Consider the following 224891-nt stretch of genomic DNA (forward strand, 5'->3'; position numbering starts at 1 on the left):
GGAGGATCGCCTGTCCCGCTCGTGCTCGGCAGTCGAGAGGAGTGCCCGTGAACGGCATCATCGTTGCGGTGGTCGGTGCGCTGTTGTGCTTCTACGGCATCCGGTCGGTCCACCTGGGGATCCTGGCGATCGGCTTCGGGATCGGCTGGCTGATCGCCGATCTGTTCAACGCCTCGTTCTGGTGGTTGCTGCTGATCGGCCTGATCGGTGCGCTCTCGTCGTGGGTGGTGACCTCGCTGATCTTCCGGTTCGCCTCTTATTTCATCGGTGGTCTCACCGGCGCGATGATCGGCACCAAACTGGCGATGGTGCTCCAGCCCGGCGACAAGAACTGGGCGCTGAGCATGATCGTGGCGCTCGCGGTGTGTGTGGCCGGCGCGTTTCTCGCGGAGAAGTTCCGGGCCCGGGCCCTGCTGTGGCTCACCTCGATCGGCGGTGCCGGCATGGTGCTCAGCGGTGTCGCGCGGCTGAGCGATTCACTGGAGTTCCTGCGCAGCCCGGAAACGGGCTGGCAGCAGATCACCTCGACGCTGGCCTGGGTCGCGCTGTCGGTGCTCGGCTGGATCACCCAGCGCCACCTGTTCGCCGAGAAACTCGGGATTCAGCATCTCGCAGTCGACCGGGATGAGACGGATCAGGGTCAGCGCGACGGCGGTTCGGCCACGAGTTGAGCGGCTCGCGGATCCTGCCTGCCGAGACCTCGAGGTCCGGCAATCGGCAACCCGGCCGCGTTCAGCGGTGTTCGGCGAGTGCGGTGCGTTCCGGATAGACCCCGTGACCGACCTGCAGGTAGGACAGCCGGTCGGCCGCCCGGGTGCTGAACCGCCGGACGAAGTCGTAGACGCGGGCGTCCTTGCCGATGACGACCCGGCCCTTGCCCTTCATGGTCGTATCGACGATCCGGCGGGCGACCTTCTCCGGCTTCCCGGAGAAAGCCTTGGCGACTTTCTCGGGCGCGCCCAGCTGCTGAGAGACCTTGCGCACCAGGTCGGTCCAGACAGAACCCGGGAGCACCGTGGTCACCGTGACGTTCGAGCGGCCGCGCAGGTCCTGCGCAAGTCCGTAGCTGTACAGCGCGAGGGCGGCTTTCGACGCGCCGTACACGGCCGAGCCCGGCACCGGAACGATCGCCGACAGGCTCGAGGTGTTCAGGACGACCCCCGCGGGACGTTCCAGCAGATGCGGGAGGAACGCCCGCGTCATCCACACCGCGCCGAAGAAATTCACCTGCATCAGGGTCTCGATGCGGGTGTCACCGAGGTCTGCGATGGTCCGGAGCTCCTGGGCGATGCCCGCGATATTGAACAGGCCGTCCACCCGGCCATGGGTGGCGAGCACGGTGGCGGGGAACGCGGCCACGGCGTCGCGGTCGGCGATATCGAGGGGATGGGTGGTGAATCGGGTCCGGTCCGAGACCAGCGCGGCGGTGCCGGCCAGCGCCTGTTCGTCGAGATCGGCGCCGGCGACGATCGCGCCGCGATCGATCAACTCCAGCGTCACGCAGCGCCCGATTCCGTTTCCGGCTCCGGTGACGACGAAGACATTTCCCGCGACCTGCATACCGATCTCCTGTTCGAACTGCCGTACCGGGCGCTCAACGTATCAGGTGCTGTATCGGGCACTTGTCGTCGCGAGTGGGCCGTCGCGCGGATCGGGCAGCCGGACGACCGGAGGTTTCGGCGGCGCGGGCGAGACCGGCGGTCTTTCCGGCCAGGTGGTCCAGTGAGTGGACCATTTAGCTGTTCAGCTGGGGTGCAGGGGTGTGCACTGGTAGCACCCAACGATGAGGAGAACGGAGGTCGTGGTGGCAACCACTGTCGACAGCACCAGCGCGTCCGGTGTCGACGAGTCCATCGTCGCCCGTGCCGCGCAGCGGCTGATCACCGCCGCGGAGACCCGCATAACCTGTGCGCCCCTGCGCGAGGGGTTGATCGGCCCCGACGATGTCGCCACCGCGTATCGGATCCAGGAGCGGTTCAATGCGGCCCGGGTCAGCCCGGAGGTCACGGTGGTCGGTCGTAAGATCGGCGCCACCTCGCAGGCCGTCCAGCAGCAGCTGGGCGTGGACCAGCCTGATTTCGGGGTGCTCTTCTCCGATATGGCCTATGCCGACGGCGATGTGATCCCGATCGACCGGCTGCTGCAGCCCAAGGCCGAGGCCGAGGTCGCGTTCCTCCTGGGTGCCGACCTCGACGAGGGTCCGCTCGATATCGCCCAGTGCCGGGCGGCCGTGGCCGAGGCGATGGCCGCGCTGGAAATCGTGGACAGCCGGATCACCGACTGGAACATCTCCTTCGCCGATACCGTCGCCGACAATGCCTCGAGCGGGCTGTATGTCCTCGGCAGCGAGCGCCGCACCCTCGACGATTTCGAGCCCATCGACGTCACCATGAGCATGAGCATCGACGGGGAAGAAGTCTCCACCGGTAACGGCGCCGCCTGCCTCGGCGACCCGCTCAACGCCCTGTCCTGGCTCGCGCAGCAGGCCCGCACCTTCGGGGAACCGCTGCGCGCCGGCCAGGTGATCCTCTCCGGCGCGCTCGGTCCGATGCGGCCGCTGCACCCCGGTGCCACCGTCACTGCCGCCATCTCCGGCCTCGGGACGGTTTCGGCTTCCTTCACCACCGCTTCGGAGGTCTCCCAATGAGTGACAACAACACCCGCACCAAGGTCGCGATCATCGGGTCGGGCAATATCGGCACCGATCTGATGATCAAGGTCATGCGGCATTCCCGGTTCCTGGAAATGGGCGCGATGGTCGGTATCGACCCCGAATCCGACGGTCTGGCCCGCGCCGCGCGTCTGAAGGTCCCGACCACCCACGAGGGGGTGGAGGGTCTGATCGCGCTGCCGAATTTCGACGAGATCGAGATCGTCTTCGATGCCACCTCGGCGAAGGCGCACGAGCAGAACCATGCCCGGCTGGCCCCGCTGGGTAAACGCCTGATCGACCTGACTCCCGCGGCGATCGGCCCGTTCGTGGTGCCGCCGGTGAACCTCGAGGAGCACCTCGAGGCGCAGAACGTGAACATGGTGACCTGCGGCGGTCAGGCAACGATCCCGATCGTCGCCGCGGTCTCGCGGGTCGTGCCGGTGCCCTACGCCGAGATCGTCGCGTCCATCGCCTCGAAATCCGCCGGCCCCGGTACCCGCGCCAATATCGACGAATTCACCGAGACCACCGCGCATGCCATCGAATCCGTCGGTGGTGCGGAACGCGGTAAAGCGGTGATCATCCTGAATCCGGCCGAACCGCCGCTGATCATGCGCGATACGGTCTTCTGCCTGGTGAACGCGCCGGACGAGGATTCGCACGATCAGATCAAGGCCTCGGTCGTGAAAATGGTCGACGATGTGGCGGCCTACGTGCCGGGCTACCGGCTCAAGCAGGAAGTACAGATCGACCCGATCCCGCAGGACCAGCCGGTGCACACCCTGCTCGCCAAGGACAACGCCCTGTTCCCGACGCACCGCGTATCGGTGTTCCTCGAGGTCGAGGGCGCGGCCCACTACCTGCCCGCCTACGCCGGCAACCTCGACATCATGACCTCGGCCGGACTGCAGGTCGCCGAGCGGATCGCGCAGAACAGTCAGCAGCCCGCATGAGCGAGTCAGGCCCGGAGGCGGTAGCGAAGCGTAACCACGCAGGGCCCTCGATCATGCCAATAGACAAGGAGAACGGACGATGAGCTCGACGGAATCGGTGACCTCGGTTTTCGTCCAGGATGTGACCCTGCGCGACGGTATGCACGCCATCCGGCACCGCATCACCCCGGAGAACGTGGGCAAGGTCGTGGCCGCGCTCGACGCCGCCGGTGTCGATGCCATCGAGGTCGCGCACGGTGACGGGATCGCCGGCGGTTCGCTGAACTACGGGCCGGGGTCGCACAGCGACTGGACCTGGCTCGAGGCCGCCGCCGCGAATATCAAGAACGCCCGGCTGACCAGCCTCCTGCTGCCCGGTGTCGGCACCGCCGAGGATCTGCGGCGCGCCTGGGGTCTGGGTGTGCGGTCGGTGCGCGTTGCCACGCATTGCACCGAAGCAGATGTCGCCGCCCAGCACATCGCGACCGCCCGCGAGATCGGGATGGACGTCTCGGGCTTCCTGATGATGAGCCATATGGCCGAACCTGCCCAGCTCGCCCAGCAGGCGAAACTCATGGAGAGCTACGGCGCGCACTGTGTGTACGTCACCGACTCCGGTGGCCGCCTCACCATGAACGGTGTCCGCGACCGGATCCTGGCCTACCGCGACGTCCTCGACCCGAAGACCGAACTCGGTATCCACGCGCACGAGAATCTGTCGCTGTCCGTGGCGAACTCGGTGGTGGCGGTCGAGAACGGCGTCACCCGGGTCGATGCCTCTCTCGCCGGACACGGTGCGGGCGCGGGCAATACGCCGATCGAGGCTTTCGTGGCGGTCGCCGATGTGCTCGGCTGGAAGCACGGCTGCGATGTGTTCGCCCTCCAGGACGCCGCCGACGATCTGGTCCGGCCGCTCCAGGATCGGCCGGTCCGGGTGGACCGCGAAACTCTCACCCTCGGCTATGCCGGCGTCTACTCCAGCTTCCTGCGGCACGCGGAAGCGGCGAGCGAACGCTACGGGATCGATGTCCGCACGCTGCTCATGGAGGCGGGCCGCCGCCGGCTGGTGGGTGGTCAGGAGGACATGATCGTCGATATCGCGCTCACCATGGTGGCCGAACGCGAAGCCGAACAGCAGCCGGCCTGACGGGTTACTCGCAGAGGCGCTCCCGCAGCGAGTGGTATCGACCATTCGCTCCGGGAGCGTTGTGCGTTTCAGAGCCCTCATGCGCAGTGGGGCGATGGTGCCCGGAGCCGGGTCGTGGTCGGCACCGCTCGTAGGTGCGCAACATCTGTCTCGCCCGCGCGCGTCCGATCGTATGAAGGCCGACGGCAGGGGTTGATCTACCGGTCGCGGTGCCGGGGTGTGCCGTGGGCGATCTCGTGGACGGCCGGGCGCAGGAGTTCGATGATGCGGTCGGGAGAGGCGTCGCGCACGGCATCCAGACCTAGCAGGTGGCGGCTGATCACGACCCCGATGGTGACTGCACCGATCAAGCCCGCGCGCAGGTCCGCGTCATCCGGGGTCAGGTGCTGGGCCGCCTGCTGTTGGCGTTCGGTCATCGCCGCGCGCACGGTGTCGGCGGTTTCGGTCTGCGTGAGCATGGTGCGGATCGCGGCCAGGGTGGCGGTATCGGGAGTGCCGAGTTTGGCGGCCAGAGCTTCGAGGAGTTGTTCGGCCGCCTGATCCGGGGTCCCGCTGATCGGCGCGTCGGGTTCGGGGACCGAGACCCGTGCGAACAGTTCTTCTTTCGAGCCGAAATATCGCATGACCAGGCTCGGATCGGTCTCTGCCGCGGCGGCGACGGCGCGGATCGTGGTGCGGTCGTAGCCGGATTCGGCGAACAGGAGGGTGGCGGCGCGCAGTATCCGCTCTTGGGTGCGGCGGCGCTGTTCGGCTCGGGTCGGCTGTTGATCGGGCACCTGGCCAGCCTAGGACCGGCCGGTTCGGGTGGTTCCGGTCGCCGTGGGAAATTCGGACAACGAGTGTTGACCGAAACTGGTGAACCTGCTAGTTTCAGACTACGAGCGTTGACCGAAATGAGGTGCTCTGATGTGGCAAACGGTCGTTCTGGCTTTTCTCGCGGGGGTGATGGGCGTGAACGCCTTCCCGCATTTCGCGAAAGGGATGATGGGGGAGGAGTTCCCGAACGTCCTCGGCAATGCGCCGGTGCGTAATGCACTCGCCGGGGCGTTCGGCCTGATCATGGCCGTACTTCTCGGTTATTGGGCCGACCTTCCGGCGCACTGGTGGCCCGGATTCGCGGCTCTCTGCACCGGCGGGATGATCATGACCGTTTTTCACGGTCTGCGTGGTGCTTTCCGGTGGAACGAGTCGCTGGGGAGAGCAAACCCGGTGCCGGCCCCGGTCCGATGAGCGCGACCCTCGGGTACCGGGTGGCGCCCCATTGATCATGGTGTGCCCGGACCCGGAAATACGTTGTCAAAGAAGCCCGGTGTACCCATCAGGGTTCTGTCAGGAAGCGGAACCACCCGCGGCCAGGCGAAATAGCTTGCTGTGTGGGTATTTTCGACTTGGATTTCTCCGGGGCGGATGCCGGAAGTCTTATCGGCGGAGCGGTGGCCGGAGGTTTCCTCGGCCCGCCGGGAGCCTTTCTCGGGGCCATGGCAGGTTCGTTCCTCGGCGCAACTCTGGTCGACGACAAGAATATGGGCGACGCGGTGGAGGAGGCCCTCGTCGCCGGTATCGGCGGTGTGGGCGGGGCCTGGGGAGCGAATCTGGCGGGAAAGCTCGTCAAAGAGGGTGTGGAGAAGGGGCTGGCCAAGGCCGCGGACACCGGGATCGCCGGGGCGGTCAAGCGGCATGTGGACCACAAAGCGGGGTTGGTCCTGGTGCACGGTCCCAAACGCGAGGGTGGGGTGCTCGCGGCATTGGGTGGCGGTTTCGGCGCCTATGCGGTCTCGCCGCAGTCCCCGCAGATCGTCTCGATCGAGACCAGCGATATCGGCAACGGCGGATGTCCCGCGGCGATGTCGAACCTGCAGATGCCGGCCGACCTCACCGGGGCCGGTGCGGTCGGCGAGATGTATCTGAGCCTGCCCGGCTATCTCTGCTCGGTATGGAAGAGTTTCGGGACCGGCGAGCGGACCCCGCCCCCCACACCGGAACTGCCGGAGAACGTCAGTGACACGGAGACGTCCGGTGTGCCCGACTACAGCAAGAAAGCGCAGCGTCTCAACACCGTCATGGCCGGTTTCGCCGAGCTCGACGCCGCAGCGCTCACGGTGATCGCGAACGGCGCCGATCGGGTCTCCGACGAGGGACATCTGGCGGTCGATTCGCTCATCGAGACCGTCAATACGCGGGCAGGCGCCGCCCCGCCTCCCGGAACGTCGGTGCCGGCGCATGCCCTCGACGTGCTGAACGACGCCTTCGGGCGGGGCCGGGAAATCCTGAGCCAGGCGGTTGCCGCGAACAACCGGACCGCCGGTGATGTCCAGAGTCTCACCGACCGGCTCAACGCCCTGCAGGAGCGGTTCGACGAACATATGGCGCAGCATCCGCCCGCGATCACCGTGCCATCGCATCCCGGAATCCCGGGCGCGACACCGCAGTATCCAGGGGACGCGGCCCCGCCGGTTCCCGGGACCCCGGGCGAGGCGCCGCAGTATCCCGAAAACAACCCGGGGGCGCCGCACTACCCGACCGCGCCACCCGGCACCCCCGAGGGGACACCCGGGGCGCGGGTTCCGGGTCCGGCCACGGAAAACGACCGGCCGGGAATCATGCCGGAGCAATCCGGCCGGCCCACCACGCGCGGTACGGCGGGTCCCGGATCACCCGGGTCGTCCACGACACCGTGGACACCACGTGCCGGGACCTGGCACAGCGAGGAGGGTGTCGTCGATCCGCAGCAGTCGGGCAACGCCGCGGAATCGGTGGTACCCGCGCCGGTTTCGCCCGGAGCGTCGGTGGTGCCGTCCGCCTATTCCACCTCGGTGGCCGGGCCGGGGACCGCACCGTCGACGGCGGCCACGGCCGGTGCCATCCCGGCCACCACGGTGCCGGGCCGCACGCCGTGGACAGATACCGGCGCCCATCCCGCACGTGCCGTTCCCGCCGCGAGCTACGTTTCCGCGCCGGTGAGCACCCGCGGCCGAACCGACGCGGCACCCCGGATATCCGAGCCCACGGGCGAGGCGCAAGCCGGCGACGGCAATTCCGAAGTCCTGCCGGCCTACATCGCCTCGCGGGCCTGACGGCCGGCACCGGGCGCGGTGGCCGATACCGGCAGCATCCGGTGCGCGGTCAGCGGGGGCCGATGAACAGTGTCTGGGTGCTGCGGCCCAGCGGGCCCTTCTCGTCGAAGAGCGCGGATTCGGCCATGCCGATACCGTGCGGCTGGGGGTGGGTGACCGCGTCGAGGCAGACCCATTCACCGGCCGGTTGCCGGTGCAGGGTGACCGTCAGGTCGGTGTTGATGAACAGGTAGCTGTTCCAATCCAGGACGGAACTGACACCGTTACCGGAATCGGCGGCGGCGAGTGTGCGTTCCAGCGGGCTCGGGGTGGTGCCCGCGACGATCGGGTACTTCAGCCGGATCCAGCACACCGCCGGGCCGGGTTCGGCGAAAGTGCCTGCGGCGAAACGGTATTCGATTCCGGTGTGGAAGCCGGCGGGCTGGGTGGAGGGGAACGGTTCCGGTTCCGGTGCCCGTTCGGGGCCGGGTCGCGAGCCGGTCGGAAGGAACTGTGCCGGCAGGTCCAGGTCCTGTTCCGCGAGTTTGAACCGCCAGGCGTTCGCGCGCATCACCGGACCGCGGTCGCTGGACAGCGTGGCCTCGATCAGTTCGACGCTACGACCGGGTCGCACCAGCCGGGCCTCCGCGGTGAGCGGGGCCAGCGGGACCGGGCCGAGGATCTCGACCGCGACGCGGCCCACCTGGAAGCCGGGCCGGGGTTCACACCGCTCGATCACATGCCCGAGCAGCGCGGACGGCGGGCCGGCGTGCTGGGCGTCGGGCGACCACGGACCGCGAGTCAGTTCGGTGGAGACGAACCGCTGCGGGTCCGCGGGGTCGGGGAGGTAGAAGGCCTCGTGCACGTCATTGTCCGTTCGTCGCTCGGCGGTCGCCGCTGGTCGTACCGTGTCCCGACGTTACCGACCGTCTCTCGTGGTGGTGCGACCGATGCTCTGGTGCGAGGGGGTGGGACATGGGCCGGCTCAGTGTTCTGAGAGCTTCCCGGTGGGGTCGGCTGATCCTGCGGTGGCGGAGCCGGGTGGTGAGTCGGCCGGTCCGCGGTTGTAGCGGACCGAACGATCACCCCGGCACGCGACCACCTGACCGGCCGCGGCCTGAAATGCGCGCCGGCCGGTTCGCAACCTGGGATGGCTCGGTGACGAGCCGGTGTGGTGAAACGGGCACGGCAGCGGCGGCGACCCCCGAGCTGGTTCAGGCGCTGTACCCGGTGGGAGTTCGGGGCGCTACGGGCTCGATCCGAAGCGCCGGGAGTCGCGCGTGAACTGGGGTACATGCTTGCATACAAGCTTGTATCTATCAGCTAGAGTAGCTGCGTGCCGACCATTTCCAGCCCCTCCGAGCCCCCGGTGAGCGCAGCCGATCGGGCCTACCAGCTCACCAAAGAGCTCGTGCTCTCCGGCGAACTCCCCGGCGGCCACCTTTTCAGTGAGACCGAGATCGCCGGTCGGCTCGGGCTGAGCCGGACCCCGGTGCGCGAGGCATTCGTCCGGTTGCAGGCCGAAGAACTGCTCACGCTGGTACCGAAGCGCGGTGCGATCGTGGCACCGGTCCCGCCGGGTGAGGCCGAAGATGTGCTGGACGCCCGGGAAGCGGTGGAGAGCGCCGCGGTACGCCGGTTGCTGCGCACCCCGGAGCGGATACCGGCGGCTGTCGAGCAGCTGCGGGCCGCGCTCGAGGTGCAGCGCGAGCGGGCCGCGGAGGCGGATCTGCATGCGTTCGCGGAGGCCGACGAACGGTTCCATCGCACCCTGGTCGAGGCCGGGGGCAATACCTTGCTGATCCGTTTCTACACCGGGCTGGCCGATCGGCAGCGCCGGATGAACGTGGCCGCGCTGGGCCCCGTGCCCGACCACATCCCGGTTGTCCTGCGCGAGCACGGCGAGCTTATCGAGATCATCGAATCCGGGAATGCCACCGCGTTCACCACCGCCCTGCGCGCGCACCTGGACGGGACGCACCGGCGATGACGAACCGTTCCTGGCAGGCGGCTCTCGCCGCGATCTTCGTCTCGGCGTGGGGCGGTAACCAGTTCACCCCGCTGCTGGTGATGTACCGCGACGCGGGTTATTCGGCGCTGACCGTGAACGCGCTGCTCGGTGCCTACGTGCTCGGTCTCGTCCCCGGCCTGCTGATGACGGGTGGGCTGTCCGAGCGGTTCGGCCGGCGTCCGGTCGCGATCAGCGGGGTGCTGGCCTCCCTGACCGCGAGCCTGCTGCTGGCGGCCGGGGTGTCCGGGGTGGGCTGGATCGCCGCGGGCCGGCTGATCACCGGGTTCGGGGTCGCGGTGGCCATGGCGGTGGGCACGACCTGGGTCACCGAATTATGTGACCGCGCCGGTGCCGCCCCCGGCACCGGAGCCCGCCGTGCCGCGCTCTGGCTCACCGCGGGTTTCGCGCTGGGCGCGGCCGTGGCCGGTGGCCTCGCGCAGTGGGGGCCGGCGCCCATGGTCACGCCGTATCTCGTGCACGCACTGCTCGCGCTCGCGGTGCTGCCGTTCGTGTTCCGGGTGCCGGAAACCGGAGTGCCGGGTATGCCCGCCCGCGGGCAGTTCGCCGGTTTACGCCACCCGCGTTTCCGCCGGGTGATCCTGCCGATGGCACCCTGGATCTTCGGATCGGCGGGGGTGGCCTACGCGATCATGCCGCAGCTCGTCGGCGACCGGGTCGGGCAATGGAGTCTGCTGTATTCGACGACGCTGACAGTCGGCACTCTGGTCGCCGGCACCCTCGTGCAACCGCTGGCGAAACGGCTCGACCGGACGACCAGTGCCCGCGCGGTGATCGTCTCGATGACGCTGATGCCGCTGGGTCTGCTGATCAGCACGGTCGCCGCGATCGTCCGCTCACCCGCGCTCGCGCTGGCCGCGGCGCTCGCGCTGGGCTGCGCGTACGGGATCGCGCTGGTCTCCGGCCTGCTGGAATTGCAACGGCTGGCGGCACCGCACGAACTCGCCGCCCTCACCGGCGCCTATTACGCGCTCGCCTACGTCGGGTTCCTGCTACCCTCTCTGCTCAGCCTCCTCAGCTCGGCAGCGGACTACCCCGTCCTGCTCGGCGCGCTGGTGCTGGTGGCGCTGTCGGGTACCGCGGTCATCCTGCGGTATTCCCGGGCACACCTGCCTGCGGACGAGGTCGCGGAGCAGGAATTGGCCGGCGCGCGATGACCGGCGACACCGCGACCCGCGTTCGACGGGTGCGGTGGGCAAACCACGGACGTCCGATTGCCACCCGGCCGTGCCTATGCGAGCCGACGCCGAAGCAGCGTCTCCTCGAGCGGCCGGAGACTGTCGCCACCGTGGCGTCCGGCCCCGCCGAATTCAGCTCGGCCGTCACGCAGCCCACCCGCGGAGCAGGCCCAGTACAGCGGTAAGGGGCCGATCGCACGGACCGGTGGGTTGCTCACACCGGCGGGGTTCCGGCGATCTGGCGGACCGAGAACCGGTAATCGGCCTGACGCAGGAGTTCGTCCGGATCGTCGGTGGGCGGGTAGATCCACAGTTCGTTGACCTTGCGCTTACGGTCCTTCGCGACCGCCCCGGTCGCGACTACCCGGCGATCCCACCCGTTGGTGAACACCGCGCCGTGGGAGCCCAGATCGAGGCAGGTGACGTACGGGCTCGTGGTGAACGGCACCGCGGGAAGCCCCAGCAGATCGGCGGCGGCATTGTGGCCCGCGAATTTGCCCAGTTGCAGGGCGTGCTGGCAGCACTGCATCACCTGGTGGCCCGGTTCGGCCGCCGCTGCGGCGGTATCACCGGCCGCGTAGACCTGCGGCACTCCGGTAACCGCCAGGTTCTCGTCCACGTCCAACCGGCCCAGCCGGTCGCGGGTGCCGGGGATCCCGGCGGTGAGTCCATTGGCACGCACCCCCGCCGTCCAGATCGCGGTCCGAGTGGCGAGGTGCGTGCCGTCGGACAACGTGACCCGATCCGGTTCCACCGACGCCACGCTCACCCCGAGCCGGTATTCCACACCCAGGGCTGCCAGGGCGTCGGAGATCTCCGAGCGTGGCCCGGGTCCGAGTTCCGGCCCGATGGTGTCTGCCCGTTCCACCAAGACCACCCGGGTCTTGTCGCCGGGTGCGCGGGCCGCGGCGAGCGCGCCGAGCCGGTCGGCCAGTTCGGTGGCGATCTCCAGGCCGGTGAATCCCGCGCCGATGACGACGGCGGTGAACCGGCCGTCCCCGGATGGAAGTTCCGGGAGCCGGTTCAGGTGGGCGTCCAAGTCTGTGGCCGTGGGCATTGTGTCCACGTCGAACAGCAGCTCGGCGCCGGGCAGTTCCGGCCGGACCAGTTCGCTTCCGGTGGCGAGAATCAAACGGTCGTAGCCGATTTCGGCGATCCGGCCCGTTTCGTCGACTGTGGTCACGGACCGTCCGGAGGTATCGATTCCGGTCGCCGCGGCCGCGATCCGGCGCACACCGACGGGTCCGAGGATCCGGTCCAGCGAGACCCGCATCCGTTCCGGTTCGGCCTGGTACAGCCGTGGGCGGATCACCAGATCGTCGCCGGGGGAGATCAGGGTGACCGGCAGCTCACGACCTGCCGCACGGCCCAGGCGAACCGCACCGGCCGCGCTCCACACTCCGGCGAAACCGCCGCCCACCACCACTATTCCGGACACACTCGTCTCCTTGCCGGTGTGAAGGTTTCGAACAGTTCCCGGGCGATCGCGCAATCGTGTGGATGATCGGGTATCCGTCCTCGGTTGCCGAGACCCGGGCAGAGCTCCCGAGGGTTTCGCATCAGCCGGCCTTCGTGGCGTTCGCGAGCTCGCGCCGAGTGCGTTCCGCGGAGCTCGCCGGTGCCGCGGCGGCCAGATCGGCGATGGTCTGCGCCGCCAGTTCGCGCCGCCAGGCCAGCTCCGCGCGGCGCATGGCCATCGCGATACCGCACGGGTGAGCGAAATCCGTGGTCGCGGTACGACCGCTGTGCCCGCGCTGCCGGATCTCGGTACAGCGGAACGGATCGGTGCCGCCTTCGATCGCGGTCACGACATCGAGCAGCGTGATCTGCTCCGGTGGCCGCGCCAAGCCGAACCCGCCTCGCACGCCGGGGGTCGAGGTGAGGATCCCGGCGCGGATGAGGGCCTGCAGGCGCTTCTTCAGGTACTCCACGGGGAGGTCGAACCATGCGGCCAGCCGTGCGATCGAGACCGGCCAGTGCTCCTCGGTCCAGGCCAGGGTTACGCAGCAGTGCAGGCTCCACTCGACGCCTTCACCCATTTTCATAACGGGGATATTAGATGTCCCTATTTGCGGAAGCAAGTGCCGATGGCAACGCCGCTGGCCAGGGGAGTCCCCGGCTGCTGCGGCGAGTCGCGGTCCGGGAGTGATTACGGCGAAGCCCCGACACTCGTGGAAGGGTGCCGGGGCTGTCGGATTTCACGGTCCGGTGTTCGGGCCGGCCGCCCGGCCCGGCGGACTGTGCCGCGCGGGCGGTGGTAGGTGCCGTTCGTCAGCGCGACGCGGGTTTGCCCAGATCGGTCAGCGGCACGCGGTAGGCTTCGCGGGCCGTGAACGCCGACAGCGCGCACACCACGCAGCACACGGCGACCAGGCAGGCCACCGGCAGCCAGTTGGTGCGGCTGTCCCCGACCAGGGTCCAGGCGATGGTGGGCGCGAACCCGGCCGCTGCGAAGCCGAGCTCTGGCGGCACGGTCCGCTCACCCTCGCGGTCGATGCCACCCCCGGCGCGGTGTGGACCGCGCCCGGCATACCCGCCGACCTGCCCGTCCTCACCCGCCGTCACGTGACACCCGAGCATCCGCGGCCCCGGTATCCGCTCGGGCCAGCTCCGGGATCAATCGCGCCAGTGCGGGGTTCTCATTGCCCTGTCGCCAGACGAGGTCCAATTCGACTCGCGCCCCCACCTCGGCGAGCGGTCGGTACACCACCTGATCGAAGCGCATCCCCGCCGCCGATTCGGGCACCAGTGCGACGCCCCAGCCCAGGTTGACCAGCGCCAGGATGCTGTGCACCTGGGTCATGTACTGCGTGACCACCGGAACCACGGACGCGGCGTGTAGCACGGTCGTGACGAGTTCGTGGAAGTACCGTGCCTCCACCGGCGCGTGCATCACCATGTCGGCGCCGTGCAGTGCGGTGACCGGTAACTCCCCGGTGGTCTCGGCCAGCGGATGAGCGGCGGGTATCGCCGCGATCAACCCTTCCTGGACGAAGGTGCGGGTGAGCAGGTCCGGGCGGGTCACCGGCGGGCGGACCATCCCCAGGTCCAGCGCCCCCTCCGACAGCGCCTCCACCTGGTCCATCGTCACCATCTCGCGTAATTCGACATCGACATCCGGTAGTGCCGCGCGCGCCGCCGCCAGTACGCGGGGTAATCCCGAGTGCACGCTGGCTCCGGTGAAGCCGAGACGCAGGACGCCGCCGGTACCGGCCGAGACCCGTCGGACCGCGAGCGTGGCCCGCTCCGCCTGCTGCAGCAGGCGGCGGGCGTCGAGCAGGAACGCGCGCCCGGCCCGGGTCAGCTTCACCGTGCGGTTGGAGCGGTCGAACAGTTCGGCGCCCACCGCCTTCTCCAGGAGCTGGATCTGCCGGCTCAGCGGCGGCTGGGTCATCCGGAGCCGTTCGGCGGCGCGGCCGAAGTGCAATTCCTCTGCCACGGCGACGAAATGGGTGAGCTGGACAAACGTGAACATCCGATACCGATCTTGTATTGATGGATATGTAATCAGTGTTGGACGTGAATCATAAGTGGTTCCTAGGCTGAGGTCAGCAGGTCCCCCCGATCAGGAGCGCACAGCCATGACCACTGCCTCTCCGCAGGAAATCGCCAGGAAGCTGGGCTCCGGCCTGCTGTCCTTCCCGGTCACCCACCTGCGTGCCGACGGCTCGTTCGACGAAGCCGCCTACCGGGACAACCTCGCCTGGCTCGGCGGCCACGGCGCCGCCGGCCTGTTCGCCGCCGGCGGGACCGGCGAGTTCTTCTCGCTCACCCCGGCCGAGGTGGAACAGGTCGTCACCGCCGCGGTACAGGAGGCGCCGGAGGGGCTGCCGGTGATCGCGCCCGCCGGGTACGGCACCGCGACCGCGGTCGAGATGGCCCGGGCCGCCGAGCGCGCCGGTGCCCACGGCATCCTCCTGTTGCCGCCCTACCTGACCGAGGCGAGTCAGGAAGGTCTGGTCGAGCATGTGCGGCAGGTCTGCGCGGCCACCGACCTGGGCGTGATCATCTACTCGCGCGCGAATGCCGCCTACACGGAATCGGCGGTGGCCGAACTCGCCGAGAGCTGCCCGAACCTGATCGGCTTCAAGGACGGTATCGGCAATATCGAGCAGATGACCCGGATCTACGCGGGCCTCGGGGACCGCCTCATCTATGTCGGCGGGCTGCCGACCGCGGAGATGTTCGCCCTGCCGTATCTCGCGCTGGGCGTCACCACCTACTCCTCGGCGATCTTCAACTTCGTTCCCGAATTCGCCCTCGACTTCTACAACGCTCTGCGTCGCGGCGACACCGTGTTGGTCCTGAATGCGCTGAACGAGTTCGTGATCCCGTACTGCGATCTGCGCAACCGAAAACCCGGGTATGCGGTGAGCATCGTCAAAGCGGGTATGAAGGTGGTGGGCCGCCCGGCGGGCCCGGTGCGCAGCCCGCTGACCGACCTCGACGAATCCGAACTGGCCGAACTGGCCGACCTCGTGAAAAAGGTGAGCTGAATGACCACCGCCGAACTCCTCACCGGCGCCAACCTCGTCGGGACGGCCGAGATACCCGGAGCCACAAGCGCTTTCCGGGCGGTGAACCCCGTGACCGGTACCGCGCTGGAACCGGAATACCGGGCAGCCGACGCCGCCACCGTCGCCCGCGCGGCGGCCGCCGCCTGGTCGGCGTTCGCCGGATACCGGGCCACCGATTTCACCCGGCGCGCGGCCTTCCTGGACAGCATCGCCGGTGAAATCGAGAACCTGGGGGAGGACCTGGCACAGCGGGCCGTCGCCGAATCCGGATTGCCGGAGGCACGGATTCGCGGTGAGATCGCCCGCACCACCGGCCAGTTGCGGCTCTTCGCCGACGTCGTCCGGGAAGGCAGCTGGACCGGCGCCCGGCTGGACCGGCCCGATCCGGCCCGCGCTCCGCTGCCCAAACCCGATCTGCGCCAACGCCGCATCCCGCTTGGTCCGGTGGCCGTCTTCGCGGCGAGCAACTTCCCGCTCGCGTTCTCGGTGGCCGGTGGCGATACCGCGTCGGCATTGGCGGCCGGGGCCCCGGTGGTGGTCAAGGCGCATCCGTCGCATCCCGGTACCTCCGAACTGGTGGCCCGGGCGGTGCTCGCGGCGGTTCGCGAACACGGCCTGCCCGAGGGGACTTTCGCGCTGGTCCACGGCGGTGTCGAGACCGGCCTCGCGCTCGTTCGGGATCCGCATATCCGCGCGGTCGGCTTCACCGGATCCCGGCAGGCCGGGCTGGCGCTGACGGCGGCCGCCGCGGCGCGCCCGGTGCCGATCCCCGTGTTCGCCGAAATGTCCAGTGTCAACCCGGTATTCGTCCTCCCCGGCGCTCTGGCCGAACACGGGGCCCGGCTCGGCGCCGAATTCGTGGCCTCGCTGACCACCGGTGTCGGGCAGTTGTGCACCAGTCCCGGCTTGGTCTTCCTGGCCGACGGACCGGGAGCCGACGAGTTCGTGGCCGCGGCCACCGCGGCGGTCGGTGCGGCGTCCGGCGCACCGATGCTCAACGCCGGTATCGCCGCATCCTTCGCCGCCGGGGTCGAGCGGCTGACCGGTACCGACGGAGTCGAACTCGCCGCGACCGGGACGGCCGGCGCCGCGAGTTGCTCCGGCAATCCGAACCTGTTCGTCACCACCGCCGCGCGATTCCGCGCCGACCGGGAGCTGCAGGACGAAGTATTCGGCCCGAGTTCGATCATCGTGCGCGCCGCCGACACCGCCGAACTGCTCGCGCTGGCCGGCGAGCTGGAGGGCCAGCTCACCGCCACGGTGCATACCACCGCCGCCGACCGGGAAACGGCCCGGCCGCTGCTCGGCACATTGGAACTGATCGCGGGCCGCGTGTTGTTCGACGGCTGGCCGACGGGTGTGGAAGTCGGGCACGCGGTCGTCCACGGTGGACCGTTCCCGGCCACCAGCGCACCCGCGACCACGTCCGTGGGGTCCCGTGCGATCGAACGTTTCCTGCGCCCGGTGAGTTATCAGAACGTGCCCGAGGAGCTGCTCGCCGACGAGATCCGCGCGGAGAACCCGCTCGGAATCTGGCGCCGGGTGGACGGGGCGGTCACCCGGGATTGATCTTCCGGTGGACCGGTCCGCGGCAGGATCCGCCGCGGCAGTACGGTCGCGCCGGAGCGTAGCGCGGCCGGAATCTGCAGAGCCCTGCTCCCAAATCTTCGGAGCAGGGCTTTTGCGCGCCGAGGGCACGGTTCCGCCGTCCCGGACACGGGCAGGCGTGACCGGTTCCCGTCGACGCTGTCCGACGGACCGGAACCCGCGGGCGGATCGAGTCTTGTGTACTTCGGTGCGGGCAAAGTAGAACGTGTTATAGTTTTCCAGGTTTGCGAGCCTCGGTGGACGGTTCCCGGGCCGCGGTGTCCCGCGGGGTACACCGGCGACCCGGGGCCACACCGGAGCACCGGTCAACTTCGCTGGGCCGCTCGCGCGAGCGGGCCCGAAAGGCAGACGAATGAACACTGAACCGCACGTGGACGACACCGGCCTACTGCACCGCGAGCCCCTCTCGGTGGATCTGCTGGGTAAAGCTCTCGAGCGTTATGCCGACCGCACCGCGGTCCATATCGACGACGCCACCCTCACCTACCGCGACGTGCGGGATCAGATCAGCCGGTTCGCGCAGGCGCTGGCCGCCGCCGGGCTGGGCGTCGGGTCGCCGGTGGCGGTCCTGTCGGCGAACCGGCCGGAGGTCCTGTTCGCCCAGGGCGCCAACAATGTGAACGGTTCCCGGGCCATGGCCCTGCATCCGATGGGTTCCCTCGACGACCACGCGTATGTGCTCGAGGATGCCGGCGTGGAAACGCTCATCTTCGACCCGACCGGATTCGACGAGCGCGCCGCGCAACTGCGCGACAAGGTCCCCGGACTGCGGAACTTGTTCTCGTTCGGCCCCTCGGAAGCGGGGACCGACCTCATCGAGCTGGCCGCCGGTCTCACCCCCGGCCCGCTGGTTGCGCCCGACGTAGACCCCAACGCCACGATGAGCCTGGCCTACACCGGCGGCACCACCGGGAAGCCCAAGGGTGTCGAGATGAGCTTCCGGGGCAGCGCCACCATGCTGCGTATCCAGATGACCGAATGGGAGTGGCCGGACGAGGTCCGCTTCCTGGTGTGCACCCCGCTCAGCCACGCCGGCGCCGCCTTCTGGAACCCGACCGCCCAGCAGGGCGGTTCCATTGTGGTGCTGCCGTACTTCCATCCGACCAAGGTCCTCGAGGCGATCGAGAAGTACAAGATCACCGCGACGATGCTGGTTCCCACCATGTTGTACGCGCTGCTCGACAGCCCCGACCTGGACAAGTACGACCTCTCCAGCCTGAAGACGGTCTTCTACGGCGCCTCCGCGATCTCACCGACCCGGCTGGCCGAGGCGATCGAGAAATTCGGCCCGATCTTCTTCCAGTTCTACGGCCAGGCCGAGAGCCCGATGACCATCTCGGTGCTGCGCCGCGGCGACCACGACCTGAACAAACCGGAACGCCTCGCCAGCTGCGGCCGCCCGGTCCCGTGGCTGAGCGTTGCCCTGCTCGACGAGAAGGGCAACGAGGTACCTCAGGGCGAACCGGGGGAGGTGTGCGTCCGGGGCCCGCTGGTCATGAACGGCTACTTGAACAAACCCGAACAGACCGCCGAGGCAACGGAATTCGGCTGGCTGCACACCGGCGATATCGCCCGCCAGGACGAGGAGGGCTTCCTCTACATCGTCGACCGCAAGAAGGACATGATCGTCTCCGGCGGTTTCAACGTGTACCCGCGCGAGGTCGAAGATGTGCTGTCGGCCCACCCGGCGGTCAGCGCGGCGGCGGTGATCGGTGTGCCGGACGAGAAATGGGGCGAAGCCGTCAAGGCGGTCGTCGTGCTGCGCGAGGGCCGGACGGTATCGGTCGAGGAGTTGCAGACGCTGGTCAAGGACCGCAAGGGAGCCGTCTACACCCCGAAGACCGTCGATTTCGCCGACAGCATCCCGGTCAGCCCGCTCGGCAAGCCGGACAAGAAAGCGCTGCGCGCGCAGTACTGGGGCGAAGGCCGCCAGGTGAACTAGGCGCCGGTGCGACGACCGGGCAGCAAGTACTGCCTGCCCGGTCGTGGGCCGGGCCCGTTCGTCGTTATCACACTGATGCCGGCGGAGCTGTGGACTCGGCCGGGGTGCCGGTTGATAAACTCGGTGCCGCCGTTGAGGATCACCGACAACCATCGCAGCACAGGCACGCTGGACACAGTTCCACGAAATCAGCTCGCGAGCGGGCCACCCGGGTCCGCACGATGGAATCAGTTGGGATGTGATCAACGATGATTACTCTCCACTCCGAGACGAATTCCCCCGCCGGGCACCGGGCCGGACGCGCCGCAGCCGCCGTCACGGGCCTCGGAGCCGTCGCCACCGCCCTCGTTCTCGCGGCCCCCGGCGCCGGTGCGTCACCGCTGAGCGTCGGCGCCGACGCGGGGCGGAGCATGGGCCTCAGCACGCCCTTCGGCACCACCTGCTCCTACGAGGTGCGGGCCGCCGTCGACAACACCACGGAGCCGGTGACCTTCCGCGACAACAACGCGGTGGTCGGGTTCAATCCGCCGACCGTGACGCCCAACGGCAACACCGCCACGACAACGTGGACGCCTCCGAACCCGGGGACACATTTCATCAGCGCCGAGCAGGGCGGCCTGCTGGTGACCTCGGCGCCCATCGAGGTCCGCACCGGAATCAACGCGGGCACCGGTTGCGCGGTGCCCTGACAACTGACCCGCGAAGTCGGCTGCCCCAGGCAACACCCGGATTCGCGGAAACCGAACTCAGCGGCTTCAGGCGGCGGGGACGCGGCGAATCGGCCAGTCCTCGCCGCCACAGCTTTCCTCTCCGGACCTACTGCGTGCCGCCCGCTGAAGAGTTCGGCGGTACATTCACCGCTCGTAGATATCTCGGCGATGCCCGGCAGACACGACCAGGATGATCAGTTTGCCGTCGTCGACTTCGTAAACGAGCCGGTAGTTGCCCACTCGTAGCCGGAATCCGCTCCGGCCGGTGAGAGCCTTGACGTCCACACCATCGCGGCGATAGGGGTCATCGCCCAGCAGGGTCAGGGCGACGAGCAGGCGTAACGCGTCTTCCTGGGGGATCGACCGGAGGGCGCGCCGCGCGGCAGGGGTCCAGGTGAACTCGTATTTCACGCGACGGCGTCAGTGTCGGAAGCGAGCACCTCGTCCATCATCTGGCCGAGAGTGATGCGCTCGGGCTCACCGCCTTCGGCCAGTGCTTCGTCGGCCATCCGCCCGAGCTGCTCGTCTTCCCATTCCTCGAGTTTGGCAAGCATGAACAGTGGAATAACGGCGGCGGCCGGTTCGCCGCCGCGCGTGATCACGGTGACGTGGCCGTCGCTGCTCGCGGCGCTCACCACGGAAGGCAGTTGTGCGCGAGCTTCGCGGATGCTCAGCTGGTCGTCCATATCGTCGAGTGTACACGCGGCCGTGTACCAAGCTTGTCGATCGGCGCCGATAGGTGGGTAACTCAGCGGTCGGGTGGGCCGGTGAGGATCGCGGTGACCGTGTCGACGAGTTCGGTGAGCAGCTCGCCGGGGGCGAGCCGGGTTCCGCTGAGTGCGAGCATGCCCTGCAGGCCTTCCGGGTCGCCGAGGGTTTGGAAGGTGAGGTTCATGGCCTGGGTGAGGCGGAAGCGGATGGTGCGCGGGGCGGTGTCCGGTGCGACCCGCTGAAGTAGGTCGTTGAAGCGGCGGGCTTGCGGGGCGAAACCTTCGGTGAGCCGAGTGAGGGCCGGGTGATTGCTACTCATGATGCCGGCGACGAGGCGGATCCACGGTGTGCCGCCGGCGGCCGCCAGTTCGCCGACCGGGCGGACGAAGGCGTCGGCGAGGGCGCGGGCATCCGGTGTCCCGGAGTTCTCCACAGCGTCGAGCAATTCGGCGCGCCGGGCGTGCAGTTGTTCGCTACGCCGGCTGATCAACGCTTCGACCAGGGCGTCCTTGGAGCCGAAATGGTAGTGGACGGACGCGACATTCGCGCCGGCCTCCGCCATCACCGAGCGCAGCGAGACCGCGTCGATCCCGCGTTCGGCGAACAGTCGTTCCGCGGCGCGGATCAGCCGCTGATCGGTGGGTAGATCCGGATCGAGTGCGCCGGCGGGGTCCACCGGGCCCGGGTCCGCGTCGCCTCCGAGTTCCGCACGCGGGGGTGCGGCGGGCCGGTGTGTACCCCGGCCCGTCCGCACCCGGCTTCGCGTCATGATCGAAAACTCTAGGAGACCGCGCCGGGCGCGCCGTAGAGGGTCACCACACAGGCCCCGCCGAGTCCCAGGTTGTGTGCCAGGCCGAGCCGGGCGCCTTCCACCTGACGGTCACCCGCCGCGCCCCGCACCTGAGTAACGAGTTCGGTGCATTGCGCCAAACCGGTGGCGCCCAGCGGATGCCCCTTGGAGATGAGACCACCCGACGGGTTCACGACCCACCGGCCGCCGTATGTGGTGGCACCCGATTCGACCAGCGCCCCGGATTCGCCTTCACCGCACATTCCCAGCGCCTCGTAGGTGAGCAGTTCGTTGATCGAGAAGCAGTCGTGCAGTTCGAGAACGTCGATATCGTCGATTCCCACCCCGGCGGTGTCGAGTACTCGCTGCCCGGCGGTCCGGGCCATGGGCGCGCCCACCACGTCGATCATGGAACCCGATTCGAACGAAGCGCCGGTATCGGTCACCAATTCCTGGGCGAGGATCGGCACCGCCCGATCGAGCCCGTGTTCCCGGACATACCGTTCGCTCACCAGCACAGCCGCGCCGGCGCCGTCGGACATGGGGGAGCACTGGGACCGGGTGAGCGGGTCGGAGACCAGTTTGTCGCCGAGTACCTGGTCGAGGGAGTAGGCGTCCTGGAACTGGGCCTTGGGGTTGCGGGTGGAGTGCTCGTGGTTCTTCACCGCGACCTGGGCGAGTTGTTCCCGCGTCGTCCCGTAGCGCTTCATATGTTCGGTGGCGGCGGCACTGAAGAACTGGGCGGTCATCGGGGCACTGCTGAAACCGGCGGCGGCTTTGAGCGCGTTCATATGCCAGTCGACCGTGGTGACCTTCGGGACGCTGCCGTCACCGGCCATCGCCTGTTTGGTCATCTGCTCGAACCCGACCGCGAGCACGATATCGGCGAATCCGGCCTGCACCCATTCGCGGGCCAGTACCAGTGCCGACGATCCGGTGGCGCAGTTGTTGTTGACATTCACCATCGGGATCCCGGTGAGCCCGACCTCGTAGAGCGCCCGCTGGCCCGCCGTGGACGGCTGGAAAACGTAACCGATGGCGGCCCGCTGCACCTGGTCGTAGCCGATACCGGCATCGGTAAGTGCCTGGCCGACAGCCTCGGCGACCATTTCCGGATAGGTCCAGTCGCGGGACTGGATCTTCTCGAACTTCGTCATCCCGACACCGGCGACGTATACCCGCTCGGTCATGATCTCTCCTCGTTTCGGTGCGGGCCTGCGGTCCGCGATAGTGTCGCTGCCCGGTCAGCGCATACTCGCCGCCCGGGGCCGGGTGAACCTGTGGCTGCCCGGATGTGCGGGGCAGGTGGCCGCGACCGGGCACAGTGCAGCCGCCCGACCAGGGGACGGAAAGCGCCTGTGCGGTCATGACACTGCCCCGCGGATCAGGATTCCGGTGGTTCGGAACCGACCACCCACAGTGCGTGGAACTGGGCGGCCCCGCCCATCGCATGTCCCACGGCCAACCGTGCGTCCGGTACCTGATGCTCGCCCGCGGTGCCGCGCACTTGCATGGCCGCTTCCGCGAACCGCAGCAAACCGGTTGCGCCGGTGGGGTTTCCGGAGAGCACGCCGCCGGAGGGGTTGATCGGCAGGGACCCGCCGAACGCGGTGCGCCCGGAATCGACCACCTTCCAGCCGGCACCGGCCTCGGCCAGGCCCACGTTCTCCAGCCAGATCGGTTCGAACCAGCTGTAGGGGATGTAGAGCTCGGCGGTGTCGATTTCGCGCGCCGGGTCGGTGATTCCCGCCTGCCGGTAAGCGTCGGCGGCGCATTGCCGGCCGGCTTCGGGATTCACCTCGTCGCGACCGGCGAAATGACCGGTCTCGGTGCGCCAGGACATGCCGTGGATCCACGCGGGTGGGCGGCCGGTGTGGTGAGCGTCGTCCGCGCCGGTGATCACCACCGCACACGAACCGTCCGAGGACGGGCACGATTCCAGGAACCGGATCGGATCCCACAGCATCCGCGATTCGCGCACCTGCTCGACCGTGATGTCCGGCAGCTGGATATGCGCGTACGGGTTGCGGGTTGCGTTCAACCGATGATTCACCGCGATCTGCCAGCCGATATGTTCCGGCGCTTCGGAGCGCCGGATGTACTCCCGGATCACCGGCGCGAAATGCGCGCCCGCACCCGCGCCGAGTTGCGCGCTGAACGGCAGCCCGCGTGAGAGTGCCCAGGTGAAATCGCCTTCGGACTCTTTCGAATACGCGACCACCAGCACCCGCCGCGCCAAGCCCGCCTGCACCAGATGCGCACCGTAGATCGCCGCGTGCCCGCCGACGCTGCCGCCGGTGAACACCCGCGTCACCGGGAGGCCGCGCGCCCCCATGGCATCGGCCAGATACAACTCCGGGTTCATCACCCCGTCGAACAGATCGGGCGTTTTCGACAGTACGATCGCATCGATATCGCCGAATTCCAGTTCGGCGTCGGCCATCGCCTCGTCGACGGCTTCGCGCACCATCGCGCCGATGGTGACCTTGCGCTTCTTGGCCTGTTTGCTCTGTCCGATTCCGACAACCGCGAGTTTCACCGGTCTCCCTCCATAAGGCAGATCATGTTCTGCTGGAGCGCGGGCCCGCTGGTGGCGTGTGCCAGGGTGCGGTCCGCGCGACCGGTCAGGATGTGCCGGGCCGCTTCGCCGATGCGGATCAGGCCGGTCGCCGTGGTGGGTCGGGCGACGAGTGGCCCACCGCCGGGATTGATTGTGGCGCCGGATAATTCGAGGGCGCCGGCCAGCAGGGGTTCCTGATAGCTGTATTCGGTGTGCAGTTCGGCGATCTCGACCTCGCGGGCGGTGAATCCGGCCTGCTGTGCAGCCTTGGCCGCGGCGATACCGACAGTATCGACGCCGGTGAGGTTGCGGGTGCCCGGATAGTGCGAGTCCATTCGATGGTCGGCACCGCGCACCCAGGCCGGGCGCTCGGCCAGCCGGCGTGCGGTATCACCGGCCGCGAGCACCAGCACGGCCGCGGCATCGCCGATCGGCCCGCGATCGTGTTCCCGCAGCGGCGACGCCAGATAGGGTGCCGCCAGCAGTTCGTCCACCGTGACCTCGCCGGACACCTGCGCCGCCGGATTGCCCACCGCCGCCGCACGAGCCCGGACGACCACTTCGGCCATCTGCTTCTCGTCCAGTGCCCCGGCCGCGACCAGTGCCTGCGCCTGCAGCGCGGCGAGCGCGTCCTGATGCGGCCGCAGCGGCGCCAGGAAGTAGGGGTCGAGCTGGGTGGATGCCACCTGGTCCAGATCGGTCGCGAGCGACCCGCGCCCGACACCGTAGACGACGGCGATCTCACCCTCGCCGAGCTGCAGCCAGGACCACGCCTCGTAGGCGGCCCACGCCGCGTCCATCTCGACATGTGATTCCGAGATCGGCGGCCACGCGCCCACCGCGTCGAGGGATTCGATATAGGCGAAGGTGCGGCCCTCGTGGAAATCGTGGCTGCCGGACGCCCAGAAATCGACCTCGGTCCGGTCGATTCCGGCCGCGGCCAGCGCTTCCCGCATCACCGGCAGCAGAATCTCCGCCATATCGTCGCGACGGTCGGCGGCCGTGCCCGGTGACTGTGCGAATGCCACCACCCCGATATCACGCATCGGAACCTCCCGCGATCGGCCGGTAATAGCGAATGCTGTTCATGGATGTGTCCAGGTCCTCGTCGGCGCACCACACCGGTTCCACTCGCATACCGATATGGACCTCGCTCGGTTCGACCTCACGGATCAGGTGCATGAGCGTGGTGTCCGCGCCGTCCACCTGGATATACGCGACCAGGTACGGCGGTTCGATCGTCTGGCCGGGGAACGGGAAGTTCACCACGCAGAAGGTTTTCACCACTCCCGCGCCGCCCAGTTCGAACGGTTCGGACAGTTCGACGAGGCAGCGGGAGCAGAACTCCGGCGCGGGCAGATACACCCGTTCGCAGGTTCCGCAGCGGCGGGCCAGCAGGCTGCGGTGGGCCAGCCCGCGCAAGAAGGCCGAGCGGCCGGTGCCGGCGACGAAGGTGTAGTCCACCTTGTGCGGGCTGGTGAACGATTCCACCGGGGCGGGCAGGGTACTCATGACGCCTCCACCGGCTCGAAGCAGACGATATCGCGGATACTGCCGACCCGTTCCGTGCGCCAGCGGGGCTTCACTCGCAGGCCGGCGGTGAGCCGGGTGGGGTCGCCGCCGGTGTCCACGGCATGGAACAGGGCGCCCACGGTGCCGTCGATCGTGATCAGCGCCCAGGCGAAATGATCGGCCTCGATATCGTCGCCCGGCCGGGTGGGCACCCAGGTCCAGTGGGTGAGGGTGCCGGTGGGATCCAGCCGGACCAGCTCACCCGTGGGGGCCGAGTTGGCCGGGTCGAACTCGAGAGCCGGGCAGAGCACCGCCCCGGATTCGGTCCGCACCCCGTACAGTTCGCCGTCGCGCAGACCGCCCAGGAACGTGCCGATCTTCTCGCCGACCGTCCGGTTGTACGGGAATTCGATGGTGTAGGGCGCGGTGAGACTCGCGTCCGGGGGCTCGGCTGTCATCGCTCTCCTGCCGCTCGGGTACACGGCCGGATACCGGACCGCGCCTCGATCGTGACCCGCCCGGCGGGCCGCTGTCAATCACTTGATTGAATCGTTTGATAGTTCGGGCTCGTGTCTCGGCCGGGTTTCGGTGGCACGCATGGGTGAACCCCGGTGCGTGGCTTGCGGCGATGACGTAAGCTCCGAATTAAAGTAGAACCTGTTCCAATTCCTCTCGGTGAGGAGAGATCACCATGGCCATCGTTGAACAGCTGGAGCCGACAACCGACGGACGCCGCCGGCTCGAGCTGCGCAGCCCCGCGACCCGTGAACGCGTCGGCGAGATCGAGGTGAGCACGGCCGACGATGTCGCCGCGGCGCTGGCCACGGCCCGCGCCGCGCAGCCCGGCTGGGCCGCCCGGCCGGTCAAGGAACGCGCCGAGATCATCCGCAACGCGGTCTCGGTGCTGCTCGCCCGGCGCGACGAAATCGTCGAAACGGTCATGCAGGAGACCGGTAAACCGCGGGTCGAGGCATTGGCCATCGAAATGGTGCCGGCCTGCGATTTCCTGAACTATTGGAGCGGGCGGGCCCCGAAGGACCTGGCCGACGAGAACCGCCGCCTGCACGGCTACATGCTGCCGCTGAAGAAGCTGGTCATCAACTATCAGCCGCTCGGCGTCGTCGGCGTCATCACCCCGTGGAACGGCCCGTTCATCCTCTCCCTGAACCCCATCGCGCAGGCGCTGCTGGCCGGTAACTCGGTGGTCCTCAAACCGTCCGAGGTCACCCCGCACTCCGGGGAATGGGCAGTCAAGGTGCTGCACGAGGCCGGGGTCCCCAAGGATGTGCTGCAGGTCGTCCACGGTGACGGGGAGACCGGCGCCGCGCTGGTCAACGGCGATATCGACAAGATCTCGTTCACCGGCAGTGTCGGCACCGGCAAGAAGATCGCCGCGGCCTGCGCGACCCGGCTCATCCCGTGCACCCTGGAACTCGGCGGCAAGGACGCGATGATCGTCTGCGCCGACGCCGACCTGGATCGCGCCTCGCTCGGCGCGGTGTACCTGTCGATGTTCAACACCGGGCAGGTCTGCGTCGGTGTCGAACGGATCTACGTCGTGGAGAGCATCGCCGACAAGTTCATCGAGGAGGTCCGCAAACGGGCCGCCGAGGTCACCTACGGATCCTCCGGCAAGGACGTCGGCCCGCTGTTCTGGGACCGCCAGCTCGAGATCGTGGAGAAGCACGTCGAAGACGCCAGGTCCAAGGGCGCCACCATCCTGCTCGGCGGTGAATCCGATACCGCCGAGGGCGTGTTCTTCAAGCCCACGGTGGTCGTGGACGTCACCCACGATATGGACATCATGCAGCAGGAAACCTTCGGCCCGATCGTCGCCATCATGCGCGTGCGGGACGAAGAGGAAGCCGTGCGGATGGCCAACGACTGCCAGTACGGGCTCAGCGGCAGCGTGTTCACCAAGGACAAGGCCAAGGTCGTCCGGCTCGCCAAACAGCTGAAGACCGGGTCGGTGGTGCAGAACGACGCCTCGGTGATCTACGGCGTCGCCGAAGCGCCGTTCGGTGGCCGCAAGGACAGCGGGATGGGTCAGGTGAACGGGCGCGAGGCGCTGCGCGGCTTCGCCCACCCGCAGCCCGTGCTGCTGGACCGGTGGGGTCTGAAGAAGGAGAGCATCTGGTACCCCTACAGCGAGGCCACCGCCGCCACGCTGGAGAAATCCATCGCCACCCTGTTCGGAAACAAGTTCGTCCGCCGCCTGGTGCGCTGAGGTCCGGTCCGGCCGCGGGACGTTCCAGCGGCCGGAAATCAGGCGCTGTGCAGGCAACGCGGCCGGCCGGATAACCGGCCGGCCGCGTTGTTGTGCCGCTGGTGCGGAAAGAACCGAATGTCAGGCGGCCGGGTGGTCGACCGGTTCGTCGCTGTCCGCCGGGGTGGAGCCGCCGGCGCGTCCCGCGCGGTACCGTTTGACCACCTCCCACACGATCGGCAGCACCGAGACGGCCACGATCAGCAGGAAGATCAGGTCGACGTTATCGCGCACGATCTCGATCTGACCCAGCAGATAACCCAGCATCGTCACCCCGGCGCCCCACAGCACACCGCCGAGCACGTTGTAGGTGAGGAACACCGAATACTTCATCTTCGCCGCACCCGCGACCACCGGCGCAAAGGTGCGCACGATGGGCACGAACCGGGCCAGCACGATGGTGATCGGTCCGTGCTTCTCGAAGAACGCGTGCGATTCGTCGATATAGGACTTCTTGAAGATCTTCGCGTCGTTGCTCTTGAACAGTGCCGTCCCGCCCCGGGAGCCGATCAGATACCCGACCTGGTCGCCGGCGATGGCCGCGATCGGGATCAACACCAGGAGCACCCCGATCGGTGCGAACGGTTCGATTTCGGTGGATTTGGACGCGGCGATGAGTCCCGCTGTGAACAGCAGTGAATCTCCGGGCAGCAGCGGAAACAGCAGGCCCGATTCGATGAACACCACGAGGAGCAGACCCAGTAGCACCCAGGTGCCGAACGAGTTGAGCAGATTCACCGGGTCGAGGAAACCCGGCATCAGGGCAAGTTCGGTGGTGACCGCTGCGGCGGCTGAGTAACTCACCCAGCCGAAGATACCGCAGCAGAATACGCCGCCCGTTTCCGGATTGCCCGTTTCGGGCGTTTGTAGCGGATCGGTAGCCGATCAGTCCTCGTGCGCACGCTGCCGCAGTGTGGCCTCGATCTCCGCGACCCGTTCCGCCGGAATACCCCACGGGCTCGCCAGCCCGAGGCGGGAATCCAGGTCCCACAGCACGCACTCCTCGCCGGGCCGGGCGACCAGCGACCATGCGACGACGGTCCGGCCGAGCTGGCCCGCCATATCGCTGTGACCCGAACCGGCCGGTTCGGCACCTTCCGGGTGGTGGTGCAGGAACCGGCCGTAGGCACTGTCGCAGAAGTCGGCGTACCGCCGGGTGCACAGGATGAAACCGTGCCACGCCTCGTCGACTGCCCGCGACGGCATCCCGATCACCTGGCCGTCGGCCAAGGCGGGACCGCAGCAGCGCAACCACTGGCGGAGACCGGTGGCGACGAGTTCGCGTGGTTCCCAGGGGCAGGTCTTGTAGATCGCGTCGGGCAGCTCGAGGTCGCGGACCGTGCGTTCCACGGCGGCGGGGTCGATCCCGCGGTGACGCCGGGACGGGGCGAAGGTGAACACAGTGCCATTATCCGGATGTTTTTCGCGGCCTTTGCGATTCGGCCGATTCCTCCTGCGCACAGGGTGCGGAGGCTCGGCTGCGAGCCCGCACCGACAGCGCCGTGTCGATGTTCGGAAGTCCTTGGGCGCCGGATCGATTCACCGGTACCGTGGAGTGATGGATGTGGGAGGAATTCTCGTTCTGTTGTTCTTCGGTCTGCTCTGCGTGGGCGCCATCGTGGGGATCGTCCTCGCGATCGCCAAAGCGGGTTCCGGCGGAAACAGGCGGGCGCGGGGCGGTTACTACTCGGGCGGCGCCAGCGGTTCCGGCAATTGGAGTTCCGGTGACGGCGGTTCGAGCGGCGGCAGCGGTTGCGGAGGCGGCAGCAGCTGTGGCGGGGGCGGCGGCGGTGGCGGCGGGGGTGGTTGCGGCGGCGGTGGCGGCGGTGGTGGCGGCGGCTGACCGGCCCGCCATGCCATCGGTTGCCGCGACCGGTTCTCGGCCCGGAAAGTGGATGTAACCTCAGGTTGCGTGTAACATTCGGGTCGATTCGGCCGGGATGCGTTGAGAGTTCTTGCGGGCGGGGTCGGGCGGATGCAGTTCCGGTGCTTCCGATTTCGCGGAGCTGGGAAGGCTATCGGCCGCACCTTTTATATCAATTTGATATAAGATGAAACCTCACTTTTTCACAGTCTCTACTGTGAGAAGTGAGATGTGTGCCAAATTCTCCCGCTGACGCCTGCGTTCTGCGGAGAATATAGATTCACATATGAATCTCGTTCCGGATGAACATAATTGGCGGACGCGCCGTAGGCCGATCTCGGGTGCAACGGCACCCTGCCCTGGTTACTGTGCGTGCCGTGGTTACCGCATTGGTAGTACTCGCAATCCTGATTCTCGTTGCCTCCGTCGTCCATCTCGCCAGCCGGCCGCCGGAGGACGTCGTATCGCGCAGAACACGGGCGCGGGTCGGATCGGAAAGCTACTCCGACTGATTCGTCCCACTCGCGGGCGACAGCACCACCACCGCAATCGGACGCCGGGTCTTCTTCTGATATTCGCTGTACCGGCCCCGATTCACCCCGTCCACCAACTCCCAGCGGCGCGTGTATTCCGGATCTCCGGGCAGGGTAGCCCGGGCAACGACCGGAATCGCGCGCCGCCCCACTTGGATCTCGCACTCCGGCCGCGCCTTCAGGTTCGCCAGCCACCCCGGCGGCCGCGGCGACCCGCCGTTCGACGCGGTCACCAGAAAATCCGCCCCATCCTTCGCATAGGTCAGCGCGGAGGTCCGCGGCAGCCCGGTCTTCCGCCCCACGGTCCGCAGCAGCAGGGTCGGATTCCCGAACAGCAACCGGTGCCCCACGAACCCGCCACTCTTCTCGTAAACCCATTGATGCACGTGCAGTGCCCGCACGAACAACCCGGCCACAAACCCCTCCTCCACTCGGCAACGCCCCCACCCTAACGACCGGGCCCCACCACAGCACTCCGCCGCGAACCACACCCCGCCTGATTGGCCCCCCGCCCAGCCGACCGGGTACCATCCCACTCCTGCGGCCCCTGGTCGCAACGAGGGGCGGTAGCTCAGTCGGTTAGAGCCGTGGACTCATAATCCATTGGTCGTGGGTTCGAGCCCCACCCGCCCCACAAACACTCTCTCACCTGCGGATATGTGAATCTTTCGAGAGGTTTCGATCTAGAACAGCGCTTCTAGACGAATAGATTATGGAGTAGGCTCGCAGCTGTGGGCGCCATCGATCTGGACGATATCCGCGAACTCGTCGAGGACTTTGCTACCGAACTCCGTCGGAAGAACCGAAGGCCGAAGACCCTTGAGGTGTACCGCCTCCATGTCGGGTACTTCGCCGAATACCTCCTGGAAGAAGCCTTGCCCACGAACGCTCCCGACATCACCCGGGAGCACATCGGCGGCTACATCGAAAACCTTCTTCAGCGCACCAATCGCCGGACAGGCGAACCGCTGTCACCTCAATACGCCCGCAGCCAGTACCGGAGCTTGCAGCAGTTCTTCAAGTACCTTGCTGCGGAGGAGGTCATCACTGCGGATCCGTTCGACAAGATGTCTCTTCCCGATGCGCCGGACAAACTGATCCCTGTTCCGTCGGTCGAGTCATTGCGGACCCTATTAGAGGAGTGTGCCGGCACTGATTTCGAATCAAGGCGAGACAACGCGATCATCAGGCTCTTCGCCGACACCGGGTGTCGCTGCGGCGAAGTCGCCGGTCTGAACGTCGACGATCTCGATTTCGAGGAGGACACGGCACTGGTCATCGGCAAAGGTGGCAGGCCGCGGTCGTCACCCTTTGGCGATAAGACCCGAATCGCCTTGCGCCGGTATCTTCGCGCTCGCGCGCAGCACACCTTCGGATCGAAGAGCGACAGGCTTTGGCTCGGCAGACAGGGCCCGATGACTGATCATGGAGTTCGCCAGATGCTGGAGCGGCGCGCCAAGGCGGCTGGCATCGAGCACATACACCCACACATGCTGCGGCATTGGTTCGCGCACAATTGGCTTGCGAATGGCGGCCAGGAGCAGGATCTCATGATGCTCGCGGGCTGGCGCTCGCGCCAGATGCTCGATCGCTACGGCAAGTCGGTCGCTACCGAGCGCGCGAAGTCGGCGCATCGCCGCGCGCGACTCGGCGACAAGCTGTAGGCCCCGGCGGCGCCTCGGCTGTGGGACGTTCGGGTCTCTCGATAGGCTCGCAGAAGGCAAAATGAAATTCATGACCGAATTCGTGCTCACACAAGAACGCCGCGCCGAGCTGGGCTCACTCCTAGATGACGAATCGAAGTTTCAGGCCGACTACCCGAAGGTCGCCGACTATCTGACTATGGCCCCTGGGCTCAGCGGGACCGGCGATGAGGGCGTGGACCGAGCCTTCGATGTGCGGTTGTTGCACTTCATGACCGGAGGGGAGAGCGCGAACCCGTACTGGGACATTGTCGGCCCGCTTGTCAACGTCGGGCCTCCAGAACGTGGAGGTCGGCGAGAAGTGAACGGTGGGCAGTCGAATGGTTCCGCCCGGCTGGCCTATGCGCAGATGCTTCTGCAAGAAGCGTATGCGTACGCCATTCCCTCTCCGGCGACCGTGTCGTGGATTGCCACAGCCTGTGATGGAACAGGAGTGATCGAGCTCGGCGCCGGCCGAGGGTACTGGGCCCAGCTTCTTAGCGACAGCGGCCTGGACGTACTCGCCTTCGACTCAGAGCCGCCAGGGGCGGCTCAGAACGTCTCGTTTCCTGACGCTTCTGGAGTTCGCGACACTTGGCATGCTGTGGATGGTCTTGACGATTTCGACCGTGTGGCGGAAGCCGGCGAGCTATCGCGCCGAACGCTGTTCCTTTGCTGGCCTCCCGGATGGGGCGATGCAATGTCGCACGAAGCGCTGGCCAGATATGCGGCGGCCGGCGGCCGGCGGGTGATCTATGTCGGCGAGCCGAAGGGTGGAAAAACGGGGTCCGATGAGTACTTCGACATGCTCGATCGAGAGTGGCGTCTCGAAGACCGTGACCAGTCGTTCGTCAGTTGGTGGAACCTGAACGATCGGGCCGAACTTTGGGTACCGCGCACGTAGGTCCGTTGCGAGATCTCGTTACCTGAGGCTCGACGACGAGAGATCGATCGACCGGTACATTGCGTATACGCAGGTTGTGGGTCGCGGGCAACTGGTACTGGAAGGGATGGGTTCACCATGGCTGAGCCAAGGTACGTGCAGATCGCGAACAAGTATGCAAGGGAGATTCGCCGAGGCGCGCTACCGCCGAACACCCGGCTGCCAAGTTATGCGGATATAGCCCGGGAGAACAATGTGTCCGAGATCGTAATCCGAAAGGCTGTAGGCCAGCTGAGCCGCTGGGGTCTCGTGAAGACAGTCGAGCGCCGCGGGACCTATGTTGTCCCGCAAGCCACGCTGACTCGGTTGGCACCCGAACGTCAAATGGAAAGCCCTGAAACCACCTACGGCAACGAAACGGAGGACGCGGTCACCGTTGATCGCGAGATCGAGCGCCTCGATGCTACCGCCGAACTTGCCAACGCTTTTGACATCGAGGTAGGCGACGAGCTTGTCCATGTGATCACGCGTGCTGCCGAGGCCGGTAATCCAGTGTCGGTCTCGGACACCTATCACCTGCCGGATCAGGAAACGCCGGACGCAGCGGTCCTTGAGGAAGTGCTGGCCGAACGTGTTCCTTCGGAACGCCATGCCGATTGGCTCGGTCTCGGGGAAGGCGATCCTGCCACCACGGTCCGCCAACGGTTCCTCGGTGTGGATGACCGTGTGCTCATGATCTCCGACGTGTCGTATCCACCTGGCCGGTATCAGGCGTTCTCCTTCCGCATGTCGCTCAACCCAGAGGATCCATAACCGCCTTTGACGCCGATCCGTAGGTCTGCGTCTGGTCCCTGAGGGCCTGGTCAGCATCGCTGACCAGGCCCTTTGTTTTGCCCGAGCTCCTGCGTATACGCAAACCTTGTGCGTATACGCAACTGCGTATACGCTGCGTGTGTATACACAAGCACGATGCGCTGAAGGAGCTGCATTCATGAACACAGAGCAAGGTTCAGCACCCAGTCAAACGCTGATAAGCCTGCGCGATGCCGCGCAACTTGCTGGGGGAGTGCACCCGACGACAGTTCGTCGGTGGGTCGACTCCGGCTTGCTCGACGGCTACCAGGTTGGACCGAGGCTGATCAAGGTTGATCGCGTACAGGTCCTGGCACTTGTCCGCCCGCTCGGCGAGGGCGGCGCGGCATGAGTACTCCAACGGAACGGGCGCTGCGCGCTCGTATCGCCGCACACGAATCGTGGGCTAGGACCCCCGACCGCGCTGCCCGCACCGCAAAGGCCAGAACCGCGATGGCGAGCAAGTTCGACCAGCTTGTTGACCCCGATGGGCTCTTGAGTCCGGAGGAGCGCGCATACAGGGCCGATCAGGCACGGAAAGCGCACTACACGCGGTTGGCGCTCAAATCCGCCCAGTCTCGCCGGCGCCGCCAAGGCAAGAGCCGGAAAGGTGGTGACTGCTGATGCGTGCCCGGACGTTCGGTATCGCGATTGCGGCGGTTTCGGTCGGCTTTTTGGTGTTGACGGCGCCGGAGGTTGTGGGGTTCACGGTGATGCTGCTGGGCGCTATCGCGTTCTGGCGGATGCGCCCTCGGAAGGGGGTGCGGCGATGAGCGTCGAGCAGGAGCGAGAGCCGTTCAACGATCCGGCGGAGTTGCTGGACGAGTTGGACACGCTCATCTCGGAGCAGCAGTCATTGCGGCTGCGCGCGGCGGCATTGTCGGCGCGGTATCGGGAGTTGGAGCAGTTCGGCGACCGGTTTGATAAGCCGGGTGATCTGTTCCCCGAGGAGTTCGGCCGGATCAACGTCGAGTACGCGGTCAAGTACCTGGATAGCGCGGTCAAAGACGCTGAGGGACTGCTGAAGTACTCGCTTCGTCCGGCTCGCGGTCTTGCTGAGAAGGTGCGCGTGTACCCGCAGCTCGACCAGCCCGAGATTGATCGGGGGCGGTCGCGGTGAGCGGGTACGGGTATGGCCGTGCGCAGGACGGCCCGTCGCATTTCGAGCGTGTGCGTGGTCATCAGGCGTTTCACAGCATGGCCGGGCCGGAGTTCATGGGTACGGGTGCGGTGTTCGCGCCGATCCGGGCCTTGCCGGTGACGGGTCAGCTGATGGCGTGGGCGGTGCTGATCCTGATCGGGATCGGTGGGTGCTCGATTGCGTGGGTCGACCAGCAGTCCTATGTGCCCTCGCCGAACATCTGCCGGGCACACGAGACGGCCCGTACGGATTGCGTGCAGCCCGATCGGCCGGCGCCGTCGGTGGGGGTGGGGCAGTGACCATGTCCGAGCAGCAGCTGCGGGACGGGATTCCGGTGTTCGCGTGGCGGTGTGCGCCGTCGCATCTGCGGACCCGTCGCCAGCTGGCGGCCGAGGGTCTACGGCCGAATGGGCAGGACATCGCGGCTCGGTTGGAGCGTCCGCGTCGTCGGGGTGAGCCGTTGACGGCCTACCTCTACGACGTCCGTCTTGCTGCGGCGAAGCGGGAAGCGTCCCCGGCTCAGCTTGAAGCGCTGGCGCGGGCGACGCGGGAGCGGCAGATGCGGGCAGCGGAGCGCCGCGGCATCGACCGGGCCGTGCTGGAGGCCGAGGTCGATCCGGGTCCGGCCTGGGCGAGTACGGGCAATGCGTTCGCGGGTTTGTCGGCGAATGCGTTCGCGGCAGGTCAGGAGCGTAAGGGGCTGAGCCGGTGAGCCGCCGCCAGCCGAAGCCGAATCCGGTCCGTGAGCAGTCCCAGGCTCATGGGCAGTGGATGGTGCCGGTCAGCGAGTTGCCGCATTTGGCTAAGGCCGCGGCACGGCGCGGTGAGTCGGATCGGAAGGTGCTGGTTGACCTTCCGGCGCCGCAGCAGGTCCGGACCCCGGGTGGGTCGGTGGGGCAGTGGCTGGGGTCGGGCAAGGCGTTGCCGCCGGTTCCGCCGCAGTACCTGACCGAGGCCGATATCGCCGCCACCGAGCCGGCCAAGCAGAAATCCCAGTCCAGCAATGCGTTCGCGGGTCTGTCGACCAACGCGTTCGCGGCTGGGTGTGAGCAGAAAGGAATGAGTCGATGACAGGTCACCGTTTGGGCCCGCTCGATATGACGGTCTTGACGATCCTGGCCGAGCAGTACGGCGCTCCGTCGGATCGGGTAGCCCGCATGTTGGGCACGTCGATGAAGAACGTGTACCACAAAACGGCCAAGTGGCGTGCGGCGCATATGGTGTCGAACCTGCGTATCCGGCCCGTGCCGGGTCCGATGTGGGTGTTTCCCACCCGGTCTGCGACCGAGGCGCTGTTGCCGTTCTACGCCAAGTACTGGACTCCGACCCCGAAGATGGCCGCGCACGTGTGCACGGTGCTGGATGTGCGGTTGGCGCTGGTCGGGCTGGATCTGGATCGGTGGGTTTCGGAGCGGGAGTTGCGGGCTCAGTTGGGTCCGACGAAGCCCGGTGTTTCCCGTCCGCATGTCCACGATGGCCGGTTTCTCGATAGTGAGGGTCGGTGGTGGGCGGTGGAGGTCGAGATGACTGCGAAGAACCAGGCGGCTGCTCGGGTGGCGGTGGCGAAAGCGATCGCGGAAGCAGGGTCCGCGGAGTGCGCGGGTGTGCTCTACATCTGCGCTGATCCGGTGATCGTGAGCAAGTCCGGCACCGAGACCGATCGGCGTAGCGAGGAGATCCGCAATGTGGTCTGGTCTGCGGTGGAGCAGGTGCTGACGGGTGCGGAGAACGAGCCGAAAGTGCGGATTCTGGGTCTGTCGGAAGTGCTGCCCGAGCAGAAGACCGATACCGCCGGGGCCGTTGTTCGGCCCGGTCTGACTGTGATCGAGGGCGGAGCCTCTGATCACTCCGGCCAGGCCGCCACCGGAAAGGCGGTGTCGTGGTGAGCATCGAGTATTTCGCGCAGGCCCCGGAGCCGGAGTGCACACCGATCATCACTCCCGATGATTGCGGCCCGTTTGTCACCTCGATGCCGGGCGTGCCGGTCGATCCTGCGGAGAAGTCCCAGCCGCAGGGCGATCCGATGCCCGAGATCGGTCCGTCGTTGCCCGGGATCGATCCGGACGGCGAGTGGTTCTCGTGGTTGAACCTGCCGGATTGGACCTGGGACGGCGTCGTCGACGGCACCGTGATCACCGCGACCGGCCTGGTGTTCGTGCTGGTATTGACGCTGTTGCTGCTGGTTCCCGGCATCCAGTTGGCGTGGACACCGGCCAAGGCCCGGAACTGGACGCTGGCGTCGCTGGTGGCGTTGCCGGGTGGGGCGATCGTGTTCGCCGGGCTGGACCCGATGGCCCCGATCGAGCAGTTCGGCGACGGCGCGGCGGAACTGCTGGCCGGTTCGCCGGTGCACGGGCTGTTGTTGATGGCGGTGCTGTTGGTGCCGGCGTCGTGGATCGCGGCGACCGCGGCGATCACGAACCGGCGGGTGAAGGCCGCCACGAACGGGTTCCAGTCCCCGGCCCGCACCGAGCGGGTGTTGTGGGCGCAGGCGCAGCGGGAGCAGCGGGCCGCGGCCCGGCTGTCGCGCTACCGGCTGCCGTTCACGACCGGCGGTTTGGACCCGCACCCGGTGTTCGGCCGACTGGCACGGGAGGAGACCCAGGCCCCGCCCACGAGCCGGTTCAAGGCGCTGACCGCGCGAACCGAAACCCGCCTGATTGTGCCGTGGATCAACATGCGCGAGCACATGGTCACGGTTGCGTCGTCGGGTAAGGGCAAGACCACGTTGATGTTCCGGGCGATCCTGTCCTGGTATGTGACGGCGTGGCTGCGGCATCGGCAGTGGTGGCGGCGCGATCGTCCGGGTCGGCCGTTGGCGATGGTGATCGACTGCAACGGCGGCCCGGAGTCGATCAAGGCGGCGCATGAGCTGGAGCGTTGGATGCTCAAGCTCGGTGTTCCTCAGCAGCGGATCGGGATCTTCCCGTACAACTGCCAGTTCGATTTGTGGCGGATGAACCGCGACGATATGCGCTCGGTGCTCTCGGCGATGGTCTCCGGCGGCGCCGCGCCGACGACCTCGACGGAGAAGTATTTCCACGAGGGCCGGGAGAACCTGATTCACCTGGTGGTGGATGCGCCGGCGAAGGTGGTCAACCGGGAACCGGTAGGGGAGAACCCGCCTCGGTCGTGGATGGAGTTCCTGTCGCGGTTCGACCCGCAGGTTCTGGCGAAGTTGTGGGGCGGGGTGTTCGATCCGGGCCGGGGTGGCTGGACCGGTGTGGTCGGTGCGGATCAGAAGATCGCGGCCACCATGCAGGGCGAGCAGCCGGTGCTGCCGTCCACGCTGGCGGAGTTCTCGAACCTGTATCGGCTGTTGGGTGATGCGTTCGACGGGGACAAGCAGCTCACCGACTACGACTGCTTGTATGTCGTGCTCGACGGTGTGACCGCACCGGACCGGGCCCGCAGCCAGTTCGGTGCGCTGGGGTGCCTGTTCGAGCAGCTGGCCGACAAGGACCACGGCCGCGAATCCCTGCTCGCTGTCGACGAGTTCTCGGCGGTGTCCGATGGCAAGACGCGGGCGGACAAGTGGGTGATGCGGCTGCGTAAGGCCAAGATCGGCACCTGGTGGTTCGCCCAGGACTGGAACGGTCTGGGCTTCGACGACGAGCAGCGCGAATCGCTGGTCGGCGCCGGCTCGGGTGGCGCGGTGATCGGTGGGCACCAGTTCAGCGAACGCATCGCCCAGGCGTTCGGGACGAAGAAGGGTTTCGACCTGTCCCGCAAACTGGTCGGCGGCTCCGTCGCGGGTGATGAGGGCAATATCCAGGCCCACGACAAGCACCTGATCGACCCGAACCGCATCCGGCGCATGGGCAAGGGCGAGATCGTGCACGTCGCCAACGGCCGCGCCCGCTGGGGCCAGGTCTCCCCACTCGACCAGGCCACCTACGAGGCCCTGCGTCCACTGCCGGGCTTGGACCGATTCACCGAACCCGAACCCGAACAGGTCGCGCCCGTGATCGACCTGGTCAAACGCCGCCCGGCCTGACCCGAAAGGAGACACACGTCATGGCCATGCCCAATTTCAACCCCGAAGACCACGGCGAAGAGATCACCGCCGCATCCGCCGCCCGCCGCGCCCATGAGGCCGATGTGCTGGCCGCGATGACCGCGGACCTGGAAAACACCCCGGCCGCCAAACTCGCCCAGCAGTTGGTGCCCGTCGTCCCCGACGGTGGCGCGATCGGCCGCCAGCTCGAACCGCATGTGAAGAAGGTCGCCAAAACCCGTGAGGGACTGAGGATCTGGGCTCCCGCGATCGGTGCGACCGGCGCGTTCGGTGTCGCGGTGATCGTGCTGCCGGTGACCGGTCCGCTCGCGATCTACGGGGCGGCGCTGGTCGGGTTCGGCTGGTGGCATTCCGCCGGCCGACCCGGACCGGTCGCCTCGATCCAGATGCTGTTCTACACCGGCGCCGACGCCCTGGCCCGCATCCGGGCATGGGTCGCCCGATTGACCGCCCGCCGCGCAGCCCACGAGGCCCGCCGCACCGGGCAGGAGCAGTGAGCGTCATGACAGTTCCCGTGCTCCGCCGCCCGCGGTTGTTGGATGCGTTCTGCTGCGCCGGTTCGGCCAGCGTCGGCTACGAACGGGCCGGGTTCGACGTCGTCGGCGTCGATATCGTCGATCAGCCGAACTACCCGTTCGAGTTCCACCTCGGGGACGCGATCGAGTTCATCCGCGAACACGGCCACGAGTTCGATTTCATCCACACCTCTCCGCCGTGCCAGGCATCGTGCACGTTGACCCGGGGCACGAACAAGGGCCGCGTCTACCCGCAGCTCATCCCGCAAACCCGCGCCGCGCTCGCCGCGGTCGGGGTGCCCTCGGTGATCGAGAACGTGATGGGCGCCGATATCCGCCGCGACCTCGTGCTCTGCGGAGAAATGTTCGGCCTCGGCGTCATCCGACACCGCGCGTTCGAACTGTCCGGTTGGCGCGCGGTGCAGCCGGCCCACCGCCGCCACCGCGGCTATGTGCGGGGCTGGCGCCACGGCGTCTACCGCGACGGCCCCTACCTCGCCGTGCACGGCCAAGGCGGCGGGAAAGGCTCGGTCGCCGAATGGCAGGCCGCGATGGGCATCTCCCACACCGATGTCCGGCACGAGATCGCCGAAGCCATCCCACCGGCCTACGCCGAGCACATCGGCGCCCAGGCCCTGAGCCACCTCACCGCCAACACCGCAGCCAGGAAGGGGTGATGCACCGACAGAAACCCCCAGAAATTCCCCGCGAATTCCCCGAGAAAACCAGACGGAAAAGGAGCACTGAAAATGTCTGAACGCCCTGTTGAGGACGAGATTATGGACGAGGCCCGCAAGTTCGGGCACAGCATGGCGCAGTTGATGCGCATGCACGCCCAGGCCCATGGGTGGTTGGAGAAGCGCAAGGTGCGCCGCGAGATCAGCCTGACCCTGCGGCAGCAGCGCCGCAGCGAGCAGGCCGAGCGGGTGCACCACAAGGCGTGGACCGCGCAGATGATCCACCGCTACCAGATCGCCGCCCAAGCCCGGTACGAGCGGTGGACCGACCCGAACACCACCTTCGAGCAGCGCCGCCGCGACGATGCGGCCGCGATCCGGCATATCGAGGATCTGCGGGAGCGGATCGTGGGCAATACCCGACTGACCGAGGTGGAGCGCGGGATCGCGCTGGATTGCCTGGAATCGGCGCGGATGTGGCCCTACAAGAAGGATCGCACCCCGGAGATGCTGGCCCGCGCGCCGAAGGTCCGCGGCCTGGACGCTCTGCGGTACCGGGCCCGGCTGGCCCGGGAAACCGACTGGATCCAGCGGCGACGGTTCGAACGCGAGACCGCGCAGCGAGATCGAGGCATTGCCGCCGAGCGGCAGGAACCCGTCTGGCAGCAGCAAAGCCAGTCGCAGCAGGTTGGACAGGAGATTCCGCGACCGACCGGGGAACTGGACCTCGCGCAGAAAGACGCGGTTCAAAAGATCCGGCACGCCGTGCTGGAAAACCAGCCCGATCAGCTCCGGGCGGCGGGGGACGCCGCGGTCCGGGTCGGGTTGACCCCGCAGCGGGTGCAGTGGGAGATGCAAACCGCGGAGCAGAACTCGAAGTACGTCAGCGAGGTCTCCGCACTGCGGAACGGCAGCATCACCACGTGGCGGACCTATAGCCCGACCGAGGCCGAGGCAGCGCAGTGGGCGGCCCACAACACCCGCACAGGGAACTGGCTGCCAGGTGTGCAGCTCAAGGCCACCACCCGCGAACGCGGCAACCAGGTACCGATCCGGCTGTCCGACGGCGGGGTCGAGCACGTCACCACCCGCACCACGGAGTGGGCCCAGCCCGCACAGGCGGCACAGCGGGCGCAGGGCCGCGGCGAGGACGAGCTGGAGTCGCTCAAGCAGCGGCATCGCCTCTCGATCGAGCACAACGCCGATCTCGCGGACCAAAACGCCACCTTGACCCGGCGGTTGACCGCGCTGCGGACCGAGCGTGACGAGCTGGTCAAGGAGCGCAACCGGTACAAGACCGAGCGCGACGAGTCGGTGCAGAAGCTCGCCGAGCGGACGCCGGCCGCGCAGCGGTTCGGTAGTCAGCAGCGGCAGCACGCCGAGAAGACTCGGAATCATCCTGGTCCTGGTCTCAAGGTTCCGCAGTCGGTTCAGGAGGCCACTTTCGCGGGCCAGCAGCGAAGCACCGAAGAAATCTCGCAGATGAGCGAGGTCCTGGCGGCCAATCGCGGCTTTGACCAGCCCGTGAAATCGGCGGCCGTCTGGGCGATGGTCCGCGAGATCACCGACCGCACCCCCGACTCCGTGCCGCAGGCCGAGTTCGACACCAAGCTCCGCAGCGAGTTCGGCGACTGGTGGTTCAACGGCGGCTCGAAAGAGTACGCGGCCGAACAGGAACGCCAGGAGCAGCAGCGCGAGCGCGAGTCGCGGGTCTTCGCAGCAGGCAACCGGAACGGCACCGAGGTCGTAACCGGCGCGGCCGACCAACAGCACACCAGCAGCGCGTTCGCCGGTTTGTCGACCAATGCGTTCGCCTCCACCAGCAACCGGAAAGGAATGAGCCGATGACCGGCACCGAGCACAACCAGCAGGATGCCCGCCCGGCCGATCCCACGGGCCCGCAGTACTACGCCGCCCGCGGCGCAACCAGGAAAACCGAGCAAGAAATGCGCGCCGACTACACACGTGCCGCACAGTTACGCCGCGAGAGCCTGCGCGCCGAAACGGTCGAACAAGTCGGGCAACTCTTCGACCAAGCGAAACAGGTCGAAGACCGCTGGTGGAACCACGAGTCGCCCGCTGTGCGGGCGGACTGGGACTATCTCGACGATGCCTACCACGACTGGCGCCACAGCGCCGGAACGATGGAGCGGCTGTACGAGCAGGTGATGATCGACCGCGTCGACGGTGTCACTTCGGGGATGAGCGAGGTGCAGTGGCGGTCTCAGCGGCAGGCCCGGGAGATGGCCGGCCATGGACGGTGGGCGCAAGCTCAGGAAGCGTTCGGTGCCCGGCCGTGGAATATCCACCCGGTGGACCCGCGTAGCGCGGAGCACTGGGCGCACCATTCGGCGAGCCCGGGCGAACAGCTGATGCGTGGCGACTTCGCTCAGGTCTACCTGCTGGACCGGCGGCGTAGCGACACCTACACCGACCGCGAGTACATGCAGGTCACCGAGATGATGTACACGGTCAGCGAGCCGTGGGTAACGCGCAGCGACGAGTTCGGCGAAACCTGGCGGGACATGCGGCGCATGTCCGCTCGCTACAACGAAGCACGCAGCGAAGAGGCCATGGACCAGCTCGCCCAGCAGTACCGGTCTATCGCCCGCGATCTCGGCGAACCGATGTTCAGCCGCAGCGTCGAGCAGGTCCACCAACTGGGGACATCGTCGCTCGCGGCGGAACTCGATGCGGACTCCAGCCGCAACCCGTCAGCGCCGGTGTCATCAGCTCGCGCAGCGGCGCGGACTGCTGAACTCGCGCAGGACAACGCGTTCGCGGGTCTGTCGACCAACGCGTTCGCGGTTGGGCGTGAGCAGAAAGGGATGGCGCGATGACCGCCACAGAGATCCGTCAGCAGTCCCAGGCTGACGGATTTACCCCGCTGCGGCCCTACGGCCAGCCCACCACTGTCAGCGACCTGGAGGCCCAGTTGGTCACGGCGAACCAGCGCGCGGCGGAGCTGGAGGAGAAGTTAGCGGCCGTGACCGCGGAACTCGATGCGGCCGAGCATCGGGCCGCGGTGCTGGAGGACCGTAACCGGGAGCTTGCCAGCGATCTTGATGACGCGCTGGATCTGGCGTCCGAACACGCCCTCGATGCCGATCACGAGCGGCTGGCCCCAGCACCGCGTTACTGCGACAACGCGTTCGCGGGCCTGTCGGCCAACGCATTCACCCACAATCGAGGAGGTATCCAGCGATGAGCGACACCCTGTCGCCCCCACTGCCCGCCGCGTCGCCGAGCGTCGCCGCACCGGCCGGAACCGGCCACCCGGTGTCGCTTCAACCGGCGGGCACGGCGTGGAACGTTGCCGAAGTTGTCGCCTTGCTGTCGCTTGCGGCGGTATCGATCGCGGCGTTCTCGTGGTCGGCGATCGCGCTGCACGGGGTCGCGATGATGGCCGGCATCCCGTCCGGGCTGGCGTGGGGCGCCCCGGTCATCGTGGACGGGCCGATCTTGCAGGCCGCGTTCGCGCTCGTGGCACTCAACCGGCGCGAGCAGGCCGGGGTGCGGATTCCGAAGGCCACTCGCCGGTTCTTCTGGGCCGAACTCGCCGCCGCTGAGCTGCTGTCTTTGCTCGGAAACGGCGTCCACGCCTGGACCGCGGACGGGCTGAAACTGCCGCAGTTGGCCGCTGCCGCGGTCGCGGGGGCGGCACCGGTCGCCGCGCTCGCGGTCACCCACGCACTGACCGCACTGATGGAGGTCCCCCGCGCCCCCGAATCGGCGGCAACACCAGCTGTCGCCAAGACAACACCGGGCGACACCGGGGCGACACCAGCCGACATCGAGGCAACAGCCCCCGAATCGGAGGCAACACCAGCCGTCGCGGACGCGACACCCGACCGCGACGCCGAGATCTGGCGACTGCACAAACAGGGCCTGTCGTACCGCGAAATCGGTCCGATCGTCGGTCTGCACTTCGGCACTGTCGGCAAGATCGTCGCCCGACTCAAAGCCGAAGACGACACCGTCACCGTCGAACCGCTGGCGCTGCCCGCGGCACCCGAAAACGTCCGGCAGCTCGCCGGATAACCCCACCCATCAAGTAACTAAGGAGTAACTGTCATGTCGTGGATTATGACCGATGAGCCCAAGGTGATCCGTTCGGCGTTCGGCAAGAACGACGAACCCGGCACCACCGTGGCCGGCCTGGTGATCTCCCAGGAGCTCACCGCCCAGAAGGACCCGAAGACCGGAAAACCCAAGATGCGCAACGGGAAAACCGTCCCGCAGCTGGAAGTGGTCATCCTGACCCAGGAGAAGACCGACCCGGACGACGACGGCGCCCGGAAGCTGTTCGTGCGCGGCAACCTTCAGAAGGCGATCAAGAAGGCCATCCTCGCCGCCGGCGACGACGACCTCCGAAACGGGTCCCGGATCACTGTCCAGTTCACCGGCACCGGAACCGCGTTCAGCGTCGACTACGCACCGCCGAAGCTCTATCGGGCCAAGTACGAACCGCCGAACGAGGACAGCATCGCCGAAGTGGCGGCCTACCTCGGCCAGGACGACGAGTAACCGTATCGGGTCCTGACCAGTAAGAAAGCCCCTGCCGAGTCCCAGTCGGCAGGGGCTTTCGCATGTCCGGAACCGGACGAACCGGCCGGACACAATCATTGTCGACCCACGACCGGACCGCAACGACCGCGGGTCTTTCTGCTCCTGGTGCGGGGCGCGTGCGCCCTTCCCGGGCAGGCCCCCGGCCTGCCCGTTAAAGCCTGAGCCTTCGCGCGTAGAGGCTCCGGGGTCAAGGGTGGCCGCAGGCCATCGCCGCAGGCGACGCGAAGCGCCCTTGAGGCTGGAGGGGCGCGCGAACACAATGCAGGCGCCCCGCACCAGGAGCACGCGGCCGGCAGGCCGCGCACGGCGCCGCAGGCGCCGAAACAGCTCAGGCAGGCCCTGTTCGAGAGTGAGAAAAAGCGGCGAAAACACAGGGAATCGTGGACACAACTTGTGTCCGTAATTCTCACCCCTGCCTGCTCCCCCTACCGGCCCCTGACCTGCATGGACGACGCTTCGCGCCGTCGGATCTCCTCACCTCCTCAGTCCCACATCTCATACCCACTACGTGAAACGGGCATGAGATGTGGGACTGAGGAGGTGAGGAGATCCAAAAGAATTCAGTTCAGTAAGTAGGGGGAGCAGGCAGGGGTGAAAAGACAAAAGACTCGGGTTGCGTTGGGTGGGTATCGGTGCGTTGGGTGCGTGGTGGCGTTGGCATACGATCCGACGCCGGAGGCGTCGCTTCCAGCTGGTGACGTCGTGGCCGGATTTGGCGGTCTACAGATCGGCCGGCTAGGTGAGCGCCGGCGTGGTCGAGTGCCTGTGACGTATCGAGGGTGGCACGAGCGCGCGGGCGCACTCGTGCGCAGCCTTCGGCTGCGTGCCCCTGAGTGGAGGCGCCTGCATTGTGTTCCCGCGCCCCTCCAACCTCAAGGGCGCTTCGCGTCGCCTGCGGCGATGGCCTGCGGCCACCCTTGACCTTGGAGCCTCTACGCGAGAAGAGCAGGCGTTGAGGGGCAGGCCGAGGGCCTGCCCCGGAGTCGGCGCAAGCGCCTCCACTCAGGGGCAAAAGACCCGTCACCCCGGCGGTTTGCCCGTTTTGCGGCCCGGTGGGTGCCGTGTAGACAGACCTATGCCGTTTCCTATCCGCCTTCGACATGCCTATGAAGGAGCTCGCTGATCCGGAAGTGTCCGGCGCACCACTGGCACCGAGATCGGTCTCCCGTATGATGTGTGGCTGGTTGCATCCGAGACTTCCCTCTCGGGCGCGTCAAACCCGCGACTCCCTGGGCTGCGACCATCTACTTGGGTAGGTGGCACATAGGGATTGCCGACCAGGCGGTGTTGAAATACCTGGGTTCTGGCCCCGAAGAACTCCATATCCCAGGTGACGACCACAGCGAGCGCGGATGCAACCAGTCTCACCTCTATTCGGCGTGCTCAGCGCCGGGAAGAGGTCGATCATGTCGGTCATTTTGTGGAGTGTGCCGGTCGGCGTCGCGATCCTGCTCGCCCTTTATGCCGTTTCGGCGGGTTCTGCGTTGTTCTGGCCGGACGCCGATCGCCGCAGGGAAGCCATGAAGGTCATGACGCTGATCGGAAAGTTCATCGTCGCCTTGGCGATCGCATTGCGATCCGGACGCTAGTGTTCGTGCGGGTGAGGGCGGGCGTGTGCCCGCTCTCACCCGTGTCGGAGCCATTGGTTGATGACGATGATCTGGACGGTGGCCTGGTACAGGAAGGCAAGTTTGCCGTATGTGGTTGTCATGGCTGGGTTTTCCCTCAACTTTGCCGATGTCGCAGTCGATGGCGTGACGGTCCTTGTATCGCTGGGTCTTGAACGCCGGTGGCCGGCCGATATGTGAGCCCTTCTTCTTCCGAGCGGCGGCGTCGGCAAGTCGGTTGCTGCGCCACCCTTGACGCCCGGCGTCCGTGTGATCGGGCAGCTCCAGGCCGACCGGAGAGACACGCCCACCACGCCGGAACTCGCGCTCCACTGCCGGTGTCTGCAGCCTGGTGGCTGCGCGCGGGGACGGCCCCGGACGCCGCCGCTCTCACCGCGGAGGCAGGCGCTCCCAGAGAGCTGGGGTGCGGATCCTGCGCTTGGTGGGTCTACCGATGACTGTGCTCCGGCCGTGCTGCATCATATGACAATGACTTTGGTGCCGAGCGGCTTCTGGAGCTATGCGCGGGTAGACGATGAATCTACCGATGGACACATAGAGCGGCTAGCGAAACAGGTGGCCAATGCTTTCAGGCTCCTAACAGGCGAGCCTCTGGATCTATTTTTCGATCGTGAAAGTATCCAGTGGGGTGATGCCTGGTCAGAGAAAATTGTCGATTTTATTCACGGGACCACCTTCTTTATCCCTATCATCACTCCTTCTTACCTGCGCAGCTCCGCTTGTCGGGATGAATTCATAATATTTCACAGTAAAGCGAAGCACTCGAACCTGGAGGAGCTCCTTCTTCCGATCGTGTATGTGCCTGTAGGTTTCGATCCTGAATCGGACGATGAAATAGTTGCCACTATTAGTAAAACTCAATGTGAGATATGGGAAGAAACTCGGCTGGAAGACGAGAGCTCTAGTGTCTATAAAAGGGCTGTGCATTCACTGGCGCGCCGACTGAAGGATATCGCGGACGCGGTCGAAAAGAAGCCGGAAATAGCTCCTGGTGAAATTGCACCTGCAAATTCCGGCATTGGCGATGGTGATGAAGATGCGCCAGGTTTGCTTGACGAAATTGCGAATATGGAGAGCATGCTAAATGCATGGAATATATCCATTGAGCATATGACTGATGCTATGACGAGGGTTGGGAGGGCAATGGAGGATTCCCAGGCGGGGTTTGACTCTTCTTCCAAGTCTAATTCGATGGGGCCCCGGATAGTTGCGCTCCGTAAAGCTTCTGAAAAGCTCGACGGCCCGGCCACGGACTTCTATAGTGCTGCGGAGGCGTACAAGACTGGCACCGCAGGAATGGATCCTGGAGTGAATGCTCTTATTCAGATGGCTGACTATTCCTCTGATGAGGACCGCGCGCAAATTGCGGATCTGGCGGATACTATTCAAGGTATTTACAATACTGTAAATGAAAGTCTCGCCGATTCTGGCGAATTGTTGGAGAATCTGAAGGCGATGGGAAAAGCCAGCCGTGACATGAGAGGTCCAACCTCGAAAATAACCTCTGGACTTCGGATGATAGAAGATACTCAGACCTTCCTATCGAACTGGGCTAGTTCATTGAGGGCTGTATCTGAGAACTAGCCTTTGGGAAACGGCTAGAAATTTACACTCTGCGAAGAATGATAGGTTGGCGGTAAGTGACTCCTGAGGAACGCTCGCGGGATAATTCCGGGTATGTATCCGGATTGGTGGACAGCTCCTATGATTGGTACAAGTCTGCGGCAAAGAAGGCGCGGACCTTTCATCGGCTGTCCGAAGTTCTCCTACTTCTCGGGTCGGCGGCAATACCGGTACTTGCCGTTATGATTCCAGGTAATACAGTCATTCCTGCGTCGATAGGAGGTTTGCTTGTTGTCATTACAGGCTTAAGGTCCTCATTTCACTGGCACGATGACTACCTGAGATTTAGTCAGGCCCGGGAATCCGTCGAGGCTGAGCGTCGCTTATATCGGACGGGTGCTCCTCCGTACGGCGATGCCGCTACAAGGGATCAGATGCTTGCGCGCGTTCTCAGTGAAATAGAGCAGAAAGAAATGGGAGTGTGGCTACAGATGGCTGGATCTAGGAATGAGCCAACTGAGCTCGGCGTTCCCGTGGTCGACCAGCCAGGTGCGAGATTAATCTAAGACGGCACGGTTAGCCTGCTATTCGCTACCGGATTATCTCGATCTTGCTCGAATTCCGGGGCTCCGCCCTTCCGTACCGCCACCGGCGGTATGATCGAGCGCATGGCTGGCCGTAAGACATCGGTATCGTTCGATGAGGAAACCCTGGAGATCCTCGCTCGCCGGGCGGCGGAAGAGGATCTGGACCGCTCCGCGTACCTCGCGCAGTTGGTCCACCGCGACGACCTGCGCCGCCGGATCGCCGCTGACAGCGCCACCCTGAATGCTGCCGGGTATACACCCGATCGCGCGTCGGCATTATCGGCGAGCCTGATCATGCAGCGCCGGGCCGCTGGCTGATGGCTTCACCCAGGTTCGGCGAGGTGTGGAATGCCCCGTCCGGCTCGGTGCTGCCCGGCGGAATGCTGTGCCTGATCGTCAGCTCCGATGACTACCACCGCATCCGCCGTCAGTACATCATCGTCGAAGTGGTCAGCGAACCACTGTCCGGTGACGCAATCCTTTGCGACCTTGGCGCCGTGGGTACCGCGCTTACCGGCGCCCCGTTCACTGTCGGGCCGAGTTGGTTCGCCGGTGCTGACGAACCGATCGCCACCCTGGATGAATCGACCGCGCGTCGAGCGGCTGATCAAATTCGAGCCATCCTCGGCCCGTGAATTGGACCAATAGATTATGGTGAAGCGCTCGCTGACCAGCAGGTTTTTTGCAGGTCGGCACAGCGCTGACAGTGATTGAACTCATAATCCATTGGTCGTGGGTTCGAGCCCCACCCGCCCCACAAATAGCGCTTGAGCTGCGGAAATGTCAACCCCGACTCCGGATTCTGTCCAGCGCAGCGCTTCGTCGGCAATGTATTTTCCGGTAGTTCTCATCCGTGCGTGAAGGCTCGTGGCGCGCTATGCCAGGAACGCGCGGCTGCCACCGTGTCAGCCCCAGGTCCCAGGGGTGCGGGCAGGAACAGTCAGTTCGGCGACGACGCCGTAGTGGTCGCTCGCTTGAACCCCATCTTGCGGCTGGGCACCGATGAGGTCGACAGACCGCACCTCGAGCGTGGGCCCGAAGCTCCTGCCTCGCACCATCACGTAGTCGATGCGCCGTCCGGCGGCGGAGAACATGTCGCCGCCGGCTACCAGCGGGTTGTCCGGGGTGAAGGTATGCCCGGGATCGTTGGGTCGCAGCACTTCCCATGCGTCGTGATAGCTGACGCTCACTCGATGTACGACATTGTGGCTCGCCAGGAGATCGCTGTGAGTATCGAACTCGGTGTGGCCGACGAGATGATCAGCGATGCCGTTCTCACCGCCGACGGCCACCGGCTGTATGTTGCGGTGCACGACTTCCTGCAAAAAGCGGGCGCGATCGTGGTGCTGGATGCCTCCACCTTGACCGAAGTGCAGCGACTGCCCGGCACACCGGACACAACCTTCCTGGCGGGAGCCCCGGACAGCCGGTATGTGTATTCGGCGCGGCGGGACTACCCCGATTTCGGGCTGCACGCCTTCGATGTCACGAACGGCTCCGATACCCAGCTGCTAAATGTGGTGGGCGAGGTCCACGACCTGGCTGTTTCACCGAGCGGCCGATTCCTCTTCGTCCTGCGCGAGGACGGGCTCGGGCCCGACGTTTCTCGGGGGCTGATCACGGTGTTCGATGCGCAGAGCCGGACGGCGGCCGCACAGATCGACGTTCAGTTCGCCGCCGGTATTCTCGCAGTTTCTCCTGATGGCCGGCGTCTACATGTGGGATCAGGCATCTAACCCACTACGGCGGGTGGTTCACCACCTTTGATATCGGCGAGTACCGGTAGCGCGACGCAAGGGCGGTGCAACGGCGGTGCAAGGGGCCGGTGTGACCATCGGAGTCATGAGTTGGAAGAGCTGCGGCGGGGCTGAGGGGAAGACGTTTCTGATCACCGGCGCCAGTGCGGGCATCGGGTATTTCGCTGCCGAGCAGCTTGCGGCTCGCGGGGCCACCGTCATACTGGGGTGTCGCGATGTCGCCAAGGCGGGCGTCGCGACTCGAGCGATCCGGTCGCGAGTTCCGGACGCCCGGTTGCGATCGGTGCGGGTGGATCTGGCTGATCTGTCCTCGCTACCCGCGGCGGTGGATGCACTCGGCGTCGACCGATTGGATGCGGTGGTACTCAATGCCGGAATCCTGCTGTCCGGCGCCGAGCGGTCCGTGAGCCCGCAGGGATACGAGCTGATGTTCGCCACGAACTATCTCGGACACTTCGCGCTGGTCGCCCATCTGGCGCCGGTGCCGGCGGCCACCGCGAACAGTCGGGTGATCACGGTGGGTAGCTACGCGGCGCGGACGGAGCGGCTGGACCGCACCGATCTGCAGTCCGAGCGCGACTATCGGTCCAAGCGCACCTACGGCCGTTCGAAGCTGGCCCAGATGTCGTTCGGATTCGAACTCGATCGTCGTCTGCGTGCCCGCGGCGCCGATACTGACAGTGTGGTCGTCCATCCCGGCGGTGCCCTGGACTCGCTGACCCCGCCGCGCCCGCCCCTGTTCGCGCGCACTACCGCCCAACGTCTGCGTGGTCTGCCGGTGGGTCCGGTGCTGCACGGCAAACACGCAGGTGCCGAGCCGATTACGCGAGCCGCGCTGGACAAGGAGATCGCCGGGGGGCAGCTCTGGGGTCCGAGAGTGTTGGGTCTTCGTGGAAAGCCACATCGGGAGACGCCGCATCCGCATATGATCGACCGCTCCGTCGCTGCCGAACTGTGGACCGCGACAACGGCTCTCACTGGATTCGACCCGCTCGGCCGCTAGCGCGGTACGTCGGCAGCCCGGCGCCGTTCGGCCCTCCGGTGCTCGGGCGGTAGTGCCTCGACTGCGGCCCGGACTTCGTTTTGTGCACGCTCGGCCTGTCCAAGCGCGCAAGTCAGACGGCCACGATGGCACCCGGGCCCGGACAGCGCGGTGGTCGAGCGTCCGACCGGTAATACGAGCGGTCCGTCTGGAGCTGTCGGTTCAGTTGCCGGAGTGGTCCGGCAGGAGTTGAGCCGCGAGTGATCGTGCCGTGGCGGTGAGTGTGGCCGTGTCCAATCCGGTGCGGCCCATGAAGACGATCCCTTGTTGTGCGGCCAGGACGGCCCGTGCCAGCGCGATCGGGTCCAGTTCGGCCGGCAGGTCGCCTTCGCGCTGGGCGCGGGCGACGCAGTCGCCGATCAGTGCGGTGGACGTCTCGTAGGTGCGGTGGGCGTGGGCGAGGACTTCCGGATCGGCGTTACCGAGTTCGCAGGTGCTGTTGGCCATCAGGCAGCCACGCTGCGTGTCCGCGCCGGCTGCGTCGCCGATCGGTGCCTCGAGGAGCAGGCGTAGTGCGTCCACGGCCCGTGGAGTCTCGGCGAGGGCTTTCCGGAGCTGGTCGTGGCTGTCGTCGGTGTAGCTGTGCAGCGCCCGGAGGAAGAGTTGACGCTTGTCGCCGAACGCTGCGTAGAGGCTGCCTTTGCCCAGCCCGCTGACCCGCATCAGGTCTTCCAGTGAAGTTGCGGCGTAACCGGCGTCCCAGAACTGCTCCCGGACGGCGTTGAGCACCTGTTTCTCGTCGAACGCTCGCGGACGTGCCATGCGAACCAGAATACGGATTCTTGACCGTTCGGTCCACCATCCTTATTGTGGACTGCACGGTCAAGAATTCCGGTTGAATCTAGGGAAGTGGGAAGCACATGGGAAAGCTGGACAACAAGGTCGCGATCGTGACCGGCGGATCGCGGGGGATAGGGGCGGCGTCGGCGCTGGCGCTGGCCGACGAAGGGGCCGATGTTGCGATCAGCTACTCGTCCTCGGCGGAACAGGCCGAGGCCGTGGTCGCCGAGCTGGAGGCAAAGGGAGTGCGCGCGGCGGCTTTCCGGGCCGACCAGGCGGATGCGGCGCAGGCGGCGGGCCTGATTCAGAGCGTGGTTCAGCATTTCGGAAAGCTGGACATTCTGGTCAACAATGCCGGCGTCACGGCCGCCGGCCCGATCGACAGCGATCTTGTCGACGAGTCCGCCTTGGAGCGCCAGCTCGCCATCAACTACACCAGTGTGGTGGCCGCGATCCGGGCGGCGTTCCCGCTGTTGCCCGACGGCGGGCGGATCGTGAGTATCAGCTCGGGTGTGGGAACGCGGGTGGGATTTCCCGGGATGACCGACTACGCGGGCACCAAGTCGGCCCTGGAGGGCTACAGCCGGGGCGCAGCACGCGATCTGGCCCACCGGGGGATCACGGTCAACGTCATTCAGTCCGGGTTCGTCGACACCGACATGAATCCCGCCGACAGCCCGGCCGCAGCCATGTTCCTGCCGACAACGGCGATGGGGCGGTACGGCAAGCCGGAGGAGATCGCCGCAGGCGTTGTCTTCCTCGCCAGTCCGCAGGCTTCCTATGTCACCGGCGCAGTGTTGAGGATCGACGGCGGATACGGCGCATAGCGGATCACGCAGCAGACGGCGGGTGGCTACTGCGCCGGGCACATCGCGGTCCGGTAGAACGCCGCGAGTGCGTCGTCGATCGGGTGCGGCTGCGGTCGCCCGGTGGCGTCCGGCCCGTTCGGGCGCGCCAGGTTCACCGCGACCGACATCTGGCGCCGGCCGTCGGCCGAGTGCAGCGACATCGTCGAGGCTCCGAAAACCGAACCGTCGTGGCCCCAGAGCGTGTCGCAGCCCGGCAATTGCACCTTGTGCAAGCCGAGGCCGTACTCGATCGGCTGCCCGTCCAGCGCGATCACCGGAACCGTCTGCCGCATCTGCTCCAGTGTCGCCCGGTCGACGATCGCACCGGCGAACAGCTTGCGGTAGAAGGTGTTCACGTCGGCCATGGTCGAGACCAGGCCGGCGCCGGGGCCGAGCCAGGAATTGTCGTAGGTGCTGTAGTCACGCGGCGGATCGATGAAGCCGTACAGCGCCTCGTACATCCGCGAATGGGGCCCCTCGAGTTCCGGCCGGTCCGGGAAGTGGGTGTGCTCGAGTCCCGCCCGCGCGATCACCTGTTCGGTGACGTACTGCTCGAACGGCGTACCGGTCGTGTGCCGCACCAGTTCGCCCAGAATGCGGTAATTGGTATTGGAATACACGCCCGGTAGCGTGCCCGGCTCGCCGGCGGGCGCGTTCACGCCCAGGGCGATCAACTCCGCCGGTTCGAACTTCCGGAACCGGTTGTCGTCCAGGCTTTGCGCCGAGACCTCGCCGCCGGTGAACAGCCCCGCGAGCGACGGAAACGCGTATGGCAGATAGTCGGGCAAGCCGCTGGTGTGGTTGATCAGCATTCGCACCGTGATCTTCCGGCCGCGCTCGCCCGGTACCAGATGCGGCAGATACTCGCCGATCGGCGCGTCGAGATCGATCCGGCCCTGCTCGACCTGCTGCATGACCGCGACCGCGGTGAAGGTCTTGGTGACGCTGCCGATGCGGTGCCGCATATCCGGTGTGACCGGCCGCCCGGAGGTCAGGTCGGCGACCCCGGACGCGTGGCTCCACACCTGATCGCCCGCGCGCACCTCTGCGAAAACGCCTGGTACCCCGGCATGTTCGATCGCAGTCAGTCCGGCGCGCAGGCGCTCGGTGTCCAACCCATCGGCGGACTCGGTCTTGGCAGAGGATGCCGTCGTGCACGCGCCGAGACTCAGCGCGGCGGCCGGCACGATTGTTATGGGTCGGATCTTCACGTCGTTCGTCCTCTCGAATCAGCGTCGAACGCAATAACCTTCGCGCTGTCGAGGGACGATGCGCTTCTGCCGAACGGCTGCTGCGAGTACGAAAACAGTCGTAGACGGTCGGTGAGCCGGCTACGCCGACCGTCGTATGCGAAGGCCGACACTGATCGAGGTCGCATGCCGCAGACCAGGCTCAGGTATCCAGTTCGGGTTGCTTGTTGTAGGCGTCGATCGTTGCTTTCGAGGTCGAAGGGTTCTGCAAGACCAATTCCCACGGTCCGGTGTTCACTTCGAAATTCTTCCCGAACCCGACCCATTTCCCGGCCATCCGGGTACCGGTCAGCTCGATCAGCAGTTGGATCGAACCGTGGTAGCGGGCGCCGCGGTAGTAGCCGCCCGGAGCGGTGCGTTCGCTCCATGTCCCGGTCGTCACGTGGCCGTCCACGGTCAGGTCCATCTCCAAGGATGACGGGGATGATCCGGGCAGGCTGCGAACCGTCAACCGATCGTCGTGTTGCAGGATCACGACGTAGTGGGCGGCCGTGAACGTCGCGTCCCGGCCGCTGGAGTAGTACTCGTACCGCGACAGCCACACGCCGGAGTACGAGCCCGGGAGCCGGGAATGGGTTGCGCCGCCCGGCATTGTGCGCTGCTCCCGGTCGATATCGCTGATGGTGGATTCCACGTCTTGGCTACCGTCCGGTCCGGATAGGCTGCGACCGGCCATAACCGCACCGAACCCGAGTGTCTCGATCGGCAGGCCCATGACTTTTTCCAGCGCGCGGGCATGCGAGGGTCGCGGATTGAGGGTTCGACCCGCTTCCCAGCGCTGGACGAGTCGCTTTGTGGCGCTTACGCATCCAGCCTCACGCAGTGCCCGTGCGAGATCGTCTTGGCTCATCAGCCGGGCGTTGCGGGCCGCACGCAGGGCTGTGTTCGGTGTCGTAGCCATACACGAAGAGTAGACGTTGGACGCCTTAATGTCGCCTTGAATATGTACGGATTGACGCCTTCTCGGTCGTCGTATCGCGAGAGGCGGGACAGCCAAGGTGGACGTAGCCCTGCCGCCGGGTCGACCCGGATTGCCCCGGCGGCGGGTGCGTGCCAATTCGACACAGGGACAGGGGACACCCGATGCGCTACCGGCCGACCGCACTCGGATATGTGGATCTGGATGTCAGTACGTATTTGGCCTGGGACCGAGAGCGGGTCCAGCGGTTGGCGCGTCATCTCGGTTACGAGGTGATCTGGCCCGACCTATCTTCGGTGCTTCCGCTGTTCGATCAGGTCCGCGCTGCCGACGTGGACGCGGTGGTCCTGCCCGGTCCACACCATCTCGGACCGATCGAACTGAACCGGATTATGGACATCGCCGATGTGGAGACGGTACTGCCCCGCTTGTCCTTCGCGCGATGGTCACTGGTGAGGGATGGGCAGTGATCGTGCTGGGGTATGTCGTTGCGATCGGTCTACCGTCGGTGGTGCTGGTATGGGCGCTGGCGTGGCCGGTACCGGAAGCCCACCAGACCCCCGACAGGCGAGAAGAGCAGGCCGGCCACGAAGAGCTCTGATTTCGAACCTTCATGGAGGTTCGAAATCAGCGCAGGATGTCCAGTAGCAGTTCTGGCAGGTTGGTGAGTATGCCTGTCACGCCGATGTCGACGAGTCGCCGAAGATCGTGTTCGGGGGTGTCTGCGCTGATATCGCCGTAGAGAGTGTCTGCGCAGGTCCATACCGGCACTCCGCGCGCGATAATGCTTTCGACGAGCTGAGTGCCGGTGTTGTGGTCGGTCAGCAGCCAGGCCGGCCAGAGACGGACGAGGTTTACCCCGGCGTCGATGAACGCCGCGATATCCGATGGGACCGGCGGGAGATCGATTCGTCCTGGCACGAGCGCCAAGGTGCGCAGGCGCGAATCGAACCGCTGGAATTCGTGCAGGTCGTTGACCGTGCGCGGACCGAGGATCACTGTGTCCGCGGCATCGAAATGATCGGTCAGCTCGATGATTTCCTGCTTGGCTTCGGGGGGACAGTCTTTGATGTCGAGCAGCAGCTGCATCCGATGTCCCTGCAGCACCTCGAGTACTTCACGGTAGGTCGGTACCCGTTCTGCGCTGAAGGCCGAACCGGCGAGCGAGCCCGCGTCGAGCGCCTTGATCTCGGGCAATGTCAGGTCGGCGACTCGGCCGTGGCCGTTGGTGGTGCGATCCACCGTGTCGTCGTGCATCACGACGAGGTGCCCGTCGGCAGTGACTCGGAGGTCGATCTCGATTGCGTCGACGTCGAGTGCGATCGCGCCGTGGAAGGCTGCCAGTGTGTTCTCCGGGAGGCCGGGCGCGAGTCCTCGGTGCGCGACGACGGTTACTCCGGTCGATGTAGGCACTCGCCGAGTCTGACATTTGTCGCCCGGTGCTGCCCGGGATTCCTGCGGATGGGTCCGGCCACAGACACGCTACGACGCCTGGCCGGCCCGCCTTCCCCACGAACGCCTGGTTCCGAGACCACGGAAAGGGTAACGGGTTCAGAACCGTTGGCGTAGGGGGAGGTCGGTGGGGGTGCTGGGGTAGATGCCGCAGTCGATGAGGCGGGGGACGACCTCGTCGATGAATTCTCGGATGGCTGTCGATCCTGTGGAGAACATCAGGTTGAAACCGCCGACGTTGCCGTCTTCGTGCCAGGTGGCGAAATCGTCGACGAGGTCGTCGTAGGTGCCTATGAATTTGCGGTGGGTCGCGCCGCCTCGGCCGACCGCTTGGGCGACGACATCGCGCACGGTGATGCCCGGGTGTTCCTGGGCCCAGTTGTAGAGGCCGACGTAGTTGCCGAAAGTGCTCTTGATGGTCTGCTCGACGTCTTCCGGGCGCGGTAGCAGGTGGGTGGGGAATGGGTCGTCGATATCGCCGAGTGGTACTTCGATGCCGAACTGTCCCAGTGCGGCCGGTGCGAGGGGTGCCCAGTCGACGTAGCTGTCGAGTTCCCGCAGTTTCTCCTCGGCCTCTTCGGTAGTGCGGCCGAGGTAGGGGATGAGTCCGGGTATGGCAGGGACGGTGCCAGGCGGCCGGCCTTCTTCGATGAGGGCCTTGTCGAGCGTTTGGCGGTAGGCGGCGGCGCTCGCGCGGGTGGAGGAGTTGGTGAACACCATCTCGGCGTGTTTGGCGGCGACCTTGATGCCGGGCCCCGAGCCGCCGGCTTGCGCGATGAGCGGGCGCTGCTGCCGGCTGGGCGCGATGTTGAGTGGGCCGGAGACCTCGAACAGGGGGCCCTGGTGGTTGATCGGTTCGGCATGGAAGCGGGTGCGGCCCTCGGGATCGCGCCGCAGGGATCGGTTGTCCCACAATGCTCGCAGGACCTGGAGGAACTCGTCGGCGCGGTGATAGCGCGCTTCGCGTGAGAGGTGTTCCTGCAGGCTGTAGTTCTGGGCGAAGCGATCGATCACCGAGGTGACCGCGTTGTATCCGGCGCGGCCGTCGGAGACCTGGTCGAGCGAGGCGAGCAGCCGGGCCAGGTTGTAGGGGTCGTAGAACGTGGTCGACGCGGTCGCGATCAGGCCGACATGCCGGGTGTGCTGTGAGATCGCGGTCAGTGCGGTGATGGGCTCCGCCGGTCCACCGTCGAAGGCCGGAGAGCCCTGCATGCCGGGAATGTCGCCGACGAACAGGGCGGTGAACAGGCCCTCGTCGCCGAATTTTCCGTATTCGAGCAGACGCTCGAATGTGCTGCGCTCGGGAACGCCGTGGGCTTGTTCGTATTTGTAGGCGCCCTGGTGCAGGTTGAGGTCGTTGGCCACCAGGTTCAGATGGAGATAACGTCGCTCCGCCATCGGGAGGCTCCTGTCGTAGAACTTGCTCCGAGGGTAGGCGCACTCTCGTGGTAGCGGGCCGGAGTGTGGCGGAACGGGCCGACCGGCCGACCGGCTCCGGGGCCGGAACCGTGGGGAATGCGCACGTCTCGGGGACGGTCGATATGGGAGACTGACGCTGTGCAGTCCCAGCGTAGGATTCACTTCGTGGGCAGCTTGCCCACGCAGTTGGACAGTCCCGAGAAGGCAATGGCGTTCGCCGTCGATACCGCCGGTGAATTCCTGGACGGCATGGTTCCGGGTGGTGAAGCGGATCCATATCGCGCCCAGTGGTATGTCAGACCCATTATCGACCGGCTCGGCAAGTTGCCGGTGCTGGCGCCTGTGCGCCGTGGTGATTGGTCGACGCTGCGTTCCCGCGACACCTTTCGGCTTCGGGCCGGCCGTTCGCTGCGCGAAGCCGATATCGATGCCGCGCTGGGCTATGCGGAGGAGGCCGGTCGTGCGATGGACGCGTTGGCCGATATGCGCCGAACCCATCCCGGGCTGCGTTTGCAGGTAGGTATACCGACGCCCTTTGTCATCGGCTTCATCGCCTTCGAGGCGCGGATGCTCAGGTGGCGTCGAGACTCGACCGGCCACCGTGACTCAAGGTTCCCCTATTACCACCCGGTTGCCGATGCCACCGTCAGGGAGATCGGCCGTATCCATCAGGCGTTGCGAGACAACGCTGTATTCCAACTCGAACTGCCGGCGGAGACGCTCCTGTGCGCAGCGACACCGCCGGGCCTGCGGCAAGGCCCGGCCGCAGTGGCGGGTCGAGCGATCGCACGCCTCGTCGCGCAGGCACCTCGTGATTCCCGCTTCGGTGTGCACTTGTGCTACGGGAGCCTCGACGGCAAGCCGGCCGTTGCGCCGAGATCGACAGCCCCGGTCGTCGCGCTGGCCAACGCGATAGCGCGATACTGGCCCACGGGGAGGCATCTCGATTTCGTCCATCTCCCCATCGGTGACGGCAGAGAGGCGCCGGTTCGGCCGCGGTATTACGCGCCCCTGGCCCGCCTCGAATTGCCTGCCACTACACGTGTTATCGCCGGGCTGGCGCATCCGACACAGCCGCTCGCCCGAGCACGACAGGGGCTGGCGGCGGCGGAGGCCGCCTACGGCGGCCTGTTGGACGTCGCGGCCCCATGCGGTCTGGGTCGCTATCCGACCGTCGACCGGGCGCGGTCCGCGGTAGCACACGCAGTTGCCTTGGCTGACACAGATCCGAGCCCGACCAGCGCCGGCAGTGGGGAGTAATTGCTGGCAGACCTGTCGTGGAATGGTGGTTGGTGTTGTGTCGGAGCTGGTTCGCGGCTGTCTCGGATAGGCGGGCCGGACGGGGTAGCGGCTTATCGGGCAACGCCGACTTCCACCCGTCCGGCGGACAGATTGCTGGTGGAGCACCCATTCGAGGCACCGATCGACTATCGTTACGCCGTGGTCGAAGGAACTGAAGGGCCTGCGTCGGAAGGCAACCGAACGCCGCAACCGTTCAACCCTGGTCAACTGAACTCGGCCCGGGTGTACGACTATCTGCTGGGTGGCAAGGACAATCGTTTGATCGACCGCGATCTGGCTGATCAAATGCTCTCTCAGGCACCCGAGATCAAGACGTTGGCCTGGTTCAGCCGGAGTTTCGCGCTCAAAGCGGTCGAGATGGCCGCGGAAGCCGGGATCCGTCAATTCCTCGATCTCGGCTCGGGTATCCCGAATTCGCCCAGCGTGCATGAGGTGGCTCGGGAGACCGAGCCGTCAGCGGCGGTGGTGTATGTCGACTACGACCCGGTCGTGCACGCCCACTGCGACGCGCTGCTGGCCGGACCGTCCGGCGTCACAGCACTGCTGGGCGACGTGCGTCGTCCGCACGACATCCTCGATCAGCTGAAGAGCCAGACCCTGATCAATTTCGACGAGCCAGTGGCTATCACGCTCATCGGTGTGCTGCATTACGTGATGGACGACGAAAACCCCGCCGAGATCATCGCCGCCTTCCGCGATCAGTTGGCACCGGGCAGTTACCTGGCGATCACTCATGGCTCCGTTGATTCCGCCCCGGAGATACTCGAGGTGCTCGCCGGCACAAAAGAAACTTCGGCCCAGGTCGACTTTCGGTCCACCGCACAGACGGAGGCATTCTTGGCCGGCTTCGAGCTGCTCGAACCCGGTGTAGTGCCGGTACAGCAGTGGCTCCGCCCCGGCTTGCCGGACACTCGGATGGTCATGCTCGGTGCGATCGGCCGCAAACCCTGAGTATCCGAATGAACAGGAGTAGTCTCGAACACGCTACTTTGTTGGCCGCCTGCATATTCGAGCGTGCATCAGCTACTGTCCTGGTTGATCAGAGGATGAAAAAGATGAAGATCCGCAAAAGTGTCGCTGGTGTGGTGTCGACCATCGCAACGGTCGCCGCGGTCTTGACCGGAGCCTCGGTTGGCAGCGCCCCTGTCGCTTCCGCCGCACCCGGCGAGTTCCTCATCACCCGAGAGGTCCCCACCCTCGCCGACCTCGATGCCCAGGTCGCGTTCCTGATCGAAACACCTGCCTCCGACGAGGCCAAGGCCGCCAATATGGAAGGCGGCATGAGGGCGGTCGTGGTTGCACGCACCCTCTACAACATCGGCTGGTACCGAGCTCCGCGCGGGTCGAATGAGATCACCGGTCCCGAAACCCACGACGGCAACGTGCACACCGCTATGCTGCGCAGCAAGTCAGCGGGACAGCCGGACCTGGTTGCGCGCGTGGTCTGGAAGCGTATCGATGGTGTCTGGAAGCTGTCCAACAGCTCCGTGTGTGAGGGTGTCAAGGCCGTGGGGCTGGCGATGGCCTGCGATTTCTGACCGGCTGCGAGCACCGTGATCGACATCCGTGACCTCACCCTGAGCTATCCAGGCGTCACCGTACTCGACGTCCCCGAACTGACCGTGGCCGATGGGGCGCTCACCTACCTGATCGGTCTCAACGGCACCGGCAAGACCACGCTGCTGCGGTGTATCTGTGGCGTCATCGCGCCTGCCGCCGGCACGGTCCGGGTCGACGGCATCCGTGTCCGAGCCCATCACACCCCACCGGCAACTCTCGGAATGCATCTCAACTACCGAGCTTTCGACCCACGTCACACCGCCCGCCGGCATCTACGCTGGATTGCCCGCGCCCGTGGACTACCCGTCGGCCGGGTCGGCGAAGTCCTCGAGATCGTCGACCTCGTCCGGGTCGCCGATCGCCGGCTGGGGCACTATTCGCTCGGCATGCTCCAACGTGTCGGCATCGCCGCCGCGTTGCTGTCGGAACCGCGAACCCTGCTGCTCGACGAACCTCTCAACGGCCTCGATATCGCGGGCATCCGCTGGATACGTGAACTGCTGCGCCGGCTCGCCGATGCCGGGACCTGTGTCCTGGTCGCTACGCACCTACTCGATGAGGTCGAACGCAACGCCGACCATATCGTCATCCTCGGAGACCGCCGCATTCTGGCCGACCAACCGTTCACCCACGTCATGGACAACCTGGGGCCTGGCGAGACCAGCCTGGAAGACGCCTACCTGCGAATCGCCGGCCTGCCTACCGACGTAACGTCCGGCGTGGCCTCGTGAACGGCCCCGGTCCGGCGACCCTGATCCGCCGCGGCGTCGCCGCCGAATGGACCCGCACCACCGGACGTAGCTTCCTGTGGACCGCCGCGGTCCCCCTCACCTTTGCGCTGCCGCTGGTCGTCACCTTCGCAATCGCGGCCGTCGCAGAACGACTCGCTGACCTCCCCGGACAGAGTTACGTGGCCACGGTCTCCACCACCAACTCCGTGTACTGGGTGATCACGTTGTCCGTGTCGGTCATGATGGTCACCACCGCCTACGCCCATGCCACCCAATGGCGCGGCCAGACAAGCGATCTCAACGCCTTCCTGTTTCCCCGGTCCTGGACGGCCGCGTTGGCTCGGTGGATCTACTACGGCGCCATCACGGCGATATCGACAGTTTTTCTGCTCGTCGTCGTCATGGTCACGCTGCCACACCAGTTCCCCCAAATCTATGGGGCTGTGGATATCACCGACTCCGCCGGTATCCGGTTCCTCTGGACCGTCCCGAGCTACGCGTTCGCCGCGTGCGGTATGGGAGTCGCGGTCGGGTCGTTGATCCGCTCTCCGTCCGCCGCCGTCGCCGTCCTCCTGTTCTGGGTTTATGTGGCCGAAAACTCCATCAATCTGCTACCTCATGGGTACACCTTGCAGGCCTACGCCCCGTTCCTCAATGCCGTCGCTGCCACCGGCCAGGAAGTCGCCTTCCTCCCTCGTTTCGGCCGCACCGGATCTCTGCTCTACTTCGTCCTCGTCGCTGTCACCCTCTTCGTCACCGCGGCGGTCCTACCGATTCTCATTCGCCGGATGTCCGGATATCGCCGGGCGACGCCCGCCGAATCGGGCACAACCTGAACTGAGCCTCCAGAAGCCCGCTGGCCACGGCCTCGGTTGTTCAGCCGAGGATCGCGTAGCGTGGTGCGGAACGAGCCTGCCGATGGCTCCGACGTACGGACCTCCGCCGAGGGGTCGTCGCGGCTCTCCGCCGCGCGATTACCCGGAGACCGGACGGACTTCGAGCGGGAGCCTTCTCACCCCAGGGATCGGACCCATCGCTCGCGGGAGCTTCTTGGTTGTGGCCGCCTGGAACTCCCACTTCGACAACAGGCTGTGGAGCGTCGTTTGCAGTGCCATCCAGGCATAGTTGTTGCCCATGCACATCTGATTGCCCATGCTGAACGGAACGAAGCTGCGGCATTTCGACCCAGAGCCCGAGGCCGGCCACCGATCGGGGTCGAAAACGTTCGGCTCGGCGAAAATGTGCGGATTTCGGTGAATCGCGGCAATGCTGTAGCCGATATCGGTTCCGGCGGGAAATGTGAAACCGTCGAGTTCGACCGAGGTGACGCTGCGTCTGGTCTGCAGCAGTGGCGAATGGATCCGCGTGACCTCGTTCAGGAACCGGTTCAGATAGTCGAGTTGGTCGAGGCTTCGGGGGCCGAGTTCTCCTGCGGCAGAGATCTCTTGCTGCAGTTCGGAAGCCACCTCCGGATGTCGGGTCAACTCGTACAAAGCCCAGGTCAGCGTGGCGGTTGAGGCGTCGATCCCGCCGAAGAGAACGGTCACGGCTTGATCTGCCAGGAACTTGTCGCTACGTTGTTCGGCCTCCGGCGAGTTCAGCAGGATGTCGATCAGGTCGTTCCGGCGGTCACCGCTCACTCGGCGCGCGACGAGCAACTCCTGGCAGTAGTCCCGCAGTCGCGTTCCAGCCGCCAGGAATCTGCGGTTCACCGGTAACGGCAAATTCGCCAGCTTCTTGGGCAGCACACTTCCTACTATGGCACCGCCGCCTATATCCGCGATCAGACCCGAGATGAACTGCAGCTCCTCGGTGTCGGGTTCGTGCGAGAACATGGTCCCGAGCAGGTTGGCGATCACCAGCCCCAACAATGCGGAACGGGCCTCGATAATCTGGCCCGGCCGCCACGAAGTCGCCAATGCGTCCGCGTTACGCTTGATGAGGTGCGCGTAGCTTTCCAGCTCTGTCCGATGGAACGCTGGTTGCAGCAGACGACGAAGATCCCTGTGCTGCTCACCGTCCGCGACGATCAGCGATTCCCCGAATATGAGACGAATGCGTTCGAAGAGGAGTCCTCGCTCGTAGGCGTCGGAGTTCTCCACCAGCACACGGTGGAGTAGTTCGAAATCGGTGATCACATAGACAACGCGATTCCCGATTTCGACACGCGCGATTTTCCCGACGTCGGCCAGATTCACCATGAATCGGACTGGATCACGCAATAGTGTCAAACCGTGTCCGAGAACCGGCAAACGTCCGGGTCCGCACGGGACGTCACGAAGATCCACTGCATGTTGCCTTTCTCTCAGCAGGTTCCAGGCCGGAGACAGCGGGTGATCGGATCGTGGCCCCGACAGCAGCAATTCCCGCTCCTTCTCCGGTATAGGTCGGCGAGGTCGCCTGAACAACCGGTCTGTGCCGTCGACTGCCGAGGGGCCAGGCCGTCCCGAAAATGCATGTCCTTCGTCGCCGCGTCACAGCTGTTGCCATACAACACCGCCCGTCGATCAGTCGCAGCCACTCCTGGAACAGCCTGTCCGGCAACGATATCCTCACCACTCTCGGCAAACTTGTTCGATCCCGGACTTCTCCGATGGCCCACACAGTAGCTACCGCACGGCGACAACCGATTCGGATCACCGAGGCTTGGTCTCTATCGGCACGTTACATTATCCGGGACCTCGAGGCCGCGCCCTGACATTCTGGCGAAACGCCGCTGCCCGAGCATTTTTCACCTATTCGCCCTTCCCCTCGGCGCGGAAGAAGAGCGCCGCCCCCGCGCGGCGGAGCGCACCATCAGACCGGCGGCGATCAGTTGTATCAGGTTTGCCCCGACCACATTCCGCAACCGGACCAGGTCGAATGGAATCAGCGGCGCATGGCTGACCCGTGTTTCGTGCACCACGAAGTGTGCGAGCAGGACCACGGCGGCACCGAACGGCCACATCGTGTGCGGCGAGGACCGATCGTTCGTGGCGGTCTGTGCTACCGCATAGGCGAGCAGTGCGGTGACCGCGCCCACGAGATCGATGGACCGCATCGACTGCTCGGTTCTGGCGGCCAGTAGGAAACTCAGTCCGATCAGGATCATCGCTATGCCGAAGGCACGTTGATGTTGAAGATCCAACGCCATCCGGGTCCGTCGACCAGTCGTCCGCCGGGCGCCAGCCCCAGCGACCCGCCGACCGCGGTCACCGCTCCCCAGATGGCGATGGCACGGTTGCGTGGCGAGCCTTCCAGGAAGAGTTTGCGTCCGGTCCGGAGGCTGTTCCGGCGCCTACCACGCAGCTGTATCCAGCATGTGCAGCTTGCTGATTCGAGCGCGATCGCGTGGTAGCCGTCTGGAATCTAGCAACGCTAGACAAAGTAGCGAGCGGATGTTACTTTTGCTCTGATGGCTAGCGGTGCTAGAAACCGAAGCCGAGAATGCTCACCGCCTCACCGAGGAGTAACCGACATGACCTTCACCAGCAACGAACAGCAGTTTCTCGCGGAAGCCGGAATCGGCCGGCTGGCCACGGTGTCGCCCGACGGCGTTGTGCAGAACAACCCGACCGGCTACCGGGTGAACGCCGACGGCACGATCGACATCGGGGGCATGCGGATGCGTGACAGTCGGAAGTACCGCAATGTCGAGGCGGGCAGCCGGGTGTCGTTCGTCATCGACCAGCAGGTTTCCCTGGAGCCCTATGTGATTCGCGGCATCGAGGTCCGCGGCACGGCCGAGGCGCTCGATGACGAGGAGCCGCCGTTCCCACCCCAGGAGCGCGCGGTCATCCGAATTCGCCCCGAACGGGTCATCTCCTGGGGCATCGACGGTGGATCCTTCGACTTCACCAGTCGCGCCGCCGAGTAGTTCGGGCACCGTGGGCGATTGCAGAGCAAGGTTCCATCCACTGTCGAACGGCCTATGTCGGGCGGCCGGTCATTCGATATCGAAGACAAGCACTCCGGCCAGCCGGTTCCCGAGCCGCGCGATACGCGGTATGTCTGCTGAAGCCTGGTTGGGCCGGAGGACACGGGGATTACTCACGACGACCGTGGACCGGTGGTAGCGCAGCGGCGCGCCTCCCGCGGCGACGACATTGCGTGCCCAGTCGGTCTCGCCGTGTAAGAGCACCACCGCCATCACCCGGCCTTTGCGGAATACGGCGACCGGGGTCAGGTAGGGCCGGCCGGTCCGGCGACCTGTGTGCTCGACGACGGCGTAACCCGGAAGCCACGGCGCGATCCGACGCATCCAGGGATTCAGCAGCCGTGTGCCCAACCGGTCGAGCCAATCGGGAAAGTAGCTCGGTAGCGGCTTGTCGGTGCCCATCATCATGGCGAGTCCACGGAGGGGTAGGTCACCGAGAAACCTTCTGTGGGAGGAGATTCCATCCGACCTGAGGGGGTCGGGTGGAGGACTCCCGCGGTGGCGGGGATATCGGGACGCCGGAGTCGAGAAGGATCGAGGCGAGGAGTCGGCGGGAGAGGGCGAGATCCGTGGCCAGCGCGTCCATTCGGGCTATCTCCGACTGCAGCACTGCCACGGCTTCGGCGCACGGTTCGAGCCGCGGGACGGTGCCGCGGGTGCACGGCAGGACCCGGCGGATGACCTCGGTGGTCAGGCCCGCGGCCAGCAGAGCGCGGATGCGGAGCACGGTGTCGACTGCGGAATCGTCGAAGCTGCGGTAGCCGTTGCCGCCTCGCGTGGCCGTGAGCAGGCCCTGGCGCTCGTAGTACCTCAGGGCTCTAGTGCTGGTGCCGGTGCGCTGGGCCAGCTCGCCGATCTGCATTCCACTCACCTCGACCTTGACATTGACGTTGGTGTCAATGTTTACCGTAGCCGCATGCATATCGGAATCTTCACCGGCGTGACCGATGAAAGTATCGGTCCGGCCGACCTTGCCCGAGCGGTGGAAGACCGCGGCTTCGAATCGCTGTTCGTTGCCGAGCACACACATATCCCGGTCACGGTCGCGACCCCGTATCCCGGCGGCGGCGAGATTCCCCGGGACTACTACCGCAACCTCGACCCGTTCGTCACGCTCTCGTTTGCCGCCGCCGCGACCCAGCGGCTACGGATCGGCACGGCCGTGACCTTGGTTGTCCAGCGCGATCCGATCATCCTGGCCAAAGAGGTGGCGAGCCTGGACCTGGCCTCGGGTGGGCGGTTCGAACTGGGCGTCGGTGTCGGCTGGCTGCGTGAGGAGATGCGCAATCACGGCACCGATCCCCGGACGCGTGTGGCGCTGCAGCGGGAACGGCTCCTCGCGATGAACACTATCTGGACCGAGGAAAAGGCCGAATTTCACGGTGAATTCGTAGATTTCGACCCGTTGTACTCGTGGCCGAAGCCGGTGCAGCGGCCGCGCCCGCCGGTCTGGATCGGCGGCTGGGGGCCGTCCACGCACGAACGTATCCTCGATCACGCCGACGGCTGGCTGGCGCCGGTGGGGATACCCCTCGACGAACTGGCGAAAGGCATTCGAGAGCTACAGGCGGTCGCCGACTGCCACGGCCGGCCACCGGTACCGGTGATCGCGACACTGTTCGATCCACAAGCTGGCGACCTGGAACGTCTGGCGGATATGGGAATTCATCGCACTTTGCTCGGCCTGGTTCCGGCGCTTGCGCACGATGCGGCATTGCGCAAGCTCGACCGGTTCGCCGAGGTGAGGCGCTGAATTGCTGAGCCCCCGAAAGGGCCGTACGGTCTCGGGGCCGTACACCGCGACTTGCGGTTCGATCAGCTCGCTGCGACTCGGGGGAAGGTGACTCCCGTCAGTTTTTCGGAGGCCTCCCACAGGCGGTGTGCCACCTCGGCATCCTGCGCCCGGGCCGAACGGCCGACCAGCTTCGGGGCCGAACAGTTCCTACGCGGTGCCCGGCTGCGCGCTGCAGACCGGGAACATCCATCGGCCCGACGATCAGTCGGCGGGGCGTGAGCCCGGTCAGCTGGAACAGTTCGTCTCGACCCAGCGGGCTTCGAGGTCTCGGCTGATGATGGTGATCGAGCCCGAGAGCAAACGGATTTCGTGGCGGCAACCGGTTTCGTGCGGAAGGACTTCGTCCAGCGTGATCGTGTTGTGTTCCGCCCAGGTCGGCGGATGGAAGGACGAGGTGGGAAACATCTCCCGCACACCGGAATAGCGGATCACCAGATCTTCCTCGTGTTTCCAGCAGTTGTGCCGGAATCCGAGCTCGAGCCATCGGTCGCCCGCGGTGTCGCCGGCGAGGACCGTATCGGGTCCGAGGTCCTTGATGCAGCGCGGCGCGGCGAAGTCGTAGTGCTGGGCATGGGTAGCGAATGCTCGCGCGCCGACCGGCAGGTTCTCTGCGAAGGTGGGTAGCAGCTTCAGATAAACCGTCGGGTCGAGGACAGTGCCGACGTCTGTGGCTTCCGCGATAACATGCCTCATGGCCGGTCGATCATATCGTCATGCCCCCGGCGGTGCGGGTTCGCGACGCTTACGGGACCGGCACCCGGAGATCGAATACTTGGCGGGCGCCTACTTTCACCAGGATTATGACCTCGAAGCGGACTCGCCGATGGGCGTGATCCGGAAGTTCCGGACCGACGAAGCTCCCGGTCAGGTCCAGGCTCTTCGCGAAGCTCTCCGGTTGCTGATCGATTCCGGCGCGAACGAGCAGCAGTTGGCCGAGGTGTGGCTGAGAAGAGGTGCCGGCGCCAGTTACGACCCGCGGACCGACGGGCTGGAATTTTCGGGATTTCTGAAAAATGTAGTCGATGAGCTGTCTTGACGATGGGTCGGAGTGCTCTCGCCTCGGTCGACGACCTTGCGGCGCGCGTGCGCTCGACTGCCGCTGCTGTCGAGTCCGGCCGGCGGTTTCTCCTCGGCCTTGCGGGTCCGCCGGCGGCCGGAAAGTCCACGCTTGCTGCCGAACTCGGCTCCGCACTGAACAGACTGGACGAGGGCCTGGCCGGCGTTGCGCCCATGGACGGATTCCATCGGACCAACCAAGACCTGGGGACCGCGGGTCAACTCGGAATTAAAGGGCAGCCACAGACTTTCGACCTCGCGGGGTTCACGGGCGCGCTGAGCGAACTCCGTTCTGCGGCACCGGGTGTGAGGGTCGGCTGGCCGATCTACGACCGCGAGATCCATGACCCGGTGCCGGACGGTGTCGTGTTCCACCGGCAGGCGATCGTCGTGGTCGAGGGCAACTATCTGCTCTTGGACAAACCAGGATGGAAGGATGTGCGCGGCTTTCTGGATGAGTGCTGGTACCTGGCCGCCGATCAGGAATTGATCGAGCAGCGACTGTACGGGCGGCATCTCGCCGGCGGAAAGACGCCCGCCGAGGCGCGTGCGCGGATCGCGAACAGCGATCTGCCGAACGCGGCGCTCGTAGCCCGGACCGCCCGGCGGGCCGATCTCGTTCTCACGCCCCGGGGTGACCGGTACCTGGTCCGGGAAGTTCGCTGAGGCGAGTGCACCATTCGCGGGTCCCGAAGAACCGGCAGGAAAAGCTCGCGATCTCCGAGGCCAGGGTCAGTGCTCGGACGAAATCGACACCGGCGCTGGTGTAGTAGCAGAACGCACCGTGCAGGATGTCACCCGCGCCGAGTGTGTCCACGGCACGAATGTCCGGTACGTCGATTCGGAAGGCGTGGTCGCCGGAAACGCCGACGATCGGCCCGTCGCCGTGCGTGATCGCGATGTCCTCGACACCGGCCGTGCGCAGGAAATCGAGTACGGAGTCGGTGGCCCCAGGGGTGATTCCCGGGGGTGCGAACGCCGCGGAGCAGATCGCGGCCCCGACGTGCGGGAGGATGCCGGCATGGGCGGCGCGGTACCTACCCGCGTCGAGTACGGTCGGGATCCCCAGTGACCGGGCCGCCTCGCAGAGACCCACGGCCAAGGCCGGGTAATGGCCGTCCACCAGTACTACGTCCACCCCCGCGAGCCGGTCCGTGAGACCGGGGTCGAACTCGACCCCGATCCGAGCGCCGTCCAGCGAAACGATCGTGCGGGTGGCGGTGTTCTCCGCGACCACGATCGACGACACCGGCGGCTGATGGTCGCTGCCCGGCAGAACATCGACCAGGTGCACACCGTGCACCGACAGGTCGTTCCGCATCAGGCCGGTGAGCTGGTGCGTTCCCACCGCGGTGAGCAGGGTGGACGATCCGCCGAGCGCGGCGTGGGCGACGGCAGCGTTGGTCGCGGGCCCGCCGGCACCGCTGTACTGGTCGACAGCCTGGGTCTTCGTGTCCTCGGGGGGATAGGTCTCGACCCGGTAGGCGATATCGACGGTGGAGAGACCGACGAACAAACCGGATCTCATATTCCCTCCCTTTTCAACATATATCGCAGTGGGGGCCTTGCGGCAAGGCCCGGGTCATGCCGCAGAATCTTCGGCCGAAGCGGGAAACCGGCGGAAATCAAGTATTCGGGACGTGCCGGTCCCGGGGTCTCTACACCGGCTACGCGGCGCGGCCGGCCGGAAAACGAACATCAGAGAGTGGACGGTTCATGTTCGATGTGATCATCGCCGGCGGTGGGCCGACCGGTTTGATGCTGGCCGGTGAGCTGCGGTTGCACGGCGTATACGTGCTCGTGCTGGAGAAGGACACCGAGCCGACCGGGCATGTCCGGTCACTCGGTCTGCACGTGCGCAGTATCGAGGTGATGGACCAGCGCGGACTGCTGGACCGGTTTCTCGCGCTCGGCACGCAGCACCCGCTCGGCGGCTTCTTCGCCGGTATCAGCAAGCGGCGGCCCGACGGGCTGGACACCGCACATCCGTACATCCTCGGGATCCCGCAACCGGTCACCGAGCGCCTGCTGACCGAGCACGCCACCGGACTCGGCGCCCAGATCCGGCGCGGCTGCGAAGTGGCCGGGCTGAGCCAGGATGACGACGGGGTCACTGTCGAGCTCGCCGACGGCAGGCAGCTGCGCTCGCATTACCTGGTCGGCTGCGACGGCGGCCGCAGCACGGTGCGCAAACTGCTCGGCGTCGGCTTCCCCGGCGAGCCCACCAGGGTCGAGTCGCTGCTGGGCGAGATGGAGGTCACCGCGAGCCCGGAGAGTCTGGCAGCCAGGGTGGCGGAGGTCCGTGAGACCCACAAGGGGTTCGGCGCCGGGCCATCCGGAGACGGGTTGTATCGCATCGTCGTGCCCGCTGACGGCGTGTCCGAGGACCGGTCTGTCCCGCCGGCCCTCGAGGAGTTCAAGCAGCAACTCCAGGTATTCGCCGGCACCGACTTCGGCGTGCACTCACCGCGCTGGCTGTCCCGCTTCGGCGACGCCACCCGGCTGGCCGAGCGCTACCGGGTCGGCCGGGTACTGCTGGCCGGCGACGCGGCCCACGTCCACCCACCCCTCGGCGGTCAGGGCCTCAACCTGGGCGTGCAGGACGCGTTCAACCTGGGCTGGAAACTCGCCGCCGAGATCAACGGGTGGGCGCCGGAGGGCCTGCTGGACAGCTACCACACCGAACGGCACCCGGTCGCCGACGACGTACTGAACAACACCCGCGTGCAGTCCGAGCTGATCTCCACCGAGCCGGGTTCGCGGTCCGTGCGCCGGCTGCTGTCGGAATTGATGGACTTCGAGGAAGTGAACCGCTATCTGACCGAGAAGATCACCGCGATCGGCGTCCGCTACGACTTCGGTGAGGGGCACGAACTGCTCGGCCGGCGGCTGCGCGACATCGAGCTGAAGCATGGGCGCCTCTACGAGCGCATGCACGGCGGCCGCGGGCTCCTGCTGGACCGGACCGGCGGGCTTTCGGTGGCAGGCTGGGCGGACCGGGTCGATCACATCGTCGACGCCACCGAGGAATTGGACGTTCCCGCCGTGTTGCTGCGCCCCGACGGCCACGTGGCATGGGTCGGTGCGGATCAGCAGGACATGGGCGCCCAGCTCTCCCGGTGGTTCGGCGCCGCCGCTTGACCTGGATGAACTCGACGTCATCCGCCTATCGACCGGGCCGCCGAGTTCTCGGCCGTCTCCTCGGCAACGGAGGAATCGGGTCAATCCGTTCCGTGCCGCCGGGCCTGATCCGGCGCCGGTATGCGGCTGGTGACCAGTAGGAGCAGGTCGGCTATCGGTGCTGCTATCGGGGTGCCCGAACCCGCGGACCAGTCCGTATCGGTGGCGGTGAGCCGATGGCCGGCCAGTTGGCGTCGAGCGTGGAAGGGCCAGCCGCCCTGCCAGACCCGTTCGACCGACCAGCGCGCGGCGTCGACCGGCATATCGCGGCGGATGCCCAACGGAACCGCGATGTCCTGCCCGTGGACGAGCAGATCCATCAGGCGGTCCACGGCGTTCGTCGAGAGCGGTGTGTGCCGGATATCGATGATCGCGTGCAGTTCGTCGGTGAGGGCCCGGGGCGAACGGCTGTCGGCGTACCGGATGGCGGTGTCGAAGTTCATCCGGGCCACGCTTCCGCGGGCCCGCGCCACCTGCCGGAGGAGCCAGCCGAGTTTCGCCTGGGAGGTGAGCAGGATATGGGCGACGACGTCGCGGACCCGCCAGCCCTCGCACAACGACGGGTGGTCCCACTGGTCGTCCGACAGCCCGCGCAGCAGCTCGGTCAGGCTTGCGCGTTCGGCGGCCACGGCCGCCCAGACGAGTTCTTCGGTGCTGCTACCGGCGCCCATCGCCGAACCTCCTGTGCTCGATTTCTTCCGGTAGCGTAGGAACTCCAGTCGGGTGGAGGTTCCAGTAGTTGTGACCTACATCACTTATCCGTCCAATGCGGTGAGCATCGGGGAAGCCTCCCGGCGCACCGGGGTCCCGGTGCGGACCATTCGGTTCTATTGCGACGAGGGGATTCTCGCGACGCAACGGACGAGCGGTGGGCATCGAGTGTTCACGCCGGATGCCCTCGACCGGTTGCTCCTGATCCGGCGGTTGCGAGCGGTGGGCCTGGGGCTGACCGCGATCATCGATGTGCTCGCGGATCCGTGCGCGGTCCCCGATGCGCTCGCCGCGGAACGAGCCGCCGTGGAAGCCGAGCTCGATGCGTTGTCCTGGCGGCGCGCGGTTCTCCTCGCGATCGAACAGGCCGACGGCGACGACCGCCCCCGGGTGCTGACGAGGCTGGCGGCGGTCGCCGACCGGCGTGCGGCACGCGGCACCCTGATCGACTTCTGGAGCCGGATCCTGGCCGCCATGCCTGCCGCGATGTTCGATGATTTCGTCGAGATGGACGTTCCGGCGGTGCCGCCGGCACCGTCGCCGCGTGACGTTCTCGCGTTCGCCGAACTCGCCCAGCTGGTGCAATCGCCCGACCTGGGGCGAGCGATATCCCAGCAGCTGTGGGGCGGGGACGATTCGGCGATCCGGAGCAAACGGATGCTGATCCACGATCTCGCGCCCGCCTACGCCACGGTCGCGGATCGGGTCGCCGCCGGCGATTCGCCGGGTCCCGGTCCGGAACTGGACCTGTATGTCGCCGCGCACGCGGCGGCCCGCGGTCGCCGTGATACGGAGGGGTTCCGGCGCCGCCTGGCCCGCGGTGCCCCGGTTGCCGATCGCGCGGCTGTCCGTTACTGGACTCTTACCGCGGAAGCGCTCGGCACGGTGAGCACGACCGGCGCGATTCAGCATTGGCTGGACACGGCACTCCTGCGTTCGGTCGCGCCGATCGGCTGATACATCCGAAGATCTTCACCACACCGATGACGGGCCGCGAAGCGTGGGCCCATGTGGACGAGTGGCTGGACCACGATATGGCGTGGATACCGCTGCCGACCGATCGCCACCGGCGGGTTCTCGGCCGGCTCGTCGATGACCACTATGCGACCGGCAACCTGGTGCCCCACGCTCACCTGGCTGCGCTTGCGATCGAACACGGTGTGTCGGTGTGCTCCTTCGACACCGATTTCGCCGCTTCACGGCGGAGTTGCCACAGGGTGCCTTTGCAGACTGCCTCTTTGACCGCGGCCGCGGCCCGGCCGGCGAGGAAGATGTTCACGGGTGAATCGTCGCGCCGGGCGGCTTGGATGATTGCGCTGCGCCGGCCGAGGCTGACGCACGATCCGACGAAAGCCTGGTCGATCGGGGCAGGCCGGTCGCCGGTGATCCGGCTCAGCACGGTGTCGGCCGCCTGGGCTCCCAACGGGATCGCGGCCTGGCAGTTCATCCGCAGCGGCCGACCCGACGGTGCGGCGGCGTCGCCCGCGGTTCGACGAACTCCGCTCGCGGATTCACCAAAGTCGCGGAGGCGGCCAACGGCTACGAGGCCGTGCAGGAGGTGGGGCATATCCCCGTCGACCTCGCGATCCTGGATATCGCCATGCCCCGGATGACCGGTATCCAGGCGGCCCGCGAGATCAACCGCCGCACGCCCGGAGTGCGGATCCTGATGCTGTCGATGTACGACAACGAACAGTATTTCTTCGAATCGCTGCGCGTGGGCGCCTCCGGTTACGTGCTGAAATCCGTCGCCGACCGCGATCTGCTCGAAGCCTGCCGCGCCACCCTGCGCGGCGAGTCCTACCTGTACCCCGGCGCGGTGAACTCCCTGATCCGCGACTGGCTGCAACGCGCCGACCGGGACGAACCCCTACCGCACACGCTGCTCACGCCGCGCGAGGAGGAGATCGTCAAACTCGTCGCCGAGGGCTACTCCTCCCGCGAGATCGCCGGTGATCTGGTGATCAGCGTGAAAACGGTCGATCGGCATCGCGCGAACATCCTGCAGAAGCTCGGGTTACGCGACCGGTTGGCTCTCACCCGCTACGCGATCCGGGCGGGTCTGATCGAACCGTAGTCCGGGCACGGCCCCGGCCGGTCCGACGGGGAACTCCGAAGCTGTCCGGAACGAAGTCGCCGAGGCCGGTGGTGGCCGGCGTGTGTCAGGCGAGCCGGTTCTCGTCGATCGCAGACGCGAAATCGGTGCCGTTGAGTTCGAGGTAGAGCTGTCGTTCCATGACCGAAACCGTGGCGCTGTTGCGACGTTCCACGACCTCGGACGCGGCGGTGACGAAAGCGCGGTCGAGGCTGTAGAGGGGAATGGTCTCGGCGCGGTGAATCCGCTTTCCGGCCAGCGGCGCGAGCACTTTCGCCGGGTCCCGGTGGGTGTACACGGCGACCCGGCCGGCCAGTTTGCTGCCACGGTGGACGCGCTCGGCATCGGGGGCGCCGACCTCGATCCACGCGGTGATGCGACCGGTGAGGTCGCGGACCAGGACCGCGGGTTCGTCGGTGGACGACACCCCGCCGTCGCTGAAGGTGATCCCCTCCTCGTATTCGAGGCAGTAGGCGAGCAGGCGGGTGATCAGGAACTCCGCGGTTTCCGACGGATGCCGGGCGAGGCGCAGGTCCAGCTCCTGGTACACGCCGCGGTCGACGTCGGAGAGTTGGACAGCGAAGGTGTGCAGAGTCGCGCCGATAGCCATAGGGGGGCCAGCCTATACGGCGGCCGGACGCCGCGAGGATTCGCCGAGGTGCGTAGTCGGCAACCAACCGCATACGGCTGTTGCCCGGGAAGACGGAGGACGGCGAAGCCCCGGCCGTTGCGGCGGGGCTACGCCGATCCTGCGAGGTCCCTAGATCAGCCGAGGCTGAAGGGCTGGCCCCAGACACGGAACTCGGAGATGCCGTTATCGGTGGTCACCTCGACCCGCACGAACGAGCGGGCCTGGGCGTAGCCGGCGCAGCCGTTGAGCCCGATGGTGGTGTCGGTCCAGGTCACCGAGCCGTTGGGGCCGGTGAACTTGGTGGCGAACGTGTGGCCCTCGTTGCCGTAGACGTCGGGCTTCTCGATGTCGAGGATCAGGAACGACTTGGCCTGACCGGGGCCCAGGGTGAGGTTCGCGCCCGTGCTGGCGTTGGCGGTGAGGTTCTCACCGGCGAGGCTCCCACCGGCACCGCCGTTGGCGCCGCCGCCGCTGATATCGACCTGGCAACCCACGACATAACCCGGGGTGATCTTGGTGCCCTTGTGCTTACCGTGCACCTCGACCTGCGCGCTGGCCGAGACCCAGGTGTTGCGGTGCAACGGGGTCGAACCCATCGACGGGTTGATCAGCGCCGACTCGTTGGCGATCCGCGCGGTGACCCCCAGGCCGTTGGGCAGGGTGTGGTACAGCTCGGCACCGGGCAGCGGGACGAAGGTATCGGCGTTGGCGGCGCCGGTGGAGAACAGGCCGACGGCGGCGGCTGCCGCAGCGGCGACGCTGGCGATACGCACGGCGCTCTTTTTCACTACAGACATGACATTTTCCCTCTCGGAAGAGATATTCCGTTCAGCGACGGATTGATCGACCAGTGCTGACCTGCGTCAGCCGATGCTGAACGGAGCTCCGTACAGGGTGGTCTTCGAGTAGTGGTCACCGATGATCTCGAGGACCGTGTAGGACCGGGCCTGGGCGTAGCCGGCGCAGCCCTCGATGTTCATTTCGACATCCTTGTAGTCGACCCAGTACGGACCGGGCTTGGTGACGTCGACGCCCTCGATGTGGACGAACTTCACTTCGCCCGGGCCGAGCTTGATGCTCAGGGAGCCGCTGCCACCCAGGGAGGAGGAACTCACGCTGGCGGAGACGCCGGCAGAGAGTGCGTTCTCGGCAATGCTGACCTGGCAGCCGACGATGTAGCCGGTGCTCAGGCGCGAGGCGCCGTGGGTGGAGGAGTTGTTGGTACCCGGAGAGTTGGTCGGGCCCTTCCACGGTCCCGCTTCGCCCTCGGGGGTGACGGCGACGTCGGCATGCACCTGCCCGGACAGCCAGGCGACGCGGCCCGCTCCGTTTGCCGACATCGACGGCGAAATCAGCGCGCTCTCGTTGACGCGGACGACCTTGTTGCCGTTCGGGTCGGCCTTTTCGCCGGCGGGCAGCGGCACAAACGTGTCCGCATGTGCAGTGCCGCCGGCAACGCCGAGTACCGCCGCCGCCGTCATCGCCGCGGTGGCAGCAATCCCTTTGATATTCATCCTATGTCCCTCATGATCTTGCGGATTGTCGCCGGGTGCGGCCGTAGCGGCTGACCGGCGGAAACGGCAGCCGGAATTCCCGGAAAGGAATGCGCGCGAAACGCAGGCCTGGTTCCGGGTGCTGCCCAATCGCAGGTGAAATCCGGTGGTGCAGAAGGGTCCACCGGTGGTGTCGGATCGTCGTTCCTGGGCGATCAGGTGACGAAGTGCTGCGCCATCAATCCCTCATCCTGTCTATCTCTTACAACCCGGCCAGGTATGGCCGGTGGCCCCGCGCCGTGTGAGCGAGGATGGCGAGGCACTACAGCGCGGCAGCGGAGTGCACATCCCGTCATCCTTTCGCTGGTCGGCACAGTCTGTTGCTAGCCTGTTTAAGTTAGGTTAGCCTGCGCTCACTATAAAGGTTCGTTAACAAAATTTGTGAGCTATGACCGTGACGTATCTCATATGCGCCGGGAAGGGACGGATTCCATGCACAGCTCATGTAATACCGCGTCATGACGGCCGGTTCGTCCTATGAATATCACACTCGGGTCTCGGTCCGCAGGTGGATGGGCTGGTTACTTGCGGCCGGTTTGCTGATTCTTGCCTGCGTACTCAGCCTTGTGGTGGGTGTCAAATCGATTCCGATCTCGGAGATCCTTTCTGCGCTGTGGCAGCCCGACGGCTCCCCGGACGGCTTGATCGTCAGCGAATACCGGCTTCCCCGTACCCTCTTGGGGCTGCTCGCGGGTAGTGCGCTCGGGATCGCGGGATGCCTCATGCAGGGGTTGACCCGCAACCCACTGGCCGACCCGGGCCTGCTCGGGGTCAATGCCGGCGCGGCATTCGCCATCGCGGTCGCGGTGGCGTATATGGGCGCCAGTGGTATCGCGTCCTATGTCTGGTTCGGTTTTGCCGGCGCGGCGGTAGTGTCCGTGGTGGTGTACCGGCTGGGGACCGTCGGGCGGGGTGGTACCGATCCGATCCGCCTCACGCTGGCCGGCGTCGCGGTGACCGCCGTGCTCACCGGCATCACCAAGGGACTGATCCTGCTGAACGCGGCTGCCTTCGACGAAATGCGGCAGTGGGACGCGGGCGCGCTGACCGGCCGCGGCTACGACGTTCTGGCGGGTGCGACTCCGTTCATCATCACGGGAATTGTTTTCGCCGGAATCGCGGCCCGGTCGCTGAACGCTGTGGCGCTCGGTGACGATATGGCCCGGGCACTCGGCGTACATGTGACACGGACCCGGGCGTTCACCGCCGTGGCCCTGATCCTGCTGTGCGGGACGGCGACCGCGGCGGTCGGGCCGATCACCTTCGTGGGTCTGGCGGTACCGCATATCGCGCGCTGGATCGTCGGGCCCGACTACCGGTGGATTGTCGCCTACTCATTGATCCTGGCGCCGACGCTGGTGCTGTTCGCCGATGTGCTCGGCCGGGTCGCCATTCCGCCGGACGAGCTGTCGGCGGGTGTGGTCACGGCATTCCTGGGCGCACCGGTGCTCATCTGGCTCGCCCGTCGTGCGGAGATGAGGGAGTCGTGACCACACTGCGTAAGGGGTCCCGGATCGGAAGCCCGGCGACGATCGATTTCGGCCGCACGGTCCGCGTGCTGCGGGTGCGTGGCCTCACCGCCCGGTTCGGGGTGCGCAGTATCGTGGTCTCGGCCGTGCTGCTCGTGGCCGCCTGCGTGGTGGCGCTGCTGGCGCTGGGTACCGGCGATTTCGCGATTCCGCCGGACCGGGTGCTGCGGGCGCTGTTCGGTAACGGGGTCGGCGGCGACGAACTCGTGGTGTGGGAATGGCGGGCGCCCCGGGTGCTGATGGCGCTGGTGCTCGGTGCGGCGCTCGGGATAAGCGGCGCGATCCTGCAGTCGGTGACCCGCAATCCGCTGGGGAGCCCGGATATCGTCGGGTTCAACTCCGGCGCGTACACCGGTGCGCTGCTGGTGATCCTGGCCGGTGGCGGGTACTACGCGACGGCGGCCGGTGCGGTCGGCGGCGGGCTGGCCACCGCGCTCGCGATCTTCATGCTCGCGTTCCGGCAGAACGTCAAGGGCTTCCGGCTGATCATCGTCGGTATCGGCATCAGCGCGATGCTGGCCGCGGTGAACACCTGGCTCATCCTGCGTGCCGACCTCGATGCCGCCATGTCGGCCGCCGCCTGGGGCGTCGGCACGCTGGATGGGCTGAGCTGGTCGGAGATCACGCCGGCGCTGATCGTTCTCGTCGTGCTCGCGATCGTGGTGGTACCCGTCGCGCACCGGTTGCAGATCCTGGAACTGGGCGACGACGCGGCGCAGGCGCTCGGGGTCCGGGTGGGCCGGTCGCGGCTGGTGCTCACGGCGCTGAGTGTCGCGTTCACCGCGGTCGGTACGGCCGTCGCGGGTCCGATCGCCTTCGTCGCCCTGGCGGCCCCGCAACTGGGCAGGCGGCTGGCCCGGACGCCGACGACCGCCCTGCTTCCGGCGGCGGCGATGGGCGCGTTGTTACTGGTGGCCTGTGATTGGATCTCGCGCCGCATCTTCGCGCCGACCACCCTGCCGGTGGGGGTGGTGACTGCGTCGGTCGGCGGTGCGTACCTGGCCTACCTGCTGGTGGTCGAGGCTCGACGGAACTGAGGGAATAGTCGTGGACGAAAAACTTGACCTGGGAGAACTCGGCGATTCCGACGAGCATGCCGCCGCACCGGAATCCGGCCCGGCCGCCCGGCTGCGGGCCGACCGGTTGCGGCTGGGGTACCGCAACCGGGTTATCAGTGACGAGCTGACCGTCGATATTCCGGACGGCACCTTCACCGTCATCATCGGACCGAACGCCTGCGGTAAATCGACCCTGCTGCGGGCCCTGTCGCGGCTGCTGGCCCCGGAATCCGGCTCGGTCCTGCTGGACGGTAAGGCGATCGGCTCGTATCCGGCCAAGGAGGTGGCCCGCCGGATCGGGTTGCTACCGCAGACCTCGACCGCGCCGGAAGGGATCCGGGTCGCCGATCTGGTGGCCCGGGGCCGGTATCCGCACCAGTCCCTGGTCCGGCAGTGGTCCCGTCGCGACGAGGAGGCCGTGGCCGCGGCGATGGCCGCGACCGGGGTGGCCGATCTGTCCGGCCGGTTGGTGGACGAGCTGTCCGGCGGCCAGCGGCAGCGGGTGTGGATCGCGATGGTGCTGGCCCAGGAGACTCCGATCGTGCTGCTGGACGAACCCACCACGTTTCTCGATATCGCGCATCAGATCCAATTGCTGGATCTGTGCCGCGAACTGAACCGGGATACCGGGCGAACGGTGGTCGCGGTACTGCACGATCTGAACCACGCGTTCCGTTATGCCGATCACCTGATCGCCATGCGCGACGGTGCGGTGGTCGCGGCGGGCGCGCCGCGGGAGATCGTCACCGCCGAACTGGTGCAGAAGGTATTCGACCTGGGCTGTCGGGTGATCGACGATCCGGAAACGGGTTCGCCGCTGGTGGTTCCGCTGGGAGAGAAAGCGGTCCGGGTGAGCTGAACGCCGGACGGAAGCACGGTGTCTTTCAACAATCAAGATGTTTCACTTTAGTAAAGGTTAGGCTAACCTCAACTGTGGTCGTGTGTTGTGCCGCGCGGTTCCACCGAATGGCACAACACACGGAAGTGGTTCACAGCGAAGGGAGTTGCCGTGCCGGCGGCAGTGCAGAACGCGTCGACGATCAGCGATCCGGGAATGGCGCTCACCGGCCCCCAGCTGGGAATCTGGAATGCGCAGCAGTTCGATCCGGAATCCGGCCGCTACCTGGTCGGCGAGGTACTCGAGATCTCCGGGGACGAGCCCATCGATGTCGACCTGCTGGCGGAGGCCATCCGGCTGACCGTCGCCGAGGCGGAGAACATGCGGCTGCGGTTCCGCGATACCGACGCGGGCCCTCGGCAATTCGTCAGCAACGAACCCGCGGTGCTGCAACCGATGATCGATCTGCGGGGCGCGGCCGAGCCGGTTTCGCTGGCTCATGAGGCGGTGGCGCTGGAGCGGCATCAGGCGGCGCAGCGGTGCCGCGGCATGGTGGACCGGCGCCTGTACAACTACACGCTGATCCGGCTCACCGAGCGCGAGGTGTGGTGTGTGCAGCTGTACCACCACCTGATCGTCGACGGGTACAGCGCGGCGCTGCTCTCGCGCCGGGTCGCCGCGCACTACACCGCGCTACGGCGGGGAACCGAGCCGCCCAAGGCGACTTTCGGAAGTATCGCCGATCTGGTCGCCGATGAGCAGGCGTATCGCGAAAGCGAGCATTTCGCCGCCGACCAGCAATATTGGCGGGAACAGCTGAGTCCCGCACCGACGCTGGACGGCCGCGGAACAGCCCTGGGTGGTGCGGTGGAGCGGACCATCCGGGCCGAGGCGATTCTGCCGGTCGCCACCCTCGACCGGCTGAAGCACTGCACCGAGCGCTACCGGATCACCTGGGCGGACGGGCTCATCGCCTGCTACGCCGCGTATCTGCAGCGGTTGCTGGGCACCTCCGATGTGGTGCTCTCGATGCTGATGATGGGCCGGGTCGGCCGGGTCGCGCTCAGTACGCCGGCCATGGCGGTGAACGTGCTGCCGCTGCGGCTGAGCGTGCATGCGCACGAGACCGTCGGTGAACTGGGTGTGCGGGTCGCGGAGACCTTGCGGGAGATGCGGAAGCATCAGCGCTACAGCGGTGCCGATCTCGCACGCGACCTGCGCGGTTTCGGCGCGGGCGAACTGCTGCACGGTATCGGTCTCAATCTGAAGGTCTTCGATTTCGCGCTGGATTTCGACGGCGCCGAGGGTGTGCTGCGCAATGTCGCGGGCGGGCCGCCGGAGGATCTCGGCCTGGTGGTGACGCCGCTGCCCGATAAATCCGTGCTGTTGAATTTCGAATGCGATGCGCGCACCAACGATCCGGAGACCGCCTACCGCCGGATGGCGGGGCTGGTCCGGGTGATCGAAGCCTTCACCGAACTGGACAAGGTGCCGGTCGGCGCGCTGGAGCTGATCGAGAGTGCTGAACGTGGCCGGCTGCTGACCGAGCGCACCGGTCCCGCGGCCGCGACCGGGACCGAACTGGTACCGGCGGCGCTGGACCGCATGATCGCCGAGCATGCCACCGATACCGTTCTGGTCGCCGGCGACGAGCGCTGGAGCGGTGCCGAACTCGGCGCCCGGGTGTACCGGCTGGTCCGATACCTGCGTGACCAGGGGGTGCGCACCGGGGATCTGGTGGGTGTCGCGCTGCCGCGGACCGCGGATCTGATGGTGGCGCTGCTGGCTGTCTGGCGGGCCGGGGCGACCTATCTGCCGCTCGATCCGGAGCATCCGGTACCGCGGCTGCGGACCATGATCGACGACGCGACGCCGGCCCTGGTACTGACCGACAACACGCTGGCGGCCGAACTGGACTGTCGCACGGTCGCACTCGACGACGAGCAGGTCCGGACCGCATTGCGGGAATACCCGGACAGCGCCCCCGCCCCGGCCGGCACCGTGCGTGGCGATCACCCGGCCTATGTGCTCTACACCTCCGGATCCACCGGCACCCCGAAGGGCGTGGTGATCGACCACGCCGCCCTCGCGCACCTGGTCGCGGGGCATCGGTCGGGGATCTACGCCGAAACCGTGGAGCGCGCCGGTGGTCGCCGGCTGGCGATCGCGCACACCACCTCGTTCGCCTTCGACGCCGCGCTCGACCCGTTGCTCTGGCTGCTCGACGGTCATCGGATCCACCTGTACGACAGTGCGATCCGCCGTGACCCCGCGGCGCTCGTGGCCGCGTTCGGTGCGGACGGGATCGAGGTCGTGGACGGGACCCCGACGCTGGCCGGCGCGCTGTTCGCGCACGGTTTGGCGCAGGTGGCGCCGCGGCTGCTGGTTCTCGGCGGTGAAGCCTGCCCGCCGGACCTCTGGCAGCAGGTGCAGAACGCCGGGATCACCGCGATCAACCTGTACGGCCCGACGGAGGCCACGGTCGATGCCATCGGCGCACCCGTGCGCGGGAGCGATCCGCATATCGGCGTCCCGCTGCCCGGGGTGCGGGTCTATCTGCTGGACAACGCGTTGCAGGTGGTCGCGGACGGGCAGCCCGGTGAACTGTATCTGGCGGGCGGCGGGATCGCCCAGGGGTATCTGGGCCGACCCGGGACGAGCGCGCAGAGTTTCGTCGCCGACCCGTTCGGCCCGCCGGGCGCGCGGATGTACCGCACCGGCGACCGGGCGCGCTGGGTTCCGGGGCAGGGATACTTCTACACGGGCCGGGCCGACGCCCAGGTCAAGATTCGCGGGCACCGGATCGAAATCGGTGAGGTGGAGGCCGCGTTGAGCGGTCTGCCGGAGGTCGCGGCGGCGGCCGCCGATATCCGCGACTTCGGGGGCCGGCCGAGTCTGATCGGGTATGTGGTCGCCACCGAAACGGCTGCGGCGGAGGTGACCGCCGGATCCGCGGATCTCGGCGCCCGGTTGCGCAACCGGCTGGCCGAGTTGGTGCCCGATCCGATGGTGCCCACCCGGATCGTGGTGCTCGGCGAACTGCCGTGGACGGTGAACGGCAAGGTGGACCGTCCCGCACTGCCCGACCCGGTGGAGTCCACCGGCGGCGGGCGCGTGCCGGCCACACCGGCCGAAGCGGCCGTCGCCGAGGTGGTGGCCGAACTGCTCGGCGGCGCCGGGGTCGATATCGACGACGATTTCTTCGGCGCCGGTGGCGACAGCATCACCGCGATCACTGTGTGCAGCAGGTTGCGTGAACGGGGCCTCGTGCTGGCCCCGCAGGATCTGCTGACCCGCCGCAGCCTCGGTGATCTGGCCGCTGCCGCGGAGCCGGTGGAGGTTTCGGCGAATACCGGCCCGGTCCCGGTGCCGCGCGCCGACTCGGTGACGATCGCCCTGCCGCCGCGCAGCATCGACGAACTGGCCGCCGTGCACGGGCCGATCGCCGATGTGCTGCCGCTGTCACCGCTGCAGGAAGGCCTGCTGTTCCACGCGCTGCGGGACGGTGCCGCCGATGTCTACACGCTGACCGCACGTTTCGAACTGTCCGGGCCCGTGGACCCCGACCGGCTGGCGGCCGCGTTCGCCGGCGTGCTGCGCCGGCACCCGAATCTGGGTGCCGCCTTCCACTACGACCAGGTGGACCAGCCTGTTCAGGTGATCCCGCGGACGCCCCGGGTCGCCTGGCGGGTCGAGGACCTGCGGGACCGCGCGGACGCCGCGGACGGCGCGCTGGCGCTGGAAACCGCCGCGGGGGAGGAACTGTTCGATATCGGCGACCCGCCGCTGTTGCGGGCGCTGCTCATCCGGCTCTCCGATACCGTGCACCGGCTGGTGCTCACCGCCCATCACCTGCTGGCCGACGGCTGGTCGATCCCGATCGTGCTGCGCGAGATGCTCGCCCTCTACCACGGTGAACAGCTGGACGAACCCGGTTATTACGGCACCTATCTCGCGTGGCTCGCGGGCCGCGACAGTGTCGCCGAAACCCGGCGCTGGGGTGACTATCTGGCGGGTCTGGAGGCACCGAGCCTCCTCGGCGCGCCGGGCCCGCGTTCGGCCGCGGTCGGGCTGCAGGTACCGCTGGCCGAGGACACCGCGGACGCGCTCGAGGCCTTCGGCCGGTCCCACGGTCTGACGATGAACACCCTGTTGCAGGGCGCGTGGTCGATGGTGCTGGCCGAACAGCTCGGCCGCACCGATGTCGTGTTCGGCGCGGTGGTCTCGGGCCGGCCGGCCGATCTGCCCGGTGTGGGCGGGATGGTCGGGCTGTTCAGTAACACCGTGCCGGTCCGGATGACGCTCGACACCGCAAGTCCCGTGGTCGAACAGTTCGCCGGATTCCAGCGGACCACGTTCGAACTGCAGAACCAGGGGTACCTGGGACTGGCCGCCGTGGAACGCGCCGCGGCGGTCGGACGGCTCTTCGACACCCTCGTCGTCTACGAGAACTTTCCGAAAATCGGTGTGGGACCGAAAGAATCACACGAGATCGGTGTCGCCGGCGTCGCCGTGCACAGCCTCACGCACTATCCGGTGACCGTGACCGCGCTCCCCGGCGATCGGTTCCGCCTCATGCTGCACTACGCCCCGGGCGCAGTCGACACCGCTCCCGCACAGCGGATGGCGGCGCGGCTGGGTGCCGTGCTCACCGCCCTGGTGGACGATCCGGCGGTCACCGTGGGCGCGGTACTCGACGACACCCGGCACCCGGACAGTCGGGGTGACACACTGGCCACCTGGATTTCGGCGGCGGAAATCGATCCGGCCGCCCCGGCGCTGACCGAAGACGGGGTGACGATCGACTACCGCGAGTTCGGCGAGCGGGCCGATCGCCTGGCCCGCTGGCTGGTTTCGCAACGGATCGGCCCCGAGACAGTGGTCGTGGTCGCGATGCGGCGCTGCGCCGAGGCCGTGATCGCGGCGCATGCGATCAGCCGCGCCGGCGGGATCTATCTGCCGGTGGACCCGGGCCAGCCAACCGAACGTGTCGACACCATCCTCGCCACGGCCGCCCCCGCGCTGGTTCTCACCACGGCCGCCGACGGTTTCGAGACCGGGCGGGCACCGGTCGTCGCCACCGACACCTTGGATCTGGCGGGCTTCACCGCCGGTGCGCTCACCGACGCCGACCGGCTCGCGCCGCTGCGTCCGGACAATGCTGCCTATCTGCTGTTCACCTCTGGATCGACCGGTGTGCCCAAAGGCGTCACGGTCTCCCACGCGGCCATCATCAACACCTTCGCCTGGCTGCAGGAACAGCATCGGTTCGGGGCGGGCGACACCATGCTGTACCGCACGCCCGCCACCTTCGACGCCTCGCTGCTGGAGATCTACCTGCCCTTGCTGGTGGGCGCCCGGATCGTGCTGGCCCGGCCGAACGGTCATCGCGACCCGTACTACCAGGCGGAACTGATGGCCGCCGAGCGGGTGACCGCCGTCCAGATGACCTCCTCCATGCTCACCACGATGGCCGAGGAGAGCGATCTCACCGGATGTTCCGCACTGCGTTGCGTGTTCACCGGCGGTGAACCGCTGCCGCCGGATACCGCGCGGCGCTTTCGCGAGGTGACCGGGACCAAGGTGAACAACCTCTACGGCCCCACCGAGGCCGCGGTCTGCATCACCTATCACGTCAGCGACGACACCGATGTGGAGACCGTCCCGATCGGCCGCCCGCCCGGCGGCGCGGGGGTGCGGGTGCTCGACGAACGGCTCCGGCCGGTGTCCTTCGGCACCATCGGTGAGCTCTACCTGACCGGTGTCCAGCTGGCCCGCGGCTACCTGCACGAACCCGCCCGCACCGCGCGGACCTTCGTCGCCGACCCCGCCGGCCACGGGGAACTCATGTACCGCACCGGTGATCTGGTGCGCTGGGGCGGCAACGGCGAACTGGACTACATCGGCCGCACCGATAGTCAGGTGAAACTGCGCGGGCAGCGCATCGAACTCGGCGATATCGAATCGGCCGTGCTGCGCCGGCCCGAAATCGCCCAGGCCGCGGTGATCCTGCGCGAGGACACTCCGGGCGATCAACGCCTGGTCGCCTACCTGCGGGCACGGTCGGGCGCCACCGTGGACTCGGGCGCGCTGCGAGCCGCGCTGCGGGAAACGCTGCCTGCGTACATGATTCCCGCGGCCTTCGTGGAACTCGACGAGATCCCCATGACGGTCAGCGACAAACTGGACCGCAAGGCGCTGCCCGTCCCGGAGTATCCGGTCGACGTGGCCGCGGCCGCGAGCACGGCCGCCCCGGGCGCATCGGCGGCGGCGGGGGTGCAGGTCGGCGCCGGTGGTTCGGCGGCGCGGGCGGATGCTCCGACCGGCCCGGACGGCTCGGCGGATCCAGGCGGTTCGGCAGGGCCGGGAGTGCCGGTGGGCCTCGGCGGTTCAGCCCCTGGTCCGGGCGTTGCGGTTGGATCCGGCGGAACCACCCGGAGCGCGGTCGCGCCGGCCGATCTGCGTGGTTCGCTGCCGGGGCAGGACGATCCGTCGGCTGCCGCGGGTGTACCGGGCGTGGCCGATGCGGTCACCGCGGCGATGGCCGCGGTTCTCGGTATCACGGCGATCGGGTACGACGACGATTTCTTCGCCGCCGGTGGCCATTCCCTCACGGCTGTGCGGTTGGTCGGGCGGTTGCGTCGCGCCGGATACGAGGTCGTGGTCGACGACGTATTCGAGGCGCCGACCGCCCGAGCCCTCACGGCGCGGATCGAGGGTGTCACCCTGCCCGCCGGAACCGATTCCCTCGACGAGGGTTCCGCGCTGCCGGCGACGGGCCCACAGGAGGCGGTGTCCGAGGAGATCGCGATGCTCGGCCGCCGCCTCGACCATGTACTGCGCGTGCGTGACCGCGGTACCGCCGAACCACTGTTCTGCGTGCATCCGGTGGGCGGCACCGCGTGGCAGTTCGCTCCGCTGGCCCGCCGGTTGCGCGCCGACCGGCCGCTGGTCGGGCTGCAGTTGCCCGCGCTGCGAGGCGATGATTCCGGGGCCGCCACGATCGACGAATTGGCCGCGCGCTATGTGGACACCGTGCGCGGAATCCAGCCGGAGGGGTCCTACCACCTGCTGGGTTACTCGCTCGGCGGAAATATCGTGCACGCGATGGCGGCTCAGCTCACCGCGGCCGGTGCCGAGGTGGCGTTCGCGGGCCTGGTGGATTCGCATCCGCTGGCCAACCTGGCCGAGCAGGCCGCCGAGGCGCTGGCCGAGCCGAGCCGGCTCGACAACTTGCTGCCGGAACTTCCCGAGGACGCACCGGATCTGGCCGCGCTCATCCGCGGTGCCGCCGGTGAACTCCTGCGCATGGTGACGAAATCCGAGGCTCCGCAGTATGCGGGCCCGATGGCGCTCTACGCCGCCGACCCCGGCGGGGAGGACGACGCCCCGCGCGTCGCCGCCCAGCTGGCGGGCTGGCGCGCCGCCGGCGCCCGGATCACCCCGCGCCGGTTGCCCTACACCCACTTCGGGATCGTCTCCGACGACGGGTGGGCCGAGGTCGCCGCGCTGCTCGACACCGTTCCGGCACTGCGGACGTGACCCGTGCGGACCGGCCCTGAGACTCTGCCGCGGCACCATCCGGTGCCCCGGTGGTTCGAGAAAGAAAGTGAAACACCTATGTCGCTGTTATCCCACAGCCGCTTCGCGGCCTGGCTACGTGCTGTAGTCGGCCTGTTCGTGGCGGTCGTCGCGGTGGCGGGCTGTAGCTCGGAAGCCGAGCCCGCCGCCGAATCCGGGACCCGGCCGATCCAGACCGAGAAGGGCACCGTCGAGGTACCCGCCGACCCGCAGAAGGTGGTGGTGCTCAACGGCGCCCTCGCCGGGTACCTCTACGACCTCGACGTACCGGTGGTCGCGGCGGACACCCGGGTTCTCGGAGTTACCGACCGCAGCGGAAAGTTCCCTCCGACGTGGGCGGATGACGCGACGGGACAGGGCACCCAGGTCGTGCCGATCGGGCAGACCGTGAACGTGGAGTTCGTCGCCTCGATGCAGCCGGATCTGATCATCGGTGGCGGCCAGGGTTTCCCGGCCAAACAGTCGACCGACGCCTACGACCAGCTGAGCGCCATCGCGCCGACCGTGCTGGTGCCCGGTGATGTGACCGGTTGGCAGGATCAGCTGAAACTGCTCGCCGACGTGGTCGGCAAGGGCGACAAGGTCAGCGAGCTGATCACCGCCTACGACGACAAGCTCAAGCAGGTCGCCGAGACGGTCAAGGCGCCCGAGCAGCAGATCGGCTACTTCCAGTCCGCCGCGGACGGCAAGCCGAAGATGGTCCTGCCGAACGCCGCGCTGCCGACCCTGCTGGCCGAGCTGGGCTTCAAGGCCGACGATCAGGTCGTGGCCAAGGCCGGTAACCCGGAGATCAACCCCTCCGCCGACTGGTTCAACTTCAGCCCCGAACTGCTGACCAAGGTCGTGGACCAGCCGGTGGTCATCGTGGTTCCGCTCAGCGGCGCCAAGAGCGCGGCCGATCTCGCCAAGGATCCGATGTTCGCCCAGCTGCCCGCGTTCAAGGACAAGAAGGTCTACGAACTGCCGGCCACCAGCTACCGGCCGGACTACCGCGGCGTGATGAGCACCCTCGACCTGATCCAGGAGCAGTTCAAGTGATGGCCACCGCCGGCCTCCTCATCGACACCTCCCCGTTGCGGGAGAGCCGGCGGTTCCGCTGTGCCTTCGGCGCGCGGTTGATCTCCGTTCTCGGCATCGGGCTGCTCATGGTGGCCCTGCCGGTGCAGGTGTACGAGCTCACCGGGTCGAGCCTGCATGTGGCCGGAGTATCGACCACCATGGCGATCGCCCTGTTCGCCGGAAGCCTGGCGGGCGGGGTGATCGCCGACCGGTTCGACCGGCGCACGGTCATGCAGTGGTCACGGACCGCGGCCGGGCTGGCGTTCCTGGCATTGGGCCTCAACGCGATCCTGTCCCAGCCGATCCTGCCGGTGATCTACGCGGCCGGCGTCGTGGACGGGCTGGCCGGCGGGATCAGCGGGTCAGCGATGATGGCGCTGGTGCCGATGCTGGTGGAGCGGGCGAAGATGCCGGCGGCGGGGGCGCTGATCACCCTGACCTCGGATCTGGGCACCATGATCACCCCGGCCATCGCCGGTGTGCTGATCGCCCAGATCGGGGTCTCTTTCGCGTTCTTCGCGGCCGCGGCGGCGACCGTGGCCACCGTGGGCCTGATCCGGGCCATCGGCGCGGCCCCACCCCCGGCCCGCGAGCTGCGCAACCCGCTGGTGGAACTGGGGCAGGGGATCGGATTCGCGGTGCGCCACCGGGTGATCCGGGCGGTGCTGGTGAGCGGACTGCTCGCCATGCTCGTCAGCGGACCGCTGGTCCTGCTGCCGGCCTTCGCGGATCAAGGGCTGCATGCCGGTCCGGCGACGCTGGGCCTGCTCTACGCGGCACCGGGTGTGGGCGCCGTCCTCGGCTCGCTGACGAGTGGCTGGATCGGCCGCACCCGGCGCAACGGCCTGGCCCTGCTGGGCTCGCTGGCGCTCATGCCGCTGGGCCTGATCATGGCCGGTGCCTGGCCGCAGATCGCGTGGAGTTTCCTCGGGCTCGCGGCCTTCGGCATCGCGCGCGCGGTGAACAACATCCTGCGGTACGCGGTACTGCAGCAGCATTCGCCGGAGGATATGCGCGGGCGGATGTCGAGTCTGCAACTGGTGCAGTCGGTCACCGGAACGGCGATCGGGTCCATGGCGGCCGGTGTGATCGGCGGACTGGTGGAACCGGGTGCCGCCCTGATGGTCTACGGCGGCGCGGTGCTGGTGCTGCTGGTGCCGGCCCTGCTCTTCATGGCGCCGCTGGCCCGGCTCACCGGGGACGGCAAACCCGCCGGGCCACCGGTGAAACCGCCGGTCCAGGCCACCGGACTCGCGGACAAAGGAAAGGACGGTGTGTGATGGATCGCGGTGCCTACCGTGAGCGGATCGCCGAGGTGATGGCCGGCTCGCACGGGGCCAAGGTCGGCTACCCGATCGAACTGCGGGAACTGGAGGTGATCCGCACCGCGCAGGTGGGGTCGGGTCTGCTCCGGGTCACCTTCGGCGGTCCGGGACTCGACGGGTTCCACAGTTATGTGCCCGACGAGCACATCCGGTTGATCTTCCCGGATACCGACGGTGTCCTGCGGCTTCCGGTCAAGGACGGTCTCTCGCTGGAATGGCCTGCTCCGCGCCCGATTTCGCGGGAATATACGGTGCGGCGGTACGACGCCGAGGCCGGGGAACTCGATGTCGATTTCGCCTTGCATCCGGGCGGGCTCGCCTCGGACTGGGCGCTGGCCGTCACCCCGGGCGACCGGATGAATATCGCCGGCCCGCCCGGCGGCGTGGTGGTGCCCACCAGCTACGACAACTACCTGTTCGCCGGGGATATCACCGCCTTGCCCGCGATCGCCCGCTGGCTGGAATGGCTGCCGCGCGAGAGCACCGGCTGGGTGTTCGTCGAGGTCACCGATGCGACCCAGGAGATCGAACTGGACGCTCCGGCCGGGTTCGAGATCCGGTGGCTGCACCGGGGCGATGCCGCGCCGGGCACCGGGGATCTGCTGGAGAAGGCGATCCGCACGGTCACCGTTCCCAGCGGGCAGAACGTGTACGCGTGGGTGGCCGGCGAGGCCGGGCAGCTGCGTCCGATCCGTAAATGGATCCGGAGTGAACTCGGCGTCGGGCCCAAGGATTTCCTGATCGCGGGCTATTGGAAGCACGGGATCGCGAATTTCGACGGCGAAGAATAAGGAGATACAGCATGACGAACGACGCAGCGGCCGTTGCCGATCGCGACCGTTTCATTCAGGATGTGGCCGAGGTACTGGGTGTACCCGCCGGGGAACTGTCCACCGATACGAATCTGCTCGATGCCGGACTCGATTCGGTGCGCATCATGCAGCTGGTGGAGAAGTGGCGGTCGGAAGGCCATGAGACCGTCGATCCGCTCATGCTGGCCGGGGACCCCGTTCTGGAGTCCTGGCTGGAGGTCTTGTGCCCGTGACCGGGCGCTGCCGCGAACCGCGCGTGGTGCGCGGTTCGCGGCGCCTGCGGTCACTGTGCGCGGTGACCCTCGGCGAGCAGCCGGCGCAGATCGCGGCGGCTCGTCTTACCCACCCCGGTTTCCGGGAATTCCGCGATGGTGACCACGTCGTCCGGCATCTTCCAGGCCGCGATACCGCGTTGGCGGATGAAACCGCGGACCGTGATCAGCGTCGGCGGGGCCGCCGGGTCGAGTGGCTGCACAAAGGCGCAGATCCGCTGTCCGAGCACCGGGTCGGGGGTGCCGACGATCACCGCGTCCCGGATACCGGGATGTTCGAGCAGATGGGCTTCGAGCTCTTCGGCCGACACCTTCTCGCCGCCGCGGTTCACCCAGTCACCGGCGCGGCCCTTCACGACGAGGTTGCCGTCCGGGCGCAGCGCGACGATATCGCCGGTGCTGTACCAGCCGTCCGCGTCGAAGCTGCGGGCGTTGGCTTCCGGGTTGTCGTAGTAGCCGCGAATCGTGTAGGGCCCCTGAGTTTTCAGATTTCCGTCGGTGCCCGGCGCCACCTCGTTCCCGGCATCGTCGACGATCTTGATCTGGTCGTATTCCGACATCGGCCGCCCCTGCGTGGAGACCACGACATCGATCGGGTCGTCCAGCCGGGTGTAACAGACCAAGCCCTCGGCCATTCCGAAGACCTGCTGCAGGGTTGCTCCCAGCGCCGGTCCGACCCGCCGGGCCAATTCGTCCGGGCAGCGCGCGCCGCCCACCTGAAGTACCTGCAGACTGGACAGATCCGGCAGCTCGCCGCCCTTTTCGGCGCGCTCGACCCACAGCCGCGCCAGCGGCGGTACGAGCCCGGTGATGGTGACTCCGAAGCGTTCGATCGCCGCGAACGCGGTCGAGGGCGTGGGATCCGGTGTCATCGCGACCGTTCCGCCTGCCCACAGCACGCCCAGAATGCCGGGGGAACTCATCGGGAAGTTGTGTGCCACCGGCAGGGTGGCGAGGTAGACCGAGTCCGGCCCCAGCTCGGTGATCTCGGCGCTGCGCCGCACGCTGTAGAGGTAGTCGTCGTGGGTGCGCGGGATGAGCTTGGGAATTCCGGTGCTACCCCCGGAGAGCTGCAGGAACGCGACATCGCCGGCATCGAGGGCCGGCATCTCGCCGGGCTCGTCACGGTACTCGGCGAGATCGGCGGCGCCCTCGGCGAACTCGGTAGCGGGATCGTCGCTGACCAACAGGACGTGCCGCAGACTCGCGACCTGCTGCCGGACGGTATCGGCCAGCCCCGCGTGGTCGAACCGCTGGTGGGTGACGCAGGTGATCATGGCGACCGCGCCGCTCGCCGTACCGATCGGTACCAGCTCCGATTCCCGGTGCGCGGGCAGGCAGAACACCGGCAGCGCACCGGCCTTGAACAACGCGAAGATCACTTCGACGAATTCGGCGCGGTTGGGCAGCTGCACCAGGACGCGGTCGTGGTGGCCGATGCCGAGCCGCATGAGGCCCGTGGCCAGCGACCGTGCGCGCCGGTCGAGCTCGGCGTAGGTCCAGCGGTTGTCCGCGTCGACGACGGCGATCGCCTCCGGGGTTTCGGTGGCGCGCGCGGTCAGCAGATCCGCGAACGTCTCACCGGTCCAGCACTTTTCGTCACGATACCGGGAGATCTGTTCCGGTGGCCACGGAGTGAAACCGGGCAGGACGGACGATGGCATGGAGCACCTCTTTCCGATCGGCGATCTTGTTCGATGTCACATCGGAATGCTAGCCTTACGATGTAACTTCAGGTTAGGCTAACCTAATGGTCACGAAGCAATGGGGCGAAGGGGTCATCGTCACCGGAGCCGCCGGGGGTATCGGGGCGGCAATCGCCACCGAACTCGCCGGCGATTCCGGGCTCATCGAATTGTGGGACAGGGACCCTCGGGTGCACGAGGTGGCCGATCTGATCGGGCGACAGCACGAGGGAATTGCCGCCCGGGGTACGGAAATCGATCTCACCGACGCCGCGGCCGTCGCCGCCGCCTTCGACAAGGCAGTCGCCGAGAACGGTGCGCCGCGGATCGTCGTCCACGCCGCCGGCGCGATGATCGGCGGATCCGCGCTGGACACCGGCGCCGACGACTGGCAGCGGTGCCTCGCCGTCAATACCAATGCCGCCGTCTACGTCGCGCAGCGCGCGGCCCGCGAAATGGTCGCCGCGCGGCGCGGTTCGATCGTGGTCGTCTCGTCGAACTCCGCGGCAACGCCCCGGGTGGGCCTGGCCGCCTACGGCGCCGCCAAGGCCGCCACCACGGCGTTCACCCGGTCGCTGGCGCTGCAGGTCGCGCCGCACGGGGTCCGCGTGAACCTGGTCTCGCCGGGGTCGACGGATACGCCGCTGTTGCGGGGGATGTACGCCGACTCCGGGGAACACGGCCTCGGCGAGGCCGCGCGGGACAGTCTGCTCGACGGCGATCCCGAGAACTACCGCCTGGGAATCCCGTTGCGGCGGATCGCCGAACCGGCCGATATCGCCGCCGCGGTCCGCTTCCTGGTTTCCGATGCCGCCCGCCACATCGTCATGCACGACCTCCGGGTCGACGGCGGCGCAACGCTGGATATGTGACACGAGAGGATGATCATCATCAACGCCGAGAACTCCGCCTTTACCGCGGATCCCGCCTTTGTCCTGTCCCGCCCGCAACGGACCGTGACCGCGTCCGCCGGGGGCCGTGTCTTCCACAGCGCCGCCGAAGCCGCCGCACAACTACGCGCGCGGCGGGTGAGCCATATCGTCGGCGCGCTACCCTTCGCACCCGGTGCGCCGGCGGCACTGTGGGCGCCGGAAACGATAGCGGTGACCGACGGTCCCCGGGCCGCGCGCGCGATCTCCGCACCCGATATCGCCGTCACCGAGAATCTGCCCGAACCCGAGGAACACGTCCGCCGGGTGAGTGCCGCGGTCCGGTTGCTCGCCGACCCTGGACACCCGATCCGGAAAGTTGTCCTGGCCAGAGCGCTCCGGGCCCGGGCCGCCCGCCCGGTGCGCGCCGTCGACCTGCTGGATCTCCTGGTGGGCACCGATCCGGCCGGGAACGGCTATCTGGTGGACCTGTCCGCGGCGGGCGGTGTCTACACCGGCCGTCACCTGGTGGGGTCGAGTCCGGAGATCCTGGTGCGCCGGCTCGGGTCGCAGGTGACCAGCCATCCCCTCGCCGGTTCCGCCCGCCGGGTACCGGAGGACCCGGTGGCCGACCGGATCGCGGCCGACGCGCTGCTCGGTTCGGCGAAGGATCAGCACGAACACGGCTACGTGGTCGACCATGTCGCCGGCGTGCTCCGCGACCGGTGTACCGATGTGCGCACCCCCGCCACACCGGATCTCACCGAAACCCCCGCCATGTGGCATCTGGGCACCACCATCGCCGCGACGGTATCGACCGCCGGGCCGACGGCTTTGGAACTGGCCGACGCCCTGCATCCGACCCCTGCGATCTGCGGTACCCCGACGGCCGCGGCCGCCCGGCTCATCGCCGAACTCGAAGGCGAGCGCGGTTTCTACGCCGGCGCGGTCGGCTGGTGCGATGCCGACGGCAACGGCGAATGGATGGTCAGCATCCGCTGCGCGGAACTGGCCGCCGACAACAGAACCTTGCTGGCGTACGCGGGTGGCGGGATCGTCGCCGAATCCGATCCCGCGGACGAATTGGCCGAGACCACCGGCAAACTGCAGCGCGTCCTGGGCCCGCTCGGGGTGGCCGGGAGTCCCGCGCCCGTGCGCTGACCCCACGATTTATCGCTACTGCGCCGGGCCCGCGGCTCACCGGAAAGTCGCGGGCCACAAGAGATGAGGAGTTCTGGCCATGCCCATGCAACCGATCGCACCCTATGCGATGCCGCCGTTGGACGACGAGATCAGCAACCAGGTGTCCTGGCGACTCGACCCCGGCAGATCAGCCCTGCTGATCCACGACATGCAGAACTATTTCCTCACCGCCTACCAGTTGGATCGTGATCCGGCCCGGACGATGATCGACAATATCGTCCGATTACGCGACAGATGTCACGAGCTGGGTATTCCGGTGATCTACAGTGTGCAGCCCGGAGATCAGCACCCCGACCGGCGCGGTCTGCTCGCCGACTTCTGGGGGACCGGTATGTCGGACGGCTCCGATACCGAGGTCATCGCCGAGCTGAAACCCGACGAGACCGATATCCAGGTCACCAAGTGGCGCTATTCGGCGTTCCAGCGCACGGATCTGCGCCAGCTGCTCGGATTCCGCAACCGCGACCAGCTCCTGGTCACCGGGGTGTACGCGCATATGGGCTGCATGCTCAGTGCCGCGGAAGCATTCATGAACGATATCCGGCCGTTCATGGTGCACGACGCCGTGGCGGATTTCAGTCGCGACGAGCATTCGATCGCCCTGAAATACACCGCCCGGCGCTGCGGCATGGTGCTGAGCACCGACGGTGTGCTGTCGCAGCTCCAAGCCCCGGTACCCGCCCGCGCCTGAGTCCCCGGCTCCTGCCCTGGGAGTGATCCGGACCCGAGCGGGGCCGCCTCATTCGGTGAGTTCGCCGGACCGGCGCCAGGATTCCCGTTCGGCCGCGAAGGCCGCCGCCTGGCGGGTCCGGAACTCGTCGATGGATTCGGCGTGATCGGCCAGGAACTGCCGGTGATCGGCCAGCCGGAACTCACCGTCGCGGGCGCGCAGTTCGCCGCGACCGGCGGCGATATCGGCGCGCAGATCCAGCAGTTCCTCGGCGCTCACCGGATACCAGCGAATGCGGTCGAAAAACCGCAGCAGCCACGGTGTCTCATGGTCGGTGCGGCTCCACACCTGCGTGGTGCGGCCGACGAACTGGTAACCGCCGGGGCCCTCCATACCGTAGATGCACAGGTACGCGCCGCCGATCCCGACCGCGTTCTCCGGGGTCCAGGTGCGGGCCGGGTTGTATTTGGTGGTGATCAGGCGGTGCCGCGGGTCGGCCGGGGTGGCGAGCGGGGCGCCGAGGTAGACATCGCCCAGCCCGAGTACGAGGTATTCGGCGGCGAACACGGTGTCGAAGACATCATCGACCGTGTCCAGGCCGTTCATCCGGCGGATGAACTCGATATTCCACGGGCACCACGGGGCGTCGGCGCGTACGCCGTGCATGTAGCGGGTGATCGCTTCCCGGGTGGCGGGGTCGTCCCAGGACAGCGGCAGTTCGACGGTGCGGCTGGGTACCACCAGATCGGCGGCGGCAGGCAGTTCGCCTTCGATTTCGGCCAGCATATCCAGCGCCGCCGGGGTATTCAGCACGGCGGGATCGAGCCGGATCTGCAGTGACCGGACACCCGGCGTGAGTTCGGTGACACCGCGTTCCCGGCCCAGCCGGAGCCGTTCGTGCAGCGCGTGTACCCGGGCGCGCAGTTCGAGATCCAAGGTCATCGTGCCGAATTCGACCAGGATGCCGTCGTCGCCGGCGCGGCGGTAGGTGATGGGCGTGCCGTCCGCTGTTTCGGCGCGCCGCAGCACACCGTCGTCGCCGTCTCCGCCGCGGGAGAGCACCGCCGGCCAGCTTGCCCGGCGCTCCGGGCCGAGGGCGCCGAGCGGGGCGGTGCGATCGGCCCGGACCGGGACGAAACGGACGGTGTCGCCCGGGCACAGCTGCCCGAGCTTCCACCGGTCGGCCGCGGTGACCGTGACCGGGCAGACGAAACCGCCCAGACTGGGCCCGTCCGGCCCCAGCAGGATGGGCGTATCGCCGGTGAAATCGAGGGCGCCGACACTGTAGGCGGTGTCGTGGATATTGGACGGATGCAGGCCCGCCTCCCCGCCGTCCGGCCGGGCCCAGCGGGGTTTGGGCCCGACCAGCCGGACCCCGGTGCGGTCGGAGTTGAAATGCACCTCGTAGGCGGTGTTGTACAGGGTGTCGATATCGGCGCGGGTGAAGAACTCCGGTGCGCCGTGCGGACCTTCGGTGACGGCGAGTTGCCAGGTCCGGGTGAGTACCGGCTGTTCGCCGCCCGGTACGGGGCCCGCCGGCGCCACCGGCGCCGGGCCGAGCGGCAACATGTCCCCCGCGGCGAGCGCGCGACCGGCCACTCCGCCGAATCCGCCGAGCGTGAAGGTGGCCGCGCTACCGAGGTAGCGGGGAAGTTCCACACCGCCGGAAATTAGTACATAGCAGCGCATTCCGGGCCCGCGCACCGACCCGATATCGAGGAGTTCGCCCGCCGGAACCAGGACCGGACGCCACAGCGGCACCCGGCGGCCCGCGACTGTCACCTCGACGGGCGCCCCGGTGACACACACCCAGGTCGGTTCGGGAAACCGTAGTGCTGGACCGGTCATCGTGCATTCGAGCCCGGCCGCGCCCTCGGCATTGCCCAGCGCCCGGTTGCCCAGCCGGAACGACAGATCGTCCATCGGACCCGACGGCGGCACCCCGACATGCCAGTAGCCGCTCCGGCCGGGCCAGTCCTGGACGGTGGTCAGCATCCCCGGCCGTTCGACCACCGCCTGGGGCGTGGAGATCTCGGGGGCCGGTTCGAGCGCCGCCGCCGGGGCGGTCATCGGGTCACCACCATCCGCACCGGCGTCGGGTCGAAACCGTTGCACGGGTTGTTGATCTGCGGGCAGTTCGAGACCAGGACCAGAGTGTCGATCTCCGCGCGCAGCGACACCGTCTTACCGGGCGCGGACAGGCCGTCGACGATACCGAGGGTGCCGTCGGATTCCACCGGCACGTTCATGAACCAGTTGATATTCGACACCAGATCCCGTTTGCCCATACCCCATTTCGCGGCCTCGGCGAGAAAGTTCTCCACGCAGGCGTGCTGGTGGCGGGTGTGGTGCCCGTAGCGCAGCGTATTCGATTCCTGGGAGCAGGCCCCGGCGATGGTGTCGTGATTGCCGACCTCGTCGGCGATCACCGTCATCAGCGCGGTGCCCGCATCGGTGCGCAGCACACTGCCCGTGGTCAGGAAGATATTGCGCTGGGCGGTGATCGTCGCCTGCGCGCTGTAGCGGTCGCTGTGATCGGCCGCCGAGTACAGCAGGCAATCCACGGCCTGATTGCCGTGCAGGTCGACGATGTCCAGACGGTCGCCCGCCCGGACGATCGCCGACCACGGCGCGCAGGCCGGCACTGTTTCGTCGAGGACGACGGACGCTGTCGCAATCGTGTTGTTCACATCCACTCCTGTCGGGTCCGGGCGGCCGACCAGGCCTGTTCGGTGTTCTGGACGGCCCGCTGGTATTCCGGGTCGCTGTTCACGGTGGTGGTGTCGAGGGGTTCGCCCGGCCATGCGACCAGGTCGAGATCGGTCACCGGGGTGTCGTCGAGCGGGTGCGCGGTATTGACCACCAGCACGGTCACCGGCAGGTGGATCAGCAGTTCGACGTGGGCGCCCGGCCCCGCGGAACCGTTCGCGTTCAGGCTGCCGTCCGCGCCGACGCGCACACCGCGGAACAACGACAGGGTCGCCCCGATATCGCGGGGGCCGAGCCCGTGCTTGCTCCCCGCGCGTTCCAGCAGCAGGCGGCCGTCCCGGGTGGCCCCGCACAGGGCGTCGTGGCGCCCGGCGGTATCGGCGAGGACCGTGGCCAGCACCCGGCCCTGGTCGGACAACAGGGGATGGCCGGTGCCGAGATAGGCCTGCCACGGCACCTTCACGGTGTCGGCGACATTCAGGCGCTCCCACGGAGCGTCCGCCCGCAGCAGGAACAGATTGGCGCAGGCCGAGCCGTGCGGATCGGTCAGCCGCAACCGGGTGCCGCGCCCGAGAACCGTGCCGGTGTTGCCGCCGGGTGGGAGCCGGACCGTCCAGGTGGTGTCGGCGAGGCGCATACCCGCCGGCAGGTCCGGGCCGGCCGGGGTCGCGGTGGCCTGGGCCCGGGCGTGTTCGCGGGCGCCGGTGGTCGAGGCGGTGGTGGGTGCGCTGGGAGGTGTCATCGTCTTCCTTGCTCGTCGGTGCGCAACGGTGCGGGGTCAGCCGGGCTGATTGGCGGGTTCCGGGGCGGGCAGCGGATCCGGCAGCGACGCCGGGGCAGGTGCCGAGGTGGCGGTGCGGCGGGCGGCGCGCAGCCGGTGCACGGCGAGGGCGCCGAGGAAGGCCAGCAGGGATGCCAGGAACCCGAGGAAGGTCGGCCAGCCGTCGAAACCGGGGCCGATCAGGGAATTATCCAGATAGAGCACGGTATTCGGTACGCCGTACATGGTGGGTGTGAGGACGAACAGCACCAGCCGCACACCGAGCCCGGCGACCATCGCCGCCACCGCGGCCGCGGTCGTGATCCGGTCGGTGAGGTGCGCGGCCACGAACGGGACGATCAACCCGGCCAGCATCAGGTCGAAGGCGAGGGTGAGCAGGATGCCGGTCTGCGGCACCTGGATCGCGAAGAAGATCGCCACCGCCGCCACCGGCAGCATGGTGATCCGGACATCGCGCAGCAGGGTGTCCCGGCCGGCGGAATCGGCCCGTTCGACACGACCGGCGATATTGCGGGTCGCCACGGCCGCGGTCCCCAAGATGGCGCCGTTGGCGGTGGAACACGAGGCGGCGACGATGGCCGAGAGCACCAGGATCGCCAGCCCGGCGGGTGCGTGCTCGTCCAGGAGTGCCAGCAGTCGCGGGCCGCCGTCGGCGTCGACGAGATCGGTGGTGGCCAGCGCGACCAGGGCGTACGGGATACCGACCACCGCGGTCCCGGCGGCACCCGCGAAACAGGCGCGGCGGGCGATCTCCGGGGAGCGGGCCGAGAAGATGCGCTGCATGAAATCGATCGCGACGATATCGCCGATCCCGAGTGCGATGAGGGTGGCCCAGTTGATCGCCGCGCCCTCGGAGGTGCTGGTCAGCTGGCCCAGGTCGAACGGGCCCATCCCGTCGGGGATATGGATGCCGTAGGTCGAGCCCACCCAGATCAGCAGCGCCAGCGAGCCGATCACCGTGATCACCATCTGGGCCAGGGCCGTGTAGGCGTCGCTGAACATCCCGCCGGTGACGGTGTAGGTCAGTACGATCGCCACGATGAGCAGGACACCGGCCGTGTACGGGACACCGAGGAACCGTTCGAACAGGTAACCGCCGGCCACCAGGTTGCCCGCCAGCAGGATGCAGAAGCTGAAGATCATCAGGATCGAGGCGGAGAGTTCGACACCGCGGCCGTACTTGATCTTGTAGAAATCCGGCAGGGTCAGCAGACCCATGCGGTTCATCGGCTTCGCGAAGAAGATTCCGGTGAGCAGCAGGCACAGGCCGAGGCCGAGCGGTAGCGAGGCGCCCGCCCAGAATCCGACCGAACCGGCCAGGTCGGTATTGCCCAGGGTGGCATTGGAATCGACCGCCTGACCCATCAGGCCCGCCGCGACCAGCGGTAGGCCCAGGGATCGCCCGGCGACGAGGAAGTTGACGCTGTCGCCGTCCACCTTGCGGGAAACCAGCAGGCCGATGCCGATTACCGCGAGCACGCTGACCGCGATTCCGAGAATGATCATGGCCGGGGGCCCTTCATCCGACACGAATATCTATCGGTTGAAAGTTTTCCGGTGCGCCGAGACGTAGTGGTGACGGCGATGTATCCGTATCGGTCTCGCCGGTAACGTCTGCGTTGCCGTCATTTCTGTCAAATGACAGAAATCGGTCGGCAGGGGGTCGTACTCGGTGAGGTGGGCTCTGGGCAGGCGGCCGCAGGGGTGTGCCGAGCCGGCGGGAACAATGGGGTTCATGACCCAACTCGGTCCGGGCCGGCCTCGTCTCGCACCGCGGCGCCGTGAGGGGCACACGCCGCGTGCCGAAATCCTCGATGCCGCCGCCGAACTGTTCACCACGAACGGTTACGGCAACACCTCCACCCGCGCGATCGCCGAAGCGGTGGGAATCCGCCAAGCCTCGCTCTACCACCATTTCGGGGCCAAGGACGACATCCTGGATGCCCTGCTCGGTGAGACGATCGCGGCGGCGGTGGAACTCGCCGGCCGGCTGTCCGGCAGTGCGGAGCCCGCCGCTGTCCGGTTGTACGCCCTGGCCCGGTTCGATATCGAGCAGTTGTGTGCCGCGCGCTGGAATATCGGGGCGCTGTACTTCCTGCCGGAACTACGCGGGGAGCGGTTCGCGGAGTTCCGGTCACGCCGTGACCACCTGCGGGAGAGTTACGAGGCGCTCGCCGCGCGGGTGGTTGCCGAGATCGGAGCGGGCGGGACCGGGGCTGCGGCGGCCATCCCGTTCCGGCTGGTGGAGACCGTGATCACTATCCGTTCCGACGAGGGTGTGGTGGCGCCCGGGGCGCGCCGGGCTATCTCGGAGGCCGTACTCAGGGTCCTCGGCTGGCGCGGCGACCCGGCCGCGGTCGAGGCCGCGGCCGAGCTGTTGACGGCCACGGTGCGGGACCCCGCTGCACCCCAAAACTAGAACGTGTTGTAATTCTCCTGCGGGGTTCCCGCGAGAGGAGTCATACCGTGTTGGCGTTCTTCACCAGAGAAGGTGAGCAGTTCCTGCCCACCCGGATAGCCATATCCAGCTGGAGTCCCAGCCAGGTCAGCGGACCGGCCATCTGTGGATTGCTCGCCCGGGAACTGGAAACACATTCGCCGGGCGCGGAATTCGTCCCGGCCCGGCTCACCGTCGACCTCTTCAGCCCGGTCACCGACGAACCCGCCACGGTACGCAGCACGGTGGTCCGCGAGGGTAAACGCATCTGCGTGGCCGACGCCGAACTGCTGCAGCGCGAGGAGGTACGCTCCCGTGCCACCGTGGCGTTCCTGCGGACCGGCGAGGTACCCGCGGGCGAACTGTGGCAGCCCACCCGCGACCTGCCGGTTCCCGAGGCCCCGGACACCTCCGAAACGGGCGCGCATCCGCTGTTCAAGAGCGGTGACGGCGACTGGACCCGCGATTTCGGTGCCACCCAGAACGCCGAACGCAAGGCGATCTGGCAGAACATGCTGCCGGTGGTCGCGGGCGAACCGGTCACGCCGTTCCAGCGCGCCGGGATGGCCGGGGACGCGGCGAGTTTCATGAGCAATTGGGGGACGGCGGGAATCGGTTACATCAATTCCGATGTGACCCTGACGCTGGCGCGTCTGCCGATCGGCCCGGGAATCGGGGTGCTGGCGCAGGATCAGGTCGCGGCCGGGGGGATATCGGTCGGCACCGTCGCCCTCTACGATCGCGGCGGCCCGCTGGGTTCGGCGGTCGTGACCGCGGTGTCCAACGTACGGCGGCAGGTGGATATGTCCCGGTTCTGAGGGGTGGCTATCTGCCGGGTTCGGCGTGTGCGGGCCGGGGATCCGGGTGCGAAGGCCGGGGCCACGGCCGCGCTTCCAGCGCTTCGAGATCGGTGTTGAATCGTTCGAGGTAGGCGGCGAACTTCCGCATATCGGTCTCGCTCCAGTCGCTCATGACCCGGTCGAGCGCGTTGACGTTGTACTCGCGGTCGGCCCGGAGGCGGCGTTCACCTTCGTCGGTGACCCGGAACTTGCGCGCCACCCCGCCGGCCGGGTCGGGGATCCGCTCGACCAGGTCGGATTTCATCATGGCGGCCGTCTGGCGATGCACCGTGGAGGTGTCCAGGCCGAATGCCTCGCTCAGCTCGCCGATGGACATGGGGCCCTCGATCCACAGCCGGCTCAGCATCAGATAGGCGCTGCGGTCCAGATGGTCGGGGCGCCGGAGATGCGCGTTGAGGCTGTGCCGCCCCAGCAGCATGGTTTCGAATTCGATCAGATGGGTCGGCTTGTCCATGGCGGGTGTCCTGCTCGTGTGCTCATGCCGCGGTGGCTGGGTCCCGTCTGTCGTTATACCACGCCGCCGGGAGTGTGTTGCATCATACACATTCTTTGTATTGTGCAAGTACGGTGCAGCTGCCCGATCCGGCTCCGGGGGCCTTGTGTACAGAACTGAACAATTGCCCGGAAACCCTTTCGGACCAGTGTCCAGCGAGGCTCGGCGGCGGCTCCGGTGCCGCATCGGCACGCGGCGCGCGTGCGTGCCGTGAGTGGGTTCGGCACGCCGAATACAGAACGGGGCGGTACGGTTTTTCCCGGTACATCCGTTCGGCGGCACGGCCGTGAGCACACCGAGGACCGGATAAGGGCTGGTCCCCGATGTGTGCGCGGTCGCGGCGTGGAGCGCACAGTGCGATCTGAAAGGACTAGTCCATGGTGATCGACAGCGGCGGAGACCCTGCGATGCCCGACAGCAGCTTGCTGGGCGCACCGGTCGGCAGACCCCCTCGGCGGCGGGGGCTCGACCGGCTGGTTTTCGGAATCACATCGATCGGAGCCGTGGCCTTCGTCCTGTGGGGGGTCCTCGGCCAGGACAACCTCGCGCTGGTGGCCGCGAACGCCCAGTCCTGGGTGATCACCAACACCGGGTGGCTCTTCGTGCTCGTCGCCACCTCGTTCGTCGTCTACGTGATCTGGCTGGCCCTCAGCCGCTACGGCAAGATCCCGCTCGGCGCCGACGACGAAACCCCGGAATTCCGGACGGTCTCCTGGATCGCCATGATGTTCAGCGCCGGTATGGGCATCGGTTTGATGTTCTGGGGGGTGGCCGAACCGCTGACGCATTTCACCTCCCCGCCACCGGGCACCGCCGAAGCCGGCAGCCCGAAGGCGAGTGAAGTTGCCCTGGCCACGACGCTGTTCCACTGGACCCTGCACCCGTGGGCGATCTACGCGGTCGCCGGGCTGGCCATCGCCTACTCCACCTTCCGGCGGGGTCGCTCGCAGCTGATTTCCTCCGTCTTCCGGCCGTTGCTGGGCCGGCGTGCGGAAGGGCTGTGGGGTAAAGCCATCGATATGATGGCGATCTTCGCGACGCTCTTCGGCTCGGCGGCCTCGCTCGGCCTGGGCGCCCTGCAGATCGGGGCCGGTCTCCAGTTCAACGGTTGGATCGACGCCGTCGGCAAAGTCGGCCTGGTGCTGGTGATCGCCGTACTCACGGTCGCGTTCGTGCTGTCCGCGGTCTCCGGGATCGCGCGCGGTATCCAGTGGCTGTCGAATATCAACATGGTGCTGGCGGTGGCGTTGGCGCTGTTCGTGTTCATCGCCGGCCCCACCCTGTTCATGCTGAACTTCCTGCCCACCGCGGTCGGTGATTACATCTCCGAACTGCCGACCATGGCCTCGCGGACCGGGATCGCCGGCGGCGAGGAAATGGAGGTGTGGCTGTCGGCGTGGACCATCTTCTACTGGGCGTGGTGGGTCTCCTGGACCCCCTTCGTCGGTATGTTCATCGCGCGGATCAGCCGGGGCCGCACCATCCGCCAGTTCGTTGCCGGCGTGCTGCTGGTACCCAGCCTGGTGAGCCTGGTGTGGTTTGCGGTGTTCGGTGGCGCGGCGATCCGGCAGCAGACCGACACCGGCAATCTGACGGAGCCGGACGGCAGCGTCAACCCCGACTTCGCGCTGTTCCATCTGCTCGACGAATATCCGATCACCGCGATCACGACCGTGCTGGTGATGATCCTGGTGGGAATCTTCTTCGTCTCCGGCGCCGATGCGGCGTCGATCGTGATGGGCACTCTCTCGGAACGCGGAAGTATCGAACCGTCCCGGTTGACCGTCATCTTCTGGGGTACCGCCACCGGCGCGGTCGCCGCGATCATGCTGGTGATCGCCGATTCGGACGATCTGGGCGGGGCATTGACCGGACTACAGGCGATCACCACGGTCGTCGCCCTGCCGTTCATGATCGTGATGATCATGATGTGTGTCTCGCTGTATCGCGATGTGCGCAGCGATCCGATCATCGTGCGGGCGGACCTGGGTGTCGAACTTGTGCAGGGCGCCGTGCTGCAGGGCGTGGCCAGGCACGAGGGCGAGTTCGAGCTCGTCACCACGCCGATCGAATCGGACGAGATCGAATCGGCCGAGGAGAAATCGGCCGAGGAGAACGAGCCGGTGACCCGCGGCTGACGACCACTCCGTCGGCACGCTGAACCCGGTCCGTTGTCACCGCGGGCCGGGTTCAGCGTCGGTGGCCCCGGAAATCCAGGCAGGCCCGGCCCACCGGGGCCGGACGGTGGCCACGCGGCGAGCTGTTCTGCGTCGCCTCGATGTAGATGGTGAGACCGGCGCTGAGCTTGCCGGCCAGCGCCTCGAGCTGGTCGGGCGAAAGGGACTCGCCGAAGGCCGCCGCGGCGAGAAGTCGTTCCCGTACCTGTTCGAGGTTGAGCCGGGCGAACGGGATGGGGGCGAGTTCGGGCATGCGGGCCACGGTACCCGAAATCGAACATATTTTCGATAGATGTCCGAACTGTCCGGGCGGCACGGCACCGGTGCCTGCGCGCCGTGGAGGTCCAATGGTCCGGTGAGTGGTAGAGCGCATAACGTACCGGCATCGCGCCGGTCGAACGGTATCGGGGCAGGTCGATGGGCGACTGCGTCGGCCGAGCCGATGAGATGCGCGTCGATCCCGGCCGGCCCTGTCGAGGACTCGGGAACCGCCGCGTACTACGGGGCGCTGGAGTCCGCGCCGGCGGGCCGGTCACGGCAGCCGGTGACCGACGCCGAGGCCGTGTCCACGAGGTGGATGCGGCCTCGGCGACCTGGAATCCGCAGCGGTACCGGGCTCAGCCGATCACGGCGTTCATGATGGTGCCGGCGCTGGTGGCGACCACGCCGCCGATCATGGCACCGGCCACCATCTTCGGTGATTCGAGCCCCCCGCCGGACCATTTCTCCCAGGCGAATTTACCGCCGGCGAAGATGATCGCGCAGATACCGGCGAGCAGCACGAACCAGGTCAGGTACTGGACCATCTCCGTGATCTTCTCGGCGAGGGGTGGCGCTTTGGGGGTGGGATTGCCGATTTGCGCAAGGAGCGTATCGGTGACGGCGGCCAGTATCATCTCGCAGCTCACTCTGTGTTCGGGGTGGGCGGGAACGCTAACGCATCGTAACCGCTCGCCGGGATGGTTGCAGTAATCCCAGTTCCGGGTAGGGATTCGGGTCACCTGCGGTTATAGCGCGAAAGACGCTGCGCAGCAAGAACTTGCGCCGGGGGCGTATTCCTCTGGATGATGGAGGTGTGGGCCGCAGCGCCCCGGAAGGTTTCGGCGAGGGAGCAGACGGTGAGCATCTTGGCGGCGTCGGTTGTCGACGCGGTATCGGTATACGCGCAGGTCAGCGATCCCACTCCGCAGGCTCCGCCGCTGGCGGACAAGATCATGGAGTTCGTGCAGTACGCGACCTGGCTGGCCATCCTGTCCGGAACGGTGAGCATTGTCTTCGCGGGCGGAAAGTTCGCCTGGGAGAAATGGTCCGGCGGTTCGCTGGAATCGCCGAAGATGGTGGCCGGTGCCATGATCGGCGGTGTGGTCGCCACCAGTGCGGGCACCATCATGAATACGGTGCTCGCCATCTGAGAAACAGCCGGGCCGACCGTGGCAGCAACGGTTCGGCTACTCCTCGGCGTATCCTGCGAAGCGGTCCATCCGACAGCGATGAGCAGGGAGAATGCCAATGGGCGACGCCCCGGCAGCGGTACCCGGTACTTCGCGGCGCCAGCCCGCACCCGACCGGTTGCGCTTGTCCCGGCGGTCGCTACTGGGTCTGGTCGCGGCCACCGGGCTGGCCGCCTGCGGGGGCGGCGGGGACGATACCGAGGTCGCGCCGTCGGGCACCCCGGCCGACCGGCGCGAAGTGGCGACCGACGCCTATGTTTTCGGATATCCCCTGATACTGATCGATACGATCCGCCGCCAAGCCCTGGAGTTCACGTCGGCGAACCGGTTTCAGCACACGTCCAGCCTGCCCCCTTCGAGCCAGCGCACGGTGGTCCGGATCGACCTGGACACCCTGTACTCGGTGGCATGGCTGGACCTGCGGAACGAACCCGTCCTGTTCGAGGTACCGCAGATCGAGGACCGGTACTGGGTGATGCAAGTACTCGATGCCTGGTCCAATACCGCGTACACGCCGACCAGTCTGCAGCCGCAATCGGAACCGGACTCCACCGCGCCGTACGCCTATGCCGTCACCGGGCCGGGCTGGAAAGGCACGTTGCCACCGGGCGTCGTCCAGCTTCGGGTGCCCACCGCCGACGCCTGGCTGTATGGCCGGATCGAGGTGCGCGGCCCGGCGGATGTACCCGCGGTGCGCGAGATCCAGTCGCGGCTGCGCCTCGCCCCGCTGAGTGCCTGGACCACCCCCGCCGCCGCGGAATCCGATTCGATCCCGGGGAACCAGGATTGGTCGGAATCGGCGGGCCTGGACGCCGTCGACGAGCTACCGGTACGCGATTTCTTCGAGCGCATGTGCGAGTTGATGGAGGACAATCCACCCGCCCCGGAGGACGATCCGGCGATGCGGAGCTTCGCCACCATCGGTATCCGGCCCGGTGGCTCACCCGAGGGCGTGAGCACGGACGAACTCGAGGCGGGCGCCGACGCCGCGAAACGCAAAATGGCGGCGTATGTGAACCCCGGCACCCAGCTACGCAACGGCTGGGTGCTGGACTTGAGTATCGGCCGATACGGCACGAACTACCTGCTGCGGGCGGCGACCGCGAGCAAGGGAGTCGGCGCGAATCTGGCGGCGGTCGTGGTGTATCCGGCCCTGTTCGGCGAGGCCGATGACGATGGCACCCCTTCGAAGTTCACGTTGCGGTTCGCGCCGGGGGAGGCGCCGCCGGTGGCCGCGTTCTGGTCGCTCACCGCCTACGACTCCGCCGGTTTTCTCGTCCGCAATGACGCCGACCTGCACACTGTGGGCCATCCGGTGCCGCCGGAATTCGCGCCCGACGGCACTCTCGAGATCGCCGTCCAGGCAGCTGATCCGGGGTCCGGGGTGCCGCGGTCGAACTGGCTGCCGATCCCGGAAGGCGGACAATTTTCGCTGGTCATGCGCCTGTACGAGCCGGATCAGCGAGTGCTGGAAGGGCGGTGGTCACCGCCGGCGCTACAACCCTGACACCGCCGAGCGAGGCGCCCGCGCCCGGAATCAACGGTCGCAGGATCGGTGTCCGATAACCCCACGCTGTCAGATATTCGCGCCTTTCTCGCGATTGCAGCCGCGGCACAGGATCTGGAGGTTGGTGGCGCTGGTAGCGCCACCGCGGCTGAGTGGGATGATGTGATCGAATTCCAGGTAGTGGCTCTCGCCGCATTCCACGCACCGGCCACCGTCGCGCTGCCACACCTCGGCCTTGACCTCCTGGGGGATGCTGCGCGAATCCCGTTGCCCCGGGGCCAGGACGAGCCGCTTGGCGATCCGCAGCGCCCCCTCGAGGGCCGCGGCGAGATATTCCGGATCGGCGACGGCGAAACTCGCTCCACCCCGCGCCGACGTGGCTGCCACGACAACCGTGTCGAGTTCGGCGGCCACCGAGACGATCCGGGACCAGGGGATCTCCACCCCGGTGCCGGGCCCGACGAACCGCAATTTTTTGGTGCTCACGATCAACCGGCCCTCGGTGTGTTTGGGGCCGCGCGCCAGTTCGCGGATATGGGTCGCGCCGATATCGAGGTAGACCAGCTCTTCGGCGTCCAGGTGCAGATCCGGGGTTCGCACCGTGGGCAGATCGCCCTCCCGCAGCCGCGACAGGGCCCGACCTCGCGCCATCCGGGCGCGGAGATCGTCGATCAGCCGGCCGGACAGACGGAATTCGCCGATCGCGTGGTCGACATCGTCGTACTCGCCGGCGGAGATCTGGCCGTCGGCGAAGGCGAACGCCACCCGCCGCTCCACGTACTGCAGCGCGGCAGGTTCCAGCGCCGCCCGGGCGGCGGCCTCGTCGATCCGCTGATAGCGCAGCGACGCCCACAGGGCATCCCATTCGGCGCCGCGTGGCCCCGAGGCGGCGAGTATCCGCTCGGCGCGGGTATGCCAGTGGATCAGGAACTCCTCGGTATCCGCCGCGCAGGCCGCGCAGGGATGGTGCCCGCCGAAGACCCGGCGGCGGCGCCGCGCGCCGCAGCGGTCACAGTCGTGCGGATGCGGCCGGGCGGTAGGACGGGTATCGGAGGTCCACTGTTCGCCGTCCCACCAGCGCAACACAGTCGGGTCCGTGGGGTCGCGATACCAATCGGCACGCCCGGAACCCGGCGGTGGCTCGACGGGCGTGGGCTCGGTCACGGTGAGCCGGCGCAGCGTCACTGTGCCCAGGGGGCGCCGGGAGAGGTGTGCGGTGGCGGCTCGGTCCCACGGCGCGGCCGGTACGGCGCCCGGCCCGGTTCGCTCGTCGAGCCGGTAGTGGGCGTTGCCGGGATGCAGATCCGCCACGCGGCGCGGGCCGTCCCGGTCGGCGACGGGAGTGCGATTCGGGGCGGAGCCGTCGCCTCCCGCCTCCTCCGCGTCCGGTCCGCTCGCCCGCCTCGCCGGGCGTGCGGGGTCGTGCGGGTCCGTTCGGCCGGTCCGAGGTGGCTGGTGCGACGCTTGCCGGGGGCCTGGCTCGTTCGCCCGCGGGGTGCGCGGTGGGGGTTGCGATCCCGGCTGGTCGGCGCCGGTGGGGTGGGGCAGTTCCGGCGCGCTGGGCTCGCCGGTCCGGGTGCCGGAGTGTGCTGGCTCCGGACGACTCGGTCCGTCCGCCCGTGGTGCGTGGCCCAGCGGGCGTCCGCCGTTACGCGGTGGTGCGTCGCCGTGGGAGGTGTGGGTCCTGGTGAGAACGGCGGTCCCCCCGTCCGCGGCGGCATCGCCGTGGTCGGTGGTGCCGCCGGATCCGCGGCCGTTCCCCGGGTCCGCCGGCGCGGGCTCCGCGCGCTCCGCTGCCGGGTGCCGCCGCGCCGGCGGTGCGCTCTCGGTATCCGGCGCGTCCGGGGGGTCGTCGACCTCGATACCGAATTCGGTCACCAGTCCCGCCATCCCGCTGGCCCAGCCCTGCCCGACGGCGCGGAACCGCCAGCCGCCGTCGCGGCGGTAGAACTCGCCGAACATCATGGCCGTCACCGACTCCGAATCGGTGACGGTGAACTCGGCGACCGGCCCGTCCACCGCGTACACGGTCAGGCGCAGGTCGCCGACCTCGGTGAACACGGAATCCTCCAGCGATCCCGACACCACGATCCGGTCCACCTCGGCCTCGGTGCGCGGCAGCGAAACGCTCAGCCGGGCCGTTCCGGGCGCGGGATCCTGGTCGAGCGTGACGGCCTGGGAGATATGCCGGGGCGCGTTGTAGAAGACGAGATCCTTGTCGTCGCGGACCGAGCCGCCGGCGCCCAGCAGCAGAGCGTGCGCGTCCACCACATGTTCGGACCGCCAGGAAATCACCACGGCCAGAAGAGATGTCGGTATCGGCGTATTGGCGCCCTTGCTCAGTTCCATCGTCGTCGCACTATGCCATGCGATGCCGACACGCCCGCAGGTGCGCAGGTCATAGCGTTGTTCCGGGTCGGTGGGGCAGAGTTGTCCCATGACCGATCCGGTGCCGCCGGGGGAGAAGAGGTCGGTGAACCGGCCGGGAGCGCGCCGGGTGCCGACGCCCGCCGATGTCCTGGCCGCCGCGCAGTCGGCGGTGGACGCGGCGCAGTCCGCCGCCGGGCAGGCGCTGGAGGCCGCGCAGCTGACCGCGGGCCAGGCGTTCGATACGGCAGTGCGGTTGCCACCCGCTTCGGCGCAGCTGGCGGCGCAACTACCCGATCTGCTGGACAATCTGTCGACCGCCATAGACAGGCTCAATGCCACGGTCGACCGGCTCGACCGCACCCTGGCCCTCGCGGACCCCGCCTTTGTCGCCTACGACCGGTTGCTGGTCCGGCTGGAGGCATTGATCTCGCTGGGCGAGGACCTGTTCGGCGCGCTGTCCCGGTTACCCGGGGTGGGCCGGCTCGGCCGGATGGCCGGTATCGTCACACCGGATCTGCCCGCGGAGCCCGAGCCCGAACCGCCGCGGAAGCGGTCCCGGCGGAAGTCCTGATCGGCCCCGTCAGCAGGGGTCCAGGGCCCGGCCGTTGTAGGGGGAATCGTGGGTGGTCCCTTCGTGCACCGGCCGGACCAGCACGTCCTCGTCTTCGAAGGTGATCTGTGCGTTCTTACCGGCGCTGAGCAGGATCAGGACCAGTTGATCCGCTACCCGTTGCGCGGTGTCGCCGTCGGGGTAGCGGCCGAGCACCCGCGCGCTCGGCCCGACCGCGCTGCTGTCCGGGTCGTGCTTCCGGTTCCCGCCGCCGGCGGCCACCGCCAGTCGCGCGACCACTTCGGCCGCGCCCGGCCCGTCGTGCGGTTCGCGCACGGTTTCGATACCGATCTCGATGATCCGGTCGGCTCGAAGCCAGTCCCCGCCATGTGTTTTCACCCAGAGCTGTGCCATCGCTCCATTGTGGCGCTGTTCGCGGTATCGGGTCCGGCGTTTCTTCCGGGGACCGTAGGCCCTGCTCCGCGGAACGTCGCCGGAAACGGCCGCGCCGGGCGGGCAATCGGTCGCCCTCAGATACCCGCCGGGATATCGCCGTGCGGGCGGGACTCCACGGCCGGCTCCGCGGTCAGCGCACGGAACACCGCCCCGGCCTTGAGCAGCATTTCGTCGTATTCGGCGCCGGCCACCGAATCCAGCACGATGGCGCCGCCGGCGCCGATCTGCCACCGGCCGCCGTGGCGGACCGCGGTGCGGATCACGATATTGAGGTCGGCGGTCCCGCCCAGCCCCAGGAAACCGATCGTGCCCGAGTAGATCCCGCGGGCCCGGGTTTCCAGGGCGTCGATGATCTTCATGGTGCGGATCTTGGGCGCACCGGTCATGGAGCCCCCCGGGAAACACGCCCGCAGGCAGCCGATCACATCGGTATCCGCGCGCAGTGTCCCGCGGACGGTCGAAACCAGTTGATGCAGGGTCGAATAGGTTTCGGTGGCCAGGAGTTCGTGCACCCGGACGCTGCCCGTTTCGCAGACCCGGCCGAGGTCGTTGCGCAGCAGATCGACGATCATCACGTTCTCCGCACGGGTTTTCGGGTCCTCGGTGAGCGCGCGGCGGAGTCGTTCGTCCACGGCCGGGTCGGGATCGCGGCGTGCGGTGCCCTTGATCGGTTTCGTTTCGACCGTGCGGCTGCGGTCGACCTTCAGGAAGCGTTCGGGGGAGGAACAGGCGATGTCGAGGTCGTCGAACCGCAGGTAGGCCGAATACGGTGCGGGATTGGCGCGGCGCAGGATCCGGTAGGTGTCCAGGCCGCCGGCCGTGGCCGGCACCGTCAGTTGGTCGGTCAGCGTGATCTCGTAGGATTCGCCCGCTCGCAGCGCACGCTGGCAGGCCGCGATATCGCGCAGGTATTGCGCGCGGCCGCGGACCAGGTGGTTCTCGATCGCAAGGCGGTCCGGCTCGGTACCGCCCGCAAGACGCTTCCGGCCGGACCCTGCCGCGGTCCGGCCGTGATCGGCACCGGCGGTGGGGCGGTCGGGACCGGCGCCGATCGCGGCGGGGTCGTAGCCGTCGCCGATCGGTTCGGGATTCGACCAGGTGGGTAACCGGTCCAGCGCGGCCGCCGTGCTGTCCAGCCAGGTGCGGGTCGCGGACAAGGCCGTTTCCTCCGGGCCGGTGAGCGCGAGCAGATGGGTCCGTCCGGCGAGGTGGTCGACCACCACCAGCCGGTCGGCGAAGATCCACTGGGCGTCGGGGGCCGGTGCGCGGTGCGCGGTCGTGCCGCCACAGTCGGCTTTGACCTCGTAGCCCAGATAGCCCACGTAACCGCCGGCGAAGTCGAAGGGGAGCCGGTCGGGCAGCGGGAGGAACCTGGTGCGCAGCTGCGCGGCCAGATAATCCAGGATCGTGCCCGGTTCCGTCCAGGTCCGGCCGCCGGGGGAAGTGATCGTGACATACCCGCTGCCCACCCGGTACCGCACCACTTCGGCCAGGGGGCCGCCGGCGTCACCGAGGAACGAGAAGCGGTCCAGGCCGGGTTCCACATGTTCACTGTCCAGCCAGAACGCGGTGTCCGAGGTGCCGTACAGCCGGAGGAAGGCGGCCTCGGTGTCGACGGCGCGTTCGAGTACCCGGTGCTGGACGGTGACGGAGGAGAACATCGTGGTCCGAACCCTACGCCGAGCTGGTGTCCCAAACTGTTGTCGGTTGCCGTCAGTTCGGCGTGGTGGGTGGGGCACAATGTCAGGCATGTCTGTTGCGCAGCCGGTAGGCGTGGATCGTGAACACGTCGACTTCACCGTGGTCGGGAACTGGATGGACGAGCAGGGGCTCACCGGTGGCGAGTTCCAGGAGGTGAAGACCCTCGGCGGGGGCACGCAGAACATCATGCTGCGGTTCACCCGCGGCGGGCGTGACTATGTGCTGCGCCGCGGGCCGGCGCATCTGCGGCCCAAGAGCAACGAGGTCATCCGCCGTGAGGCGCGACTGCTGGGCGCGCTGTCCGGTACCGATGTGCGGGCCCCGCGCGTGATCGCGGCCGAGCCGGACGAATCGGTCCTCGGCGCGGTGTTCTACCTGATGGAACCCATCGAGGGGTACAACCCGCAGACCGAGCTGCCGGCGAAGTTCGCCGCGGATCCGGCGGCGCGGCACGCCATGGGCCTGTCCGCGGTGGAGGCCATCGCCTGGCTCGGCGCCCTCGACTATCAAGCGCTCGGGTTGTCCGACTACGGCAAACCGGAAGGTTTCCTGGAGCGTCAGGTCGGCCGGTGGATGCACGAACTCGATTCGTATTCCTCGAACGAGGGGTACCCAGGCCCGCAGATCCCCGGCCTGAACGAGGTGGCCGACTGGCTGGAGCGCAACCGGCCCGCCACCTGGACCCCCGGGATCCTGCACGGCGACTGCCATCTCGCCAACATCATGTTCTCCTATGAGCTCCCCGAGGTCGCGGCGCTGGTGGACTGGGAAATGTCCACCATCGGCGATCCGCTGCTCGACCTCGGCTGGCAGATCGCCACCCGGCCGGAGCCGGGGACCTCGGGCGCGGCGCTCATCGGCAAACTCGGCGAGGCCGGCGGTCTCCCGTCGAGTGCGGAGATGATCGAGCACTACGGCAAGTTCTCCGACCGCGACCTGAGCGCGGTCACCTGGTACACCGTGCTGGCCTGTTTCAAGCTAGGTATCGTCCTGGAAGGCACCTACGCCCGCGCCTTCGCGGGTAAGGCCCCCGAGAAGGTCGGCGAATTCCTGCATGCGAACACCCTCGAGTTGTTCGCGCAGGCGCGGGGCCTCATGGAGTGAGAACAGGTTTCACTCTTTCGATCGATCCGGTTGCCCCGGCCGCGCTGTGCGGGCCACCGGATCGATTCGGCCCGGGTGCGGCGGCGCGAGGCACCCCGGGGGTATCGCCGGTGGAAGTGGGCGATTCGGGTGAATCTCGCGCGGCGTCCGTATGGGGAAACCGCAGCGATATGGTCGGCCGACCAGTTGTCCGGAGAAAATCTTCGCCAACCCACTAGAACGTGTTCCAGTTCGTATCGTAGTGTGGAGGCTGTCACATGAAAGCCCGCGCATGCGAGAGGTCGGACACGAATGAAGACGAAGGGCGCGATCCTGTGGGGGATCGACGAGCCGTGGTCCGTCGAGGAAATCGAACTCGGCGACCCCCGTGCCGGTGAGGTGCAGATCCAGCTGGAAACCGCTGGTATGTGCCATTCCGACCACCATATGGTCACCGGTGCCACCCCCATGCCCTCCTTTCCGGCCATGGGCGGCCACGAAGGCGCGGGCGTCATCACCAAACTCGGCCCCGGCACCCCGCCCGACCTTGCTGTCGGCGATCACGTGGTGCTGTCGTTCATCCCCGCCTGCGGCCGCTGTCCGGCGTGTGTGTCCGGGAACATGGCCCTGTGCGATCTCGGTATGGGCCTGCTCTCCGGCCAGTCCATCAGCGACGGCAGCTACCGCATCCAGGCCCGCGGCAAGGACGTCATTCCGATGTGCCTGCTCGGGACCTTCTCCCCGTACATGACCGTGCACTACAGCTCGGTGGTCAAGATCGACCCGGAGATCCCGTTCGAGGTCGCCTGCCTGGTCGGCTGCGGTGTGCCCACCGGTTTCGGGTCCTCCACCCATGTAGCGAATGTGATGCCCGGGGATACGGCGGCCATCGTCGGTATCGGCGGCGTCGGGATGAGCGCGCTGCAGGGCGCGGTGCTCTCCGGTGCGCAGAAGGTCGTCGCCATCGACCCGAATCCGTGGAAGCTGGAGCAGGCCAAAAAGTTCGGTGCCACCCATACCTACGCGAGCATGGCCGAGGCGATCATGCCGCTGATGGAGGCCACCGAGGGCCGGATGGCCGACAAGGTCATCCTCACGATGGGTGAGATGCAGGGCGAATTCATCGAAGAGGGCCTGATCCTCACCGCGAAGGCCGGCACCCTGGTCGTCACGTCGATGGGCCGGATGGACGCCGCCGATGTGAAGATGAACAACTTCCTGCTGTGCATGCTGCAGAAGACGGTCAAGGGCTGCATTTTCGGCGGCGGCAATGCCCGGCAGGACATCCCGCGCTTGCTCTCGCTGTACAAGGCGGGGCAGCTGAACCTCGACGATATGGTCACCCGCAGCTACTCCCTGGAGGATGTGAACCAGGGCTACAAGGACATGCTGGACGGCAAGAACATCCGCGGCATCATCAAGTACAGCGACGCGGATCGCTGATCCTGCGCCGCCGGACGTACCGGCGGACAGCGCGGACATCGAATCCCTGGGCGCCGGGCCGGTTGATCGGCTCGGCGCCCAGCTCGTCGAGAGGACCGCCGGCGATGTTTGCGCGCGACCCTATCGGCCTCGGGTATCGGTGGCTGTTCCAGCGTTTCCGTTGTGCCCGTCGCGGCCCGCGTATCCGCGTCCGTCACCGTCCGGCCGGATGTGCTGTCGTGACCGGGCGAATTCCACGCTAACCATCGCGTCTCGTAATCTCGGAGTGTGCGCGCACTCGAGCAGATCAAGCAATGGCCGGTCCGGCATGCCGCGGCGGGCGTGGTCACCCGGGGCGGCCGGTGGGCGGCCGGTGACGCCGATCGGGTCTTCCGGCTCGCGTCGGTCACCAAACCCCTCGTCGCGTACGCGGCGCTGGTCGCCGTGGAGGAAGGTGCGATCGAACTCGATCAGCCTGCCGGGCCGTCCGGTTCGACCGTCCGGCATCTGCTCGCGCACACCTCCGGGGTCGCGTTCGACACCACCGATATCCTCGCCCGGCCCGGCGCCAAACGGATCTATTCGAGCGCGGGTTTCGAACTGCTGGCCGATTTCGTCGCCGAGCACACCGGTATCCCGTTCCCGGAATATCTGCGCGAGGCCGTATTCGAGCCGCTGGGTATGTCCGCTACCGAGCTGACGGGTTCGGCCGGGCACGGCGCGCATTCCACCCTCGCCGATCTGCTGCGCTTCGCCGCCGAACTGCTCGAGCCGCGGCTGATTTCGCCGCAGACCCATGCCGCCGCGACAGCGGTCCAGTTTCCCGGCAGCAACGGTGTGCTGCCCGGATTCGGATCGCAGCGGCCGAACGACTGGGGGTTGGGTTTCGAGATCCGCGACGGTAAGTCACCGCACTGGACCGGGATTACCAACTCGCCACGGACATACGGTCATTTCGGGCAGTCGGGCACGTTCATCTGGGTGGATCCGCAGATCGACGTGGCGTGTGTAGCGTTGAGCGACGAGTATTTCGGTGACTGGTCGCGTGAAGTATGGCCGCCGTTCAGCGATTCGGTGATCGGCGAGACCACCGTCGCGCGCAACACGTCAGCGTAGTAACACGCGTAACACCGGGCACTCGAGTACACTCGGGCAACGCCTTGTCGACGGGCCCGTTGGGGAAGACGAGTTTCGTCGAAACCGGAGGTGTACGTGGTGCGCGCATCGACCCGATACGCGGAGACAACGGCGGGTGTGGTCTACATCCACTCGTCACCCACCGCGCTGTGCCCGCATATCGAGTGGGCGCTCGCGGCGGCGCTCGGTAGCCCCGCCGGTCTGCGCTGGACGGCCCAGCCCGCGGCGCCCGGCCAGCTCCGCGCCACCACGGAATGGGTGGGACCGGTCGGCACCGCGGCCCGGATCACGCAATCACTCCGTTCCTGGCCGGTACTGCGTTTCGAGGTCACCGAGGATCCGAGCGAGGGCGTCGACGGGGAACGCTACAGCTTCGTTCCGTCTCTGGGTCTGTGGCACGGTGCCATGAGCGCCAACGGGGATGTGATGGTGAGCGAGATGCGGTTGCGGGTCATGCTGCAGGCCGATCGTGAACTGGGCCGGCATTCGGCCTACGACCTCTCCGCAGAGATCGACCGCGCACTCGGCACCGCCTGGGACGAGGACCTCGAGGTCTACCGCACCGGCAGCGAAGGCGCCGAGATCACCTGGTTGCGCCGCGACGTCGGCTGACCGCCCCGCCGCCGTTCGGTGTCAGCGGTCACGCCCGTCAGCTGATCGACTCGCGGAAACTGACGCCCTCCTCGATCGCCTGCACGGCTTCGGCGAGTTCGACGACCGGTTGGATTTCGTAGTCGGCGAAGAAACCGAATTTCTTCGGAGCGTCGGTCAGGTCGATCGGGTTATCGGTTTCGACCACCGCGAATCCGCCACTGCCGTCGAGCCGGCCGACCATCTGGTGGTAGGTCACGCCGTCGACCGGCTTCCAGTTCGCAAACACTGCCAGCGCCCGGCGGACACTTTCTTCGTTCTCCGCTGCTGAGCCGTTCCAACGATATTTCCAGGAAACTACGTACTTCATGTGTCCTCCAAGGCTTTCCGAAGTGGGTATGCTTCGCGAACGGTTGCCCGGATCGGAATGTCGAATACTCCGGCGATACGCGTGGCGCACCGGTCGTGAGTTCCAGCGGGTTGTCGCGAAAACCATTCGCTGACATGCAGACTCGATCAATCGGCGGATCCCGCGGCTGCTCGGGCGAGCGTTGGAGGTGAACTGGATCTTCGCCTGGAATGGCTCGGCTCGGGATACTTGCGGGATGGCAGCTGTTCGATATCCGGTCAGCTTTCCACAGTGCAAGTCGAGATGATGACGCCTGAATTATAGCGTTCGGCTATGTTGGGTTCAATGGGTCCGGTAGTCGGCCGGATCGGGTGGGCGCTCGGTCGCCGGGCCCGGCCGGCTCCTCGCGGACGCGTTTCCGGTACCGCAGCGGTGACTCGCCGATCTCGCGTTTGAATGCGGTGCTGAACGCGCTCTCCGAGGCGTAGCCCAGTGTGGAGGCGAGTGCGCCGACCCGGTCGTCCCCCGTGCGCAGGGCCTGCTGTGCCAGCAGCATCCGCCAGCGGTGCAGATAGGTGAGTGGCGGCATGCCCGCCACGGCGCGGAAGCGGGTGGCGAATGCCGTGCGGGACATGGCCGCTGCCTGCGCCAGCGTTTCCAGCCGCCACGCTCTGCCCGGTTCGGCGTGCATGAGGGCGACCGCTGGGTGCAGCCGTTCGTCGGTCAGCACGCGCAGCCGGCCCGGGGGAAGCTCTGCCTGGCCGAGGTACACACGCAGCATCTCGAGCACCAGCAACTGTGCGTGCTGGCGGACAGCGAAGGCGGAGCCGATACGGTGACCGGCTATTTCGCCGAGGAGCTGGTCCAGCCGGGCGCGCAGGGGGACGGTGGCGCTCGTGGCCGGGACGTGCCCCACCGGCGGAAGCGCTTGCAGAAGTAAGGACCGGCCGATCGCATTGAGGGCGATATGGCCGCCGAACACCACGTCGGTGCCACCTTCGTGGAGAGCGCAGCCCGGACTCGACACGTCGATCTCCCGGGCGGGCTCGCCCCCGTTCCCGCCACGGATCTCCATCCATGACCGGGTGTTGAGAATCGCGACTTCGCCCGTGTCGACGAGGAGCGGCTCGTTGCCGTCGTCGGTGGTGAGCCGAAGGCTGCCACGGGCTACCGCCACGAACTTCAACGGGTGATCGACGAGCGGCCCGCGGGCGACCCAGGCGCCGTCGGCGCCGATACCGCTCGACATCACGCCCTGGATCTCGACCAAATCCAGTACGTCGGACAGCGGATCGCTCATCATTTCTGAACGATCGCGAAAGAATATGGGACTGTCAAGTATTCAAAGTTCACGACAGGGTCCTTAGCGTGACGATATGTACGTGAAACAGCAGCCGCTCGGATCCGGGTTCACCGCGGCATCTACGGCCGATGAGGTCCTCGCGGGTATCGACCTGAACGGCATCAATATCGTCGTCACCGGAGGTCATGCCGGGATCGGCCTGGAGACGACCCGGGCGCTCAGCAAGGCCGGAGCGTCCGTCGTTGTCGGCGCGCGCCGCCCCGGCCGCGCCGCCGCGGCGCTGGCGGGTATCGAGCGCGTCGAGGTCGGCCCGCTGGACCTTGCCCACCCGGCGTCGATCGACGCCTTCACCGCCCGGTATGCCGGCTCCGGCCGTCCGCTGCACATCCTGATCAACAACGCCGGCGTCCCGCTGCACGAGACCCTGACGCTCGACGCCCGCGGCTACGAGGCCCAGTTCGCGACCAACTACCTCGGCCACTTCCAGCTCACCCTCGGCCTGCTGGCCTCCCTGCGCGCGGCCCACGGCGCCCGCGTCGTCAACCTGTCCTCCGGTGGCCACCGGATCTCCGGCATCCGCTGGAACGACGTGCACTTCACCACCGGTTACCAGAGCCTCCTCGCCTACGGACAGTCCAAGACCGCCGCCATCCTGTTCGCGGTCGAACTGGACCGCCGCTGGGCTCGGGACGGTGTCCGCGGTTACGCCGTCCACCCGGGGATCGTTCCCGGCACCAGCTTGAACAGCTCGGTCGGCGAAGAGCAGTTGCGGGCCGCGGGCCTGATCGACGAGGACGGGCAGCCGGTTGTCGCCCCTGACCGCGGGATCAAGAACGCGCGGCAGGGCGCCGCTACCACAGTGTTCGCGGCCACCAGTCCACTGCTCGACGAGATCGGCGGCGTTTATCTCATGGACAACGACGTCTCTGTCGTGGACGAGAACCCGGAGCCCGTCACCGGTGCCGAGCAAGATCCCCCGGCCGAGGTCGTACCGCACGCCATCGACCCCCGGTCCGCGGAGCGTCTCTGGGAGCTGAGCGAAGAACTGATCACGGTGTGACGGTTGCGCACCGCGCGGGACTCGGCGGCCCTGGTCACGCGGAGAGGATGTCCGTCGTCATAACCGGCCGAACGACTCGACGTGACGGTGTCACGAGCTCGGTTCCGGGGAAGCTCTCGTCCACGGATTCGGCGGGTGCCGACGACGTCCGGCCGGTGACCGGCAGTGGGGCGCGACACATACTCGCGCGCCGGGTATCAATGCGTCCGGCCTAGACTGCTTCGGATGAGCTCGTGAGATTCCCTGGAATTCTCGCACTCGGTACGAGCCGACGGTGGTGACGCGGTCGGGACCAAGGGTGAGTCGATGAATGACGGCAAAACGCTGCGGGCCTGGTGGAACGACCCGGTCGACTACAGTTGGCTGCTGCGCACCCTGGCGGCCCGGTCGGCGCTGGGTCCGCTGAAGCTGCTGATCGGTATCGCGGGCGCCGTGATCGCGGTGATGGGCGTCGTGATCGCGGGTACGCCGGTGGGGCCGCCCGGCCATCCCGGTATCGCGTCGACGGTGGGGGTGTTGTCCGGGACGCTGTGGGCGCTGCGCTGGTGGCTGCTGCCCTGGCCGAGCAAAACCGAGTCGCTCGTGCTGATCGGCTGCGCTGATGTGCTGTTCACCGTCGAGTTCCTCCAGGTGCAGGACCGGCTGTTCGGTGCCATGGGCGCGGTGCTGCTCCTGGGTGCCGGTAGTTACGTGGGCGTCTTCCACAGCGCCCGGGTATTGGCCGTGCATTCGATCTGGGCAGTGCTGTCGGTGATCGTGTTCTCGGTGCGGATCGTCACCGGCGGCGGAGAGGTCGAGCTGGCCGTCGCGGTCGGGCTGCTGCTCGTCTCGGTGGTCGGCGTGCTGCCCGCGCTGCAGCTCCTCTATTGGCTGCTGCGCACCGAATCGCTGTCGGACCCGCTGACCGAACTGCTGAATCGCCGGGGCCTGGAGATCCGGTTGCCGCAGCTGGTGGAGCGGTATCCCGCGATCTGCGTGATGACCTTCGATCTCGACCGGTTCAAGAGCGTCAACGACACCTGGGGTCACCGCGTCGGCGACACCGTCCTGGTGCGGACCGCCCGGCGACTCCACGACGCCGCGGGGGAGACGTCGGTGGTGGCGCGCACCGGCGGGGAGGAATTCGTGGTCGCCGCGCCGATCACCACCGTCAGCGCGCGCACCGAGGCCGAGCGCCTGCGCCGCGCGGTCGCGGAACCGCCGGAGACCGCGGTGGAGGTCACCGCGAGCGTCGGCGTGGCGGTGTTCGACGCGACGATCTGTCCGCAGTGCCCGCGACCGACCCCGGAGCGGCTGCTGCAATCCGCCGACGCCGCCATGTACCGGGCCAAACAGTCCGGCGGGAATCTGGTGGTGGTCGACGAACTCACTCCGCCGCGGGATCACCAGCACCACCCGATCCCCGGATAACGCTGCATTCCGCACGCAGCTCACCCGCTCATCTCTCCGACGCCTCGATCCCTCGTAGTAAGTAGGCGGTGATCCGGTGTAGGCGGGGCTCGACATCCAAGGCCGAATGGCCCAGCAGGGGGTCGGTTCGGTAGAACTCGGCGATCTCCGGGCCGGGGGTCGCGACCTGCCAGAACACTCCGGCCAGGGCGGTCACCGCGGCGATCAGGTCCACCCCGTGCGCCGCCGAGAGCCCCGGGAGCACGCGCTGGACCGCGGTCACGATCGCGTCGAGCTCCGCGTGGGTGACAGTCTTGAAGCTGCGGACAGCGTCGACGGATACGCGGCGCTCCAGATTCAGCGGTGCCTGCGCGAGCAGATCGCAGAACATGCCGCGGGCCGCCAGGGTCCGGGCGAGCGTGCCCGCGACGGCATCCGCATCACCCGGCTCGAGGGTGGCGAGGCCGGCACGTACCGCGGTCGACCATTCACGCCAGCCGTCCGCGGTGAGCTGGAGAAAGATTTCCTCGCGAGTCTCGAAGTAGCGCAGCATCGCGGACTTGTGCATACCCACAGCTGCCGCGATATCGGTGAGGGTGATCTCCCGAACTCCCTGCTCGAGGGCCAGGTTGCGGGCGGCGTCGAGAATCGCCGCCTGACGCTGCCGCTTGGCCTGCTCGCTGCGGGCGCGCGTGAACTGCTGTTCTGTCACCACATCAGGTTAGCGCAACACCGTTGCATTAGTAGCGAAACAGTGTTTTACTAAATTCATGACGCAGACATGGTTCATCACCGGTTCCACCCGCGGATTCGGCCGCGCCCTCACTCGCGCGGCGCTGGCGAACGGAGACGCCGTCGCCGCCACAGCCCGTCGCCCGGAACAACTCGCCGACCTGGTCGCGGAGTTCGGCGACCGCATCCTGCCCCTCCGTCTCGACGTCACCGACACCACCGCGGTGCACAACAGCCTCAGCGAGGCACGCCGGGTGTTCGGGCGGATCGACGTGATCGTCAACAACGCGGGCTACGCAAACGTGGCCCCCATCGAGACCGGCGACGACACCGACTTCCGCGCCCAGTTCGAGACCAACTTCTGGGGCGTGTACCACGTGTCGAAGGCGGCGATCCCGGTGCTGCGGGCACAGGGCGGTGGGCTCATCATCCAGTTCTCCTCGATCGGCGGCCGGGTCGGCGGATCCGGCGGGATCGCGTCCTACCAGGCCGCGAAGTTCGCCATCGACGGATTCAGCCGCGTGCTGCGCGCCGAGACCGAACAGTTCGGCATCCGGGTTCTGGTGGTCGAGCCCAGCGGATTCCGGACGGATTGGTCGGGAGCATCGATGACGATCGCCGGTGTACCCGACGAGTACGCCGCACTCGCCCAGCGCTACGCGGATGCGGGTGCACCCGGATCACCGCTACAAGCCGGGGATCCCGACCGCGCCGCCGCCATCCTCGTCCGCCTGTCCCGCAGCCGGGAACTACCGCACAACCTTCCGCTCGGGGCCGACGCCTCCCGGCTCGCGGTCGCGTTCGACCGCGAGCAGCTCGGCAGCGACCTCGTCTGGGGCCCGGTGAGCGAGTCCGCGGACTTCGGGAAAAGCTACCCGGTCGAGTTCCCATATGGCCGCCCCGGCGCCCCAGCCCCGGCAGCATAATCGGCCGGTCTATTTCTTCCGGCTCCGTTTCTGCCGGTTCGGCCGGGCGCCGGGCTTGGGCGCGGCGGCAACCGGGCGTTCGGTGAGCGTGCGCTGCGCGGTGGTTTCTTCCCGGCCGATGCGGGCGAATACGAGATGCTGCTGGGCGTAGGTCCACAGGTTGTTGCTCACCCAGTAGAGCAGGATCGCGATCATCAGGAACGGCCCGCCGACGAGGACACCGAGCGGGAAGACCCACAGCATCAGCTTGTTCATCATCGCCGATTGCGGGTTCGCGGCCGCTTCCTGGCTCTGCCGCGCGATCGAGGCGCGCGCGTTGAAGTGGGTGGCCACGGCCGCGATCACCATCAGTGGGATCGCGACCGCCGCGATCATTGTCACGCTGGGAACGCCGCCGTGGGCCGCGAAAGAATCCAGCGTGCTCTCCGGGGTGGTGATCGCCGCGGAGATGGGCGCACCGAACAGCCGGGCGCTGAGAAACGACTGCACGTCGGTGGCGCTGAACACATAATTCGGGGTGGCTGCGTTGGCTTCGGCGCTCATCCCGAGCTGCCCGATTCCTGTTCCGGTGCGGTTGAACGACCGCAGGACATGGAACAGGCCGAGGAACACCGGTGCCTGCACCAGCACCGGTAAGCAGCCCATCAGCGGGTTGAATCCGTGTTCCTTCTGCAGTTTCTGCATTTCGACGGCTTGCTGCTGCCGGTCACCGGCGTACTTCTTCTGCAACGCCTTGATCTGTGGTCCCAGTTCCTGCATCTGGCGAGCGGTGCGGATCTGGGAGATGGCCGGTTTGAGCAGGACCAGGCGGAGGGTGAAGACGAGGAAAACTACCGCCAGCGCCCAGGCGATGCCGTTGTCCGGGCCGAGGACCGCGCCGAACGCCTTGTGCCAGAACCACAGGATCGCGGACACGGGGTAGTAGATGATGTCGAGCATGGTGAGCACCTCTTCGCCGCACACCGCGGTGCCACCACGGCGTGCGAATAGGGTTCACGCCCAGATGCGTCGACTCGGCAGCTGCGGCGTGGGAGACAGGTCAGCGAAGACGACCCGGCGCAGCGCCGAAGGGCTACACCGCGGCCGGAACCTGCCCGGGTGCTCGGGGAAGACGCGGGCGGCCGGGAGTGTCCGGGGCACTCTGCCGGCGGAAAGCGCCGCGCAGGCGCCTCTCCTCCCGTGGCGGGCCGACTGCCGCTGTGGTCAGCGCGTGCAGCTGGGAAATGGAATCCCGGCCCGCGATCGCGATAAGGACCGCGACCGCAACCGCGGCGCCGACAGCAGTGGTCTCGCCATCGATCCCAGCTGTTGTCGCGATCACGAAGGTCAGCACAGCCACCCACGCGAGCTGAACAAGCCTCAGCCTTCGCGCGAGTGCCGACCAGATCCGTGCCACGCCGAGAGTCTACCGAGTCACGATTCGACCAGGGCGGCCACGCCGTCGAGTATGCGGCCGAGGCCGAAGGTGAACTCGGCGTCCATATCGTCCCCGTTGTCGTCCAGGGCGCCAGCGGCGATCTCGGCACCGCTCTGCCCCGATACGAACAACAGCTGCGCCTCTTCGTCCACCGCAACCAGCAGCTGGCACGCGATGTGGTGGACAAACTCGTACCCACCACCCGCCGGCAAGCCGGAATGCAACTGGCGATGATGCGGATGCTGCCGTACCTGCCCGGCAAACATTAGTCTGGCCGGATGCGGAGCACGGAACGTCCTGGCCGGGTCATCTTTCTCAACGGAACATCGAGTTCGGGCAAGACCACTTTGGCTCGCGCCATCCAGGACGAGAGCGACACCCCGTTCGTCTATTGGGGAATCGACACCCTGTTCGCCCTGGTGCCACCGAACTGGGGCGGCGGACGCGACGGTCCGCTCAGCCGCGACGGATTCTGGTACGACCGCACCGGCCGCGATGAGAGCGGCCACCCGACCGTGGTCATCCGTTACGGCCACGTCGGACGCCGCATGCTGCATTCCGCGTGCGCCGCAGCCGCCGCATTCGCCCACGGTGGTGACGATCTGGTCATCGACGAGATGCTCCTGACCCCCGACCTGCTGCCGATCTGGACGGAAGCCCTCGCCGGCCTGGATATTCAGCTCGTCTCCGTCACCTGCCCACTGGCCGTCGCCGAGCAGCGAGAAAAGGCTCGCCGCCACCCGAACGGATTGGCCCGAGGCCACTTCGACGCGGTGCACGACCACGGCTACCCCTACGACACCATCGTCGACACGACCACGGGGACACCCGCGGCGCTGGCCAGAACAGTCCTGCAACGGTCTCCGTGATTCTCCCGGGCGACGACGCCCCCTGCATTACGCCGCGGCCCACATACGAGAGGCAAGGCCTTTCGCTCGCGCTCAAAGTGCACGCTATCCGCTTCGCCCAGACCTCCGGTTACCGATGGCTCGTCGCGTTCCACCACCCCCGGAACATCCCGGCAATCGCGATGAATCGGCGTCTCGGCTTCCACGACTCAGCAACCTGAAGCGCAGCGCAACGGCGAGGCTCCCGTCATGTCACCAGGTCAAGGGTGTCGAACTGGTACGTGGACCAGATCCGGCGGGAACGTTCCTCGGGATAGGGCCCAGTTGTCGTTGTGCTTCCGTAGATACGGGTGGTTCGCGTGTGCGGGGCGTAGGGTGACCAGCCGGGGTGACCGGTGGTCGCGAAACGTACCCAGTCGCTGCGCATGTGGCGAGAGATGTGCGCGAGTTCGTCTGCGGCGCCCGGAATCGCGCGGGGATGATGGCGTACTTCGTTGATGTCGAGTGTGCCGAAAATGAGCAGGAAGTCTAGGCTGTGCGAGGCGCCTTGGTCACGGTGGTAGCTCCAAGACAGCTCGTAAGTCCGGACAGAACCGCCGCCTGTGTGTTGAGCGTCGGCGAGATGCAGGGCGGGCATCCGGAACAACCAGTCGGATTTGACGATTTCCGCCAGCTCGCCAGGGGTGGTTCCGGCGTAAGCGGTGCGGTAGGCGCTGCCCCCATCGGGTCGCGGGGCGAGGCGATCGAGGGTGATGCTCACCTGCTGTTCGGTAATCGTGTCGTCGGGCTCACCGCTGAACAGGCGGTATTCGTCGCGGGTGTGGCCCACCAGAAGGTCGATGTCGCGTGCGGCGCCACCGGCGAGCGGCCGCCACGGTGCGTCCGGTAGCAGCACCCCGTCGACGACTGGAGAGAACGGTGTCGGGGTAATCGTCATCGGGCCCCACTCGGCGGCACACGTCGGCATTCGACGGAGCACGGCTTCTGTCGCGGCGGTGAGCGCACGGGGCGGTATCGGGGCCAACTCCTCCACGGTGGCCTGTGCCCCGAGTTCCGCAGCGATCGCAGCCGAGACCGCGCCGGCGAGCTTCTCGGACAAGTAGGTACCCGGCATGCTCTGCACGATCGCCCTGTGGAACAGGCCGGCAGATATCGGCATAGCGAGCAGGGCAGCGATACAGCCTGCGCCGGCGGACTGGCCGAACACGGTGACGGTGCCGGGGTCGCCGCCGAACGCGGCGATATTGTCCTGCACCCACCGCAGTGCGGCGGCCTGGTCGAGGATGCCGCGATTGTCCGGGGCTCCGGCGATGTGGGCGAAGCCTTCCACGCCGACCCGGTAGTTCACACTGACCATGATCACCCCTGCCCCGGCCAGAGCCGCACCGTCGTGGTGCGGGTTGCCCGAGGTGCCTTCGAGGTATCTGCCACCGTGGATCCACACCATGACCGGTAGCCCGGCGGCGCCGAGGTCGGGTGACCAGATATTGAGTGTCAGGCAATCAACGGACCCATCTCCGGCGTTGCCGGCCACCGCCGACATCACCGCGCCGGAATGGGCCGCCTGCGGCACCATCGGCCCGAATGTCGAGGCGTCGCGAACGCCGGCCCACCGTTGAACCGGTCCTGGAGCCGCGAACCGATGTGGGCCGAACGGTGGCGCGGCATAGGGGATGCCGCGGAACACCGCGACAGCTTTTTCCCATCTGCCCCGAACAATGCCGGTGGCCGTGCGGATTTCGGGTTCGGTGCGAAGTTCACTGCCCACTGCCCTGTAATACCAGGCGGCGCGCGTGCTTGTTCCGACGTCGGCACCAGGCGTAATTGCCACACCACGTCGGGCACAGCCCGCGATGATGACCCTGTGGACAAACTCCTGGTGCTGATCAACGGATTGCCGGGCTCCGGCAAGTCGACGCTGGGCCGCGCACTGGCGACGACCTTGAATGCCCAGTTCTTGTCGAAGGACGCTGTGAAGGAGGCACTGGCAGCCTGCGTCGACGATGCGGAAGCCGTCCCCGGCCTCGGCGGGATCGCCATGGATGCGGTCTGGGCGCTGGCGCAGGCGACCCCGAAATCCGTAGTTGTCGATTCGTGGTGGTTCAAACCCCGCGACCTGCAATTCGCCGCGGCAGGTATCGAGCGGGCGCAGGCGGATCGTGCGGTCGAGATCTGGTGCCGGGTACCCCCGGAGACCGCGAGAGCGCGATACGCGGCGAGGCACCGCCCAGCCTTTTATCAGGATCATCAGCGCCTCGCCGAGGACTGGGACCGGTGGGCCGAGCAGGCCGAACCGCTCGAACTCATACCCACTGTCTTCGTCGACACCACTCAACCGGTCGACTGCGCGGCTCTGGCCGAGCAAATGGCGGAGGCCGTCGGCAGGGCGCGAATCGGAAGCAGTGAGTGAGGTTATCTTTCCCCGCCAGGTTCACGCCCGCCATCGGATGCCCCGCCGGACCAGTTCCTGGATGCTGTCGACCAGCATCTATCGTTCCAGTGTCTTGAGACGTTCGTGCAGGCTCGCCTCGTCGTCGTCCGGTCGGACCTCGACGGCGCGTTGCGGGAGAATCGGTCCGAGTCGATTCCGGCATGACCTCTGCCGATGGTGGACCGGCTCGGTGATCTGGCGCTCCAGCAGCTGCTGCGGATTGGTTGGGGACTTGTTCGCCGGGCCGGGTCAGTGCGGTATGTCGGCGAGCCCGTCAGCGGCACGCCGCCATTTCGCGGCCCACTCGGCCCGTCGGTGTTCGGGCGGCAGGGCGTCGACGGCGGCCCGGACCTCTTCCTGTGCCCGCTCGGCCTGCCCGAGGATGCGCAGCACCCGCGAGCGCTGTAAGCCGTAGAACCCTGGGGTGTACCAGTATCCCGCGTCCGGTTTCTCCTCGTCCTCGGCCGCTTCGGCTGCCCTGTCGGCGGCCACAAGGACCCGCTGAGCTTCGCGGGGTTCTCCGGTCACGGCGTGGAGTCGAGCCCGCTGGAAGCGCTCATAGACTCTGATCAACGGATGTACGCGCGGCACCGCCAGGACCGCTTCCGACAGGGCGGCGGCCTCGGCGTGCCGGCCCGTCTCGGCGTGCACGTACGCCGTGAAGCTGAGCCCGTGTGCCAGCCGGTCCGGGGCGCCGGAATGCCGCGCCAGTTCCACGGCCTTGCCGAGGCTGCGCCGTGAGGCGGCCCCGGCCCCTGTCGCGTGTTCCAGCCACCCCCTGTACTGGTCTATCTCGGACGCCATCGACGCGGCGGCCGTCCCGGTCCTCGAGCGGGCCTGGTCGGCGAACGTCTCGGCCATTGTCGCCATGCCCTTGACCGCGGGGAGCACAGCGATCGGGCCGGTTGCGTCCTCGATCCGGCGGGTTGCCGAGAGCATCACGGCCACGTCGGACAGGGTGCTGGTGTCCACGCTGGCGGCCGAGCGCGCGACGGCGGTCAACCGCTCCAGATCCGACCCCAACGTCGATTCATAGGCCGCGACCACGGCAGCAGGAACGGCTCGTTTACCGGACTCGATCAGCGACAAGTAGGACGCGCTGTAGTGCGTCCGCCGGGCCATTTCGCGCAGCGCCATACCGGCAGCCTCACGGGCCGCCCGGAGGAGCGAGCCAGGTTCCATCGGTTCCCTTCCGGGGCGGGCGACAGCAAACACCTGTCAACAGCGTAGGCATATGCGCGCGTAATCGGCCCGCATAGCGTCGAATTCGGCCTCGCCGCCGGGGGATCGAGCCTCGGCGGCGGGTGCACACCAGCGACCGCAGGGGATACACAGGGACAGGGGACATCTGATGCGATACCGGCCGACCGCACTCGGATACGTAGATCTGGACGTGAGCACTTCTTTGGCATGGGACCGGGCACAGGTTCAACGTCTGTCGTGCCATCTCGGTTACCTGGTGAGCTGGCCGGAACTCTCCTCGGTACTCCCGCTGTTCGACCAGGTGCGCGCGGCCGACGTGGACGCCGTCGTGATGCCCGGCCCGCACCACCTCGGCCCACTGGAGTTGAACCGGGTAATGGATGTGGCCGACGTGGAAACGGTGATACCCCGGTTGTCCTTCGCCCGTTGGTCGATGTCTGGGGGAGGGCGGTGATTGTGCTCGGTTGGACCGTCGTAGTCGGTGTACCGGCGGCGGTACTGCTCTGGGCAGTATGCTGGCCGAAACGCTGACCGGTTCATTGTCGAGCGCCAACCCTCGCTGCAAACGATCGGGAACCTCACACCAACGATCGGATTATGGACACGTCTTGTCCTCTATGTACGGGCCGCGATCTGATGGGGTGTGACCATCGAGGTGTTGGAGATTGCCCGGGAACTGGTGCGGGCGCGCTTCCCGCAGGCGCGTGCAGCGTGGCTGGGTGGTAGTGCCGTGCTCGGAACTGCCACGGTGACCTCGGATCTGGATATCACAGTGCTGCTCGCGGGTCCTCCAGCGCCTTACCGTGAATCGCTGCGTTATCACCAGTGGCCGGTGGAGCTGTTTGTGCAGACGGAAGCGTCGATGCAGCATTTCCTCGCGATGGAGCGTAAGGCAAGGCGACCGGCGACCCTACGATTGATCGGACGCACGTACATCCTGGCAGACCGCGATGGCAGTGGCGAATACCTGCAGAGACGATGCGCAGCAGAGCTGGCCGCCGGTCCGGCCCCGCTGACGGTCGAGGAACTTCGCTCCGCCCGATACAGAGTCACCGACCTGCTCGACGATCTCACTGGTTCCCGAGACGACACCGAACGTCTGCTGATCGCCGCCGACCTATGGCGCGCCACTGCCGAGCTGCTGCTCACCGGGCACGGTCGCTGGACGGGCAGCGGTAAGTGGTTGCACCGAGAGCTGACCGCCTTCGATCGCGACAGCGGTACGGAGTACTCGAAAGCGCTGGCGCACGGCATGCGGTCGGTCGCAAGCGGGAACATCGAACCGATGCTCGGCATTGTTGGTCGCGTGCTGGAGATGTTCGGTGGCCGGCTTTTCGAGGGGTTCAGGGCCGAGGGCCCCAGCCGATCGACCTGAAGGTCGCGTATCGGCGATTTCGGCGTCGTGATGTCGGGGCGCATGGCGTTCGGCTGCCGTAGTGCACAATCGGCCTATGACACGGTCGCTGCCCGAGGGCGAATCGCTTCTGGTGCGTACGGATTTCACCGATGATGCGGCGTGGGCCCAAACTCTCGCGGCGGTCATTGCGTCCTACGACGAAGACATGATGTCAGAGCTGACACCCGTCGACGACGTGTCCTTCGCTGGGCTGACGGCCGCCGACCTGGGTGACCTGATCGATGGGCAGACCTATGTGTTCCTCGCCGACACCATCACGATGACCGACCCCGAGCATCCGCTGCTGGCGGTCGATACCAGCGATGAGGATGTCCGAGGGGACGGCGACCCGGTGTTCCGGATCGCGCCGCTCGCGATGGCCGAGGTCGAGGTCAATTTCCTCCTCGCCAACGTGGACTTCGAGGACTACGCCGGCAGCGTCGACGACGACGGTGTCTTCCGCGGCTTCGATCGGTGAGCGCGGCCGGCATTCACTGCCGGCCACCGGTCCATCCCCGTGGAACTGCCCCTCGGAGGCTCGATCCGCTATCGCACACCGAACTGTGCGTAGTACTCTGCCACGCTCATCCTGGAGGTCCGATCGGTAGTGTCCGGGCGCGAGGGTGCGCCGGGTATATGGCCACCGCTGCAGATTGCCCGGCCACCGAACGGTGAGGAATCGAGGTGCGGTTCGATGAGCGTCGCGAATTCCGCAGTGGTCAGGCGGTCGGCGTGACACGGCGAGATCTCCACATACAGACTGGCGCCCGCAGCAACCTTGTGATGCCCGTCGAGCAGGAATCGAGGTTCGCCTCGTACACCCGGTCCGGCCGGGCCCGGCGCGACGAGAATCGCCAGCGGCGTCGCGCCACGCCGAATCCGGTCGCGATACCAGGCGATCCGTTCACTGTCGGGCGGCGGCCAGGTATCGGTCGGTATCACGACATCGAACCCGCGAGGATCGAGATGCGCGTCCCAGTCACCGACAGTCCATGAGGAGGTAGCACTGATCTGGCAGGCAGACAGCGGGCTGACATTGTCAACGATTCGGACCGCGTACTGGCCGGGTTCGAACAACCTCAGTAGAGGGGTGAGTCGAGCCAGCGTGCTCGCGCCGAGAAAGGGATGACCGGAATGGTCCCGTTCGATCTCCGGATCTGCCAGCCAGTCGATCAAGTCACTGATCTCGGCCAGCTGTCGCGCAGGCCCCAGCCGTGCGACCAGCTGCCACAGTGTGCCCGCGATCACGTCCGCCTTGGCGAGCACGGGCTGGTTGTGCAGCCACAGCACCGCCGCCGTGGGGGAGTTGCGTGAGCCCTGGACACGGACGACTCCGAGACCGTCGGGGATTTCGACGAGATGTCCCGGCATCATCCGTTGTTCGCCCGCTCTCAGCCATCCAGGGCCCACCGTCGCGACCACCGGTCTCGCCTGCTGGGCGGTCAGGGGCTGATCACGTAGCGCATCGTTCAGGTCGTCGCGGCCGAATTCCAGCGGGTCGTCTTCGCTACACGCGGGCCAATACATCGGGTCGTCTTCGTCATCCGCGGACGGATCGGGCCGAGCGCACCGATCCGGGCAGTCACACCACTCGTCCTGTTCCAGGGACCACTTCGCTGACTCGCGTTCGCGCGCGGAGTCTTCGAGCGCTGACAGCGGGCGCGTCATCGTAAACCGCTCAGGATGCCAGCACCACTCTGTATCCCGGTACGGCGGAGAGCAATAGAGCAGCAGCACCATCGGGTCCACACCCAAGGACAGATAGGCCGCCAGGGCATGCCGCCCGTCCAGCACGAGGGCCAGATCATCCGTTCGGTCGGGCCGGGTGATGTCCAACGCGAGCACCACCGGACGTTCCCCAGCGCGGATATCGGATACATACTCCGCGACGGATCCGGAGGCACGGGCGATGCCGCTACCCGGTTCGCCGCCATCGATGACCAGGGTCAGGACTTCCCTTGGCCCGACTACCACTGGATGATCCAGCTGCGGGCTCACCACCTGCACCGCCAGCTGACGAGGTGGGCAGATCCTCCACCAACCCGGCGTTGTCACACCCGCAACCACCGCGAGTGCTGCATCGGGTTCGCGAGCCAAATCCCTGGAGAAACCACGCTTCTCGGCCAGTGAATCCGGGCAGGTCCGCCCGCCCGTCAATCGTGCGACCACCTCACCGTCCAGACTCGGCCAGCACAGCCACGCCCAGCGTCCATTGATGCGAACCGCACACCCGATACCCGCCGGTGCGAGGCCGATCTCGGCATTGCCATGGCATACCAACGTCGGCTCGTCCGTCCATCCCACGTCTGTACGGTACGACGCCCGGGACCGGCCGGCCTTCGGACTGATGTTCTCTCTTGTCTTTGCGCCGCAATCGGCCTACCTACCAGCAACTCCGGCCACCTTTTCTTGACTGTCGATCAAGAAGTCCATATCGTGGCCGGAACAAGTTTCTTGGGTGCCGTCCAAGAAGCTGTCAGGGCAGACAGGCGGAGGGAAAATATCGTGAACCGTGGCGAATCGAGCGCTCGTCTGGGCGGGGGACTGCAGTTCGGTCGGCGTGATGTTTCGTTCGTCTCAGGTGGGCAGCGATGTGCGGCTTGGCTGTACAACCCGTCGGATCCGGTGTCGCGGCACCCGTTGGTGATCATGGGGCACGGGTTGGGTGCGGTGCGGCAGATGCGGTTGGACGCCTTCGCCGAGCGCTTCGCCGCTGCGGGTTGGTCGGTGCTGGTGTTCGACTACCGTCATCTCGGCGCCAGCGAAGGTCAGCCGCGCCAGCTGCTCGATATCGGCAAACAGCTCGCCGACTGGCATGCCGCGCTGGCATATGCGCGGTCGCTGCCGGAGGTCGACGCCGGCAGGATCGCGTTGTGGGGCAGTTCTTTCGGTGGTGGTCACGTGCTGCAGGTCGCCTCTCGGGATCCGGGGGTGGCGGCGGTGGTGGCGCAGTGTCCGTTCACCGACGGACCGGCCTCGCTGTGGTCGCGGCTACGGAGCGGACCGCTGAGCGCGGTGGCGCTGACCGCGCTGGGTGTAGTCGACACCGCCGGCTCCTGGATCGGCGCGAAGCCCCTCTTGATGCCGATGGCGGGCGCGTCGTGGATGCCGGCGTTCGTCGCCTCACCGGATGCGGTCGCGGGAGCTTCGGAATTACTACCTGCCGGAACCCGGTTGTCCCGGCGCACCAGCGCGCTACTGGCACGGATGCCCTCGTTCCGGGCGCAGGTGTCGAAGAACATCGTCATGACCGCCGTCGAGGACGGTGCGGAGAATCCGACGATGGTGGGCCGTGACAGCATGTGGGGAGTCCTGCGGGGTGCCGACGGCGATTTCGACGCCGCCAACGCCATTGCCGCCCGCCTGGTCCTACGGCTGCCGCTCTATCGGCCGGGGCGCGCCATGGCCCGCACCACCACACCGACACTGCTGTGCGTATGCGACCACGACGCCGCGGCCCCCGCGAAAACCGCACTGCGCCGCGCCCGAGGCTTGGCCCATGTCGACGTCCGGAGCTATCCCTGTGACCACTTCGACATCTATGTAGGCCCCATCTTCGAACGGGCGGTCAGCGATCAGATCCATTTCCTGGCCACGCAATTCGGTGACGCCGCGGCCACCGCCTCGTAGCAGGCGCACTCGTCGAACCGGATCGGGGTCGGTCAGCGGGCCGCGACGGCGATGCCACGCGCACTGTGCAGCAGCGTCTCGATCACCGCACGTTTGCGGGAGTCCGCCCCCGGGTGCATCAGCAATCCCTCGACGACGAAAACTCCGATCGTGACCATCGCCTCCAGCTCGTCCTCGGCAACCCCGATCTCGGCCAGATCACCCATGAACAGCGCCTCGGCCACCGTGTGGAACTGTTCGTGCCAGTCCCGGACGGCCGGAGATTCCTTGGCTCGGGCGTGCACCGTGGTGACCAACCGGCTCACCTGCTCCAGCTCGCCGACCACCCACAGCAAACGATCGACCACATCGATAGCGCCCATGGCGCCGTAGCGATCCATCGCCTCGGCCAGTACCTCGTCGAGCACCGCGATCAGCACAGCGTCCTTGTCGCGGAAATACCAGTACAGCGTGTTGGACACCACGCCCGCGTCCTGCGCGATCCGTGTCATCGACGCCGCGTCGTACCCCTGCTCGGTGAACAACCGACGAGCAGCGGCCACGATCTCGGCCCGCTTCTCCTCACGATCTCGAGGACGTCTGTTTCGAGGCATCTCCGGTCCCGGCTCATCGCTGTTGCATCCGGTCCGAGCCTATCTCGGACGCTCGTCGAGAATGCGGTGGGCTGGGATCTGTACAGGACTCTGGTCTCCCACAGAATGGCTCAGCGCTTGAGCGTGAAGGTGAAGTCGCTGGAAAGCCTGCCGCTCAGCCGGACGGCCGAGACCGTGTTTCCCTCCACGACGAGTTGCTCGACCTCGGCCCGGGAAAGACCGAAACCTTCGGCGATCAGTCGCGTCGGCCGGACAGGGATCCGGGCCGTGAAGCGGACCGAGATGTCGATCGTTTCACAGTCCGTGTGGTCCGATCCACTGGTGTCCAGGCGCCAGGCGTTATCCCAGTCGAGGGCAATGCGATTACGGCGCTGCACGGCCGGGTCCTGGAGCAGCTCCGCTGTCAGGCCGGGTCGTTGTCGTGCAGCCCGCCAGCAGCTCAGGTCGGATGGAGCGCACATTCACCCGTTCCAGAACCGTGAGCTTTGTGGTTTTCCCGCAAGTGGTGCAAAGCGCGAGGAGCCATGCGTCGATGCGCTTGTGGTTTGCGTTGACGCGGAAATTTCCGCTTGCCCAGAAGCGTTCGGACGCGCAGACGTGGCAGCGGCGGAGAACGAGGGGGAGGCAGGTGGGCACGACCACCCAGATTTTGAGCATAGATGTACACCCGTTTCAGTGAGAGGTTCGCAGCAAGAAGGAGCGCGACGCCCATACGCGCCGCGCGACGATTCACCGCTGAGGCGAACTCACTGGATGTACAGCGGAATGTCCTTGATCAGACGACGTGGTTCGGCAGCATGGTAATGACACACGGCGGTGCTGTTCCACCGGTTTTCGAGCGCCTCATCGCAACCGGCAACGATGGGCGGCTCGGTTCGGGCTGCGGACGAGCCCGGTTGTGCTAGAGGTTCCGGCCGGTCAGGCGGACCGGGGCCTACGCGGCCACCGGAAAGGTCTGTTGTCTCATCCCGGGAAGGAAGGAATGATGCGCCCTATGAAATACACCGTCTCCATCGAGATCGCCCTGCCGCGGGAGAAGGTGGTCCAGCTGCTCGCGGATCCGGTGCACCTGCCGAAATGGTTGCGGGGCCTGGTGCTGCACGAGCCGCTGAGCGGGGAGCACGGGCAGCTCGGCGCCAAGTCGCGGGTCGTGCTGGAGATGGGTAAGCGGAAGATGGAGTGCACCGAGACCATCACCCGCCGGGAACCGGCAGACCTGCGCGACATCCCCGAAACGGCCGTCGTTCATTTCGACCGCGAGATTGTCGGCCCGGGCATGTGGAGCGTCGAGCGCGACCGGTTGACCGACGCCGGCCCGGACACGACGCTCTGGGAGGCCGAGAGCGAATACCGGTTCAGCAGCGTGGTGATGAAGCTACTGGGACGCCTGATGGCCGGCTCCTTCCGTAAGCAGTCGCTACAGCACATGCAGGACTTCAAGGCGTTCGCCGAACAGGGAAACGATGTCCGCGACGCGACGGACTGATCTGCCGTAAGTGCAGCATCCCGTAGGTTTCGATCTCGCCGAGGGTGTCGACGTCAGGCCCGCTGGTGATCATCGCCGGGTACCGTTGGGCGGTGAACCCAGCTGATGCGCGATGCCTCGAAGACGGCGATCTCGAGACCCGCGAGGAAAACCTACGGCACTTGCTGGCGCGGGCCGCTGACGGCGACACATCGGCCAAGCAAGCACTGTGCGCGCTCGTCCGCGACTATCCCGCCTACCACCGGTCGCTGTACAGCCGGGCATTGAACCGGGTGGCAGTCTTCGGCGACGACACCCTGAAGGCACCACTGCTCGCGTCACTCGCCGATACACGGTACAACTGCCAGGCATGGGCTGCGATGGGCTGCGCGGCGCTCGGCTTCCGCGAAGCAGTTCCCGGCTTGGTCGCGATGCTGGATCACCCGCAGGAGATAGCTCGAGAGCAGGCGGTGGTCGCTCTGGGCACGCTCGGTGACGAATCGGTGGTGCCGGCGCTCACGCCCCTGCTGGGGGACTCGATCGGAGGAATGCGCGAACGTGCCGCCGAGGCCCTCGGCCTGATCGGCGGCGACGCGGCCCTGGCTGCACTATGGGACGAACTCGAGAACCGCCGCTACTACCGCATCGGCTATATCGCCAGCGCGCTGGCCAGATTCGCCCCGGAGATCATCCCGAGGCTGTGCGAGGCGGCCGACAGCGACGATCCGGACCAGCGATACTGGGCGGCTGTGGCACTCGGTTCGACCGGCGACGATCGTGCCGTGCCGACGCTGGAACGGCTGAGGGCTCACGACCGGGGCGCAACAGTCTTCGACGGTATGGTGAGCGTCGCCGCGAAGAAGGGCCTCCGCACGCTTCGCCGAATCCAAGCCGCGATTGCGGCCCGCGAATCCTGAAAAGGGCGTCCGACTCGACCTGCCCGACTGCTGGTCGACGGAGGAACTGATCGGCCGGCTTCTCGCTCTCGGGCTCGGTTCGACGACATGGCCGACGTGGAGACGGTGCCGCCATGCGCGGATTGCGAGCCTGCGTGGCCAGAACTTACACAACCGCCGGGCACAGTGACCTGGATCCACTTGGTGGGCGCAGACGGGTTCGAACCGCCGACCGCTGGTGTGTAAAACCAGAGCTCTACCGCTGAGCTATACGCCCGTAACCCCCGGAGCGTTGTCCGGGGGAACGGTCTATGAATCTAGCGCGGCGAGCGCTTTCTCCCAAGCCGCCTGGTCACGGGGCTCTCCGGGACCGTTCATCTCCGCGAAACGGATGATTCCTTCGCGGTCGACGACGAACGTGCCGCGGTTCGCGAAGCCCGTCGTGTCGTTGAAGACGCCGTAGTCCTGGGCGATCTTGCCGTGCGGCCAGAAATCCGACAGCAGCGGGAAGGTGTAGCCCTGTTCCGCGGCCCAGATCTTGTGGGTCGGCGGGGGGCCCACCGAGATCGCGATGATCTCGGCGTTGTCGTTCTGGAAGCGCGGCAGTTCGTCGCGGACCTTGCACAGCTCGCCCTGGCAGATGCCGGTGAAGGCGAGCGGGTAGAAGACGATCAGGACGTTCTTCTTGCCGCGATAATCCGACAGCGAGACTTCCTGATTGTTCTGGTCCTTGAGCGTGAACTCCGGCGCCTGGGTGCCTACCTCGAGGGGCATGGGTATCCTCCGAATCTCCTGCCGCGCATCCGGTTCCCGGACGCGCGGCACAGCTGTGGACGGCTCAGCGCTGTTTGGTCGGCGCCTTGGGCTGCACCAGCCGGCTGGCCGACCATTCACCGAGTTTGATCGCCGATGTCTGGGTGAGACCCGCCGTCGGTGCGGCCTCGGCGATCTCACTGGGATCGACGTGCCCGTCGTTACCGGTCTTGGGGGTCAGCACCCAGATGAAGCCGTCGTCGGCGAGTGGGCCGATCGCTTCCATCAGCTCGTCGACCAGGTCACCGTCGCCGTCCCGCCACCACAGCAGGACCACATCGATGACCTCGTCGGAGTCCTCGTCCAGCAGTTCGCTGCCGCAGGTCTCCTCGACGTCGGCCCGGAGGTCGTCGTTGGTGTCCTCGTCCCAGCCCAGCTCCTGGACAACCATGCCGTGGGTGATGCCAAGCTTCTGAGCGAAATTCTGATCGTCCGCCGCGGCGACCACGGTGGCGTCCTCCTCAACTCCCGACTACAAGATATCTGCAAGCGAACATGGTTATCGCCCCTAACGCAAGCCGATCGGGTAGATCGAATTTCTGATGTCGCGATAAACCGCTGGTGACGGGCGATACGGGTCATCCGGGGCAGGCATCGCGGACCACGTTGCGCGCGTCGTTCACGCGGCGGCTGGCGTCGTTGAGAGGGCCGACGGGGGATGTGTAGGTCATTTCCCGGGTGGCTCGAGCGAGGCCGCGGGCGGCGTCGACGTATTCGACGAGTTTCGCCTTCAGGTCCTCGGGGAGGTTCGCGCCGGCGGCGTTCACGCCGGCCTCGACCTGGTTCGCGGCGTCCTCCAGCGCGGTCACCGCGGCTTCCCGTTTGGCGTCGTAGTCGGGGGCGTTGCTGTCGTGCGCGTCGACGAACTCGTTGTATTTGCTGACGCCGACCCCGGTGGTGCCGGGGAACAGGGTGCAGTTGTCGGTGACGGCCTTGTCCCGGGCGGCGGCGATCTGGGACGACGTGGCGGCCGCCGATTGCGAAGATGCGGTACTGCGATAGGCGCTCGCCTCGGCGGCGTTCGGTGTCGCCACCCCTTGGATCTGGGTCGCACAGCCTGCCACGGTCGCGCCGGTGACCAGTGCCGCCGCGGCGCATACCAGCCCGAATCGGCGCGGGTCCAGCCCTTGCATCGTCCTCCCGGCTCCTCGAAATTCGCTTCGAACCTGCCTGTCGAACGGTACTGGATCGGCGACTGACATGATGATGTGGGACGCGCCACGCAAGGACGCGGGCGCGCCCGGAACTAGTCGTCACGGGTGACCTGCACACCAGCGGGCCGCTCGGGGTTACCGCAGCCATCAGCTCGACCACCCCCTGTACGAGGAGCAGTTTTGACCGATCTGATCCACTCTGGCGTCCCGGCGGAATCCGCTGAGCCGGGTTCCGCTCCCACCCCTCGCGACGCCAACGGCGTGCCGTCCGGTGGCCGAGTCCGCGTGATTCGTGAAGGAGTGGCCTCTTACCTACCGGATATAGACCCGGAGGAGACCAGCGAATGGCTCGAATCCTTCGATGAGATGCTCGAGCGCGAAGGCCCGGGCCGCGCCCGCTACCTGATGCTGCGGATGCTGGAACGCGCCGGTGAGCGCCGGGTGTCGATTCCTTCGCTGACCTCCACCGATTACGTCAACACCATCCCGACCGAGAACGAGCCCTGGTTCCCCGGTGACGAGGAAACCGAGCGGCGCTTTCGGGCCTGGATCCGCTGGAACGCGGCCATCATGGTGCACCGGGCGCAGCGCCCCGGTATCGGTGTCGGTGGTCATATCTCGACCTACGCGTCGTCGGCGGCGCTGTACGAGGTCGGGTTCAACCATTTCTTCCGCGGTAAGGACCATTCCGGCGGCGGCGATTCGATCTTCATCCAGGGTCACGCCTCGCCCGGTATCTATGCTCGCGCCTTCCTCGAGGGCCGGTTGTCCACCGATCAGCTCGACGGTTTCCGCCAGGAGTACAGCCACGGCGGTCTCGGCAAGGGCCTGCCGTCGTATCCGCATCCGCGGCTGCTGAGCGATTTCTGGGAATTCCCGACGGTGTCGATGGGCTTGGGCCCGATGAACGCCATCTACCAGGCGCGGTTCAACCACTACCTGCACGATCGCGGTATCAAGGACACCTCCGACCAGCATGTGTGGGCGTTCCTCGGCGACGGTGAGATGGACGAACCCGAATCGCGCGGCCTCGCCCATGTGGCGGCCATGGAGGGTCTGGACAATCTGACCTTCGTGGTGAACTGCAACCTGCAGCGCCTGGACGGCCCGGTGCGCGGTAACGGCAAGATCATCCAGGAGCTGGAGTCGTTCTTCCGCGGCGCCGGCTGGAATGTCATCAAGGTGATCTGGGGTCGTGAGTGGGACGCGCTGCTGGGCGCCGATCGCGACGGCGCGCTGGTGAACCTGATGAACACCACGCCCGACGGTGATTACCAGACCTACAAGGCCAACGACGGCGCGTATGTCCGCGATCACTTCTTCGGCCGCGATCCGCGGACGAAGGCGCTGGTCCAGGATCTGTCGGATCAGGAGATCTGGAATCTGAAGCGCGGTGGTCACGACTACCGCAAGGTGTATGCGGCGTATGCGGCGGCGCTGGCGCACAAGGGCCAGCCGACCGTGATCCTGGCGAAGACGATCAAGGGCTACACCCTCGGCAAGCATTTCGAGGGCCGCAATGCCACGCATCAGATGAAGAAGCTGACGCTGCAGGACCTCAAGGATTTCCGCGATCTGCAGCGTATCCCGATCAGCGATGCCGAGCTGGAGAAGGATCCGTACCTGCCCCCGTACTACCACCCGGGTGCGGACACCAAGGAGATCCAGTACATGCTGGATCGCCGCAAGGCACTCGGCGGTTATCTGCCCGAGCGGCGGACAGATGTGGCACCGCTGAAGCTGCCCGGTGACGAGGCGTACACATCGGTGCGCAAGGGGTCCGGGAAGCAGAATGTGGCCACCACCATGGCTCTGGTGCGGCTCATGAAGGAGCTGCTGCGCGATAAGGAGATCGGCAAGCGGATCGTGCCGATCATCCCGGACGAGGCCCGCACCTTCGGGATGGATTCCTGGTTCCCGTCGCTGAAGATCTACAACCGCAACGGCCAGCTCTACACCTCGGTCGACGCGGAACTGATGCTCGCCTACAAGGAGAGCGCGGTCGGGCAGATCCTGCACGAGGGCATCAACGAGGCCGGATCCACCGCGTCGTTCACCGCGGTCGGCACGTCCTATGCCACCCACGGCGAGCCGATGATCCCGCTCTACATCTTCTATTCGATGTTCGGTTTCCAGCGCACCGGCGACGGTCTGTGGGCCGCGGCGGATCAGCTGGCCCGCGGGTTCGTGCTCGGCGCGACGGCTGGGCGCACCACGCTCACCGGTGAGGGCCTGCAGCACAACGACGGGCATTCGCTGCTGCTGGCGTCCACCAACCCGGCGGTGGTGGCCTACGATCCGGCGTTCTCGTTCGAGATCGCCCATATCGTGCGCGACGGCCTGCGCCGCATGTACGGCGGCACACCGGGCGTGGAGGGCTTCGGCGGGGAGAACATCTTCTACTACCTCACCCTGTACAACGAGCCCTACCAGCAGCCCGCCGAGCCCGAGGGGCTGGACGTGGACGGTCTGCTCAAGGGCCTCTACCTGTACCGCAAGGGCGGTGCGGGGGAGGTACGTGCGCAGATCATGGTCTCCGGGGTCACCGTGCCCGACGGCTTGCGCGCACAGCAGCTGCTGGCCGAGCAGTGGGGTGTCGCCGCCGATGTGTGGTCGGCGACGTCGTGGAGCGAGCTGCGGCGCGAGGCGCTGGAACTGGAAACCGAGGCGCTGCACCATCCGGGCGAAGATCCCGGGCAGCCGTACGTCGCCCGCGCCCTGGCCGGCGCCGAGGGCCCGTTCGTCGCCGCGACCGACTGGATGCGCGCGGTGCCGGACCAGATCCGCAAATGGGTCCCGGGCGATTTCACCACCCTGGGCACGGACGGGTTCGGTTTCTCCGATACCCGGCCGGCCGCGCGCCGGGTCTTCAACGTCGACGCCGAATCCATCGTCGTCGCGGTGCTGGCCGGGCTGGGCCGGCTGGGCACGATCGATCCGGCGAAGGCCGCCGAGGCCGCCACGCGGTACCGGATCGACGATGTGTCGGGGGCCGAGAAGTTCACGGCCGGTGGCGCAGGAGATGCGGAGTGACGACAACTCGATGATCGAACGCAGACCACCGCGGCCCCGCCGGGTCAACGAAGGCTCTTCCGAGCACGAGGTGTATCTGCCGACCGGCGCGCTGTCGCCGAACCGGCAGAACCGCGACCCGCTACCGGACACGCTGCTCAAACGCGTCAAGCAGTTCTCCGGACGGCTCTCCACCGAGGCCGTGGGGTCGATGCAGGACCGGTTGCCGTTCTTCGCCGATCTGGACGCCGCGCAGCGGGCCGGCGTCCAGATGCTGGTGCAGACCGCGGTGGTCAACTTCCTGGAATGGCTTCAGGACCCGGACAGCGATATCCGGTTCAGCCTGGACGCCTTCCAGGTGATCCCACAGGATCTGGCGCGGCGGCTGACGCTGCGCCAGACCGTGGACATGGTGCGGGTGGCCATGGAGTTCTTCGAACAGTGGCTGCCCGCACTGGCCCGCAACGATCGTCAGCTGGTCGCGCTCACCGAGGCGGTACTGCGCTACGGGCGTGAGCTCGGTTTCGCGGCCGCCTCGGTGTACGCCAGCGCGGCCGAATCCCGGGGTGCCTGGGATACCCGCCTCGAGGCCCTGGTGGTGGACGCGGTGGTACGCGGCGACACCGGTCCCGACATGCTCTCGCGGGCCGCGACGCTCAACTGGGACGCCACCGCGCCCGCGACGGTGCTGGTGGGCACCCCGCCGCTGGATCAGGGGATCTCGGTGGTCGGCGCCGTGCACACCATCGCCGCCCGGCACGGCCGGGCGGCGCTGGCGGTGGTGCAGGGTGCACGGCTGGTGATGGTGGTGAGCGGTCATCTGGGCGACGCGCCGCACAATTCGTCGTTCATGGCGGATCTGCTCACCGAGGCGTTCTCGGACGGCCCCGTGGTGATCGGGCCGACCACTCGGACGCTGGGTGCCGCCCACAACAGCGCGCTCGAGGCCCTCGCGGGCATGGAAGCCGTGATCGGCTGGCGGGATGCGCCGCGCCCGGTCCACGCGATGGAATTGCTGCCCGAACGTGCCCTGCTCGGTGATCGAGCTGCGGTGGACGCACTTGTCGAGTACCTTGTGCTTCCGTTGGCTTCGGCCGGTTCCGCCCTGGCGGACACCCTGGATGCCTACCTGGAATGTGGCGGCGCTGTCGAGATGTGTGCTCGGCAACTGTACGTTCATCCAAATACTGTGCGGTATCGCCTGAAGCGGATCGGTGAGGTCACCGGCCGCGATCCGCTCAACGCGCGGGACGCCTACGTGCTCCGAATTGCCGCCACAGTGGGTCGGTTGACACGAACTCGTAACGAATCGTCAACATCCGTACCAGAGGAAACTTTTGTCCCGATGGACAAAGACGGCCTGTAACGCTTGTGACGATTCGGTCGATCCGGACACCCCACGCGGGCTTTTGTGGGGACCATACAAAAGCCATCCGCAAGCTTCATCCGCGTCGACATCTCGCGAGAGTGCCCTCACAGTGTTTTCTTAGGTACGTGATCGCGTTGTTCGCCCCTGGACAGGGCTCTCAGACACCCGGCATGCTCGCGCCTTGGCTCGACCTGCCGGGCGCGCATGACCGCCTCGCACTGTGGTCGAAGGAATCGGGTCTGGATCTGGTCCGGCTCGGTACCGAGGCGACCGCCGAAGAGATCACCGACACCGCGGTGACCCAGCCGCTCGTGGTTGCGGCCGCGCTGCTCGCCTTCGCCGAGATCGGCGAGAACCGGGTACCGGCCGACACCATCGTGGCGGGCCATTCGGTGGGTGAACTCGCCGCTGCCGCTGTCGCCGGAGTGATCTCCGCCGACCAAGCGGTTACGCTGGCGGCTATCCGCGGTGCCGAAATGGCGAAAGCGTGCGCGCTGGAGCCGACCGGCATGTCCGCGGTGCTCGGTGGCGACGAGGCCGCCGTGCTGGCCCGGCTCGAGGAATTGGAGCTGGTTCCCGCCAACCGCAATGCCACCGGCCAGATTGTCGCGGCGGGACGTTTGGACGCTCTCGCCGAACTGGCCGCGAATCCGCCGGAGAAGGCGCGGGTGCGTGCACTGCCGGTGGCGGGCGCGTTCCACACCGAGTTCATGGCCCCGGCCCAGCAGGCGGTAGCGGCGGCGATCGCCGAGATCACCGCGCACGAGCCGACCCGGACACTGTTGTCCAACGCCGACGGCAAGCCGGTCGCATCCGGTGCCGACGCGGTGGCTAAGCTCGCCGCGCAGGTCACCCGGCCCGTCCGGTGGGACCTGTGCACCGAAACCGTCCGGCAGGCCGGCGTTTCGGCGGTGGCGGAGTTGCCACCGGCGGGAACTCTCGTCGGCATTGCCAAACGCGAGCTCAAGGGCACCCCGAACCTGGCGTTGAAGACGCCCGAGGACATCCCCGCGCTGGCGGAGCTCGCGAGCTCCGGCTAGCTTGCCTGCGGCCGTGTTTTCCGGACCCCCGGAAAGTCACGGCACCGGGACGGCGTAACCGATCGCCGGCTCGGCCCGAAGAAACCTGTAGAGCCCTACACGGAAGAAACAAGAAGGGAGCCACGAAGTGGCCGCTCTGACCCAGGAACAAATCGTCGAGGAACTCGGCAAGATCATCGAAGAGGTGACCGGTATCGAGCCCTCCGAGGTGACCCTCGAGAAGTCCTTCGTCGATGACCTGGACATCGACTCGCTGTCCATGGTCGAGATCGCGGTGCAGATGGAGGACAAGTACGGCGTCAAGATCCCCGATGAGGATCTTGCCAGCCTGAAGACCGTCGGCGACTCCGTCGCGTACGTCCAGAAGCTCGAGGCCGAGAACTCCGAGATGGCCGCCGAGCTCAAGGCCAAGTTCGACAGCGCCGAGTAGGGCCGACACCGTGACCACTCCTTCCACCTTGAACGGGAACTTCCCGAACGTCGTCGTCACGAGTTTGGCGGCGTCCACGTCCATCGCGGGTGACGTCGATGCGACGTGGAAGGGACTCCTCAACGGCGAGAGCGGTATCGACGTTCTCGAGGATTCCTTCATCGAGGAATACGACCTCCCCGTCCGCATCGGCGGCCACCTCAAGGTCCGTCCCGAAAGCTTGCTGAGCCGGGTCGAGATCCGCCGGATGGCCTACGTCGAACAGCTCGCGACCGTGCTCGGTCGTGAGGTGTGGCGCAATGCGGGCAGCCCGGAGGTCGATCCGGACCGGCTGGGTGTGGCCATCGGCACTGGACTAGGTGGCGGTGACGCGCTCATCGATTCGGTCGACAAGCTGAAGAACGGCGGCTATCGCAAGATTTCGCCGCTCGCCGTTCAGATGGTCATGCCGAACGGGCCGTCCGCCGTCGTCGGTCTCGAGCTGAAGGCCCGGGCGGGAGTGGTCACTCCGGTCTCGGCATGCTCGTCCGGTTCGGAGGGCATCGCGAACGCATGGCGGATGATCGTCATGGGTGACGCCGATATGGTCGTCACCGGCGGCGTCGAAGGTTTCATCGACGCCGTGCCGATCGCCGCGTTCACCATGATGCGCGCGATGAGCACCCGCAACGACGATCCCAAGGCCGCCTCCCGTCCGTTCGACAAGGACCGGGACGGTTTCGTCTTCGGTGAGGCCGGCGCGCTCATGGTCATCGAGACCGAGGAGCACGCCAAGGCGCGCGGGGCCACCATTCACGCCCGCCTGCTCGGTGCCGGTATCACCTCCGACGGCTTCCATCTGGTCGCACCGGACCCGGAGGGCACGGGCGCTGCCCGCGCCATGACCCGGGCGCTGCAGACCGCGGGTCTGTCCAAACAGGACATCACCCATATCAACGCGCACGCCACCGCCACCCCGATCGGCGATACCGCCGAGGCGAAGGCGATCAACAAGGCCGTCGGCAACCACGCTTCGGTGTACGCGCCGAAGTCGGCGCTGGGGCATTCGATCGGCGCCGTCGGTGCGCTGGAATCGGTGCTCACCGTGATGGCCATCCGGGACGGTATCGTGCCGCCCACCCTGAACCTGGACAACCAGGATCCCGAGATCGACCTCGATGTGGTGCACGGCGAAGCCCGGCGCCAGGAGATCGAGTACGCGATCAACAATTCGTTCGGTTTCGGTGGGCACAATGTTGCGCTCGCTTTCGGTCGGGCCTAGTAGCCGACGGACCTGACCGAATATTTCGACGACCCAGTGCGGGGGCCGCCGGCGTTACCGGCGGCCCCCGCGCGGGCTTTCGGCACCAGTGGCCCGTGTCTCGGCCACGCATCATCGAGGAGAGAACGCGATGACAACCATGGCTCCGGCCCGCCACCAGGACACCGCGACAGATCCGCGTGATCCGCTCGGCCGGCTGCAACGCTTCTTCGATCCCGGGACGGTGCTGCCGCTGCATCCGCGGGACAAGTCGGGTGTGCTGGCCGCGATCGGCGAAGTGGACGGTGTCCGGACCGTCGCCTACTGCTCGGATGCCACCGTGATGGGTGGCGCGATGGGGGTCGAGGGCTGCAAGCACATCGTCACAGCGATCGATACCGCGATCGATTCGGGTGTTCCGGTAGTGGGGCTGTGGCATTCCGGCGGGGCCCGCCTCGCCGAGGGTGTCGAGGCGCTGCACGCTGTCGGCCTGGTCTTCGAGGCCATGGTCCGGGCATCCGGTTTGGTACCGCAGATCTCGGTGGTGCTCGGTTTCGCCGCCGGCGGCGCCGCCTACGGACCTGCGCTGACCGATATCGTGATCATGGCGCCCGAGGGCCGGGTTTTCGTGACCGGACCCGATGTGGTGCGCAGCGTCACCGGCGAGCAGGTCGATATGGCCACCCTCGGCGGTCCGGAGACCCACGGCAAGAAATCCGGCGTCACCCATATCGTCGCCGACGACGAAGCCGATGCCGTGCACCGGGCGCGCCGCCTGGTGTCGATGTTCGCCGAACAGGGTGAATTCGACCTGGTCGCCGCCGAACACGGCAATGTCGATCTGCGGGCCATGCTGCCCGAATCGGCCAAACGCGCCTACGATGTCAAACCGCTGGTGCACGAACTGCTCGACAATGTCGACGGGGAGTCCAGCTTCGAAGAACTGCAGGGCGGCTACGCCCGATCCATGGTCACCGGCCTGGGCCGGCTGGGCGGCCGCACCGTCGGTGTGCTGGCCAACAACCCGCTGCGCCTGGGCGGCTGCCTGGATTCCAAGAGCGCGGAGAAGGCGGCCCGGTTCGTCCGGCTGTGCGACGCGTTCGGCATCCCGCTGGTCGTGATCACCGATGTGCCCGGTTACCTGCCCGGTGTCGGCCAGGAGTGGGACGGTGTGGTGCGCCGCGGCGCGAAACTGCTGCACGCCTTCGCCGAAGCCCGGGTTCCGCGGGTCACGCTGGTCACCCGCAAGATCTACGGCGGTGCCTATATCGCGATGAACGCCCGCTCACTGGGCGCGACCGCGGTCTACGCCTGGCCGGGGTCGGAGGTCGCGGTGATGGGCGCGAAGGCAGCGGTCGGCATCCTGCACAAGAAAGCCCTGGCCGCGGCGCCGGAGGAAGAGCGGGAGGCGCTGCACGAACGGCTCACCGCCGAACACGAAGCCATCGCCGGCGGTGTGGAACGCGCTCTCGCCATCGGCGTCGTGGACGAGGTCATCGACCCCGCGAAGACGCGCAGCGTGATCGCCGCGGCCCTGGCCGCCGTCCCCGCGCGCCCGAGCCACCACAAGAACATCCCGCTGTAGTCCGTGCTCAGGATTTCTGCGAACAGAGGGCTTACGAGGCATCGTCCACGGCTCGGAGACCGTTCAGTTTCTCGGGATTGACCTGAAAGCGGATGTTTTCGATGCGTCCTTCGTGAATGTCGTAGGTGAGTGCGCCGATGCGATGTTCGCCGATGGTGCCGATAATGCTCAGCTCGCCGTTGACCACCGCAGATTCGAGACGAATGCCGGCCGAGACCGGTTTGGTCATGACACCCAGCAGCCACCGGGCCACATGATCCGGCCCGTGTAGCGGACGCCGGGCGGCCGTGACGATACCGCCGCCGTCGTTCCACAGCGTCACGTCCGGTGCGAGCAGTTCCAGGAGGGCGGGGAGGTTACCGCCGTGGCATGCGGCCATGAACTTCTCGGTGACCTCACGGCGGGTGGCGTCGTCCGCGCCGAAGCGGGGGCGGCGGGACCGGACGTGCGAGCGGGCGCGGTGGGAGATCTGGCGGACGGTGGCCTCCGGGCGGTCGAGGAGATCACCGATTTCGGTGTGTGAGTAGCCGAAGACCTCCCGTAGCACGAAAACAGCTCGTTCGGTGGGGTTGAGCGTTTCGAGGACGACCAGCATGGCGGTGGACACGGTATCGGCCATTTCGGTCTCCTCGGCGGCAGTGGGTGTGGTGAGCAGTGGTTCGGGAAGCCACGGTCCGATGTAGGTTTCCCGGGTGGTCCGGGCGGAGGTGAGGCGGTTGAGCGCCAGATTGGTGACAGTGCGCACCAGGTAGGCCTTGGGGCGGTCCACCGAAGCCGGATCCACCGCGTTCCATTTCAGCCACGCGTCCTGGAGGATGTCCTCGGTGTCGGCGACACTGCCCAGCAGGTGGTACGCGGTGGCGAAGAGCAGACGGCGGTGCTCGGCGAACGGATCGGCGGTTGCGTTACCGGGCTGCGCAGGCAACGGTGGGTCGGTGCTGTGGTCTGGCATGGAGATCCTTCCTCCGGTCATGGTTCGGACGGCCGGGCCGGGATGCAGCCGGGTAGCTCTGGCCGGTGCCGGTCCCTGTCATGCGACTTTCCGGGTGGCGCGGCCGCCCTTCGACAACTGAACCGGCATCTTGACGTAGCGACTCATCTTCGCCGCTACCGGCGGGGTGCCGCTGACCTGCTCCTTGTAGATCACTGCGGCCTTGCCTGTGAGATACCACCGGGCCGGGGTGTCGTCGGCACGGGTGAACTGAACGACCGCGTCCTTGCGGCCCAGGCTCACCGGCTGGTGGAAGTAGCCGAAACGCAGCGGCTTCGGTGCCTTTCCGCGCAGCAGCCGGGCGATGACAGTTGCGGTGTAGTCAGCGGTGACCACGCCACTCTGGCAGGTGCCGTGGAGCTGTCCCCATGGTTGCCGGACCAGGGCGGCGTCGCCGATGGCGTGGATATCCGGATGTGAGACCGACCGCAGGGTGGAGTCGGTGATGATCAGCCCCTGTGCGGTGGTGGCGATCCCGGACTCCGTAGCGAGCGGGGACACCCGCACGCCGGTGGTCCACAGGGTCAGATCCGAGCCGACGAGTTCGCCGGTGTCCAGGCGCACGGCGTCGGGCAGCACTTTATCGACCTTCACACCCACCCTGCGCACGACACCCAGCCGGTCCAGGGCACGGTTGAGGTGGGCGCGGGCTTTGTCGCCCATCATGGCGCCGAGTTCGGCGGCGCTGACCAGCTCGACGGTCAGCGCGGGGTATGCTTCGGCGATTTCGGCGGCTGCCTCGATACCGGTGAGCCCACCACCGCAGACGGTGACCGTCCCGCCCGCGGCCGCGATTTCCGGCAGTCGTTCCGAGAAGTGATGCGCCGTCCGGGGGTCGTTCAGGGTCCAGGCGTGATCTGCCGCGCCCGGAACGATGCTGGTGTCGGTGGTGCTGCCGAGTGCGTAGACCAGCGTGTCGTAGTGCAGGACCGCACCGTCGTCGAGGCGGACCTGCCGGCCGGTGGTGTCGATGGCGGTGGCCACCCCCTGCCGGAACTCCACGCCGGTGCCCGTCAACAGGTCCGGGATCCGGAAGTCTGTCAGTTTCTGACCTGCCGCGACCTGGTGCATGCGCAGCCGCTCGGTGAAGCGGGACGAAGGGTTCACCACGGTGATGCGAGTGTCCGACTTGCGGGTGTAGCGGGCCAGCCGCGCTGTGGCGATCAGGCCGGCGTACCCGGCTCCGAGGACGACGATCTCGTGGGTGGTGTCGGTGTTCATCACTGCTCCTTGGGTGGCTCGTCGTGCGGGGTCGGCTATGAGACAGACGGGCCGCGGAGAACGTGACACCCGACAGAGTGATCTGGGTCACATGCCGGGCGCTGGCTCTGGCGCCGGAAAATGACCGGCGCCTCGCCTGCGTTCTGCCGTACAGCGCCCACCACGCCGGCCGTGTCGAAAACCGGGAAGTCGCCCGTCGCCCGCCCCCGTGGACGACAATGCGCAGATGGGACGCGATGGAGCGGGGGCTCGCGAGCGAAAGCGTCATGGCCGGCACTACACCCCGGCCGCGCTCGCGGGGTTTCTGGCGGGCCGGGTGGCGGCGCGGATCAGCACCTCGGGACGGGTGCGGGTCCTCGATCCGGCGTGTGGCTCCGGGGAGCTGTTGTTCGCCATCGAGGACGCGCTGGCCGACCGGCTGCCGGGAGTTCCGGTCGAGCTGGTGGGTTACGACCTGGATCCGGCGGGGCTGGCGCTGGCTCGGCAGCGAGCCGCGGAATCGGGAATCGGCGCGGAATGGCGGAAGCGGGATTTTCTGGCCGATTGTGCGGGTATGCCCGCGGAATCGTTCGATGTGGTGATCGCGAATCCGCCGTATGTACGCACTCAGCAGTTGGGTGGGGAGGCGGCGCTGGCATTGCGCGGGCAGTTCGGGTTACGGGGCCGGATCGATCTCACCCATCCGTTCGTCGCGGCACTGCCGCGCTTGATGGCACCGGGCGCGGTGCTGGGTCTGTTGTGCGCCAATCGGTTTCTCACCACGAAGGCGGGAGCGAACCTGCGGAGGGTGTTGCTGGCCGATCTGACGCCGGTGGAACTGTACGACCTGGGGGATACCAAGCTGTTCGAGGCGGCGGTACTGCCGGCGGTGACGATTGCCGTGCGCGGCGGGACGTGGGGGAGCTGCCGGTACGTGTCGGTCTACGAGGAGGGGGCCGACACCGCCCCGAACAGGGAAATCGGGGGCGTGGCCGGTGCGATCCCGGCCGTGGGAGCGCCGGGCTCGGAACGGCCCGCCGAGTGCGGTTCGGCCGGCTCGGCCCGGGAGAAACCGGGGACCGTGGTCGGTCCCACCGCAAGCGTGTCGCGCGGAGCCGCCGCCGAACCCACGGGAAGCCCGGCGGCCGGGGACGGTGAGCAGGAACTGTTCGCGGCTCTGGGCGGTACCACCGATGCAATGGTGTGGCGGCAGGGCCGCCGGTTCGCGGTGACGGTGGGGGAGCTGGCGACCGAACCCGGCGCGGCGGCAGCCTCGATGGGGTGGCGGATGTCGCGGGTGGGGCACGACGACTGGTTGCGTGGGGTGGCCGAGCGGATGTGGCGCACCTTCGGGGACCTGGGACGTATCCGGGTGGGGATCAAGACCAATGCCGACAAGATCTTCATCGCGGCGCACTGGGGCGATCCGGCGGCCGAACCGGAGCTGCTGTGCGACCTCATCACCCACCACGATCTGCGGCCGTGGCGGGTCGTGCGGCGGCGCGAGACCCGGGTCCTGTACCCGTACGACCTGGATCATCCGCGCCGGAGACCGGTCGACCTCGGGCGTTTTCCGCGGACCGCGGCCTATCTCGAACAGCATCGCGAGGTGCTCAGCGCACGGAGTTACCTCACCGGCGCCGGGCGCCAATGGTTCGAGCACTGGGTGCCGCAGCGGCCGCATCTGTGGCGGGTGCCCAAGATGGTGTTCCCCGATATCAGCGATCGGCCGCGATTCGCGCTGGACCGCTCGGGAGCGGTGGTCAACGGCGACTGCTACTGGATCTCGCTGTCCGATCTCGGTGGCGAAGCCCGGGCCGAGGAGCTGGCCTGTTTGATGATGGGTGTCGCGAACTCTTCGCTGGGTGTGCGCTTCTACGACGCTGTCTGTGGCAACCGGCTGTATTCCGGTCGCCGGCGCTGGATAACCCAGTATGTTTCGCGGCTGCCGGTGCCGGATCCGGCGACCGCGTGCGCCGCCGCGATCGTGCGGCTGGTGCGTGAACTGGCGCAGGACCCGGACCCCGGGCCGGCCGCCCACGGCGAACTGGACGAGCTGGTGAACCGATCGTTCGCGCTCTGAGTTCAGCCGGGTTTGTGCCCGGACACCATCGGGAGCAGGGTGCGCCGGGCGAACTCCCGGCCGGCCGCTTCGTCTTCGATGGGGATGAGACCGTCGGGCGTGAGTGCCAGCGATTGCGCCAGCCGGGCCATGATCTCGGCGATCAGGTCGGGATCGAAATCGGCGTTGTCGCCGCTATCGCTCAGTTCGCGCAGTTTCGCGGCCAGGTAGGTGCGGCCGACGGCCAGTATCGGACCGGCTTCGGTGGTGAGGCGGGGCAGCACCAGGTCGGGTTCGGTGCGCAGCAGGCGCAGCAGCAGTGGATTGCCGGCGATGGCGGAGATGAAGGCGACGAAGATCTCCACGAGCTGATCCTCGGAGCCGGCCACCGTGCGCACCCGGTTGTCGATCTTGACGACGAAGCGTTGCGCCTCCCTGATCGTCACCGCTTCCACCAGGTCGTTCTTCGATTCGAAGCGGCGGTACAGGGTCGCGGGGCTGATTCCGGCGCGGCGGGCGATCTCGCCCATGCTGGTGCGTTTGATCCCGAAATCCAGGAACGCCGACAACGCGCTGTCGAGCACCTGCACACTATCGGCGGGCGGGTCGGACAGGATGCGCTGCAGAATCGGCGGTACGGGTGGCATGGTTTCCATACTGTATCGGACCTCGTGTCCGGGCCGTGATGCGAACTCCGCCTTCGCCGCGGCCTCCACCGATCGCAGGTACCGAACTCGAGCGAGGCTCGATGAGGCGATACCTCCGCCTTCGCTACAGCCTCCGCCGGCCGCAGGTACCGAACTCGCGCAGGCTCGATGGTGCGACACCTCCGCCTTCGCTGCGCCTCCGCCGACCGCCTGCACCTAACTTGCGCAGGCTCAACGGTGCTGTGTGTCGTTTTCGTGCCGGGTATCACTCCGGCGGCAGGTCGAACTCGGCCATCTCGTGTTCGATCGCGTTGGCGGCGAAATCGACTCCGCTGGAACGGAGTTCGTGAACTCGGCGCCTCAGTGCCTCGATGCCCCCCGGTTGTGCCGCGATATCGGCCACGCTGACCCGCCCGCTGGGCCGGCGTACCTCGTAATGCTCACACGCCACCCGTCATACCTCCTGCCGGCACACCCGGTGCCTACGTGCTCGGGCTCGCCCGAAACGCCGACACCTTGCAGGACAGCGGGTTTCGAGCTCGCCCGTCTCCCCGGATACGTAGGCTCCATCGTATCAGCTACCAACTGGACGCTTGTCCAGAAAGGTGTCTCCCGGGTGGCGCCGCCCTACAGCTCCTTCGCGGACTGATGCTCGGACATGTGGTGCAGATAGACCATGGCGTTGAGCTCGAGACCCCGTTGCTGCTCGGCGGTCAGCTCCCGGCGTACCTTGCCCGGCACCCCGGCCACCAGGGAACCCGGCGGGATCTGCGCGCCCTCGGGGATCAGCGCATTGGCCGCGATCAGGCTGCCGCGACCGATCACCGCGCCGTTGAGCACGGTCGCGCCCATACCGATGAGGCAGTCGTCCTCTATCGTGCAGCCGTGCAGGATCGCGTTGTGACCCACGGAGACGCCGGCGCCCACGGTGGTCGGGAACCCCGGGTCGGCGTGCAGGACACAGCCGTCCTGGATATTGCTGCGCTCGCCGACGGTGATCAGTTCGGTATCGCCGCGCAGGACCGCGTTGTACCAGATGCTGGCCTGGGCCTCGAGTTTCACCTTGCCGATCACGCACGCGGTGGGCGCGAGCCACGCGGTCTCGTGAATTTCCGGCTGGTGTCCGCTGACTTCGATCCTCATACAGCGAACTTAACCTGGGCGGTCCGGCAGCTCTCGATGCGGTTACCGCCGCGGCGCGGACTCAGCTGTCCCCGGATTCGTGCGCTCGGGAAGCCCGCAGGATCCATTCGGCGCCGATATCGTCCGGGAGGCTGCGCAGCTTGTCGGGATTGCGGACAGCGTGAATAGCGATGATCCGGCCGTCATCGATGGTGAAGGAGAAGATTCCCGGATGCTGCCCGTCGAACACCAGCAGTCCCGGCCTCCCGTTGACTTCGATCGTGCGGCCCCAGCCGCCGGGAGCCGACGGCGCGTGATACCAGCCGAGCAGCATCTTGGTGATGAGTTCGGCGCCGCGCACCGGCTTGCGGATCGCGGGGACCTTGCCGCCACCGTCGGCGGTGAGGGTGACCCGATCGTCGAGCACGCCCAGCAGCGCGTCCATATCTCCGGACCGCCAGGCCAGCGCGAACGCCGACACCACTTTCCGGTGTTCGTCCGGTGAGGCCGGGAAACGCGGGGTGCCGTCCTCGACCCGCTTCCGGGCCCGGGACGCGAGCTGCCGTACCGCGGCCGGGGTGCGGCCCACCACATCGGCGACCTCCGGTCCGGACATGCCGAACACATCCTGCAGGACGAATGCGGTCCGCTCGGCCGGTGACAGCGATTCCAGGACCACCAGCAGCGCCATGGTGACGCGTTCGTCCTGCGATATCCGGTCCGCCGGGTCCTCCCAGTCCGAGACGGCGGGTTCGGGCAGCCATTCGCCGACGTACTGTTCGCGCCGGACCCGCGCCGACCCGAGCTGATCCAGGGCCAGGCGCCCCACCACCGTCGTGAGCCAGGCCTGGAGGTTGTCGATCGGTGCGCCCCCGGTTTCGCGATGCCGTTGCAGCCGCAGCCACGCCTCCTGCACCACATCGTCGGCGTCGGCGAGACTGCCGAGCGTGCTGTAGGCGAGCCGGCGCAGGTACGGGCGCAGTTCTTCGAAACGCTCGGCCAGGTCGGGCCGGTCGGCAGCGGGGTGTCCGTCGGTCACTGCGATTCCTCGTTCGTCCGGGCCCGCCGGATCCGGCGGGCGATGGTCTCGTGGAGTCGACGAGACCGGAATCCGATATGTGACACCAACCGAGTCCCGCGCCCAGATATTGCCGCCGCTGCCTTTCACTCACGGCTCGCTCCGGCACCGACATGTACGCCGAGCCCGGCGCGCTGTCATAACGGTGGTCGCGGCCCGCGAATAACCTCGTGTAAGTCACCTGCCGGTCCGCGTTTCGCGCCGGTGGCTAGTCTCACCTGGTGCGCAGAGGTATGTCGACCGCGGCCGGGCTGCTGGCGGGGTTCGCGATCGATCGAATTTTCGGTGATCCCGTGCGGCGGCATCCGGTGGCGGGGTTCGGGATGCTCGCAGCCGGCCTGGAAACGGTGACCTACGCCGATCGGCGGCGGGCCGGGGTCGTTCATGAGGTGGTCCTCGTGGGCGCGACGGTGGCGGCCGGTTTCGCGGTGCGCCGGGGCGGTGTGCTGCCGGTGGCCCTGGCGACGTGGACGGTGCTGGGCGGTCGCAGCCTCGCGCGGACCGGTCGTGCCATGGCCGGACGCCTGGAGTCCGGGGATATCGCCGGTGCCCGGGAACTGCTGCCCGCGCTGTGTGGTCGTGATCCGGAGGTCCTCGACGCCGACGGGCTGGCCCGGGCAGCGCTGGAATCGATCGCCGAGAACACCTCCGATGCTGCCGTCGCGCCGCTGCTGTGGGGTGCGGTGGCCGGGGTTCCGGGGCTGCTGGGTTACCGGGCGGTCAACACGCTCGACGCGATGATCGGCTACCGCAACGAGCGCTACCGGCGTTTCGGCTGGGCAGCGGCCCGGGTCGACGATGCCGCGAACCTGCTGCCGGCCCGGGTGACCGGAGTGCTCACCGCGGCGGTGGCGCCGCTCGTCGGTGGGCGGCCCGGCGCGGTACTGCGGGCCTGGCGGCGCGACGCGGCCCGTCATCCGAGCCCGAACGCGGGCGTGGTGGAGGCGGCGGCGGCCGGTGCCCTCGGCGTCCGGCTGGGTGGTCGCACCGAGTACCGGCACGGCATCGAGCAGCGTCCGGAGCTGGGTACCGGGCCCGCGCCGGCCGTCCGCGACCTGCGTCGCGCGGTGCGGTTGTCCGAGCTGGTGCAGTACGCGTCGGTGATTTCGGCAGTCGCCCTGGCTCCCGCGGCCGCGGCACTGTGGGACCGGGCGCGCGCCCGGCGCACGGGCTGACCGGTCCGGAGCCGGGCCTCATCGTCCCCGCCGATCTGCCGCTCGCCGGCACCTACGACGCGTTTCGGAAATGGCCGGCGGTTCGCGATGAGTGAGCGTGGTGCTCGCCCGGTCGTCGTGCCGATGTCGTGGTCAGCGGGTGCGGCCGTAGCGGTCGGCCAGCCGTTCTTCCTTGGTGGCGGGCTCCGGCAGGGATTCTGTGGTTACGGGCTGAGCTTCCGCCGGTGTGCGTTGTTTGCGGCGTTCGCGGATCTCCGCCCAGGCGAAATAGCCGAGACCCAGTGGTGCCATGACGCCGAACGCGAGCCATTGGAGGCCGTAGGAGAGGTAGGGGCCGGAGTCGAGTTGCGGGAGCGGGACGGGGGTGAACGCGCCCGGCTGGTCCTCCGCGAGTTGCAGGTAGGCGCCGCGCTCACCGACCGGTAGCGGCGTCAGCGGCAGACCTGTGACACCGGTTTCCTGCGGGACGTCGATCGAATAGACGTGCGGGATACCGTTCTGCACGGCCGGGGCGCGTTCCGGATCGACGTTCTCCGAGACCCGTACCCGCGCTTCGATCCGTTGCGTTCCGGCGGGCGCCGATTCGATCGGGGGTGGCTGGGAGCCGTTCACCGCGGCCACCAGCCCGCGATCGACCAGCAGGGTGCGGCCGTCGGTGAGCGTGAACGCCGACAGCACGCCGTAGGCGGGGGCGCCGTCGAGATGACGGAGCCGGACAAGCACCGTCGAGTCCGGGACATAGCTGCCCTCGGCGAACACCTTCCGCCATTCGGTCGCCGCGCCCGGATCGCCGTCGAGGAGATCGGTGACGGGGATCGGTTCGGCGTCCACCGAATCGGCGATCAGCTGGTTGCGTTCGGAGGTGGCATCGTTCTTCCCCAGCTGCCAGGGGGCCAGCACGGTGAAACACAGATAGGCGAACGCGATCACCACCCCGAGCAGGATGAGCCAGCCGGGGCGCAGGAAGAAGGTGAGGCGGCGCATCAGGCCGGCTCGCCGGTCACGGCGGGGCGCGCCGCGAGGGTGCTGTGCACCCAGGCCAGCAGACCGGGGACGGCCGCCTCGATCTGGGTGCGGACCAGCTCGAATTCGGTGGTCGCGCCGTTGTACGGGTCGGGCACATCGGGGCCGTCGGCCTCCGGGTCGAAGCTGCGCAGCAGCCGCCGCCGCTCGAACGGGACGCCGCGGACGGCGAGGTGCCGGTCGTGTTCGGTGGTCATCGGGACGATGAGGTCGGCGTTGCTGTGCGCAGTGCCGAACTCGGCGGCCCGGTGTCCGGTGGGGTAGCCGTAGCGGCGCAGGGTCGCGGTGGTGCGGGGATCGGCCTCCGCCCCGGCATGCCAGCCGTGAGTGCCCGCGCTGCTCACCCGGACCCGGCCGGCCAGGCCGGCGCGCGCCAGATGCGCGGCCAGGATCTTCTCCGCCATCGGGGACCGGCAGATATTGCCGGTACAGACGAACGATATGTGCAGCTCACCCACGACAGCCATTCTGGCGGGTCCGGCGGCACCAGCGCCACGTAGGGTGCGTCTCATGCTCGCCGACCACGTCGATCTCGCCGGCCTGCGTCACCACGGTGACGTGGAAGCCCTCCCGGGTCTGCTCGATTTCGCGGTGAATGTGCAGGGCAGCGCGCCGCCCCCGTGGTTGCGTGAGCGCCTGGCCGCGGCCCTGGACGATCTCGGCAAGTATCCGTCGGCGGCCGACGACCGAGCCGCCCGGGAAGCGGTCGCGGCCCGGCACGGGATCGCCGCCGATCAGGTCCTGACCCTGGCCGGCGGTGCCGAGGGCTTCGCCCTGCTGCCGCGGCTGCGGCCCCGGCTGGCGGCGGTGGTGCATCCGTCGTTCACCGAACCCGAGCTCGCCCTGCGGGAGGCGGGCGTGGCGGTGACGCGGGTCGTGCTGGAGCCGCCCTACTCGCTGGATCCGGCGCTGGTACCCGACGAGGCGGATCTGGTGATCGTCGGCAACCCCACCAACCCCACCTCGGTCCTGCATCCGGCACAAACCCTGCGGGCACTGCGCCGGCCGGGCCGGATCGTCGTGGTGGACGAGGCATTCATGGACGCGGTGCCCGGCGAACCGGAATCGCTGGCCGCGGAAGCCGGCGCCGGACTTCTCATCCTGCGCAGCCTCACCAAGACCTGGGCGCTCGCCGGGTTGCGCTGTGGATACATGCTGGGGGAGCCGGGCGTGCTCCAGCGGTTGGTCCAGGGTCGCGCGCACTGGCCGCTGGGCACCCTCCAGCTCACCGCGATCGCCGCCACGGCCTCGCCGCGAGCGGTCACGGAATCCGTGGACCGGGCGCAGCGGATCGCGGCCGATCGCGCGGCGATGGCCGCGCGGTTGACCGAGACCGGCGTGCGGGTCGGGTCTCCCGCGGCCGCGCCGTTCCTCCTGCTCGAGGTCCCGGACGGGGAACTGGTGCGCAAACAGCTGCGCATGGCAGGTGTCGCGGTACGCCGCTGCGATACCTTCCCGGGGCTCGGCCCGGACCATCTGCGTGTCGCTGTGCGGGCGGAATCCGATGTCGATCGGCTGGTGGACGCGTTGTCCGCCGCGGGAGTATCGGGCTGACAGGATCGGCCGACGAGGCCGGTGGCTTTCGCAGCGATACGCCCTGAAGAGTGGAGAAATGTCGACGGAAGGTGTGGTGTGGCGAGGCTCGCGGAACTCATCGAAACACTGGAGACGGCCTATCCGCCCCGGCTGGCCGAATCGTGGGATTCGGTGGGCCTGGTGTGCGGGGACCCGGACGAGGACGTGCGGCGGGTGCTGTTCGCCGTCGATGTGACCGGGGCCGTGGTCGAGGAGGCCGTCACCTGGGGCGCCCAGGCCCTGGTGGCGCATCATCCGCTGTTGTTGCGCGGGGTGGACAGTGTGGCGGCCGACCGGCCGAAAGGCGCGCTCGTCCATCGGCTCATCCGGGCGGGCTGTGCGCTGTTCACCGCGCACACCAATGCTGATTCCGCCGATCCCGGCGTCTCCGACGCGCTGGCGGAGGCGCTCGGCCTCTCCGTCACCGGCCCCCTGGATCCGAAACCTGTTCCTGCCGTGGACAAATGGAGTATCCAGGTCCCGGTCGACCACGCCGAATCGGTGCTGGCCGCCCTGTTCGCCGCGGGCGCCGGTGGTACCGGTGACTACCGGGAAGCGGCGTGGCGGGTCACCGGGACCGGCCAGTTCCGGCCGCTCGACGGGGCGAACCCCGCGGTCGGCACAGTGGGGGAACTGACCCGGCTGACCGAGGACCGTATCGAAGTCGTCGCCGCACCGCGGGCCCGGGCCGCGATCCTGGCGGCGTTGCGTGCGTCCCATCCGTATGAGGAACCCGCCTACCACGTCACCGAACGCGCACCCCTGTCCGGCAACCTCGGCCTGGGTCGCGTCGGCACCCTGGCCGAACCGCTGACCCTGCGCGAGTTCACCGCCCGGGCGGCCGCCGTTCTGCCGGAGACCACCTGGGGTGTGCGGGCCGCCGGTGACCCGGACCGCGTGCTGTGCCGCGTCGCCGTCTGCGGTGGTGCGGGCGATTCGCTGCTCGACACCGTGACCCGGCTCGGCGTCGACGCGTATCTCACCGCCGACCTGCGCCACCATCCCGCCGACGAGCATCTGCGCCGATCCGGTCCGGCCCTGATCGATGCCGCCCACTGGGCCACCGAGTTCCCCTGGTGCGCGCAGGCGGCCGGGGTGGTCCGCGCGGGCCTTCCGGAAGTGGAAACCCGGGTGTCGCGGGTGCGGACCGACCCGTGGACCGTCGGTTGCGGCGGCTGACGGCGCGGCGCCCCGTCCGGTATCCGGTGTTGGGACCGGCCCGCGGTGGGACCGGGCGGTGACCGAGTACGGTGGACGTTCTATCCGTCCACAGCGTGCAGGGAGTTCGTTCGCGTTGAATGTCGAACCATCGATTCAGGCCCAACTGCTGCGTCTCGCCGAGGTCGACACCGAGCTGACCCGGATCGCGCACCGGCGCAAGGTTCTGCCCGAACAGCAGGAGGTCGACCGGTTCGAGGCCGAACGCAACGCGCAGAAGGACGCGGCGGTGGCCGTGGAAATCGTGCTGGACGATCTCGACCGCGATACCCGCAAACTCGAGGGCGAAATCGAGGCGGTGCGGAAACGCGAGGACCGTGACCGCGGGGTGCTCGAAGCCGGTTCGGTCGGCGCCAAACAGCTCTCCGAACTGCAGCACGAACTGGGCAGCCTGGAACGCCGCCGCTCGGTGCTCGAGGACGAACTGCTGGAGGTCATGGAGCGGCGCGAGGCCTCAGCCGCCGATCACGAACACGCCGGTGCCCGCCTGGACCGCGCCGAAATCGATCTCGCCGCCGCCCGCGACCGCCGCGACGCCGCGCTGGCCGACCTCGAGGTCGCCGAGCAGCGCTGCGATACCGACCGTGCGAACCTTCTCGGCGCCTTCCCGGACGAACTGCTGGCGATCTACGACCGCCAGCGCGCCGCCCACGGAACCGGCGCGGCGCTGTTGCGGGCCCGGCGCTGCGGTGCGTGCCGGATCGAACTGGACCGCGGCGAGATCGCGCGGATCGCGAAAACCGCACCCGATGTGGTGGTGCGCTGCACGGAATGCGGCGCGGTGCTGGTGCGGACCAAAGAATCCGGATTGTGAGTTCGAGGCCCCAGCGGTGGGGCCGTGCGGCGGGAGCGGGAGGCCGGTATGAGTGTGCGCGAGGTGATCGTCGAGGCCGACGGGGGTTCCCGGGGTAATCCGGGAACGGCGGGCTACGGCGCCGTGGTATTCGACGCGGACCGGGTGGGGGTGCTCGCCGAACGCAAGGAAGCCCTGGGCGTCGCCACCAACAATGTCGCCGAGTACCGGGGTCTGATCGCGGGGCTGGAAGCCGCGGCGGAACTCGGTGCGCGGGTGGTCACGGTGCGGATGGACTCCAAGCTCGTGGTCGAGCAGATGTCGGGTCGCTGGAAGGTCAAGCACGCGGCGATGATCCCGCTCGCCGACCGCGCCCGCCGCCTCGCCGCGGGATTCGACCGGGTGACCTACCGGTGGATTCCGCGCGCCGAGAACTCGCACGCCGACCGGCTCGCGAACGAGGCCATGGACGATGCCGGGCTGATCGAGGAGGTCCACGAGGCCGTCGCCGCCACCTCCGCCGACGCGCCCCGGCAGGGGAGCGGCCCGGGAACATCGGGAACGACCCCGTCCGGCGCCGGGGAACAGGTTCCGGCGACCACCGCGGCAGCGCGCGCCGATCCGGCCGCCGACTCGCGGAGCGCGGCCGCCCGTCTGTCCGGCTCACCCGGCTGGACCGGAGCGACCGGCCGCCCCACTCGCTTCCTGCTGCTGCGCCACGGCCAGACCGAATTATCGGTGCAGCGCCGCTATTCCGGCCGCGGGAATCCGCCGCTCACCGCGGTGGGCCGGGAGCAGGCCGCCCGCGCAGCGAAAATGCTTGCCGCCAAAGGCGATATCTCCGCCGTGGTCACCTCCCCGCTCGGCCGCGCGCGGGAAACCGCCGAGGCGACGGCCGCCGCGCTGGGGCTGGAGACCCGAGTGGTCGAGGGGCTCACCGAAACCGATTTCGGCGACTGGGAGGGCCTGACCTTCCGCGAAGCCGCCGAACGCGATCCGGACCTGCACGCCCGCTGGCTGGGCGACCCGTCGCTGCCCGCCCCGGGCGGGGAGAGTTTCGACGAGGTCCGCGAGCGAGTGGAAGCTGTACGCCGCGACCTGGTGGCCCGGTATCCGGGCGCGAATATCGTGGTGGTCAGTCACGTCACCCCCATCAAAACGCTGCTGCAGCTCGCGCTGGGCGTCGGGCCGTCGCTGCTCTACCGGCTGCATCTGGACCTGGCATCGCTGTCGCTCGCGGAGTTCTATCCGGACGGCGGCTCGTCGGTCCGGCTGGTCAACGACACCAGCTATCTCTGACAGGGCCCGATAACCGGAGTTGCCGCGTACCGCCTGCCGGCGTTCCCGGTTCACGCTCTGATCGGGGTGTCGACGTCGGTTCCCTGGCCGCGGTGAACAGTGCCGGTGTGCTGGGCATGATCGCGCCGCAGGTTCCGGGTCGAGCCGTGCCGGCCTGCTAAGCCGGGTACGTGTGGACCTCGGTGGCCTTGAGCGCCGCCCACAACTCGGAGCCAGGTGCGATCCGCAACTCGGCGACGGTGGCGGGAGTGATATCCGCGAGTGCCCGGACCGCACCGTCGAGGCGTACCCGCACTGTGTGTGCGTGCTGTTCGAGACCCGCCACGGTGACAGGCCAGGCGTTGCGCGGACTCCCGCCCGGACGTTCGGGATGCAGGCTTACGGCCGACGGTGCGAAGGTCAAATGTACCGGCCCGTCGGCGGGTTCGGCGACGGTGAGCTCACCCCCGCCGTCGAGCCGCACCCGTGTTCCGGCCGCGGTGCCGCGGAACAGGTTGAGCCCCACCAGTTCGGCCACATAGTCCGACCGGGGCCGCCGCGCGACCTCGGCGGGTCGGCCCTGCTGGACGATCGCGCCGTTCTCCACGATCACCAGCCGGTCGGCCAGCACCATGGCATCCAGCGGGTCGTGGGTCACCAGCAGGGTATGCCCCGGAAAGTCGCCGAGGTGGCGGGCCAGTTCGGAGCGCACCCGCACCCGGGTCGCGGCGTCCAGCGCCGCCAGCGGCTCGTCCAGCAGCAGCACCGCCGGTTCGACAGCCAGAGCCCGGGCCAACGCAACCCGCTGCGCCTGACCACCCGACAATGCCCGCGGCCGGGTGCGAGCGTATTCGGCCAAGCCCACCCGCTCCAGCCAGTGCGCCGCCCGTTCGCGGGCCGCGGCCCGGCGCAGACCGCGGGCCCGCGGGCCGAACGCCACATTGTCCAGTGCGTCGAGATGGGCGAAGAGCAGATAGTCCTGGAACACGACTCCGGCGGACCGGTGTTCGGCGGGGACGAAATCGACCGGCGGCGCGTCCCACACCTGTTCGTCCAGCCGGATCGAGCCGCTGGTCAGCGGGGTGAGCCCGGCCAGGGCGCGTAGTGCGGTGCTTTTTCCCGCGCCGTTGGGTCCGAGCAACGCGACCACCTCGCCCGGTGCCAGGGTGAGGTCCAGGTCGAGGGTGAAGTCGCCGCGGGTCACCCGCAGTTCCGCTTCGAGCGTCACAGCACCCCCCGGATCCAGCGTTCCCGCAGGGCGGCCAGCACCACCACCGATACCAGCAGCAGGACCAGGCTGAGCACGATCGCGGCGGCCGGATCGGTTTCGAGTGCCAGGTACACCGCCAGCGGCATCGTCGTGGTCCGGCCCGGGAAATTACCGGCGAAGGTGATCGTGGCGCCGAATTCGCCGAGCGCCCGGGCCCAGCAGAGCACCGTCCCGGCCACCACGCCCGGCAGGATCGAGGGCAGGGTCACGCGCCGGAAGGTCAGCCAGCGGGAAGCACCCAGGGTGGCGGCGGCCTCCTCGTAGCGCGGGTCGGCACCGCGCAGCGCGCCCTCGACGGAGATCACCAGGAACGGCATGGCCACGAACGCTTCGGCCAGCACCACACCCGCGGTAGTGAACGGCAGCGAGATCCCGAACCAGTCGTAGAGATACTGGCCGATCAGCCCGCGCCGGCCCAGCACCAGCAGCAGTGCCACGCCGCCGACCACGGGTGGCAGGACCAGCGGCACGGTGACCAGCGCGCGGATCAGCCCGCGGCCGGGCGGGTAACCGCGGGCCAGTAACCAGGCGAGCGGGATGCCCAGCAGCAGACAGATCACCGTGGCCAGGCTCGCGCAGACCAGGGAGAGCCGCAGCGCCTGCCCGACTTCCGCGCTGAACAGCCGCTCCGGCAGCCCTTGCCAGGGTGCGCGGATCAGCAACCCAGCGAGCGGAACGATCAGGAACAGCAACCCGAGCAGCGCCGGCACGACCAGGATGAGCGGCCGCCGTCCGCGGACCGCGCGACGCCGTTGTAATGCCGCCGCCCGGCGCCCTGCGGGGCCGAGGCTCACGGTGCGTCGAAACCGGCCGTGGCGAAGACCGAACGAGCCTGCGGAGTCAGCACGAAATCGACGAAGGCCGCCGCCGCGGCCGGATTCGGGGCCGCGGCCACCGGAGCGATCGGATAATCGTTGATCGCCTCGTCCGCTTCGGGGAACTCGATACCGGTCACCGTGTCACCCGCGGACCGCACATCCGTCCGGTACACCAGCGCGGCATCCACCTCACCGAGCGTGACCTTGGTCAGCACCGCCTTCACATCGGGTTCCCGGGTATCGGGTTGCGGGGTGACACCGGCCGCGGTGAAGACCTTGTCGGCGGTCGCCCCGCACGGCACCTGCTCGGCGCACAACGCGATCCGCGGTTCGGGTCGACCGAAATCGGCCAGCCCGCTGATACTGCCCGGGTTACCTGTGGGCACCGCGATTTCGAGCCGGTTGCGGACAAAGGTGACCGGCCCGGTGGTGACATCACCGGAGGTGACCACCTGCTCCATATTGCGCGGCGCTGCCGAGGCGAACACATCGGCCGGGGCGCCCTGCCGGATCTGCTCGGCCAGCGCGGAACTGCCGGCGAAACTGAACACCACGTCCACTCCGGGATGAGCTTCCTCGAACTGCTCGCCGAGCGTGGTGAACGCTTCGGTGAGCGAGGCCGCGGCGAAAACCGTGACGGTCCCGCCGAGTCCGTCGCCCGCCGCCGTGCTGCCCGGGTCGCCGCCGGTGTCCTCCGCCGCGCAACCCGCCAGCACGGTGACCAGTACGGCCGCCGGGGCCAGATGGCGCAGTACGCGCCCTACTACCGTTTTCATCGTCCGCTCTCCGGTATCTCGACGACCACATGCGTCGACTTGACCGACGCCACCGCCACAACGCCCACTTCGAGCCCGAGTTCGTCCACCGATTCCCGGCTCAGCAGCGAGACCAGCCGGAACGGCCCGGCCTGCATCTCCACCTGCGCCATCACGGTGTCGGTGACCACCCTGGTCACAATGCCACGCATCCGATTGCGCGCCGATGCCGCCACGGTCACGCCGGGTTCCGGGGCCTCGGCGATCTCCCGCGCGAACTCCGCCAGATCCTGTCCGCGGACCCCCTTGCGCCCGTTCTCCAGGCGTACCGCCGGAAGCCGCCCCTGATCGATCCAGCGTCGCACGGTGTCATCACTGACCCCGAGCAGCCCGGCGGCCTCCTTGATCCGCAGATACGTCACGCGGCGCAGTATATATCCGTATATGCGGGATTATGAGGTCTCTCGACCTTTCCGCCGGGCCCGATGTGCGCTCAGCGCTCGTGGGTGAGCGCCCGCGCCATTTCGTATTCGGGGCGCGGATCGTACTCACCGCACGGCTGGACCGCTCCGGTGCGGACGAACCCGGTGCGCCGATACAACTGCTCGGCCGGCCGGTTGCCGCCGAGCACCCACAGCCGGAGCTCCCGGTGCCCGGCTGTGCGCGCCCACTCGATCACCGCGCCCACCAGCCGATCGGAGACTCCCGTCCCGCGAGCCGCGGGTGCGGTCCACATCGACACCAGTTCGGGACCGCCGGCCGTGACAATGACACCCGCCGACCCCACCGGTCCCGAATCGGCGCGCGCGACGAAGAACGGATGCCGGCGCCCGGCCCACTCGCGCCACTGTTGTTCGCCCCAGCGCAGTGCTTCGGAATGGCTGGAGGAGAAGGTGCCGGGCGGTGATCCGGCGAGCGCGTCCAGCCGGACCGTCCGCGCGATCGACCATTCGTCCGGTTCGATCGGTGCTATCCACATGTCCTCGATGCTGATCCGGAAATCCTGATGCGGCAACTGATTTCGCGCTGATCAGCAGCTGTTGCGCAGGAGCTCCGATATTCCGGTGATCCTGGTGTCGAAGGCGGTCCACAAGGTTCCGTCCGTCGTCCGCCGGAGTGTGAACCGGTACTTGCCGTAGCACGCTCGCGATACCGCCGACAGCCGGATCCGGCCGATCACCTGGTAGCGGTGTCCATCGATATGTACGGTCTGATACATAGCCTGCTCGCCCCTCTCGTCGTCCGGTTGTGTGCCGACTCGGTGGCCACAGTGGCAGGACGGTGCTGAAGGAACCCTGAAACGAACTGAAGGCCCCTTCAGGAACAGAGCGGGAAACCGGTGCCCAGGAACCGGATTATCGTGGGGTCATGACATCCGACGCGGACGCTGCGGAATGGGTACCCGCCACGTGCACCCTGCCCGCCGCGGAGCGGCCGGTCCGGGTGGCCGAATTCGACGAGTTCTTCGCCTCCTCGGTCACCGCGATGGCGCGGCGGGAACCGGCCCGGCTCGAGTTGTTGCTGGCAGGCGGAGCCGAACCGGCCGGTCGTGACCTGGCAGCCAGGGAATCGAGCTGCTGCTCGTTCTTCTCGTTCACCTTCGACGCCGGGGAGACCGGAACGGTCATGGGGATCGAGGTGCCGCCGACTCGGACTCCGGTGCTCGACGCCCTCGAACAACGGGTACACGATCGGGGACACGTCCCGTAGCCGGTCACTGTGACACCTTGCGGGACAAGGATATACGTTCTCCCCTGCGGGTGGGACTAACGCGGCGCCAGCGTGTATTCGACGGAAACCGAGTCAGGCGAATGCATTTCCTCGGTGGTGACGGTCGCCTTGTAGTGGCCGGGCTCCTTGGGCAGCTGCGCGCTGTTGTACCACGGCAGATGCTGATCGGGGTCGGCGATCGAACCGGCCGCGCCGGCGAACTCGATCGGCACCTCGCCGGTGGCTCCGGTGTCCAAGTTCTGCCAGGTGACGTACGCGGTGGTCCGGCAGGGGCTGTCCGGGTCGGACGGTTGGTCGGAGACGAACGTCGGGTCGGTGTTGTAGAAGGCGAAGGTGAGCGTGATGACCCCGGTGGGCTCGTCGACATTGCCCCGGATATTTCCGTAGCAGAAACCGCTGCCCTCGGTGACCAGCGTGTTGAGCGGCTCCTCCAGCGCCGGGCCGGCCGACGCGGGGCCGGCGAGAGCGATGACGGGGACGCAGACGAGTGAGGCCGCGGCCAGACCGGAGCCGAGCGTGCGCGCAGAGCGCATAGTGTCCTCCCGATGTGTGGCAAACCCTTTCGTTTGCGTAATCGCCACACAGGCGGACGCGTTACCCGGCGCAAGATGCGGTTCCTGGACGCGCTCGCAAGGCGCAGTCCAGTGCCCGTACCTCCGCCGGATCCGGGGAGTGGCGGGATGGCCCGGATGCCGGGACCATCCCGCCGTCGTGCTCAGTCGCGCGGGCCGCCGGCCACGTAGATGACCTGGCCCGAGACGAAGCCCGCGCCTTCGCTCACCAGGAATGACGCGGTATGCGCGATATCCTCGGGCTGGCCGACACGGTTCACCGGGATCTGTGACGCGGCGGCCTTCTGGAAGTCGTCGAAGTCGACGCCCACGCGGGAAGCGGTCGCGGCGGTCATATCCGTGACGATGAAACCGGGCGCGATCGCGTTGGCGGTGACGCCGTACTTGCCGAGCTCGAAGGCCAGGGTCTTGGTGAAGCCCTGCATACCGGCCTTGGCGGCGGAGTAGTTGACCTGGCCGCGGTTGCCCAGCGCCGAGGTGCTGGACATGTTGACGATGCGGCCCCATTTCTGCTCGACCATGTACTTCTGGGCGGCCTTGGTCAGCAGGAAGGCGCCGCGCAGGTGCACGCCCAGGACCGTGTCCCAGTCGTCGACGCTCATCTTGAACAGCAGGTTGTCGCGCAGGACGCCGGCGTTGTTGACCACGACGGTGGGCTGTCCCAGTTCGCCGGCCAGCCGCTCCACCGCGGCGTTCACCGAATCTTCCTTGCTGACATCCGCGCCCAGCGCGAGCGCCTGCCCGCCGGCGCCGGTGATCGCCGAGACGGTGTCGGCGCACGCGGCTTCGTCGAGGTCGAGTACGCCGACCTTCATCCCGTCGGAGGCCAGCCGTTTGGCGATGGCGGCCCCGATTCCCCGGGCGGCGCCGGATACCACTGCGATCCTCTCGGCCATGCGTTCGAAGTCCTCTCCTGTGGGCGATAGTCCTTACGCCATCTAACAACGTGTGCGGGCGGGGAGCGAGAGGGTGCCGGTACAAGATCTCTCCGGTATTGCTGTGCCGATCGGACAGTGCTGGTCGGCCCGGTGTGCTCGATCAGCTCAGCACTGTGTGCTCGATCAACTGAGCCCGGCCAGTTTGTAGAGCACCAGGCTTCCGGCCACCGCGACATTGAGGCTGTGGCCGGTGCCGACCATCGGGATCTCCACCGTCAGATCGACGCGTTCGAGCCCCTCGGGCGGGATACCGTCCGATTCGTGCCCGAGGACGATGACGGTCCGGCGCCGGGCCGCCGGGAGATCGGCCAGCCGGATCGATTCGTCGGTGAGTTCCACGCCGATCACCGCCGAGCCGCCGGCGCGCTGCCGGTCCAGCCATGTGTCGACCCGTCCGTCGATCCAATGCACGCACTGGCGGCGCCGCAGCGTATTTCCCTGGGCCAGCGCGTCGGGCACCCAGGGCCGGCGCGGTACCGCCAGACAGGCGCCGACCGCATCGCAGGTGCGCAGCATGGTGCCGAGATTGACGCCGTGTTTGGGCCACAGCGGTGCGACGATCAGATGATTCCAGCAGCCGTGCGCCCGCTGCCTGCGCTGCCGCCGCAGATCGGGGCGGGACCGCACGCGCGGGGCGCTCATCGGTGGGCGGGAAAACCCTTCCCGCAGAACAGATTCGGTGCGGTGGCCCGCATTCCGGTGCAATGATTCATACGCGGGATGCTTCGCGGCGCATCCGGGCCATCGCCGGGACCGGCCGTCGAACCGGCCGATACTGGCATCCAGAGTACTCGCCGCACAATTCACCTAGGTGTGGGAATTTGCCACTCCCGTGGCGCCCGGAACCGCTCTATTGTCTGAAACGTCCTGTTACCAGTCAGTTTGGAATGTGATGACCGCTCCTCAGCCGCCCTATGACCCGGCCAAAGGTCAGCCCGCCTCGCCTCAGCAATACCCGTCGCAGCCGGATTTCGGCGCGCAACCGCAGTACGGTGCGCCGCAGCAGCCTTACGGTCCCCCCGCTCAGCCGCCCTACGGGGCACCACAGCAGCCCTACGGCGCCCCGGTTGCGCCCTCCGATGCCAGGACCTGGGCCATGCTGGCGCATCTGGGCGGTATCGTGCTCGGTTTCATCGCCCCGCTCATCGTGTGGGTGATGTACAAGGACCGCGACGAGTTCGTCCGCCGGCATGCGGTGCACGCGCTGAACTTCCACATCCTCCTGACGATCAGCCTGCTGGTGTCGTCCGTGCTGATCATCGTCCTGATCGGACTGCTGCTGTTCCCGGTCGTCTGGATCGCGGGCATTGTCTTCTCGATCCTGGCCGGAATCGCGGCCAACAAGGGTCAGGAATACAAGTATCCGATCAACCTGTCGCTCGTGAAATGAGCTGGTGCGGGCCGGTAACCAGCCGCCCGCACTGATGCCGCGGTACCGGATCGGCGCAGTTGTCCGGTACCGCGGCGCTCGTCACGGCCGCAGTACCGAGGTCAGGAATTCGGTCTGGTCGTATACGGCCTGTTCGAAGACATCGTCGAAATAGATATCGAAATGCCCGGCGGGGTAACGCTTCACCACGGAATGTTTCGTTTTGCCGGCGGCTCGCAGGGCCGGTTTCGCCGGGTTGATCGAATCCTTGTCGCACAGGGCGTACAGCACCGGCATCTTCAGTTCTTTCGCGTGCCGGCCGGGGCGGGCGAACAGCAGCGGGAAACCCGCGCGCGCGGGGACCTTCGGCCGGTAGGCCGGGCTCTCCTCGGCCAGCCGGCCGAACCCTGCGGGGACGTCCGTGCCGGTCAGCATCGCCGTCGCCCGTTTGCGCCCGGCCAGGCGGATCTGCACCGGTTTGCGGAATATGGTGCCGAACAGCACATCCGTGATCGCCAGCGTGGTGACCTTCACCAAGCTGATCGGTCCCTTCGCCAGCGCCGACGATATTCCGCTGACGAACGGCACCTGCGCGACGACCGCCGCGATATAGGCATCGTCCGGCGCCACCGCCAGGACGTGGCCGCCGCCGAGCGACGTCCCCCACAGCGCGATCCGCGTGGCGTCGAAACCGCGCAGTGTTCTCGCGTAGGCGATGGCGGCGGTCCAATCCTCGCGCTGCCGCGCAATATTGACCACCTGCCGCGGTTCTCCGTCGCTGTTACCGAAATGCCGGTAATCGAAGACCAGCACCCCCATCCCCGCCGCGGCGAACCGCCGCGCGAATCGATCCAATCCCATTTCCCGATTCGCCCCCAACCCGTGTCCCATCACGACGATGGGGCGGGGCTTGGGCGGACCGGCCGGTAGGTACAACCAGCCGGCACATTTCTGACCTCCCGACGGGAAGCCCACCTCGACACGCTCCATGATCAGTGACGGTACCGAGTTGTTGTTTCGCGGGGATTGTCAGTCCGGCTGGGCACGGACGCCGCGGTGGGGCGCCGGGCGGCCGCGGCGTCCGGACGAGCGGAATCCGTCCGGCCACCGCCCACGGGATGCCGGGCCGTGAACTCGGTATCCACCCGGGTATTCTGTGCGACGGATGAGCCGGCCGGGCGGTCGCGGCGCCGGGAACGGACACCGAACGGTGTCTCGCCCGATGTCGAGGAAAGTCCGGACTCCACAGAGCAGGGCGGTTGCTAACGGCAACCCGGGGCGACCCGCGGGACAGTGCCACAGAAAACAGACCGCCCGCGGCCCGCAAGGGTCGCGCGGTAAGGGTGAAACGGTGCGGTAAGAGCGCACCAGCGCCCCGGGTGACCGGGGCGGCTCGGTAAACCCCGCCCGGAGCAAGGTCGAAGGCCGCACCACCGGTGCGGTTGCGCAGGTGTCCGAGGGCTGCTCGCCCGAGCCTGCGGGTGGACCGCTCGAGGTACCCGGCGACGGTGTGCCCAGATGGATGGCCGCCACCCGGTGCGAACCGGGGACAGGATCCGGCTTAGAGGCCGGCTCATCCGCTCCGGGCCGGTCGGCCCGTCACCGAACCGGTGCGGGCCGGGGCGTGTGGGCCGCGGTCCGGACAGAACTGTTGCCGCGGGTGGTGGCGGCGATGGTGCCCGCCGGTTCGGGTGTACCGGTGGGCCGCGGCCGGCGCGCGGGCTTCTCGACTCGGCCGTGGGAGTTCTCCCAGCCCGCGATGAAGGCCGCCCGCACCACGCCCACCTGGTCGGCGTCGATCCGGCATCTCGTGCGGTATTCGTCCCAGGCGGATTCGCGGGCTTCCGTGGCCCGGTTGCGGATACCCGCCGACAACACCTCGCCCGCCAATTCCGATACGGTGCGCCCTTTCACGGCTGCTCGGTTCATGAGGATCCGGTGGTCCGCGCTGTGGAGACGGATCAGGATGTCGATATAGCTCATCGGAACTTCCTCGGGCTGAGCCTTCCCCGGAACGTCGGCTCCGGTTGGGGCAGGGCGGTTTTCGGATGACCGCGGTGCGCGTGGCAAGCCCACCTGCGGTCGTATGCCCGGTCGGTGCGGTGTGCGGTGCAACGATGGGTTGCCTGCCTTATCGGGTCCGCGGAAACGGGGGTTACGGCCCGGGGTGTCCCAAAAAGTAGGGGGTTGGACACCCGAACCCGGGCGCATTAGAGTCACCGCGTCGGCACGTCAAGGTGGGCGGGCCGGAGCAGTGCCGGTTATCGCCCTTTCACGGCGGAGACGCAGGTTCGAATCCTGCCGGGAACTTCGGTTCTCGTCGTCCAGCGGTCCAGGACTCCCACCGGCGTGCGCACCACGACCGTCCACCCGCGCCGACCGAATGATGCGCGTAGCGTGCCTCATCGTGGCGGAGGGGAATGGATGACGATTCTGGTTACCGGTGCCACCGGCAATATCGGCCGGAAAGTCGTCGATGAACTACTGGCCCGGGGCACGAAGGGAATCCGCGCCTTGACCGTCGACCCGGTGAAGGCAGCGCTCCCGGACGAAGTCGAGGTTGTGCGCGGGTGGGTGCGCAGACCCGAAACCCTGGCCGGCGCACTGCAGGGAGTGGAGCGGATGTACCTGGCGCCGGTGCCGGACACCGTGGACGAGGTGCTGGCGCTCACCCGCGCCGCCGGGGTCCGGCATATCGTCGACCTGTCCGGTGAACCGGAGAGCTGGTGGGGTTCGATCGCGACCGCGGTGGAGGCGAGCGGCCCGGATTGGACCCACCTGTGGCCCGGGGATTTCATGGAGAACACCGGTATCTGGGCGCGGCAGATCCGGGAGACGGGCGCGGTCCGCGAACCCGATCCCGACGCCGGGAGCACCCCGATCGCGATGGACGATATCGCGGCCGTGGCCGCTGTCGCGCTGACGAGCGACGACCATCTCGGCCGGGCCTACTCGCTGACCGGACCGGAGAAACTGAGCCGGGCCCAGCTGGTGGCCGGACTGGCCACGGCGCTCGGGCGCGAGATCGAGTTCGTGCGGGCCGATCGCGCGGAAACGATCCGGGCACTCACTCCCACCATGGGTGATACCGCGGTCTGGTATGTCGACAACGTCCTGATCGGGCTGGACGAGCACACCGCGCTGCCGAACCAGGTCGCCGCGGAGATCCTGGGACGGCCGGCGACGACCTTCACGGAGTGGGCGGCGCGCTACGCGGCCGAGTTCTTCGACCCTGCAGCCGGAGACACCGCGTGACCCGGAAAGTCCGTGGTCACTGCTGCCCGCACAGGGCCGCGACCATCTGATAGACGGCCTGGGCTTCCTGCGGAGTGGCAGCGGTACCGTTCGTGCCGAGGCGTTCGGTCAGCGCGGTGGTCGCTTCGTCCTCCGGCGTCCCGGAGCGGATATCGGCGCAGGTCTCGGTGAAGAGGCCCGTGATCGCGGCGTCGTCCCTGCCCTCGGCCAGGCCCGGGAAAGCACCGCGGAAGCCGATCACGAAAGAACCGGCCTTCACCTGGTCGATCTTCGCGGTATCGGGGTTCGCGGCGGCCGAGGTGGCGGTCGCGGCGGTGTCGGGCGCCGCGCTTTCGCTCTGGCAGGCGGTCGCGGCGACAGCGAGAACGGCGAGGGCGGCGGGAAGCAGGACGAACGGTCTTTTCACGGCCGGATAGTAACTCCACGAGATGGACACCGCCCCCCGCCGGGCGGGGGACGATGTTCATCCAGCGGCAACTCAGGCCGAGGGACCGATGACGAACATCTGCGCCAGCGCGGTGGCCTGCTGCGGGCCGAGGATGGGGAGCAGATAGTCATAGATAAGAGTGGACATACGTGAGGAACTCCAACTCGGATTCGTCGAACGCTTACGGTCCGCCACAGTAGCAGTCGTCCGGTGCCGAAGTACTTATCGCACAGAATTCGTGCAGAGGTGGCATAAAAGGTGATCGGCGTCATAAGGTATGCGCGTCGGCAGGCTCGCCTGGCGCGGCTGTGCCCGGTCGAGCCGATTCATACCACTCAAAGACAGGTCACAACGCATATGCGGGTAGCACGTACCTTGGCAACCGGAGCTTTTATCGCCGGGGCCGCATCTGTTCTCGCTACCGTGGGCGCCGGTTCGGCCGGTGCGGTCGCGGTGCAACCACTGCCCGGTGGGGTGCGGGTGGACCTCAGTCCCGCGGACACCCGCTGGGTGCACAACAGTAATTTCGGGCATGCCCTCGCGGCCATCCCGCATCCGTCGGCGCCGTCGTTCGGTCTGGCGCTGGATGCGGCCGCGGCGGTGTCCTCGGCTCATCCGAACGGGCGGGTGGTTTTCACCGTATTCGGGCCGTTGCACGAACTGAGCGGGTCGATGCTGGCGTTGCAGTAAACGCGCGCACAGCTTTTCGCGGCTCGGGCCGGTATCGGAACTCGGTACCGGCCCGAGCCGTCCGTATTGCCGGAGTAGATCCGTGACGAACGGTTCAGGCTTTATCGATGGCCGCGGCGGCCGCCGGATATCGAGCCAGGCAGCGTCCGGCCGCGGTGTCCTCGGCGTCGGCCAGGGTTTCGTACAGCGCGGTGCTCTCACCCGCGGCGTGTGCCTCGGCGGCGCGGGCCCGTAGCGCGTCGTACGATTCGACCGCGTCACGGTGATCGCCGAGTACGGTCTGCAGCTGTTTGGCCCGCTTGCCCAGATCCGCGGCGGTCTCGCCCACTGCCGGTGCCGCCGCCTCGCAGGAATACCGTAATCGCTTGGCGCTCTTGCGGATATCGTGCAGTAGTTCGACCCGGTCGGCCGGTGCCGCGGTCGGTTCGGCACGGACGAGGCGCCGCACCCGTTTGCGGTCGGCGCGCAATACCTGGTCGAACACCTCGGCGGCCGGGGTGTGGCTCGCCGATTCGATCAGCGGGGGATCGGTGCGCCACGTTTTCAGTTCGCGTCGCACTGCCCGATACCGTTTGCTGTCCAAGGCGGCGAGGATATCGGCATGCGCGGCCGCGTACCGGGCCCGCTCGGCGCGCACCAGCCGTTTGCGCGTGGGTTTCAGTGCGGCACAGTCCGGTTCGGCGTAGCGATCCAGCAGGGCCGCAAAACGCGCACCGCGGACCTCCGCGTCCCGGGCAACGCCCAGGATGGCGGCGAGCCAGGCGAGTTCGGTGCGGATCCGGTTCGCCGCGTCGGGGTCGAGCAGCCGTTTGTAGGAGCGCAGCACACTGCGCAGCCGCCGGGTCGCGACCCGCATCTGATGCACCGAATCCTCGGTATCGGCACGGACTTCCGGTTCGGCGTCGATCAATCGTTCGATATCGTCGCGGAGGGCCGCGGTGAGTGCGGCCCCGGCGGTCGGGGGTTTCTTGCTCATGGCCGTACTGCCGCGAAAGTGTCGGTCGCCTCGACGAGGTGATGGATTATCCCGGGTTCGGTGGCCGAATGGCCGGCGTCGTCGACGATGTGCAGACGTGACTGCGGCCAGGCCCGGTGCAGATCCCAGGCGCTCACGGCCGGGCAGACGATATCGTGCCGGCCCTGCACGATGACCCCCGGAATATCGGTGATGGCAGCGATATCGCGCAGCAGCTGTCCCTCGTCGAGAAAACCGGCGTGGCGGAAATAGTGGTTCTCGATCCGGGCGAAGGCGAGCGCGAAGCGGGGATCGCCGCTGTCGGCCACGCGCTGCGGGTCCGGGCGCAGGGAACTGGTGGCGCCCTCCCAGGTGGACCAGGCGATCGCGGCCGCGGTCGCGACCTCGGGGTCCGCGGAATGCAGCAGCCGGTGATAGGCCTCGACCAGGTCGCCGTCGCGTTCGGCCATCGGCACCGGGGCGAGGAATTTCTCCCATTCGTCCGGATACACATAACCGGCGCTGCCGTTGTAGTACCAGTCGATTTCCTTGCGGCGCAGCAGGAATATCCCGCGCAGTACCAGTTCGGTGACCCGTTCGGGATACTGCTGCGCATAGGCCAGCGATAACGTCGACCCCCAGGAGCCGCCGAAGACGAGCCACCGGTCGATACCGAGTTCGGTCCGTACCGCCTCGATATCGGCGATCAGGTGCGCGGTGGTGTTCACCGACAGATCGGCGCCCTCGGCGATATGCGGGGTGGATTTTCCGCAGCCGCGCTGATCCAGCAGCACGATCCGGTAGCGCTCCGGATCGAAGTAACGGCGGTTCAGTTCGGACGTTCCGCCGCCCGGACCGCCGTGCAGGAACACCGCGGGTTTTCCGTCCGGGTTCCCGCTGGATTCCCAGTAGATCGACTGGCCGTCGCCGACCTCGAGCAAGCCGTGGTCGTACGGTTCGATCGGCGGGTAGAGCGGGCGCATCACAGCGACGCCAGTCCGGAGGCCAGGTCGGGCAGTTCCAGCGCTTCGATGGCCTGGGTCCGGACATCCGGGCAGGCTTCGGTGGTGACGCGGTCGACGACGGCCTTGTCGGCAAGGATCTGGCCGTTGCCCACACCGTTGGTGAAGGCCCATTCGTGGGCCATCAGGTTGAGACCGATACGGCCCACTGTCGGACCCTGGACGCGCCAGTTCGGCAGCTCCGGCCGCATCATGTCGCACAGGTTCTGCGCGGCCTTGTCGGTGACCTCGATCTCGGCGGGTGCGGCGCTGGTGCCGGTCGGCTCGGAGGTCGTGGCCGAGGTGGTGGTGGAAGCTTCGGAGGAGGCCGGTGTCCCGGAACCGGTCTGTACACCCCCGCAGGCGGTGAGCAGCACCGCCCCGCACACTCCCGCCACCATGAGGGCGCCCCGTGCTGTCGTAGCGGTTGTCCAAGAGCGTTGCCGCATCAGTACCTCTGCACTCGAGTCGAAACAGTCGACTTCGAGTTTGCCATCCCGCGCCGGAGCGAGAAGCCGCTCCGGCGCGGGGGCGGGCTCAGAAGCTGTGCTCGGGACCCGGGAACGTGCCGCGGCGTACTTCGTCGGCGTAGGTGGCGGCCGCCGTGCGCAGCTCGTCACCGACCGCGGCGAACTGCTTCACGAACTTCGCGGTCTTCCCGCTGGTGTACCCGGCCATGTCCTGCCAGACCAGCACCTGGGCGTCGCACTCGGCACCGGCGCCGATACCGACTGTCGGGATGGTGAGCTTGCGGGTGACCTGCCCGGCGACCTCGGCCGGCACCATCTCCATCACCACCGAGAACGCGCCCGCCGCCTGGACCGCGATCGCGTCGGTGAGCAGGCCCTCGGCGCCCGCACCGCGGCCCTGCACGCGGAAGCCGCCGAGGGTGTTCACGCTCTGCGGGGTGAAGCCGATATGCGCCATGACCGGGATACCGGCGGCGGTGAGCAGCGCGATCTGGTCGGCGACACGTTCGCCGCCCTCCAGTTTCACCGCGTGCGCGCCGCCCTCCTTCATGAACCGGGTGGCGGTCGCGAGGGCCTGTTCGGGGGAGCCTTCATAGGTGCCGAACGGCAGATCCGCCACCACCAGGGCATGCGGGGCGCCGCGCACCACGCCGCGGACCAGCGGAATCAGCTCGTCGACGGTGATCGGAACGGTGGTGTCGTAGCCGTACACCACATTCGCGGCCGAATCTCCGATCAGCAGGACCGGGATACCGGCCTCTTCGAAGAGGCGCGCGGTGGAGTAGTCGTAGGCGGTGAGCATGGCCCAGCGCTCGCCCGTCGCCTTCATCTGCTGCAGATGCTGGACGCGGGTCGGCCGCCGGACCGGTTTCGCGGAGCCGGTGGCGCCGTAGGCGGGGGTCTCCGTTGCGGAATCGGACATGCCTGATGTTTCGGACATCATCGTCCCTTTCGTCTCCTCGAGGCCCTGGCCGGGTCCCCGGGTTCGGTTGACGTCTTCCAGTGTGCACCCGCGCCCGAGCCGGAACTAAGCCCGCGACCTGGTGCAGTTGGTCACATACCGGGGAGTCGGCCCTGGTAGCGCTAGCATGGCGGCGGTGCGGAGCGGGTGTGGTGTGCTGGCGGGTGTGCTGGCGGCAGTGGTGGTCTGCGTCGTGGGATGCGCGGACGACCGAGGCGACCCGGTGGCGGCCCCGGCCCCGGTCCCCGCGGAACTGAGCCGCTTCTACAGTCAGGTCCCGGCCTGGGAGTCCTGTGCCGGCTACGCCGCGCCGGGGGAGGCGTTACCGCCCGCCGCGCAGTGCGCCCGGATCGAGGTACCCATCGACTACGCCGACCCCGACGGCCCGACCGCGCAACTGGCCCTGTCCCGGCTGCGGGCCACCGGCGAGCCGATCGGGTCGTTGCTGCTCAACCCCGGCGGGCCGGGGATGTCGGGGCTGTCCACCGTCGCGATCGGCGGCGGGACCCCCGTGGCGGAGCGGTTCGACCGGGTGGGCTTCGATCCGCGCGGTGTCGGCGCCTCCACACCGGCCGTGGCCTGCCTGACCCCGCAGGAAGCCGACGCCGAACGGGCCGAACCGCCGGAGCCGAACACACCCGAGGGGATCGCCGCCGACGAGGCCGAGAACGGCGAATACGCCGACAACTGCATGGCGCGTACCGGGGCCGAGTTGCTCGCGCATATCGGGACCCGCGAAGTCGTCCAGGATATGGACATCATCCGGGCGGTCCTCGGCGATCCGAAGCTCAACTATCTCGGTTACTCCTACGGCACCCGGCTCGGCGCGGCGTACGCGGAGAAGTATCCGGGGAACGTGCGCGCGATGGTGCTCGACGGTGCGATCGATCCGGCCCAGGATCCGGTGGCCGAATCGCTGCGCCAGGCCGCCGGGTTCCAGCAGGCCTTCGACGCCTACGCCGCGGACTGTGTGCGCTCACCGGACTGCCCGCTCGGTACCGACCCGAAGCAGGTGATCCCCCGTTTCCGGGCCCTGGTGGACCCGCTGTGGGACAACTCGGCAGCCACCACCGACCCCCGCGGCCTCAGCTACAGCGATGCGATCACCGGCGTCCAGCAGACCCTCTACAGCGCCGATTTCTGGCCGGTGCTCACCGTCGGGCTCACCGAACTCGAGCAGGGTCGCGGGGATACGCTGCTGCAGCTCGCCGACCTGTACAACGGCCGTCGCGACGACGGCACCTACAGCAACCTGACCGATGCCTTCAACGCGATCCGCTGTGTGGACGATCCGCGGGTCACCGACCGGGCGGTGGCCGGCCGGCAGGACACCGAATACCGTGCGGCGGCGCCCTTCCTCGACGACGGCCGCGGGACCGGTGCCGCGCCGCTGGAGCTGTGCGCGGGGTGGCCGGTACCCAGCACCAGCCAACCGCACGAGATCTCCGCGCCTGGGCTGCCGGAGACCGTGGTCGTGTCGACCACCGGTGATCCGGCCACGCCCTATCAGGCGGGTGTCGACCTGGCCGGGCAGCTCGGTGCGGCCCTGATCACCCATGAGGGCGATAGTCACACGATCGTTTTCAACGGGGGCGCGAGCTGCGTCGATGACGCCGTGATCAGCTATCTGATCGATCTGAAATCCCCGCCCGAGGGCCTGCGCTGCTGACCCGACACACAGCGCAGAACGCCATGTAACACAGATTTAACGCCGGGTGCCTACTCTCGCGGTCATGGATCGCCAGAAGGAATTCGTGCTGCGGACGCTCGAAGAGCGGGACATCCGCTTCGTACGTCTCTGGTTCACCGACGTGCTGGGCTATCTGAAGTCCGTCGCCATCGCGCCCGCCGAACTCGAGGGGGCGTTCGAGGAGGGCATCGGCTTCGACGGTTCGGCCATCGAAGGTTTCGCGCGGATCTCCGAGGCCGATATGGTAGCCCGGCCCGATCCGTCCACCTTCCAGGTGCTGCCGTGGGCGTCCAGCAAGGGCCATCAGCATTCGGCCCGGATGTTCTGCGATATCACCATGCCCGACGGTTCGCCGTCCTGGGCCGATCCGCGGCATGTGCTGCGGCGCCAGCTCAACAAGGCCGGTGATGTCGGGTTCAGCTGCTACGTGCACCCGGAGATCGAGTTCTTCCTGCTGAAGAACCAGGCCGACGGTCTCGCTCCGGTGCCCGCCGATACCGGCGGGTTCTTCGACCAGGCCGTGCACGATTCCGCCCCGAACTTCCGGCGCCACGCCATCGACGCCCTCGAATCCATGGGTATCTCGGTGGAGTTCAGCCACCACGAGGGCGCGCCCGGCCAGCAGGAGATCGATCTGCGGTACGCGGACGCGCTGTCGATGGCCGACAACGTGATGACCTTCCGGTACCTGATCAAGGAAGTCGCCATCGACGAGGGTGTGCGGGCGACCTTCATGCCGAAGCCGTTCTCGCAGTACCCGGGCTCGGCCATGCATACGCATATGAGCCTGTTCGAGGGCGAGGCGAACGCGTTCTCCGATCCGGACGACCCGAACAACCTGTCCGCGACCGCGCGCGCCTTCATCGCCGGCATCCTCGAACACGCCCACGAGATCAGCGCCGTCACCAACCAGTGGGTGAACTCCTACAAGCGGCTCATCCACGGTGGCGAGGCACCGACCGCGGCCTCGTGGGGCCGGTCCAACCGGTCCGCGCTGGTCCGGGTGCCCATGTACACCCCGAACAAATCGTCCTCGCGGCGCGTCGAGATCCGCAGTCCTGATTCCGCCTGCAACCCGTATCTGACCTTCGCGGTCCTGCTGGCCGCCGGTCTGCGCGGGGTCGAGAAGGGCTACACGCTGCCGCCGGAGGCCGAGGACGACGTCTGGTCGCTCACGGCCGCCGAACGACGGGCGATGGGCTTCAAGGAACTGCCCGGCACCCTGGACGAGGCGCTGTACGCGATGGAACGGTCGGAACTGGTCGCCGAAACACTCGGTGAGCACGTCTTCGATTTCTTCCTGCGCAACAAGCGGCGGGAATGGGCGGATTACCGGGCCCAGGTGACGCCGTTCGAGCTGCGCGAGTACCTCGGCCTCTGAGCCCGCGGGGGTACGGCGCACTTCCGGGTGCGGAGTGGGTAACTTGGGCTCATGGTCCGTCCCCCGTCCGCCCGGTCCGCCGTCCCCGGTGCCGGCCGCCTCGGATTACTCGACCCGGCGGCCGCCGACTCACTGCGCACGCTCGGCTGGGACAACGTCGACAGTATCGCCGTGCTGTGGGCGCTCTCCCGCGCCCCGGACGCCGACCTGGCGCTGAGCACCCTGATCCGGGTCCGGGAATCGCTGGGCGACGAATGGGCCGAGCTGGATTCGGCGATCCGGGCCGAAACCGTGCTGCGCGGGCGGCTGTTCGCGCTGCTCGGGTCCTCGACCGCGTTCGGCGACCATCTGGTGGCCGAACCGCGATCCTGGCCGCTGCTGCGCCGCGCCGAGCTGCCCGACCGTGACGAGCTGATCGCCGATCTGCTCGCCGTGGTCGGCGCGGAACCCGAATCGGGGCCGCACGCCGCGCCGATGCTGTTCCGGGCCACCGAATCCGGGCCCGAAGTGGTGGCGGCGCTGCGCAAACGCTACCGCGACCAGCTCATGCTGCTGGCCGCTGTCGACCTGGCCGCGACCGTGGAGAACGAGCCCGTCATCCCGTACGAGGTGGTGGGCCGCCAGTTGACGGCACTCGCCGACGCCGCACTCACCACCGCGCTGGCGGTCGCAGTGGCCCGGGTGTGCCGCGACGAACCGTGCCCGGTCCGGCTGGCCGTGATCGCCATGGGTAAGAGCGGGGCCTGCGAGCTCAACTACGTCAGTGACGTCGATATCGTGTTCGTCGCCGAGCCCGCCGACGCCACCGCCACCCGGCTGGCCGCCGAGATGATGACGGTCGGCAGTTCGGCGTTCTTCGAGGTGGACGCCGCGCTGCGGCCCGAAGGGAAAGCCGGCGCCCTCGTCCGCACGCTCGAGTCGCATCTGGCCTACTACCAGCGCTGGGCACGGACCTGGGAATTCCAGGCCCTGCTCAAGGCACGTCCGATGACCGGCGATCTGGAACTGGGGGAGCAGTACCGGGCCGCGACCGACGCCATGGTGTGGACCGCCTCCGAACGGCCGGATTTCGTTCCCGACGTGCAGGCGATGCGGCGCCGGGTGGAGGATCTGGTCCCCGAGGAACTGCGCGACCGCGAGCTGAAACTGGGGAGCGGCAGCCTGCGCGATGTGGAATTCGCGGTGCAGCTCCTGCAGCTCGTGCACGGCCGGGTGGACCCCGCACTCCATGTGCAGGGGACCGTGGAAGCGCTGTCGGCGCTGTCCGCGCGCGGGTATGTGGGTCGTGAGGACGCCGCCAATCTGACTGCCTCCTACGAATTCCTGCGCCTGCTGGAACATCGGCTGCAATTGCAGCGGCTCAAACGCACCCATACGCTGCCCGCCGCCGACGACGAGGAGGGCATCCGTTGGCTGGCGCGCGCCGCGCATATCCGCCCCGACGGGCAACGGGACGCCGCCGGGGTACTGCGGGTGGAACTGCGCCGGCACACCGGCCGGATCCGGCGCCTGCACACCAAACTCTTCTACCGCCCGCTGCTGGAATCGGTGGCCAGCATCGATTCGGAAGCGCTGCGGCTCGGCCCGGCGGCCGCCGTCCGGCAGCTCGCCGCACTCGGTTACGCCGACCCCGAGCACGCCCTGGGGCATCTGCGAGCACTCACCAGCGGAGTGTCGCGGAAGGGCCGGATCCAGGCACTGCTGCTGCCGACCCTGCTGGCCTGGCTCGGCGACACCCCCGACCCCGACGCCGGCCTGCTCGCCTACCGTCGGGTGTCGGAAGGCCTGAACGACCAGGACTGGTACCTGCGGGTGCTGCGCGACGAGGGTGCGGTGGGGCAGCGGCTGATGATGGTGCTGGGGTCCTCGGCATACCTGCCCGATCTGCTGATCAACGCCCCCGAGACCATCCGGATGTTCGCCGACGGACCCGAGGGCCCGCTGCTGTTGCGCCCGAAGCCCGCGGAGGTTGCCGGCGGCATCCTCACCGCCGCCGACCGCTACGACGATCCGAAACGTGCTGTGGCGACGGCCCGTTCGCTGCGCCGGCACGAACTGGCCCGGGTGGCGTCGGCGGATCTGCTGGGATTGCTCGATGTCCCGCGGGTCTGCGTCGCGCTGTCGTCGGTGTGGGTGGCGGTGCTCGAAGCCGCGCTGCGGGCGGTGATCAGGGCGAGTGTCGCCGAGCGGGGTGCGCCCGCGCCCGCCGATTTCGCGGTGATCGGGATGGGCCGGCTGGGCGGGATGGAACTGGGTTACGGCTCGGACGCCGATGTGCTGTTCGTCTGCGACCCCCGCCCCGGCGAGGAGGAACATGTCGCGGTGAAGTGGGCCAACAGCATTGCCGAGCAGGTGCAGAAGCTGCTCGGCGCGCCCAGCACCGATCCGCCGCTGCAGGTCGACGCCGGGCTGCGGCCCGAGGGTCGCAGCGGACCGCTCGTGCGGACCCTCGCCGCCTACGACGCCTACTACCGGCAGTGGGCCCAGCCGTGGGAGGTCCAGGCCCTGCTGCGGGCGCATCAGGTCGCCGGCGACGAAGGACTGGGCCTGCGTTTCCTGCATACGATCGATCCGGTGCGCTACCCGTCCGGCGGCGTCTCGGCCGAGGCGGTGCGGGAAATCCGCCGGATCAAGGCGCGAGTGGATTCCGAACGGTTGCCCCGCGGCGCCGACCCCGCCACGCACACCAAGCTGGGGCGCGGTGGATTGGCCGATATCGAATGGACCGTGCAACTGCTGCAGCTGCGGCACGCCCACGAGGTGGAGGCCCTGCACAACACCTCGACCCTGGAATCGCTCGACGTCATCCAGCGCACCGAATTGCTCGATGTCGAGGACACCGAACTGCTGCGCCAGTCCTGGATCACCGCCACGGCGGCGCGGAATGCGCTGGTCCTGGTCCGCGGTAAACCCTCCGATCAGTTGCCCGGGCCCGGGCGTACGTTGTCGGCGGTCGCGCGGGTGGCGGGCTGGCCCAGCGACGACGGCGGTGAGTTCCTGGACAACTACCTGCGGGTCACCCGGCGGGCGCGTGCGGTGGTGGAACGGGTGTTCGGCGTGTAGGCGTCGCGGCATCCGCGCGACGGAGGACTGCGGAGCAGTGCTGTCAGGCGCCGGTCAGCGCGCGGAAACGGCCGACCAGGGCATCCAGCGCCTGCCGGTCTTCGAGGTCGGGCGGGCGGTGGCCGCCTTCGGCGGTGATGGTCACCCGGGTTCCGGCCCGGATACCGAGCTCCGCCCAGCACCAGGGCAGCACGGGCAGGTTCACCGCGTGCTCATGGGCGGAGAGGGTGATCCGGGAGGAGTAGCCCGCCGCGCTCACGGCCAGTTCCTCGGCGAACTCCGCGGTCAGCGCGCCGGGCGCACGGAATTCTTCGACGTACACGAGACCTCCTCCGGCACAGTTGCGACCAGTCTAGAGATCGGCGGACGCTAACGGTGCGGGGGCCGAACCGTATACCGCGAGTGCCCGCGTCGATGCGTTGTGCGCCGTTGCCCGCCTTGTGATTCGATGTTCACCGGTTCGGGCGCGGTGACATATCGCAACCCGGGCGGCGCCGGACCCGGACGGTCCGGCACGGATACGGGGAGGCAAGGAATGATCAGGACACGGTGGTCGCGGCGGGTGGTCGCGGCGGCCGCGGCGATGCTGACGGTATCGGCGTTGTCGGCGTGCTCGGCGGCGAATTCCACGCAGAACACGATGGACCCGGGCAATCCGTGGCAGATCGCGGGCGCGACGACCAGCACCGGGCCGAGCGGGCCGCGCGAGGGGGTGCCCGACACCGACCGCGGGGCCGAGAACAGCGACGGTGGGGAGATGGACCGCCTCGCGCTCAACGCGGTCGCCGATATCGAGGAATTCTGGTCGGAGAACTATTCGGCGACCTTCCCCGGAGAATTCCGGCCGGTTCAGAAGCTCATCTCCTGGGATGCGACCGCCGCCGAAAAGGACTCGGTCGAATTCTGCACCGTCAGCACCCACGAACTGGTGAACGCCGCCTACTGCGGGCTCGACGAGACGATCGGCTGGGACCGCGGTGTCCTGCTGCCGGAACTGGTTCGGCAGTTCGGTGAGATGGCCGTGGTGATGGTGCTGGCCCACGAATACGGGCACGCCCTGCAGATCCCGGCCGGCATCGCGACCGAGGACTCGCCCGGACTGGTCACCGAACAGCAGGCCGACTGCCTGGCCGGTGTGTTCCTCCGGCATGTCGCGGAAGGGGATTCGCGGCATTTCACGCTGAACACCAGCGACGGTCTCAACGGTGTTCTGGGTGCCACGGTCGCGGTCCGCGACCGGGATCCCAACGATCCGGACAATGTGCACGGCACCGCCTTCGAACGGGTCACCGCGGTGCAGCTGGGTTATATGGACGGGGCCGGAGCGTGCGCCGGGATCGACGAACAGGAGATCGAGAACCGGCGCTCGGGCCTGCCGGTGACCTTCGAGCCGGGCGAGGAATACATGCAGCTCGAGATCACCGAGGACTCGCTGCAGGATATGGCGGCCGCACTCGGCGATGTCCTGCCGGTCGTGGGCTCGCCGCAGTACGAGTACGAGGGTGTACCCACCGGCTGCGCCGATGCCACCCCCACCGAACCGGTCGCCTACTGTCCGGCCACGGAGGTGATCGGCACCGACGTCGACGGGTTGGCCGCACGTGCCGGTGAGCAGGAGTCGGCGGACGAGCCGCTGTCGGCGATCGTCACCGGCGACTACAACGCCTTCGTCGTCTTCATCTCCCGCTACGCCCTGATGTACCAGAACGAGAAGCAGCTGACCCTGACCGGCGCCGACAGCGCCGGCCTGCGCACCGCCTGCCTGGCCGGTGTGGTGACCACCGCGCTCAGCCGGGAGAACAGCAACCCGCGCCTGTCCGCCGGCGACCTCGACGAGGCGGTATCGGGACTGCTGTCCGACGGGCTCGCGGCCAGTGATGTGAACGGCGAGGTCGTGCCCGAGGGTTATCTGCGGCTGGAGGCGTTCCGCCTCGGGGTACTCGACGGCGAACAGGCCTGCCTGACCGAGTACGAATGAGCGAAATCGTCGAAGGCCCGATCACATGCCTTCGGTGTCGGGCTCCGGCACCCGCTCGTTCAGCCAAGCGATGACATCGGCGAGCACCTGGTCGCGTTCGGGTTCGTTGAACACCTCGTGATACAGGCCCTCGTACCGGCGGACCGTGAGATCCGTGGTTCCGGCGTGCTGTTCGATCCGGTCGGTACTCGCCGGTGCGGCAATGGCATCGGCGGTACCGTGCAAGGCCAGCGTGGAGACGCGCAACCGTGGCAGCCGGTCGAGTACTTGCCCGGCGGCCGTGAGTATCTCGGTGGCCGTGCGGGCGGGCAGTTTCCCGCGGAACACCAGCGGATCGTCGTCGTAGGCCGTGACCACCGCCGGGTCGCGGCTGATCTGTGACGAATCGAGTTGCAGCACACCGAGGTTCGGCGCCAGTCGGGTGAGCACGGGTGCGAGCAGGCGCTGCGCCGGATTTCCGGCCTCGATGATCAGTGGCGGCGCCGACACCACCACACCGGCGACGTCCAGCGGCGCGCGGGTCGCCAGGTACAGGGTGATCAGGGCACCCATGGAATGGCCGATCACGAACGCGGGCACCCCGGGGTGTTCCGAGCGGGCCAGTCCGAGCAGGGCCGCCACGTTGTCCGCGGCATTGTCGATCGACCCGAGATTGGCCCGCGCCCCGATCCGCGCCGATCTGCCGTGTCCCACATGATCGAGCGCGTGCACCGCGAAACCGGCGGAAGCCAGAGTGTGACCGACGTACTCGTAGCGTCCCGCATGTTCGGCCACCCCGTGCACGAGCACGATCACCGCGCGTACGGGAGTCGCCGGGACCCAGGACAACCGGGCGAGCTTCGTGCCCGCGTGCTCGAATTCCCCGCGCTGCGTGTGTATCTCCTGACCACGCATCACAGGACCTCCCTCGAAGGGGTTGCATGCGGTCGGCGGAGGCCGCAGCGCAGGCGGAGGTATCGCATCACTGGGCCTCCCCGGACGGGGATACGTGCGGTCCGCGGCGGAATCGGATCACCGAGTCGTCCCCGCGCAGCGGTGTCTGTGGTCCGCGGCGGCCGGAGCACCGGCGGCGGTATCGCATCATCTCGGCTCCTGAAGCCCTCGGCCGGTCACCGGTCCCCGGCCCGCTCCGGCTCGGCGAGCGCGGTGAACAGGCGCCGGTTGAACTCGATCAGCCGAGCGTAGTTCACCCGGGACAGGCGTTCGTCGTTTCCGTGGATCCGTTCCAGATCCGCCGCGGTGACCCGGATCGGCGCGAAATTGCAGCGGGTCCCGGCCAGGTCGTCGTAGTGGCGGGAATCGGTGGCGCCCGGCACCAGGCCGGTGGTCACGGCCGCCTCCGGTGCCACCTGGCGGGTGATATCGGCGATCAGGTCGAACAGCGGCCCCGGCCGGGTGCCGGTGGACGGTTCCGCGGACATACCCACCAGTTCGATGTGGACCCGGCTGTCGCGGACCGTCCGGCGGCAGTGCGCGAGCACCGAATCCACCGAATCCCCGGGCAGGATCCGGAAATTGACCATGGCCTCGGCCTGCTGCGGCAGCACATTCGGTTTCACACCGCCCCGGATCACCGTGGGAGCGGTGGTGGTGCGTACCAGTGCCTCGGTCTGCGGGGTCGCGGCCAGGATGCGGGCGATCACCGGCGCCGCCACCCCGGCGAACCCGAGCAACCGGCGCTTGCCGGCGGGCAGATACGGACGCAGGCGGGTGAGCATATCGGTGACCACCGGCGTCACCCGCAACGGCATCGGATGGTCCTGGAGGCGGCTCACCGCCCGGGCCAGCCGGCCGATCGCGGTCTGCCGGCCGGGCATGGACGAATGCCCACCCGTTTCCGATACCGACAGCCGGACCGTCGCGTACCCCTTCTCGCCGAGCATGATCGTCGCCACCGGCACCCGCACATCGTTGACGATGCCCTCGGTGATCACCCCGCCCTCGTCCAGCAGCAGATCCGCCCGTACGCCGCGCTCGCGCAGCCGGGCCGCCATCCGCACCGCACCCGTATTGCCGAACACCTCTTCGTCGTGGCCGAAGGCCAGGTACACGGTGTGCCGCGGCCGCAGCCCGGCCGCCAGCGCCGATTCGGCCGCTTCCAGGATCGCCAGCACCCGGCTCTTGTCGTCGATCGCGCCCCGGCCCCAGATGAACTCCTCGTCGACCACACCGGCGAACGGCGGATGGGTCCAGCCCGCGAGGTCGTCCGCGGGCACCACATCCTGGTGCGCCAGCAGCAGGGCCGCGGTCCGGGTGTCGTCGGTGCCGCGCCAGGTGTAGAGCCGGCTGTGCCCGAACTTCTCGAGTTCGAGTTCCGCGTGCACCCGCGGAAAGGACTGCTCCAGGTGTGCGCCGAGCCGGGTGAATGCCGCGTCGAGCGAACTGTCCGCGTCGGCGCCGGTCTCCTCCCGGGACACGGTGACACAGCGCAGGGCGACCGCGAGCCGTTCCGCGGTGGCATCGTCGACCGGGTCGCCGGACGACGGACGGGCCTCGAGGTTGGTGGACATCCCTGCATTCTCCTCGCTGCCGCAACTACGGCGAGGAGGCACGGCGAAGGCGGCTCGCCACCGGCGCCGATGGGTTGCCCGTCCCGTCACCGGGCGGCCGGAGCCCGGGCATTATTGTGGGAGTCATGGCAGCAGGCAAGCCCGACAAAGAGGCGAAGGCCGCGGCGAAAGCAGCGCGCAAACAGCAGTCGAAGGAACGTCGTCAGCAGATCTGGCAGGCGTTCCAGATGCAGCGCAAAGAGGACAAACTGCTGCTGCCGCTGATGATCGGCGCGGTGCTGGTCAGCACGCTGGTGCTGTTCGGGATCGGGTTCCTGTTCGATGTGCAGTGGTTCCTGCTGCCCCTGGGCATCCTGCTGGGTGTACTGCTGGCCTTCATCATCTTCGGCCGCCGGGTACAGAAGACCGTGTACGGCAAAGCCGAGGGTCAGGCCGGCGCGGCCGCCTGGGTGCTCGACAACCTGCAGGGCAAATGGCGGGTCAGCAACGGGATCGCCGCGACCACCCAGCTCGACGCGGTGCACCGGGTGATCGGATTGCCCGGGGTGATCTTCGTGGCCGAGGGCTCGCCGCAGCGGGTGCGCTCGCTGCTCGCCCAGGAGAAGAAGCGCACCGCCCGCCTCGTCGGCGATACCCCCATCTACGACGTGGTGATCGGTACCGACGAGGGCCAGGTTCCGCTGAAGGAACTCCAGCGCTACCTCACCAAACTGCCCCGCAATATCGACACCAAGCGGATGGACCAGATCGAGGGCCGCCTCAGCGCCCTGAGCGCCCGCGGCGGCCCGGCCATGCCCAAGGGCCCGATGCCGACGAACGCCAAGATGCGCGGTATGCAGCGCACCATCCGCCGCCGCTGAGCTGTATTTTCGGCGCGCTGGCGCGCGCGGGTTCGGGGCCCCCTCTTGTCTCGAATCTCCCCTCCTCCGCTCCTCCGCTCCTCCGCTTCGCTCCCCCGCTCCGTCAGTCCAGATCCGAGACGGGCCCCGAACCATGGAGGTGGACTGTCCGCGGCTCGGTCGGCACACTCAAATTTCAGCGTCTCAACAACCAGAGCACCCGGTCGTAGGCCGCGAGCTGGTATATCAGCAGAGCTGCCGCGGAGAGCAACGCCAGAAACGGCAGTCCGGCGACCCAGAGTGCGGCTGCTCCGCCCCACAGCACGGCGAATTCGATAACCAGTCGGACCGGCCCGGGGACAGCGACCGGAGCCGCACCCGAACGGCTCGGGTCGTCCGGCACGGCGAACACACCCCAGGCCGCTGCCGCGAGCACCGGTAGCAACACCACCAGCAGCCATCGGCTCGGATTGTCGGTCACCCGCCAGCCGAGGGCCGCGAACGATACGAGGGCGGTCAGCTCCAGCAGGAACCGGACGCCGAGCAGGGCGGGTTTCAGTGACACCGGGTGATCGTACGGCCGGTCTGTGTCGCCGTTATCCGGTCAGCGCGAGCGGACCACCGCGGTGCCGGTGGCGCGGTCGTGCATACCGCGACCGTCGCCGTCGGTGAACAGTGCGGGGACCACGAAGGTGAGCAGCAACTGCCGGCCGAGAGCGCGCAGGAAGCCGACCCGGGCCGGTGCGTCGACCCGGATCACCCGTAGCCGCAGGAAGTACTGACCCGGGGTGAAACCGAACAGCGCGACCGCGAGCAGGCCTATCACCATCCAGACCAGCCAGGTCGGGGTGCTCAACGCGCCTGAGACAGCTTCGAAGGCGGTCGGATCGGCCACCCCGGCCGGCGGGTCGGCCTCGGCGATGATCCGGTCCGGGTCGGGTTGCACGATCAGGGCCGCGATACCGATCGCGATCACCCAGTCCACCATCATCGCCGCGATCCGCCGGGGCAGCCCGACCAGCGAGCCCGCACCCTTGGGCGGCAGCCCGATGTGCTGACCCGGGTATTCGCTCGCTTCCGGATCACCCGGATCCGCGGTCGGTCCGGTGAGCCAGGATCCGGTGACACGTGCCATGACCCCAGGATAGGCGTGCCGATTTCCGGCATATCCGGCGGTCACCGCTGTCCGCGGGCCCGCGTGGGGCCGCGGGGCACAGCGGATCGCGGGGATAATGGCAGGGTAGGGTCCGTGGCGTGGCCGACGACACCCGCCGGACCGCACGCGTAACACTGGCGAAACAAACCCTTGACAGCCGGGAAACACCCTGTCCATACCGTCGGTTCGCGACGCCCCGCACTCGATACTGGCTGGGATCTATCCGTAAGGAGAGCTAAGTGACGTTCAGCACGGCCGACGAGGTCATCAAGTACATGGCGGACCAGGATGTCGAATACGTCGACATCCGGTTCAGTGATCTGCCCGGTGTGCAGCAGCACTTCTCCATCCCGGCGAAGGCGTTCACCACCGACCTGGCCGAAGAGGGCCTGGCGTTCGACGGTTCCTCGGTGCGGGGATTCCAGTCCATCGACGAGTCCGACATGCTGCTACTGCCCGACTTCAGCACCGCTCAGCTGGACCCGTTCCGTGCGGCGAAGACGCTCAACATGAACTTCTTCGTGCACGACCCTTTCACCCGTGAGTCCTACTCCCGCGACCCGCGCAATATCGCGCGTAAGGCGGAGGAGTACCTGCGCTCCACCGGTATCGCCGATACGGCGTTCTTCGGCGCCGAGGCCGAGTTCTACATCTTCGACTCAGTCCGCTACGACTCCGGCATGAACGGCGCCTTCTACGAGGTCGAGTCCATCTCCGGCTCGTGGAACACCGGCGCGAAGGTCAACCCGGACGGCAGCCCGAACCGCGGCTACAAGGTCCGTAACAAGGGCGGGTACTTCCCGGTCGCCCCCTACGACCACTACGTCGACCTGCGCGACAAGATCTCCACCAACCTGCAGAACGCCGGGTTCGAACTGGAGCGCGGCCACCACGAGGTCGGCACCGCCGGTCAGGCCGAGATCAACTACAAGTTCAACACCCTGCTGGGCGCTGCCGACGATCTGCAGCTGTTCAAGTACATCGTGAAGAACACCGCCTGGGCCGAGGGCAAGACCGTCACCTTCATGCCGAAGCCGCTGTTCGGTGACAACGGCTCGGGTATGCACGCGCACCAGTCGCTGTGGAAGGACGGCAAGCCGCTGTTCCACGACGAGGCCGGCTACGGCGGCCTGTCGGATCTGGCCCGGCACTACATCGGCGGCATCCTGCACCACGCCCCGTCGCTGCTGGCGTTCACCAACCCGACCGTGAACTCCTACCACCGCCTGGTCCCGGGCTTCGAGGCCCCGATCAACCTGGTGTACTCGCAGCGCAACCGCTCCGCCGCGGTCCGCATCCCGGTCACCGGCAACAACCCGAAGGCCAAGCGCATCGAGTTCCGCGCGCCGGACTCCTCGGGCAACCCGTACCTGGCCTTCGCCGCCATGCTGATGGCCGGCCTGGACGGCATCAAGAAGAAGATCGAGCCGCTGGCCCCGGTCGACAAGGACCTCTACGAGCTCCCGCCGGAGGAGGCCAAGAACATCCCGCAGGCCCCCACCAGCCTGTCCTCGGTGATCGACCGCCTCGAGGCCGATCACGAGTACCTCACCGAAGGCAATGTCTTCACCGAGGACCTGATCGAAACCTGGATCAGCATCAAGCGTGAGCAGGAAATCGCCCCCGTGAACCTGCGCCCGCACCCCTACGAGTTCGAGCTCTACTTCGACGTGTAATCCCGACCTGCGCGAATAGGGCTGAACGGCCCCATTCGGTCCGCAGTGCTCGGCATCGAGTCCACCCGCTCCACGATTACGGAGCGGGTGGACTCGTCCGTATCCGGCCACAGATGGCGTAGGTATCTGGTGCGGCCGGTGGGGCAGGAAACTCTTGTGGATGCCCCGCAGAGCGATGATTTCTGTGTTCGGATCCGGTCAACATATCCAGAGCAGATCTATCCGGACTCTGGGAGGAAGCATGACCGAGCACACCGCCGGCGCCCTGCCGCCGATCGTCGACCGGCAGACGTGGCAGACCGCGCTCGACGACCTGCGGAAGCGGGAGAAGGCCGCCACTCGGGAACTGGACGCGATCGCCGCGCAACGCCGCAGGCTGCCGATGGTCGAGCTTCCGGACTACACACTGATCGGCCCGGACGGTCCTGTTCGGCTGGTCGACGTATTCGACGGTCGCTCTCAGCTCATTGTCTACCACCACATGTGGTCCGACGGCGCGGAGTGGCAGTGTGGCGGCTGTACCTCGCTCACGTCGCAGTACGTCCGATTGGGCTGGCTCGACAATTACGATGCCCGCTTCGTCATCGTCTCCAACGGACCCATCGACGAGGCGCTGGCCTACAGGACGAAAATCGGCAACACGATGGACTGGTATTCGTCGTCGGAGAGTTCGTTCGGCGCCGATGTGGACGCACCGCCCGGCGGCGGTTTCGCGGTGAACGTGTTTCTCCGCGACGGCGACAAGGTCTACCGCACCTGGCACACCAACGGCCGCGGTACCGAGCAGCTCAGTTACACGTTTGCGCTGGTCGACCTCCTGCCGTGGGGTCGTCAGGAGGAATGGCAGGATTCGCCCGACGGGTGGCCGAAATCGCCCGCATACTCCAAATGGCTCGACTCTCCCGACGTTGCCCGGCTGTACGGCCCGGACGGAGATGCTACTGCGGGGGCCGTGAGCGCCGCCGGTTCCCGGGACGTGAGGGGATAGGTCGACATGACGGAAACGAAGCCTTCGCGCAGTGGTCACCTGCCGATCAACGGTCTGAGCCTGTATCACGAAGTGCACGGTGAGCTCGGCAGTTCGGAAACGCCCCCGCTGCTGCTCATACCCGGCGCGTTCATGGCCACCGACTCGATGACGTCGTGGATATCGGGTTTCGCGGGTGAGCGGGCGGTGATCGTTTTCGATCAGCAAGGGCACGGACGCACCCCGGATATTTCGCGGACGATGTCGTACGAGCAATTCGCCGACGATGCGGCGGAATTGCTGCGCGCCTTGAATGTCGAGCGCGCGGATGTCATGGGGTACTCGCAAGGCGGCGGGGTCGCGCTGCAGCTCGCACTCCGCCACCCGGCGCTCGTGGGCAAATTGATTTCGCTGTCGGCAACCTTCCGCAGGGACGGCTGGTATCCCTCGGTGCTGGAGGGCATCGCGGGTCTCGACGCGACAGCGTTCGCCGGCTCACCTGTCGAGGAGGTATTCAAGGAGCACACGCCGGATCCCAGGGCATTCGACGCCTACGTCGAAAAGATGAAAGTGCTGAATATCGAAGACCAGCACATCAGCGACGCGCAGATGCGTTCGATTTCCGCGAAGACGATGGTGATAGTCGGCGATGCGGACGGCGTGAAACCGGAACACGCGCTGCAGATGTTCACGCTGCGCGGGGGCGGCGACGAGGAAGCGGCGGCGTCGGGGATGCTGCACAAGGCACCGGCGGCCCGCTTGGTGATTCTGCCCGCGACATCGCATATCGGAATCAGCGGAGAGACGGCGGTGCTGGTACCGATGGTGAGTTCGTTCCTCGACGATCTGCCACCGACGACACCTGAACTGTTCTAGCGGATTACGCGCGCGGGGGTGGAGCAGGTGCGGCAGGAGCGAGCGGCCACGAGTTCAACGGTCGGTACGGGGAGATCCGGTGTGGCATGTGACGGCGGTAGTCTGGCCGCGGCCGGGACCAGAGCGCTCGAAGGGAGTTTTCGTGAAGCAGCAGGCGCATTTTCTCACGATCGCCACACCTGATCTCGATGCGGTGCGGCAGTTCTACGTTGCGGGACTGGGATGGGAACCGCTGATGGACGTGCCGGGGGAGATTGTTTTCTTCCAGATCGCGCCCGGAGTGGTGCTCGGATTCTTCCTTGCGGAGAAGTTCAACGCCGATATCGCCGATGGCTCGGACCGTGCGCCGGTCTCGGGGCTGACCCTGTCGCACAATGTCGGCAGCCGCGAGGAGGTCGTCAGCACGGTGGATGCCATGGCCGCCGCGGGTGGCACGGTCCTGAAATCGCCGCGAGACAGTGAATTCGGCGGCATCTTCAACGGTCACGTCGCCGACCCCAACGGGGTCGTATGGGAGGTCGCGCACAACCCCTCATGGCGTATCGAAGCGGACGGCACCGTAGTCCTCGGATGAGGGGCGGAGCGCGCAGACAACAGCAGCCGAAACGCGGCTGCCTACCCGGGTTCGGTGCGCGGTGTTGCCGTGGCGTGTGGAGCCATGGGCTGAACAGCCCCGTCAGGTACGCAGTGCTCGGCATCGAGTCCACCCGGGGTTCCGGTAGTAACCGCCGAAAAACCAACGGATAGGCGTAGCTGCTGGTCAGCGTCCGCGTTCGGCTCCCGGGCCCAGGATCGAGGTCAGCTCGCGCATCGCCCGCGGGGACGGATTGAAGTAGCGGCGCAGGTTCTCAGGTTTGCGGTGTCGGGACTTGGCCATCAGTTCCAGCAGACTGGCCCCGGCTTCCCCGAGGTGGGTCAGGCCGGAGTGGCGCAGTTCGTGCAGGTCCCAGCCGGTTCCGGGTCCATCGACGGCGGTGGCGGCGTCGAGCAGGTCGCGGGCCTGGTCGTAGGACAGCCGGGCAAGGCCGGTGTCGGGGCAGACGTCGCGGTCGGCGAGGTACTTGCCGGGCCCCGGTCGGCGGTGGGTCACGAATACCGGTCCGCGGGTGCGGTCGCGGATCAGCCGGGGAAGCAGGCGGGCGGTGCCAGCGTCCCAGTACACGTTCTCGAGGACGTGTTCGTAGTGGGTGGCACCGCGGCGGCGGGTGCGGGGTTTGGCGCCCTTGGACTTCACCGCCGCGGTGCGGCCCGCGAGGTCGAGGTCTTCGACGTTGAGTCCGAGCAGTTCTTCTGCGCGGGCGCAGGTTTCATACAGCATCCGCCACAGCGTCTTCTCCCGCACGTGGATCTCACGGCGGGCGATGAGCCGGTCGATCGCGGTGCGCGAACGGACCGGGGTGTCGGAGTCCGGCGGGGTCGAGCGTGCGGCCGAGGCGGGAACCTTCGGTGCGGTCCAGCCCTGTTCGGCGCACCAGGAAAGCCATTTGCCGACGGCGGCGCGGCGTGCGTTCCAGGTGTTGACCGCCGCGTTGCCCCACAGGGTTTCCAGCGCGGCGCCGACTTCGGCGTCGGTGACCGAGTCCAGGGCGCGGCTGTGACCGATGAGCCCATCGAGGCCGCGGCCGTCGAGCTGGTCGACGGTCTTGACGATCGCGATGCCGTAGGCGCGCCGGGTGTTCGCCGATCCGATTGTGTCGAGGAACGCTTCGGCGGCCGAGCGCAGGGTGCGCGCCGGCGGGGCTGTGCGTAGCCGGGTCACCTTCGCGGCCATCGGATCCCTTCTCCAGGCTTGCCCCGGATAACGGGGCCACTTCGTGTACGCGGCGGAGCGGGTCCGCCGCAGGTCGCGTGCCCCACTACCCTGGATAACAGACCATTATCCGGGGTATCACTGCTATCGTTGACCGGTCACGGCCAGACGCGTACCGCCGTTCGCCGCAGTCACCGATGCCCACGCCACCGTATGACAGAGTCGGCCAGGGTCTCTCGGGCCCGCGCAATGAGCAACGCCGTCCTGCCTACCGGTGCCTCCACCCGGCCGGGTGGAGGCACCTTCGTCGTTCCCGGCTAGCGCCGAGTCCGCCGCGATCATGGAATATCGTGCCAGTCATGACCACGGATGACTGGTTGGCCGACACCCGAACCTCTTATGACACGGTCGCGGTCAGCTATGCCGACCAAGTGCGCGGCGCCCTCGCCGGACACCAGTACCTTCGCGCGGCTCTGGCGTTGTTCGCCGACAGCGTGCGGACCGCTGGCGGCGGACCGGTCGCGGACGTCGGCTGCGGCCCCGGTGAAGTCACCGCCCACCTGCATGAGCTCGGTGTCGACGCCTTCGGTATCGACCTCTCCCCGGCGATGATCGACGTGGCCCGGCGCGACCACCCCGGCCTGCGGTTCGAGGTGGGCTCGATGACGGAACTGAACCTGCCCGTCGCTTCGGTGGCCGGCCTGCTCGCCTGGCAGTCGTTGATCCACATCCCAGACGACGAGGTGCCGACTGTATTCGGGCGCTTCCACCGAGCATTGCGTCCCGGCGGACCGTTGCAACTCCTGTTTCACGTCGGCGACGAGTCGCTGTTGAAGACGGACGGCTACGGCGGTCACCCGATGAAGGTCCATGTCCACCGCCGTCAGCCGGACCAGGTGGCGTCCTGGCTGCATGATGCCGGATTCGTGGTCGAGGCCCAGATGCTGCTCGACCCGGATGCGAAAGCTCAGCAAGCGATTCTGTTCGCACGCAGTAAGTCCTAACCGCGGGGTCCCCGACGTACACGGCCCGGCGGGAAGCGTGGACCTGGGGTACGCATGTCACCGACCAACGCGACGCCGAACCGCATCGCCCCCACTGCCGCGCCGCCCCTTCGGCGCCGCGGTCACCGGCCGACCCGACGCCCCGCCCGCGCAGTCGCCCCAGGAGCCGGCATGGAATCCCGGCGTCACCCACAGCGAGCCAGAAATACGCCCTGCACGTGTGGACCGGCTGGGTGTGGTGGGTGATCAGCTGGCACACCGGACGCCAATGGGCGGGCATCACCGCCGACAAGCTGCGGATCGGAGTCGAGGGCGCCCCTACTCCTTCGGCTACCTCGCCGGACCGCACTACCCGCGAGCCTGGGACCGCGACTGGCCCCAGGCCGGACGATACTGCGCGGACCTGATCCCGGACATGAGGACCACCGAATGGCTCGACCGCGAGCACACGAACCGGGCCCTGGGGTAACGCCGGGACCGGTCAGAACAGGGTGTCGCGCACCCGCAGCGGCCGGTAGCCCGTCGGGTCGAGGGCGGCGAGTTCGGCGTCGATGTCGACTTCGATCGCGGCGAAGAAGGTGATGTTGGCGCTGTGCGCGGGGCTGATGTGGGCCAGGACCTCGTCGTCGATTCGCTGTCCGGCCCGGCGCATCTGCTCGACCGCGAGGCCGTAGTACTCGGTGGTCCAGGCGATCACGGCGTTGGTGGCCAGGGTCAGACACCACGCCTGCTCGGTCTGGTCGGCGAGCTGGCGGGCGCGGATCGTGCCCTCGTGGGCGTAGAGCAGGTCGCGGCGCAGCGCGTGCAGGGATTCGCCCTTGTTGAGCTGGCGGGCGATCTTGCGCCGGTAGTCCGGCTCGGCGAGGTACTTGGCGGCGTAGATCGTGCGCCGCAGCGCCCCGTACTCCTTCAGGGCCGCTGCCAGGGTGTTCTGGCGACTCGACGCCGAGAGCTTGCCGACGAGCAGGGAGGCGGTGGCGTGCCCGAACTTCAGCGAACCGGCCAACCTGAGCAGATCGTCCCAGTGCCCGGCGATCAGATCCAGGTTGGCCTTGCGGGTCATCAACGGGCCCGCGTGCGGGAACCGGGCCTCGGCGCCCGCGCGCGGACCCGGCCGGTAGAGGGTGATGCGGCCCAGATCCCGGATCCGGGGCGAGAGCTGCATGCCGAGCAGGTCGAACAGGCCGAAGTTGACCAGGGTGACTCCGTGGGTGTCGGTGGCGTGCTCGGTGATCGGCAGATCGGTGGCGTTGCCCAGGATCTCGTCGAGCACGTAGTGAGCTTCGCGGCGGGTAGCGACGATGATCTTGGTGCCGTAGGTGGCGTGGGTGTCGGTGACGTGGGTGTAGGTCGACAGGCCCTCGTTCGCGAAGTAGCGGCTCATCGGCCGCGCGGTCGTGGACTTCCCGCGTGTCGGGAAGCGCTGCCCATCGCTCGACGACAGTGTCCCGGTGCCGAACACCGGGGTCAGCGGGAGCCGCTGGTGGTAGCCGATGATCACCAGGTTGGCCGCGCGCAGGGTCTCCTCGCGCATATACCATTCGTCGGTCCAGGACAGGATGTCGTAGGAGATGCCGCAGGCCTCGGCCATCCGGGTCAGCCCGAGGTTGGTCGAGTGCGCCAGCAGCAGCACCGCGATCAGGTTGCGTTTCAGCTCCGGGCTGCGGGTGGCCTGGCCGCCGGCGTGGGTGAAGCAGTCCAGGTAGCCGGTGCGTTTGTCCAGCTCGATCAGCAGCGACACGATCGGCGCGAACGGCAGCATCTCGGTCAGCTCCGCCTTGAGTGCGACCGCCTCGGCCGGAACGTCCTCGGCGGTCAGTGGGGAAATGACCAGCTCCCCGGACTCACCGTCCAGCCGCACCGGGCCCTCACCCTCGGCGAGCACCGCCTCCAGCTCACCCACCGCGGTATGCAGCTCCTCGACCACGGCGGCCAGGGCGACGCCTGGATCGGCCGAGCGCCCGACCAGGCGGCAGAACTCACTGCGCTGTGGTTCCCACTGCTCGGGTGTGAGCAGGTAGGCGGCCGGGTCGGCGTAGCGGCGCGAGCCCGGCACGTACACGTCCCCGCTGCGCAGCCCGTCGCGCAGCCCGAGCAGCACGCACAGCTCCCAGTAGTGCCGGTAGGCGGTGGTGCTGCCGGACTTGCGGGCAGCGTCGAGGTAGCCGCGCCACTTCGCGGGCACGAACCCGGTCGGGGCCTCGTCGAAGACCTTCCGGCGCCCGGTGGCGTTGAGCTCGCGCAGCATCGCCACCGCGATCAGCAACTCGGCCGCGGCGGTGCCGCCAGCGAAACCAACCGTCGACAGCACCGCGGGCGTGAACTGGCGCAGGTAGTTGTAGGAGGAGTCCAGCGCGGCCAGATGCCCGTGATCACGCGGCAACCGGGGTTTGGCCTGAGCGATCGCCGCGCGCAGGCGCTCCCACCCGATCGCATCGCCGCGGATCAGCGCGCCGATCTCCTCATCGGCCACCGCCGGGTCGGTGACGATCGCCAGCAGGTCGTCGAGCAGGGCTTGGCGGTCCTCTCCGGAGCGGCCGCGTTCGGCCAGTTCCTGCTGCATCCGGCGTTCGGCGGCACCGAACTTCGCCGAGATCGCCTGATCGAACAAGGCCACGACCTCGTCGAGCACGTCGGTGCCCGACTGGGCCAGCACCGTGAGCAGGATCGGGTACCGGCGCTGCGGGTCCCGGCGTTCCAGCGCCTGCGGGGTCAACCGGCGCCCCATCGTGGCCAGGAACCGCCGCCGCTCGGTCGGGAGCACCGACATATCGAGGCGGTCCGCGCCCAGCCCGCGCAGGAACGCCAGCTTGTCGACCTCCGCGCGCACCGCGGCCGCCGACGCCTCCACCGGCCCGCTCGCCAGCCACCGCAACCGCGACACCCCCAACGAGGCATCGGTGGCCAGCAGCGCGTCCAGCTCGGTGCACCGGGCCGGGGTGAACTCGTGGGCCAGCCGGTCGTAGGTCTCGCGCTGGGCCTGCTCACGGGCATGAGCGATGCGTTCGACCATGCTCACCGGGCCGGGCCGGATCACCCGCGCCGAGATCAGGTACTCACATCCCAACCGGAACAGCAGAGTCGGGGAATCGTGCTCCATCGCCCGTGCGAGCAGGAACTCGTCGAGCTCCTTGAGTTCGAGCGCACCAGCCGCCCGCCAGCCCAGATACTGGGCGACCAGGCGCAGATGATGGGTGCGGGTCTGGGCGCGGCGGCCGTAGGAACGGATCTCGCTACCGTCGAGGCGCAGCTGCTCGGCCAAACTGGCCACCGCGACCGGCGGGGCGCCCACCACGCGATCGGGCACGAACCCCAGCCATGGCAACGTGCACAACGCGATCGCGATACCGAGCCGATCAGCCGGACCACGCCCGCGCCCCGGATCGACGAACGCCAGATCCGCCGGCGAGAGCGTGAAGAACCGGAACAGCTCTTCGCGGCCGATCTCCGGGAACTCCCGCAGACGCGCCAACTCCTCATCCGCGAACACCCGCGTCGCCACGAAACCGACCTCCCACCAACCAACCACGTTGGGAGCCAAGCCAACCAGTAACCCGCCTCCACCGCAGACCGAACCTGGCCTCACCAGCGGCCAGCTGCGGCTACGCCATATCCGTTGGTTTTTCGGCGGTTACTACCGGAACCCCCACCCGCTTCGCGATCACGGAGCGGATGGACCCCGTCTGTACTCGAGTTTCCTAGGGACTGCCGGCGCACAACGCTGTCGTGATGGCGGTGTGTATGTCAGCGTCCTGTGCGTCGCTTCCTCCGGGATCGAGGTTGGCCATCACCGTCGCGCTCCGGCCGTCGGTCGTGGTCGCGGCCATCGTCTGGAAGCCGGGGATGTCTCCGGAGTGTCCCCAGGCCGAACCACCGCAGGGAAGGGGTGTGCTCTGCAAACCCAGCCCGTAGGCGGCGTTGTGGGAATTGCCGGTCGGCCGGGTCGTCATCATCTCCTGGAGTTCGGGCGGGTTCAGCAGGTGACCGTTCACGAGGGAGTCGAGGAACCGATTCAGGTCCGCTGCGCTGGAGATCATCCCCCCAGCGGAGCCCGCGCTCGACGGATTGAACTCGGTCAGGTCGAGGGGAGCGGAGTTTTCCGGCTTGACGTAACCCCGTGGGTGATTGCCGGGGATGGTCGGGTCGTCCCCGGGAACGGATGTGTCATGCAGGCCGAGTGGCCGGATGATGCGCTGGTCGACCGCCTCCCCGTAGGGTCGGCCGGTGACCTTCTCGATGACCATGCCGGCCAGCAGGTAATTCGTGCTGGAGTAATCCCAGTCGGTTCCGGGTGCGAACAGCCGCGGGTGGGCCAGCGCGAGGCGCACCAGTTCCAGTGGATCATGGTGTGCGAGTGGATGTTGCAGGATCCGATCCGGGGTCAGATAGTCCAGGTAGTCGGGCAGTCCGCTGGTCTGCTGGAGCAGCTGCCGCACCGTGATGTCATGTCCGTCATTGCCGTTTCCCCGGATCGTTGCGGGCAGGTACTGCTCGACTGGCGCGTCCAGTGCCACCCGATGCTCGCTCACGAGTTGCAGCACCACGGTGGCCACGAACGTCTTGGTCAAGCTGCCGATCCGGAACCGGCTGTTGCCGGCCATCGGCGCTCGGGTTCCGATATTTGAGACACCGCTGGTCAGGACGGTCCGGCCGTGCGCGTCGCTCACTTCGAGCAGGGCTCCGGGGGCGCCGTCGGTCGTGGTCAGGCGCTGCAGAATAGCGCGCACGTCGGTATAGCTGGGCGGGGCGGGGGTATCCACCCGGTTCCCGGTTCCGCATGCGCACAGCAGCAGTGCCGCAGCGGCGCACACAGCGCCGAAAATACAGATGTTCCTGCGCATTCCGTCCTCCAATAGATCGGCAGGACTGATGCTAGGAAACCCTGGCCGGACACGCCTCACCCCGGAGAGCCAACCCGGTAGTCCATTTTGCGCTACCCGGGTATCACGATCGTTGTCCGGCTCGCGGAACTGCGCGAGCAGGTCACCGAGCCGGCGACGGTTGCCACGGCCGGCGAAACGTCCGGTGGTGTCCTGGACCCGATGCACGTGCTCGGGCGGCAGCGCTGATCTGCCTATGTAGACGATGGGTAACCGTCAGCCGGGGTCGAGGACGCGTTTCAGGAAGCGGCGTGTCCGTTCTTCCCGGGGCGCACCGATCACCTGGTCGGCCGGGCCGCGCTCGACGATGGCGCCCTCGTCGAGGAACAGGACCTGATCGGCCACCTGCTGGGCGAATCGGATCTCGTGGGTCACGATCACCATCGTCCAGTCCTGGGTGGCCAGGTCCTTGATCACCGCGAGTACCTCGCCGACCAATTCGGGGTCCAGCGCCGAGGTCGGTTCGTCGAACAGCACCACCCGCGGTTTCAGGGCCAGGGCGCGGGCGATCCCGACCCCGCACCGGCTCGGTCATCTCGGTGTGAGGCAATACCATGGACGGCCGCACGGGTACCGCCCGCAGCGTGCGGGGCCTCGACGGTGCCGGCCCCGCACCCGCGCGTGTCAGTCGACCGGTGCGACGCGGATCAGGTTGCCGTCCGGGTCGGCGACCAGGAAGGTGCGGCCGAAGACCTCGTCGTAGGGTTTCGCGACGACGTCGACACCCTTGTCGACCCACTTCCGGAAGAGGTCGTCGATCTCCTCGGGTGCACCCGGCAGGGCGAGGCAGAGTTCGCTCGTGCGGGGGACGGTCCGGGACAGTTCGTCCTGGACACCGCTCCACACTGCGAGCTGGATACCGCCGCCGAGGTCGAAGGCGATGAAGCGCGGGGATTCGAATACGGGCTTCATCTCGAACAGGTCGCCGTAGAAACGGGCCGCCGCGGGCGCGTCGCCGACGTAGACGATGAACATGTTCGGAGTGGTCATGGGGTGGTTCTCCTCTTTCCGTTGTCGTGGACAAGAGCGAGAGTGCGCGCCATACCTGACAGCTTCCGGCAGGTATTCGGGAGAATCTTTCGATATGACGCCCGATCGCTTCTTCTCCCTGCTGATCGCCCTGCAGTCGCGGGAAACCGTGACCACGACGGATCTGGCCGATGAGGTGGGTGTCTCGGTGCGGACGGTGATCCGGGACGTGCAATGGCTGCAGGACGCCGGGTTTCCGGTGCTGGTCCGGCGGGGCCGGTGGGGCGGGGTGACCCTGCTACCGGGTGGCGCGCTGGACCTGGCCCGGCTCACCCCGGCCGAACGCGACCATCTCGCCGTGTACGGTCTCGACGACGCCCAGCGGGATCAGCTCGGCGGCGGATTCGACGGGCGCCGGGCCCGGAGCAAGGTGGCGCCGGGCCGGGTGCGGCCGGAGAACCTGTTACCCGTGCATGCCGTGGTCACCACGGACAACCGGCCGTGGTTCGGGCGGGCGGGCGAGGGGATCGGCCCCGCGGCTTTACTGGGCGACCTGCGGCGCGGTGTCCGGTTGCGGATCAACTACCGCCGGTCGACCGATCCCGAACCGGCCTGGCAGATCGTCGACCCGTACGGGCTGCTGGCAAAGGGGGGCCGGTGGTATCTGGTGGCCGATTATTCGGCCCGGCCGCGCCTGTACTCGCTGGAACGGATCGCCGGATGGCGTCCGCTGCGCACCCCGCGGCGGCTGCGGCCCGGGGCGACACTGCACTCGGTGGCCGCGGACCTCTCGGCGGGCTGGGAGAACGACGGAGCGCTGCGGGTCGAGGGCGAACTGACTGCCGGTCAGCTGGAACGGGCGAAACGTATTCTCGGCACCCGATTGACGGCCTGCTCCACGGAAGAAGGGGGCCGGGTGCGGATCGTCGTGGCGTGCCGGGTGATCGAAGATGTGCGCCAATTGCTGCAGTTTGCCGACGATTTCACCGTGACCGGACCACCGGAAGCGCGGGAACGTATCCGGGAACTGGCCGCGGCAACGCTGCGCCGCTATCGGTGAGGGCAACGGCAACGGCAACTGCGCAGGTCGAGGCATCCAGGAAGGGCCTGTCGGGTGGTGCACATCACATCTGATGCGGCGCCGATGAGATTCCGGACGATTGCTCGTCTTTCTCCGGGAACACTGTGTCGAACAAGGAGACCGAATATGGCGACCCAGCCGAAGGGCCCCGCGTCCTACTTTCCCGCTATCGAAGCCAAATACGGTCGCAGTATCGAGGAGTGGAAAGCCGGCCTGCGCGATTCCGGGCTGTCCTCGCACAAAGAGCTCGTCGAATGGCTGAAAAACGAGCACGGTTTCGGGCACGGGCATGCCACCGCGCTCACTCAGCATCATCTGCATCCCGAGAAATGGGCGGCAGCCTGACGGAGCCCCGGTAACGGGCAGAGCAGCCGAAGCGCACGAGGGGTGCTGCGGGCCGGGTCCGCATCCGCTGTCGGCTGCTCGCCCGGGTACCGGCGTCACCTGTCGAAATGCGGTAGTCCGCCCAGTCTCCGCCGTAGGCTTCGCCGCACCGGCACGATGGTGGCGGTGGCAACCGGTCACGAGGGATTGGGGTTCAGTGCATGACGATTCGTGAGCGACTGGGATTCGCGGCGGTCGAGTCCGCACCTGTCTACGGTGAACCGTTCGAGACGGCCGACGGCACCATCGTCATCACGGTGTCCCGCCGCAGTAGCGTGGTGAGCACGGTGATGCGTCCGGCCGGGGTTTTCGTGGTGAGCGACGGGACGGCGACCTGGGTTCCGGCGGTGGACGTCAACCGGATCGCGCTGATGGGCGAATTGATCGGGTTGCTGGCGGCGGTCATCGCCGGCCTGGCTGTGCTTCGCCGCCCGCCATGGCCCGACCTCGGCCGTCGCAGCTGCGACTGATCCGGGCACTGAGGTCCGGCCGGTGCGATTGCCGGCAGACGGTACTCAGCCGGGTCCCCCGAGCCGGGCGGCGGCCAGCAGCCGGACCGCCCGCGGGCCCACCCCGTGCAGCGCGAGCAGATCGTCCAGCCGCTCCGGAAGGTCGGCGATCGACCGGTATCCGGCGTCGACCAGCGCACCGGTCGCGGGACGGCCGATCTTCACCCCGTCGAAGACCGGACCCCGGTCCTGCGCTGTGGTCATGACCCGAAACTACTCGGCTGGGAGACCTTACGGTGCGCGGGCCGGGCCATGGCGTTCACTTGTCGTCGCTCCGGGCCGAGCCGCCGCAGATCGCGTTGAACCGCTGCCAGGCGGTCTCGGGTGGAACAGGGGCGGTGGGGTCGGTGACCGCGGTGAGGAGGCCGACGAGAGCCCAGGACAGGGTCGTGATCGTGAGGTCGTCGGCGGGGCGGTCGAGATGCTCGGCGAGGATGGTCGCGATACTGCCGCGGTAGCCGCGCAGCGCTGTCGCCGTGGACTTCGGGCCGATCAACGGCTGGTAGACGTCCGGGTTCCGGGCCGCCAGGGTGAGCATGATCCGGACCGGTGCCCAGGGGCCGCGGTCGGGGGAGCGGGCGATCTCGGTGCGGAGGAATTCGGTACAGCTCACCACCAGCAGATCGTCTTTGTCGCGGTAGTGGGCGTAGAAGGTGGAGCGTCCGATATCCGCGCGGTCGATGACATCGCTGACCGTGATGCGGTCGTAGGCGCGTTCCATCATCAGGGCAATCAGGGCCCGGTGCAGGGCGTCCCGGGTGCGTCGGACCCGGCGGTCTGAGCTGGACATCAGTCTTCCTCGTCGGACAAATTCCGCGGACCTGTGCGGAAACGGACGGATCCGCCGGTTTTGCTTCTGGTGGTCGCCGGGCCGGCCACCGACGATCACATCATGTCTCCTACACGATCCGCACGCGCTCCCATGTTCGTCGACGCTGCCGGGACCGGCCTGGTCATCGAGGGTATGCGGCGGTACAACCTGTTCACCACGGTGTGGTTCCTCGGCCGGCACCGCCGGCTGATCGCCGAACTGGTCCGGACGAGCAAGGTCCGCGCCGGTGACCATGCCGTCGATATCGGTTGCGGTCCGGGAAAACTCGTTCGTGCCCTGGGCGCGCAGGCCGGGCCGCAGGGCAGTGCGGCCGGTATCGACCCGTCCGCGGCCGCCGTCGACTACAACCGCCGCCGCGATAACAATCCGAACCACCGGTATATCCAGGCTCCGGCCCAGGAGCTGCCGCTGCCCGATGCCTCGGCGGATGTCGTGACCTGCACCTTCGTCATGCACCATATTCCGGAGGAACACCGTGAGGCCGCCCTCGCCGAGATGTGGCGGGTTCTGCGCCCGGGGGGCCGGTTGCTGCTCGCCGACGCCGATCCCACGCCGTGGATGCGGTTCCTGTTCTCCCGTTCGGGCAACCGGCACGGCGACAGTGACCCGTTCGATGCGGTCGATATCCGGCGGTACACCGCTACCTTGCGCTCGGTCGGGTTCACCGAGCTCGAATACACCGGAAGCCGCTACATGACGGGTATATCGACCGCGGTCAAACCGGCGCACTGAACCGGCATCGGCGCTCAGCGAGGGGCAGGCGCCGATCAGCGCAGGCGGGAACCCGCTTGCGGCGGCGGTGCCGGTGACCAGCGATCCGGGGGGCGGGATGCTAGTCTCCCGCAGAGATCGCTGGAGGGAGGCCGCCATCACCGCACTGTGGATCATCGTGCTGATCGTCGTGCTCGTCGTGGCGGGCATCGTGGCGTATCTGCTCGTGAAACGGAAGAGCCGGCCGGCCGCCCCGTCGGCACCGGTCGACCCGTTCGCCGATAAGGATTCCGATGCCCTGCGCGGGGACCCGCGGGCGCTGAAGGCCGGAGATATCGTCGATATCTTCCAGCAGACCTTCACCGTCCGCGGTTCGCTGCGGTTGAAAGAGGGCGGGTACCAGTGGAGTGAGCATCTGCTCGACGACGCCCGGGGCACCCGCAAATGGCTGTCGGTGGAGGAGGACCCCGAGCTCGAGCTGGTCCTGTGGACGGAGACGCCGGGAATCCCGGCGCCCGGCGGTGCCGAGCTGGAGCACGACGGGAAACGGTTCCGGCTGGAGGAGTCGGGTAATGCCCGCTACGTCGGTGAGGCGACCACCGGGCTCACCCCGTCCGGCACGGTGGCCTATCACGACTATCTGGCCGAGGACGGAACTCGGCTGTCCTTCGAGGATTTCGGGGAGTCGGGGAAGAAGGAAGCGGCAATCGGGCAGGTCGTCTACCGCAGTGCGATTATGATCTATCCGCAGTCGCCGTCTTGAGTAGCTGCATTACCGGACGGGCTGTGCACCAGACGGGGGAAGGTTTTCTGTGAGTCGTAAGTCCTGGGTGGTCGTTGCTGTCTGCGCGATCCTCGCCTTTGTACTGTCCGGATGCGGATCCGATGACGACGACGGTGACGGTGCGCGGTCCTATATCGGATCGCACTACACGCGTGCCGCGAATCTCGACGAACCCAACAACGGGATGGCCTACACCGCGAACAAACAGCCGGCCGCGGTCGCCGACGAGATCACCAAAGCGGCGCGCCCGCTGGACCGGCGTTCGAGCGGGCCGATGACCTTCCTGCAATACCGCGACGACATCATCGCGATATCCCCGAACGGCTCCGGGACGAAGATCCTGGTCGACGACTATCGGAACGGTCACCGGCGGCATCACTCCTATGTCAGTGCTTTCGGCTGGCCCAGTGACAACAGCAGCTTCCGCGGCGGCGGTTCCGGCGACGGAAAATAGGCCGCCGTCCCACCGATCCATTCCAGGAGGAAACAATGCTCGAAGACCTGCCCGCGGACGCCGGTGCCGCGGCCGCCTACTCCGGCCTCGGAATCGTCCTGATGGTGCTCGGGTTCGTCCTGGTGGACGTGCTCACCCCCGGTAACCTGCGGCACCAGATCTGGGTGGAGCGCAACCGCAACGCCGCCCTGCTGGTCGCCGCGAACATGCTGGGTGTCGGGATCATCGTCGCGACCGCGATCTGGACGTCCGAGGGGGCGATCGGGCGGGCGCTGGTGTCGAGCGCGGTCTACGGCATCATCGGCCTGGTGGCGATGGGGCTGGCGTTCCTGATCCTGGAATTCACCACCCCCGGTGAGTTCCGCGGTGTGGTGAACGAGCACGAACTGCATCCCGGGGTGTGGGTGAGCGCCGCGGTACATATCGCGGTCGCGGCCGTGGTCGCCTCCGCCCTCACCTGAGGTGCCGGCGAGCACTCTCGCGGCCGATCAGGAGCCGGCGGAATCCGCCGGTGCGGCAGCCGGCACCGTGGCCCCGCGGCCGGGCTTTCCCGGCCGGTTCGCCCGGATCGCCCTGCTGCTCACGGTGTTCGTCTGTGCGGCCTGCGGATTGGTGTACGAGCTGTCCCTGGTGACCCTGGGCAGTTATCTGATCGGTGATACCGCCACCCAGGCCTCCATCACCCTCAGTGTGATGGTGTGCGCGATGGGTGTCGGCGCACTCGCGGCGAAACCGCTGCGGCACCTGGCCACGCCGGCGTTCCTGGCCGTCGAACTCGCGCTCGCGCTGGTCGGTGGCCTGTCGGTGCTGGGTCTCTACGCCGCCTACGCCTGGCTCAACCTCTACACGGCCGCGCTCGTGCTGGCCTCCTGCGTGATCGGCGCCCTGGTCGGTGCCGAGATCCCGCTGCTGATGGAACTGTTGCAGCGCATCCGCAAACAGGATGCGGGGAGCGCGGTCGCGGACCTCTTCGCCGCCGACTACGTGGGTGCCCTGCTGGGTGGTCTGGCCTTCCCGTTCCTGCTGCTGCCGGTCTTCGGGCAGATCCGGGGCAGTCTCATCGTCGGGGTGGTGAACGCGCTGGCCGGGCTGGTGCTGGTGTTCATCTGGTTCCGCGCGGACCTCTCGCACCTGGTCAGGGCCACCTTCGTAATGGTCACCCTGCTCGTTGCCGGAGTGCTGGTCGGCAGCTACGTTTATGCCGATCGGTTCGAAGCGACCGCCCAGCAGGCGCTGTTCGCGGCGCCCATCGTCTGGCAGCATCAGACCGAGTACCAGAAAATCGTGCTCACCGAATCCGTGTCACCGTTCGGCACCCGGGACACCCGGCTCTTCCTCAACGGCGATCTGCAGTTCTCCTCGGTCGACGAATACCGGTACCACGAGGCGATGGTGCATCCCACGCTCGCCGGGAAACGGGAGAATGTGCTGGTCGTCGGCGGTGGCGACGGTCTGGCACTGCGCGAGATCCTGAAGTATCCGGACGTGCGCACGGTCACCCTGGTCGAACTCGATCCGGTCATGATCGACCTCGCCCGCACCGACCCCCGGCTGACCGAACTCAACGGGAACTCCTTCGCCGACCCACGCGTGCGGGCCGTCACCGCCGACGCGTTCACCTGGTTGCGCACCGCCCGAGCGGATTACGACGCGGTGATCATCGACCTGCCCGACCCGGACCAGACCTCCATCGCCAAGCTCTACTCCACCGAGTTCTACGCGATGGCCGCCCAGGTGCTGGCCCCGGACGGCACCATGGTGGTGCAGTCGGGGTCGCCGTTCTTCGCCCCGCACTCCTACTGGTGTATCGCGGCCACGGTCCGCACCTCCGGGCTGCACGTGCTGCCCTACCACGTGGACGTGCCGAGCTTCGGCGACTGGGGTTTCCTGCTGGCCACCCGCGACCCGGACCCCGAACTACGCCTCGACCCACCGGCCCCGCTGCGTTCGATCGACGCGACGAGTCTGCAGGCGGCCACCGTTTTCGCCCCGGACCGCCGCGATACCGGGGAACAACCCTCCACCCTCATGCATCCGGTGATCCTCGACCTCGCGCGCAAGGAATGGGTTTAGGGCCCTGCCGCCCTCGGGTCGGCACGCCCGAATACTTGCCGTGACGCTCGAGGCGCAGGCGTGGCTCCCGGGTTCACGACGCTGACCCCGCCCCCTCTGCTGCGGGCTCGCTGCAAATGGCTCCGTCCGGGCTGGTTCGCTACCCGTGGGTGACGACCCGGCGATATCAGTCGGGTGGCTCCCAGGTGACCACAGGTGCCAGGCCCCGCAGCGCTGGGCCGACCGGGGTGAGCCGCATGATCGCGTCGCGCAGCAGCGCCGCCGGCGCCCAGGACATCTGCAGGGCGGCCCCCATACGCCGCGACAGTCGCTGCAGCGGTTCGACGCGGGTCCGGCGGACCCGGTCGTATTCGGTGAGTGCGGACGGGATATCGCGATACCGGTCGAGCAGTGCCGCGGCGGTGATCGCATCCTCGACGGCCAGGTTCGCACCCTGGCCGAGATTGGGGGTCATGGCGTGGGCGGCGTCACCGAGGAGGGCTATCGGGCCGCGGACATAGGTGTCGAGCGGCGGCAGTTCGTAGATATCGTGCCGCAGTAACGTCGCCGGATCCGTCGCGTCCAGCAGCGCCGGGATCGGCTCGTGCCAATCGCCGAAGCGGCGGCGGAGCTCGGCGAGTTCGCCGTTCGCGCTGCTCGCTCCCGCAGGAAGACTGGCGGAACCGTAGTAGTACACCCGGCCGTCGCCCAGCGGACCGATACCGAAACGTTCACCGCGCCCCACGGTCTCGCCGCCCGAGTGCACCGGCGCCGGCGGCGTCACGATGGACCGCCAGGCGGTGTACCCCGCGTAGGCCGGGGGGAGTGCATCGGGCCAGTGCAGGCTTCGGACGGTGCTGTTGATACCGTCCGCCCCGAGCAGCAGATCCGCATCGGAGGTTCCGCGACTGTGCCGAATCCGGATGCCCCGTTCGGTGATCTCGACCTCGTGCACCGCCGATGCCAGTCGGAGGCGCCCCTCCCCGAGCGCGCCACACAGAATATCGAACAGCTCCGTCCGGTGGATCATCACCAGATCGCCGTAGCGGTCCCGGACACCGGCGATATCGGTGCGCGCCAGCCATCGGCCGGAGGGATCGCGCATACCTGCCTCGGTGGCCGCGGTCGCCCGGTCCCGGACGGCCATCCCGATGCCCAGCGCGTCGAGGCCGCGTAATCCATTGGGCCACAAGCTCAATCCGGACCCGGCGGGCCCCACGGTTTCGGCACGTTCGAGAACCTCGACCTGCCAGCCGCGTTGTCGCAACGCAATCGCCGCGGTGAGTCCCGCGATACCTGCGCCGACGACGACGGCCCGCCGTTGCTGTCCGGTTGATTCCCCGGTCATCGCCACCTCCGATATCGGGCACCATTGCCCGCCCCGACTCGATTATGTCGTGACCCTAGGCGGGTGGTACCCGCTGCACACTGTGTGATGCGACTCGATCCGGCCCGTCGGATAGGCGGTAGGGCCGGGCCGGATCGGTCAGCGGTCGTCTCCTGTGCAGGTGTTCGCAAGGGCGGCGCTGTGGTGCCGGAGGCGGAGGTGCTGCCGGTGGCACCGGGTGCGGAGGGAGTCGCGGCGGTGCCGTTCGCGCTGCCGACCGGTGTGCCCCGCACTTGGTGACCCGGTCCCGGCCGCGGCCGGGTCACGGTTGCTGCGGTGCTCCGGGTGGCGGAGAGGTCGCGGTGGAGCCGGGCGTGGTCGCGGCCGTGTCCGCCGGTGTCCGGGTTGTGGGCGAAGTCGTGACGGACCCGATGGGGGAGGACGTGGCGATGGTGCTGCCTGTGGCGTCGGCGCTGTCGTCTCCCGAGGCTTCCTCGCCGGTTTCGTCGGTGGTGGTGGTCACCGTGGTCTCGGAGGTCGTCTCCGAGGTGGTTGTTTCCGGGGTGGTCGTTTCGGATTCGGTGGGTTCGACGGTCGTGGTGGTGATCGGGGGCGGCGGGGTCGTGGTGATCGGGGGCGGCGGGGTCGCGGTGACCGTGGGCGGCGGCAGGGGAGGACCGGGTTGCGGTTCGGGCTCGGTCCACGCCGGGGGAGGGGCGGGTACCGCGACCGGCCCCTCGGGGGCGATCGACGTCACCGGCACCGATTCGCTGACCGAGACCGGCGGCGCGGGCTGCGGTGGCGGGCTCGACGGGCGACGAGACGTTACCGGGGCCGTGGTGGCCGAACGTGTTACCGGCGCCGTGGTTACGGGCGTTTCGGTAACGAGTGTGCTGGTGTCGCGGGTGAGTGCGAGCGCCGATGTTCCGGCGACGGCGAGTGCGAGGACCGACAGCACCACAGCAGCTCGCCGGGGAAAACGCGTCGTCGGCGGCCCGACCGGAGTCGTGGCGGCCGCCGGTGTCGCAGGCGCCGGACCGGCCGGGCCCGGGGCGTCGGCCGGCGCCGGGGCGGTCGCGACCGGGGTTACCGGATCCGAGGCCGCTCCCGGCGTGGCCGATGCCGCAGAGGCCGGCGCCGGCGCTGCGGACGCCGGTTCGGCCGGATCCTGGGCCGGAGTTACCGAAGCCGGTGCCGGGCCCGAGCGTGGTGCCGGGACTGCGGGTACCGGTGACGGTGCCGTCGGCGGCTCCCACAGCGCGGCCCGGGCGGCGGCGGCCAGTTCACCGGCCGTTTCGTAGCGCCGGCCGGGATCCTTGGCCATACCTTTGGCGATCACCGCGTCGAACGGACTCGGTAGACCGGCGGTCGACGGCGACGGCGGTTCGTCGTTGAGGTGTGCGGCGATCTGGCGCTGCATACTCTCGCCGCGGTAGGGCTTGGCTCCGACCAGGCATTCGTAGAGAACGCAGGCCAGGGAGTACACATCCGAGGGCGCGCCCGAATCGTCGTCGGCGAGGCGTTCCGGGGCCATATAGGCGAAGGTGCCGATCACGGCGCCCGTGGTGGTGACGGTGGTGTCCTCATCGCTGCGGGCGATCCCGAAGTCGATCAGATACGCGAAACCCGCACGGGTGACCAGGATGTTCGACGGTTTCACATCCCGGTGCACGAGCCCTTCGGCGTGCGCCGCGTCCAGGGCCGCGGCGATCTGGGCGACCACCTCGACCGCCTCCGCCGGCTCCAGGCGATCCCGTTCGGCGAGCAGGGTCGCCAGGTTGGGGCCCTGTACCAGGCGCATATCCAGGAAGAGGCGACCGTCGATCTCGCCGAAATCGTGGATCGGCACGATATGCGGTTCCGCGAGCCGGGCCGCGGCCTGGGCTTCGCGCTGGAAGCGTTTGCGGTAGGTGGCGTTGTGGGCGAACTCCGGGGCAAGGACTTTCACCGCCACCAGCCGGTCGGTGCCGGTGTCATAGGCGCGGTGCACTTCCCCCATGGCCCCGGCCCCGAGTAGTTCGAGGAGCCGGTAGCGGCCGAACGGTGTTCCTTCCACGAGCAACGGATACCACATTCTGTGACCGTTCACAGCACCCGACAACTACCGGGTTTGAACTCCGGAAAACGGGAAAGTGCTGGAAGCAAAGGGTTTCGGCTAATCGGGGGGCTCGTCTGTACTGATGGATTCGATGGGTGGATCGGCGAATATCCGGGCGGCCGAATCGCCGAGCCGGGCCGCTGTCTCGGCCCCGACCCGCAGCGCGAAACGGCCGGCGTCCGGGTCGACCGCGATCAAACCGAAATCGCGGTCGACTTCGTTCTCGGTGAGACCCAGTGCGCTCAGTGCGTCGGCCAGCACCGAGCCCGGGGGCAGTTCGACGGTGAGCAGTGGCACGCCCCCAGGCTACGCGCGGGCCGCCACCTTGCGCAGCTCGGCGAGCAAGGCCTGCGGTGCGACGACCCCGTGCCCGTAATCGTGATCGAACCCGGCGCCGGCCCGGTCGGTGGCACTGCTCAGCAGCAGTTCGCGCAACCGCGCCGGTGGGATCTGCGTGGCCGGCCACTGCGTGCGGAACGCCGCGACCACCCCGGCCAGTACCGGACAGGCCGCCGACGTGCCGGTATCGGGGGCGTCGGCGCCGAATGCCGTGGAACCCAGGAAATGGGTGTAGGAGCTGAGATCGGGTTTGCGGTCGGCCAGCCGTCCCGGGCCCTGCGACGAGTACCCCACGCGTTCCCCGGTGGTATCGACACCCGCGACCGACAGCGCACCCGGATGGGAATTCGCGCCGGTGATGGGCCGGTCGGGGTACGCGCAGCGCCCGTCCGGGCAGTCACGTCCGCAGTTTCCGGCGGCGAAGAGGATATCGGCGCCCGCCGTGTCCAGCGATCCGACGATGACGTTGAACGGGTGGTCCGGGTTGTCGGAGTAGTTGCCCGGATCGCCCACCGGGAAATCCCATTGTGGTGAGAACGAGCCCCAGCTGTTGCTGATCACCAGTGCCCGGCGGTCCTCGGGCTGATCGGTGAGCACGGTCCGCAGATGAGCGAACGCGGCCAGCGCGTCGGAGAGCAGCCCGTCCATCTGACTCCCACCGGACCGGGTGCTCTGCAGCAACGGAATATCGAGGAAAGCCGCGCGGGGCGCCGCGATGAACGCGTCGAAGGCGCACATGGTGCCGTGGTCGACGGCGAATTCGCCCGCCTTACCGCTGACTCCGGCCGGATTCCAGCTGCGTGCAGCATCGATCGTGATCGCCGACCCGCCGACCTCCCGCACCTTCGCCGCGTTGATCCCGGTGTCGAGCACGGCCACCGCCACACCCGCACCGGTCAGCCCCTCGGCGGCGAGCTGTTCGATGCCCAGCAGTTCGGCGACTTTCTTCCAGTCCCCGACCGCACCGTCGTCACCGCAGGTGAGCACCGGTTCGATGACCGGATCCGCGAATACCCCGGCCACTCCCGGCGCGCCGGATACGGCGGCCCGGGCGGTCTGATCACCATCGGGAATCTCCCCGCGCACCAGATAGGACCCGGCGCCCTGGAGCGACGAGTCGCTGACGTTGCCGGCGCCCGGCGGAAGGGCGACCGGGGAGAAGCCGGTGTCGAGGGCGAATCCGGGGAGTTCGCCGGTGATCTCGGTGGCGGAGATACCGGTCGCGGATTCGGCTGCGGCGGCGGACAGTTCGGGGGAAGGGCGAAGCTCGATGACGACTCGCATGCCCGTCATGGTGCCTTGCACCGGGGGACATGGCAATCGGAACGTGAGGATCGCGTCCGGCCCGAGCCGCCCCTCAGCGGCTGCTGTGGTCCGCCAGGGTCATCGGGTATGAGCCGCGGCGGGGATTCGGTGCCCGGCCAGCCGGCTGAGCACGGCCTGGTTGGCTTCCCACCCGTCCGGGAACTTGACCGGGACCCCGAGATAGACGGGTTCGGCGGAGGGGTGCGCGTCGAGTAGTTCGTCGATTCCGCGGCGGCCGACGACGATACAGGCGTGCCGGTGCCGGGACGCCAGCACACACAGCCGCCCGGCCTCCAGGTGGAACGCGCCGGCATCGCGGCGGCCCGACAGCGGGTGCAGGATGACCGTGACATCGTATTCGCGGCCCTGCAGCCGGTTTGCCGTGTCGACGGTGACCTCGGCGCCGATCGTCCCCGCCAGCGCGTCACGCACTGCCTGAGCCTGGTCGCGGTGCGCCGTGCCGACGGCGATCCGGGACGCGTCGATCTCCCGGGTGCCCTGTTCGGAATGGGCGACACCGCCGCGTTCCAGCAGCCGGCAGGTGAGGTCCGCGATGGCGGCCACCGCCTCGCCGTCGGTGCGCAGGGTGTGGCGGGCGGGAAGCTCGTAGTAGGCCCAGCCGTGGACCGCGGCCTCGTCCAGCACCTCGTCCACCGGACCCCGCAGGCCCCGGGTGGTGAACTCGAGCCGCCGCTGCTCGGGCCGGGTCCCCGCCTCGAACGGGGCGAACGGGTAGAAGGCGGCGGACACCACCGAGGCCGCCGAGGGCGGCAGCCGCCAGGACACCGGCAGCGTGTGCACCGGGATACCGTCGTTGTGGTTGAGCATCACCGCGACCGCGCTCATCGTCGGATCCCAGGACAGGCCGGCCCAGCGGTCGGAGTCGACGGTCGCGAACGGGTCCAGCTGGCCGGGGTCGCCGACGAAGAGCCCGCGTTCGAAACGATTCGCGATGCGCAGCAACATATCCGAGCGCATCTGGTATGCCTCGTCCACGATCGCATACGACCAGCGGCCCTCGTCGAGGGTGGCCCATTTCGCGGCCGTGCCGATCACGATCGAACACCGCTCCAGATCGGCCGGCCGGGTGGCGACATCCACATTCTCGCGGTCGATGCGGGCGCTGGGCCGGTAGTCCCCGGCGGACAGGCGCCCGATCCGCAATGCCGGATCGGCGGTGGCGAGCCGGTCGATGAGGTCGTCGACCTGTTCGTTGGTCTGCGCGACGATCATCCGCTGATCGTCGTCGGCCGCGGCCAGCTGCCGGGCCGCGCGCACCACCAGCGTGGACTTACCGGCACCGGGCGGGGAATCCACCACCAGCGCCCGGTGGGCGGCGTTGTCGAGATCGGTGAGTATCGCGCCGATCACCTCGTCGGCTGTGGTCACGACCAGTTCTCCGTGGGTTCGGGGGTGGGCTCCGGCGGCGGGCCGCCGTGCGTCCATGGTGTTTCCTCGCGGGGCGGGAGTTTGGCGGGCGGGCCGCCGAAACCGCTGGGGGAGAAGCGGGCGAAACCGATCCCGTCGCCTTCTTCGGGGACACTGCCCGCGGCCGGGTTCTTGCCCTGCCCCATACCGCTCACCAGTTCCAGCTGGATCACCTCGTCGTCGACCGCGACCACCTCGGCCTTCTGCGCGGGCCGGTCGATGCGGAACAGGGTTTCGCCGATCCGCCCGCGGAACGGGTCGGTGGTGTGCACCCAGATATAGGGTCGCGGCACCTCGCGAGATTTCGGTTTCGCCCGCCGGTCCGGTTCACAGTCGGTGATCGTGCCCTGGAAGGCCTCGCCGACGAGCCGGTATTCGATGAGCACGCGCGGGTCGTCGAATGCCCGCTGCGCCTGGAAGGTACCGAGGGCTTGTTCCTGTTTGAGCAGCCGCCGGGTCGCCGACACGGCGGAATCCCGGCGGGCCTGGGGGTAACCCTCCGGAAGATCGGAGACGAACCAGGAGAACGCCGACCGGTCGTCGGTCCAGCGTTTGTCCACATGGTCGCCCTCGGTCAGGTCACCCAGGAGTTCCACCGCTCGCCACATCAGTCGCCACGTCGGTGCCAGCTGACCGCGCAGCGCCTGTTCGAGGCGTTCGGCGGCAATGACTTTCGCCCATTCGTGCTCCGCGCCGTCGTAGGCGGCGATCAGCGGCGCCAACTCTTCGTTGTCGAATCCCGGGTCGGTCGACGGGCCCGCGGGCGGTGCCGCCAGCGGATCCTCGGCGAGCGCGGCGGCCTGCGGGCCGGTAAGCCCGGCCGGTGGGTCGATCCAGCCGAGCAGGGCCGCCAGGTTCCCGTCCTCGAGCGCGGACTGGCCGGTCGCCCAATGGGCGGTGAGTACCGAGGTCATCGACAGGCAGACACTGGATCCCGGGAAATCGGACCGGTCACCGAACCAGGTGAGCCATCGCCCCAGCAGCGGCAGCGTTTCCGGCACCGCGTTCTCGCCCTCGGTGCGATGGAACCGCACCGAGCGGCCGAGTAGCCGCAGGAACTGCACCCCGCCGGGATTCGGCAGCAGCAGTTGCGGGGCGTCCAGGTAACGCAGGTAGGTTTCCCCGGTCGATTTGACCGTGAGCTCTTCGGCCTGTTCGCAGAACGACGAAATGTAGGGCAGCACACGGTCGGCCAGCTGTTCGATGAAACGCAGCCGCAGGATCCGGTCGCGTGGCTGGGCGACGATCAGCACCGTCGAATCCTCGGGCGACGAACCGAGCATCACCGCCAGCGGCGCGGCGGCCTCACCGGCCAGCCGTAGCGGAACCAGCACCAGCGGGCGGTCGGCGAGGTGGTAGTGCCGCCGCGCGGCAACGGGTTCGGCGCGCCCGGTGCGTGCGGCGGTCGCCTTCGCGAGCGCGCTCAGCACGCTCATGCTGCCTCCATGGGGATGAGCGGGGGCCCTGCGTGGTAACGCGGCGCTGCCGCCTCCGGGCCCGTCCCGCTCATGCTGTGTCCCCGGGGTGCGTGGTTATGCTGCGCTGCCGCCTCCGGGCCCGACCCGCTCATCGGGCGACCTCGAGGCGCAGTGCCCGGGCGCGGCGCAGCATATCGGCGATATCGGCGTGTTCCGGGCCGGGGTCCAGGGTGCCGTCGGCCAGGGCCAGGACGGTGTCGAGATTGTCGATACCGCCGAGGTCGTCGCAGACCCCGCGGCCCAGCGTATCCACCGACCCCTGCGTCCGGGCCTCGGCGCGGCAGGCGAAGGCCAGCTCACAGCTGGACATACATTCCGGCGCGTACCGGGACGGAATCGCCGCGACGGTGTCCGCCAGTGCCTCGCCCGGGGTGAACGAGGTGCCGGCGGGCACCAGATCCAGCAGGGCGTCGATGGAGGTGAGCCGCGACAACTGCCGCCCGATCACCGCGAGCTGCTTGCGCAGATCCAGCTTCGCCGCGACCGGCCGGTTGGTGAAATCCCGGGCGGCCACCAGGATCGACTCGTGGGCCACGTCGTCGGGTGAATGCCCCAGTTCGCGCAGCAGTTCCCGCATCGCCAGCACATACACCGCCGATTGCCGCGCGGCCGAGGCCACCTGCGCCGGGTCCGCCTGGCCGTCGACGATGGCGAACGATTTGATCTCCACGACGTAGAACTTCCCGCCGATCTGCAGGGCCACCACATCGGGTTCCAGATAGGCGGTGGCCCCCGCGATCTCCAGGCGCAGCATCGGATGATCGAACAGGGTGCCCTGCCCGGAGCTCAGCGCCTGACCCAGTAATTGTTTGGTGCGCTGGTAGCGAATGGAATTGGTGGCGTTGTCCCCGACGGTCGCCAGATCGTGATACCCCACTTCGGGAATCGTGAGCCCGAGTTCCTCGCGCAGCAGCCGGAGCAGTTCGGCACAGCCGTGCGCCTTCACCATCGCCTCGAACGAATTACCCCGGGTGATCGCGAACGGTGACTGACCGAACTGCGCCGGGAACCCCAGCTCTCGGGCGATCACCGTTTTGTCCACCGCCGCCGCGTCCAGCAGTGCCCGGCGCGCACATCCCGGGTTGGCGGTGAGCGCGGCGATGGTGCGGGCATTGTGCCGGCTGGTGGGCGCCGCCCCGCGTAATTCGTCCAGGCGGGTGGTGAGGGATTTCTGCGCAAGCGTCATCTCAGGCCTCGTTCCTTCGCCGTTCGGCCACCGCGAGCCGGACACCGAACAATTGCGCCGCGGGATCCGCCAGTTGCCGCGCCGCCCGCTCCGCGGCCTCGGCCCGCTGCTGTCTGTCGTCTTCTCTGTGCACCTCGAGCTCGCGTTCCGCGGCCGCCAGCACCACATCCGGATCCATGGCCACCCCGTCCGTGGCGCCCGGGATGGATACCGCCAGCTGCCACAGCACGCGTTGCCCCGCAGGGGTATTGCCGTGGTCCGTCAGATACCGGGCCAGCCGGATCGCGGCCGTGAGCAGATCCACCCGCGGGCTCAGCGGCCCGACCATACGCTGCGCCGGTGGCCAGGTACTCACCGCCAGCAATCCGCGGGCCGGGGCCAGCAGATCGGTGGTCATGGCCGCGCAGATGTAGTACGGGCGGGCGTAGGGCGCCGCGCGGAAGGACCGTTCCTCGTCCCGCCGCAGGCTGGTGAGCCGGGCCGCGACCAGTTCCCCGGAGAAGAACGCGTCGTGCACCGCGAGGACCAGCTTCGGGGCCGCCGGAACCGACAGCAGGGTCAGCGACCGGTGTACATGTTCGCGGACCGGAACGGCACCCGACGGCTGGCGTGGTGGTTCGGCCGGCTCGGGTGTGCCGAGCACGGTCGCGTCCCATTCCGCTTCGGCGGTCCGGAGTTCGGCGCGCAGCCGGCGTGCCGCGGTCCGGTCACCGGACCCCGCGGCACGGCGCACCTGGGCGCGCAGCTCGGCTATGCGCTGTTCCAGCGCATCGACGGTGGGCACGGGGGAGAATCTAGGGGGCAATTCCAGGGAAGTCCAGTAAATGCCAGTATTTGCCGCGGTATGTCGCGGAATTTCCGGATTCCGCAAGGCGACCACTCCATACTTTCGGGTATGTTACGGTCGCGAATATGGTTGCGGCCGAGCCGGATAGCACCCCCGGAATCACCGATGGTTTCGTCGACGCACTGGCCGAACGGGCGCAGTCGGCGGAACAATTGCGCAGGCTGCCGCAGCAGACGATCGACGACGCGATCGCCTCCGGTTTCTTCGGCTGCCTGGTGCCGAAACGGTTCGGCGGCCGGCAGGAGAAATTCCCCGTCATTCTCGACCCCATCCGCCGCATGGCGCACGGCTGCGTCTCCAGCGCCTGGACACTCGGCTTCTACACCCTGCACAACTGGCTGCTCGCCCTGTTCCCCGAACAGGCGCAGGTCGAGGCATACGGGAGCGGCCCGTTCCTGTGCCCCGCCCCGCTGGCACCGACCGGCCGCGGTGTGCCGGCCGACGGCGGTATCACCCTGTCCGGCCGCTGGTCCTGGGCCACCGGCGTAATGGGCGGGAACTGGATCATGGTCGGCGCACTGTGCGGCCCCGATACCGGCCTCTACCCGGCGCTGGCGCTGCTCCCCGCCACCGAGATCACCATCGACGATGTCTGGCACACCGAAGGTATGCGCGCCACCGGCTCCAACGATGTCGTGATCCGCAATGCCCGGGTCGGCGACCACCGCCTGGTCCGCTCCTTCGACATCAACGGCGGATCGGCCCCCGGCGCCGCCGTGCACGACGCCACGACCTACCGGTGGCCGCTGGTCCCCGCCCTGGCCCTGGCGGCCTCGATGCCGGCCCTGGGCGCCGCCGAACGCGCCACCGATATCTACGCCGACCGCCTCGAAGGCCGCATCCTCTACGAGGGCGGCACCCGCCAGCAGGACAAACCGATGGCCCAGGCGCATCTGGGTCACGCCCGAGTGCGGTTGCGGGCGTTGCACGGGTTGCTCGGCGATACGGTCGCCGAGATCGAAGGCCTCCTCGACGCCGGCACCCCGGTCCAGGTACCGATCCGCGCCCAGGCCCGCCTCGCCGCCGCCCATATCGTGCACGAATCCCGCGCCATCATCGCGGACCTGCTCCACGCCTCCGGTGCGAGCGTGCACTTCACCGACCACCCCATGCAACGCCTGAAACGCGACGTCGACGTCCTCAGCGGCCACGTGATCTTCGACTACGACACGACCCGCGAACTCGCCGGCGCCACCGCCATCGGCCTGAAAGCACCCCGGACCGCACTGCTCTGACCCGGTTCGGTACCGCACCGGCGGCGGGTCCGTGTCAGGCTGCGAGGGATCGGATGGCTTCGGTTACCGCGGCCAGGGCCATCAACCGTACGGTGTCGATATCGGCTTCGGTTTCGCCGGTGGCGGCGGCGATGAACCCGTCCCCGTCGAACCGGGTGTGCGGGGGCGTCAGCGCCCGGGCCAATCCGTCGTGGGCGCCCTGGGCGGCGATGAAGCAACCCATCTTGTCGAGCCGGGCGTTGGTGACGACCGCGCCGATGGTGGTGTGCGTCCGGGATTCCGCGAATTCGAAGGGTTGCGCGAGCATGGCCACCGCGTCCAGCGCTATCTCTCCGCTGCCGTCGTCGATATCGCCGAATGCGTTGACGACACACAACGCGCCCACCGTGAGATCACCCAATCGGCGTTGTGCGTAGGCGATTCCGCCGGGGCGGCGGAGGTCGGGCCCGCGCCAATGCGCGGTGAATGCCCCTGTCCCGGCACCGATCCGGCCGTGGGTGACCTGTTCTTCCGTGCTCGCCCGGGCAGCCGCGTATCCGTGTTCGGCTGTCGGGCGGGCAGCGGGGTCACCGGCCCCGAGATCGAAGAGCGCCAGTGTGGGGACGATGGGGACGCGTCCACCGGGAGTCATGACCCCGCGGCCGTTTTCCTCGAGGTAGCGCATGACCCCGTCGGCCGCCGCGAGTCCGAACGCCGACCCGCCGGTGAGCAGGATGGCGTCGACCGAGGCCAGGGTCTTGTCGGGCGACAATGCGTCCAGTTCCCTGCTCGCGGGCGCCCCGCCCCGGACCTCGGCCGAGGCGACAGTCCCTTCCGGGAGCGTGAGAACCGTACAGCCGGTCGCACGTTCGATATCCGACCAGTGTCCGAGCCGGATGCCGGCAATTCCGATCGACATGTGCACCCTCCGAGGACGTCGTACGGCGTTTCATCGAATGGCGGCCAGTATGGCGCAGCGAATCGGACCCGGTCGAGTGATCAGACGATGCCGCGTGACCGTAGCTCCGACAGGTCGGTGTCGGATTTACCGAGCAATCCGCCGTAGACCTCGTTGTTGTGCTGACCCGGTCGTGTGGATCCCGCGTTGCGGATCGTGCCCGGAGTGGCAGAAAGCACCGGAATCACGCCGGGCCCCTTGACGTTCCGCTGGATGCGCTCGTCGTAGTGGTCGGCGATCATGCCGCGGGCGTTGAGCTGCGGGTCGGTGACGACTTCGGCGACCGTGTTGATCGGACCGCTGATCACGCCCGCCTCGCTCAGCTCGGCGATGATCTCCGCGGGCTGCCGTTTCGCTGCCCAGTCGCCGATGATCTTGTCCAGTTCGTCCTGGTTGCGACCCCGCGCCGTATGGTTCGCGAAGCGCTCGTCGGTGGCGAGTTCCGGACGGTCCATGGCGGTGCACAAGCGCCGGAAGACGGTGTCCTGGTTGGCCGCGATCACCACCCAGCTGCCGTCGGCGGTCCGGTAGATGTTCGACGGGGCGATCCCTTCCAGCCTGGTCCCCGAGGGGCCGCGGACGACACCGCCGATGTCGTAGTCGGGGATCGTGGATTCCTGGACGGCCAGGCAGGCTTCGGTGAGGGCGGCGTCGACGATCTGTCCTTCGCCGGTGACAGTCCGCCGGTACAGAGCCGCCAGCGCGCCCTGGGCGGCGAACATTCCGGCCAGGCTGTCACCGAGGGACAGCGCCAGGCGTGGAGGCGGGCCGCCGGGGAAACCGTTCATATGGCGCAGGCCGCTGGCGGCCTCGGCGACCGACGCGTACCCGGCTTTCTTCGCGTCGGGACCGGTCTGCCCGTACCCGGACACTCGAACCAGGATGATGCCGCGGTTGCGTTCCCGCAGCACGTCGTAGCCGAGACCCCACCGTTCGAGCGTGCCCGGGCGCAGGTTCTCCACGATGATGTCGGACTTCTCCGCCAGTTCGAGGAACAGGTCGCGGCCCGCGTCCTCACGGAGGTTCAGGGTGACGGCCTTCTTGTTCCGGGCGTGCACGGTCCAGAAGAAATGATGGCCGTCCAGTTCCGCTTGGCCCCAGGTGCGCAGCGGGTCCGGCGCGTCCGGGGGTTCGAGTTTGATCACCTCGGCGCCCATATCGCCGAGTAGCCGCCCGGCGAACGGGCCGGAGATCAGAGTGCCGATTTCGAGTACGCGGATACCGTCCAGCGCGCCGGTTGTCGCGGAGTCCATCGAGGCATTATCTCCTGACTGCGCTACCGCCTCCGGCCCTGACCCGCTCACGCCGTGTGCATCGGGCGTGAGCGGGGGGCCTGCGTGGTGACGCTGCGCTACCGCCTCCGGCCCTGACCCGCTCACGCCGTGGGCCCGAGGCCGCGGGCGCGCAGCCAGCCGTCGACCAGGGTGATCGCTTTCGCGAGGGGTTCGCGCTGGCCCGGGCCCAGGTAGTAGTGGTTGGCGCCGGGGATTTCGTGTAGTTCCTTGTCCGCGGAGCCCAGGGCCTCGTAGATGCGGTGGCCGTGGGAGGGCGTGCAGACATTGTCGGCCGCGTTGTAGAGCACCAGGGTGGGCACCTCGATATCCGGGCCGCAGGCCACCGCGTCGCCGCGGGCATCGTCGATACTCCACTGCGACAACCAGCTGCGCAGTGTGCTGAACCGGGCGAGACCGAACGCGCCCATGTTCACCTCCTGCGGTTCACCGAGATACGACTCGCCCGGTGTGCGGTCGTTGGGGTCGAGCGCCGGGTCGAGAACGGTGGGGTCGGCCATGGTGCCGTGCACGACGAAACAGAATTCGTCCTGCGGCCGGTCGGAGGCCTGGATGGCGGCCAGTTTCTCCTTCACCCAGGCGGTGATCCGGCGGTTCCGGTCGTGCTGCGCCTGCCGGTACCGGGCCACGAATTCGGGGCTGTACGGCGGCTGGTTGGGGTTGTCCGGGTGGTAGAGGTCGAGTTCCGGATCGCGCCGGGCCGGATCGGATTCGTCGAGAATCGACGGGTCGAGACATTCGGTGAGCGTGTGGTGGCGGCTGATATGGGCGGCCATCAGCAGGATGCCGTCGACCGGAAGCAAATCCAGTGCGGTGAGATCGGGGCCGTCACCGGACGGGCTCGCCGTCACCGTCGGGTGCCGGGCCTGCTGCTGGTAGTACACCGACAGCGAGCCGCCGCCGCTCCAGCCCGCCAGGACCACCTTCCGGTAGCCGAGCCGCTGCTTCGCGTCCCGGATGCATTCGCCGAGGTCCTGCACCACTTTCTCCATGAGCAGCGCGGCGTCGGCGCCCCGGTAGCGGCTGTTGCAGACGATGATGTGGTGCCCGGCCTTGGCGAGTGCGGTCACGATCGGCAGGTAGGTGCCGCTGGACACCGGGTGCATGAGGACGAGCACCGTCTCCGAGGGCAGATCGGCCGGTTTCACCAGAATCGAATCGAGGGTGACGATTTCGCTGAGACCACCGTAGGCGTCCCGGGTCCCGGAGGTGTTCGCGTAGGCGACGACATACGGGACGCGTTCGACATGGTGCGACATGAATTGCCTTTCGAAACGGGAGTTTCCGGCGACCGTCGCGTCGTACCTATGGGAAGGCACGCGAAAGCCGTTGCGCCGGAAGGAGAGCCGATGTGTTCAGTGCGCGCCGAGGTTGTTGGCCAGTACCTCGGGGGAGGGGACGAGACGCCGGCGGGTGTCGACGGCGATGGTCGTCCAGCCGATCCGGCTGAACTCCTCGCGCTTGCGCCGGGCCCGTTCCCGCATCTGCTCCGGGGCGCCGTGGTGCACGCCCTGCGGTGCATGGGAGATCAGTCCCGGCGGCATCGGCACGCCGTACATCTCGCCGCCGTGGAAGAACGCGATCTCGTCGTAGTCGGCATTGCGGTGATACCAGGGGATCGTTTCGGTACCCGGCCCGGACTCGGCGCGTTTGGGCAGGAAGTTCATCACGTACACGCCGGTGGCCTGCATGAACAGATGCACGGTGGCGGGCAGGTGGACCGTATCGGAGAGGATCACGTTGTAGTCGGCGATATTGAAGGTGAACGGGAAGTTGTCGCCCTGCCAGCCCACCACATCCAGCGGATGATGCTGATAAGACAGTGATGTCGGGCCGCCCTCGTGTACCAGGCGCACCTCGTACTCGTCGCGCCCGTCGTCGTCCATGGCCAGTGGCTCCGGGACGGTCATCCGGTTCGGATCGAACGGGAAATGCCGGCCCAGCGGGCCCGCCGGCGGCACCCGGAACTCCTCGGTCGCTTCGATCATCAGCAGCGTCGATTCGCTGTCGGGGACCTGCCGGAAAGTGCACGCCTTCGGGATGTAGACCCAATCGCCCTCCCGGTAGCGCAGCGGACCGAATTCGGTTTCCAGCAACCCGGAACCCTTGTGCACGAAGGAGAGCAGGTCGCCGTCGATATGCCGGGCGAAGAAGGGCATCTCCTGTGCGCGCCGGCTCAGCAGGATGCGGCAGTCGGCGTTGGAGAACAGCAGCAGCGGGGAGCCCGCCGGGTCGGTGGAATCGGTGGGTTTCAGCGCGTCGGCCAGGACATCGACCGGCGCGAGGGGCCCGGTCGCGCGATAGCTCACCGGATCGTTGCGCCGGTACAGCTGCGCGGTGCGGCCGGTGAAACCGCCACGCCCCAGCTCATCGTCCTTCAGGCCGTCGAGATCGGCGTGCAGACGGTCGGGAGTCGTGCCTTTCCGCAGGTGCACAAAGGATTCCATAGCAGCATCCAGTCCTCGTCGGGCGCTCCGGCGAGGCAGCCGCGGACAGTGCAGAGCCGCTGCGACCCGCCGCACCGCAGAGCAAAAGTGGCTGGGCTCACAGTTGCAGAGAAATTGATCGGTGTCAATATAATTGCGGGTATGGACGCTGTGGTCGCACCTGAACCGCGCGGGTCGCGCAAAGGCCGGGGCCGGCCCCCTGCCGGGGAAACACCTGCCTCGGTGGACGAGATCCTCGCCGCCGCGCTACGGGTCTTCGCCCGGGACGGGTTCACCGGCACGTCGGTCGCGGCGATCAACCGGGAACTCGGCGTGAGCCACAACTTGATCCACCAGCGCTTCGGGTCGAAGGAGGCCCTCTGGTACGCGGTCGCGGACTGGATCTTCGCCAACGCGGTCACGTTGCTGAAGATCCGGCCCGAACGCGCCGATCTGCCGCCGCTGGAGGAGTTCCGGCTCGGTATCGTCCGCTTCCTCGAACTCCAGGCCGAATACCCCGATGTGGTGCGGCTGATCAGTATGGAAGCGGCGATCGAGAGTCCCCGCCTGACCTACCTCTACGACCGGCACATCCAGCCGATGTCGGTGCTGCTCGCCGAACCCCTGAAACCGCTGCTCCAGCGCAAGATCCTGCACCGCGACGATCTACGCTCGCTGCACTTCCTCATCGCCCACGGTGCGACCGCGCCCTACGCCGCACTCCCGCTGGCCACCCGGATGTCGCCCTCGGACCCGCTCGGGAAGCCTGCGGTGCGCCGGCATGCGCGGCTGGTCGCGGATACCATCGTCGCCGGAATCGAAGCGCGGGTGGCGCGCGCCGGGGGCGACACCGGACGGAGCCCGTGACACGGTGGCGAATTATGTGGCCGCTGAACGGTTTGCGGACCGTCCCGGCTCCACTCGGCTGGTGAGCAGTTCGGTGAATTCCTGCGCGTAGGCGAGCTGCTTACGCAACCGCTCGGCGCTCTCGCGTGCCTTCTCCCGGAAGGTCAGCAATTCGCCGGATGCCGTGGCGCGCCGGGGCGCGG

Annotated in this window: 230 protein-coding genes, 3 tRNA genes, 1 other RNA gene and 3 pseudogenes (1 of these 237 running past the window's edge); 127 read left to right on the forward strand and 110 right to left on the reverse strand. The window is 67.8% G+C overall.

What is annotated here, in order from left to right; translation table 11 throughout:
• The first annotated feature begins 47 nt into the window (after positions 1–47).
• Positions 48–671, forward strand: a complete 624-nt coding sequence (locus tag ACIA75_RS10480; protein ID WP_397102232.1) for a DUF4203 domain-containing protein — start codon at positions 48–50, stop codon at positions 669–671.
• Positions 672–732: 61 nt separating this feature from the next.
• On the opposite strand, the gene ACIA75_RS10485 is transcribed toward ACIA75_RS10480, so the two are convergent.
• Positions 733–1560, reverse strand: a complete 828-nt coding sequence (locus tag ACIA75_RS10485) for an SDR family NAD(P)-dependent oxidoreductase (protein ID WP_397102234.1) — start codon at positions 1558–1560, stop codon at positions 733–735.
• A 223-nt stretch (positions 1561–1783) separates the two neighbouring features.
• Between ACIA75_RS10485 and ACIA75_RS10490 the strand changes: the two genes are divergently transcribed.
• The 3 genes from ACIA75_RS10490 (at position 1784) to dmpG (ending at position 4732) form a co-directional block, all read left to right on the forward strand.
• Positions 1784–2647, forward strand: a complete 864-nt coding sequence (locus ACIA75_RS10490; protein ID WP_397102236.1) for a 2-keto-4-pentenoate hydratase — start codon at positions 1784–1786, stop codon at positions 2645–2647.
• Positions 2644–3606 (forward strand): acetaldehyde dehydrogenase (acetylating), encoded by a 963-nt coding sequence (locus ACIA75_RS10495; protein WP_397102238.1) that lies wholly within the window; start codon positions 2644–2646, stop codon positions 3604–3606. Before ACIA75_RS10490 ends, ACIA75_RS10495 begins: the two co-directional genes overlap by 4 nt.
• 79 nt (positions 3607–3685) lie before the next feature.
• Positions 3686–4732, forward strand: a complete 1047-nt coding sequence (gene dmpG / locus ACIA75_RS10500) for a 4-hydroxy-2-oxovalerate aldolase (RefSeq protein ID WP_397102240.1) — start codon at positions 3686–3688, stop codon at positions 4730–4732.
• A 197-nt stretch (positions 4733–4929) separates the two neighbouring features.
• Here the strand turns inward: dmpG and ACIA75_RS10505 are convergent, their stop codons facing one another.
• Positions 4930–5508 carry a TetR family transcriptional regulator gene (locus ACIA75_RS10505; RefSeq protein WP_397102242.1) on the reverse strand — a complete coding sequence of 193 codons (579 nt, stop codon included), beginning with the start codon at positions 5506–5508 and terminating at the stop codon, positions 4930–4932.
• Positions 5509–5638: 130 nt separating this feature from the next.
• On the opposite strand from ACIA75_RS10505, the gene ACIA75_RS10510 reads away from it, so the two are divergent.
• Positions 5639–5962 (forward strand): hypothetical protein, encoded by a 324-nt coding sequence (locus ACIA75_RS10510; RefSeq protein WP_397102244.1) that lies wholly within the window; start codon positions 5639–5641, stop codon positions 5960–5962.
• A gap of 143 nt (positions 5963–6105) precedes the next feature.
• On the forward strand, positions 6106–7806 hold the full coding sequence (locus ACIA75_RS10515; RefSeq protein WP_397102246.1) for a hypothetical protein: 1701 nt from the start codon (positions 6106–6108) through the stop codon (positions 7804–7806).
• 49 nt (positions 7807–7855) lie between these two features.
• Here ACIA75_RS10515 and ACIA75_RS10520 read toward each other — a convergent pair whose 3' ends face one another.
• Positions 7856–8650, reverse strand: coding sequence for a thioesterase family protein (locus tag ACIA75_RS10520; protein WP_397102248.1), 795 nt, complete (start codon positions 8648–8650; stop codon positions 7856–7858).
• Between the two features lie 471 nt (positions 8651–9121).
• Here ACIA75_RS10520 and ACIA75_RS10525 point away from each other — a divergent pair, with 471 nt between their 5' ends.
• Both ACIA75_RS10525 and ACIA75_RS10530 read left to right on the forward strand, forming a co-directional pair.
• The gene (locus tag ACIA75_RS10525) at positions 9122–9775 is read left to right on the forward strand and encodes a GntR family transcriptional regulator (protein ID WP_397102250.1); all 654 of its coding nucleotides are present in this window, start codon (positions 9122–9124) and stop codon (positions 9773–9775) included.
• The gene (locus tag ACIA75_RS10530) at positions 9772–10971 is read left to right on the forward strand and encodes an MFS transporter (protein WP_397102252.1); all 1200 of its coding nucleotides are present in this window, start codon (positions 9772–9774) and stop codon (positions 10969–10971) included. Before ACIA75_RS10525 ends, ACIA75_RS10530 begins: the two co-directional genes overlap by 4 nt.
• Positions 10972–11206: 235 nt before the next feature.
• On the opposite strand, the gene ACIA75_RS10535 is transcribed toward ACIA75_RS10530, so the two are convergent.
• From ACIA75_RS10535 to ACIA75_RS10550, 4 genes are all read right to left on the reverse strand, one after another.
• A complete protein-coding gene (locus tag ACIA75_RS10535) occupies positions 11207–12430 on the reverse strand; it encodes an NAD(P)/FAD-dependent oxidoreductase (RefSeq protein WP_397102254.1) in 1224 nt (407 codons plus the stop codon).
• Between the two features lie 121 nt (positions 12431–12551).
• Entirely contained in the window at positions 12552–13037 is a 486-nt protein-coding gene (locus ACIA75_RS10540; RefSeq protein WP_397102256.1) for an RrF2 family transcriptional regulator, read from the reverse strand.
• Positions 13038–13263: 226 nt separating this feature from the next.
• Positions 13264–13557 carry a hypothetical protein gene (locus ACIA75_RS10545; RefSeq protein ID WP_397102258.1) on the reverse strand — a complete coding sequence of 98 codons (294 nt, stop codon included), beginning with the start codon at positions 13555–13557 and terminating at the stop codon, positions 13264–13266.
• Positions 13544–14467 (reverse strand): LysR substrate-binding domain-containing protein, encoded by a 924-nt coding sequence (locus tag ACIA75_RS10550; protein WP_397102260.1) that lies wholly within the window; start codon positions 14465–14467, stop codon positions 13544–13546. Before ACIA75_RS10550 ends, ACIA75_RS10545 begins: the two co-directional genes overlap by 14 nt.
• Before the next feature lie 106 nt (positions 14468–14573).
• Between ACIA75_RS10550 and kdgD the strand changes: the two genes are divergently transcribed.
• The 4 genes from kdgD (at position 14574) to ACIA75_RS10570 (ending at position 19748) form a co-directional block, all read left to right on the forward strand.
• The gene (gene kdgD / locus ACIA75_RS10555) at positions 14574–15488 is read left to right on the forward strand and encodes a 5-dehydro-4-deoxyglucarate dehydratase (RefSeq protein WP_397102262.1); all 915 of its coding nucleotides are present in this window, start codon (positions 14574–14576) and stop codon (positions 15486–15488) included.
• Positions 15489–17078 (forward strand): aldehyde dehydrogenase (NADP(+)), encoded by a 1590-nt coding sequence (locus ACIA75_RS10560; protein WP_397102264.1) that lies wholly within the window; start codon positions 15489–15491, stop codon positions 17076–17078.
• Between the two features lie 391 nt (positions 17079–17469).
• Positions 17470–19059 carry an AMP-binding protein gene (locus ACIA75_RS10565; protein WP_397102266.1) on the forward strand — a complete coding sequence of 530 codons (1590 nt, stop codon included), beginning with the start codon at positions 17470–17472 and terminating at the stop codon, positions 19057–19059.
• Between the two features lie 248 nt (positions 19060–19307).
• Positions 19308–19748 carry a hypothetical protein gene (locus tag ACIA75_RS10570; protein ID WP_397102267.1) on the forward strand — a complete coding sequence of 147 codons (441 nt, stop codon included), beginning with the start codon at positions 19308–19310 and terminating at the stop codon, positions 19746–19748.
• 165 nt (positions 19749–19913) lie between these two features.
• On the opposite strand, the gene ACIA75_RS10575 is transcribed toward ACIA75_RS10570, so the two are convergent.
• The 8 genes from ACIA75_RS10575 to ACIA75_RS10610 form a co-directional block, all read right to left on the reverse strand.
• Complete coding sequence (locus ACIA75_RS10575) at positions 19914–20180, reverse strand: type II toxin-antitoxin system RelE/ParE family toxin (RefSeq protein ID WP_397102269.1); 267 nt, start codon at positions 20178–20180, stop codon at positions 19914–19916.
• Entirely contained in the window at positions 20177–20455 is a 279-nt protein-coding gene (locus tag ACIA75_RS10580) for a type II toxin-antitoxin system prevent-host-death family antitoxin (RefSeq protein WP_397102271.1), read from the reverse strand. The genes ACIA75_RS10575 and ACIA75_RS10580 overlap by 4 nt, the downstream gene beginning before the upstream one ends.
• Positions 20456–20517: 62 nt before the next feature.
• A complete protein-coding gene (locus ACIA75_RS10585; protein ID WP_397102273.1) occupies positions 20518–21249 on the reverse strand; it encodes a TetR/AcrR family transcriptional regulator in 732 nt (243 codons plus the stop codon).
• A gap of 11 nt (positions 21250–21260) precedes the next feature.
• Complete coding sequence (locus ACIA75_RS10590; protein ID WP_397102275.1) at positions 21261–22460, reverse strand: thiolase C-terminal domain-containing protein; 1200 nt, start codon at positions 22458–22460, stop codon at positions 21261–21263.
• A gap of 194 nt (positions 22461–22654) precedes the next feature.
• Complete coding sequence (locus ACIA75_RS10595) at positions 22655–23809, reverse strand: thiolase domain-containing protein (RefSeq protein ID WP_397102277.1); 1155 nt, start codon at positions 23807–23809, stop codon at positions 22655–22657.
• On the reverse strand, positions 23806–24876 hold the full coding sequence (locus ACIA75_RS10600; protein ID WP_397102279.1) for a lipid-transfer protein: 1071 nt from the start codon (positions 24874–24876) through the stop codon (positions 23806–23808). Before ACIA75_RS10600 ends, ACIA75_RS10595 begins: the two co-directional genes overlap by 4 nt.
• Positions 24869–25342 carry a Zn-ribbon domain-containing OB-fold protein gene (locus ACIA75_RS10605; RefSeq protein WP_397102281.1) on the reverse strand — a complete coding sequence of 158 codons (474 nt, stop codon included), beginning with the start codon at positions 25340–25342 and terminating at the stop codon, positions 24869–24871. Before ACIA75_RS10605 ends, ACIA75_RS10600 begins: the two co-directional genes overlap by 8 nt.
• Positions 25339–25800 (reverse strand): DNA-binding protein, encoded by a 462-nt coding sequence (locus tag ACIA75_RS10610; protein WP_397102283.1) that lies wholly within the window; start codon positions 25798–25800, stop codon positions 25339–25341. The genes ACIA75_RS10605 and ACIA75_RS10610 overlap by 4 nt, the downstream gene beginning before the upstream one ends.
• A 233-nt stretch (positions 25801–26033) precedes the next feature.
• Here ACIA75_RS10610 and ACIA75_RS10615 point away from each other — a divergent pair, with 233 nt between their 5' ends.
• Entirely contained in the window at positions 26034–27569 is a 1536-nt protein-coding gene (locus ACIA75_RS10615; RefSeq protein WP_397102285.1) for an aldehyde dehydrogenase family protein, read from the forward strand.
• 120 nt (positions 27570–27689) lie between these two features.
• On the opposite strand, the gene ACIA75_RS10620 is transcribed toward ACIA75_RS10615, so the two are convergent.
• Both ACIA75_RS10620 and ACIA75_RS10625 read right to left on the reverse strand, forming a co-directional pair.
• Positions 27690–28367: a VTT domain-containing protein gene (locus tag ACIA75_RS10620; RefSeq protein WP_397103443.1), complete on the reverse strand. Its 678-nt coding sequence runs from the start codon at positions 28365–28367 to the stop codon at positions 27690–27692.
• A gap of 126 nt (positions 28368–28493) precedes the next feature.
• Positions 28494–29009 carry a hypothetical protein gene (locus ACIA75_RS10625; protein WP_397102287.1) on the reverse strand — a complete coding sequence of 172 codons (516 nt, stop codon included), beginning with the start codon at positions 29007–29009 and terminating at the stop codon, positions 28494–28496.
• 157 nt (positions 29010–29166) lie between these two features.
• Here ACIA75_RS10625 and ACIA75_RS10630 point away from each other — a divergent pair, with 157 nt between their 5' ends.
• The gene (locus ACIA75_RS10630) at positions 29167–29451 is read left to right on the forward strand and encodes a hypothetical protein (RefSeq protein ID WP_397102289.1); all 285 of its coding nucleotides are present in this window, start codon (positions 29167–29169) and stop codon (positions 29449–29451) included.
• 520 nt (positions 29452–29971) lie between these two features.
• On the opposite strand, the gene ACIA75_RS10635 is transcribed toward ACIA75_RS10630, so the two are convergent.
• On the reverse strand, positions 29972–30421 hold the full coding sequence (locus tag ACIA75_RS10635; protein WP_397102291.1) for a nitroreductase family deazaflavin-dependent oxidoreductase: 450 nt from the start codon (positions 30419–30421) through the stop codon (positions 29972–29974).
• Between the two features lie 144 nt (positions 30422–30565).
• Here ACIA75_RS10635 and ACIA75_RS10640 point away from each other — a divergent pair.
• The 24 genes from ACIA75_RS10640 to ACIA75_RS10755 all read left to right on the forward strand — a co-directional run bounded on the left by ACIA75_RS10640 (position 30566) and on the right by ACIA75_RS10755 (position 48755).
• Positions 30566–30639 (forward strand) — tRNA-Ile (locus ACIA75_RS10640).
• 97 nt (positions 30640–30736) lie between these two features.
• On the forward strand, positions 30737–31669 hold the full coding sequence (locus ACIA75_RS10645) for a tyrosine-type recombinase/integrase (protein WP_397102293.1): 933 nt from the start codon (positions 30737–30739) through the stop codon (positions 31667–31669).
• Between the two features lie 70 nt (positions 31670–31739).
• On the forward strand, positions 31740–32591 hold the full coding sequence (locus ACIA75_RS10650) for a hypothetical protein (RefSeq protein WP_397102295.1): 852 nt from the start codon (positions 31740–31742) through the stop codon (positions 32589–32591).
• 135 nt (positions 32592–32726) lie between these two features.
• Positions 32727–33383 carry a GntR family transcriptional regulator gene (locus tag ACIA75_RS10655; RefSeq protein WP_397102297.1) on the forward strand — a complete coding sequence of 219 codons (657 nt, stop codon included), beginning with the start codon at positions 32727–32729 and terminating at the stop codon, positions 33381–33383.
• 178 nt (positions 33384–33561) lie between these two features.
• On the forward strand, positions 33562–33774 hold the full coding sequence (locus tag ACIA75_RS10660) for a DNA-binding protein (RefSeq protein ID WP_397102300.1): 213 nt from the start codon (positions 33562–33564) through the stop codon (positions 33772–33774).
• A 417-nt stretch (positions 33775–34191) separates the two neighbouring features.
• Positions 34192–34542: a hypothetical protein gene (locus ACIA75_RS10665; RefSeq protein WP_397102302.1), complete on the forward strand. Its 351-nt coding sequence runs from the start codon at positions 34192–34194 to the stop codon at positions 34540–34542.
• On the forward strand, positions 34539–34862 hold the full coding sequence (locus ACIA75_RS10670) for a hypothetical protein (protein ID WP_397102305.1): 324 nt from the start codon (positions 34539–34541) through the stop codon (positions 34860–34862). The genes ACIA75_RS10665 and ACIA75_RS10670 overlap by 4 nt, the downstream gene beginning before the upstream one ends.
• Before the next feature lie 2 nt (positions 34863–34864).
• Positions 34865–35275: an RRQRL motif-containing zinc-binding protein gene (locus ACIA75_RS10675; protein WP_397102307.1), complete on the forward strand. Its 411-nt coding sequence runs from the start codon at positions 34865–34867 to the stop codon at positions 35273–35275.
• 128 nt (positions 35276–35403) lie between these two features.
• Positions 35404–35634 carry a hypothetical protein gene (locus ACIA75_RS10680; RefSeq protein WP_397102310.1) on the forward strand — a complete coding sequence of 77 codons (231 nt, stop codon included), beginning with the start codon at positions 35404–35406 and terminating at the stop codon, positions 35632–35634.
• Positions 35631–36449, forward strand: a complete 819-nt coding sequence (locus tag ACIA75_RS10685; RefSeq protein ID WP_397102312.1) for a hypothetical protein — start codon at positions 35631–35633, stop codon at positions 36447–36449. The genes ACIA75_RS10680 and ACIA75_RS10685 overlap by 4 nt, the downstream gene beginning before the upstream one ends.
• Positions 36443–38560: a hypothetical protein gene (locus ACIA75_RS10690; protein WP_397102315.1), complete on the forward strand. Its 2118-nt coding sequence runs from the start codon at positions 36443–36445 to the stop codon at positions 38558–38560. Before ACIA75_RS10685 ends, ACIA75_RS10690 begins: the two co-directional genes overlap by 7 nt.
• Positions 38561–38580: 20 nt before the next feature.
• On the forward strand, positions 38581–39078 hold the full coding sequence (locus ACIA75_RS10695) for a hypothetical protein (protein WP_397102317.1): 498 nt from the start codon (positions 38581–38583) through the stop codon (positions 39076–39078).
• Between the two features lie 5 nt (positions 39079–39083).
• Positions 39084–39773, forward strand: a complete 690-nt coding sequence (locus ACIA75_RS10700) for a DNA methylase (protein WP_397102319.1) — start codon at positions 39084–39086, stop codon at positions 39771–39773.
• Between the two features lie 72 nt (positions 39774–39845).
• On the forward strand, positions 39846–41621 hold the full coding sequence (locus ACIA75_RS10705) for a hypothetical protein (RefSeq protein WP_397102321.1): 1776 nt from the start codon (positions 39846–39848) through the stop codon (positions 41619–41621).
• Positions 41618–42613 (forward strand): hypothetical protein, encoded by a 996-nt coding sequence (locus tag ACIA75_RS10710; protein ID WP_397102324.1) that lies wholly within the window; start codon positions 41618–41620, stop codon positions 42611–42613. Before ACIA75_RS10705 ends, ACIA75_RS10710 begins: the two co-directional genes overlap by 4 nt.
• Positions 42610–42981, forward strand: a complete 372-nt coding sequence (locus ACIA75_RS10715; protein WP_397102326.1) for a hypothetical protein — start codon at positions 42610–42612, stop codon at positions 42979–42981. Before ACIA75_RS10710 ends, ACIA75_RS10715 begins: the two co-directional genes overlap by 4 nt.
• The gene (locus ACIA75_RS10720) at positions 42978–43814 is read left to right on the forward strand and encodes a DUF2637 domain-containing protein (protein ID WP_397102328.1); all 837 of its coding nucleotides are present in this window, start codon (positions 42978–42980) and stop codon (positions 43812–43814) included. Before ACIA75_RS10715 ends, ACIA75_RS10720 begins: the two co-directional genes overlap by 4 nt.
• A gap of 33 nt (positions 43815–43847) precedes the next feature.
• Positions 43848–44300, forward strand: a complete 453-nt coding sequence (locus ACIA75_RS10725; protein ID WP_397102330.1) for a hypothetical protein — start codon at positions 43848–43850, stop codon at positions 44298–44300.
• Between the two features lie 1448 nt (positions 44301–45748).
• Complete coding sequence (locus ACIA75_RS10730) at positions 45749–45931, forward strand: hypothetical protein (protein ID WP_397102332.1); 183 nt, start codon at positions 45749–45751, stop codon at positions 45929–45931.
• 60 nt (positions 45932–45991) lie between these two features.
• Positions 45992–46150 carry a hypothetical protein gene (locus ACIA75_RS10735; protein ID WP_397102334.1) on the forward strand — a complete coding sequence of 53 codons (159 nt, stop codon included), beginning with the start codon at positions 45992–45994 and terminating at the stop codon, positions 46148–46150.
• Between the two features lie 288 nt (positions 46151–46438).
• Complete coding sequence (locus ACIA75_RS10740; protein ID WP_397102336.1) at positions 46439–47554, forward strand: TIR domain-containing protein; 1116 nt, start codon at positions 46439–46441, stop codon at positions 47552–47554.
• Positions 47555–47610: 56 nt separating this feature from the next.
• Positions 47611–48099 carry a DUF4231 domain-containing protein gene (locus ACIA75_RS10745; RefSeq protein WP_397102338.1) on the forward strand — a complete coding sequence of 163 codons (489 nt, stop codon included), beginning with the start codon at positions 47611–47613 and terminating at the stop codon, positions 48097–48099.
• A gap of 102 nt (positions 48100–48201) precedes the next feature.
• A complete protein-coding gene (locus tag ACIA75_RS10750) occupies positions 48202–48438 on the forward strand; it encodes a hypothetical protein (RefSeq protein ID WP_397102340.1) in 237 nt (78 codons plus the stop codon).
• Between the two features lie 23 nt (positions 48439–48461).
• Positions 48462–48755: a hypothetical protein gene (locus tag ACIA75_RS10755; protein ID WP_397102342.1), complete on the forward strand. Its 294-nt coding sequence runs from the start codon at positions 48462–48464 to the stop codon at positions 48753–48755.
• A gap of 270 nt (positions 48756–49025) precedes the next feature.
• Here ACIA75_RS10755 and ACIA75_RS10760 read toward each other — a convergent pair whose 3' ends face one another.
• Positions 49026–49310 (reverse strand): hypothetical protein, encoded by a 285-nt coding sequence (locus ACIA75_RS10760; protein ID WP_397102344.1) that lies wholly within the window; start codon positions 49308–49310, stop codon positions 49026–49028.
• A 36-nt stretch (positions 49311–49346) separates the two neighbouring features.
• Here ACIA75_RS10760 and ACIA75_RS10765 point away from each other — a divergent pair, with 36 nt between their 5' ends.
• Positions 49347–49856: a YncE family protein gene (locus ACIA75_RS10765; RefSeq protein ID WP_397102346.1), complete on the forward strand. Its 510-nt coding sequence runs from the start codon at positions 49347–49349 to the stop codon at positions 49854–49856.
• A 106-nt stretch (positions 49857–49962) separates the two neighbouring features.
• On the forward strand, positions 49963–50880 hold the full coding sequence (locus ACIA75_RS10770; RefSeq protein ID WP_397102348.1) for an SDR family NAD(P)-dependent oxidoreductase: 918 nt from the start codon (positions 49963–49965) through the stop codon (positions 50878–50880).
• 201 nt (positions 50881–51081) lie between these two features.
• On the opposite strand, the gene ACIA75_RS10775 is transcribed toward ACIA75_RS10770, so the two are convergent.
• Positions 51082–51681, reverse strand: coding sequence for a TetR/AcrR family transcriptional regulator (locus tag ACIA75_RS10775; RefSeq protein ID WP_397102350.1), 600 nt, complete (start codon positions 51679–51681; stop codon positions 51082–51084).
• Positions 51682–51779: 98 nt separating this feature from the next.
• Here ACIA75_RS10775 and ACIA75_RS10780 point away from each other — a divergent pair, with 98 nt between their 5' ends.
• Positions 51780–52526, forward strand: coding sequence for an SDR family NAD(P)-dependent oxidoreductase (locus ACIA75_RS10780; protein WP_397102352.1), 747 nt, complete (start codon positions 51780–51782; stop codon positions 52524–52526).
• 26 nt (positions 52527–52552) lie between these two features.
• On the opposite strand, the gene ACIA75_RS10785 is transcribed toward ACIA75_RS10780, so the two are convergent.
• Together ACIA75_RS10785 and ACIA75_RS10790 are read right to left on the reverse strand one after the other, a co-directional pair.
• Complete coding sequence (locus ACIA75_RS10785; RefSeq protein WP_397102354.1) at positions 52553–53758, reverse strand: serine hydrolase domain-containing protein; 1206 nt, start codon at positions 53756–53758, stop codon at positions 52553–52555.
• A 181-nt stretch (positions 53759–53939) separates the two neighbouring features.
• Positions 53940–54698, reverse strand: coding sequence for a helix-turn-helix transcriptional regulator (locus tag ACIA75_RS10790; RefSeq protein ID WP_397102356.1), 759 nt, complete (start codon positions 54696–54698; stop codon positions 53940–53942).
• Between the two features lie 182 nt (positions 54699–54880).
• Here ACIA75_RS10790 and ACIA75_RS10795 point away from each other — a divergent pair, with 182 nt between their 5' ends.
• Together ACIA75_RS10795 and ACIA75_RS10800 are read left to right on the forward strand one after the other, a co-directional pair.
• The gene (locus ACIA75_RS10795; RefSeq protein WP_397102358.1) at positions 54881–55186 is read left to right on the forward strand and encodes a hypothetical protein; all 306 of its coding nucleotides are present in this window, start codon (positions 54881–54883) and stop codon (positions 55184–55186) included.
• Positions 55183–55317: a hypothetical protein gene (locus tag ACIA75_RS10800; RefSeq protein WP_397102360.1), complete on the forward strand. Its 135-nt coding sequence runs from the start codon at positions 55183–55185 to the stop codon at positions 55315–55317. Before ACIA75_RS10795 ends, ACIA75_RS10800 begins: the two co-directional genes overlap by 4 nt.
• Positions 55318–55343: 26 nt before the next feature.
• On the opposite strand, the gene ACIA75_RS10805 is transcribed toward ACIA75_RS10800, so the two are convergent.
• Entirely contained in the window at positions 55344–56129 is a 786-nt protein-coding gene (locus tag ACIA75_RS10805) for a glycerophosphodiester phosphodiesterase (RefSeq protein ID WP_397102362.1), read from the reverse strand.
• A 138-nt stretch (positions 56130–56267) separates the two neighbouring features.
• Positions 56268–57566, reverse strand: coding sequence for an NtaA/DmoA family FMN-dependent monooxygenase (locus ACIA75_RS10810; RefSeq protein WP_397102364.1), 1299 nt, complete (start codon positions 57564–57566; stop codon positions 56268–56270).
• A gap of 186 nt (positions 57567–57752) precedes the next feature.
• On the opposite strand from ACIA75_RS10810, the gene ACIA75_RS10815 reads away from it, so the two are divergent.
• The 5 genes from ACIA75_RS10815 (at position 57753) to ACIA75_RS10835 (ending at position 62016) form a co-directional block, all read left to right on the forward strand.
• The gene (locus tag ACIA75_RS10815) at positions 57753–58847 is read left to right on the forward strand and encodes a hypothetical protein (protein ID WP_397102366.1); all 1095 of its coding nucleotides are present in this window, start codon (positions 57753–57755) and stop codon (positions 58845–58847) included.
• A gap of 138 nt (positions 58848–58985) precedes the next feature.
• Entirely contained in the window at positions 58986–59840 is an 855-nt protein-coding gene (locus ACIA75_RS10820) for an SAM-dependent methyltransferase (RefSeq protein WP_397102368.1), read from the forward strand.
• 104 nt (positions 59841–59944) lie between these two features.
• Positions 59945–60427, forward strand: a complete 483-nt coding sequence (locus ACIA75_RS10825; RefSeq protein ID WP_397102370.1) for a hypothetical protein — start codon at positions 59945–59947, stop codon at positions 60425–60427.
• Between the two features lie 15 nt (positions 60428–60442).
• Positions 60443–61180: an ABC transporter ATP-binding protein gene (locus tag ACIA75_RS10830; protein WP_397102373.1), complete on the forward strand. Its 738-nt coding sequence runs from the start codon at positions 60443–60445 to the stop codon at positions 61178–61180.
• Positions 61177–62016, forward strand: coding sequence for an ABC transporter permease (locus tag ACIA75_RS10835; RefSeq protein ID WP_397102375.1), 840 nt, complete (start codon positions 61177–61179; stop codon positions 62014–62016). The genes ACIA75_RS10830 and ACIA75_RS10835 overlap by 4 nt, the downstream gene beginning before the upstream one ends.
• A 138-nt stretch (positions 62017–62154) precedes the next feature.
• Here the strand turns inward: ACIA75_RS10835 and ACIA75_RS10840 are convergent, their stop codons facing one another.
• The gene (locus ACIA75_RS10840) at positions 62155–63468 is read right to left on the reverse strand and encodes a cytochrome P450 (protein ID WP_397102377.1); all 1314 of its coding nucleotides are present in this window, start codon (positions 63466–63468) and stop codon (positions 62155–62157) included.
• A 443-nt stretch (positions 63469–63911) separates the two neighbouring features.
• Positions 63912–64313, reverse strand: coding sequence for a hypothetical protein (locus ACIA75_RS10845; RefSeq protein ID WP_397102380.1), 402 nt, complete (start codon positions 64311–64313; stop codon positions 63912–63914).
• Positions 64314–64637: 324 nt separating this feature from the next.
• On the opposite strand from ACIA75_RS10845, the gene ACIA75_RS10850 reads away from it, so the two are divergent.
• The gene (locus ACIA75_RS10850) at positions 64638–65036 is read left to right on the forward strand and encodes a PPOX class F420-dependent oxidoreductase (protein ID WP_397102382.1); all 399 of its coding nucleotides are present in this window, start codon (positions 64638–64640) and stop codon (positions 65034–65036) included.
• A 69-nt stretch (positions 65037–65105) separates the two neighbouring features.
• Here the strand turns inward: ACIA75_RS10850 and ACIA75_RS10855 are convergent, their stop codons facing one another.
• Complete coding sequence (locus ACIA75_RS10855) at positions 65106–65504, reverse strand: nitroreductase family deazaflavin-dependent oxidoreductase (protein WP_397102384.1); 399 nt, start codon at positions 65502–65504, stop codon at positions 65106–65108.
• 22 nt (positions 65505–65526) lie between these two features.
• On the reverse strand, positions 65527–65958 hold the full coding sequence (locus tag ACIA75_RS10860; protein WP_397102386.1) for a MerR family transcriptional regulator: 432 nt from the start codon (positions 65956–65958) through the stop codon (positions 65527–65529).
• Between the two features lie 54 nt (positions 65959–66012).
• On the opposite strand from ACIA75_RS10860, the gene ACIA75_RS10865 reads away from it, so the two are divergent.
• The gene (locus ACIA75_RS10865; RefSeq protein ID WP_397102389.1) at positions 66013–66849 is read left to right on the forward strand and encodes an LLM class F420-dependent oxidoreductase; all 837 of its coding nucleotides are present in this window, start codon (positions 66013–66015) and stop codon (positions 66847–66849) included.
• A gap of 267 nt (positions 66850–67116) precedes the next feature.
• Here the strand turns inward: ACIA75_RS10865 and ACIA75_RS10870 are convergent, their stop codons facing one another.
• Positions 67117–67584 (reverse strand): hypothetical protein, encoded by a 468-nt coding sequence (locus ACIA75_RS10870; protein ID WP_397102391.1) that lies wholly within the window; start codon positions 67582–67584, stop codon positions 67117–67119.
• On the opposite strand from ACIA75_RS10870, the gene ACIA75_RS10875 reads away from it, so the two are divergent.
• Positions 67583–67927 (forward strand): contact-dependent growth inhibition system immunity protein, encoded by a 345-nt coding sequence (locus ACIA75_RS10875; RefSeq protein ID WP_397102393.1) that lies wholly within the window; start codon positions 67583–67585, stop codon positions 67925–67927. The two genes, ACIA75_RS10870 and ACIA75_RS10875, sit on opposite strands and share 2 nt — an antisense overlap.
• Positions 67928–67929: 2 nt before the next feature.
• On the forward strand, positions 67930–68613 hold the full coding sequence (locus ACIA75_RS10880; protein WP_397103445.1) for a nucleoside/nucleotide kinase family protein: 684 nt from the start codon (positions 67930–67932) through the stop codon (positions 68611–68613).
• On the opposite strand, the gene ACIA75_RS10885 is transcribed toward ACIA75_RS10880, so the two are convergent.
• A complete protein-coding gene (locus ACIA75_RS10885) occupies positions 68570–69475 on the reverse strand; it encodes a PfkB family carbohydrate kinase (protein ID WP_397102396.1) in 906 nt (301 codons plus the stop codon). The two genes, ACIA75_RS10880 and ACIA75_RS10885, sit on opposite strands and share 44 nt — an antisense overlap.
• 188 nt (positions 69476–69663) lie before the next feature.
• On the opposite strand from ACIA75_RS10885, the gene rox reads away from it, so the two are divergent.
• Positions 69664–71088, forward strand: coding sequence for a rifampin monooxygenase (rox, locus tag ACIA75_RS10890; RefSeq protein WP_397102398.1), 1425 nt, complete (start codon positions 69664–69666; stop codon positions 71086–71088).
• Positions 71089–71168: 80 nt separating this feature from the next.
• Here the strand turns inward: rox and ACIA75_RS10895 are convergent, their stop codons facing one another.
• Positions 71169–71798: a maleylpyruvate isomerase family mycothiol-dependent enzyme gene (locus tag ACIA75_RS10895; protein ID WP_397102400.1), complete on the reverse strand. Its 630-nt coding sequence runs from the start codon at positions 71796–71798 to the stop codon at positions 71169–71171.
• 70 nt (positions 71799–71868) lie between these two features.
• On the opposite strand from ACIA75_RS10895, the gene ACIA75_RS10900 reads away from it, so the two are divergent.
• Positions 71869–72795, forward strand: a complete 927-nt coding sequence (locus ACIA75_RS10900; protein ID WP_397102402.1) for a MerR family transcriptional regulator — start codon at positions 71869–71871, stop codon at positions 72793–72795.
• Positions 72796–73024: 229 nt separating this feature from the next.
• Here ACIA75_RS10900 and ACIA75_RS10905 read toward each other — a convergent pair.
• Positions 73025–73324, reverse strand: a pseudogene (locus ACIA75_RS10905) (FAD-dependent oxidoreductase); the annotation flags it as partial.
• Positions 73325–73357: 33 nt separating this feature from the next.
• Here ACIA75_RS10905 and ACIA75_RS10910 point away from each other — a divergent pair.
• A pseudogene (locus ACIA75_RS10910) lies at positions 73358–73915 on the forward strand (response regulator); the annotation flags it as partial.
• A gap of 85 nt (positions 73916–74000) precedes the next feature.
• On the opposite strand, the gene ACIA75_RS10915 reads toward ACIA75_RS10910, so the two are convergent.
• The 3 genes from ACIA75_RS10915 to ACIA75_RS10925 all read right to left on the reverse strand — a co-directional run bounded on the left by ACIA75_RS10915 (position 74001) and on the right by ACIA75_RS10925 (position 76078).
• A complete protein-coding gene (locus tag ACIA75_RS10915; RefSeq protein WP_397102404.1) occupies positions 74001–74543 on the reverse strand; it encodes a YaeQ family protein in 543 nt (180 codons plus the stop codon).
• Between the two features lie 155 nt (positions 74544–74698).
• Positions 74699–75361, reverse strand: a complete 663-nt coding sequence (locus ACIA75_RS10920) for an MspA family porin (protein WP_397102406.1) — start codon at positions 75359–75361, stop codon at positions 74699–74701.
• A 66-nt stretch (positions 75362–75427) separates the two neighbouring features.
• Positions 75428–76078: an MspA family porin gene (locus ACIA75_RS10925; protein WP_397102408.1), complete on the reverse strand. Its 651-nt coding sequence runs from the start codon at positions 76076–76078 to the stop codon at positions 75428–75430.
• 497 nt (positions 76079–76575) lie between these two features.
• Here ACIA75_RS10925 and ACIA75_RS10930 point away from each other — a divergent pair, with 497 nt between their 5' ends.
• The 8 genes from ACIA75_RS10930 to ACIA75_RS10965 all read left to right on the forward strand — a co-directional run bounded on the left by ACIA75_RS10930 (position 76576) and on the right by ACIA75_RS10965 (position 90552).
• Positions 76576–77607, forward strand: coding sequence for an iron chelate uptake ABC transporter family permease subunit (locus tag ACIA75_RS10930; protein ID WP_397102410.1), 1032 nt, complete (start codon positions 76576–76578; stop codon positions 77605–77607).
• Positions 77604–78683, forward strand: coding sequence for a FecCD family ABC transporter permease (locus ACIA75_RS10935; protein ID WP_397102412.1), 1080 nt, complete (start codon positions 77604–77606; stop codon positions 78681–78683). Before ACIA75_RS10930 ends, ACIA75_RS10935 begins: the two co-directional genes overlap by 4 nt.
• A 28-nt stretch (positions 78684–78711) precedes the next feature.
• Complete coding sequence (locus ACIA75_RS10940) at positions 78712–79563, forward strand: ABC transporter ATP-binding protein (protein ID WP_397103447.1); 852 nt, start codon at positions 78712–78714, stop codon at positions 79561–79563.
• 150 nt (positions 79564–79713) lie between these two features.
• The gene (locus ACIA75_RS10945; RefSeq protein WP_397102414.1) at positions 79714–87084 is read left to right on the forward strand and encodes an amino acid adenylation domain-containing protein; all 7371 of its coding nucleotides are present in this window, start codon (positions 79714–79716) and stop codon (positions 87082–87084) included.
• A 78-nt stretch (positions 87085–87162) separates the two neighbouring features.
• Positions 87163–88161, forward strand: coding sequence for an ABC transporter substrate-binding protein (locus ACIA75_RS10950; protein ID WP_397102416.1), 999 nt, complete (start codon positions 87163–87165; stop codon positions 88159–88161).
• On the forward strand, positions 88161–89462 hold the full coding sequence (gene entS / locus ACIA75_RS10955) for an enterobactin transporter EntS (RefSeq protein ID WP_397102418.1): 1302 nt from the start codon (positions 88161–88163) through the stop codon (positions 89460–89462). The genes ACIA75_RS10950 and entS overlap by 1 nt, the downstream gene beginning before the upstream one ends.
• Complete coding sequence (locus ACIA75_RS10960; protein ID WP_397103449.1) at positions 89462–90298, forward strand: siderophore-interacting protein; 837 nt, start codon at positions 89462–89464, stop codon at positions 90296–90298. Before entS ends, ACIA75_RS10960 begins: the two co-directional genes overlap by 1 nt.
• An 11-nt stretch (positions 90299–90309) precedes the next feature.
• A complete protein-coding gene (locus ACIA75_RS10965; protein ID WP_397102420.1) occupies positions 90310–90552 on the forward strand; it encodes a phosphopantetheine-binding protein in 243 nt (80 codons plus the stop codon).
• Positions 90553–90602: 50 nt separating this feature from the next.
• On the opposite strand, the gene ACIA75_RS10970 is transcribed toward ACIA75_RS10965, so the two are convergent.
• Positions 90603–92255 (reverse strand): (2,3-dihydroxybenzoyl)adenylate synthase, encoded by a 1653-nt coding sequence (locus tag ACIA75_RS10970; RefSeq protein WP_397102422.1) that lies wholly within the window; start codon positions 92253–92255, stop codon positions 90603–90605.
• An 86-nt stretch (positions 92256–92341) separates the two neighbouring features.
• Between ACIA75_RS10970 and ACIA75_RS10975 the strand changes: the two genes are divergently transcribed.
• From ACIA75_RS10975 to ACIA75_RS10985, 3 genes are all read left to right on the forward strand, one after another.
• Positions 92342–93148, forward strand: a complete 807-nt coding sequence (locus ACIA75_RS10975) for an SDR family oxidoreductase (RefSeq protein ID WP_397102424.1) — start codon at positions 92342–92344, stop codon at positions 93146–93148.
• Positions 93149–93157: 9 nt separating this feature from the next.
• On the forward strand, positions 93158–94306 hold the full coding sequence (locus tag ACIA75_RS10980) for an isochorismate synthase MenF (RefSeq protein WP_397102426.1): 1149 nt from the start codon (positions 93158–93160) through the stop codon (positions 94304–94306).
• 79 nt (positions 94307–94385) lie between these two features.
• Entirely contained in the window at positions 94386–95039 is a 654-nt protein-coding gene (locus tag ACIA75_RS10985; protein WP_397102428.1) for an isochorismatase family protein, read from the forward strand.
• Positions 95040–95087: 48 nt separating this feature from the next.
• On the opposite strand, the gene ACIA75_RS10990 is transcribed toward ACIA75_RS10985, so the two are convergent.
• From ACIA75_RS10990 to ACIA75_RS11005, 4 genes are read right to left on the reverse strand one after another with little or no spacing between them, the layout of a single operon-like run.
• Positions 95088–97088: a 5-oxoprolinase/urea amidolyase family protein gene (locus ACIA75_RS10990; protein WP_397102430.1), complete on the reverse strand. Its 2001-nt coding sequence runs from the start codon at positions 97086–97088 to the stop codon at positions 95088–95090.
• Complete coding sequence (locus tag ACIA75_RS10995; RefSeq protein WP_397102432.1) at positions 97085–97708, reverse strand: urea amidolyase associated protein UAAP2; 624 nt, start codon at positions 97706–97708, stop codon at positions 97085–97087. Before ACIA75_RS10995 ends, ACIA75_RS10990 begins: the two co-directional genes overlap by 4 nt.
• The gene (locus tag ACIA75_RS11000) at positions 97705–98469 is read right to left on the reverse strand and encodes a DUF1989 domain-containing protein (RefSeq protein ID WP_397102434.1); all 765 of its coding nucleotides are present in this window, start codon (positions 98467–98469) and stop codon (positions 97705–97707) included. Before ACIA75_RS11000 ends, ACIA75_RS10995 begins: the two co-directional genes overlap by 4 nt.
• A 36-nt stretch (positions 98470–98505) precedes the next feature.
• The gene (locus ACIA75_RS11005) at positions 98506–100014 is read right to left on the reverse strand and encodes a sodium:solute symporter family protein (RefSeq protein ID WP_397102436.1); all 1509 of its coding nucleotides are present in this window, start codon (positions 100012–100014) and stop codon (positions 98506–98508) included.
• Between the two features lie 229 nt (positions 100015–100243).
• On the opposite strand from ACIA75_RS11005, the gene ACIA75_RS11010 reads away from it, so the two are divergent.
• Together ACIA75_RS11010 and ACIA75_RS11015 are read left to right on the forward strand one after the other, a co-directional pair.
• Positions 100244–100927 (forward strand): TetR/AcrR family transcriptional regulator, encoded by a 684-nt coding sequence (locus tag ACIA75_RS11010; RefSeq protein WP_397102438.1) that lies wholly within the window; start codon positions 100244–100246, stop codon positions 100925–100927.
• A gap of 47 nt (positions 100928–100974) precedes the next feature.
• Entirely contained in the window at positions 100975–101763 is a 789-nt protein-coding gene (locus tag ACIA75_RS11015; RefSeq protein WP_397102440.1) for a thioesterase family protein, read from the forward strand.
• A 7-nt stretch (positions 101764–101770) separates the two neighbouring features.
• Here the strand turns inward: ACIA75_RS11015 and ACIA75_RS11020 are convergent, their stop codons facing one another.
• Positions 101771–102259, reverse strand: a complete 489-nt coding sequence (locus tag ACIA75_RS11020; protein WP_397102442.1) for a MarR family winged helix-turn-helix transcriptional regulator — start codon at positions 102257–102259, stop codon at positions 101771–101773.
• A gap of 416 nt (positions 102260–102675) precedes the next feature.
• Between ACIA75_RS11020 and ACIA75_RS11025 the strand changes: the two genes are divergently transcribed.
• Positions 102676–104436 (forward strand): BCCT family transporter, encoded by a 1761-nt coding sequence (locus ACIA75_RS11025; RefSeq protein ID WP_397102444.1) that lies wholly within the window; start codon positions 102676–102678, stop codon positions 104434–104436.
• 52 nt (positions 104437–104488) lie between these two features.
• On the opposite strand, the gene ACIA75_RS11030 is transcribed toward ACIA75_RS11025, so the two are convergent.
• Entirely contained in the window at positions 104489–104728 is a 240-nt protein-coding gene (locus ACIA75_RS11030; RefSeq protein ID WP_397102446.1) for a DUF6374 family protein, read from the reverse strand.
• Between the two features lie 364 nt (positions 104729–105092).
• Entirely contained in the window at positions 105093–105371 is a 279-nt protein-coding gene (locus tag ACIA75_RS11035) for a hypothetical protein (protein ID WP_397102448.1), read from the reverse strand.
• Positions 105372–105593: 222 nt separating this feature from the next.
• Between ACIA75_RS11035 and ACIA75_RS11040 the strand changes: the two genes are divergently transcribed.
• Complete coding sequence (locus tag ACIA75_RS11040) at positions 105594–105887, forward strand: hypothetical protein (RefSeq protein ID WP_397102450.1); 294 nt, start codon at positions 105594–105596, stop codon at positions 105885–105887.
• 97 nt (positions 105888–105984) lie between these two features.
• A complete protein-coding gene (locus ACIA75_RS11045) occupies positions 105985–107433 on the forward strand; it encodes a DUF1254 domain-containing protein (protein WP_397102452.1) in 1449 nt (482 codons plus the stop codon).
• 69 nt (positions 107434–107502) lie between these two features.
• Here the strand turns inward: ACIA75_RS11045 and ACIA75_RS11050 are convergent, their stop codons facing one another.
• On the reverse strand, positions 107503–109872 hold the full coding sequence (locus tag ACIA75_RS11050) for a TerD family protein (protein WP_397102454.1): 2370 nt from the start codon (positions 109870–109872) through the stop codon (positions 107503–107505).
• Between ACIA75_RS11050 and ACIA75_RS11055 the strand changes: the two genes are divergently transcribed.
• Positions 109871–110374: a hypothetical protein gene (locus ACIA75_RS11055; RefSeq protein WP_397102456.1), complete on the forward strand. Its 504-nt coding sequence runs from the start codon at positions 109871–109873 to the stop codon at positions 110372–110374. The two genes, ACIA75_RS11050 and ACIA75_RS11055, sit on opposite strands and share 2 nt — an antisense overlap.
• A 9-nt stretch (positions 110375–110383) precedes the next feature.
• Here ACIA75_RS11055 and ACIA75_RS11060 read toward each other — a convergent pair whose 3' ends face one another.
• Both ACIA75_RS11060 and pabB read right to left on the reverse strand, forming a co-directional pair.
• On the reverse strand, positions 110384–110767 hold the full coding sequence (locus ACIA75_RS11060; protein WP_397102458.1) for a hypothetical protein: 384 nt from the start codon (positions 110765–110767) through the stop codon (positions 110384–110386).
• Between the two features lie 116 nt (positions 110768–110883).
• Positions 110884–112470, reverse strand: coding sequence for an aminodeoxychorismate synthase component I (gene pabB / locus ACIA75_RS11065; protein WP_397102460.1), 1587 nt, complete (start codon positions 112468–112470; stop codon positions 110884–110886).
• Between the two features lie 79 nt (positions 112471–112549).
• Between pabB and ACIA75_RS11070 the strand changes: the two genes are divergently transcribed.
• From ACIA75_RS11070 to ACIA75_RS11085, 4 genes are all read left to right on the forward strand, one after another.
• Positions 112550–113614: a phosphotransferase family protein gene (locus tag ACIA75_RS11070; RefSeq protein WP_397102462.1), complete on the forward strand. Its 1065-nt coding sequence runs from the start codon at positions 112550–112552 to the stop codon at positions 113612–113614.
• A 291-nt stretch (positions 113615–113905) separates the two neighbouring features.
• A complete protein-coding gene (locus ACIA75_RS11075; RefSeq protein ID WP_397102464.1) occupies positions 113906–115036 on the forward strand; it encodes an NDMA-dependent alcohol dehydrogenase in 1131 nt (376 codons plus the stop codon).
• Positions 115037–115303: 267 nt separating this feature from the next.
• A complete protein-coding gene (locus tag ACIA75_RS11080) occupies positions 115304–116131 on the forward strand; it encodes a serine hydrolase domain-containing protein (RefSeq protein WP_397102466.1) in 828 nt (275 codons plus the stop codon).
• A gap of 99 nt (positions 116132–116230) precedes the next feature.
• Positions 116231–116764, forward strand: coding sequence for a DUF3145 domain-containing protein (locus ACIA75_RS11085; protein ID WP_397102468.1), 534 nt, complete (start codon positions 116231–116233; stop codon positions 116762–116764).
• Positions 116765–116801: 37 nt separating this feature from the next.
• Here the strand turns inward: ACIA75_RS11085 and ACIA75_RS11090 are convergent, their stop codons facing one another.
• Positions 116802–117113: a DUF3303 domain-containing protein gene (locus tag ACIA75_RS11090; protein ID WP_397102470.1), complete on the reverse strand. Its 312-nt coding sequence runs from the start codon at positions 117111–117113 to the stop codon at positions 116802–116804.
• Between the two features lie 310 nt (positions 117114–117423).
• The gene (locus ACIA75_RS11095) at positions 117424–118395 is read right to left on the reverse strand and encodes an AraC family transcriptional regulator (protein ID WP_397102472.1); all 972 of its coding nucleotides are present in this window, start codon (positions 118393–118395) and stop codon (positions 117424–117426) included.
• Between the two features lie 73 nt (positions 118396–118468).
• Here ACIA75_RS11095 and ACIA75_RS11100 point away from each other — a divergent pair, with 73 nt between their 5' ends.
• Both ACIA75_RS11100 and ACIA75_RS11105 read left to right on the forward strand, forming a co-directional pair.
• Positions 118469–119455 (forward strand): SDR family NAD(P)-dependent oxidoreductase, encoded by a 987-nt coding sequence (locus ACIA75_RS11100; RefSeq protein WP_397102474.1) that lies wholly within the window; start codon positions 118469–118471, stop codon positions 119453–119455.
• A 306-nt stretch (positions 119456–119761) separates the two neighbouring features.
• A complete protein-coding gene (locus ACIA75_RS11105) occupies positions 119762–120865 on the forward strand; it encodes a GGDEF domain-containing protein (protein ID WP_397102476.1) in 1104 nt (367 codons plus the stop codon).
• A 28-nt stretch (positions 120866–120893) separates the two neighbouring features.
• Here ACIA75_RS11105 and ACIA75_RS11110 read toward each other — a convergent pair whose 3' ends face one another.
• On the reverse strand, positions 120894–121556 hold the full coding sequence (locus tag ACIA75_RS11110) for a TetR family transcriptional regulator (protein WP_397102478.1): 663 nt from the start codon (positions 121554–121556) through the stop codon (positions 120894–120896).
• A gap of 58 nt (positions 121557–121614) precedes the next feature.
• Between ACIA75_RS11110 and ACIA75_RS11115 the strand changes: the two genes are divergently transcribed.
• Entirely contained in the window at positions 121615–122502 is an 888-nt protein-coding gene (locus ACIA75_RS11115; RefSeq protein ID WP_397102480.1) for an SDR family NAD(P)-dependent oxidoreductase, read from the forward strand.
• Positions 122503–122511: 9 nt separating this feature from the next.
• Here ACIA75_RS11115 and yidC read toward each other — a convergent pair whose 3' ends face one another.
• Positions 122512–123441, reverse strand: a complete 930-nt coding sequence (yidC, locus tag ACIA75_RS11120; RefSeq protein WP_397103451.1) for a membrane protein insertase YidC — start codon at positions 123439–123441, stop codon at positions 122512–122514.
• A 133-nt stretch (positions 123442–123574) separates the two neighbouring features.
• On the reverse strand, positions 123575–123841 hold the full coding sequence (locus ACIA75_RS11125) for a DUF6412 domain-containing protein (protein ID WP_397102482.1): 267 nt from the start codon (positions 123839–123841) through the stop codon (positions 123575–123577).
• Between the two features lie 35 nt (positions 123842–123876).
• On the opposite strand from ACIA75_RS11125, the gene ACIA75_RS11130 reads away from it, so the two are divergent.
• Both ACIA75_RS11130 and ACIA75_RS11135 read left to right on the forward strand, forming a co-directional pair.
• A complete protein-coding gene (locus ACIA75_RS11130) occupies positions 123877–124188 on the forward strand; it encodes a hypothetical protein (protein ID WP_397102484.1) in 312 nt (103 codons plus the stop codon).
• Between the two features lie 9 nt (positions 124189–124197).
• Entirely contained in the window at positions 124198–124788 is a 591-nt protein-coding gene (locus ACIA75_RS11135; protein WP_397102486.1) for a chloramphenicol phosphotransferase CPT family protein, read from the forward strand.
• Between the two features lie 226 nt (positions 124789–125014).
• Here ACIA75_RS11135 and ACIA75_RS11140 read toward each other — a convergent pair whose 3' ends face one another.
• Positions 125015–126535, reverse strand: a complete 1521-nt coding sequence (locus ACIA75_RS11140; protein WP_397102488.1) for a carboxylesterase/lipase family protein — start codon at positions 126533–126535, stop codon at positions 125015–125017.
• Positions 126536–126631: 96 nt separating this feature from the next.
• Between ACIA75_RS11140 and ACIA75_RS11145 the strand changes: the two genes are divergently transcribed.
• Entirely contained in the window at positions 126632–127177 is a 546-nt protein-coding gene (locus ACIA75_RS11145) for an AAA family ATPase (RefSeq protein WP_397102490.1), read from the forward strand.
• 270 nt (positions 127178–127447) lie between these two features.
• On the opposite strand, the gene ACIA75_RS11150 is transcribed toward ACIA75_RS11145, so the two are convergent.
• The gene (locus ACIA75_RS11150; protein WP_397102492.1) at positions 127448–128380 is read right to left on the reverse strand and encodes a helix-turn-helix domain-containing protein; all 933 of its coding nucleotides are present in this window, start codon (positions 128378–128380) and stop codon (positions 127448–127450) included.
• A 169-nt stretch (positions 128381–128549) separates the two neighbouring features.
• Between ACIA75_RS11150 and ACIA75_RS11155 the strand changes: the two genes are divergently transcribed.
• The 3 genes from ACIA75_RS11155 to ACIA75_RS11165 all read left to right on the forward strand — a co-directional run bounded on the left by ACIA75_RS11155 (position 128550) and on the right by ACIA75_RS11165 (position 130275).
• A complete protein-coding gene (locus ACIA75_RS11155) occupies positions 128550–128855 on the forward strand; it encodes a hypothetical protein (protein ID WP_397102494.1) in 306 nt (101 codons plus the stop codon).
• 189 nt (positions 128856–129044) lie between these two features.
• A complete protein-coding gene (locus ACIA75_RS11160) occupies positions 129045–129776 on the forward strand; it encodes a nucleotidyltransferase domain-containing protein (RefSeq protein WP_397102496.1) in 732 nt (243 codons plus the stop codon).
• 76 nt (positions 129777–129852) lie between these two features.
• The gene (locus tag ACIA75_RS11165; RefSeq protein ID WP_397102498.1) at positions 129853–130275 is read left to right on the forward strand and encodes a DUF6924 domain-containing protein; all 423 of its coding nucleotides are present in this window, start codon (positions 129853–129855) and stop codon (positions 130273–130275) included.
• A 68-nt stretch (positions 130276–130343) separates the two neighbouring features.
• Here ACIA75_RS11165 and ACIA75_RS11170 read toward each other — a convergent pair whose 3' ends face one another.
• Positions 130344–132101: a hypothetical protein gene (locus ACIA75_RS11170; protein WP_397102500.1), complete on the reverse strand. Its 1758-nt coding sequence runs from the start codon at positions 132099–132101 to the stop codon at positions 130344–130346.
• Positions 132102–132302: 201 nt separating this feature from the next.
• Here ACIA75_RS11170 and ACIA75_RS11175 point away from each other — a divergent pair, with 201 nt between their 5' ends.
• Entirely contained in the window at positions 132303–133427 is a 1125-nt protein-coding gene (locus ACIA75_RS11175; RefSeq protein ID WP_397102502.1) for an alpha/beta hydrolase, read from the forward strand.
• 32 nt (positions 133428–133459) lie between these two features.
• On the opposite strand, the gene ACIA75_RS11180 is transcribed toward ACIA75_RS11175, so the two are convergent.
• From ACIA75_RS11180 to ACIA75_RS11190, 3 genes are all read right to left on the reverse strand, one after another.
• The gene (locus ACIA75_RS11180; protein ID WP_397102504.1) at positions 133460–134020 is read right to left on the reverse strand and encodes a TetR/AcrR family transcriptional regulator; all 561 of its coding nucleotides are present in this window, start codon (positions 134018–134020) and stop codon (positions 133460–133462) included.
• A 110-nt stretch (positions 134021–134130) separates the two neighbouring features.
• Entirely contained in the window at positions 134131–134481 is a 351-nt protein-coding gene (locus ACIA75_RS11185; protein WP_397102506.1) for a DUF1062 domain-containing protein, read from the reverse strand.
• Positions 134384–134677, reverse strand: a complete 294-nt coding sequence (locus tag ACIA75_RS11190; RefSeq protein ID WP_397102508.1) for a DUF1062 domain-containing protein — start codon at positions 134675–134677, stop codon at positions 134384–134386. The genes ACIA75_RS11185 and ACIA75_RS11190 overlap by 98 nt, the downstream gene beginning before the upstream one ends.
• A 337-nt stretch (positions 134678–135014) precedes the next feature.
• Here ACIA75_RS11190 and ACIA75_RS11195 point away from each other — a divergent pair, with 337 nt between their 5' ends.
• Both ACIA75_RS11195 and ACIA75_RS11200 read left to right on the forward strand, forming a co-directional pair.
• Entirely contained in the window at positions 135015–135506 is a 492-nt protein-coding gene (locus tag ACIA75_RS11195) for an SRPBCC family protein (RefSeq protein WP_397102510.1), read from the forward strand.
• 92 nt (positions 135507–135598) lie between these two features.
• Positions 135599–136402: a HEAT repeat domain-containing protein gene (locus ACIA75_RS11200; RefSeq protein ID WP_397102512.1), complete on the forward strand. Its 804-nt coding sequence runs from the start codon at positions 135599–135601 to the stop codon at positions 136400–136402.
• A gap of 181 nt (positions 136403–136583) precedes the next feature.
• On the opposite strand, the gene ACIA75_RS11205 is transcribed toward ACIA75_RS11200, so the two are convergent.
• The 4 genes from ACIA75_RS11205 to ACIA75_RS11220 all read right to left on the reverse strand — a co-directional run bounded on the left by ACIA75_RS11205 (position 136584) and on the right by ACIA75_RS11220 (position 138327).
• A tRNA-Val gene (locus ACIA75_RS11205) sits at positions 136584–136658 on the reverse strand.
• Between the two features lie 32 nt (positions 136659–136690).
• Positions 136691–137155 (reverse strand): peroxiredoxin, encoded by a 465-nt coding sequence (locus ACIA75_RS11210; RefSeq protein ID WP_280419804.1) that lies wholly within the window; start codon positions 137153–137155, stop codon positions 136691–136693.
• Positions 137156–137219: 64 nt separating this feature from the next.
• Positions 137220–137642: a DUF3052 domain-containing protein gene (locus ACIA75_RS11215; protein ID WP_397102515.1), complete on the reverse strand. Its 423-nt coding sequence runs from the start codon at positions 137640–137642 to the stop codon at positions 137220–137222.
• Between the two features lie 130 nt (positions 137643–137772).
• Positions 137773–138327 (reverse strand): hypothetical protein, encoded by a 555-nt coding sequence (locus tag ACIA75_RS11220; protein ID WP_397102517.1) that lies wholly within the window; start codon positions 138325–138327, stop codon positions 137773–137775.
• 282 nt (positions 138328–138609) lie between these two features.
• Between ACIA75_RS11220 and aceE the strand changes: the two genes are divergently transcribed.
• The 6 genes from aceE to ACIA75_RS11250 all read left to right on the forward strand — a co-directional run bounded on the left by aceE (position 138610) and on the right by ACIA75_RS11250 (position 147024).
• Positions 138610–141381: a pyruvate dehydrogenase (acetyl-transferring), homodimeric type gene (aceE, locus tag ACIA75_RS11225; protein WP_397103453.1), complete on the forward strand. Its 2772-nt coding sequence runs from the start codon at positions 138610–138612 to the stop codon at positions 141379–141381.
• Between the two features lie 10 nt (positions 141382–141391).
• Positions 141392–142726 (forward strand): PucR family transcriptional regulator, encoded by a 1335-nt coding sequence (locus ACIA75_RS11230; protein WP_397103455.1) that lies wholly within the window; start codon positions 141392–141394, stop codon positions 142724–142726.
• Positions 142727–142854: 128 nt separating this feature from the next.
• Entirely contained in the window at positions 142855–143769 is a 915-nt protein-coding gene (locus ACIA75_RS11235) for an ACP S-malonyltransferase (protein WP_397102519.1), read from the forward strand.
• A gap of 127 nt (positions 143770–143896) precedes the next feature.
• Entirely contained in the window at positions 143897–144199 is a 303-nt protein-coding gene (acpM, locus tag ACIA75_RS11240; RefSeq protein ID WP_357427176.1) for a meromycolate extension acyl carrier protein AcpM, read from the forward strand.
• 10 nt (positions 144200–144209) lie between these two features.
• Positions 144210–145460 (forward strand): KasA/KasB family beta-ketoacyl-ACP synthase, encoded by a 1251-nt coding sequence (locus ACIA75_RS11245; protein WP_397102522.1) that lies wholly within the window; start codon positions 144210–144212, stop codon positions 145458–145460.
• 130 nt (positions 145461–145590) lie between these two features.
• Positions 145591–147024, forward strand: a complete 1434-nt coding sequence (locus ACIA75_RS11250; protein ID WP_397102524.1) for an acyl-CoA carboxylase subunit beta — start codon at positions 145591–145593, stop codon at positions 147022–147024.
• Positions 147025–147055: 31 nt separating this feature from the next.
• Here the strand turns inward: ACIA75_RS11250 and ACIA75_RS11255 are convergent, their stop codons facing one another.
• Together ACIA75_RS11255 and ACIA75_RS11260 are read right to left on the reverse strand one after the other, a co-directional pair.
• Positions 147056–147976 carry an RNA polymerase sigma-70 factor gene (locus ACIA75_RS11255; protein ID WP_397102526.1) on the reverse strand — a complete coding sequence of 307 codons (921 nt, stop codon included), beginning with the start codon at positions 147974–147976 and terminating at the stop codon, positions 147056–147058.
• Between the two features lie 78 nt (positions 147977–148054).
• Positions 148055–149236 carry an NAD(P)/FAD-dependent oxidoreductase gene (locus ACIA75_RS11260; protein WP_397102528.1) on the reverse strand — a complete coding sequence of 394 codons (1182 nt, stop codon included), beginning with the start codon at positions 149234–149236 and terminating at the stop codon, positions 148055–148057.
• A gap of 226 nt (positions 149237–149462) precedes the next feature.
• On the opposite strand from ACIA75_RS11260, the gene ACIA75_RS11265 reads away from it, so the two are divergent.
• Positions 149463–151298: an Eco57I restriction-modification methylase domain-containing protein gene (locus ACIA75_RS11265; protein WP_397102530.1), complete on the forward strand. Its 1836-nt coding sequence runs from the start codon at positions 149463–149465 to the stop codon at positions 151296–151298.
• Positions 151299–151300: 2 nt separating this feature from the next.
• Here the strand turns inward: ACIA75_RS11265 and ACIA75_RS11270 are convergent, their stop codons facing one another.
• The 4 genes from ACIA75_RS11270 to sigJ form a co-directional block, all read right to left on the reverse strand.
• Positions 151301–151924 (reverse strand): TetR/AcrR family transcriptional regulator, encoded by a 624-nt coding sequence (locus ACIA75_RS11270; protein ID WP_397102532.1) that lies wholly within the window; start codon positions 151922–151924, stop codon positions 151301–151303.
• Between the two features lie 265 nt (positions 151925–152189).
• Entirely contained in the window at positions 152190–152375 is a 186-nt protein-coding gene (locus tag ACIA75_RS11275) for a hypothetical protein (RefSeq protein WP_397102534.1), read from the reverse strand.
• A 176-nt stretch (positions 152376–152551) separates the two neighbouring features.
• A complete protein-coding gene (locus ACIA75_RS11280) occupies positions 152552–153067 on the reverse strand; it encodes a gamma carbonic anhydrase family protein (RefSeq protein WP_397102536.1) in 516 nt (171 codons plus the stop codon).
• 61 nt (positions 153068–153128) lie between these two features.
• Positions 153129–154085 carry an RNA polymerase sigma factor SigJ gene (sigJ, locus tag ACIA75_RS11285; protein WP_397102538.1) on the reverse strand — a complete coding sequence of 319 codons (957 nt, stop codon included), beginning with the start codon at positions 154083–154085 and terminating at the stop codon, positions 153129–153131.
• A 272-nt stretch (positions 154086–154357) separates the two neighbouring features.
• Here sigJ and ACIA75_RS11290 point away from each other — a divergent pair, with 272 nt between their 5' ends.
• The gene (locus tag ACIA75_RS11290; protein WP_397103457.1) at positions 154358–155299 is read left to right on the forward strand and encodes a cobalamin biosynthesis protein; all 942 of its coding nucleotides are present in this window, start codon (positions 154358–154360) and stop codon (positions 155297–155299) included.
• 132 nt (positions 155300–155431) lie between these two features.
• On the opposite strand, the gene ACIA75_RS11295 is transcribed toward ACIA75_RS11290, so the two are convergent.
• Together ACIA75_RS11295 and ACIA75_RS11300 are read right to left on the reverse strand one after the other, a co-directional pair.
• Complete coding sequence (locus tag ACIA75_RS11295) at positions 155432–156283, reverse strand: SURF1 family protein (protein WP_397102540.1); 852 nt, start codon at positions 156281–156283, stop codon at positions 155432–155434.
• Positions 156283–156789: a low molecular weight protein-tyrosine-phosphatase gene (locus ACIA75_RS11300; RefSeq protein ID WP_397102542.1), complete on the reverse strand. Its 507-nt coding sequence runs from the start codon at positions 156787–156789 to the stop codon at positions 156283–156285. The genes ACIA75_RS11295 and ACIA75_RS11300 overlap by 1 nt, the downstream gene beginning before the upstream one ends.
• A gap of 43 nt (positions 156790–156832) precedes the next feature.
• On the opposite strand from ACIA75_RS11300, the gene cobC reads away from it, so the two are divergent.
• From cobC to ACIA75_RS11320, 4 genes are all read left to right on the forward strand, one after another.
• Complete coding sequence (cobC, locus tag ACIA75_RS11305; protein WP_397102544.1) at positions 156833–157876, forward strand: Rv2231c family pyridoxal phosphate-dependent protein CobC; 1044 nt, start codon at positions 156833–156835, stop codon at positions 157874–157876.
• A 78-nt stretch (positions 157877–157954) separates the two neighbouring features.
• Complete coding sequence (locus tag ACIA75_RS11310; RefSeq protein ID WP_397102546.1) at positions 157955–159076, forward strand: Nif3-like dinuclear metal center hexameric protein; 1122 nt, start codon at positions 157955–157957, stop codon at positions 159074–159076.
• A 115-nt stretch (positions 159077–159191) separates the two neighbouring features.
• Positions 159192–159929 (forward strand): zinc ribbon domain-containing protein, encoded by a 738-nt coding sequence (locus ACIA75_RS11315; protein WP_397102548.1) that lies wholly within the window; start codon positions 159192–159194, stop codon positions 159927–159929.
• A 48-nt stretch (positions 159930–159977) separates the two neighbouring features.
• A complete protein-coding gene (locus ACIA75_RS11320) occupies positions 159978–161207 on the forward strand; it encodes a bifunctional RNase H/acid phosphatase (RefSeq protein WP_397102550.1) in 1230 nt (409 codons plus the stop codon).
• Positions 161208–161364: 157 nt separating this feature from the next.
• Here ACIA75_RS11320 and ACIA75_RS11325 read toward each other — a convergent pair whose 3' ends face one another.
• The 6 genes from ACIA75_RS11325 to ACIA75_RS11350 all read right to left on the reverse strand — a co-directional run bounded on the left by ACIA75_RS11325 (position 161365) and on the right by ACIA75_RS11350 (position 165248).
• Positions 161365–162414: an ABC transporter ATP-binding protein gene (locus ACIA75_RS11325; RefSeq protein ID WP_397102552.1), complete on the reverse strand. Its 1050-nt coding sequence runs from the start codon at positions 162412–162414 to the stop codon at positions 161365–161367.
• Positions 162411–163250, reverse strand: coding sequence for a molybdate ABC transporter permease subunit (modB, locus tag ACIA75_RS11330; RefSeq protein WP_397102554.1), 840 nt, complete (start codon positions 163248–163250; stop codon positions 162411–162413). Before modB ends, ACIA75_RS11325 begins: the two co-directional genes overlap by 4 nt.
• Positions 163247–164050, reverse strand: a complete 804-nt coding sequence (gene modA, locus ACIA75_RS11335; protein WP_397102556.1) for a molybdate ABC transporter substrate-binding protein — start codon at positions 164048–164050, stop codon at positions 163247–163249. The genes modB and modA overlap by 4 nt, the downstream gene beginning before the upstream one ends.
• Positions 164047–164451, reverse strand: coding sequence for a molybdopterin-binding protein (locus ACIA75_RS11340; protein ID WP_397102558.1), 405 nt, complete (start codon positions 164449–164451; stop codon positions 164047–164049). Before ACIA75_RS11340 ends, modA begins: the two co-directional genes overlap by 4 nt.
• A 71-nt stretch (positions 164452–164522) precedes the next feature.
• Positions 164523–165008 carry a GNAT family N-acetyltransferase gene (locus tag ACIA75_RS11345; RefSeq protein ID WP_397102560.1) on the reverse strand — a complete coding sequence of 162 codons (486 nt, stop codon included), beginning with the start codon at positions 165006–165008 and terminating at the stop codon, positions 164523–164525.
• Between the two features lie 51 nt (positions 165009–165059).
• Complete coding sequence (locus ACIA75_RS11350) at positions 165060–165248, reverse strand: hypothetical protein (RefSeq protein ID WP_397102562.1); 189 nt, start codon at positions 165246–165248, stop codon at positions 165060–165062.
• 149 nt (positions 165249–165397) lie between these two features.
• Between ACIA75_RS11350 and ACIA75_RS11355 the strand changes: the two genes are divergently transcribed.
• Positions 165398–165739, forward strand: a complete 342-nt coding sequence (locus ACIA75_RS11355; RefSeq protein WP_397102564.1) for a hypothetical protein — start codon at positions 165398–165400, stop codon at positions 165737–165739.
• 56 nt (positions 165740–165795) lie between these two features.
• Here ACIA75_RS11355 and ACIA75_RS11360 read toward each other — a convergent pair whose 3' ends face one another.
• The 3 genes from ACIA75_RS11360 to ACIA75_RS11370 form a co-directional block, all read right to left on the reverse strand.
• On the reverse strand, positions 165796–166293 hold the full coding sequence (locus ACIA75_RS11360) for a hypothetical protein (RefSeq protein WP_397102566.1): 498 nt from the start codon (positions 166291–166293) through the stop codon (positions 165796–165798).
• 182 nt (positions 166294–166475) lie between these two features.
• Entirely contained in the window at positions 166476–167228 is a 753-nt protein-coding gene (gene fabG, locus ACIA75_RS11365) for a 3-oxoacyl-ACP reductase FabG (RefSeq protein WP_397102568.1), read from the reverse strand.
• Between the two features lie 165 nt (positions 167229–167393).
• On the reverse strand, positions 167394–167912 hold the full coding sequence (locus ACIA75_RS11370) for a TrmH family RNA methyltransferase (RefSeq protein ID WP_397102571.1): 519 nt from the start codon (positions 167910–167912) through the stop codon (positions 167394–167396).
• A gap of 250 nt (positions 167913–168162) precedes the next feature.
• Between ACIA75_RS11370 and ACIA75_RS11375 the strand changes: the two genes are divergently transcribed.
• The gene (locus ACIA75_RS11375; RefSeq protein WP_397102573.1) at positions 168163–168660 is read left to right on the forward strand and encodes a DUF4870 domain-containing protein; all 498 of its coding nucleotides are present in this window, start codon (positions 168163–168165) and stop codon (positions 168658–168660) included.
• Between the two features lie 81 nt (positions 168661–168741).
• Here the strand turns inward: ACIA75_RS11375 and ACIA75_RS11380 are convergent, their stop codons facing one another.
• Positions 168742–169629 (reverse strand): alpha/beta hydrolase, encoded by an 888-nt coding sequence (locus tag ACIA75_RS11380; RefSeq protein ID WP_397102576.1) that lies wholly within the window; start codon positions 169627–169629, stop codon positions 168742–168744.
• A gap of 176 nt (positions 169630–169805) precedes the next feature.
• Between ACIA75_RS11380 and rnpB the strand changes: the two genes are divergently transcribed.
• An RNA gene (rnpB, locus tag ACIA75_RS11385) (RNase P RNA component class A) lies at positions 169806–170219 on the forward strand.
• Positions 170220–170238: 19 nt separating this feature from the next.
• On the opposite strand, the gene ACIA75_RS11390 is transcribed toward rnpB, so the two are convergent.
• Entirely contained in the window at positions 170239–170622 is a 384-nt protein-coding gene (locus tag ACIA75_RS11390; protein ID WP_397102579.1) for a hypothetical protein, read from the reverse strand.
• Between the two features lie 265 nt (positions 170623–170887).
• Here ACIA75_RS11390 and ACIA75_RS11395 point away from each other — a divergent pair.
• A tRNA-OTHER gene (locus tag ACIA75_RS11395) sits at positions 170888–170946 on the forward strand.
• Between the two features lie 117 nt (positions 170947–171063).
• A complete protein-coding gene (locus ACIA75_RS11400; RefSeq protein ID WP_397102581.1) occupies positions 171064–171894 on the forward strand; it encodes an NAD(P)H-binding protein in 831 nt (276 codons plus the stop codon).
• 16 nt (positions 171895–171910) lie between these two features.
• Here the strand turns inward: ACIA75_RS11400 and ACIA75_RS11405 are convergent, their stop codons facing one another.
• The gene (locus tag ACIA75_RS11405) at positions 171911–172300 is read right to left on the reverse strand and encodes a hypothetical protein (RefSeq protein ID WP_397102584.1); all 390 of its coding nucleotides are present in this window, start codon (positions 172298–172300) and stop codon (positions 171911–171913) included.
• A 378-nt stretch (positions 172301–172678) separates the two neighbouring features.
• On the opposite strand from ACIA75_RS11405, the gene ACIA75_RS11410 reads away from it, so the two are divergent.
• Positions 172679–173011, forward strand: a complete 333-nt coding sequence (locus ACIA75_RS11410; protein WP_397102587.1) for a hypothetical protein — start codon at positions 172679–172681, stop codon at positions 173009–173011.
• 94 nt (positions 173012–173105) lie between these two features.
• Here the strand turns inward: ACIA75_RS11410 and ACIA75_RS11415 are convergent, their stop codons facing one another.
• The 4 genes from ACIA75_RS11415 to panB all read right to left on the reverse strand — a co-directional run bounded on the left by ACIA75_RS11415 (position 173106) and on the right by panB (position 176359).
• Complete coding sequence (locus ACIA75_RS11415; RefSeq protein ID WP_397102589.1) at positions 173106–173987, reverse strand: CHAD domain-containing protein; 882 nt, start codon at positions 173985–173987, stop codon at positions 173106–173108.
• Positions 173984–174949: a prolyl aminopeptidase gene (gene pip, locus ACIA75_RS11420; protein ID WP_397102591.1), complete on the reverse strand. Its 966-nt coding sequence runs from the start codon at positions 174947–174949 to the stop codon at positions 173984–173986. Before pip ends, ACIA75_RS11415 begins: the two co-directional genes overlap by 4 nt.
• Complete coding sequence (locus tag ACIA75_RS11425) at positions 174949–175416, reverse strand: hypothetical protein (RefSeq protein ID WP_397102593.1); 468 nt, start codon at positions 175414–175416, stop codon at positions 174949–174951. Before ACIA75_RS11425 ends, pip begins: the two co-directional genes overlap by 1 nt.
• 88 nt (positions 175417–175504) lie before the next feature.
• Positions 175505–176359, reverse strand: coding sequence for a 3-methyl-2-oxobutanoate hydroxymethyltransferase (gene panB / locus ACIA75_RS11430; protein WP_397102596.1), 855 nt, complete (start codon positions 176357–176359; stop codon positions 175505–175507).
• Positions 176360–176525: 166 nt separating this feature from the next.
• On the opposite strand from panB, the gene ACIA75_RS11435 reads away from it, so the two are divergent.
• The 3 genes from ACIA75_RS11435 (at position 176526) to ACIA75_RS11445 (ending at position 182532) form a co-directional block, all read left to right on the forward strand.
• On the forward strand, positions 176526–178067 hold the full coding sequence (locus ACIA75_RS11435; RefSeq protein ID WP_397102598.1) for an alpha/beta hydrolase: 1542 nt from the start codon (positions 176526–176528) through the stop codon (positions 178065–178067).
• 64 nt (positions 178068–178131) lie between these two features.
• Positions 178132–179469: a type I glutamate--ammonia ligase gene (gene glnA, locus ACIA75_RS11440; RefSeq protein WP_397102600.1), complete on the forward strand. Its 1338-nt coding sequence runs from the start codon at positions 178132–178134 to the stop codon at positions 179467–179469.
• 51 nt (positions 179470–179520) lie between these two features.
• Positions 179521–182532 (forward strand): bifunctional [glutamine synthetase] adenylyltransferase/[glutamine synthetase]-adenylyl-L-tyrosine phosphorylase, encoded by a 3012-nt coding sequence (locus ACIA75_RS11445; RefSeq protein ID WP_397102602.1) that lies wholly within the window; start codon positions 179521–179523, stop codon positions 182530–182532.
• Between the two features lie 43 nt (positions 182533–182575).
• On the opposite strand, the gene ACIA75_RS11450 is transcribed toward ACIA75_RS11445, so the two are convergent.
• Positions 182576–182854 carry an HPr family phosphocarrier protein gene (locus tag ACIA75_RS11450; protein ID WP_397102604.1) on the reverse strand — a complete coding sequence of 93 codons (279 nt, stop codon included), beginning with the start codon at positions 182852–182854 and terminating at the stop codon, positions 182576–182578.
• Positions 182855–183067: 213 nt separating this feature from the next.
• On the opposite strand from ACIA75_RS11450, the gene ACIA75_RS11455 reads away from it, so the two are divergent.
• The gene (locus ACIA75_RS11455; protein ID WP_397102606.1) at positions 183068–184510 is read left to right on the forward strand and encodes a metallopeptidase; all 1443 of its coding nucleotides are present in this window, start codon (positions 183068–183070) and stop codon (positions 184508–184510) included.
• Between the two features lie 21 nt (positions 184511–184531).
• Here the strand turns inward: ACIA75_RS11455 and ACIA75_RS11460 are convergent, their stop codons facing one another.
• The gene (locus tag ACIA75_RS11460; protein ID WP_397102608.1) at positions 184532–185404 is read right to left on the reverse strand and encodes a lysophospholipase; all 873 of its coding nucleotides are present in this window, start codon (positions 185402–185404) and stop codon (positions 184532–184534) included.
• Between the two features lie 215 nt (positions 185405–185619).
• Positions 185620–187020, reverse strand: a complete 1401-nt coding sequence (locus ACIA75_RS11465; RefSeq protein ID WP_397102610.1) for a M20/M25/M40 family metallo-hydrolase — start codon at positions 187018–187020, stop codon at positions 185620–185622.
• Between the two features lie 125 nt (positions 187021–187145).
• Between ACIA75_RS11465 and ACIA75_RS11470 the strand changes: the two genes are divergently transcribed.
• On the forward strand, positions 187146–187880 hold the full coding sequence (locus ACIA75_RS11470) for a DUF4191 domain-containing protein (protein ID WP_397102612.1): 735 nt from the start codon (positions 187146–187148) through the stop codon (positions 187878–187880).
• 175 nt (positions 187881–188055) lie between these two features.
• Here ACIA75_RS11470 and ACIA75_RS11475 read toward each other — a convergent pair whose 3' ends face one another.
• Both ACIA75_RS11475 and ACIA75_RS11480 read right to left on the reverse strand, forming a co-directional pair.
• The gene (locus tag ACIA75_RS11475) at positions 188056–188424 is read right to left on the reverse strand and encodes a YrdB family protein (protein ID WP_397102614.1); all 369 of its coding nucleotides are present in this window, start codon (positions 188422–188424) and stop codon (positions 188056–188058) included.
• A gap of 39 nt (positions 188425–188463) precedes the next feature.
• Positions 188464–188994, reverse strand: a complete 531-nt coding sequence (locus tag ACIA75_RS11480; protein ID WP_397102616.1) for an RDD family protein — start codon at positions 188992–188994, stop codon at positions 188464–188466.
• Between the two features lie 260 nt (positions 188995–189254).
• On the opposite strand from ACIA75_RS11480, the gene glnA (ACIA75_RS11485) reads away from it, so the two are divergent.
• From glnA (ACIA75_RS11485) to ACIA75_RS11500, 4 genes are all read left to right on the forward strand, one after another.
• Positions 189255–190691 carry a type I glutamate--ammonia ligase gene (glnA, locus tag ACIA75_RS11485; RefSeq protein ID WP_397102618.1) on the forward strand — a complete coding sequence of 479 codons (1437 nt, stop codon included), beginning with the start codon at positions 189255–189257 and terminating at the stop codon, positions 190689–190691.
• Between the two features lie 241 nt (positions 190692–190932).
• Positions 190933–191679, forward strand: a complete 747-nt coding sequence (locus ACIA75_RS11490) for a DUF899 domain-containing protein (RefSeq protein WP_397102620.1) — start codon at positions 190933–190935, stop codon at positions 191677–191679.
• Between the two features lie 6 nt (positions 191680–191685).
• Positions 191686–192534, forward strand: coding sequence for an alpha/beta fold hydrolase (locus tag ACIA75_RS11495; RefSeq protein WP_397102622.1), 849 nt, complete (start codon positions 191686–191688; stop codon positions 192532–192534).
• 142 nt (positions 192535–192676) lie between these two features.
• Positions 192677–193108 carry a VOC family protein gene (locus ACIA75_RS11500; protein WP_397102624.1) on the forward strand — a complete coding sequence of 144 codons (432 nt, stop codon included), beginning with the start codon at positions 192677–192679 and terminating at the stop codon, positions 193106–193108.
• Between the two features lie 186 nt (positions 193109–193294).
• On the opposite strand, the gene ACIA75_RS11505 is transcribed toward ACIA75_RS11500, so the two are convergent.
• Positions 193295–194305 (reverse strand): tyrosine-type recombinase/integrase, encoded by a 1011-nt coding sequence (locus ACIA75_RS11505; protein WP_397102626.1) that lies wholly within the window; start codon positions 194303–194305, stop codon positions 193295–193297.
• A gap of 338 nt (positions 194306–194643) precedes the next feature.
• Here ACIA75_RS11505 and ACIA75_RS11510 point away from each other — a divergent pair, with 338 nt between their 5' ends.
• The gene (locus ACIA75_RS11510; protein ID WP_397102628.1) at positions 194644–195288 is read left to right on the forward strand and encodes a class I SAM-dependent DNA methyltransferase; all 645 of its coding nucleotides are present in this window, start codon (positions 194644–194646) and stop codon (positions 195286–195288) included.
• 481 nt (positions 195289–195769) lie between these two features.
• Here ACIA75_RS11510 and ACIA75_RS11515 read toward each other — a convergent pair whose 3' ends face one another.
• Together ACIA75_RS11515 and ACIA75_RS11520 are read right to left on the reverse strand one after the other, a co-directional pair.
• Positions 195770–198790, reverse strand: coding sequence for a Tn3 family transposase (locus tag ACIA75_RS11515; protein ID WP_397102630.1), 3021 nt, complete (start codon positions 198788–198790; stop codon positions 195770–195772).
• A gap of 196 nt (positions 198791–198986) precedes the next feature.
• Positions 198987–200099: a serine hydrolase domain-containing protein gene (locus ACIA75_RS11520; protein ID WP_397102632.1), complete on the reverse strand. Its 1113-nt coding sequence runs from the start codon at positions 200097–200099 to the stop codon at positions 198987–198989.
• A 117-nt stretch (positions 200100–200216) separates the two neighbouring features.
• On the opposite strand from ACIA75_RS11520, the gene ACIA75_RS11525 reads away from it, so the two are divergent.
• Positions 200217–200357 (forward strand): hypothetical protein, encoded by a 141-nt coding sequence (locus ACIA75_RS11525; RefSeq protein WP_397102634.1) that lies wholly within the window; start codon positions 200217–200219, stop codon positions 200355–200357.
• 27 nt (positions 200358–200384) lie between these two features.
• Here the strand turns inward: ACIA75_RS11525 and glnQ are convergent.
• Both glnQ and ACIA75_RS11535 read right to left on the reverse strand, forming a co-directional pair.
• A pseudogene (glnQ, locus tag ACIA75_RS11530) lies at positions 200385–200684 on the reverse strand (glutamine ABC transporter ATP-binding protein GlnQ); the annotation flags it as partial.
• 108 nt (positions 200685–200792) lie between these two features.
• Entirely contained in the window at positions 200793–201158 is a 366-nt protein-coding gene (locus tag ACIA75_RS11535) for a VOC family protein (RefSeq protein ID WP_397102636.1), read from the reverse strand.
• 94 nt (positions 201159–201252) lie between these two features.
• On the opposite strand from ACIA75_RS11535, the gene ACIA75_RS11540 reads away from it, so the two are divergent.
• The 3 genes from ACIA75_RS11540 (at position 201253) to ACIA75_RS11550 (ending at position 203072) form a co-directional block, all read left to right on the forward strand.
• Positions 201253–202197, forward strand: a complete 945-nt coding sequence (locus ACIA75_RS11540) for a helix-turn-helix transcriptional regulator (protein WP_397102638.1) — start codon at positions 201253–201255, stop codon at positions 202195–202197.
• A 147-nt stretch (positions 202198–202344) separates the two neighbouring features.
• Entirely contained in the window at positions 202345–202563 is a 219-nt protein-coding gene (locus ACIA75_RS11545; RefSeq protein ID WP_397102640.1) for a DUF4287 domain-containing protein, read from the forward strand.
• Between the two features lie 200 nt (positions 202564–202763).
• Positions 202764–203072, forward strand: coding sequence for a hypothetical protein (locus tag ACIA75_RS11550; protein ID WP_397102642.1), 309 nt, complete (start codon positions 202764–202766; stop codon positions 203070–203072).
• A gap of 45 nt (positions 203073–203117) precedes the next feature.
• Here ACIA75_RS11550 and ACIA75_RS11555 read toward each other — a convergent pair whose 3' ends face one another.
• Positions 203118–203315, reverse strand: coding sequence for a helix-hairpin-helix domain-containing protein (locus tag ACIA75_RS11555; RefSeq protein WP_397102644.1), 198 nt, complete (start codon positions 203313–203315; stop codon positions 203118–203120).
• 55 nt (positions 203316–203370) lie between these two features.
• Positions 203371–203901, reverse strand: coding sequence for a TetR/AcrR family transcriptional regulator (locus tag ACIA75_RS11560; protein ID WP_397102646.1), 531 nt, complete (start codon positions 203899–203901; stop codon positions 203371–203373).
• A 102-nt stretch (positions 203902–204003) separates the two neighbouring features.
• On the opposite strand from ACIA75_RS11560, the gene ACIA75_RS11565 reads away from it, so the two are divergent.
• The 5 genes from ACIA75_RS11565 to ACIA75_RS11585 all read left to right on the forward strand — a co-directional run bounded on the left by ACIA75_RS11565 (position 204004) and on the right by ACIA75_RS11585 (position 207965).
• Positions 204004–204675 carry a class I SAM-dependent methyltransferase gene (locus tag ACIA75_RS11565; protein WP_397102648.1) on the forward strand — a complete coding sequence of 224 codons (672 nt, stop codon included), beginning with the start codon at positions 204004–204006 and terminating at the stop codon, positions 204673–204675.
• Between the two features lie 97 nt (positions 204676–204772).
• Positions 204773–205417 carry a DUF4178 domain-containing protein gene (locus tag ACIA75_RS11570; protein WP_397102650.1) on the forward strand — a complete coding sequence of 215 codons (645 nt, stop codon included), beginning with the start codon at positions 204773–204775 and terminating at the stop codon, positions 205415–205417.
• 49 nt (positions 205418–205466) lie between these two features.
• Positions 205467–205892: a DUF4247 domain-containing protein gene (locus ACIA75_RS11575; RefSeq protein ID WP_397102652.1), complete on the forward strand. Its 426-nt coding sequence runs from the start codon at positions 205467–205469 to the stop codon at positions 205890–205892.
• Positions 205893–205927: 35 nt separating this feature from the next.
• Complete coding sequence (locus ACIA75_RS11580) at positions 205928–206353, forward strand: DUF350 domain-containing protein (RefSeq protein WP_397102654.1); 426 nt, start codon at positions 205928–205930, stop codon at positions 206351–206353.
• 1 nt (position 206354) lies between these two features.
• Positions 206355–207965 (forward strand): polyamine aminopropyltransferase, encoded by a 1611-nt coding sequence (locus ACIA75_RS11585; protein ID WP_397102656.1) that lies wholly within the window; start codon positions 206355–206357, stop codon positions 207963–207965.
• Positions 207966–208131: 166 nt separating this feature from the next.
• Here the strand turns inward: ACIA75_RS11585 and ACIA75_RS11590 are convergent, their stop codons facing one another.
• The 8 genes from ACIA75_RS11590 to ACIA75_RS11625 form a co-directional block, all read right to left on the reverse strand.
• Positions 208132–209292, reverse strand: coding sequence for an FAD-dependent oxidoreductase (locus ACIA75_RS11590; protein WP_397102658.1), 1161 nt, complete (start codon positions 209290–209292; stop codon positions 208132–208134).
• A 301-nt stretch (positions 209293–209593) separates the two neighbouring features.
• Entirely contained in the window at positions 209594–211345 is a 1752-nt protein-coding gene (locus ACIA75_RS11595) for a serine/threonine-protein kinase (protein ID WP_397102660.1), read from the reverse strand.
• 81 nt (positions 211346–211426) lie between these two features.
• Positions 211427–211666, reverse strand: a complete 240-nt coding sequence (locus ACIA75_RS11600; RefSeq protein WP_397102662.1) for a hypothetical protein — start codon at positions 211664–211666, stop codon at positions 211427–211429.
• Between the two features lie 9 nt (positions 211667–211675).
• Positions 211676–212992: a S8 family serine peptidase gene (locus tag ACIA75_RS11605; protein WP_397102664.1), complete on the reverse strand. Its 1317-nt coding sequence runs from the start codon at positions 212990–212992 to the stop codon at positions 211676–211678.
• A gap of 99 nt (positions 212993–213091) precedes the next feature.
• Positions 213092–214402 (reverse strand): AAA domain-containing protein, encoded by a 1311-nt coding sequence (locus tag ACIA75_RS11610; RefSeq protein ID WP_397102666.1) that lies wholly within the window; start codon positions 214400–214402, stop codon positions 213092–213094.
• Entirely contained in the window at positions 214399–215877 is a 1479-nt protein-coding gene (locus tag ACIA75_RS11615) for a hypothetical protein (protein ID WP_397102668.1), read from the reverse strand. Before ACIA75_RS11615 ends, ACIA75_RS11610 begins: the two co-directional genes overlap by 4 nt.
• Before the next feature lie 130 nt (positions 215878–216007).
• Positions 216008–217105: a hypothetical protein gene (locus tag ACIA75_RS11620; protein WP_397102670.1), complete on the reverse strand. Its 1098-nt coding sequence runs from the start codon at positions 217103–217105 to the stop codon at positions 216008–216010.
• Position 217106: 1 nt separating this feature from the next.
• A complete protein-coding gene (locus ACIA75_RS11625; RefSeq protein ID WP_397102672.1) occupies positions 217107–217889 on the reverse strand; it encodes a hypothetical protein in 783 nt (260 codons plus the stop codon).
• A gap of 128 nt (positions 217890–218017) precedes the next feature.
• On the opposite strand from ACIA75_RS11625, the gene ACIA75_RS11630 reads away from it, so the two are divergent.
• Entirely contained in the window at positions 218018–219187 is a 1170-nt protein-coding gene (locus ACIA75_RS11630) for an acyl-CoA dehydrogenase (RefSeq protein ID WP_397102674.1), read from the forward strand.
• 34 nt (positions 219188–219221) lie between these two features.
• Here ACIA75_RS11630 and ACIA75_RS11635 read toward each other — a convergent pair whose 3' ends face one another.
• The 4 genes from ACIA75_RS11635 to ACIA75_RS11650 form a co-directional block, all read right to left on the reverse strand.
• On the reverse strand, positions 219222–220085 hold the full coding sequence (locus tag ACIA75_RS11635) for a P1 family peptidase (RefSeq protein WP_397102676.1): 864 nt from the start codon (positions 220083–220085) through the stop codon (positions 219222–219224).
• An 80-nt stretch (positions 220086–220165) separates the two neighbouring features.
• The gene (locus ACIA75_RS11640) at positions 220166–221377 is read right to left on the reverse strand and encodes a CaiB/BaiF CoA transferase family protein (RefSeq protein ID WP_397102678.1); all 1212 of its coding nucleotides are present in this window, start codon (positions 221375–221377) and stop codon (positions 220166–220168) included.
• Between the two features lie 122 nt (positions 221378–221499).
• Positions 221500–222675 (reverse strand): serine aminopeptidase domain-containing protein, encoded by a 1176-nt coding sequence (locus tag ACIA75_RS11645; RefSeq protein ID WP_397102680.1) that lies wholly within the window; start codon positions 222673–222675, stop codon positions 221500–221502.
• A gap of 96 nt (positions 222676–222771) precedes the next feature.
• The gene (locus tag ACIA75_RS11650) at positions 222772–223863 is read right to left on the reverse strand and encodes a homogentisate 1,2-dioxygenase (protein WP_397102682.1); all 1092 of its coding nucleotides are present in this window, start codon (positions 223861–223863) and stop codon (positions 222772–222774) included.
• Positions 223864–224004: 141 nt separating this feature from the next.
• Between ACIA75_RS11650 and ACIA75_RS11655 the strand changes: the two genes are divergently transcribed.
• Complete coding sequence (locus ACIA75_RS11655) at positions 224005–224709, forward strand: TetR/AcrR family transcriptional regulator (RefSeq protein ID WP_397102684.1); 705 nt, start codon at positions 224005–224007, stop codon at positions 224707–224709.
• A 12-nt stretch (positions 224710–224721) separates the two neighbouring features.
• Here ACIA75_RS11655 and ACIA75_RS11660 read toward each other — a convergent pair whose 3' ends face one another.
• Positions 224722–224891 carry the 3' portion of a MerR family transcriptional regulator gene (locus ACIA75_RS11660; protein ID WP_397102686.1) on the reverse strand. Its footprint extends 295 nt past the window's final position, so the window shows 170 of its 465 coding nt (coding positions 296–465); its start codon lies beyond the right edge, outside the window — the gene reads right to left on this strand; the stop codon is at positions 224722–224724.

Origin of the sequence: Nocardia sp. NPDC051750 (assembly GCF_044453135.1) — a bacterium.
GTDB lineage: Bacteria > Actinomycetota > Actinomycetes > Mycobacteriales > Mycobacteriaceae > Nocardia.

What these genes read in the sequence shown, in the direction of transcription:
- ACIA75_RS10485 (WP_397102234.1), bottom strand. Translation starts at nt 1,560, where the DNA reads ATGCAGGTCGCGGGAAATGTCTTCGTCGTCACCGGAGCCGGAAACGGA.
- ACIA75_RS10490 (WP_397102236.1), top strand. Translation starts at nt 1,784, where the DNA reads ATGAGGAGAACGGAGGTCGTGGTGGCAACCACTGTCGACAGCACCAGC.
- ACIA75_RS10495 (WP_397102238.1), top strand. Translation starts at nt 2,644, where the DNA reads ATGAGTGACAACAACACCCGCACCAAGGTCGCGATCATCGGGTCGGGC.
- dmpG (WP_397102240.1), top strand. Translation starts at nt 3,686, where the DNA reads ATGAGCTCGACGGAATCGGTGACCTCGGTTTTCGTCCAGGATGTGACC.
- ACIA75_RS10510 (WP_397102244.1), top strand. Translation starts at nt 5,639, where the DNA reads ATGTGGCAAACGGTCGTTCTGGCTTTTCTCGCGGGGGTGATGGGCGTG.
- ACIA75_RS10530 (WP_397102252.1), top strand. Translation starts at nt 9,772, where the DNA reads ATGACGAACCGTTCCTGGCAGGCGGCTCTCGCCGCGATCTTCGTCTCG.
- ACIA75_RS10540 (WP_397102256.1), bottom strand. Translation starts at nt 13,037, where the DNA reads ATGAAAATGGGTGAAGGCGTCGAGTGGAGCCTGCACTGCTGCGTAACC.
- ACIA75_RS10550 (WP_397102260.1), bottom strand. Translation starts at nt 14,467, where the DNA reads ATGTTCACGTTTGTCCAGCTCACCCATTTCGTCGCCGTGGCAGAGGAA.
- kdgD (WP_397102262.1), top strand. Translation starts at nt 14,574, where the DNA reads ATGACCACTGCCTCTCCGCAGGAAATCGCCAGGAAGCTGGGCTCCGGC.
- ACIA75_RS10560 (WP_397102264.1), top strand. Translation starts at nt 15,489, where the DNA reads ATGACCACCGCCGAACTCCTCACCGGCGCCAACCTCGTCGGGACGGCC.
- ACIA75_RS10565 (WP_397102266.1), top strand. Translation starts at nt 17,470, where the DNA reads ATGAACACTGAACCGCACGTGGACGACACCGGCCTACTGCACCGCGAG.
- ACIA75_RS10570 (WP_397102267.1), top strand. Translation starts at nt 19,308, where the DNA reads ATGATTACTCTCCACTCCGAGACGAATTCCCCCGCCGGGCACCGGGCC.
- ACIA75_RS10580 (WP_397102271.1), bottom strand. Translation starts at nt 20,455, where the DNA reads ATGGACGACCAGCTGAGCATCCGCGAAGCTCGCGCACAACTGCCTTCC.
- ACIA75_RS10585 (WP_397102273.1), bottom strand. Translation starts at nt 21,249, where the DNA reads ATGACGCGAAGCCGGGTGCGGACGGGCCGGGGTACACACCGGCCCGCC.
- ACIA75_RS10590 (WP_397102275.1), bottom strand. Translation starts at nt 22,460, where the DNA reads ATGACCGAGCGGGTATACGTCGCCGGTGTCGGGATGACGAAGTTCGAG.
- ACIA75_RS10600 (WP_397102279.1), bottom strand. Translation starts at nt 24,876, where the DNA reads ATGCGTGATATCGGGGTGGTGGCATTCGCACAGTCACCGGGCACGGCC.
- ACIA75_RS10605 (WP_397102281.1), bottom strand. Translation starts at nt 25,342, where the DNA reads ATGAGTACCCTGCCCGCCCCGGTGGAATCGTTCACCAGCCCGCACAAG.
- ACIA75_RS10610 (WP_397102283.1), bottom strand. Translation starts at nt 25,800, where the DNA reads ATGACAGCCGAGCCCCCGGACGCGAGTCTCACCGCGCCCTACACCATC.
- ACIA75_RS10615 (WP_397102285.1), top strand. Translation starts at nt 26,034, where the DNA reads ATGGCCATCGTTGAACAGCTGGAGCCGACAACCGACGGACGCCGCCGG.
- ACIA75_RS10620 (WP_397103443.1), bottom strand. Translation starts at nt 28,367, where the DNA reads ATGCCGGGTTTCCTCGACCCGGTGAATCTGCTCAACTCGTTCGGCACC.
- ACIA75_RS10630 (WP_397102289.1), top strand. Translation starts at nt 29,167, where the DNA reads ATGGATGTGGGAGGAATTCTCGTTCTGTTGTTCTTCGGTCTGCTCTGC.
- ACIA75_RS10650 (WP_397102295.1), top strand. Translation starts at nt 31,740, where the DNA reads ATGACCGAATTCGTGCTCACACAAGAACGCCGCGCCGAGCTGGGCTCA.
- ACIA75_RS10660 (WP_397102300.1), top strand. Translation starts at nt 33,562, where the DNA reads ATGAACACAGAGCAAGGTTCAGCACCCAGTCAAACGCTGATAAGCCTG.
- ACIA75_RS10665 (WP_397102302.1), top strand. Translation starts at nt 34,192, where the DNA reads ATGAGCGTCGAGCAGGAGCGAGAGCCGTTCAACGATCCGGCGGAGTTG.
- ACIA75_RS10675 (WP_397102307.1), top strand. Translation starts at nt 34,865, where the DNA reads ATGTCCGAGCAGCAGCTGCGGGACGGGATTCCGGTGTTCGCGTGGCGG.
- ACIA75_RS10685 (WP_397102312.1), top strand. Translation starts at nt 35,631, where the DNA reads ATGACAGGTCACCGTTTGGGCCCGCTCGATATGACGGTCTTGACGATC.
- ACIA75_RS10695 (WP_397102317.1), top strand. Translation starts at nt 38,581, where the DNA reads ATGGCCATGCCCAATTTCAACCCCGAAGACCACGGCGAAGAGATCACC.
- ACIA75_RS10700 (WP_397102319.1), top strand. Translation starts at nt 39,084, where the DNA reads ATGACAGTTCCCGTGCTCCGCCGCCCGCGGTTGTTGGATGCGTTCTGC.
- ACIA75_RS10705 (WP_397102321.1), top strand. Translation starts at nt 39,846, where the DNA reads ATGTCTGAACGCCCTGTTGAGGACGAGATTATGGACGAGGCCCGCAAG.
- ACIA75_RS10710 (WP_397102324.1), top strand. Translation starts at nt 41,618, where the DNA reads ATGACCGGCACCGAGCACAACCAGCAGGATGCCCGCCCGGCCGATCCC.
- ACIA75_RS10715 (WP_397102326.1), top strand. Translation starts at nt 42,610, where the DNA reads ATGACCGCCACAGAGATCCGTCAGCAGTCCCAGGCTGACGGATTTACC.
- ACIA75_RS10720 (WP_397102328.1), top strand. Translation starts at nt 42,978, where the DNA reads ATGAGCGACACCCTGTCGCCCCCACTGCCCGCCGCGTCGCCGAGCGTC.
- ACIA75_RS10725 (WP_397102330.1), top strand. Translation starts at nt 43,848, where the DNA reads ATGTCGTGGATTATGACCGATGAGCCCAAGGTGATCCGTTCGGCGTTC.
- ACIA75_RS10730 (WP_397102332.1), top strand. Translation starts at nt 45,749, where the DNA reads ATGTCGGTCATTTTGTGGAGTGTGCCGGTCGGCGTCGCGATCCTGCTC.
- ACIA75_RS10735 (WP_397102334.1), top strand. Translation starts at nt 45,992, where the DNA reads ATGACGATGATCTGGACGGTGGCCTGGTACAGGAAGGCAAGTTTGCCG.
- ACIA75_RS10740 (WP_397102336.1), top strand. Translation starts at nt 46,439, where the DNA reads ATGACTTTGGTGCCGAGCGGCTTCTGGAGCTATGCGCGGGTAGACGAT.
- ACIA75_RS10750 (WP_397102340.1), top strand. Translation starts at nt 48,202, where the DNA reads ATGGCTGGCCGTAAGACATCGGTATCGTTCGATGAGGAAACCCTGGAG.
- ACIA75_RS10770 (WP_397102348.1), top strand. Translation starts at nt 49,963, where the DNA reads ATGAGTTGGAAGAGCTGCGGCGGGGCTGAGGGGAAGACGTTTCTGATC.
- ACIA75_RS10775 (WP_397102350.1), bottom strand. Translation starts at nt 51,681, where the DNA reads ATGGCACGTCCGCGAGCGTTCGACGAGAAACAGGTGCTCAACGCCGTC.
- ACIA75_RS10780 (WP_397102352.1), top strand. Translation starts at nt 51,780, where the DNA reads ATGGGAAAGCTGGACAACAAGGTCGCGATCGTGACCGGCGGATCGCGG.
- ACIA75_RS10790 (WP_397102356.1), bottom strand. Translation starts at nt 54,698, where the DNA reads ATGGCTACGACACCGAACACAGCCCTGCGTGCGGCCCGCAACGCCCGG.
- ACIA75_RS10795 (WP_397102358.1), top strand. Translation starts at nt 54,881, where the DNA reads ATGCGCTACCGGCCGACCGCACTCGGATATGTGGATCTGGATGTCAGT.
- ACIA75_RS10810 (WP_397102364.1), bottom strand. Translation starts at nt 57,566, where the DNA reads ATGGCGGAGCGACGTTATCTCCATCTGAACCTGGTGGCCAACGACCTC.
- ACIA75_RS10825 (WP_397102370.1), top strand. Translation starts at nt 59,945, where the DNA reads ATGAAGATCCGCAAAAGTGTCGCTGGTGTGGTGTCGACCATCGCAACG.
- ACIA75_RS10845 (WP_397102380.1), bottom strand. Translation starts at nt 64,313, where the DNA reads ATGGCGTTGGATCTTCAACATCAACGTGCCTTCGGCATAGCGATGATC.
- ACIA75_RS10850 (WP_397102382.1), top strand. Translation starts at nt 64,638, where the DNA reads ATGACCTTCACCAGCAACGAACAGCAGTTTCTCGCGGAAGCCGGAATC.
- ACIA75_RS10855 (WP_397102384.1), bottom strand. Translation starts at nt 65,504, where the DNA reads ATGATGATGGGCACCGACAAGCCGCTACCGAGCTACTTTCCCGATTGG.
- ACIA75_RS10860 (WP_397102386.1), bottom strand. Translation starts at nt 65,958, where the DNA reads ATGCAGATCGGCGAGCTGGCCCAGCGCACCGGCACCAGCACTAGAGCC.
- ACIA75_RS10865 (WP_397102389.1), top strand. Translation starts at nt 66,013, where the DNA reads ATGCATATCGGAATCTTCACCGGCGTGACCGATGAAAGTATCGGTCCG.
- ACIA75_RS10875 (WP_397102393.1), top strand. Translation starts at nt 67,583, where the DNA reads ATGGCCGGTCGATCATATCGTCATGCCCCCGGCGGTGCGGGTTCGCGA.
- ACIA75_RS10870 (WP_397102391.1), bottom strand. Translation starts at nt 67,584, where the DNA reads ATGAGGCATGTTATCGCGGAAGCCACAGACGTCGGCACTGTCCTCGAC.
- ACIA75_RS10880 (WP_397103445.1), top strand. Translation starts at nt 67,930, where the DNA reads ATGGGTCGGAGTGCTCTCGCCTCGGTCGACGACCTTGCGGCGCGCGTG.
- ACIA75_RS10885 (WP_397102396.1), bottom strand. Translation starts at nt 69,475, where the DNA reads ATGAGATCCGGTTTGTTCGTCGGTCTCTCCACCGTCGATATCGCCTAC.
- rox (WP_397102398.1), top strand. Translation starts at nt 69,664, where the DNA reads ATGTTCGATGTGATCATCGCCGGCGGTGGGCCGACCGGTTTGATGCTG.
- ACIA75_RS10895 (WP_397102400.1), bottom strand. Translation starts at nt 71,798, where the DNA reads ATGGGCGCCGGTAGCAGCACCGAAGAACTCGTCTGGGCGGCCGTGGCC.
- ACIA75_RS10915 (WP_397102404.1), bottom strand. Translation starts at nt 74,543, where the DNA reads ATGGCTATCGGCGCGACTCTGCACACCTTCGCTGTCCAACTCTCCGAC.
- ACIA75_RS10920 (WP_397102406.1), bottom strand. Translation starts at nt 75,361, where the DNA reads ATGTCTGTAGTGAAAAAGAGCGCCGTGCGTATCGCCAGCGTCGCCGCT.
- ACIA75_RS10925 (WP_397102408.1), bottom strand. Translation starts at nt 76,078, where the DNA reads ATGAATATCAAAGGGATTGCTGCCACCGCGGCGATGACGGCGGCGGCG.
- ACIA75_RS10930 (WP_397102410.1), top strand. Translation starts at nt 76,576, where the DNA reads ATGACGGCCGGTTCGTCCTATGAATATCACACTCGGGTCTCGGTCCGC.
- ACIA75_RS10950 (WP_397102416.1), top strand. Translation starts at nt 87,163, where the DNA reads ATGTCGCTGTTATCCCACAGCCGCTTCGCGGCCTGGCTACGTGCTGTA.
- entS (WP_397102418.1), top strand. Translation starts at nt 88,161, where the DNA reads ATGGCCACCGCCGGCCTCCTCATCGACACCTCCCCGTTGCGGGAGAGC.
- ACIA75_RS10960 (WP_397103449.1), top strand. Translation starts at nt 89,462, where the DNA reads ATGGATCGCGGTGCCTACCGTGAGCGGATCGCCGAGGTGATGGCCGGC.
- ACIA75_RS10965 (WP_397102420.1), top strand. Translation starts at nt 90,310, where the DNA reads ATGACGAACGACGCAGCGGCCGTTGCCGATCGCGACCGTTTCATTCAG.
- ACIA75_RS10970 (WP_397102422.1), bottom strand. Translation starts at nt 92,255, where the DNA reads ATGCCATCGTCCGTCCTGCCCGGTTTCACTCCGTGGCCACCGGAACAG.
- ACIA75_RS10975 (WP_397102424.1), top strand. Translation starts at nt 92,342, where the DNA reads ATGGTCACGAAGCAATGGGGCGAAGGGGTCATCGTCACCGGAGCCGCC.
- ACIA75_RS10980 (WP_397102426.1), top strand. Translation starts at nt 93,158, where the DNA reads ATGATCATCATCAACGCCGAGAACTCCGCCTTTACCGCGGATCCCGCC.
- ACIA75_RS10985 (WP_397102428.1), top strand. Translation starts at nt 94,386, where the DNA reads ATGCCCATGCAACCGATCGCACCCTATGCGATGCCGCCGTTGGACGAC.
- ACIA75_RS10990 (WP_397102430.1), bottom strand. Translation starts at nt 97,088, where the DNA reads ATGACCGCCCCGGCGGCGGCGCTCGAACCGGCCCCCGAGATCTCCACG.
- ACIA75_RS11000 (WP_397102434.1), bottom strand. Translation starts at nt 98,469, where the DNA reads ATGACACCTCCCAGCGCACCCACCACCGCCTCGACCACCGGCGCCCGC.
- ACIA75_RS11005 (WP_397102436.1), bottom strand. Translation starts at nt 100,014, where the DNA reads ATGATCATTCTCGGAATCGCGGTCAGCGTGCTCGCGGTAATCGGCATC.
- ACIA75_RS11010 (WP_397102438.1), top strand. Translation starts at nt 100,244, where the DNA reads ATGACCCAACTCGGTCCGGGCCGGCCTCGTCTCGCACCGCGGCGCCGT.
- ACIA75_RS11020 (WP_397102442.1), bottom strand. Translation starts at nt 102,259, where the DNA reads ATGGACAAGCCGACCCATCTGATCGAATTCGAAACCATGCTGCTGGGG.
- ACIA75_RS11025 (WP_397102444.1), top strand. Translation starts at nt 102,676, where the DNA reads ATGGTGATCGACAGCGGCGGAGACCCTGCGATGCCCGACAGCAGCTTG.
- ACIA75_RS11030 (WP_397102446.1), bottom strand. Translation starts at nt 104,728, where the DNA reads ATGCCCGAACTCGCCCCCATCCCGTTCGCCCGGCTCAACCTCGAACAG.
- ACIA75_RS11035 (WP_397102448.1), bottom strand. Translation starts at nt 105,371, where the DNA reads ATGATACTGGCCGCCGTCACCGATACGCTCCTTGCGCAAATCGGCAAT.
- ACIA75_RS11045 (WP_397102452.1), top strand. Translation starts at nt 105,985, where the DNA reads ATGGGCGACGCCCCGGCAGCGGTACCCGGTACTTCGCGGCGCCAGCCC.
- ACIA75_RS11055 (WP_397102456.1), top strand. Translation starts at nt 109,871, where the DNA reads ATGACCGATCCGGTGCCGCCGGGGGAGAAGAGGTCGGTGAACCGGCCG.
- ACIA75_RS11050 (WP_397102454.1), bottom strand. Translation starts at nt 109,872, where the DNA reads ATGGGACAACTCTGCCCCACCGACCCGGAACAACGCTATGACCTGCGC.
- ACIA75_RS11060 (WP_397102458.1), bottom strand. Translation starts at nt 110,767, where the DNA reads ATGGCACAGCTCTGGGTGAAAACACATGGCGGGGACTGGCTTCGAGCC.
- pabB (WP_397102460.1), bottom strand. Translation starts at nt 112,470, where the DNA reads ATGTTCTCCTCCGTCACCGTCCAGCACCGGGTACTCGAACGCGCCGTC.
- ACIA75_RS11070 (WP_397102462.1), top strand. Translation starts at nt 112,550, where the DNA reads ATGTCAGGCATGTCTGTTGCGCAGCCGGTAGGCGTGGATCGTGAACAC.
- ACIA75_RS11075 (WP_397102464.1), top strand. Translation starts at nt 113,906, where the DNA reads ATGAAGACGAAGGGCGCGATCCTGTGGGGGATCGACGAGCCGTGGTCC.
- ACIA75_RS11090 (WP_397102470.1), bottom strand. Translation starts at nt 117,113, where the DNA reads ATGAAGTACGTAGTTTCCTGGAAATATCGTTGGAACGGCTCAGCAGCG.
- ACIA75_RS11095 (WP_397102472.1), bottom strand. Translation starts at nt 118,395, where the DNA reads ATGATGAGCGATCCGCTGTCCGACGTACTGGATTTGGTCGAGATCCAG.
- ACIA75_RS11100 (WP_397102474.1), top strand. Translation starts at nt 118,469, where the DNA reads ATGTACGTGAAACAGCAGCCGCTCGGATCCGGGTTCACCGCGGCATCT.
- ACIA75_RS11105 (WP_397102476.1), top strand. Translation starts at nt 119,762, where the DNA reads ATGAATGACGGCAAAACGCTGCGGGCCTGGTGGAACGACCCGGTCGAC.
- ACIA75_RS11115 (WP_397102480.1), top strand. Translation starts at nt 121,615, where the DNA reads ATGACGCAGACATGGTTCATCACCGGTTCCACCCGCGGATTCGGCCGC.
- yidC (WP_397103451.1), bottom strand. Translation starts at nt 123,441, where the DNA reads ATGCTCGACATCATCTACTACCCCGTGTCCGCGATCCTGTGGTTCTGG.
- ACIA75_RS11135 (WP_397102486.1), top strand. Translation starts at nt 124,198, where the DNA reads ATGCGGAGCACGGAACGTCCTGGCCGGGTCATCTTTCTCAACGGAACA.
- ACIA75_RS11150 (WP_397102492.1), bottom strand. Translation starts at nt 128,380, where the DNA reads ATGGAACCTGGCTCGCTCCTCCGGGCGGCCCGTGAGGCTGCCGGTATG.
- ACIA75_RS11155 (WP_397102494.1), top strand. Translation starts at nt 128,550, where the DNA reads ATGCGATACCGGCCGACCGCACTCGGATACGTAGATCTGGACGTGAGC.
- ACIA75_RS11165 (WP_397102498.1), top strand. Translation starts at nt 129,853, where the DNA reads ATGACACGGTCGCTGCCCGAGGGCGAATCGCTTCTGGTGCGTACGGAT.
- ACIA75_RS11180 (WP_397102504.1), bottom strand. Translation starts at nt 134,020, where the DNA reads ATGCCTCGAAACAGACGTCCTCGAGATCGTGAGGAGAAGCGGGCCGAG.
- ACIA75_RS11185 (WP_397102506.1), bottom strand. Translation starts at nt 134,481, where the DNA reads ATGTGCGCTCCATCCGACCTGAGCTGCTGGCGGGCTGCACGACAACGA.
- ACIA75_RS11190 (WP_397102508.1), bottom strand. Translation starts at nt 134,677, where the DNA reads ATGCTCAAAATCTGGGTGGTCGTGCCCACCTGCCTCCCCCTCGTTCTC.
- ACIA75_RS11195 (WP_397102510.1), top strand. Translation starts at nt 135,015, where the DNA reads ATGAAATACACCGTCTCCATCGAGATCGCCCTGCCGCGGGAGAAGGTG.
- ACIA75_RS11210 (WP_280419804.1), bottom strand. Translation starts at nt 137,155, where the DNA reads ATGCCCCTCGAGGTAGGCACCCAGGCGCCGGAGTTCACGCTCAAGGAC.
- ACIA75_RS11220 (WP_397102517.1), bottom strand. Translation starts at nt 138,327, where the DNA reads ATGCAAGGGCTGGACCCGCGCCGATTCGGGCTGGTATGCGCCGCGGCG.
- ACIA75_RS11230 (WP_397103455.1), top strand. Translation starts at nt 141,392, where the DNA reads ATGATCGAACGCAGACCACCGCGGCCCCGCCGGGTCAACGAAGGCTCT.
- ACIA75_RS11250 (WP_397102524.1), top strand. Translation starts at nt 145,591, where the DNA reads ATGACAACCATGGCTCCGGCCCGCCACCAGGACACCGCGACAGATCCG.
- ACIA75_RS11255 (WP_397102526.1), bottom strand. Translation starts at nt 147,976, where the DNA reads ATGCCAGACCACAGCACCGACCCACCGTTGCCTGCGCAGCCCGGTAAC.
- ACIA75_RS11260 (WP_397102528.1), bottom strand. Translation starts at nt 149,236, where the DNA reads ATGAACACCGACACCACCCACGAGATCGTCGTCCTCGGAGCCGGGTAC.
- ACIA75_RS11265 (WP_397102530.1), top strand. Translation starts at nt 149,463, where the DNA reads ATGGGACGCGATGGAGCGGGGGCTCGCGAGCGAAAGCGTCATGGCCGG.
- ACIA75_RS11270 (WP_397102532.1), bottom strand. Translation starts at nt 151,924, where the DNA reads ATGCCACCCGTACCGCCGATTCTGCAGCGCATCCTGTCCGACCCGCCC.
- ACIA75_RS11280 (WP_397102536.1), bottom strand. Translation starts at nt 153,067, where the DNA reads ATGAGGATCGAAGTCAGCGGACACCAGCCGGAAATTCACGAGACCGCG.
- ACIA75_RS11290 (WP_397103457.1), top strand. Translation starts at nt 154,358, where the DNA reads ATGTCGACCGCGGCCGGGCTGCTGGCGGGGTTCGCGATCGATCGAATT.
- ACIA75_RS11295 (WP_397102540.1), bottom strand. Translation starts at nt 156,283, where the DNA reads ATGCGCCGCCTCACCTTCTTCCTGCGCCCCGGCTGGCTCATCCTGCTC.
- ACIA75_RS11300 (WP_397102542.1), bottom strand. Translation starts at nt 156,789, where the DNA reads ATGGCTGTCGTGGGTGAGCTGCACATATCGTTCGTCTGTACCGGCAAT.
- cobC (WP_397102544.1), top strand. Translation starts at nt 156,833, where the DNA reads ATGCTCGCCGACCACGTCGATCTCGCCGGCCTGCGTCACCACGGTGAC.
- ACIA75_RS11320 (WP_397102550.1), top strand. Translation starts at nt 159,978, where the DNA reads ATGAGTGTGCGCGAGGTGATCGTCGAGGCCGACGGGGGTTCCCGGGGT.
- modA (WP_397102556.1), bottom strand. Translation starts at nt 164,050, where the DNA reads ATGAAAACGGTAGTAGGGCGCGTACTGCGCCATCTGGCCCCGGCGGCC.
- ACIA75_RS11345 (WP_397102560.1), bottom strand. Translation starts at nt 165,008, where the DNA reads ATGTGGATAGCACCGATCGAACCGGACGAATGGTCGATCGCGCGGACG.
- ACIA75_RS11350 (WP_397102562.1), bottom strand. Translation starts at nt 165,248, where the DNA reads ATGTATCAGACCGTACATATCGATGGACACCGCTACCAGGTGATCGGC.
- ACIA75_RS11355 (WP_397102564.1), top strand. Translation starts at nt 165,398, where the DNA reads ATGACATCCGACGCGGACGCTGCGGAATGGGTACCCGCCACGTGCACC.
- ACIA75_RS11360 (WP_397102566.1), bottom strand. Translation starts at nt 166,293, where the DNA reads ATGCGCTCTGCGCGCACGCTCGGCTCCGGTCTGGCCGCGGCCTCACTC.
- fabG (WP_397102568.1), bottom strand. Translation starts at nt 167,228, where the DNA reads ATGGCCGAGAGGATCGCAGTGGTATCCGGCGCCGCCCGGGGAATCGGG.
- ACIA75_RS11370 (WP_397102571.1), bottom strand. Translation starts at nt 167,912, where the DNA reads ATGAGCGCCCCGCGCGTGCGGTCCCGCCCCGATCTGCGGCGGCAGCGC.
- ACIA75_RS11375 (WP_397102573.1), top strand. Translation starts at nt 168,163, where the DNA reads ATGACCGCTCCTCAGCCGCCCTATGACCCGGCCAAAGGTCAGCCCGCC.
- ACIA75_RS11380 (WP_397102576.1), bottom strand. Translation starts at nt 169,629, where the DNA reads ATGGAGCGTGTCGAGGTGGGCTTCCCGTCGGGAGGTCAGAAATGTGCC.
- ACIA75_RS11390 (WP_397102579.1), bottom strand. Translation starts at nt 170,622, where the DNA reads ATGAGCTATATCGACATCCTGATCCGTCTCCACAGCGCGGACCACCGG.
- ACIA75_RS11400 (WP_397102581.1), top strand. Translation starts at nt 171,064, where the DNA reads ATGACGATTCTGGTTACCGGTGCCACCGGCAATATCGGCCGGAAAGTC.
- ACIA75_RS11410 (WP_397102587.1), top strand. Translation starts at nt 172,679, where the DNA reads ATGCGGGTAGCACGTACCTTGGCAACCGGAGCTTTTATCGCCGGGGCC.
- ACIA75_RS11415 (WP_397102589.1), bottom strand. Translation starts at nt 173,987, where the DNA reads ATGAGCAAGAAACCCCCGACCGCCGGGGCCGCACTCACCGCGGCCCTC.
- pip (WP_397102591.1), bottom strand. Translation starts at nt 174,949, where the DNA reads ATGCGCCCGCTCTACCCGCCGATCGAACCGTACGACCACGGCTTGCTC.
- ACIA75_RS11425 (WP_397102593.1), bottom strand. Translation starts at nt 175,416, where the DNA reads ATGCGGCAACGCTCTTGGACAACCGCTACGACAGCACGGGGCGCCCTC.
- panB (WP_397102596.1), bottom strand. Translation starts at nt 176,359, where the DNA reads ATGTCCGATTCCGCAACGGAGACCCCCGCCTACGGCGCCACCGGCTCC.
- ACIA75_RS11435 (WP_397102598.1), top strand. Translation starts at nt 176,526, where the DNA reads ATGGCGGCGGTGCGGAGCGGGTGTGGTGTGCTGGCGGGTGTGCTGGCG.
- glnA (WP_397102600.1), top strand. Translation starts at nt 178,132, where the DNA reads ATGGATCGCCAGAAGGAATTCGTGCTGCGGACGCTCGAAGAGCGGGAC.
- ACIA75_RS11445 (WP_397102602.1), top strand. Translation starts at nt 179,521, where the DNA reads ATGGTCCGTCCCCCGTCCGCCCGGTCCGCCGTCCCCGGTGCCGGCCGC.
- ACIA75_RS11455 (WP_397102606.1), top strand. Translation starts at nt 183,068, where the DNA reads ATGATCAGGACACGGTGGTCGCGGCGGGTGGTCGCGGCGGCCGCGGCG.
- ACIA75_RS11460 (WP_397102608.1), bottom strand. Translation starts at nt 185,404, where the DNA reads ATGCGTGGTCAGGAGATACACACGCAGCGCGGGGAATTCGAGCACGCG.
- ACIA75_RS11465 (WP_397102610.1), bottom strand. Translation starts at nt 187,020, where the DNA reads ATGTCCACCAACCTCGAGGCCCGTCCGTCGTCCGGCGACCCGGTCGAC.
- ACIA75_RS11470 (WP_397102612.1), top strand. Translation starts at nt 187,146, where the DNA reads ATGGCAGCAGGCAAGCCCGACAAAGAGGCGAAGGCCGCGGCGAAAGCA.
- ACIA75_RS11480 (WP_397102616.1), bottom strand. Translation starts at nt 188,994, where the DNA reads ATGGCACGTGTCACCGGATCCTGGCTCACCGGACCGACCGCGGATCCG.
- ACIA75_RS11490 (WP_397102620.1), top strand. Translation starts at nt 190,933, where the DNA reads ATGACCGAGCACACCGCCGGCGCCCTGCCGCCGATCGTCGACCGGCAG.
- ACIA75_RS11495 (WP_397102622.1), top strand. Translation starts at nt 191,686, where the DNA reads ATGACGGAAACGAAGCCTTCGCGCAGTGGTCACCTGCCGATCAACGGT.
- ACIA75_RS11505 (WP_397102626.1), bottom strand. Translation starts at nt 194,305, where the DNA reads ATGGCCGCGAAGGTGACCCGGCTACGCACAGCCCCGCCGGCGCGCACC.
- ACIA75_RS11510 (WP_397102628.1), top strand. Translation starts at nt 194,644, where the DNA reads ATGACCACGGATGACTGGTTGGCCGACACCCGAACCTCTTATGACACG.
- ACIA75_RS11535 (WP_397102636.1), bottom strand. Translation starts at nt 201,158, where the DNA reads ATGACCACTCCGAACATGTTCATCGTCTACGTCGGCGACGCGCCCGCG.
- ACIA75_RS11540 (WP_397102638.1), top strand. Translation starts at nt 201,253, where the DNA reads ATGACGCCCGATCGCTTCTTCTCCCTGCTGATCGCCCTGCAGTCGCGG.
- ACIA75_RS11545 (WP_397102640.1), top strand. Translation starts at nt 202,345, where the DNA reads ATGGCGACCCAGCCGAAGGGCCCCGCGTCCTACTTTCCCGCTATCGAA.
- ACIA75_RS11550 (WP_397102642.1), top strand. Translation starts at nt 202,764, where the DNA reads ATGACGATTCGTGAGCGACTGGGATTCGCGGCGGTCGAGTCCGCACCT.
- ACIA75_RS11555 (WP_397102644.1), bottom strand. Translation starts at nt 203,315, where the DNA reads ATGACCACAGCGCAGGACCGGGGTCCGGTCTTCGACGGGGTGAAGATC.
- ACIA75_RS11560 (WP_397102646.1), bottom strand. Translation starts at nt 203,901, where the DNA reads ATGTCCAGCTCAGACCGCCGGGTCCGACGCACCCGGGACGCCCTGCAC.
- ACIA75_RS11565 (WP_397102648.1), top strand. Translation starts at nt 204,004, where the DNA reads ATGTCTCCTACACGATCCGCACGCGCTCCCATGTTCGTCGACGCTGCC.
- ACIA75_RS11570 (WP_397102650.1), top strand. Translation starts at nt 204,773, where the DNA reads ATGCTAGTCTCCCGCAGAGATCGCTGGAGGGAGGCCGCCATCACCGCA.
- ACIA75_RS11580 (WP_397102654.1), top strand. Translation starts at nt 205,928, where the DNA reads ATGCTCGAAGACCTGCCCGCGGACGCCGGTGCCGCGGCCGCCTACTCC.
- ACIA75_RS11590 (WP_397102658.1), bottom strand. Translation starts at nt 209,292, where the DNA reads ATGACCGGGGAATCAACCGGACAGCAACGGCGGGCCGTCGTCGTCGGC.
- ACIA75_RS11595 (WP_397102660.1), bottom strand. Translation starts at nt 211,345, where the DNA reads ATGTGGTATCCGTTGCTCGTGGAAGGAACACCGTTCGGCCGCTACCGG.
- ACIA75_RS11605 (WP_397102664.1), bottom strand. Translation starts at nt 212,992, where the DNA reads ATGCGAGTCGTCATCGAGCTTCGCCCTTCCCCCGAACTGTCCGCCGCC.
- ACIA75_RS11615 (WP_397102668.1), bottom strand. Translation starts at nt 215,877, where the DNA reads ATGAGCGTGCTGAGCGCGCTCGCGAAGGCGACCGCCGCACGCACCGGG.
- ACIA75_RS11620 (WP_397102670.1), bottom strand. Translation starts at nt 217,105, where the DNA reads ATGACGCTTGCGCAGAAATCCCTCACCACCCGCCTGGACGAATTACGC.
- ACIA75_RS11630 (WP_397102674.1), top strand. Translation starts at nt 218,018, where the DNA reads ATGGTTGCGGCCGAGCCGGATAGCACCCCCGGAATCACCGATGGTTTC.
- ACIA75_RS11635 (WP_397102676.1), bottom strand. Translation starts at nt 220,085, where the DNA reads ATGTCGATCGGAATTGCCGGCATCCGGCTCGGACACTGGTCGGATATC.
- ACIA75_RS11640 (WP_397102678.1), bottom strand. Translation starts at nt 221,377, where the DNA reads ATGGACTCCGCGACAACCGGCGCGCTGGACGGTATCCGCGTACTCGAA.
- ACIA75_RS11645 (WP_397102680.1), bottom strand. Translation starts at nt 222,675, where the DNA reads ATGTCGCACCATGTCGAACGCGTCCCGTATGTCGTCGCCTACGCGAAC.
- ACIA75_RS11650 (WP_397102682.1), bottom strand. Translation starts at nt 223,863, where the DNA reads ATGGAATCCTTTGTGCACCTGCGGAAAGGCACGACTCCCGACCGTCTG.
- ACIA75_RS11655 (WP_397102684.1), top strand. Translation starts at nt 224,005, where the DNA reads ATGGACGCTGTGGTCGCACCTGAACCGCGCGGGTCGCGCAAAGGCCGG.